Consider the following 219,178-nt stretch of genomic DNA (forward strand, 5'->3'; position numbering starts at 1 on the left):
GGGCATCCAAGAAGTGGCCACCTTCTCGGTGGCAATCTCGGGACCCAAGGGCGCTGTGGCCGTGAGCAATGCGCACGGCACCGTGACCGGCGCCGCAGGTGGTGTTCTCCTTCGCCCCTATGCGCGGCTGATCAGTTCCGCGGGTGACAGCGTCACCACCTACGGCGAGACCTGGGACATGAAGTAGCCGCCAAGCCGGCAGAAGAAGGCGCTAGGACGCCTTCTTCTGCTCGGCGAGCAGGTCGCGAATCTCGACGAGCAGTTCCGCCTCGGTTTGGGCAGCAGGCTCTTCGCCCGACTTGGCCAGACGTTCCTTGATCGTGTTGTACGGCAGGACAACTAAGAAGTAGACGACCGCCGCGATCAGGATGAAGTTGATGGTTGCGGTGACCAGGACATTGAAGTCCAAATACTGTCCGCCACCGATGCTGACCTTAAGCGCGGGGTGATCCGAATTCGGGCCCGTGCCAATCCGATTGATCAGCGGCTGAATGATGGCGTCGCTGAACTTGGTGACCAGCGCGGTGAATGCCGCACCGATGACCACCGCGACCGCAAGGTCAATAACGTTGCCACGCAGCAGAAAATCTCTGAATCCCTTGAACATGATCTGACCCTAACGGAAGGTCAGCGTTATCGCCTGTACTAACGCGATTGCGGCGACGCGATTTGCCTGCTGCGGCGGCAATGCGACCATTACCACCCTTTCGGTCCCAACGCCTTTGGTGACGGGTTTTGGCGACACCAGCACAACTACCGCATCGGTGGCCAACACCGTGGGCTCGGGAGGAGACTCACTGGCGCCAGGTCCGTGATCGGCCACGGTGAGGATGTCGACCACATCGCCGGTGCGGATCATGTCGACGGTGGCGGCATCGGCCAGTGGCACCGGCACGATGCGGGCGTCCTTGCCGGCTGCGGATTCGGCCAACCTCGGGCCCAACACTCGTAAGTCGGTCAGCATCTCCCCGCGACGAACCGGCCCGGCCAGTGTCGCGCCGATGATGGCGCCGGAATTGGTGCTTACGCCGTCGGGAAGGATTGTTGCGGAACGCTTTTCAACCCGTACATCGTCATCGGTCAGAATTGTTCCGGGTGGCAGGTCGTGCGCGGCAACCACCACGTCGGCGCGATCATTGGCCGGGTCGGGGCGAAATGCCAGTACCGCCGCGAAGAGAACCAGAATCGCTGCCGCGATTCTGCGGGCCAACGTTGTCCGGGCCCAGCCGGGACGAAATGCCGTCGATATGCGCTGTAGCGCAGTCGGATCCAACTGCGCTCGATGCTCTTCGCGCGAGCGCCTCATCGCAGATCGGGCCATGCCCTCACGCTAGGGGGAGGTGCATCCCGGCGTCAGTGGAGAAATTGTCGCTGTGGATAACTCGTCAGCCAGCGGCGGCGGAGGCGGTAGCAGTGGAGCTGGAAGAGCTCGACGTGGTCGAGGACGAGCTGCTCGATGAAGAGCTCGAAGACCCGGAAGACTCCGACGTCGAGGACTTGGAATCGCTCTTGGTGCCGGAATCGCTCTTGGCGGCGGCGTCCACACTGCCCGAGCGGCTGTCGGTGCGGTAGAAGCCGCTGCCCTTGAACACGATGCCCACCGAGTTGAACAGCTTCCGTAGCTTGCCCGAGCACTTTTGGCACACGGTCAGGGCATCGTCAGTGAACGACTGCACGATGTCGAACTTGTCGCCGCAGTCGGCACACGCATAGGAATAGGTAGGCATGGGGGTCCTCCGGAACTGGCAAGCCATGAAACGCCACTAGCACTCTACCGCTTGGAGTGCTAGGTCCGCCACGTCCCGCCGCCGAGTGTGACCAATCCGTCGGCGGTGAGCGCATGCGTCACCGGCACATCGTGTGGTCCTGCCGGAATCTCGTCAAGAATCTCCCCGACGAACAGCGGCGTGATCAGGGCCGTCGCCGGCGCGGCGAACCGCAGCGAGCGGTCGTAGAACCCGGCGCCGCGCCCCAAGCGATTACCCCGCCTATCCACCGCCAGCGCCGGCACCAAGATCAGTTCGGCGTCGGCGAGCGCGGCCGCACCGAACTCCGGTGCAGCGGGCTCGCGCAGACCAAATGGTGCGTCCACCAGCTCGCCCGGGCGGTATCGACCCCACGCCAGCGCCGTAGGGGTGCCCTCCTCGTCATTGCGGGCGACCGGGAGCAATACCTGCACACCGCGGCCGACCAGGGTGTCGAGCATTCGCACCGACCCGGGTTCGGATCCCACCGGCAGATACGCGGCGATCACCGCGAGGCCCGCGGACGCCGTCACGACATGCGCGGCGAGCGCGTCGTTCTGTTTTTCGCGCTCGGCAGGCGATAGGGCCCGTCGTGCCTGCACAATCTGTTGCCGCAGCGCGTCCTTAATGTTCTCTGGGGTGCTTTGAGGATGGCCGATACCGTGACGGTACCGCCTTGCCAGCGAAATTCCGGGGTCAGTGGTTAGGGTGAGTGGCTATGACGGCCCCTGACGTGTCCATCCCGCGCACTGCCGTGGTCCCCGCGGCTGGCTTGGGCACCCGGTTCCTGCCGGCCACCAAGACCGTGCCCAAAGAGCTACTCCCGGTGGTTGACACCCCGGGAATCGAGTTGGTGGCCGAGGAGGCTGCCGAAGCCGGCGCCGAACGCCTGGTGATCGTCACCTCCGAAGGTAAGGACGGGGTCGTCGCGCATTTTGTCGAGGACCTGGTGCTCGAGGGCACGCTGGAAGCGCGCGGCAAGCACGCCATGCTGGAGAAGGTCCGGCGGGCGCCCGCACTGATCAAGGTGCAATCGGTGGTGCAGGCCGAGCCGTTGGGGCTGGGACATGCCGTCGGTTGTGTCGAGTCGGTTCTCGACGACGACGAGGACGCCATCGCGGTGCTGCTTCCCGACGACCTGGTGTGGCCCCGCGGAGTGCTGGAGACCATGGCCAAGGTGCGGGCCAAGCGCGGTGGTTCGGTGTTGTGTGCCATCGAGGTCCGGCCCAGTGAGATCAGCGCCTACGGTGCCTTTGATGTCGAGATTGTTCCCGATGCCGCCAACCCGAATGTGTTGCGCGTCAAGGGGATGGTTGAGAAGCCCAAGACCGAGGAAGCGCCGTCGAATTACGCCGCGGCCGGGCGTTACCTGCTGGATCGAGCGATTTTCGACGCGCTCAAGCGCATCCCGCGGGGTGCCGGCGGCGAGTTGCAGCTCACCGATGCCATCGCGTTATTGATCGACGAGGGGCATCCGGTGCATGTTGTGGTGCATCGCGGATCCCGACACGACCTGGGAAATCCCGGCGGCTATCTCAAGGCTGCTGTTGACTTTGCGTTGGACCGCGACGATTACGGTCCGGGCTTGCGCGAGTGGCTGGTCGAGCGGCTTGGCCGGGAATCGACCGTGCTGCCGGAGTCGGAGTAAGAAAGGCACCAGTGCGTTCGGTCGAGGAGCAGCAGGCCAAAGTGACGGCGGCTGCGGTGGCGCCGCGCCCGGTTCGGGTGGCGATCGCCGAAGCCCAGGGTTTGTTGTGCGCCGAGGAAGTGGTGACGGTCCGGCCGCTGCCGGGATTCGACCAGGCCGCCATCGATGGATATGCCGTGCGCAGTGTCGATGTGCAGGCCGCCGGTGGTGTGGTGCGCGTGATTAGTCCGGGCGAGGGCGGCAGCCCTGATGACGCGGACGACATAGCGGAGTCCACTGGAGAGATCGGAACGGTTGAGCTGCCGGTCGTCGGCACGGTTCGGGTGGGGGAGCGCACGCCTACCCGGCTGCAGCCGCGCCAGGCGGTGCGCGTGCAGACCGGTGCTCCCATGCCGACGCTGGCCGATGCCGTGCTGCCTTTGCGCTGGTCCGAGGGCGGAGAGTCGCGGGTCAAGGTGCTACGCGCGGTGCGTTCGGGTGACTACGTCCGGCGCACCGGCGATGACGTACAACCGGGTGATGTCGCCGTGCGGGCGGGCACCATCATTGGCGCGGCCCAGGTCGGACTGCTGGCCGCGGTCGGACGTGACCGGGTGCTGGTGCATCCGAGGCCCCGGCTGTCGGTGATCAGTGTCGGCGGCGAGCTTGTCGATGTCGACCGCACACCGGGGAACGGCCAGGTCTACGACGTGAATTCCTACGCGCTGGCGGCCGCGGCCCGCGATGCCGGCGCCGATGTGAACCGCGTGGGCATCGTCAGCCCGGAGCCCGCCGCGTTCCGCGAGGTAGTTGAGGGGCAGCTGAATCGAGCCGAGGTCGTCGTCATCTCGGGTGCGGTCGGCGGCGCCGCCGCGGAAGGTATTCGTGAGGCGCTCTCGGCGCTGGGCGATATGGAAGTCGGTCGTATCGCCATGCATCCGGGCTCTGTGCAGGGCTTCGGTCAGTTGGGCCGCGATGCGGTGCCCACTTTCCTGTTGCCCGCGAATCCGGTCGGAGCCCTGGTGGTCTTCGAGGTGATGGTGCGGCCGCTGATTCGGCTGGCGCTCGGACGCCGGCACGCGCAACGCCGAATCGTGCAGGCACGCACCGTGTCTCCTATTACTTCCATTGCGGGCCGTAAGGGGTTTCTGCGTGGGCAGTTGATGCGCGATCAGGACAACGGCGAGTATCTGGTGCAGATATTGGGTAGTGCGGCCGGGTCGTCATCGCACCTGCTCGCGACGCTTGCGGAGGCGAATTGCCTCGTGATCGTGCCCGCCGAGGTGGAACAGGTCCGCATGGGGGAGATCGTCGAGGTCGCGTTCCTGGCGCAGCGAGGATGAGGTCCCCGCGCGAAGACCAGGAGCCCGCATGAGCGTCTGGCGTCAGGAGAGTGCGCATCCGGGCTGGCCAATGCTGCTCGGGAAGCTACGTGTGCCCGCCGGGGTGGTGTCGGTGCGACCCATCCGACTGCGTGACGGGATGGCGTGGAGCCGTGCGCGGCTGGCCGACCAGTCACATCTGCAGCCGTGGGAGCCGTCCTCGGAGGTCGACTGGATGGCACGCCACGGTGTGTCGTCGTGGCCGGCGCTGTGCTCGGGCCTGCGGGCCGAGGCGCGTAAGGGGCGGATGATTCCGTGCGCCATCGAGCTGAACGGAAACTTCGTCGGGCAACTGACGATCGGCAATATCGCGCACGGTGCGCTGCGTTCGGCCTGGATCGGGTATTGGGTGGTCAGCACCGTGACCCGGCAGGGGGTGGCAACCGCGGCGCTCGCGCTGGGGCTCGATCACTGTTTTGGGCCCGTGACCTTGCATCGGGTGGAGGCGACGGTGCGGCCGGAGAACGGTGCCAGCCGGGCGGTGCTGTCCAAGGTCGGCTTTCGTGAAGAGGGGCTGCTCAGGCGTTACCTCGATGTCGACGGTGCCTGGCGTGACCATTTGTTGGTGGCGATGACCGTCGAAGAGGTGCGGGGATCGGTTGCCGCGACGCTGGTGCGCTCCGGCAACGCCAGCTGGGTGTGATCCTTCCGCCGTCCCTGCGAGCAGACGCCAAGTGCGCGCGGGTCCTGGGTTTTCGCCTCACTAAGCGTCTGCCCGCCAGATATTACTGAGACTGATGTGACTATTGGGGCCTGTGATGCTTGCCCCTGTAGAATTACAGGTGTGTAATTGGTATCGGCGCGCCTCGTAACGTGCGCAGATCGCCGACCTAGCCTTGACCTGAGGCTTAGACGTAGAGGCACGAAGAGCGCGCAGAAAGGAGCTGGCCGAGATGCCGAGCATCCCCCAATCGGTGTTGTGGATCGGACTAGTCGTGCTGTGGCTGTTCGTCCTGGTGCCGATGCTGATCAACAAGCGTGACGTGGTCAAACGCACGAGTGATGTCGCACTGGCGACGCGCGTCCTGAACGGGAAAGCCGCCAAGCTGCTGCGGCGCACCGGGCCCGCCGCCGGTCACCGCAGCGACCCGGACTTCCGTCGCGAAGACGTCGATGAGCTTGAGGACGAGGAAGAAGAAGATTCGACCGGTGTGATCGCGAGTGCGCCCACCGAAGAAGACAAGGACGCCGCCCAGGCCGTGAAGGCCATGGCCGTGCGCAAGGTTCGTCCCCAGAAGGTTGTGGTCGACGAGCCCGTCGATGTTGATGTCATCGACGAAGACGCGACTGCGCTGCCGGCCGGCGAGGCCGCGTTGTCCGATGAGCTTGAGGATCTGGAAGAGGCGCCCAGTGCGCCTGTCGCCGAAACCGATTCCGGCACGTACGAGTACGTCGACGACACCTCGGGCCTGGCCATCGCCGCCGAACCTTCGCGGGAACGTCATCAGGCGCCGCCGGTGTACAGCTCGTCGCGCCGCCGCCGCTTTGATCCCGATGTCATGGCCAAGGAGAACGCGCGCAAGTTCGCTTTCCGCAAGCGGGTGCTGATGGGTCTGGTCGGTGCGATGGTTCTCGCCGGTGTGGTGTCCGCGACCGCGACCAGCACCGCGTGGTGGGCCTGCGGCGCGCTCGGTGTGATGGCCGTGCTCTATCTGGGCTACCTGCGACGTCAGACTCGTATCGAAGAGCAGCTGCGCCGTCGTCGCGCCGCGCGTTACCAGCGCGCACGTGTGGTCGGTGTGGAGAACGTCACGGACCGTGAGCTGGATGTGGTGCCGCAGCGTCTGCGCCGCCCCGGCGCGGCCGTCCTCGAAATCGATGACGAGGACCCGGTTTTCGAACATCTGGATTACTACGACGAGCCGCGGCAGTACCGTATTCCGCACGCCGTCGGCCAGTAGGCCGGAGCGGACGCTCTTCGCCTTTGCGGCCCATCCCGCGATTCGGTCAGACGCGGGGACGGCTGGTAAGGTCTTAGCGTCTTGGGGCTATAGCGCAGTTGGTAGCGCGTCTCGTTCGCATCGAGAAGGTCGGGAGTTCGATTCTCCCTAGCTCCACAAAAAGGCAGGTCAACGACCTGCTAACCCCACCAAGGGGCGGTGAAAACCGCCCTAGGTACCACTAAAGCACCACTAATTCGTCGCGGGTGCTATCCGCTTATGGCCTGGTGGACGGCCTCAGCGGCGGCCGGATGGGTCCGCCTGCGCGCGAAATACACCCGCTGAGTCATGGACGGATCCGAGTGCCCGAGTACGTCCGCAGCAACCGTTGCAGACAACCCGGCGTCGTCCAGGATTGTCGCTACGGCCTTCCGGAAACTGTGGGCGGAGATCTTGTCGTGCAAACTCAGCGCCGACCGGACGCGCCGCCAATCAGCGCCGACGTTCTGCGGATCGCGCGGCGTCCAGTTCGCGCTCGGGAAAACCAGATCCTCGAACGCCGGGTCGATCGGATCTGGGTGGATCAGCTTGCGCTCAGCGATCCGCTTCTTGCGAATCTTGAATGCCTCGACGGCGAACTGCGGCAGCGCGATTTCGTTCTCGCCCGCTTTCGGGTCGCCGTCGACGTCCGCCAGCGCTAGACCCCCGCCTGGTATCCGGTCTAGTTTCTTGGCGGGCCGCAGTACGCCGGCGTCGAGGTCCATGTCGGGCCAGCGGACAGCAAGCGACTGTGCGCGGCGGTGTGCGGTTGCGATGAGCATGATGATCCAGTCGACGAGATCGACGCGTTCGCAGAACTCGGCCACGGTTGGCGGCGCGTATCGCCGCCGGTTCTTCGCGCGCTCAGCCCTCGACAGGATGATCGGACAGGGCAGCGTGGAAGTGCGAACATCCATCAGAATCTGACGGACCTCGTCGACGGTGAGGTGTCGGGCGCCAGCAGACTTGCTGGCGCCCTTTTTCTTGGTCAGCTTGACCTCGCGCACCGGGTTCACTTTGATCGCGCCGTCGCTGACCCGGATGGCGTAGTTGTACATGCCAGACAGCACCGTGCGTGACGACTTCGCGCAACTAGGACCGCGGGTATTACCCACGGCAGTCAGGTAGTTCTCGATTACTTTCGTTCCGGTTTCGGACAGTCGCCGTTGCCCAAACGCCGAGTCGAAACCCGCGGCTTCGAGGTCATAGCGGTCAATCGTTGCCTGCGCGCGCCCTTGTTCGACTAGGTGCGGGCGATAGTGGTCAAACCACAACGTCCTGATCGTCGTACCGGGGGACAGGTTCACATCGAGTTCCGACTGCGTAATCTCGGCGACGGCCGCGAGCACCGCATCGTGGGCCCGCACGCCCTCCCTATCCGGGATCGACCGGCCTCGTGAATCGCGTTTCTCAGGGCTGACGCGTTTGATCTCTCGGCGTTCACCGGTGACATCCCGCACTCGCACGCGTGCTTTCCATACCCCGGGGCGTAGCTCGGTCAGCTTGACTCTGCCGGGCACCCCGATCGGGCGTGGTGGTCTACCTCGCGACATGATGTCATTCTTCGAATAGTTGGGGTGTTTCGGCTTCGAGATCGATGGAGATGAGGCCGTAGGCTTTTGGCCCCAGACGGCCGGTATGGGATCGCCATTGGGTGGTTGAAAGCTGCGCGGTCACCATTCTGCCTGCGAGATGACGCACCCTCGGGAGCATGTCCGGTTCGACGGATCCGGCTATTTCTTTGCCGCTGTTGGTAATTAGGTAAAACACGCGTCGGGTACCCCGGAATCCGTCGAGCAGTCCGGAAACTGTTGTCGTGTCTTCGATTGTCTCGCGGTCTTTCAGGAAATCGTCAAGCGCTTCGGCGCTGTCACGGTCCAAGACTGAACGTATGCTTCCGCCGCTGGTAATCAAATCAAGCGATATTCCCTGCTCCGAGAGTTTGGCGGCTTCTGAAATATTTTGCACAGCAACACGTTTCAGCGGTGCCGCCTGATCAATCTCCTCCACGAACGACCGCAAATCGGCCGCGTTTTCGGGCAGGATGGTTATCAGCTCGCGAAGTGCCGTGCTCGCCCGACCAGGTATCAGGCCGAGGTCCAGCCCCGGCGCCGAGGTGCTTGTCACTGGTGATGGTACGCGGAAGAACATCACATTGCCTTGCGCGCCATCCTGGACCACCTCCGTTCTGAGGCGGTCTTCCGGGCGAATAACCGAATTCACGGACCTGGGGTTCTTGAGCGAGCGGTCCATCCTGACGACGGCATTCTGTACAGCGGCAGAAACTTTGCTGGCCATGTGGTTGCTGAGTGTCTCCACGCCGCGGACCTCTACGCGAAGCAGATCAGTGGCCTGAGGCTCAGGCGCCGGAACGAGGGCATCCCAAGCAATTTCAATCGACGCCCGATGATAGTTTTCGACAAGAGGGTCGCTCGGCCGGTATTCGAGCGCCCTCTGCTTGAGGAATTCCAGTTCCCTGAGATCCTCGTTGTACGGCTCAACACTCATACCGTCACCTCCACGAAGCCCTTCCTCACGCCCGGCACAGGCCGACCGTCGGGCCCTTTGACCCGTGCCCACATGCCTGCCCAGTACATCTGGCCTTCCGGCACTGTGAGGAAAGCATCCACTAGCCCACCGACAGGTTGCATCCGAGCTAATGCCCCGAGCGCCGGTTTCCCGATCACAACACTTTTCAGGGTCAACAGAGAATGGATTCGTTCATTTCTCAGCATTGCTCCCATGTGAGCCTCGTCCCTGCAGAGATAGACAAGATCTACATCGCGTGGAGCGGCGGTTTTGTATGTGATGAAGCCGCCATCTACCCACACCTTGCCGGCGCCGCCTACCTCGGCCAACAGGTTTAAGTGTAGTTCTAACGCGTCGAACAGGCGCTGGCGTTCGCTCTTGTGTTCTGGAGCCCCGGCTACGAAACGGTCGTGGAGATCATTGAGCGTGGCCGGGTAGGGCTCGGTGCTCGGGTCCAAGAACCCTTGCTCATTTGGCTCCGGGATGGCCACCATCGAAGATCCCCCTCTCACTGAAATCCGGGACATCGTCGTCCCGGCTCGCTGCCACTTGTTCAGTGGCGAAACCTGTGAGGTCTCTGTACGGCCCAGTGTCCCTCAAACTGGAACCAGCGTCCCGTTTTTTGATCACATGGGCGTCGCGATTCGATTCCGGGAAGGCGGCACTTCGGCGGGGGGCACTTTCGTGTTTTTCGAGCACGTAGGTATCACCCTTGCGGCGAATGGTGTTGGCTGCGCGCGCCTCGCTGATAAACCATTGCGCGTCTTCGAGATCGTCAGATCTAGAGCGTGCCACTTGTCGCGTGACAAGCTCAGTCGCCTCGTCTAGAACGGCAGCTAACGCTGTCATGAGCGGTCCTGACTGTGATCGGACCAGGTCGCGTGCGTCTATGACGATTGTGGCCAGGCGAAGTAGTTCAAGTTCCTCCTGCTCGGCGCCCTCGATCGCTTGGAATGACTGGATCGGCCGACCGGATCGGCCGCGGATGATTCCTGAAACAGTGGGAGTGCCGCCGGCAAGCGTGGCGGCAGCACTCCCTGGATCCCATCCGAATGCGTCGTCAATCTTCTTGAGTGTTGTCGGCGATATTCCGACGGGCTCGTTGTCGAGAATTTTCCGCAAGGTTGTGTCGCTTGGTCCGCCGCGTTCGGTGACGCTTGCCTGGGTGAGTCCAAGACGCGACATCGTCTCACGGACAACCATTGCGAACCGGTCGCTATTTTTTGGTGCCATCTACCGATTGTGACAGAAGTTTCGGCAAACTTTGTGCCGAAACGGGCCGAATCTCACCAGGGGGGCCGGACTTGGGAAAGTAAACGTTTGGGTCTAACGGCCTGCTAGACACCTGTTTAGAGACGGTTTGCCACTTTGGGAAAAGTTTCGTGTCGGATGCTTGCCATCCGTCTCATTCGGTGTAGTTTCGGGGCCATGCCGAAGGAAACCAAAGTTCTCCGCTACACCAGGCGGAGAAATCCGAAAGTTCCACCGCATGTGTCGCTCGGAGTCCTGCGGCGCGTGTCTGGATTTACTCTCGACGAGGTCTGTGATCTTGTCGCAGAGGTCACTGGCAGCCGCCCGTCCCGAGGCGCACTTAGCGCTATTGAACGGGGCCATCGTGGCGTGAGCGCGCAACTCATCGCCGGGTTGGAGCACGCTTACAGCCTCCCCACAGGTGCGATCAGCACGACCTACGCGCCGCGCGTGACGCCACACCGGGCTGAGGACGTGCCAGCATGAGCACGCCGCAGCTCTTCACCAACGGGGAGTTTGAGCTCCCTGTGATCCCGGAAGGCGACAGCTTCCGCATCAACGGCATGGTCGTCGCCCGCCAACTCGGATTCCGAAAGGCGTCCGACATGGTCCGGTACCTCGATGCCGACGAGAAAGTGCTCGTTGTAGACCGTGACTCTCAGCCGATCTGCATCGCAGAGATTGACGAATTCGCCGATGCAAACCCCCTGGTCAGCCAGGGCGCGCCCGCGCGCCCTCGGTCTGACCAGGGGGTTTGGTTTCTCACCGAACCTGGCTTCTACCGGGCGATCGGCCAGCGTGACGTAAACCGCATAAAGGACGTCAAGGTCCGCGAAGGCGTCTATCGCTTCCAGCGCTGGGTATTTCACGAGGTCATTCCACAGATGATGCGCGATGGCCGCGCCCGAGAGTTTGGCATCTCGGGCAGTGCTTGGAGCTGGGGCGAAGTGTCCGCACTGGTGCGTCAGCGCTACGGTCTCGACTACTCTCCCCGACAGCTCGCCCGTGGACTTCGTGAGGCTGGCTGGCTCAAAGAAAGCTCGACCGAGCCAAAGCGTGCGCACCGCAACAAGTTCTGGTTCACCGGCACCGCGTGGCACCTACTTCCGTATGCGCTGCCAGAGCTGGTGACTGCCCTCGTCCCGACCATGCAGAAGCTGGGGGACTCGCAGGCTAACCAGTACCAACTCAGTATTCTCCCCGTATTACGGGCGCTGCCAGGCGGTGAGTCCTGATGGTGCAGAGGCGAATCAGTGAATTTGGCACCAAGCGGGATTCCGTATGACGCTCACGATTGCTCCTTCGCCGCCTGCTGACGTTCTTCCTGCTAGGCCGCGGAATCTCGTATCGACGAAGGTCGCAGCCGGCCTCGTCGGGAAAACCGAGGAGACGCTCCGGAGGTGGCACCGCGGCAAGACCTATGACGGGCCGCGGCCGTTCCGTATCGGCGGTGAGTTGCGTTGGGACGCCGACGAAATGCGCGCCTATGTCGAAACCTGTCGCACCTAAACAGTGCTGAAACACAACTGAATATGCCCCTGACAGCGGGTTCGCCACTCGCCAAAGTACTCGCCCGCCGTCAGGGGTCCTAACCACCAACCCTTCAACCGAGGAGTCGGCATGCAACACCGTAGTTCCGTTCGCCATACCCGTCTACTGATTGCCGCAGGTGTCGGTGCTGCCGTGGCTGCGCTGGTCAGCCCGGCGCCCGCTCACGCCGATCCGGTCATCGATTACACGGGCAAGACCGCGCAGACCGTGTGCGCGCTGCTGGACAGCACCCCGACGTTCGGCGGGATCGCGGTTGTCGGGCAGCTGATCCACAACGACGGCCTTTCCTATGAGTCCGCTGGCCGGGTCATCAAGTTGTCGATCGAGGCTTACTGCCCTCGGCATGTCGCGTTGTGGAACCGGTTCGTGGAATCGGCGAACAGCCAAACCCCCGACCACACACCCGCTGTCGTCGCACCAACTCGGGTCGCCTGATGAGCACCGCGGTAGCCGATCCCCGGACCAAAACGAAGCTATGCGGCTGCGGAGCTGAGATCACAGGAACGCTCGAAGTTATCAGCCGGTTGGTAAGACAGCACCGCGATTGTGTGGACATCAGGATCGCCGAGAGCAACACGCGGCCATGGGTGGAACTGACTGCGCACGTGGGCTTGAACAGCGTGGCGTGGTCATGGCCGTCGCCCGCTGGACGAACATGGGAAGTCAAACAGGTACGGCATGACGCCGGTGTTGACAGCATCGTCGTTGGCAGCCGAAGGCAAGCCGAGACCGCATTGAGGATGCTCGCCGGCGCGTTCCGGTTTGGGACCGGACGATGAGCGCCGTCGAGACCGCGCCGGTGGCGTGCCCGCGTGAGGCGAAGCCGGAAACGTTGGATTGCCCGCGGGGTTGCGGATATCAGGTGCTCGCGAAACCTGTGACCACCCAAGGCGTGTGGAACGCAGGCCCGTGGCGGATGCAGGTGCATAACCGGGTCGCCGAGATCTTCGGCCGCTGCCCGGTGCCGCCCATGGTGGGCAAGGGGGCCCGCTGATGGGATTCGGACCCAACCCGGCCGATGTGCGTGCCGCTGAGATCGCGGCGAAGGAAGCACGGGATCGGCTCACCTCGAAGCCGTTGACACCGTTCGAAACAGAACTGCTGGCGGTGCTCGGTGAGATTCGGGACGCGATCAAGGCAGCCGGTAGCAGCGCTGGGGCTGTGACCGGATCAGGCGACGGCGGTGGAACGTCCCGCCGTCGCCAACCCAATGAGCCGGCCGAACGTTCGAAACAGTGCCAATGCGGGCGCCAGATCTATTACGGGCTCGGATCGCGTAAGTGGGTTCATGCCGACGACGCGACCGAAGCATGCCCGAGCGCTGGGGAGGTGATCTGAATGGCCCGCCGTCCACCTCCACCACCGGATACCGCGGACAAGATGTGGCGTGCTGCAGCGCTACTCGCCGAGATCAGCCAGGCGTACGGCGAAGACGTGCATTTCTCGTGGAGTGTCTTCGAGCTTCGGTTGACCGCGCAGCTATTGGAGCATGCGCACACGACGAGACGTAAGCCCAACGCGCGGAAAAGGAAAGCGTCATGACCGCCCCGGCGCTCAACGTCGACGTCGCGGATCTGGTTGGCGCCATGCCGCAGCAGGCGTGTGAATGCATATCCAAATTCGGGTGTGTCGCCGACATGTTGAAGGTGATGCCGCTATGACCGCGAATCCCACCACCGGTATCACCGGGATTTACACCAAACGCGATCCCGAGTTTCTGCAACCAGGTTCACCGGAGTGGTCGAAGGTCATCACACCATCGAAAGTCGCTGCAGTCCTGGGGGTTTCCCGATATGAGTCGGCGTACCGGCTGTGGCACCGAATGAAGGGACTCGTCGATCCGGAACCGCCCAAAGAGATCTTCGACATCGGTCATGACCTGGAAGCGTATGCGGCGAACCGGTGGCGTCGCCGAAACACCGGATGGCGGCTATCCGAAGGCGAAGTGCAGGTGCACATCGACCCCGACAAATTCGGATTCCCGTGTGTGGCCACCGTAGACCGGCGCGGCGTCCGGGGACGGTCGCGGCGAGTCGTCGAGTTCAAGTCGGCCCGACACTTCAACGATCTGGAACTGTTCGGCGACGACCTGACCGGTGATTGCCCGGAAGACTATGCCGCCCAGGTGATGACGCAAATGTTGTTCACCGGCTGGACGGACCTTCCCGGTCACCTGCTGGTCGTGGGCCCGTACTACAACGAGCGGATCTACGAAATCGAGTTCGACCCGAGCACGGCGGCGTGGATCCTCGACGAAGCGCAGAAGTTCTGGGGCCTAATGCAGTCCGATAACGTGCCGGACCTCGATAACACGGTGCACACCTACAGCTGCATTCGCGAGATGAACCCCGAAATCAACGCGGATGCCACCACGGTCCTGGATGCTGCAGAGGCTCTGCAATTCGTCACGGCCAGGCAGGAATTCGACCGCGCTGAAGAGAACTATCAGGGCGCGAAAAACATGCTGATGAAACGGATGGAACGCGACAAGCGCGCCGAATTCGGCGGCGTCAAGATCGCGCACCGCCAGAAATCCGGCAAGAACTCGGTCGCGCTCTATGCGGCCAAAGGTGTCACCCCCGAACAAATCCGATTCCTGAACGGAGACAACCCCTCATGACTGAAACCACTACGAAAACCGCTACCACCGAGACCGCCGATATCTGGCCCGACCCAACAGCGCAACGTGCCGGCGAGATCGCCGTCGCTCAGCCGCAGCCAGGCGCTGTGCCCGAGGATTTCGCCGAATTCAATCTCGCTGTCCGCCGCATGCTGGGGCTGGAGGACGCCAGCGAAGGCGAAATGCAGTTGTTCCACCACATCTGCCAGCGGTCGGGTCTGGATCCCTTCGCGAAAGAGATCTACATGATCGGCCGGAATACACAGGTGGCCAGCTATGAACCGAACCCCAGTGGTGATGGACAGCGGAAGGTGGTTCGTTGGGTCACCAAGTACACGACTCAGGTCAGCATTCTCGGATTCCGCCGACGGGCAAGGGAAATCGCCACAGCACTCGGCGTCGAGTACGAATCCAGTGAGCCTCTATGGTGCGGCGACGACGGTGAATGGCGGGAGGTCTGGCCCGAAAAGAAGGCGCCGACCGCCGCGAAGTTTGTTGTATTCCGAGATGGCAAACCGAACACGTTCGTCGCGCATTATGACGAGTTCGTCCAAGAGTCGGGAACGGGCAACGACCGCGGACCCAATTCGATGTGGCAGAAAATGCCACGCAATCAGCTCCGGAAGTGCGCGGAGGCCAACGCAATTCAGATGGCATTCCCTGACCAGCTCGGCGGGCTCATCTTGGAGGACGCGGCACAGCCGACCGTGATCGACGGCGAAGTTGTCGAGGAACGCAAAACCCCACCGCAGCGCGCGAAGGGCGCCAGCGCATTGCGTGAGCGCGCTGCCGCAGCATCCGCGGCACCCGAACAACCCGCCTCTGCCGCGGACGACGACAAGCCTATGTCCGCGTCGGCGCGGCAGAAGTGGCTGAACCGCATGTTTCAGCTGTTCGCCGCCGGCAAGACAACCGAACCCGAAGAACAACGCATCGTCATCGCGGTACTGACCGGCGCCGACAAGATGCCCGAGCACCGCGACGAGATGACCGATGCGCAGCTCCGCGACATCGTCAAGACGCTGAACGACTGGCAGAAGGACTCCGACGACCTGCTGTCCGACAGCCTCGGCGACATCCTGTGCGCCTGGGACGCAAAGGAACCGGACTCGGCAGAAGACACCGCGCCCGCCGCCGACGTCGATGGGGAGCAAGGCGAACTCGGCCTCGAGAGTGACCAGAGCTGATGTCGCGCACCGGAAAGTTCACCGCCTGCGGAGGCCTCAAACTCCGCGACTTACAGGTGGTATCTAGCAACGCAGTTCAGCTCGGGTACAGCCCCGATGCGTCGGTCTGGATTTCGAAGCCCGATGCCGCAGGTGACGTCATCGTGACGGTCACTGACCCCACCGCAGACCCGGCCGATGTTTCGGCCGCATCCGGCTCAACCGGGCCGGAAACCACCACCACCGCAAGGAGATAACACCGCCATGGGAGCCACAACCAAACCCAAGGATTTGAAGTCCACCAACGCCCTCGACGACATCCCGAACGAGGACGGCGGCGCGGAACTACGACTAGGACCAAACGTCCTGCTCGTCATGGACGAGCCGCCCGCGCTGTGCGACAACATCGACATCGTTGTGCGGCTACGCGTCGTGTCCAAGGGCGTCGACAAGGAAACCCCCGACAGCGACGAAACCGCCTACCGGCGCTGCAAACTCGTCACAGCCTGGAAGCACGGCGGCAAGGCGCCGGCCAACCCTGACGAAAACCAGGGATCCATGATCGACGTCGTCGACGGCAACGCTGTTCCGTCCGCCGAAGCCACCGGCGACGCCGCTCCCGCCGCCGCCGAGACGGGCCCGGAGTTCAGCGATGAGGGGTAATCCGAGCCGTGCTCGGCGCCGGGCCGCACGCGCGGTCCGGCAGCCCTCACGGATGACCGAATACCAGCGGCACCGCCAAGCCGAGCAGCTGCACGGCGTCGACAAGATCCGCGACTATCTACACGACATCGAACTCGACATCAGCCCGGACGTGCTGAATGAACTGATCGAGGACGAAGACGGGGCGCCGTTGCCGCCGTGCACCGTGTGCGGGCTAGCCGTCGAGTGGAACCACACGGACCAGGCGTGGCAGCACCGATCCACCGGTAAACGTCGCTGCCACAACGCCGACAGCGACGCCACCCCCGAGGACGACGTCGCACCACCTGCCGACGACGAGCCCGCCACGCACTACCACTCGGACACAGAACCCGTGCGTGAACCGAACGCTTACGAACTGGCGATCCTGGGCGCGCTGCAGAACAAAACCGTGTACCTCGGCGACGTGCCGGTCGACGAGGTGCGGCGCCGCCGCCTGCGGAACCGGGATTCGAAACGAGCACGCCGCCTGCAGCGCCGCAGCAAGGTACGGCGCATGCGGCGTCGCCACAAGGCGGCAGCCGGGAACGCTGCAGCCTTCTTGCTGTTCATGGTGGCCTCGGCGTTCATCGGAGCCGTCACGATGCTCGACTCGCCGGGCTGGTGGATCTCATGACCAGCGTCGAGCCGCGCGAGTTCCCCATCGGTGTCGTCGTCACCCTCGCCGTCGGGAACCCCGACCGCATCTTCTGCCTGCTATCCCAGGTGTACGACGTGCTCGGCTACATGCTCGGCTATGTGCCGCTCGTGTCCGAGATGGCGCCAGCGTTCGAAGCGTGCAGGACCGTAGTGCGCGAGCAGTATCCGGCGCTTGCCGAGGCAATAGACCCCGGCAAGACACCCGCGTTCGGGACGCTCGCCGTCGACACCGAAATCCTGCAATGGCTCAGCAATTTGGCGCGTGAACACGGCGAGATGTTCGCCCTGACACCGCTACCGGCTGCGGCGCTGCCCGATGAATTACCGCCGCAGCCCGCGGCCGAACCGTTGGTCGTGGTCGAACTGGGGAGCGGCGCGTGAGGTGCGCCAAGTTCGTCGGCGACCGCACCGACGAGTTCACGATCGGCCAGCAGTTCGGCGAAACCTTCGAAGGCCGTCCGGTCCGGGTCGTATCCGTCACGTACGACCCGGACACGGACCGCACTGTGGTCGAAGGCGAACCGCTGGCACCAGATGCGCCAGACGGGTTGCGGCTGCGCTACTTCGGTGGCCGCGACCCCGATATTCAACCCCCCGCCAGTGTCCAACCCCTCACCGATGAGGTAACACCCCAATGACCGAAACACCCGACCTGACCTTGCGCCAGTGGTTCGGCAAGCTGATCCGCGGCCAGCATCACATTGCGATCGGCGGCGAAGACGACCCGTACATGCTGCGCTGGTACCTGATCCCGCGCAACAAGCGGCTGAACATCTACCTGCACCAGTTCATCCGGTCCGACGACGACCGCGCCCTACACGACCACCCGTGGTGGTTCTGGTCATTCGTGCTCGCCGGCCACTACTACGAGCACCGCGAAGACGGCAAGCGCATCAAACGGCACTGGCTGTCCATGGCGTACCGGGCAGCGAAAACCCGCCACCGCGTCGAGCTACCCAAGTCCAACGACCCGATGTCGCTGCTGGAACGCGAGGACTGCTGCTGGACCATCGTCATCACCGGACCACGCACCCGCGACTGGGGATTCTGGTGCCCCGCAGGCCGATTCATCATGAACCAGCACGGCGTGACTAGCACCCTCGATGTCGAACGGTTCATCCCGCACAGCGACTGGGGTGCCGCCGGCTGCGGTGAACCATTCACCGGCATATTGCGCGCACGCACACCATTCTGGAACCGGGGCGCCCGCCGATGATGAACACCGAAACCGTCCTGCAGCTCGTCGCCGCCGAACGCCAACGGCAACAAGACAAATGGGGCGAACAGAACCACCAGAACATCAACCCAGACATGTGGGGTTACAGCCCCACGACGGCTGCACGGTTCTATTGCGTGCCGACCGCCGCGGAAGCCAAGATGCGTACCGACTCTCGCGCAAGGTGCGGGCACGTCACGTGGGCTGACATCCTCATCGAGGAACTAGCCGAAGCCATCGAGGCGGCGACACTCCTCGAAGACGCCATAGACGTTGCGGGCTACGAACAAACCGCGCGCCGAGTGCTAATCGAGGAACTGGTGCAGGTCGCCGCGGTTGCGGTGCAGTGGGCCGAAAAGCTCGGCGGTGGCGAATGACCACGCCCCGAATCGGTTCCCTCTTCTCCGGTGCTGGCGGTCTGGACCTAGCCGTCGAGCACGTCACCGGTGGCCGCACGGTCTGGCATTGCGAAGCCGACCCTGACGCGTCGAAAGTACTTGCCGCCCACTGGCCGGACGTGCCGAACTTCGGCGACATCACGCTTGTTGACTGGCTGTACGTCGCCGAGGTCGCCCCGATAGAGGTGTTGTGCGGCGGGTTCCCGTGCCAGGACGTGTCCGCTGCTGGCCGCCGCGCCGGCCTGGCAGACGGGACTCGATCGGGACTGTGGGCAGAGATGGCCCGTGCGATCGAAGTCCTGCGCCCCGAGCTGGTCGTGATCGAGAACGTGGAGGGGCTGCTCACTGCAGACGGCGAGCCGTGGCCCCCGGAAGTCATTGCAGCGGACGATGAACGGTCGCGCTGGAACCGGATATGCGCGTTGATCGACAGCAAGATCGAGCGTGCCAAGAGCAGAGGATGGTGGCATGGCCAGTACCGGACCCGAAAGCAGTTTGAGGCCGCTCGCGCGTCTCGACTCCGCAAGCGGGCGGTGGCTCGATTCAAGTCCCTGCACCGACGACTTGTTCAGCGAGCCATCGGAACGGTTGTTGGAACGCTTTCCGCCCTCGGGTATGACGCGCAATGGGGTCTTGTATCAGCTGCCGAAGTCGGGGCCCCACACCGACGCAAGCGGATCTTCATTACTGCCCACGCCGCGGGCGATGGACGCTCACGGGTCGATGGTGGCGCCGGCGTCCCGCAAGCATGTGGAGGATGGGAACGGCAGTCTGCCGGAAGCGCTTGGAGCGCATCTGGACCTGTAGGCCTTCTCCCCACGCCGACGGCTAGCCGCTATCCGAGTAATCGGTCGCCGAGTCCGGGGGCATCCGTGCGCCCGAGCCTCGACTCGATCACGGAACTACTGCCTACCCCGTCGGTCGCTGACGGCACGGGTGGCCACCTGACCCGCTCTGGTGAGCGCAGCGACGAGCTGTTGTTGCCGGGCATCGCGAGGGCGTACGCGGGGGGTGAGTTGCTTCCCACGCCCGCCGCACGGGATCACAAGGGGCCCGCCGACCCCAACCGCGAGGGCGGCAACGACCTTTACGCGGCACTTGCTCTACTGCCGACCCCAGCGGCATGCGATGGCGCCCGCGGGCCCGACTATGCGCGCGTAGGTCGCGAGGGTTCTGGTGGCGATGACCTGATCACCACTGTGTTTCGTACGCTCTCCCTGTTGCCCACGCCGTCGGCGTGCGACGCCTCGGGTGGCGGCCAATCGCTCGACAAGCGTGTGGGTCATACGCGTCAGCTGGTTGACTACGCGCTGCTCGATGGCACGCCCCAGTGGGGCAAGTACGAGCCCGCGATCCGCCGTTGGGAAGCCATCACACGAGAGGCGCCATCGCCCACCGAGACCGGCACGAGGGGCAATCCGCGCCTGGCCGCGCAGTTCTCGGAGTGGATGCAGGGGTGGCCGCTCGGATGGGTTACCGGCGTGCCGATTTCACGCAGCGCCATGCTGCGCATCATCGGCAACGGGGTCGTGCCCCAGCAGGCCGTAGCGGCGCTGTACTGGCTGCTCAGCGTTTGCGAGGTGGCCGCGTGACCCACCTGGACAGCAGTTCGCGAATCACCTCAGATAGTGGGCGTTCTTCGGCAGCTGCCTTGTCTTGGGCGGCCTTCCATAATTCATTGTCGCATCGGAAGATACGTTGCGGATCCCTAGGCATCGGCGGGCACCTGCACACCAGCCCACGCGATGAGGCGCTGTCCGACGTCCTGCGCTTGCTCCTGGGTGAGGTTGGTTCCGATACCGCCGACGTTCACGGCGTTCGTTCCATCCTCGATGTCGACGTTGACAGGCCAGCATCCGGTCGCACCGTCGGGCAGCGGCGCGTTGCGATCGGATTCAAACGTGTGGTTCGCGGAGGTGAGCGGACTGGCCGTCCATCCAATGAGCGCGGTTCCGAGTTCCCGCGCGGTTTCGCGGGACAGGCGGGCAATGCGGGTCACGTCGTTCGGCACGTTACGACCGAGCACCTGGCAGTAGGTAACAAGCCGTGTATCGACTACCAGGTATTCGGACCGTTCGCCGTACTTACGGAAAGTGTCGGTGGTCTGGGTCATTTCGACTCCCATCGCCTCAATTGGTATATACCACGGTATATACCGTTGGCGCCGTTGTCAACCATCGGCAGGAGGTCGGCATGACCGCGCTGCCTGTTCCGTGTTATGGCCAAACCCACGCACATAGACAGGGCACTCCGCCGCGCCCGTGGTTCACGTTCCAGTGCCAGCGGTGTGGCCAGGACTTCCGTGCCCGGTTCATCGCCCGCGAATGCCGTGACTGCTGGGAAGCCACCAGCGCCATCTATCCAACGCTCTGGCCAGGAACCGGGGAGGCCAGCGGCTCATGAAAGGCACGCCAGTGAACGAAACAGATGACGGCACAGAACCATTAGGCGAAGCCCCCGAAGTCACCCGCCCCGGTCAAGACCCGCTCTACGCGGCGGCGAAGCTACTGGTATCACGCGGCTACGCCGTCGTCGAGCTGCCCAAGCCGACTCAAAACGGGCTGGGATGGTTCGCCGCGGGTGTCGGCGGATTCGTGACAGCAGCAGGGAATGACGTGGTCATCAGTGAGTTTTCTGGCAGCCCAATCACATTCCGTAGCACAGATAAGGCGCTCCAGCTCGCCGCCGCGATCCTGGCAGTCATCGCATACATCGAAGCCCAGCCATGAGTTATAGGCGGCGTCAGTTCCCTCGCTGCACCGTGTGCGGCGATCCGGTCACATGCGGCCAGGGTGACCGTCATCTGTCGTGCTCGCCGATCTGCAAGGTCGACGGCTGCTGGGAACCGATTCCGTCCACCGGACACAAATGCAACGTGAAGAAAGCGAACGAACATGCCTGAACAAGACAGCATCGAGATACGCATCGAGGGAGACGAATTCACCTCCAAATTCGGTAGACCCGACCTTCCGACATTCCACTACCTGGACGACGGGACCGTCGAGCTGCGGAACATTCCACGCGCGACCTTCATCGCGCGCGAAACCGCTTCTCAGATCGAATCTGCCGGCGGGATGGATTGGAGCGGCGTCCGGATGACGATCACCCGCGACAACGACGGCCTACAACTGAACACCGCGGCGAGCAACGGGGTGTTCCGCTGGGAGCTGCACCCGGCTCACTTCACGGATGGCTGGTGCGGAGACCAGGAATGGCTGATCGGGCGTCTGATCGAGGCGAAACCGAATGCCTAGCGTCACAACGACGGATGAGCTGTTGGCGCTGCTGCGCCGCCACTACATCAAACCCGGCCTAGACCTACCGGGCGGTGTGTTCGTGCCAGAGGTCGGCGGTAACGGATCCTGGGGCGCGAGTGCGCGCGCCGACGCCATCTATGTCGGGTTCACCACCTCGAGTGGCCGGATACTGGTGGGCCATGAGTTGAAAATCACCCGCGCGGACTGGCTGAACGAACTGAACAAGCCCGGCAAGGCTGACCAGTGGGCCGACCAATGCCACGCGTGGTACCTCGTCGTAAACGCCCCTGCGATCGTGAAACCCGGTGAACTACCGCCCGGATGGGGTCTCATGTCGCCGGGCCCAAGCCGCACCCGCATGACAGTCCACACACCCGCAACCGTCAAGCCCGACCACACCCCGTCATGGGACGCTATCCGGTCCGTCATGGCCCGCATAGACACCCTGCGCGCCAACGAGGTTGCCGCAGCGGTTGAGTCGCGCGACCAAGCCCGGCGCCGGAAATATGAGAAAGACGTAGCAGAGGCGGTCGAGCTGCGCGTGAAGACGATGCCTGAAACCGGGGAATCAGCGAAGCGGCTCAAGCTCATCGAGGACGCCATCGGCGCGCCAATCGACTGGAGCGACAACGTCTGGTCACCTGAGCGCAAGGTCGACCCCGACATCCTGGGGCGTATCGGCAAGGCCGCATTGGCGCTCGGGGGCGTCGAGTCAGCTGTCCGCCAGCTCGGCAGAGAGCACAACAGCACGAAGGAAGTGCGGCGCCTGATCGACAAATACGACGCCGAGCTCGCCGAGTTCCTGGCCCACGCCAACACCGCACAGACGGGGGAGGTGTCCGAGTAGTGCCGTGGTTCTTCGTCGATGACGGGTTCAGCGATTCCAAGCCCATCATGAACCTGCCCACAACCCCCGTGCGCGTCCCCATGCGCATCGCCGCGGCCGGCGCATGGGTGCTGGCCGGGTCGTGGTCAGCAAAGGAAGAAACCGACGGCTACATCCCCCACGCGAAGCTGAAATCCCTTCTCGTACCGCGGTCTGTCGTCGCCGCCCTGACGGCCCCCGGACCTCTCGATGCTCCGCTGTGCTGCCCAGAAAGTGACGGAATTTTGGTCAGAAATTGGGCAAAATGGCAGCAAACTAAGGCCGAAAATGACGCGCGGCGCAAACGCGAAGCGGAGAAGAAACGGAACCAAAGACGTCGCGGCCGAAACTTCGTGACCGGCATAGATGACCAAATGTCCCCAAGGGACAGCGACGGGGACAGCGCAGAGCCCGGCGAAAACATGTCCCCAGGGGAGTCCCGTGGTCCCACCCCACCCCACCCCTTAGTAGTTACTTCTAGTGGGGATAGTCCGGTAGGCAGCCGCCCGGCTGAGCACTGCCCCCAACACCCCGGCGGAACCGAACTGCCCTGCGGCGCCTGCGCTAACGCGCGGCGCAACGCAAACGCCTGGGACGCCCGACAACTCCAAGCCGCAGCCAACCAACGCGCCGCACGCCTCGACGCCATCCGCGCGTGCCCCAACTGCGACCCCAACGGCTTCATCGCCGACCCCGAAGACCCCGACACCCTGATCCGCTGCACCCACCCCCGATTGGAGAACACCGCATGAAAACCACCACACCTGCACAAGCCACCAACGTCACCGGACGCTGGGAAGTCCGCATCAAACCGAAACCCGACCCCGACCAATGGGCGGCTGATCACACGCGTTTCGTGGTGAAATCGCCGCGCGGCGCCGAAATATTCACCAGCCGAAACCAGTCCGCCGCAATGACCGTCGCGCGCGGTATGGCCAACATCGACGAGCTTCTGACGCGAGTAAACCGGCTGGAACACAACGCATTCGGTCAGCACCCGGCGCTGCGTGCACCCATGGCAGCACCCCGGCCCCGCGCCAGTGCTCTCCGGATCATCCAGGATCCCCACGCATGAGCCACATACCGCCCGCCATTGCGGCCACCGCAGACCAGCTCGTCGCCGCCGCCGACAAGGTACTCGACCAGTTCATCGCCGAATTCCAGGCGCACCTAGCCGACCACGACGGCGACCCACTATGCCCAATCGGCCTACTCGCTATCAGCGCCGAAACCCAAGCACCTGAAGACGTCGCATTCATGCTCGCCGTCGCGGTGAAACGACTAGCCATGCCACGCAAGGAAATGCAGCTATGACCGGCCCCGAAGCCGTACTTGGCCTAGATCCGTCGCTCACACGGGCAGGCGTGGCCGCGATCGTGCGCCAAAACCCCGACAGCATCGCCCGACCCGGAATGATCACGCACGTCGGATACTCCCTACGCGAAGGTGTTCCATGGTGGCGCCGCAGCCGACGCATCATCACCGAAGCACGCGAAATCAACGCCATAGTCGGCGAAATCCACGGCGCAACGCCCATCGTCCGCGCCGTCATCGAAGGCCCCGCATGGGCATCGAACCTGCCCAGCAAGTTCGACCGCGACGGCCTCTGGTGGGCGCTGTTCTCGATCCTCGACGCGAAACAAATCCCCGTCACTGTCGTAAACCCAGTCACCCGAGGCAAATTCATTACCGGCCGCGCACCCAACGGCATGAAACCCGGCGAACACAAGAAACTGGTGCTATCCGAATCCCAATCCACATGGTTCGACGACCAACACCGCATCAAAAACCACGACCAAGCCGACGCACTCGGTCTCGCGCACATGGGCGCCCTGGACCTCGGCTGGCGACTCCCCTCTGACACCCGCCGCCGCCACGTCGAAAACATCGCTCTCGTCGAGTGGGAACGCGAATGGCGGGCGTCCTAGATGGCCGGCGCGGTCTTCCCGAACAAGGGTCGGATCGAACGCCGGCTCGCAGAGATCAGCGACGAGCTGGACGAAACCTGGAAACTGCAGGCCGCGTGCCGAGGGCATCCCCGCCCGGACATCTTCTTCCCGCCGCCAGCACGGTCCGAGGCCACGATCAAACGGTCGAAATCGGAGCTGGCGCGGCGCCTGGTCATCGCCGAAGCGAAACGGGTGTGCGCCGCGTGTCCAGTGCGGGCCGAATGCAGCCACTACGCAGACCAGATCGGCGACTTCCACGGCATATGGGGAGGGCAAACAGGCCGCGAACGCGGACGTAAACGCGACGAATACTGAACCACCACAACACAACCCAGACAGGCAAGGAACACCGCAATGACGAACTATCCACCCGGCATGACCCTCCGACCGATCGATCGCTGGCCCCACAGCCTCACCCGAGACCGCCGACGTTCGAACTTCTCCGCGCAGTGGAGCGACACCCTGACCCGGCTCGACCGGGAACTCTGGTACCTCGGAAAGGGTGAGCAGTACGCCCCCGCGGTGTTGCAAATCGCGATGCGTGAGCAGGACTTTCGTATCTCTGACGGCATGCCACGCGCAACCGCGAAAGCTGAGCACCCCGGCGTCATCCTGAGCATCGAGTCCCGGTATGGACAGCTGTCCTACCCGTGTGACACGTTCACACGCTGGCAAGACAACCTACGCGCAATCGCGCTCGGTCTTGAAGCACTACGCAAGGTCGAACGCTACGGAATCACCCAAACCGGGCAGCAGTACCGCGGATGGCAGGCCATCGAAGCCAAAGCCACCCCGCTCGCGCAGACTCCGGCAGGTGCTGCCGTCGTTCTCGCGAAGGCAGCGCAGGGCAACGATGACAGCGTCTCCGATTGGGCTCACCGGATCCTGCACAACCCTGAGACTGCCCGGAGCACCTACCGGAAAGCCCGCGCCAACGCGCATCCCGACCGCCACGCCGGCGACCGAACCGCCTGGGACGCTGTCGAATCAGCCGCCAGCATCCTCCGCGCCGCAGGCGCACCAATCGAATAGGAGACACCACCATGCGAATAATCCGACACGCCCTCCGGATCGATGATTACCAGGAGGTGACGCTGCCTAGTGACGGCGATCTGCTATCAGTTGCGCAATCCCGCAGGTCCCCTAACGGTCTTATTGACCTCTGGTCGCTGGACTTCGAACACGGCGAGGGCTGGACCAAGGGCATTTACATTGTGGGTACGGGTAACCCGATGCCCGATCAGCTGCGCGACTCGGCCAATACCCAATACCGGCGCAACGAGCACCGCTACAGCCCTGGATTCACTAACGATGTCTTCATCATGGACGAAGACCCGAAGCCGTGGCGGAAGTTCATCGGAACTGTAGTCACCCCATCCGGTCTGGTCTGGCATGTATTCGAAGGGCCCCTCCGGTGACCGCCCCCGAGCAGCACTTGCGGAACGTGCTCGTACGCTACATGTCCGACGCGCTCAACGAAGTTGGGGGAGCACTGATACCCGACATATTCCGGCGCCCCGCCATCCCGCTACGCGTCCGAACCCGAGGCAGCCTTGACCGATCCGAAATCACCATGCCCGGTATCGAGTTGGCCGGCGGATCCGACATGGAACCACTCGCCCGCAACGTCGGCAAGCTCATCCTGAAAATCATGCGCACCGATGAAGTTCTGTGGGTCGCGGTCAACGCGCACGCCGATTTCGGAGGCTGGAACATCGACTGTGTTCCGCTTATCGAGCACATGAAGCTGTCCACCCCAACCGACGCACAGACGTTGAAAGCCAACGGCATCGACCCCGAAACCGGACAGCCCCGATGAGCGATATCGCGACACTGCAGGAAGCAGCGAAGATCCTGAACCGCCACGGCCTCGCCAACGCCGCAGAACTCTGCACCCGGCTCATAGGCAGGCTGGCGGTCGACGAAGCGCTCGGCGGCGCAACAGAACCCGAACCCGCACCAGGAAAACGCCTCACCCGAATCACACCATGAGCACGCTGCCCGACATCACCGCCCTGACCCCGTTACCGTCACCGACATCTGGTGGGCGTCAAACCGGGAACCAATGCGGTGTTTCGCTCGGCAAGCGCGGCCCATGACCCCCTTTATCGGTAGGGCGAGGCCACAGCTGCGCCCACCAGAACCAAACCCCCACAACACCAAAGGAGACACCGCCATCATGACCACCACTCGCGATGAACAGCTCGCGCTGGCGCAACAGCAGGTCTTCCGTAGCCGCAAGAAGTACCTGCGGGCTAAGTTCCGGCTAGAACGCGACATCCGGCGCCGCGACGAACTCTGCCCCGTGGCCCGCGGACACAAAGCCGTCAAGAATCTCTACGACGCCGTCCAAACGCTCACCGAAGAGACCGTGCCGGATCCGACACTGACTCTGGACAGCGACCCGCGCACGCCCGCCGACCAGGCGCACGAATTCTTCACCCGCCCAGGCGACTTCTACCAAGTAGCACTCTCGCTGCCGGTATCCACGAACGGTGCTGACATTGGTGCCCAGTTCATGGTGAAAGCCGACGACAACCAACTCCCGTACCTGCTCGAGGTGCTACGCCAACTACGAGGTGCCCTAGGCGCCCACACCCACGTCGAACTCACCAAAGCCCAGATCACGCCGCCAGACGGCCCACCCATGGATATCGGCAAGGACTTCACACTCGGCGACCGCTTCCCGGCAAGCCCCGGCGTTCCCATCCCGCGCATCGATGGCGTCCAGCTCGGCACAGGTGCGCTCACCCCGCCAGTCGAACGCGAACTCCAAATGGCCGACCTAGTGGATCAGGTCGACCAAATAGCGGAACAACATGGCGTGAAACCGGAACAAGTGCAGGTGATTCCGGTACGTGGCGGCGGATACGCGTACACCGTCAAGCCCGAACCGCAACCCGAGCACGGCCGGCACGCACGCGCCGATGACGGTGACGAAACGCGTTGGGCGCCTTGCGGTCGCAGTGGCCCCTGCTGGAAGGACGACGGACACGACGGGGACTGCACCCAATGAGCACCATGTCTGTCACCTGGTACGTCGCGAAATGCGATACCTGCGGCCGCACATACGGCGACGCCGACTACGAACTTGATGATGAATCCGGCGCCGAACGGGCAACACGGGGCGAAGCGCAGAAAGCTGCCATTGACGACGGCTGGCGTCTTTACGGCGCGCACTATCAGCCGTATCTGCTGTCCTGCCCCGAGTGTTCGAAATGCGATGTCTGCGAAAGATCCCCGGCCCATCATCACGGCGATCGCACTCGCTGCGCCGACCACCCACACCACGATGCACCTGGGCAACTCTCGATCGAGACTGGCTGACCATGCCGAACCGGACCCCTAGAACGACCACGCAGAAACGGCTCGGCCACGACCACCAACAACAACGCGACCGGCTACTACACCGCCACGTCGACGGACAGCCCTGCTGGTGGTGCGCAAGACCCATGTACCGCGACCGCACCCGCAACTGGGACTACAACCCGAACGCCACACGCACCGACGGAAAACCAGACACCAGCAGCGGATCCCTCGGAGCCGACCACAGCACACCACGCAGCCAATCCACCACCAGCCGAGCAGACCGACTCTTGCACGGCACCTGCAACAAACAACGCCAAGGAGGCCACCGTGACGACCAACGACCAGCCCTCACCAACCGACCCGACACCGACCCCGCACTCGGAACCCGAATCTTCAACTGGCCCTGACCAACTCGAATGGACAGAACCCAAACCGAGCGTGTTCCATGCGGACACGAAAGGCGGCCGGTACGTGGTCTACGACCGGAGTCTGTACAGCTCAACAGGATGGATGACTGTCTACCTGCAAGACCGGGGGCTGCCAACGGCCCATCTGTACAAGGGGCACAGCGAAGCAGAAGCCCGCGCCGCCGCACAGGCACACCACAACACGATGATTCGTCGACTGGCGTGGGAGCAGTACATGCGCGACAACGACCCACCGCGACCCAGGAAGCTGGGGTGCTGCAACGGGGGTCCGCAGTGGGGCCACGCGTGGACCTGCCCGACACTGCCATGAGCGATTCTGAATTCGCCGCCTGCGGCGGAACAACCCCGCTCGCCGACCCCCGCGACATGACACCCGACGAGCTGTTCGCGACTCTCGGACTATCCGACATGGATGACAGCGAACGACTCGAATTCGTGCGCTACATGAACGCATGGTCCCGCCACTACCTACCCGGACCCAACAAGTGGTGGATGCAGGCACTGCTCCAAGCCAACATCTGGAAACGCAGCATCACCAACCACATCGACTCGCTCATCACCCAAGCACTAGGCCAATGACAGAACTAGCGATACACCATGAAGCGATACGCATGCTTGCCAGCCATGAAATCGGCATCGGGAAAACTATCGTGCCAGCGACCCTCCAGCAGATGATCCACGAACTTGTCGATACGCCTCTTATCGAGGCCATCAGCAGTCAACAACGTGGTGATCCGCTCACGCACACCATCGGCATTGAGCCCAGCACGTACCTGCGAATGCTGACCAGGGGAATCCACCACGAGCGTGTACACCCTACGGTCGATCCGCTTCACACGGCGCGCCGGATAGATCGTCGAGTCAACCAGCACGTGCCCGTCCATCTTGTGAGGACGCGGAGCGACCACCTGAATAAACCCGCCCTCGAGCAGATCCACAGACAGCACGTCCGTGATCACCGTCGGTGCCTCCGGATCATCCTCGTCTGGCTCCAGTTCTACAGCGAACGCATCATCAATCCGCATATCAGCCCTTCCTTGTCGACCAACGTTGTTGCCACGAGCGTATTGGCGAAGCTCATTCAGCAGTGGCGACACGCACTCGGAGGTCCACATGTCGCAGCCAGCGAGTAGAACCAACGCATGGCACGACCGCCACGCGACCGATTCCCCAACGCGTACGTCGGCGACCTCGTGCCCAACGGCAAAGGCTGGACCCGAGTCGGACCCCTCTACTGCCCCAACTGGCACAGCGCCGACGAACCCGGCTGGACACAACGCTGCCTACCCTGCGCATGCGACACCCGACACCACATGTGGACCTGCCACTGCGGCGCCAGCATCTACGCACCCAAACTCGGACCCGGCTGCCGCATCCTCAACGGCCCACAATCCAGCCACGAAGACCGTGGACGCACTGCGCCACCAGATCGGTAACCCCGACAGCCCGCTCGAGCGCTGGCTACTCGAGACCACCGCACCACCCTGGCAACGCAGTTTGCTACACGACATCATCGCAGGTCAGAGCCTCGGCGGCGTTAACCCAAATACGGCTCTGACCTGCACGTATGCCACCCCCAAATTTCCTAGCAACCCCACCCGGCCTGACTCCGGCGGTAGTCAGGAATTTTTTTTGGGCGACTCTGAAAATTTCGGGGGCATGCCGTGGTGACCTCCAAGCGGACAACGGGACGGACAACGAAGCAGCCCGTAAACACTGCCGGTGGCGGCGAATCGGCTGCTGACCAGGGGCCCGTCAAGGCCACGAAGCGGACAGCCGCGGGGACAAAGCGGACAGCCACCGGCACCGGGCGGGCCCCGTGCAGCGCTGAACCGGGCGCGGGGGAGCGGCTGCGGGCCGAGTTGGAACGCAAAGAGGATGGGCCGGGACTGACCGCGCTGATCCGGCAGGCTGCGCGCGTGGCAGACCGGTTGGAGACGTTGGCCGGAATCAACTCGGGCGTCGAATCGTCGTGGGTGCGTTTGGATCTGCGCGGCATCATCGCGGCTGCTGACGACAATGGCAGGAAACCGGCGACCGTGATTGTCGAAGCGAAGATCGATTCCACGATCGCCGAAGAGAGACAACAGACGACGTTGTTACGGCATTTGCTCGCTGAGATTCACAAACAGCGTGCGGGATCGGCAGGGCAGAGTGGCGGTGGCGGCGCGGAAGACGACGACCTCGACGACATCTAGGTCTACGGCCAAACGCACGACTAGGCGGGGCCCGAACGCCGGTGCGCCGCCGAACAAACAGGACACACCGCCATGGGTCGGTGAGTGGCCGCGACTGACCGGCCGGCAGGAACCCAAGCACGAGCACTCATTCGCTGGTGATGAAACCGACGGTGACCGTTGCGCGCGGTTCGGGCATCGCATCACCAAACAGCGGTCACTGCCTTGGCAATGGCGCACGATGCGCCAGATACTTAGTCGCCGCCCAGACGGTCTATGGACCCATCCGGACGTGTGCCTTGTCTGCACCAGACAGCAGGGCAAGACGCTGATTCTGGTGTTGCGCATCCTGTTCGGGTTGTTCATCCTCGGCGAGAACATCGCGTATACGGCGCAGCGCGGTAATACCTCGGATGCGGTGTTCAAACGCGTCAAAGCGATTATCAATTCGCGGCCGTCGCTGAAAAACCGTGTGGTCTCGATGACCGGCGGAAAACAGGGCTTCGGTGAAATCGTCGTCCGGTCGAAACTCGGCACCGAAGTCACGGTGCAGTTCGGCGTGCGTTCCGGCGACAAGGGCCGTGGCCTTGACCAGGTCGACCTGGTCATCTTCGATGAGGCGTACAACCTGACACAGGACGAGGTTTCGGCGCTGCAGGGCGCACAGGTCGCGTCGGCCAACTCCCAAACCATCTACACCTCAACAGCGCCCGTGGAATCCGAGCACCCGAACTGCCACGTGTTCGCAGGCATGCGCCGGCGCGGGCTCAACAAAGACACCGATCTGTTGTTCATCGAGTTCGCCGCACCGGATCCGCCCAAGGATGCAGTCGAGCGCAAAGCCGCGCGTGAGGACCGCGAGAACTGGCGTCTGGCCGAGCCGTCATACGGGGTGATCTCCAAAGAGCGCGATATCGAACGGTTTTACAAGACCGCGATCGAGAGCCGCGAGGCATCGAAAGTCGCCTTGTGGGAAGCCGACTATCTCGGCTGGGGCGAATGGCCGGCGGACGCCCGGTTCATTGACCCGGTCATCCCAATCAAGGAGGTGTGGGAACCGTTGGCCAACTATGCGCCCGAACTCGTAGGGCAGAAGGTACTGGCGGTGTCCCGTACACGTGATCTGGCTCGATGGGCTATCGCGGTGGGGCAGCGCACGATCGAAGGCCGGGTGCAGATCGAAATCGGCTACTACCAGAAAGCCACGATCGGGCAGGTCGCCGCCTATGTGGTCCGGCTGGTCGACCAGTGGGATCCGGCCGCGATTGTGATCGACGATCACGATCCGGCTAAACCGCTGGCGCCGTATCTGAAAAAGCTGGGCATCGACGTCACGTTGACGACGACGGGACAGATCGCGGTGGCGTTCCAAGGGTTCGTTGACGCCGCAATGTCCGGTGACCTGGGACACACTAACCAGCCGATTCTGACCCAAGGTTTGGAGGTCGCGATGACCCGCGAACTACCTCGGGGAGACAAGGTTTGGGACGACCGCGAAGGCTCAATTGCGCAGGTCATCGCCGCAACGATGGTGCACTGGGGTGTTCTGGAATTCGCAGAGGAAGACTCGCCGGCCGCACTGCCCTCGATGGGCTCCGGAAATCCCGAAACAACAAGTAGCCACTTCGACGTGCTGGGAGCCGCATTCTAAATCCGCAGGTGCGGCGTTGTGTCGCAGCATGTTCGGATTGAGGGAGGCCGGTGACCAAGCGGGTCAAGACGGCTATGCCGGTCGGCGAATCGGGCTACGTGACCCCGTTCGTCGACGGCTGGGTCAACTGGGATCCGTACGAAAAGGTTCCAGACCTGCAGCACCCGGCGTCCGTTGGTGTCTTCCTGGAGATGGACAACAACGACTCGCGTGTGTCGTCGCTGCTGGAGGCCATCAGCTTGCCGATCGTCGAAACTGGTTGGCGTATCGACCCCAATGGCGCGGAGGCCGAGGTCGTGCAGTTCGTTTCGCGGAACCTGAATCTTCCGGTCGTCGGGTTCGATGAGGTTGACGACCCTGGCCGTTCGCGCGGCCGATTTTCGTGGGTCGATCATCTGCGCGAGGTTGCCTCCCCGACTGCGCAGTTCGGGCACTCCGTATTTGAGCAGGTGTATCGGCGTGAAGCCGACGGCCGGTTCGTGCTGCGCAAGCTGGGGCCGCGCCCGCAGTGGACGATTCAGAAGTTCAACGTCGCGATGGATGGCGGGTTGGATTCGATCACGCAGCTTGCCCCTGCCTCGTCGGGCCGCGTCATGTATGGGCCTACACCGCTTGATATTCCGATCAATCGGCTTGTGGTGTACACGCGCAACAAGCGGCCGGGCTATTGGCAGGGTCGTTCGATTCTGCGCTCGAGCTACAAGCATTGGCTGCTGAAAAACGAGCTGTTGCGCATCGAGGTCGTGGCGGCACGCCGCAACGGTATGGGTGTGCCGGTCGGTACCGCCTCGAAGCCGAACGACGACGCCGAGGTCAAGGCGATGCAGAAGGTTGCCTCGGAGTTCCAGGGCGGAATGGGATCCGGTGTCGGTCTGGCGCAGGGACAGTCGCTGGCGCTGCTGGGTGTACAGGGCAATCTGCCCGACATCCGGGCAGCAATCGTCTACCACGACAAGGCCATCGCGCTCGCCGGCCTGGCGCAATACATGAACCTCGATACCGGAGGAAGCTACGCGCTCGCCGCGGTGCAGGAACGACCGTTCGTGCAGGCAGAAAATGCAGCCGCCAAGTCGTATCGCGACATCGGGCAGGCGCACATCATCGAGGACCTGGTCGACATCAACTTCGGTGTCGACGCCCGCACCCCACGGCTGGTGTTCGACAAGATCGGATCACAGCAGGACGCGACCGCCGCGGCGCTCAAGATGTTCGTCGAGGCCGGGCTACTGGCGCCGGATCTGCGGATCGAACGCGCATTGCGCCAATCGCTGGACCTGCCGGCCAAACCTGATGCAAGCGACCCGGACGCGGCGCCCCCGAAAGAACCTGACGCACCGGTGGCCCCGGCGCCGGAAGGGACCGACCCCACCCCGAGCGCAGAGCACATGGCACAGGCGCTCGCGTTCGAGAAAGGGAGGTTGTTCTGATGGCTCGTGAAAACCGCGAGTGGTACAAGTTCACCGTCGCGAAAGCCACGTCGGCAGAGGACAAGCCGACGGCCACGCTGCACATCTACGACGAAATCGACTCATGGTTCGGTGTCAACGCCGAACAGTTGGTGCTTGACATTGCTGCCCTGGACTCTGAAACGGAACTGACCGTGCGGGTCAACTCGCCGGGGGGCAACGCGTTCGACGGCATCGCTATCGCGAACGCCATCATGCGCCACCCCGGTAAGACCGTCACCCGTGTCGATGGGCTTGCCGCGTCGGCTGCCAGTGTGATCGCGGTTGCCGCCGATGAGGTGGTCGTGTCCAAATATGGGCAGGCCATGATTCATGACGCACGCATGCTGTGGTCGGGGACAGCTGCGGACATGCGCAGCGCCGCTGACCATCTGGAGAAGTTGTCGGCCAGTTACGCCAACATCTACGCCGATCGCGCCGGGGGGACCGTCGAGGACTGGGCGCAGGCGATGGCAGATGAAACCTGGTACACCGCCGAAGAAATGGTCGCCGCTGGACTGGCGTCTCGCATCGACGATTCGGGGGCGCGCGCCGATACCGAGAAGGCAGTCGCGTCGGCGCTGGCCAGTTCGTCCTACAAGTTCAAGTACTCCGGCCGTCCGGCCGCACCCGCGCCGTTGGCGCGGGCCGACAACGCCGCGGCATCCGCTTCGGCGAATATCTCGAAGGAGGGCCCCGTGCCTGACATCAAGGAGGACGTCGCCAAGCGGCTCGGTCTTGGACCGGACGCCACCGACGAAGAAGTGCTCGCCGAGCTGGAGAAGTTGACCAGCACCGAGCAGGAGAACACCGGCGACGACACCACCGCCGAGGGCGGCAGCGTCACCGAGGGTGGTGGTGAATCCGGTGTCGACGGTAAGGAATTGGCTGCGGCAGCGGCCAAGGCCGGTTTGGTGCTGATGGATCCGGCGCGGGTGTCCAAGCTGGAATCTGATGCTGCCGCGGGCGCGGTGGCACGTGCAACGCAGATCGCCGAGGCCCACGCCAAGGTCGTCGACGCGGCGGTCGCCAAGGGCAAGATCACACCGCCGCGCCGCGATCATTTCCTGACGCTGATGAAGGCGGACCCGGAAGGCACTACGGCGCTGCTGGATTCGATTCCAGCCGAGACCGCGGTGCCGTTGACCGAATTCGGCCACGGCACCGAAGCGCAGGCATCGGCCAGCGCGGAAGACGAGATCCGCAACGACCCTCGATTCAAGAATTGGAGCATCTGACATGCCCGGAATTTCTCAGGTCACCAAGACGGGACCGCGGACATACACCCCGAAGGCTGGCGTTTCGATCAAGGGCGGTCAGCTCGTCGAAGGCGTCACCGGCAGCCGTATCCAGCCCGCCGCGGCGGGGTCGTTCAAGGTTGTCGGCGTCGCATTGACGGACGCGATTGCGCCCGAAGATCTGGTGCTGGCACCGACTACAGGCGGCGACGGTCGTCCTGTGCTGAACACGGCGGTATTGCCGACCAAGGTGGCGTGCGCATACGGCGGGGTTGAAGTACCCGTCACCTACGCGGCCGACGCGGCGTTCGGTGAGCTGCTGATCGCCGCTGCCAACGGCACCGTCACACCTGCGGGCGCAACCCCCGATGCGCGCACCATCGTTGGCCGCTGCACCGAACCGGGCGGCGTCGTCGTAGCAACCAAGGCCGTCGGCCTCTTCCGGACCGTCTGAGCCGGACTGAAATAGCAAGGGAGACAGAATAATGCCTACAACCCCTATCGTCAGCATCAGCGACGGTCCACGGCTCACAGTGTCGGAAATGGTCGGCAACCCGCTGTTCATTCCGACGAAAATCAAGGAACTGCTGACCAACGTTTTCATCACGCAAACTTTGTTCCGTAACGGTGGCGCCAACAAGAACGGCATCGTCGGCTACCGGTCGGGTGACCCGATCTTCCTGGACGGGGACCCCGAAGACGTCGCCGAGTTCGGCGAGATCCCGGTCGCGGCCGGCCGCAAGGGCACCGCACTATTCGCAGTGGCCGGCAAGAAGGGCCTCGGCGTCCGGGTGTCGCGCGAAATGCGGGATGAGGACAATGTCGGCGCAGTCAACGACCAGATCACGCAGTTGGTCAACACGTTCAAGCGCTCCGACGACCGGGTGTTCCGTGCGCTGACTCAGTCCAGTGCTGTACCCACGATGGCTGTTCCAGCAGCGTGGGATACCGCCAATGGCAATCCCCGCGGCGACATCGCGCGTGCCGTCGAGAAAGTAATCAATGCGGCCCCGTCGATCGCCGAAGGTGGCAGCGCCGAGGAATGGTTCGGATTCAGCCCCGACACGATGGTGATGAACCCTGGCCTGCTGCCGATCCTGATGGACAACGACAAGTTCAACAAGGTCTATCAGGGCAACGTCGCCAACGAGCACATTGCCTACACCGGCAAGCTGCCGGGCAAGGTGTTCGACTTGGACATCCTCGGGGCCCGCGGCTACCCGACGGATCGGATCTGGATCGGTCAGAGGGGCGTGACCGGGTTCTACTCGGATACCCGGCCGTTCGAAGTCACCGGTCTGTATCCGGAGGGCAACGGCCCCAACGGCGGACCGACGGAGTCCTTCCGCTGCGACGCCACCCGGAAGACCGCGTACGCGCTGGATCAGCCGAAGGCCGGTATCTGGCTCACCGGGTTGGTGACCCCGTGACAGCCGAATATGTTCTGACAGCGGATTTCCTACGCCGGCTGGACGACAAAGGAGTGTGGCGCGAGCTTAAGCGCGGCGCCATCCTCTCTGAACTCGATGACGACGACGTCCGCCGCCTCACCGCGGCGGGCGCCATCGTCGACCGCGAGTCGTACGAACGGGCCCAGGCCGAAGCCGAGGCCGCAGCGGAAGCGGCAGCCGAAGCGCTGGGCGCCGATGACGGCGGTGACGAGCACGTCGTCGACGATTCGACCGGCACCGGACTTGACGGGGTGGTGTTGACGCCAGGCGATGGCATCGAGCGGCCCAAGTCGGCGCACTCCACCGACGTGTGGCGGCAGTACGCCGTCGCACGCGGTATCCCCGCCGAGCAGGCCGCGAAGATGAGCAAGACCCAAATCAAGTCCGCGACAAGGTAACTTGCCGTGGCCGATGTAACACCGTTCCTGACCGTCGCCGAATTCGAGGGCATGTTCCGCCCTCTATCAGCGACGGAACGGGCGCTTGCCGAGATATTGGTTCGGGCAGCCGCCGCGTGGATCCGTGATCCGTCGCGGCTGCCCGACCTTCCGGCGACCGATGAGCGCGGCAAGCTCGTCACCTACGACGTCGTCAAAGCCATGTTCGGGCCCGAGGGCGTCACCGATTCGCGGGTGCTCGAGCTGACCCGCACCACCGATGACCGCACCACCACGGTCAAGATGGCGCAAGCCGCGCAGATGATGGACTTCACCGAGCGTCACCTACAGATGCTTGGCCTATCACTCACCGCGGCGCCACAAGCCCAATTCACCGGATACGCGCAGGCCGAGCCATGGTGAGCATGTTCGATCTCGGCCCCGACACCGTCACACTGGTCAAGCGTGACCCGGTAATCGACGCGGGCGCACCGGTGGTCGACGCGTGGGGCCGGCCGACCTACACCGAGCGCCGTATCTCGAAGGCACTGTGCAGCTGGGCTGAACACCCGGCGTTCGAAGACATCGCCGGCACGCAGGTCGCGGTCGTCAACGCGGTCGGTCACCTGGTCGTGGACGCCGACACCGAAACGCTCACTGCTCGTGACGCCGTCGAATTCCGGGACCGGCTGTTCGAAATGCAGGGGCCCGGCGTGCGCCGCGACGACCTCGATGGCCAGCCCGATCACGTTCGCGCCGAGGCCAGATTCTGCGAAGACGTCAGCCTCGGCGAGCAGGTCACCATCATCGCGGCCGGCCGACGCACCGACCGCGGCGGCGTGGAGCCCGATGGCACCCCTGTCACGGTGATCGCGCGCGCAGTCGTAGTCGGTAACCAGCGCCAACGGTTCGGCGCTACCGGCGAAGTTATCGCCGCCGCATTCACCGTCGTACTGGACCTGGACACCGAGATACGGGACAACGACTGGCTGATCGTTCGCGGCCGCGAGTGCCGCGCAATGGTCGGTGTGCAGCTGTCCCAGTGGTCCGACCGCAATCAGCTTGTGGTTCTGGCCCAGTCCGCGAAGGGCGGTATCGGCTGATGGCGCCCCAGGGCAAATTCCGGTTGAACCGCAAAACGATCGCCTATATCGCGAAGAACGATCAGGGCTTGGGCAAGGCGCTGGATGCGGTTGCCGACCCGGCAGCCGAGAAGGCCGGCGCCACAGTCGATGAGTACGTCACCGACCGGCAGGTCCGCGGTATCTACGGCAAGAAGGAAGACCAGGCCAAACGTGGGGCTGTGTCGAAGGCGTTCGGGCGCTTGGGGTTGAGGCTGCGATGAGAGAGCACGCAGACATCCGCAACCCCATCGCGGACGCCCTGGAATCGTTTCTCGCGCTGCCGCCGAACGTCGGTCTCTTCGGCAGCGCCTGCCGGGTATCGGTGGAGGACGTGCCCCAGGACTGGAGCCTGCGGACCGGCCCGCCCCTGGTCACCGTGTACGACGACGGTGGCCCCGAACAGTGGCCCATCAAACGCGACCCGACGATCCGGATCACTGTGCGAGCCCGCGGCTCCGATCTGGCAGACCGTGTCGCGCGCCGGCTGCACGGCTACCTGCACGAGAACCGCCCGCCAGGGGTCGCGCACATCTTCCGCACCGGCGGAAGCGTGTTCGTCACCGCCCGGGACACCGACACCGGCGCCGACATGGCGTCGTTCACCGTCACAGCGGCGGTGCGAACCATCGAAACCGTCTGAGAGATAAGGAGACAGCACCAATGGCTGGCAATCCCGACAATGTGAAGCTATATACAGAGGCCGACGTACTGCTGTGGATGGGTGCGGCGCCGCCGGCAACCGCCGACCTGCCCGCGTCCATCACGGACCCGTTCGTGACGACCACCGGTAAGTGGGCGTTCTTCGGCCTGCTGGTCGGTGACGCGGGTATCGACACTCAGCGCGAGTGGGACGAGAAGGACATCCCGGCATGGGGTTACGGCACGATCATCGTCGCGTCGAAGGATTTCAAGCTCACCCGCAAGGTGTCCGCGCTGGAGGACAACCCCGTGATGCAGCGGATTCTGTGGAACGGTTCGACCGAGACGGACATCGTTGTCCCGAACCCGCTCTACGAGTATGTGGCATTCGAGAAGCGCACCGCCAGCGGTGAAATCCGCCGCGAGATTTCCAAGCGGCCGGCGCGGTTCTGGACGCCGAACATCAAGGATGCAGAAGGCGACGCGACTCCTCGCGAGGTCGAATGCCGTATCTTCCCGGACTCTGCCCGCAAGTTGTTCGCCGTGCAGCAGAGCGCATAGCGGAAGGGGCGACATCGTGAAGACAATTCGTCTGCTGATCGACAAGCCGGAGTTCCGCAAAGGGTCGGTGCTCGACGTCGATGACGTCTCGGCGGCGGCACTGATCGGGAAGGAGGAGGCGGTGCTGTACGACCCGGCCGAAGACCCCGAAGACCCCGAAGACGCCGAGGACGCGCCGCCGAAAGCCAAGCGCGCGCGCCGCAGTCGCGGCACATCGCAGTCGGTGAACGTGGCCGAAGCCGACATGCCGAACACGGAAGGCACCGAACCGGATGCGCCCGGTGGCGACGTCGATGGCGAAGGTGGCGGCGAAAACGTCTGACGCCGCACGGCTAGAAGCGCTGGGTGCCACCGAAGCCGAAGCGCAGTTCCGCGGCCACACCATCCGGGTTCCCCTGAACCTGGAGGTGTGGCCGCTCAATCTTGTACGTGAACATCCGTTCAACGCTGTCGATTACCTGCTGGCCGGGCAGGAATGTGGACTACGCGACGACGCGACGGTCGACGACTACCGCGAGCTGTCCGACGCCATGGCCGACGCCGTCGGAATATCACGGCTGCCGGAAACACCCGCTGCGCCGGACCAATGGTTCGGCGGCATAACGACATTGGTCAACATCTTGGACCGATTCGAGCAAGACCTAGCCAGTGACCTACGCCGGTTCTGGGGTGTGGAGTACTCCGAACGGTTCACGGGCACTTTGTCATTGCGCCGGATTTGGACCTATATTCGCCGGCTAGATCCAACGTCTTCGATCGTGCGCGCACAGAACGGTGGCAAAGAACATTGGACCGAGCAAATGTTCATTCTCGCCTCTGTATATCAGGCACTCACAGGGGAAATATATCCGGGTCGCCCACTTCGGCAGCATGAGATAGCAAAGGCTCTCGAAGCTATGCAAGCGAAAGCCAATCATGTCGCTAACTTGAAGGAACGAGAAGCCGCTTACGCCGCGCAGTCGTCGCCCGCGGCGCCGGCGGTCTCGGCTATGGAACAGGCAATAGCGAACCGGCGACACGAACTAGGAAAACGCTAAACACCATGGCTAACAACCCCCGCGGCAAGTCCGTAGAAGACCCTGACGAGCAGATTGACCCCGACAAGGCGACCGTCGACCTGATCTGGGAAGGGCTCAAATTCACGATCCCGAAGCGCCGTGGCCGCTGGCCGGTCAATGCGCTAAGGGATTTCGCGCGTGGCCGCAACTATGAAGCCGTAGTGACGCTACTTGGGGGCGAGAAGCAGTGGCAGCGATTGGCCGAGAAGTGCCCGACGGGCGACGACTTCGACAAGTTCGTCGACTACGTGCGCGCCGTCGTCGAGAAGGAGTGCACGCTGTGAACCGCGGCGCCACTCGGTATCCGTGGCGCCGAATCAGAAGCCGCCCACGCATCAGTTTGTGGGACAACCAATTCCAGTACATCACCGAAATCGAAACACCTCTGTATATCGAGCCGTGGCCGATCTGGCTGCGGCGGATTGTGCGGCGCGCGCTGCACCTGAGGTAAGGCGGAAGCCACACCGTGGCAGCACAGGGCTTGGATTTCGGGTACTACACCCTTCCCGTCATCCCGTCGTTTGCGGGCATCGAATCGAAGTCGCAGACGGCGCTGAACCGATCCGTGGGCGGGCTCGGAACCAAGCTCGGTAAGGACTTCGGAAAGAACCTCGCCGACGGCATCGTCTCGTCGGAAGCGCAGCTGTCCCGCGCCTACGACAACGTCATCAAGATCAAAGACAAGGCCGCTGACGCGACCGGCAAGCTGACGACCGCTGAAGCGAAACTGCAGCGGCTACAGAAGATCGGCGCATCCAACGACCGGATCGTCGCAGCCACCGAAGCCCGGAACAAAGCGCGACGCGACGAGGCACGCGCGATTAAGGAAGCCGAAGCTGCCCAGTCCGATTACGACGACACACTGAAACGGCACGAGAAGGCCTCCGGAGGAATTGACAGTCTGGGATTCAGCTTCGAAGGTCTGGCGGGGAAGGCGACAGTCGCAGCAGCCGCGTTGGGCACGGCGGTCGGTGCAGGCCTGGCAGCGGCGGTCACCGGCGCTGTCCAGCTGACCCGCGAGTTGTATGACGTCGGCGCACAGTTCGACGAAACATTCGACCAGCTGCAGATCACCACCGGCGCCAGCGGAGACACACTCGACGCACTGGAACTGTCCGTAAAGAACCTCGGACGCTCTGTGCCACTTCCGTTCACCGAACTCGGCAAGGTCGTCGGCGAGGTCAACCGCGACCTGCATCTGACCGGCCCGCAGCTAGACGCCGTGTCGAAATCGGTTGCCAACCTCGGCCGGCTGACCGGTGAAGCGGTCGATGTGCGCGGGCTTGGCCGCGCGTTCCGGTCGTTCGGGGTCGAAGGCAAGGATCAGGTCGCGACCCTCGATTCGCTGTTCGGCGCGTGGCAGCGCACCGGTATCCCGATCAACGAATTGTTGTCGACAGTCACCAAGGGTGGCCCGCAGCTTCGCCAGTTCGGATTCGACTTCGGCCAGTCCGCGGCACTGATCGGCACGCTCGACGAAGCCGGGCTCGATGCCGAGAAATCGCTGATGGCCTTGAACAAGGCGATGACCGTTCTCGCGAGAAAGCAAGGCATCACAGGCCCGGATGCACTGAAACAGACTGTCACGCAAATCAAGGCGTTGAGCGACGCTGGCCGCGACGCCGACGCGATCAACTTGACCAACAAGATCTTCGGCCCTAAGGGCGGCGGACAGTTCCTCGACGCCATTCGGCGCGGGGCAATTGATCTGCAGACGCTGCAATCGGCGCTCGAATCGACCGGCTCGTCGATCAACGACACCGCCGCCGACACCGACGACTTCGAACAGAAGTGGCAGATCTTCAAAAACAACACCGCGACCGCGCTGGAACCGTTGGCGTCCGGGCTCTTTGAGTTCGTCAACGTCAGCTTGACCGAGCTGTCCCAGTGGGCGCAGGCCCACGCCCCGGAAATCATCCGGTTCTTCGGCCAGGCTGCTGACGTCGCGATCGTGTTCGGCCAATCCATCATCGGCATGACAGGCCAAGCGGCGCGCGCGCTGGCGCTATTGGTCGGCGGTGTCGGCAATTTCGTCGGCACACTACTCAAGGCGGGAGCCGCGGTCGACGATTTCTTCGGACGCCACGACAAGGCCGATGAGCAGCGGCGAGCCGCCGAGGAAGCGTTCGCGTGGGGCCAGGGACTGAACAAGGTGGCCGACGGCGCCAACGATTTGAACAACGCCCTGTTCCGGATGCGAGACAAGATCAAGGCCAGCTCCGAAGAGATGGCCACTGCAGCCGAATTCACTACCGCGCTGGGCGAGGCCACGGCAAATATCCCAGACGGCAAGACCATTCAGATCTCGGAGAACACCCCCGAGGTCCGCCGCAAGCTCGCCGATATCGGAGTGCAAGTCGAAACCCTGCCTGACGGAACGGTGACGGTCACCGCGAACACCGATCAGGGCAAGAAGATCCTTGACACCTGGCGCAAATCGATCGAGAAGGACAAGCCGGCCGAGGTCCCGATCGGCGCCGATACCTCGGAGGCAGAACACAAGTGGGCGTTGTTCCGCGACATGCTGCAGAACCCTGGACAGACCCAGGTCACGGGCCCGTTCCTGGGCGGCAACGCCAACGTTAAAGCGCCGTGGAATCCGTTCCTTCCGCCTGCGCGTGCTCGTGGCGGAATTTTCGACGTGTGGGATTCGGTGGCGTCGTTCGCTCAAGGCGGCACCCTGCCGAGTCGGGCGATCATTCAGCCCGCGGTGCCCGGTTCAGGGCTGGTGCAGTGGGCTGAACCATCCACCGGGGGAGAAGCATTCATCCCACTGGACGGTGGGCAACGCTCGCTTGATATCTGGCTAGAGACCGGGCGGCGGCTCGGCGCTATCCGGGGATTCGAAACAGGTGGGTTCCGCGGCCCCGATGTGATCGCCGCCTTAGGCATGACGGGCACCCCGTACAGCCAGGGCAGCCGCAACGACTGTTCAGGCATGGCTGCCCGCGTCATCAACCGGGCGATGGGCCTGCCCGACGACTCCCTGATGACCACGAAGAACGCCGAACAATGGTTGGCGGCGCGCGGTTTCCAGCGCGGCATGGGCGGTCCGGGCACGATCACAGTCGGCTGGTACGACCATGGTCCGAACCCGAATGACGGCCATATGGCGTTGACGCTGTCGGACGGAACACCCGCAGAGTCTGGCGGCTCGCACGGTGATTTCCGGGTGGGCGCGGGTGCCGCTGGGGCCGATAGCCCGCAGTTCGACCAACACATGTACCTGCCGAACCTCTACGGCGAAGGCCTAGGCGGCTCTGGCGGTGGCGGTGCCACATTGTTCGGCGGCGGCGGTGGGGGCGCTGGCGGTGGCCGTGGCGGCGGCGGAAGCGTGTTCGGCGCCGGATACCAGACTGGCCGCGGTACACCGGGATACGACGAGGACGGCAAGCCCGGCTACTACAACCCGGATCCGAAACAGGTCCGCGAAGCCCAGGAACGTGCCGCTGATGCGCAGCAGCGCATCAAAGACGCAGACGCACAGGTGAAGATCGCCGAGGCGCGTAAGACCGAACTCGACTTCGACGCCTCGGAATCCCAGAAGCTGTCTGCCGACAACGCCTTGGAGAAGGCGAAGGCCGATGCGGCGAAAGCGCGCCGCGAAGCCCAGGACACGCAAGCCGACCTCGCTGACGCCCAGCGTGGAAAGTTCACTGCTGCTAAGGAATCCAAGAAGGGCAAGGGCGGCGATGATCTCAGCGACATAGGCAAGATCATCGGTGGCGGGTTCGCCGAGACATTCGGTCTGGATGGTTCGGTGTTCCCGAACATCGAAGACCTGGGCATCGTCAAGTTGGCCAAGGCCATCTTGGGTATCAAGTACACGCCGCAGGGAACCAATTTCGCGGGCGGTCTGCTGGCCGGCGCCAGTGGCGGCGGCGGGCTCGGTAGCCCCAGTGGCGCGTTCGGTGGCGCGAGCTTCGACGGCGGCGGCGCCACGTCTGGTTTGCCGTTCGGGATGGTGCCCGAAGTGTCGTCGATGCTGCCGTCCCTCACCGGCGTATCGGCGCATCCGGGCTCGGGTATGCCGCCGGGTGTCGGCAACGGGCCGGTCGATCAGTCCGTCAATCTCACGATCAATAACCCGCAGGGCGACGAGCGGTCGATCGCCGACCGCACCCGCCGCGTCCTGCTGAACACACCGCGCCAGATGACCCACGAACCCATCGGCGGTGGCCCCTAATGACGAGCGCACAACTTACCGGGCCACGCCGCAACGTGCCCTGGTCGCAGCTGTCCGAAGCTGCACGAGGCGAGGCGGTCTCATGCGCATGGATCGGATCAGATGGCCACCATTGGCCGCTCACCGGGCAACTGGCGGGCAGCGAAGGCGCGTTCATCACCGGACCCATCGACGGCATGGTGCACGTCCCGTTCGAAGGAATATGGACCACACCCGCCTACGGCCCACCGCGGTTTGAACGCACCGTCGACGGCCGACGGGAAATCTCGTTCACGTTGGGCCTGATGTCCGATTCGTCGCTCGGCTGGTATGACACCGAGGCCCGCTGGTGGCGAGGATGCAAGAAGGACGCCACCGGATACTTCACGGTCACCACCCGCCGTCACGGCCAGCTGTGGATTCCGATGCAGCTGCTCGAGGCGCCCAAATGCGCGCTCCCGGATGACCCCGCGCTGCAATGTGTCGCGTTGCACGAGATCATCTTGGCCGCTGACGGTGAGCCGCGCTGGCACCGGCCCGACACCTCGCCGCCGCCGTTCGTGCGCCCGCCCGGTGGCCCCGGACTGGGATTCATCCGGATCGCGAACCGTTCCACCGAACCGGCGTGGCCGATCTTCTTTGTGCAGGCGTCCAAGACCGCGCCGTCCAAGGTGCGTCTGGGGGATGGCCCGAACGCAATCGTGTCGGGCGAAGAGAACCCGTTCGACGATTGGCCGAAGCTGTCGCGGCTTTTCGGGATCCCGTTCGTTGACGAGATCTTGGGCACGTTCACCCGCACACGCGACGCGAACATGATCGATGTTCCGGAGTTGAATCCCGGTGAGCACTGCGTCATCGACACCGATCCGACGCACCGGATCGCGATCACCGCCCAGGATCCGCCCGACAACCTGGTCAAGAAATTCATCCGCAATAGCGAGCTGCTGAACTGGATTCTGAGTAACTACGGCGATTCGGGATTGCCGCTGCTGCAGCGGTTCCGGGGCCAAGGGTTCTCGGTTCCGATCCCGCCGCGCACCGTCGCGACGATCCCGGTGTCGCATAACCAGCCTGGCGGCAAGATTTGGTGCCAGCTGCCGCAACGCTTTGAAAGCGCGCTCGCATGACCGCGCCCACCCTCACCCTGGACCCGAAGACGCTTGCGGGTGATTTCACGCCAGAGCTGCGGATGCATCTGCTAGAGCGGCGCTGGGCCTACATGAATCGCCGCACCAAGGCGCCGTTGGTTCGTATCTGGGACAAGGAATTCCGGTTTATCGCCCGCGTCGAAAACCTCGACAAGTGGGACTGGGAGGAATTGGCCACCGAGGACGGCGAAGCCAACATCACGTTTTCCGGCAAGGCCAATGACTGGCTACGCGAAATCATCACCTACCAGATCGGTGATGACGAAGACATTCACATCACGATCGACCCCGACCCTGACAAGCCGCACGACTTCCGGACCCGATGGGGCGGCAAGGTGCAGGTCATCGAGGACGACGAGGAAGCCGGAAAGGCTGCCGTCACCACCCTCAAGTGCATCTCAAATCGACGCCACCTCAAGGGAATCTATCTCGCAGCCAACCCCATATTCCCGATGGAGGTGCAGCTGCCCAAGATGTTCCTGTGGGGCGGTCCCACGGTCAGCACCTGCGCGACCGCCGTGTTCTTCAACTGCATTCGACTGTTCACGCTCAACGGATTCTTCCCGGTACCGCGGAACCTGTTCGCGCCGGAAACATGGCTGCAGAACACCTCGCCGCTCAATTGGCCTGTACAGGTCATGCCCGTGGCGGGGCTGTTCGACCAATCACGATGGTGCACCGTCGGTTCCCGCTGGAAGGACGCGCACACCGTTCTGTCGCCGGTCATGAAGGACGCCGGCGTCATCTGCCGCGCCTACACGTGGCTACCCGGCGACCCCGCCCCGTACACCATGTTCGGCCCCGAACTCGCCGAAATCCTCAAGCCCACACGCGCCTGCGTGATCCTGTCGTTCGAAGACAAGTCCGGTGTGACCGGCCCGACGGGCACCATGCTCGACGGCGCCATCAACCTGTTCGCCGCGACCCTCGATGACCTGATCACCGAGACGCTGATCCCGATCGACGCCGACCACGACGGCGAGGTCGACCCGTTCTTCCGGAAACTGCTGCTGGTTTCCCCGAAGCCGCCGCCGTTCGTGTACCGCGACGTCGGATACGGCAACATCCGCCGCCGCAAACTGCGCATCTACAAGAGCCGCGCCACCGACATCATCGTCGGCGGCAAATCGCCGCAGTGGGTCAATCAGGCCATCACATTCGCGATCCGTTACGGCATATCGCAACTCGCGCAAGTGGTGCTCGGCCAAGAGGCCTACGGCGTGGAGGGTTTGGACAACCTGTATCAAGGCCAGCTGGACGACGTGTTCCTGGCGTTCATGCGGTACGTCAACCCGCTGCGCTCGGCGAAGGCCGGAAGTTACGCGTTCCGAGAGTATTTCAAGAATCCGGGCGGAACGGCGTACGTAATAAACGCCATCCAAGAGCTAGCAGCCGGCGACTTCGAGATGAAGGCGTACCGGTCGATGAAGTTCGACGTCGGCGACGGACAGCCTTACATCCTCGGCGAGGATTTTTGGCTCGGCGACCGGGTATCGGCGGAAATCCGGGGCGTTGTCTACACCGACCAGATCATGGCCATCAAGGGCGAAGGCGACCGCACCACAGCGGGCCGGCCCACCGTGTCGTTCGGCGACGACTCCCGCGACGAAGACCCGGTCGCCCGCGGGTTCCGCACCATCGGCAACGTCGCGAACTTCGCGGCCCTACTAGCAGGAAGCGGGGACATGTTCTGATGAGCAGACGAAATCAAAAGCAAGGCAAGGTATTTCCGAAGTTTCCGTACGACCGCAAATTCACCAAAACCGAACTTGACGAGATCTTCGCGCGCCAAGACCGGCTGTGCGAGGCGTTCCGGGACGCTGTCGGCCCGAACGGGTGGGGCCTGGGCATGCCAGAAGACCATCTGCAGCTGCTGATGTTCCACGGCGCGCTGGCCGGCGCAGACGTCGACGAAGACAATGCGTTCATCCGGCCGCGCAGACTGCCCGACGAGAGCGGGCGACTGGTCGACGCCGTCGAATGGGTCGTGAAAAAGGAAGACACACCGCGCGCCCGGAACAGGGACGCCCGCCGTGAAGCGCGCGCACGTGCACGCGAGATCGACGAGCTGGATCCGGAAGTGCGCGACGCGCTGATCGAGATGGTCAAACGCAAAGGCCAACGCGCCTACGACCGCAGCCACGCCGAGGTGTCGGCCGATGACCGCGACGAATACACCGCCCGACTCGCCGACACCGACGACGAACAACCCGAAGACCGCGACGACACCAAGGAGGGCACATCGTGACGTCCGCACTCATCCCCACCGAGCCGATCTTTCTGGGCGAAAGGGTAATCCGCACCCTGTTCTACGCGGCGCCACGCAACCCCGGCGACCCGCAAACCATCGTCGGCACATTCACACTGATGCCCGGCGAGGACAACATCGTCCTGGACGCAATCAAGGGCGACAAGGGCGACCGCGGCGACATGTCGCCATTCTGGCGCCCGCAGTGGGGTTCCACGATCAACCTGCCGGTCGACCTACCCGATGACCTCGGTGACGCCGACGCCGGAATGGCCTGGTACATCGCCGGATATTGGCACGTCTGGGACGGCAACGGCTGGCGAATCATCCTGGGCGCCATCCCCGGCCCGCCCGGCCCCACCCCGAACCTGCACATGACAGCGCGCGGTGTCGCGCCGCCATCGGGCGGCATCACCTACCCGCTGAACCTGAACGTCACACCCGGCGGCAGCACACTGGAACCGACGTTCGCGATCGACATCCCCCTCATTCCGGGTCCCAAGGGGGATAACGCGCGAATCCTCGAGGCCGAAGATTTCGTCGGACCCATCGAGGACGGCCAGTCCCTGATCTACGACTCAACGTTGGCCAGCGGCGCCGGCGGGATCCGCGGCGGCAGCCCAGTCGGCACCGTCAAGAAACTCAGCATCCCGGAAAACTCATTCACCGGCGGCACCTACGGTTCCACCTGGAATATCGTTGCCACGCTCATCGTTCCGGGACAGCCGCTGGCGTACTACCCGGAGTTCGACGGGCACCTGCGGTGGAAGCGCAGCGGACTGTTCAACAGCGCGCAAATCGAAGTGCAGGTACGGGCGTTGCCGCAAGGATCGACGAGCGCGCCCGAGACCGGAACGTTGTGCGGGCGCGCTCTGTACGACCCGAGCACGTTGGACGCCGAAACCATCGCGCACGTGCGCGAACAGTGGTCCGACACGGGCTATCCGGCGCGCGCGATCGGCCCCGACTCCGGCGAAGGCCGGATCCCGGCGAACACGTCCATGGTGTACTACGTGCTGCTGTACCGGATCGGCGGCAGCGGCTCGGTCGTGTTCTCCACCCCTGGCGCGCACATGTCGATGAAGCTATTCCCGGTGAGCTGATGCCCCGCAGCGTCGATAAGTTCCCAGAGAAGCGGGGCGCCGGCGCCGCGTCCCTGAATAACCCGCTGCGCTCGCAGCTGGATTACGAAACGGCGCTCGCCGATACCGCGCAGCAGGCCGGCGACAAGATCCGCGGCGCCATTTCGGGAGCCCTCGACGACGTCGTTGACGTCATCTACGAACTAACCGGGCTGGATCTGTCCGAGCTGAAAGAAGCGCTCGAAGGAATCAATCTGAGCCCCGGCGCGATCCTGGCGACAATCGTCGAGCTGGCCGGAAAGGCGCTGGGCTTTCCAGGGGTGCTGTCAATCTCGCGTATCGCCAACATCATTCAGGACCTGATCAACGGCGCCGGGGAGTTCCTGAACGCTGACAGTGTCACCGGCAACCCGTACTGGTCCTGGGATTCGGTGATGCCCGGATTCCTTTCGGGCGGCTCAATCCGAGCAACCGCCAACGGCACACAGCAGGTCATACGCTCGGAACCCTTCCCGGTGTTTCCCGGCCAAACCCTAGAACTGCGCGCAGCCTCGCAGTGGACGGGTGCCACCGCCACCGCCGGATCCAACCCCGTCAAGGTCGGGTTCACCCCATTCGACCCGGCGGGCAACCCGTTACCCGATGTCATCCGCGGCAGCTTGCAACCCTCCGGTGATCATGGCTGGCAATGGGTTCCGGTCCAAGACAAATGGCCGGTGCCTCCCGGCGTGGCGCAGGTGTCCGAGCTGCTCATCCTGGACAGTGGCGCCACGGCCGGAACGTTCCGATTCTCCAACGCTTCGGCGTGGGCATCGAACCTGCTAGATCTAAGCCTGGTCAAGGATCTGCGCGAGATGGTCGACGCCATCGGCGGCGCGGTCAACTCTGAGGTGGCCAACATTACCGCCCGCCTACAGGCGATCACCGCCGACGGCAAGATCACCGCCTCAGAAATCCAGGGCCTGATCCAGCAAGCGCAGGTTTCGGGGCTTGTCATCATTCAGACGGTCCTCAATCAGATCAAAGATGTCATCAACGGACTTGTAGTCACGCCCATCAACGGCATCGTGCAGGACTTCAAGAACTGGTTTGGCCTCAACCAGAACAAGACTCAGGCACTTAACAGCTCGGGACAGATGGCCGGTTCGGCGATCACTGGCGCTATTAGCGAGGCTGTCACGGGCATCGGGTCGCTCAAAGACGGCATCGTCAACGCGGCAACCGGGCAAAGTGGCAGCGGCTTCGACTTGGTCGCGGTGATTAACGGACTCATCGGAGTCAAGCAGAGTGCGGACCAAGCCGGGGCTGCGGCAGCGGCCGTGGCCGCGCTACAAGCCAAGCTGCAAGGTCAGCAGAACGCAGCTGGCGGTGGCCTGAACTACACCAGCGTATTCGGCGGTGCTGACGGTGCGGCCCTGCCCGTCGAGTTCACCGGCGCTGATCTGAAAGTGCGGGGCAACAACGGGTACGCCGGTATCGCCGCGTCGAAACCAGACGGTACCTACGTCGTCACCTGCAACAAGCAGTACAGCACCGACGATCAGAGCCTTGCCGTGGTGCTCGGCGATCAGGGCGGATCGACCAATGTTCCCGAATACCATCTGTTCCACTCGGATTCGGGATACACCGCGGGCGCTTGCCTCAAGATCGACAACGGCAGTGCAACCATCGGCAGCTACACCCGCTCGGGCGCCAGCATCACGTTCACGCCATTCTCGGGCGGGTCTTGGTCGGGAACGCTCGGGCAGGGCTCTCTGGTCGAGGTGCATAACGTCGGCACGACGTGGACGCTCACCGTGGGCGGCAACACTGTGCTGTCGGTGACCTCGTCGGCGGTGACGTTCGGCGCATCCACCCGGTACGGCGGCGGATTCGTCATGCAGCGCGCCACCGTGAACAACGGATGGTTCCAAGGGACCACCACCTACGACAGCTTCCGGGTTGCGGCTATCACGTTGTCGGACTACATCGAACCCATCTATTTGGGTTCCGGTGCCGTGATGGCCCGCACCAACACCGCGGCGGTGACGGTCGCGACGGGCACGACGGTGTTGCCGAACAGCTTCTACACAGTGGTGCAGGCGGCGACACCGGATATCGCCTGCAATCTGACCACCGGCACAATGACCGTCTCGTTGAGCGGTTGGTACTTGGCCAAGGTGTCCACGAAGTCGAACATCTCCGCCACCGCCACCAACAGCTCAGGGCAGGCTCAACCCGCGATTTTCGTCAACAGCACGACTACGGTATCGAAGCTCGGTTTGCCGCAACAGTATTCGCGATCCAACTCCAGCGACGGAAGCATCGACCTCACCATCCCGGTACTGGCGCTGTCGGACTCGTTCGTCATCTACCTGAACGCCGGGGACGTGGTGCGCGCCGGACAGGTCATCGGCGCCAACGCCACCACCCGCCAGCTCACTGGGGACTCTGCGGGCACAGCGACCTACCTGTCCCTATCGCTGCTCAACCGAAGCCAGATATAGAGGCGAACAATGAATTTCACTCAAGACAAAGCCGGATACATCAAGGCCAAGAATCTCGACGGGGCCGACGTGTGGTTCAAACCGCTCAATCTGAGCATGCGCAACGTTGCCGACGGCCTGGAACTGTCATTCGCCGGACCGTACACCCTCACCGTTCAGGGCGCTGCCGCCGAATACCTCGAATTCCTCGAACCCACGCACGCTGCCGAGGAATAGATGCCCTGGTCACCCAACCCCACCATCCCGTCACCGCCGCGGGGCGGTAAGTGGTCACCTAATCCGATCGTGCCGGCGCGCGCATCTGGCGGTAAATGGCATTGGGTACCGCGTGCAGGCGCGATCGACACCGGCATCGGGGAGGACTCGGCAACTCTGCTGGCCCACCTTCTGGCCACCGAGACCGCCACGGGCGCAGACAGTGCCGCGCTGCTCGCACACCTGCTGGTCACCGAGACCGCCGCGGGCGCAGACAGTGCCGCGCTGCTCGCACACATGACCGGCCACGACGACGGAATCGGATCCGACTCTGCCACTGCCGTACTCAGGTACTACGTGAGCGGCACCGACGACGGAATGGGCTACGACAATGCGGCATTGCTGGCCCATCTGACAGGCACTGAGTTCGGCCAGGTCTACGACACCGGCACACTGTTGGCCCACTTGACCGGACTCGATTCAGGTGGGGGATACGACAGCGCCACCGCGGTATTCAGCCCGCACGCGCCCGACACCCAATCGTGGTCGGCACCAGGCACAATCACCTACAACATCCCGTCGTGGTGCCGGTACATCGACATCGTGCTCGTCGGTGGCGGCAACGGCGGCGGTGGTGGGTTCGCCGGGTTCGTCACTGGTGGCGGCGGCAACGCGGGCAACTGGTCACACGTCACGTTGGAGCGCGGCGTCGACATTCCATGGTCGGCGACCTCGATCACGATCGTCATCCCGGCAGCCACACCCGGTGGCACACAAGGCAACAAGGGCGCCGGCGGCGGCACCGTCACCGCGTCGGTGCCTGGGTCGGGCTGGTCTGGGCTGTCGGCTGCGGGCGGCACCGGAGATCAGTTCGGCTCTACCCGCAACGGAGCCTCGCCCGGCACCCATACCTACAACGGCCAGTCCTACAACGGCGGCGCTGTCCAATCCACTGCACAGGCAGCGGGTAACCCACCCGGCGGTGGCGGGAATGGCGGCACCGGAAACGCCTTCAACGGCAACACAGGCGGCGCGGGTGCACCAGGCGGCGCCTGGGCTCGCGCATATCAGTAACCCAACTCTAGGAGGAAATCATGGGAGCCACATCAGCTCATCAACAGGCGATTTGCAACGCAATCGCAGCGGCAGGCAACACCATCAAGGCGTGCAGCGGCGACCCCGGCACCGGCACGAGCGCCGCAAACGTGATCGCTTCAACGCCAGCGTCATTCAACACGACGTGGGGTCCTGCAGCAGACGGTGCGGGGGCCGACGCTGGGTACGCCGTATCTCAAGGCTCCGCCGGGGCACTGCTGATACCGGCGTCCACAGTGGTCAGTCACTACGCCATCTTCAACGGCTCCACCTACCTACGCGGCCGTGCCCTCGATACGCCAATCACCGTGGGTGGCAGTCCAGTAAGCATCGATATCACGCCGAAAACCCGGTTCAAGGGCGGTCAGTGATGTTCGGGCCACTGTGCAAGGTGGGTGCGAGCTGTGTCGCAATCGCGCTCGTCACCGCGGCGGCGACGTTCGTGGTGGTCACTCATATCGCGCCCGGTGAACGCCACCGCGATCCGCGACTCACGGCGCCACAGCGCCAGAACGGCTGGTGACGCTGCGCGGCATCAACACCCCCGCAGCGCTACCTTCCGAAACGGAAAGCGAGACACCATGAAACCCATCGTCAAATGGCTATTCAACACGGCAATCGAAGCCGCACACGAATATCTGGACGAGCACCCCGAATTGGGCGAGCAGGTCGCAGAGACCATCGCGACGAAGGTCGTCGACGCCCTACCCCGACTCGTCAACAACCTCACCAACATCACCCCATGGCAGTGGGACGACAAGGCGCTCGACGGGCTCGCTGAACGCGTCGCGAAACTACTGCCGGCGCTCGTGCGCCAATTCCTGGGATTCGGCCCGCAGTCATGAGTTTCGTGTGGTTCCGGCCCGACGGCCCACTACGTAGCCGTGAGCAGATCGCCCGTGAGGTGCACGCGGTGTCGCTGGCGCGCGGACTCGACGAACTCGCCACGGTGCTGACGCTGATGTGCATCGACGTCGAGGTCGGCGCCGATGACGACAACGGGGATCCGCAGTGGTGGTGCCCGTGGAACGCGAACGATCCGAGTTCCGAGAAGTACCCCCACGACGCCGAATCAGACGACGGGCGCTCGGTGGGCTATTTCCAGCAGCAGAACGGCGCCCCCGGCGAGGTGGTGGCGGGCAGCGACAACTGGTGGGGGAACATGCGCTCGCGCATGACGCTCGCGCTGGCTGCCGACGTGTTTCAGACGCGGCTGGCCGATGACTACGGGCGTGCGGCCGGAAACCCGGCCCTCGCTGGTCAGTTCGTGCAGCGGGTGCAGCGGTCGGCCTATCCCGACCGCTACGCGGCGCGCTGGGACGAAGCGTGGGCGGTGCTGCGGCGCGCGCTCGCGCAAGGCCCCGTCACGCCCAAACCGCCGCTGCCGCCGATCGGGACCGGCAGCCCCACTACCCGCACCCGGCTCACCTCGAACCGGTACGTCGGCCGCGGCGGCAAAACCCCGCGCTGGATCGTGGTGCACACCCAAGAGGGCGGGCGCAGCGCGTGGGATCTGGCCGGGTTCCTGATCTCTACCCAAGGCACGCCAGGCGCGGTGTCCTACAACGCCTGCGTTGACGACGTCGAGACGGTGCTCACCGTCAACTGGGACGACACCCCATGGTCCGCGGTCAACGCCAACTCCTACGCATTCCACATCTGCATGGCCGGTTCCTACTCGGGCTGGGATCGCGGCAAGTGGCTCGAAACCGACGCCTCCGACGGCAAAAACGAAGACCTCCAACTCACCCGCACGGCCCAGTTGATCGCGTGGTTGTGCCGCACCTACGACATACCCGTCGAGTACATCGGCGGCAACGGAATCCCTTGGGGCCGTGACGGTATCTGCGGTCACCGTGACTTCGGAAGCTGGGGTGGTGGCCATACCGACCCCGGCGACAACTTCCCTTGGGACGAGCTGATCCGGCGCGTCCGCCTCTACCTCGATACCAGCACAGGAGATGAAGACATGGCCCAAGTGCCGCAATCTGAATGGCAAGAAGTGATCGACTTCGTGCGCGGGCAGAACCAACCGATCCCCTCGACGTCGCCGCTGCGACACCTCGGGGAGGGCAACGTCACCACGCGAGCGGATCTTCCGCGCGCGATCGACGCCAACCAGCACGTGACGGCCGTCGTGACGCTGGCCAACGAGGGTCACACCCCCTCGATCGCGCTGCTGTGGGAGGTGTCCACGGCAGCCGACATGCCGGGCAAGTACCCGGACCGGCAGGAAGACGCCAAACTCGCCAAGGCGCTGCTGGCCAGTATCAGCAAGGCCAAGGTCACGGTCGCGCGCGAGGACATCAAGGCGTGGCTCGACGCAGAGAAGAAGGCCGCGTAATGACCTGGCAACAGCCGCAACTGGCGGACCCGCCGATGGGCCCAACCGATGAAATCCGCAAGCTGCAGCACCGACTGCTGTTCGCCTACCCCGGCCGGTCGGACGCACACAACCTCGGCGTGATCGAGTCGGGCGTATTCGACGCGGCTACCGACCGTGCACTGCGAAACATGCAGGAATACCTTGCCGCCACCGAAGACGAGAAATACAACCGGCAGCCCGGGGTGCTCACCTACGACTGCAAGACCCGGCTCGGTGTCGTGCTCGTCGCACCCAAGGCGAAAGAGAAGCGGTTCGTACAACAGGGCGTCGGATTCTCCACCGATGCGTTCCTGATGGGTGATCCCACACATTCCTATGTCGATGCCCGCGCCGAGGGTAGCGCCGAGCTGCTGCGGCTAGCGCTGCCCATGGTCGGCGTGCCCAAGATCTGGATGGGCTACAGCATGGGCGACGACGTGGTGAACACCGCCTTGCTGCAATGGCCCGAAGATCGGCGCGACGAAATCAAACTCGTCATCGGATTCGGTGGCCCGTCGCGCCGCGACGGTCCCACGCTGCTCGGTAACAATCCAGGCGGACAAGGCATTTCCGGGGTGTTCGGACCAGACTGGGCGGTTCCCATCACCTACCAGTTCACCCACGAAGGTGACATGTACGCCAACGCCGTCGGGCTACTGCCGTGGCTGTACCAGATCCTGACCCGCATGGAGATCTCACTCGAATTCGCTGCCTACCTGTTCAACCTGTTCATCTCCACCGTCGGCGGTCAGCTACTCGGCCTGTTGACCTCATCGCTACCGGGAGCCGGTGCGCTGTCCGCCGTGGCCAACCTGGTCACCACCGGGCCGACAAACCAGGTCGGCGGTCAGATCCTCGATGCGATGAAGCTCTTTACCCTTCTGCCGCAGATCATCCAAACCATCGCCGCCGCACTCAAATTCATCTCCACAAACGCGCACTTCCACTACCACGACCAACCCGAAACATTCTGGAGTGGGCTGACCGCGGTGGATTGCGCCGCGCAGATCATCACCGAAAAGGTCTCGACTGCAACAGTGTTCACAGTGCCCGGCACCGTCTCGTGGTGGAACGACGGCCCGCCGGCGTGGACGGCCTGGAAGCTCCCGTAAGCCCAACCGGCCGAATTCATCTACCCACAAGGAGGAACGATGCTCACCAAACAGTTCTGGATCGACGCGATAGAACGCGCAGTGCGCGCCACCGCGGCCAGCGTCGGCGGCGTGTTCGTAGCCGACGCCACCGTGGCCACGGTGTCATGGCAAGGCGTAGCCGTCGTCGCCGGCACTGCCGCGCTGACCTCGATCCTGCTGTCATTGCAGGGATCGCGCGTGGGTGACCCCGATTCCGCTGCATTGGTCAAGCGCCCGTGACACTAACGGCCATCGGCCCCATGTCAGTGCTACTCAACAGCCCTGACGACTACCTGTGGGCGTCGCTGGTCGGGTTGTGCGTGCTCGCGATCATGTTCGGCTGGCTGGTACCCCGATGGGTGTACAAACAAACCATCGCTGACAAGGACAAGCAGATCGGGGATCTTCGCGCAGCCGAGGCGGCCAACCGGGAGTCCATCGCCAAACTTGCCGGCGCGGCCACGGTGACTGCCAAGGTCGTTGAGCAGATCGGACCGAGTCAATGAAGCGCCCGTGCTGGTGGCGCCGGGCCATCGACACGACCGAACGCGCCAAGGATGCGGCCACACGCGCCGAGGCCGAAGACACCCTTGAAAGGGTCAGTGCGCTCACCGCCAAGATGGCCGAGCAGGAACGTCGCAACCATTTCGCCGAAGCCGTCGAACGCTCGATGCGCAGAAAGTACGGAACCACATGAGAATCCGCCGTACCTGGCCGCATTTGGCCGCGACCGTCGCAATTACCACCGCGGTATTCCTAGCAGCACCGTGGGGTATCAGTATCGCCATGACCGCCGCCGCCGTGTGTGCGTGGACGTTCGTCGGACTGTATGTCGGGCGGTCCAACTGGCGCGCAGAAGCTATCGGGAAGGTCATGGTCCTGACCAATGTGTTCCTGGCACTGGTACTGACCCAGGCGGCGCTGTCGCAGTGGACCGACCGCGACTACCCCTACCGCGAACAAGTCCGTGTCGTCATGTACACCGCGCTCGCCTACGGCATCGGCTGGAAAATCGCACTCCTCACACGCGCACAGAAAGCCGACAACGATGACTGACATAGTCGATATTCCATGGTTCAAATGCGTTGGCCTGTACGGCAACATCGTCCCCGACACCCTAGACAGCGGCTACCGGCCCGACCATTTCAAACCATGGGGCGCCGTGACGTTCACGCCCCGGATCGCGGGCCCAGACAACAAGCTGGACCCACCCGAGCCGCAGTTTCGGCTGACCGCGCACACGCCGCCGATCACGCTGCTACTGGTGCCGTTCGATGCCCGCATCGAGAACGGGGTGTTGAAGCTGCCGCGCCTGGACGCGCCGGCGGGGGAGAACCCGACACCGACCGAGATCGATCAGCAGCGCGCCAGCGTCGGTCTGGACATGCTCGCGAATTCGCCTGCGCTGCAGTTGGGGTCGGGATACAAGCTGGTCTACCAAGTGCAGTTCGGGACCATGAAGGTACTGGGCAAGGAACACACCTTCGATTCGTTTTGGTTTGTCGCGCCGACCGTCACCGACTTCACCACCGAGCCGACGTGGACCCCGCCCGCAATCGACCTGACGGTCGTCGAACGATTCACGCCGGTGACGTAGCCTGCGCGATCCCTACTTGGGAATCTTCGGCAATGTCCCGGTGGCGATTTCCATAGCTTTGGCGCACAAGTCAATGCGGCCCTTCCCCGTTCCGGCACCGACATTCACGCTCACAGTTGACCGCTGGGCGGGCAAGGTAACGACGCACATATCAGGCTCTTGATGCAGCGAAGCATCGACCCCTGCAACGGCAATCTTCTTCTCGCCCTTGTCCCAGATGCGCTGAATGGCAACGTTGCTGACGAACATGTTCAGATTCCATATGGCGGTATTGCTCGCCGATTCCCACTCGCATCTGCGTAAGCCCTTGTCGACGCTTCACCCCCCGTGAAGCTGGGTCAAGCTTAGCGCCGTGTGGCGTTAAATCGTGGGATTAGAAACACCGTGCCGACCTGGTATTACCTGGCGGCGGGTTCGGCCGGGTGTGGGTTGTCGACCCAATCAGCGGGCTCTAGATGTGTCCATTGACCGCTGGGGTCGTCGCCCTCGGCGATGGCCTGTTCGTCGGTCACCGGCGCCGGGTAGAAGTGGATCGCACCCGAGCAGGTGCCACAGGTTCCGGTCTTCTGGAAACGCTTGATCGCGGTCATAACTCAATGGTGAACGACCGCTCCCGCCTGGCGTGCACAGCTACACGAGGAAGTCGTGGACCTGGCTACGGATCCCCGAGATCTCCTCATCGATTCTCATGCGCGGCCATGACTCGGAACCCCCGAACGCCCACATAGATGACAGCTCCCGCAGCTTGCCAATTACGTACGAGAACTGCGGCAGGTTGAGCGGCGGCGAGTAGACATCGGATCGGATCTGCTCCACTAGGAGGCCGCCGAGCCGGTTCGTCATCGCCTGGTGGACTACCGGGGGGCCAGGCATCCCGCCGTTCTCAGGCAGCGACAACCACGACTCGACTTCGGTAGCGCGGGAGTCATCGGCGATGGCGAGCACCCGGTACGTCGCCGCGATGGTCGCCTCGCAGGGACTCCACAGGCCGTAGTTGCCGATAAACGGAATGTCCCTGGCCGACTCCGCTAACTCGTACATGGAGTCGGTGTCCGCAACGAGACTGAGCAGCATCGCCGGCTCGAATAGCAGCTGCATACCGACATCACCGCCCACGGTCCCCTTCGCGATGGCCCGGTCGACGACCTTGTTCCCACGCTTGCTGAGTAGCGGTGCACACCGGTCGTACACCATCGAGAGCCGCGGCTTGATTAAACTGTTCACCTCGGCCATCTGCTGCGTCGAGAACCGCGTGATGTCTACTGCCCCTTGGTTACTACTAAGTGCGGTCGCGGCGAATCCGGCCCGTTCTTAATTCCGTGTTCCCATAGTTGCTGCGCGAACGACAGATACACGTCGACGGAGTCGCAAGTGAGGTTGCCGATCTCGCGCTTGCCGCCGTAGAACCCCGGCACAGTCGCCCCTGCGCACGCGTCGAACTCCAAGTAGTTGATGCCGACAGCGCCCATCCACTCGCCGAACAAGTCCGGCAGCAGGAAGTCCTGAGCGAGTGGGACACTCAACGCGCGTTCGAAAGAGTGGGCGTCCACCCAAGGCGTGACCGAGCCGTCGAATGGGTCGAGAACCACCACCGTGCGCGAGGTCTGTGCGCGGTCCGGCATCCCCTCTGGGGTCATCCGGCTCGTGACAGCGAACTGACGTGCCAGCCAGTCGAATGCGAACACTTCGGCATCGAGCCCCCGCGTCCGGAACATAGCATCGATGGTCGCCTGAGCTGCAGGTGCCGACGCAGCGTCGTGAAACCGGAAGAGTCCTCGGTTCATAGAGCGCCCACACATCCCTCGGACAGCGAACATGTCGCCGACCAGTCTGGGCGCCCACACTTCGGTGGGCCGTGTCGGCGGGTCGAATGCGAATTCCATCTCCGGATTCCTGTTGTCGTGGCGGCTAATCCTATGTGTGCAGCGTATGTCAGGGGCCCGGATCTGGGAGACGCACGCCACCGAATTGGGTCCCCTCGGGGTACCGGTTCATCCCCGAGTTGAGCTGTGAACCGAAGCTCGAGTTCACGCTACCGTCGAGCAACCCCATGTTGTCGACCGAGTCGAGACCACCTGCTTGCAGGTCTCGAATGTGGTCTACGTGCACGCCAGGTGGCACACGGTCCAAGCCGAGGGTGTCTAGGAACAACTGGCGGATGGCGGGGTCGCGCACTCCTGGCAGAGTCTTGCTGAACCCCTCGTCACCGAGTGATGCGTTGAATCCCTGCACCTTGTCCTGCATCTGTGAGTGCTGGAAATCCGACCAGCCATCTTTCATCGACATGTCGATGAAAGGAAGACCATTGCTGCCACCGACATCAGCGATACCGCCGCCCAAATGGTCGCCGCTTAACCCGCCGCCGTGATCCCCGCCTATCGGGTGGTCAGCAATCGGGCCGGGGTGGACGCTCGGAAGTTCGACATGCGCGTGCCCTGGCATCAGGGACGTGTCATGAGGCAGGCCTGGCATGTCGAGGAGGCCCCCGCGGCCGGCGATGGTGGCGTCGCCGAGTAGTCCGCGTGCTCCGGCTGCGGCCTCACCGCCGATGGCTCCGGTGGCTAGGCCTTCGGTGCCCAGGATGATGTTTTTGCCGATGGATTCGCCGGGGTGGTGGTAGAAGTCCTGGGCTTCTTGGATGCCCATTTTGGGTGCGGCCAGCGGATCGGTCATCAGCTCGTGGACCTGCTTGGCTGCGCCCAGGCCGACGTCTTTCCAGGCATCGGCGACACCTGGTGCGCCCGGTCCGGCTTGTCCGGTAAGGATCTTGCCCTGTTCAATCTGGCCGTCAATTGTTTTGGTGGCCGAGTCGTTGGCGCGGCCCACGATGTCGTTGAACTGATCACCGACAGAGTTATGCAGCGGCACCTCACCGGGCGACCGCATCGGGCCACCGTCAGGTGCAAAATGCGGTGTCTGAGCTCGCGTTACGGCGTCGTTGACCCGCTGCTCAATCTGGTCGGCAGGCACACCCTGGCGTTGCAGGTTTTGGCGGGTGATGTCTTTGAACGCGGGCACATCACGGTCGGCCAATGTCGGAGCCAGCTTGGCAGGTGCGGCTTTGTCGATATTGCCCACACCCGGCAGCGCCCCCACCCCGCCGAGCTTGCTCGGATCAACACTCTTATCCCCCACAGAGACACCGTTTTTCGGGTACCACTCCTTGTACTTGGCTTCCGTATCGGCACCAGTAGCGGCAGCGGCTTTCGTCGCCCCCGGATCACCATCAGGGTTGGGAGCGGCCAAGTTCTGCAGCGCCCCCGCAGAACCATTCGGCTTGATGGCTGAGCCCGGTGCCAGCGGCAGCGCCCCGGTAGATCCGGAGGGCTCGGGGAGTTCCTTGGCCGCTTTGATCGCGGCGGTCAGGTCAGCGTTCGCGGTCTCCCCGGCCGCGCGGATCTGCTTGAGGGTGCTGGTCAGGTAGTCCAGCTCGTTTTTGTCGTACTTGCCGCTAGGTGGGGTGACTTCACCGGTATCTAGGTTGATGGTGAATTTACCGCTGGCAGCGTCGTTTTCGATCTTCTTGAGGAGCTGTTGCACGCCCTCGAATTCATCGGCAGCACGCCGGATCTTGCCCGCCGCGCCGTGCTGGGCCTCGGCATGACCACCCAAGTACTTGCCGTAGACGTCTGTCTGGTGATGGGCCGCGTCCCCGGAGACGCCTTGCCAGGCATCCCCAGCGATCGGCAACCGTTCCACACCCTGTTTCATGTCGCGGTTCGCGCCCGCCATGATGTCCAGGGCGTCGGCAAGGTCGCGGGAGGACTGCACCTTGGCGCGCTCGAGATCAGCCAGCGAAAACGACACCGCTAAGCCCCGGTCTGCGGCAACCGGGTGGTCAACATATTGACCGCTGTCTGTTCATCAGCATCGGCGATGGCATACCCGATACCGTCGAACGCATCCCGAAAATGCAGCGACTCATTTTCGACGTGTTTGGAGTGGCCTTGCCATTCGGGGGACTCATTCTTCAGCGCTGCGGCGGCATCACCCACCAACCCCGAAGCAGCCGCACCGATCATGGCATGCGCCTTGGCGTGCGCGGCCCGATGCGCCGACAACAACCGATCCATCTCATCAGCGGACCGATGCAGCAACTCAGGATCAACCTGCAATCGTCCAGCCATATGCTCCGCCTCCCGCCGAAGACCCCGATGCGTTGAACGCCCTGTAGCTAACAGATAGAGGTGACCCTACTACGGAGGGTGCGAGGCCGCTAAGCGGTCGCGAGAGCGTCGATAGCAGGCGTGCCCCGTTTGAGGCCGATTCAGGTACCACTAAGGCACCATTAATTCGTCGCACGTCGCTGTAGCGGGGTGTTGTCGGATGTAGCGTAGAGTCGCGCATCAAACGCTATAGGCGCTGATAGATCGGCATTTTCATGTAGCGCTTGACAGTCCCATGATGCGCGATGTAGCGAGTACTTTTGAGATCGAGAAGGTCGGGAGTTCGATTCTCCCTAGCTCCACCATGAAGAACCCCCGCCAGTCGGGGGTTCTTTTTTGTTGGGACGGGTGGGGCGAGCGCTTCAGTCCGTGGGTTCGTCTGTTGGTTCAGGCTCGTCCTTAAGCTTGGTGGTGCGCCCTGGGTTGCCGATCCGGCGGTTGAGTGCGTACACAGGAGCAGCCGCTCGCGCCACCAGGGGCGGAATCGCCTGGCGTGCCCTGCGGGTGTTGAAGAGCCCAGCATTCATGCCGATGCCTATCAAGGTCATCGCCACGATCGCCGCTATCCCGACGAACGTCGTCGTCATACGACCCACAGTATCGTCAAATGCTGAAGCATTCAGCTGATGGTTGACGGGGCGATGCCGAACGCGCGGCCGAACGCGTAGGAGAAGGCGGCGGGCGTGGCATATCCCAGCCGTCCGGCCACCTGAGTCACCGAATGATCGCGCAGCAGCGGCACCGCGGCCAGCAGCCGCGCCCGCACGCGCCATGCGGCCGGGCTCAAGGCGACTTCATCGCGGAAGCGGCGAGTCAGCGAGCGTTCGCTTGTATTCAGCCGCAGCGCCCACTGCGCATTGGACACCGATACCTCCGGCGCATCGAGGTAGGCGCGGCACAGCTCGGCGAGGTCGGCCGATCGCGGCATATCGACGTGCAGTGGCAGCGCGGTGAAGGATGCCAGCTCGTGCAGCAGGAGCGCGGTGAGCGCTCCGTTACGGCCCGACCGGTCATAGTCGGCAGCCAGATCTGCTGCAGCACTGAGCAGTTCGTGCATCAGTGGACTGACGTCGACCACCACGCACGACGACGGCCACCACGGAACAGCCGAGGGTTCGATGTAGAGGCTGCCGGTGCGCACCCCTACCATGCGCACCCGGTGGCGCGTGCGCGCCGGGATCATGACAGCGCGGCGGGTGGGTACCGTCCATGTCCCAGCGTCGGTATCCACGATCATCGTGCCGGTGGTTCCGTAGAGGAACTGTGCACGCCGATGCTGGTGCCAGTCCAGTAGCTGCCCGTTGGCGTAGTCGGTGCTGATCGGTAGGACATCGTGGGGCAGGTCGTCGACATCGGCGAGCGGTACGTTCCGCATCGTGTCAGGATATGGCCGAAAGTCGAATGAATCGAGCTGGCTTTCGATTGTTCGCGTGCGACGCCTCGGATGGACTGGTTCCATGGGTGTGCTCGTGTTGGTGGTGATCGGAGTGCTTACGGGGCTCACCACCGTGTTGTTCGGTTTCGGCGGCGGTTTCGTCACTGTGCCGGTAATCATTTGGGTTGATGGTGCGCTGGGTGCGGCGGCGCCGGGGGCAGCCGTGGCAACCTCTGCGGTGGTCATGGTGGTCAGCGCGGCCGCGGCTACCGCGGCGACGCCGCGGAGCACGTTGGCCCACTTGCGAAGTGCGGCACCTCTCGTGGTCTTACTGGGGTGTGGTGGCGTACTCGGTGCGGGGCTGGCCCGGCTGGCGCCACCGCAGCTGACGACATGGGGTTTCGTGGTCTACCTGGTGATCACGATCCTCGATGTACTGCTGCGGCCTGGCTTTCTGCGCCGCGCCACCGTGATTGACGGGCCCGAACGCGAGTTCGCGATTCCTCCTGCCCTGGGCGTCCCCATCGGAGCGGTGGCCTCTTTTCTGGGAGTGGGCGGCAGCGTCATGACGGTTCCGTTGTTGCGCCGCGGTGGCCGGCCCATGAATGTGGCCACCGCACTGGCGAATCCGTTGACGCTGGCCATCAGTGTGCCGGCGCTGGCGATCTTTCTGACCAGCATCTCGGCGGCGATGGCAGGTGAGCCGCACTTCGTCGGCGCGGTGGACTTCCGTTCCGCGATCGCGCTGCTCGCCGGGGCGCTGCCGGTGGTGTTTTGGCTACGACGGCGGCCACCTCGGCTGCCCGATACCGTGCACGCCTGGGCCTATGTCGGACTGCTCGTTGTTTCGGCGCTGGCGATGCTTACTGCGCGCGCACCGTAAGCAGTACCTTTCCGACGGTCTCGGAGGAGTCCAGCAGTCTGTGTGCCTCAGCCGCATTGGTGACCGGAATCTCGGCGGCGACGACGGGTGCCACGGCTCCCTTGTCGATCAGCGGCCACAGCCGCCGTCGGAGTTCGGCGATGATCTCGGCCTTGGAGCCAGGCCCCTGCTCGGGCCGACGCCGCAGATTGGTCGCGTGCACCGATCCCCGCTTGAACAGCAGCGCACCCAGATTCAGCTCAGCGCTGGCCCCACCCTGCAATCCGATGATCGTCAGGTGGCCGTTCTCGGCGAGCGCCTCCACATTCTTGGGCAGGTAGCTGCCGCCCATGATGTCGAGAATGACATTGGCCCCGGAGTACTCGGCGTTGACCACCGCCGGGAAATCCTGCTCGCGGTAGTTGATCAGGGTCTGCGCGCCGAGCTTGCGGCACCGGTCCAGCTTGAACTGCGTTCCGGCGGTCACCGCCACATTCGCGCCCAGTGCGCGGCCCACTTGTATTGCATGCGTGCCGATTCCGCTACCGCCGCCGTGTATCAGCAGCGTCTGCCCGCTGCGCAGACCGCCCGTCATCACCACGTTCGACCACACGGTGGCGGCGGTTTCCGGCAGGGCCGCCGCGGCGGTGACGCTGACGCCCTGCGGCACGGGCAGCACCTGGGTGGCGGCGACATTGACTCGCTCGGCATATCCGCCGCCGGCCATCAGCGCGCATACCGCATCGCCGGGTGACCAATCCTGCACTCCGGCACCCACTTCGGCGATGTATCCGGAAACCTCGAGGCCGGGGATCTCGCTGGCACCGGGCGGCGGCGGGTAGAGGCCCAGGCGTTGCATGACATCGGCCCGATTGACGCCCGCGGCCACCACGTCGATGGACACCTCACCGGGGCCCGGGGCGGGTAGGTCCGCCACGTGGGACCACTCCATCACCTCGGGATCGCCAAAACCGTTGAGTGTTATCGCATACATGCGCGCTGCCTCCTTGTGCGAGCTATGCCCCTACTGGAGAGATCTCGATGGCGAACGATGCCTGCTGCCGACGGGTTACCCACACCCCGAACTCGCTCAGCGGCCCGAGCAGCCAGTACTTGCGGTTGAGGACCTTGCGGATGCGTGGGCTGTCGGCGAACTCGAGAACGCGCGCGGTGCCCTCTACGACTGGCGAGTTGGGGGTGAGCTTCCCGCGAACATCGCAGGGTTGCAATGTCACCGCAGGGTTTCGCCGGATGCGCTTCACCTTGTACGCGCCCACCTCCGAGAAGAAATAGAGCTTGCCGCCGTCGGGTGCGATCCACACCGGGCTGGAAACAGCGGTACCGTCCTTGCGGTAGCTCGTGAATGACACGTAGTTCGCTCGGCCGACTACATCCCAATCGGTCATGGCTGCCTCCCTTGTTATCGCACCCCTTTCGATTCTGTCGCAAGGTGCAACCGGCCGCACAGACGTGGTCGGTAATCGCAGCGGAATGAACCGGTCGGCACGTGATCTGCCCCACTTCCCAGCGTGCTCCCAGGTTGGCCGTACACACTTCTAGGGTGACGCGGACACGGTGGGCCGGGTTGGGTCTTCTTGCGAGTGCTCTGGTCGCGGGCTGCTCTCACCCGGTCAGTCCCGCGGCGGAGAAGCCGCCCTCCCCGGAGCTCACTGAGTTGAAAATCGATGCTTCGGCGGCAGATTCATTGTTCGCCGGTCTCGACGAGGTCAAGTCTCTGGGCTTCCCGACGGCAGATACGACACATACCGACACCGCACCGGTCTACGGGCCTGCCATCAACTCTGCGGACCCGTGTGGGTTGTTGCACGCCACGGCGCAGGGCGACCTGGGCGATGGTTGGCAGTCTTACCGTCAGCTCAACGTCGCCAGCTCGGCCGACCCGCGCCAGACGCTGCACGAGACCGTTGCGATCTTTCAGGACAAGCCCGCCGCCCAGAGCGAATTTCAACGGCTGACAGAGGCCTTCAACAAGTGCAAGGCGCAGTCGCCGGGCGCGTATTCGTTCGGTATGAGCAATGCGATCACGATCTCGTGGTCCGATAACACCGGGGCGACTCGCGTCCACATCACCGGCAACGTGGTGTACGGGGTGAGCTCCTCGGGTGCCACCGATAACGCCGAGGTCGCTGGTCAGGTCGCCAACCAGCTGAAGACCAACATCATCGACCCTGCTTAGAACCACCGTTCACTCGGTACTGTCCCGGTGTGCTCACCGAGCTGTATCACGCTGCGATCGTCTTCCTGGTGGTCCTGGCCGCCGTCACCTTTATCAGCGGCTTCTGGTTCACCAATCCCTACGGCAGGTTCGCCAAGCCGGGCGAGAGGTTCACCGCACCCGCCAAGGTGGGTTGGCTGATCTTCGAATGCCCGCAGTGGTGGGCGTTCACCATCACATTCTGGACCGTCGCGCATCATCCCGGCGTGCCGGCGCTGGTGCTGTACGCGTTGTGGCAATGCCACTATCTGTACCGCGGACTGATCTATCCGCTTTCGCGTAGGGACAGCGGAAAACGGTTCCCCTACAGCGGGATTGCCTTCGGTTTCATTTTCAACGCGGTCAATGGTTTTGCCAATGGATACGCGGTCGCCTTCGCCGCGCATCTGCAGAGCGCTGCGTGGTTAACCGACCCCCGGTTCATCCTGGGGGTGCTTGTCGCCCTCACCGGATGGATCGTGAACTTCCAGGCCGACCGCATTCTCATCAATCTGCGGTCCGACGGTTTCGATGGCTACCGCATCCCGTACGGCGGCGCGTTCCGGTGGGTGTCGGCGGCCAACTACTTCGGCGAAATCATTCTCTGGGCGGGTTGGGCGTTGATGGCGTGGACACTGCCCGGGCTGATCTTCGTGTTGTTTTCCATCGCCAATCTGCTGCCGCGCGCTCTCGCGATTCATCGCTGGTATCGCGAGACGTTCCCCGGCGAATACCCGCGAGAGCGTAAGGCCATCGTGCCGGGGCTGCTGTAGGGGACCTAAGACCCGACTTTTACGCATTTCTTCAAAACGTAAGCGATTCGTGTAACACTGAGTTACACGATCAATGTGGAGGTAGTGCGAATGGCTGCTCCGGTAATGGGCTCATACCCGAAGACTCGGCGTATCAGGTTCTGGTTCGGCGACCCGGTGCCGATGCGAAGACACTTCGCCGACAATGATATTGCGCTCAGTCACGTGCTGGCAGGTGCCTCTGCGGTGTTCCCGCCGGGGGAAGAGTTTTTCGTCCGATCGGTGCGTCGCTACGCCGACAGCATCACCGAGCCGACACTCAAGAAACGTGTCGCAGGATTCATCGGTCAGGAGGTCACCCATGGCCTGCACCATCGCGAGCTCAACGAAAAGCTCACCGAGATGGGCTATCGCAGCAAGATGGTCGAGACAATCGGGCGGCGCTCCGGCAAGGTCGAAGACCTCGTCGACAAGTACCTACCGGACATGGACCGCCTCAAGTACGTCCGGCTGACCATGCTGGCCGCGACGGCTGCCCTTGAGCACTACACCGCCGTGCTGGCCGAGCGACTGCTGGAAAGCGGTGAGCTGCAGGACATGGTGACCGACGACGAGGTGCGGAACCTGTTGTATTGGCATGCGATCGAGGAGCTTGAGCACAAATCGGTGGCCTTCGACGTCTACCGGGCGGTCGGCGGACCCGAGTGGCTGCGGCGCGCGGTGATGGCCGTCATCTGGACGGGGACGGTGCCGTTCGCAACCGCAGGCTCGTGGTTCTCCATCGCGTGGAGCGATCCGGCGGGACGGCGCCAGCCGGCGCGGGTGTTGCGCGAAACGGTCGGGTTGATCCGCGGCCCGCTACTCAACGACGGCATGATCGGCAGGCTCGCCGTCTATATGAAGAAGGACTTCCATCCCGACGATCTCGACACCGAAGCGCTGCTGGAGCAGTGGCGCGCTGAATTATTCGGCGCCGAGGGCACTCTGGTTGATCACTTGAAGTAGAGACAGCAATGGCCCGGGCTTGCGGCCCGGGCCATTGTCACGTTCTGCCGTGTTCAGCAGCTCAGTGCGACATGCGCGACCTTGCGGTCGATTGTCGGCACCGTGGTGGGGTTGTTACGCACATCCCGGGCCGGCTGCACATTGCTCACAGGCGACTCCTGCGTAACCGACTCGACAGTGCACTTGCTCAGCTCACCGGCGCCCGTCTTGGAGACGATCACTCGGTACCCGTTTGACTTGAGGTCATTGATGACAGCGTTCGCATCGCCCGATCCAGATGGTCCGGCGAGCGCGACACTTGCTGATCCCAGCGACGCCCCGATGACGCCGACTGCGGCAATACCTGCAAATAACAACTTCTTCATGATTTCACTCCTCTCGCCTCACTCCTCGCGGCCTCGCTGTTACGGAAACGTTTCCGCCTACCACATTGAGACCCAACCCCCGACGCCCAGACTCAAGCCTGAATCATCAACGTTCGTGAATCTGTCCTGTCCAACGTGGTAATACTCAGATTGATTCCCGCTCTGCGAAATTGACGCCAAATTCATAGCTTCGCCTGCGCTCGTTCTTAGGTGGCGCTGCTCGGGCAGGCGTGGCTGGACGGCTCCCAGCGAACCCGCAAATCTAGTTAGGTGAGGCTAACTAGACGTTGCAGTTAAGGGAGATGTACACCAATCTGTGGTCGAGCACCCGGACCGGCAGCACCAGCCACTTTCCGCTGGGCATCCAGGTGCGCTGATACTCGGTGCGATACACATCCTGTCCGTTGCGGATGTTGGACACGGTGCACTTGTTGGTAGGTGCGCTGCCGCTGCGGTCGATGATGACCTGGTAGCCCTGCGCCTGATATTGGTTGATAACCGACTGTGCGTCATCGGCGAGCGCTGTACCGGGGGTGAGGGCCAACAGCGCACCGGCACCTACCGCCGCCAGGCACAACCGGCTCAACCGAACCACCGTGTTCATCTCACACCGTCCTCACAGGATTTAACTCTGGGCCACACAGACATTGTTCCCTATAGGTGCCATCGATTTTTCGTTCCGAATCGATACAGTGGCCGGGTGCTGAAGCCGGTGACCGTCAAGAGCTGGGGAATCTGGGCCACCTGTGTGCTTGCGCTCGTTACCGTGTCGGTGGCTGGGTGTGGCCGAAGCGTCCAGAATCCCGTCAACCACAACGTCCAGATCGGAAACATAGCCTCGCTGAGGAGCCAGTTCGGGCCCGAATTCGTGGTCAAGACCATGGAGCCGGCGGGAATGGACCCCAAGCTGCTTTCGCCGGCTCCACTGCCGCCGGGTATGACGATCGACCCTCCCGGATGTGCCAAGTACAGCGGTGGCAGCACGGTGCCCGCAGGGCTCAAGGGAAATATGGCGGCCTTGACCGCGACGGGTGCGGGGAATCAGTACGTGGCAGTGGCCGTGGAAACCTCGCAGGAAGTCCCCTTCGATCCGGCCGTGTCGGCGGACTGCAAGAAGGTCGGTTTCCGCGGTAACGGGATCGCGGGGCAGACCGAGGTGATCGACGCGCCTGCCATCGACGGCGCGCGCACGCTCGGCATGAAGCGCGACGTGCTCAGTGGCACCTCCGGGCGGGCGATCGGCCAGGAAGTCCTGAACTATTCGGCATATCTGGGCCGCTACATGGTGGCGGTCACAGTCAGTCCGATCGCCGTCGGCAATGTTCCGCCCGCGCTGCCGGACGGAAAGCGTGCATCGGATCTGCTGGTCAAGGCGGTTGCGGCGGTGCGCTCCTAGCGCACGTCGCGGGGCCGGTACTGCAGGCTGATACGTGGCCCCACCGGCTTGGACGTCTTCGGGATGGCGTGTTCCCAGGTTCGTTGACAGGAACCGCCCATCACCAACAGGTCTCCGTGGCCGACGTTGATGCGGATCGAGTCGCCACCGAGCCGTGGTCGCAGGGCGAAAGTACGTGTGGCGCCAATGCTTACGATTGCGACCATGGTGTCTTCACGTAGGCCGCGGCCTATGGTGTCGCCGTGCCACGCCACGCTGTCGGTGCCGTCGCGGTACTGGCACAGTCCCACCGTGGTGAAGGGTTCGCCGAGTTCGTTGGTGTACTCGCCATTGAGCCGGTCGCAGATGGTCTCCAGCACCGGATGCGGTGGTGACCCCGCCGTCAGGTCATGGAAGCTGACCAGCCGCGGGACGTCGAGAGTGCGGTCGTACATGCGTCGGCGTTCGGCACGCCAGGGCACCTGCGCCAACAGCTGGCCCATGAGATTGTCCGCACGTCCGAGCCATTCATGATGCACCTCAAGCCAAGCGCCGCCCGCCAACTCACGGCGGGGGACCGGCGGAGCGCCGAACAGTGATGCTTGAACCGTGTGTGTCACACCTTCATGGTATCGCACACATGTTCGATTGCGCGGCAAGCTAGCGTCATCTCATGACGGATGTTCCAGTGCTGGGTGCTAATTCAGAGGTGGGGCGGCTGCGAGTAGTGGTGTTGCACCGGCCCGGTGATGAGCTCAAGCGGCTGACTCCGCGTAACAACGATCAGCTGCTGTTCGACGGGCTGCCCTGGGTGGCGCGCGCCCAAGAGGAACACGACGCCTTCGCCGAGGTGCTGCGTTCGCGCGGTGTCGAGGTGCTGTTGCTCTCCGATTTGTTGCGAGAGGCGCTCGCCAGCGGTGCGGCCAGGGTGCAGGGCATCTCGGCCGCCGTCAATGCGCGCAGGCTGGGCTACGCCCTGGCACAGGATCTTTCGGGGTATCTGCGAACGCTGGATGCCGCCGATCTGGCATACGTGCTGATGTGCGGGATGACGTTCGACGAACTGCCGGTGGGTGGCAAGGTGGGGCAACCGTCGCTGGTGCGGACCATGCATCACGGATCGGACTTCGTCATCGAACCGCTGCCGAACCTGTTGTTCACCCGCGACTCGTCGTTCTGGATTGGCCGTAAATTCGCGATCACCTCCCTGGCCCTGCCGGCCCGGGTGCGCGAGACCTCGCTCACCGATCTGATTTATGCCCATCACCCGCGGTTCCTCGGGGTGCGCCGCGCCTACGAGTCGCACTCGGCGCCGGTTGAGGGTGGCGACGTGCTGTTGTTGGGGCCCGGCGTGGTAGCGGTTGGGGTGGGGGAGCGCACCACCCCTGCCGGTGCAGAAGCCCTGGCGCGCAGCCTGTTCGACGACGGTCTGGCGCACACCGTGCTCGCGGTGCCCATCGCGCAGGAGCGGGCGTCGATGCATCTGGACACCGTCTGCACCATGGTCGACACCGACGCCGTGGTGATGTACCCGGCTATTCAGGATTCGTTGTCGGCGTTCACCATCCGCAGAACCGAGGGTGGCGTCAGCATCTCGGGTTCGGAGCCCTTCGTCGAGGCCGCGGCCGATGCGATGGGTATCGGCAAGCTACGCGTCATCGATACCGGACTCGACCCGGTCACGGCCGAACGTGAGCAATGGGACGACGGGAACAACACCCTGGCACTGGCGCCCGGCGTCGTCGTCGCCTACGAACGGAACGTGGAAACTAATGCCCGCCTTGAGGATTCCGGTGTTGAGGTGCTTGCCATCTCGGCCTCGGAGCTCGGGACGGGCCGGGGCGGACCGCGCTGCATGTCCTGCCCGGTGTCGCGCGACCTGCTCTGACGCCGACACGCCGTGTTCTGTACACGCCGTTCCGCGTGTCACGGCGTGTCGGAGTGAACACGGCTAGCGCCAGCTGGGCAGCCACATCTCCATGTTCCACATGAACGGTGAGATGGCCGCGCCGGTGAGGATCGGATACAGCCAGGCGAAGTTGGTGACCACCAAGGCCACGTAGAACGTTGCGATGAACATTCGCAACGTCTTTCGTTCCGGGTTGGCGGTCGGCTTGCGTAAGAAGTCGCCGACAAGGAACGCGATCATCATGACCAGGAACGGCACCATCGGCGCGGCGTAGAAAAAGTACATCTGCCGGTCGATGTTCATGAACCAGGGCAGCCACCCCGAGCAGTAGCCGACGAGTGCCGCCGCATACCGCCAGTCGCGCCGGACCACCGTCGCCCATGTGGCCCACAACAGCACCGGAACCGCCAGCCACCAGATGGCCGGCGTACCGACCAACAACACTGCGCGCACACAGGAATTGGCGCCGCAGCCGGGGACGTTCTTGTCCTCGATGGCGTAGAGCAGCGGTCGCAGCGACATCGGCCAGGTCCATGGTTTGGATTCCCACGGATGGTGATTGCCATTGGAGTTGGTCAGCGTCGAATGGAACGTGTAGACGCTGTGCGTGTAGTACCAGAGCGAGCGCAGGGCATCGGGCATCCACCCGCCTACACCGATCTGCCGTCCCTCGGCGTGCCGGTTTATCCCCGTCTCGGATGCGAACCACGACCAGTACGAGGCCATGTACACGATGAACGGAATGACCAGCAGCGCATACAGAGCGGGCCCCAGATCGCGCACCGCGGCGCCGGCCCAGGGTCGCCGCACGCCGTAGGCACGGCGCGCCGCGATATCGAACGCGATGCACAGCACGCCGAAGAATGCGATGAAGTACAGGCCCGACCATTTTGTGCCGCAGGCCAATCCGAGCAGGATTCCGGCACCGAAGCGCCACCAGCGCACCCCCAGCCGTGGGCCCCACGGGGTGTCGCCGATGCGCCCGTCAAGGTATGCGTGGTAGAGCCGTTCCCGAACCTGGTCCCTGTCGACGATCAGCGCGCCGAACGCGGCTACCACGAAGAGCACCTGGTACACGTCGAGCAGCGCGGTGCGTGCGGTGACGAAGCTGACTCCGTCCGCGATCAGTAGCACTCCGGCGATGGCGCCCACCATGGTGGACCGGCTGATCCGCCGGGCGATCCGGGCAACCAGCAGCACGATGATGGTGCCTGAGAGCGCCGCCGCGAATCGCCAGCCGAACGGGTCGTATCCGAACAGCCATTCACCGATGGCGATCATCTGTTTGCCGATGGGCGGATGCACCACGAGCCCGTAGCCGGGGTTGTCCTCGACGCCGTCGTTGGTGACAACCTGCCAGCCCTGCGGCACGTAATGCTTCTCGTCGAAGACGGGGGTGCCGCGGTCGGTGAGGGCGCCAAGATTGATGAACCGGGTCAGTGCCGCAATGACCGTGATGACGACGGTCATCACCCAGCCCCGGAATCGGTCGGTGGGTCCGAAGTCCGCGGGCGGTATCCGGGGCCCCGGCGACTGGAGATCCGACTCGGCTGCCGAGGTCGGCGGCAGGGTTGCGGGCGCGATCACACGGTCGATCGTAGGGGAGGACCCTGGCGGGGCGTCTTGCAGCGGCGGGCTGCAGCGGTAGCGACGAGGGGATTTAGTCTTGCGGGATGGGGAACTTGCTGCTGGCGGCGACACCGCTGGGTGAGCCGGGGGATGCCTCGCCCCGATTGCGTGAGGCGCTGGCCAAGACTTCGGTGGTGGCTGCCGAGGACACCCGCCGTGTTCGGGCCCTCGCGAAGTCGCTGGATGTGCAGATCAGCGGCCAGATCATCAGCTTCTACGACCAGAACGAGGCCAGCCGCATCGAGCCCCTGCTGGCCGATCTGGAGGCCGGGTACGACGTGTTGGTGGTCACCGATGCGGGTATGCCGTCGATCAGCGACCCGGGGTACCGCTTGGTCGCCGCCTGCGTCAAACAGGGGATACCGATCAAATGCCTGCCCGGACCGTCGGCGGTGACGACGGCGCTGGCCGTCTCGGGGCTCCCGGTGGACCGTTTCTGCTTCGAGGGGTTCGCGCCCCGCAAGCAGGGGCCGCGGCGCCGGTGGCTCGCTGAGCTGGCGACGGAACCGCGCACCTGTGTGTTCTTCGAGTCGCCGCGGCGCCTGGCGGAGACGCTGGCCGATGCGGTGGAGGTGCTGGGGCCCGAGCGCCGGTTGGCGGTCTGTCGCGAGTTGACCAAGACGCACGAAGAGGTGCTGCGGGGCACCCTGCGCGAGTTGGTGGCGTGGGCCGAGAGCAACGATGTGCTCGGGGAGATCACGGTGGTGCTCGACGGCGGTCGTCCGGCCGTCCCGCAGATCGAGGCCTTGGTGGCCAGGGTTGAAGAGCTGATGGACGACGGGATGGGGTTGCGTGAGTCCTGCGCGACGGCCATCGGCGAGTCCGGCGCGACGCTGTCGCGACGCGACCTGTACGACGCGGTGGTCAAAGCGCGGGCTTGAGTCCGGGTTCACGCGCCGCGATCGCGGTGAGGTCGACGGTGGCGGCCGCCTTGTGCAGACATTCCTGCCATTCGGCGTCGACGTCGGAGTCGGCGGTGATGCCACCGCCGACTCCGAGCACGGCGCGCCCGTCCGGTGCGATTTCGACGGTGCGGATCGCGACGTTGAGTTCCAGGCCGGCCGCAGGTGAGAGCATGCCGATGGTTCCGCAGTACACCCCTCGGTGATCTGATTCCCATTGGCGAAGCAGTTGGCGTGCACGGGTTTTCGGTGTGCCCGTCACCGAAGCGGGCGGAAAGGCGACGGTCAGGAGGTCGCTGGCGGTGGCTTCCAAGGGCACCTTGGCCGCAACGGTGGACACCAGATGCCACACGCCGGGCGCCGGGTGCACGGCCAGCAGCTCGGGGACCGTGACGGTGCCGGTGTCAGCGATGCGTCCCAGATCGTTGCGCACCAGATCGGTGATCATGATGTTCTCGGCGACGTCCTTGATGGAGGTCAGCAGTCCGGCGGGATCCTCGGTGGCTGCGAGGGTGCCCTTGATGGGGCTGGAGCGGACGTCGGTGCCCTTGCGCCGCAAGAACAATTCGGGTGATAACGAGGCCACGGCACCCCATACGCCGGATAGGTAGGCGGCGCGGGCCGGTGCGGTTCGGGTGACGGCATCGGCGAAGAAGTCCAGCGGTTCGCCCGTCAGAGTGCCGCGGAATTGCGTGCACACGCAGGCCTGGTACACCTCACCGGCCGCGATGGCTTCCAGGCAGCGGCCGACGGCGCCGCGGTGATGTTCACGGTCGGGGGCCGTCCAGTCGATGAACCATGGCGACGGATCGCGGGGGTGTGTCAGTGCGTGGAGTATCCACTCCGGACATTCTTGATCCAGAAGGCTTTCGTACCACCAGCATTCATCACTGTCGAGGCGCAGTACCGTATTGGTCCAGCCGCCGGCCGCGGCGGGGAGCCGCTGATTGCCGCCGGCCACCGCCCGATCCGGATATCCCAGATAGCCAATCCAGCCGCCGCCCACCGCTTCCGGTGGGGCATCGGTCAGATCAGAGGTTTTGTCGCTGAATGCTTGTCGCGGCAGTACCGGGCGAGTAGGCAAGGACGGGGCGATGATCGCCCGTGAGCCGTACCACGATCCGATCAGTGCGGCGGGCGCCGACCGCCCCGTTTCGCGCGCGGCGGCGGCCAGTGATCGCAGCACGGTCGGCGGGGCGCCGAGATTCCCGAGCTGCTGGACGCGCATTGATCTAGTTTCGCAGACCCTTCACCAGGATTGCGCGGGTGTATAGCAGTGCGAAGCCCTGGCGTTGAGTATTCTGCTGGGATTTCGATCCGGGCTGGGTGGTGACCACGGCCAGGTCCGCACCGTCCCGGGCCGCTTCGTGAAGACGAGTGGTCAGAAGTGCCGTCTGGACACCGCGGCGTCGGTGCGGTGCGGCGGTCGCGGCACCGTTGAGTTGGGCCACCCCGTCGAGGAGGCGCATGCTCGCGCCACCGGCGACGGCCCCCTCGCGTAGTGCGATATACCGCTGTTCGCCCTCGACCGTCGACAGCGCGCTGATCGCGCGGGAAAGCACCTCGCGCGGAAATGATTCGTGCGAGGCCACACCCTGGTCATCGGGTACCGCGAACCCGTCGACGACCACGTCGACCCAACTGGTCAGCTCATCGCTGCCGCTGTGACGCACCGTGACGTCGTCGGGAATGACCGGCGCTGGGGCATCGGCTAGGGGAAGGCCGAGGACATCCTCGAAAGACACCAGCAGGTAGCCACGGGCGGTGAGCAGCTCGCAGATCGCGGGATCGGCGAGGCTCGCGATTTCAGCCTGCACCGGGGTATCCCGTTCGGCGAACTCCCGCTCGACGGCGTCGAGTTCGGATTCGCTTGGCACACCGCTGAACCCGAGTCCAGCGATCTTGTTCATCGGTGAATCCGGTCCGGCGTAGGACGCGATGCCCCCTGCCAGCGGTATCACCAGACCGCCGTCGCACCTCGCGGTTCCGGCGGCGATGGTGTCGGCTTCGGCGCTCTCGATGCGCGCGGCGGTATCGATATCACAGAACACGCCGGTGATTGTGTCCGATGAACCGCCCGAACCGCCACCGGGTTATCTGCTGATGTGACGCGCTGTTTCGGCGGTGGCCAGCTTGTCGGGGTTGCGGATCGCGAAAACATGCGCCACCTTGCCGTCCGCGATCGACACGGCCAGCACCGCGTCGAGACGTCCTTCGCTGTAGATCAGTAGGGCCGGCGTGCTGTTGTAGGTACTTAGTTCCATGCGGACATCGGGGAACGCGGCGGCGGCCCGCGACAGGCCGATGGCCACGCGTGCCACTCTGTCGGCCCCGTAGACCGGACGCCGTGCGGCACTGACCTTGCCGCCGCCGTCGGATGTCCACACCGCGTCGGGGGCCAGCATTTCTACTAACGCGTCGACGTCGCCCCCCGCCGCGGCCAGCAGGAATTTGGTGGTCAGTTCCTCTGCCTGCTGGTCGGTGGGGGTGAACCGGCGCCGGCGCGACTGCACATGCTCTCGGGCACGGTGCGCCATCTGACGTACCGCGGACTCCGATTTGCATACGGTGGAAGCGATTTCGGAGTAGTCGAAGCCGAAGACCTCCCGCATGACGAATACGGCCCGCTCGTCCGGTGCCAGGGTTTCCAACACGACCAGCATCGCCATCGACACCGATTCGGCCAGGACCACATCTGTCGAGGCGTCCGCCGCGTCGCTGTCGAAGGTCACTCGCACCGGCTCCGGTAGCCACGGTCCCACATACTCCTCGCGCCGACGGCTGTTGGCGCGCAAGGTGTTCAGTGATTGGCGGCTGACAATCTGCGCCAAGTAGGCCTTGGTATCGGTGACCGTGCTCAGATCCACCTGCGCCCACCGAAGATAGCTCTCCTGCAGTACGTCATCGGCCTCCGTGGCGGAGCCCAACATTTCGTACGCGATGGTGAACAGCAGCGGGCGCAGGTGGGTAAACAGCTCGGCGTGCGCGGTGTCGGACACCGCTATGCCTGCACCTTGAGGGCTTCAGAGCGCTTGCCGCCCTGCGGCCAGTAGTAGGCCTTCGGATGCTTGGCGGCTTGTTTCAGGAAGTAAACCGTTCCGCGGCAGACCATTTCCTTGATCGCCGCACCGGTCCGGCCGCCGATGAACAGCTTGCGTGGTGTGTCGTCGGCGCGCGAGGTCTGGATGACGGCGGCACGACGTCCGATGCTGACGTTCTGCCCGACGAAGATCTGCCCGCCCGCTACCGGTTGCAGCCCGTCTACCAGCGCCAGCACAGTCTTGACCGCACGCGCGGCCAGCGGCCCGGCGGCCTGGCAGCTCATCCGCAGCGGCACGCCTGAGGGGCTTACCGCGTCACCGGCCGCGACGATGCGGGGATGGTCGACGCTGACCAGCGTCTCGTCGGTGAGCAGTCTCCCCAGCGCGTCTGTCCGCAGTCCGCTGTCGGCGGCCAGCTGCGGTACGCCAAATCCGGCGGTCCACACCGTCAGCGCACTCGGCAGTTCGCGCCCGTCGGACAGGGTCACGGTGTCCTCATCGACTCCGACGACCGTGGCGGGCGCCAGCACCTCGACGCCCAGCTTTTCCAGATGCTTGGCGGCCGCGCGCCGGGCCGGTTCGCCGAGAGAGGGCAACAGTTGCTTACCGCAGACCAGAGTCACCCGACGCCCCGCTTCGGCGAGTTCTCCGGCCAGCTCGACACCGGTAAGGCCCGCACCGACGACCACGATGGGTGCATCCGGTGCCAACCGCTCATACCGGGCCCGTACCTGCTGGGCGTGTTCGAACTCATTGATGGACAACGCATGTTCGGCCACGCCGGGGATGTTGGGAGTTGTTGTGGTGCTACCCACGGCGTAGACCAGATAGTCGTAGGGCAGCATCGCGCCCGAGGCGAGCTCCAGCTTTTGGGCGTCGGCATCGATGTGGGTGACCTTGTCGACCACAAGGCGGATGGCCGGATTGAGCAGCTGGTCGTAGTCGACCGTCGCACCCCGGTTACCGGCGACCAGCTGGTGCAGGCGGATCCGTTCGACGAAGTGTGGTCGCGGATTGACGAGGGTCACGGTCAGGTTCTTGTTGGCCAGCAATTGGTTGGCCGCCAGGGTTCCGGCGTAGCCCCCGCCGATTACGATCACTCTGGTGTTCTCGGTCATTTCGGTGACTTCCTTTCATTCGCTGATGCCCCTAAGACACCGGGGCGGCGAAATCTGTGACGGACCGTGACCGGGCTCACACCCGTGACCTACTTGGGCACCTGATACTTCGGGAACACACCGGTCGGTGCGGGCAGGCTGACACCGGGCTTCAACCGTGTCCCGATGGCCGTGAAGTCCCGCTGATCCTCGGACTGGCCCAGTAGATCGAGCAGCTTGGCCGCGGACTCGGGCATCACCGGCTGCACCAGCAGCGCGACGATCCGAACCACCTCCAGCGTGGTGTAGAGCACGGTGCCGAATCGCTCTTGGTCGGCCGCGGCTCCGTCTGTCTGGAAGCTCTTGGCCAACACCCACGGTTCCTGGGCCGAGAAGTACCGGTTGCTCGCGCCCAGCACCTGCCAGATCGCTTCCAGTGCCAAATGCATGGCGGGCACGTCGAAATGCGCCCGAGCCTGGTCCAGGAGCGCGTCAGCGGCCGCCAACAGTTCTCTGTCCGCCGAGGCGAATTCGCCGGGCTCCGGCACGATTCCGCCGAGATTCTTGGCCACCATCGACAGGGACCGCTGAGCCAGGTTGCCCAGCTCGTTGGCCAGATCGGCGTTGATTCGCCCGATCAGGCCGTCCTCGGTGTAGCTGCCGTCCTGGCCGAACGGAACCTCGCGCAGCAGGAAGTAGCGCACCTGGTCCAGGCCGAAATGATCGATCAGATCGACTGGGTTCACCACATTGCCGATCGACTTGCTCATCTTCTCGCCCTTGTTGGTCAAGAAGCCGTGCGCGAAAACCCGTTTCGGCAGCTCGATTCCGGCGGACATGAGGAAGGCGGGCCAGTACACGGTGTGGAACCGGATGATGTCCTTGCCGATCATGTGCACATTGGCCGGCCAGTACCGCTGGAACAGCTCTGAATCGGTATCGGGGTAACCGGCACCGGTCAGGTAGTTGGTGAGCGCATCGACCCACACGTACATGACGTGGTCGGGATGTTCGGGTACCTGCACTCCCCAGTCGAAGGTGGTCCGGGAGATGGACAGGTCACGCAGACCACCGGAGACAAAGCTGACGACCTCGTTGCGCCGCACCGCCGGGCCGATGAATTCCGGATGTGCCTCGTAATGCGCCAGCAGCTTGTCCTGGTACGCCGACAGCCTGAAGAAGTAGGAATGCTCCTCGGTCCACTCGACGGGTGTGCCGCTTTCGGTGGCGGTGCGGGTTCCGTCGGCGGCGACCGTGGTCTCGGCGTCGGTGTAGAACGCCTCGTCGCGCACCGAGTACCACCCCGAATAGGTGTCTAAATAGATGTCACCGTTGTCGGCCATCCGGCGCCAGATCGCCTTGGATGCCTGGTGGTGATCGGGGTCGGTGGTGCGGATGAACCGGTCGAACGAGATGTTGAGCTTGCGCTGCAAGGCCTCGAAGACATCGGAATTGCGCCGCGCGAGCTGCGCCGTCGGGATTCCGGCCGCGGCCGCCGCCTGCGCCACCTTCAGGCCGTGCTCGTCGGTGCCGGTGAGATAGCGCACGTCGAAGCCGTCCAGCCGTTTGAACCGGGCCACGGAATCGGTCGCGACGTACTCATATGCGTGTCCGATGTGCGGTTCGCCGTTCGGGTACGCGATGGCGGTGGTGATGTAGAACGGATCCAATGATTCAGGCATGGTCTGAGCAACTTTATAGACTGGTGTTCTGATGACGCCCGGCAATAAGAGCCAAGCCCCGCCCGATCGCGTTCGTTCCCGCCCACCCGACCCGCTGCCTCTCGCACCCCTCATCGATGCCCACACTCATCTGGATGCGTGCGGTGCGGTCACTGCCGAGGACGTACGCGCCATGGTCGATCACGCAGAGTCCGTCGGTGTCGGACGGGTGGTGACGGTGGCTGACGACATGGAGTCCGCTCGCTGGGCGGTATCGGCCGCTGCCGCCGATCCGCGGGTGTATGCCGCGGTGGCGCTGCATCCCACCCGGGCCGGCGACCTTACCGAGGACGCACGTGCTGAATTGGAGACGCTGGCTGCCCACCCCCGGGTGGTGGCGATCGGCGAGACCGGTTTGGACCTGTATTGGCCGGGCCGTTTAGCGGGGTGCGCGGAGCCGTCGGTGCAGCGCGAAGCATTTGCTTGGCACATCGAGCTGGCCAAGCAGACGGGCAAGCCGCTGATGATTCACAACCGTGACGCCGACGCAGAAGTGCTCGATGTGCTGAAGGCGGAGGGCGCGCCGCCCTCGGTTATCTTCCACTGCTTCTCGTCGGATGCCGAAATGGCGAAAAAATGTGTCGCTGAGGGTTGGATCCTGAGTTTGTCGGGGACGGTCAGCTTCAAGAACGCCCGCGCGTTGCAGGAGGCCGCCGCGCTCATTCCAGACGAACAACTGCTGGTAGAGACTGATGCGCCCTACCTGACACCGCATCCTTACCGGGGCGCACCCAATGAGCCGTATTGCCTGCCGTACACCGTTCGCGCCTTGGCGGAAATAACTGGGCGAACAGCTGACCGGTTAGCGAAAGCCTCGTCTGCGACCGCAATTGCGGTGTTCAAGATCGTTGATGAGTTGCCCCCACGCGATGCTTTCGTTACCGTGTCGTGATCAATGAGGATGATTATCAGCCGGATTGCGCCCCACCAAGTCCGGTATCGAGGCTCCGAAACGAACGCAGGAAACCCCTACTCGTGAATGCACTGACGAAGCTCAACGCAACGCGATCGCCCTTGCTACGCGCCCTCGTGGCCGCCCTGCTGGTGGTGATCGGCGCGGGCGGTGGCTACGCCATCGCTGCGCACAAGACACTGACTCTCAACGTCGACGGAAACGCCATGACGGTCACGACCGTCAAGTCGCAGGTGTCCGAGGTCCTCGCCGACTACGGATACGCACTGTCGGACCGCGACGATGTCGCCCCCGCCAAGCACGATTCGGTGCGCAACGGCGACACCATTGTTCTGAAGCGTTCGCGTCCGCTGGACATCTCCGTGGACGGCCAGGGCACCCAGCAGGTGTGGACCACCGCCAGCACGGTGAACGACGCCCTGTCGCAGTTGTCGATGACCGACACCGCGCCGACTGCCGCCACCCGCGGCAGCCGCCTCCCGCTGGAGGGCATGTCGCTGGCTGTGGTGAGCGCCAAGACCGTCCAGCTCAACGATGGCGGTGCGATCAGCACACCGCGCATCGCGGCGCCCACCGTGGGTGCGCTGCTGGAGGCCACGGGCAACCCGCTGCAGCAGTTCGACACCGTCGATCCCGCGCCGAGCACTCCGGTGACCGCCGACATGCCGATCACCGTGACGCGCATCCGCGTCAGCCGGGTGACCGAGCAGGCCCCGCTGGCGCCGACCCCGCAGAAGATCGAAGACCCCGAGATGAACATGAGTCGTTCGGTGGTCCAGGATCCGGGCGCACCGGGCACCCAGGACATCGTCTACTCGGTGCTGTCGGTCAATGGCCGCGAGACCGGACGCATGCCGGTGTCCAACAACGTGCTGACCCCCGCGCGCGATTCGGTGCTTCGGGTGGGTGCCAAGCCCGGTACCGAGGTGCCCAACGTCACGCGTGGTTCGGCCTGGGATGCGCTGGCGCAGTGCGAGGCGGGCGGCAACTGGGCCATCAACACCGGCAACGGCTTCTACGGCGGCGTGCAGTTCGACTTCGGCACCTGGCTGGCGCACGGTGGTGGCAAGTACGCGCCGCGCGCCGATCTCGCGACGCGCGAGGAGCAGATCGCGATTGCCGAGAAGACATTGTCCGCGCAGGGGTGGGGCGCCTGGCCGGTGTGCAGCGCGAGAGTTGGTGCCCGCTGACCATCAGGCTGCTCGGCCGCACCGAGATCCGACAACTGGCCAAGGATCTCGATTTCCGACCGACGAAGACGCTGGGCCAGAACTTCGTTCACGACGCCAACACCATTCGCCGGATTGTGTCGGCGTCGGGTGTGGGCAAGGGTGATCATGTCATCGAGGTTGGGCCCGGCCTGGGTTCGCTGACACTGGGCTTGCTCGACAAGGGCTGCGCGGTGACCGCTGTCGAGGTGGATCCCGTACTCGCGCGGCGCCTTCCGGCCACCATCAAGGAACACTCGCACAGTGAGTTCAACCGGTTCTCGGTGATTCACCAGGATGTTCTGAACCTCACGCCCGCCGATATTCAGGGCGAGCCGACGGCGATGGTGGCGAACCTGCCCTACAACGTCGCGGTGCCGGCGCTGCTACGGATCCTGACCGAATTCGATTCGGTGAAAACCATTTTGGTGATGGTCCAGTCCGAGGTTGCCGATCGGCTGACTGCCGAGCCGGGTTCGCGGATCTACGGGGTGCCCAGCGTCAAGGTGCGCTACTTCGGCAAGGTGAAGCGTCTCGGCACGGTGTCGCCGGCGGTGTTCTGGCCGATCCCACGGGTGTACTCGGGTCTGGTGCGCATCGATCGTCACCCAGATGCGACATGGCCCTCCGACGCCGGGTTCCGCAAGGAGCTGTTCAATCTGATCGACATCTCGTTCGCACAGCGCCGCAAGACATCTCGTAACGCCTTTGCCGAATGGGCGGGCTCGGGTGACGAGTCGGCACGGCGGCTGTTGGCCGCCAGCATCGACCCCGCGCGCCGCGGCGAGACGCTGGACGTCGCGGATTTCGCGCGCCTGCTGGAGCGTTCGTCGATCAGCTAGGTCCTATTTGTCACCGAGGTTGGGCGGATCGTCCATCATCGGTGTCTCCGCGATTACCGGGTACTGGCCGGTATAGCCGATTCGCTCGCGTGCCAGCTGCATGACGCGTTCCCTGGAGAGATACCAACCGATAATCAGTAGCGGTGTGAAGATCGCCAGAGCGACCACGTTCCAATAGTTTTCGTAACACATGAGCGCCAGCACCACCACGAGAAAGGCGAGTGTCGCGTACCCCGTGTAGGGGGCGCCGGGCATCTGGAACTTGCCGCGACGCAGGATGCCGCGCTGGGACCACTGGTAAAGCCGCAGCTGACAGATGACGATGGTGGCCCACGAGGCGAGGATGCCGAGGGCGGCGACGTCCAAAGCCGTTTCGAAAGCCTTGGCTGGAATCACCATGTTCATGAAGACGCCGGCCACGGTGAAACATGCGGTGAGCGCGATGCCGGCGAAGGGAACACCATTGGATGTCATGCGGGACAGCAGCTGTGGTGCACTGCCGTTCATGGACATGGACCGCAGGATGCGGCCGGTGCTGTACAGGCCGGCGTTGAGGCTGGACAGCGCGGCGGTGAGCACCACGAAGTTCATGATGTCACCGGCGTAAGGCAGACCCACCCGGGAAAAGAACGTCACGAACGGGCTCTCACCCTCCTTGTAGAGGGTGTACGGCAACAGCAGCGCGAGCAGAATCAATGAGCCGACATAGAACACGGCGATGCGGACGACCACGGCGTTGATGGCCTTCGGCATGACCTTCTCGGGGTTCTCCGTCTCGCCCGCCGCCGTGCCCACCAATTCCACTGAGGCATACGCGAAGACCACCCCGGAGGTGACCACCACAAGGGCCAGTAACCCAGTGGGGAAGAGCCCGCCGTTGTCGGCGAGTATCGAGGGTCCGGTGGGGGCACCCTCGACGGTGAATCGCCCGGCCAAGAACACGACGCCGACGATCAAGAAGGCCACGAGTGCAATGACTTTGATGAGTGCGGCCCAGAACTCCATCTCGCCGAACAGCTTGACGCTGATCATGTTCAGCGTGAGCACGATGACCAGGGCGATCAGTGCGATGATCCACTGTGGGACGGCCTTGAAGCTACCCCAGTAGTGCATGTAGAGAGCGATGGCGGTGACGTCCACGATCGAGGTGGCAGCCCAGTTGACGAAGTACATCCATCCGGCTACGTAAGCGGCCTTCTCGCCGAGGAATTCGCGCGCGTACGACACGAAGGACCCTGAAGATGGGCGGTGCAGCACCAGCTCACCGAGGGCGCGCAACATGAAGAACACGAACACGCCGCAGACGGCGTAGACGAGCCACAGGCTTGGCCCGGCCTCGTGTAAGCGCTTTCCGGCGCCCATGAACAGACCGGTGCCGATGGCACCGCCAATCCCGATCATCTGGACTTGGCGGTTCTTCAGGCCTTTGTGATATCCCTCGTCCTCGCGTGCGAGGCCCGACGTATCGTAATTAGCTGGAGATGCCATGGGGCGACGCTACCGGGGATTAGGTCATCGCGTGTGTCAAAAGTGTTATGAACTCCGTACATGTCGGGTAGCGGCTTAACGGATCCTTGGACATTGCCTTGGCGACGATGGAATCGAAAGCGCGGGGGATGTGCTTATGCCGGTACGAAATCGGCCAGGGTGTGGCGTTAAGCTGCATATCGACGAGTTTGAGCACCGTTCGTGCGGTAAACGGGGGTTTGCCATCGAACAGTTCGACAGCCGTACAGGCCAGCGCATACTGATCGGTGGCTGCGGTGACGGGTTGCCCACGCAGTACCTCGGGCGCGGCGTAAGGCAGTGAGGTGTGCACGACGGGCCGGCGTGGCCCGTCGGCGTGAGTGAGTTCCTGCGCGACACCGAAATCGGTGAGTACGGCATTGCCTGAGCTTTTGCGCATGATGTTGGACGGCTTCACGTCGCAGTGCACCACCTGGGCCTCGTGAATGTAGTCCAGTGCTCCGGCGATCTGTTGTAGGGCAGTCAGTTTGATCGGGATAATCCAGCTCTGATCCGTGCCCACCAGGTCTTGGGCCGAGCCGCCGGTGAGCGCCTCCATGGCCAGCCAGTCCTCGCCACGTTCGTACACCGTGATGATGCGGGGGTGTGAGAACCGTTGGGCCAAGTCGAATTCGCGGTGCAGCCGGTCGATGTTCTCCGGGTTTCGATGCCGCGACTCCAGCACCTTCAGGGCAACCGCAAACCCGTCGTCGGCGCGGTGTGCCAGGTAGACCTGCGCCGTCGCGCCACGGCCCGCAAGGGCGTCGACGATGTAGCCGTTGAACTCACCACCCGGAACAGGCATGCACCGAGGGTGTCACGAGTCGCCCAGCGGGTGGCGAATTTGGGCCTAGTACGCCGGTCCTGCGCCGACGGGCGCTGGGGTAGGCGGAACGGATGCCGGCGGCTGCGGTGTCCTCGGCGGGGGTAGCGGACGGGTACGCACGTTCAGCGGCCACCAGAACCAGCGGCCCAGCAGGGTCGCGATGGCCGGTGTCATGAACGACCGCACCACCAGGGTGTCGAACAGCAGGCCAAGGCCGATCGTCGTACCCACCTGGCCGATGATGGTCAGGTCACTGATGGCCATGGCCATCATGGTGAACGCGAAGACCAGGCCTGCGGAGGTCACCACACTGCCGGTACCGCCCATGGCCCGGATCATGCCGGTTTTCAGGCCGCCCGGAAGCTCTTCCTTGAGCCGGGAGACCAACAGCAGGTTGTAGTCGGAGCCCACCGCCAGCAGCACGATGATCGCCATTTGCATGACCATCCAGTGCAATTCCTGGCCCAGGATGTACTGCCAGATGATGACCGACAAACCGAATGATGCGCCCAGGGACAGCAAGACGGTGCCGACGATCACCAGCGAGGCCACGAAGCTGCGGGTGATGAGCAGCATGATCAGGAAGATCAGGCACAGCGCGGAGATACCGGCGATCATCAGGTCGTAGCGCGCGCCGTCGGCCATGTCATGGAATGTCGCTGCGGTGCCGCCGAGTTCGATCTTGGCGTCTTCCAGGGGCGTGCCCTTGACCGCTTCGATGGCCGCCAGCTTGATCGGCTCGATATGCGAAAGTCCTTCGGGCGACGTGGGATCACCGCGATGCGAGATGATCATGCGCAGTGTCTTGCCGTCGGGAGACAGGAACATCTTCAGGCCGCGTTTGAAGTCCGGGTTGTCGAAGATCTCCGGCGGTAGATAGAACGAGTCGTCATTCTTGGCCTTGTCGAACGCCCTGCCCATGGCGGTCGAGTCCTTGCTGGTCTCGTCCTGCAGGTCGTACATGCCGGCCATGGTGCTGTGCATCGTCAGCATCATGTTCTGCATGGACTCCATGAGCGGAATCATGTCCCGCATGTCCGCGACCATCTGGGGCATGATGACGTCCATCTGCTCCATGGACACGACCATGCCGTCCATGTTCTCGGTGAGCTCGTCGATCTTGTCCAGTACCTCGAAGATCGACCGGAACGCCTGGCAGACCGGGATATCGAAGCAGTGCTTCTCCCAATAGAAGTAGTTCTTGATGGGGCGGAACCAGTCGTCGAAATTCTCCAGGCTGTCCCGCATGTCATGGATGGTGCCCTGCAGCGTGTGCATGTCGCCGATCATCTGGTGCATCACGCCGGTGAGCTCGGTCATGTTGGCCAGCATCTTCTTCATGGTGCCGACCATGATGCCCATCTTGTCGGCCTGGACCTTCATGTCCGCCATGCGGTCTTTCATCAGCTTCAGGTTCTGCACCTGGCCGACGCCTTGGGCACTGATGAGGAACGGGATGGAGCTGTGCTCGATCGGTGTGCCCTGCGGACGGGTAATCGCTTGCACGCGTGCGATTCCCGGCACCCGGTAGACGGCCTTGGCGAGCTTGTCGATCACCAAGAAGTCCGCGGAGTTCCGCAAATCGTGGTCGGACTCCAGCACCAGCATCTCCGGGTTCATCCGGGCCGGATCGAAGTGCCGGTCGGCGGCCTGGAAACCCTGATTGGCCGGGATGTCCTTGGGGATGTACTTCTTGTCGTCGTAGCTGGTCTTGTATCCGGGAAGCGCGGCCAATCCGATGATGGCGATGGCCATCGAGGCCGCCAGGATGGGGCCGGGCCAGCGCGTGATGGCGGCCCCGATACGACGCCAGGTGCGAATTCGCATGGCGCGCTTGGGTTCGAACAACCCGAACTTGCTGCCGATGGTGATCAGGGAAGGCCCCAGGGTAAGTGCGACGGCCACCGCGGTGAGGACGGCCACCGCGCACGGCACACCCATGGTCTGGAAGTACGGCATCCGGGTGAAGCTCAGGCAGTACATGGCACCCGCGATGGTCGACCCGGTGCCCAAGATGACATGTGCTGTGCCATGGAACATCTCGTAGTAAGAGGCCTCGCTCTCGAGCCCCTTCGCTCTTGCTTCCTGATATCGCCCGATCAGGAAGATGGCGTAGTCGGTCCCGGCCGCGATGACGAGCACCACAAGGAGGTTCACCGCGAAGGTGGAGAGCCCGATGATGTGGTTGTCGCCAAGCACCGAGATCATGCCGCGTGCGGCACCCAGCTGGATGCCCACCATGAGCAGCACCAGCAGCACGGTGAAGATCGATCGGTAGAAGAACAGCAGCATCACGATGATGACGATGAACGTCAGCCCGGTGATCTTGATCATGCTGCTGTCGCCGGCGTGGCCCATATCGGCCTGGAGAGCGGCCGGGCCGGTGACGTAGACCTTGAGACCGTCCGGCATCGGTTTGGGATTGCCGTGTTCGTCGGTCGTGAGTTTCTTGACGACATCGCGGACGGATTCGATCGATTCGTTCGCGAGCGTCTCGCCCATGTCGCCGGCGAGGTTCAGCTGAACGTAGGTGGCCTTGCCGTCGGTGCTCTGTGCGCCGGATTCGGTCAGCGGGTCGCCCCAGAAGTCCTGAACGTGCTGAACGTGTTTGGTGTCGGCGCGCAGCTGCGACACCATCTCGTCGTAGAACTTGTGCGAGCCGGGCCCGAGCGGTTGGTTGCCCTCGAGCACGATCATGGCGGCGCTGTTGGAGTCGGACTCCTGGAACAGGCGCCCCATGTTCTTCATGGCCTTCATGGACGGCGCGTCGGAGGGGCTCAGCGAAACCGTGTTCTCGCGACCCACCTGCTCGAGCTGAGGCGCCGAGAGCGCGAGAATGACGACGACCGCAACCCATGCGATGACGATGGGGATGGACAGACGCCGGATCCATTTGGCCAGGAAAGTCGGCTCTCCGTTGGCGTGCGCCCCGCTCATGCGGACTTCACAAAGCAGTAGACGTAGGCGCTCACCTCGTTGGTATACCTCTCGTCTTTTTTCTCGTCATTGGCCGTGATGCGGCAACCCAGCCCATCGGCATTGCGGGTTTGCGCCAGGATGTTTCCCGTCATCGACGGTGCGGTCGTGACGATCTCAATCGACCACGGTAGCGTCGCCCCGTTGATTTGGTGGGGCTCCCCTTCCTTGTCGATGTAGTTGATGTCCGCGATGGTGCCGGGAGGACCGAAGATCTCGTAGAGCACATGCTTGGGCTTGGAGTTGTTCTTGTCGTCGGTCATGCTGCCGGCGTAGGTGGGCAACTGCGACGAACCGAAGATGCCGCGAATCCGCCATACCGCGAAGCCCGCGATGGCCAACACGAGCACCATCACCACGGGGATCCACGCCCGCTTCAATGCGCTGAGAATCGCAGGACCCCTTCACCCGTTTGCTTTGAACCGGAGAACTATTCGAAGCTTCGCCTGTAACGCATAGCCTGTGCGTTACAGGCAACCTACCAGTGGGTAGATGGGCCCGCAAGTCACACGCCGTGCGTTATCTTGAGTGAGATGACATCCCTGAGTTTTCGGCGCGCCCGCTCCGAGGAGAACAAGCGTCAACGTGCGGCAACGCTCGTGGAAGCCGCGCGTTCCTTGGCGTTGGAGTCGGGTGTCGCGTCCGTCACTCTCACCGGTTTGGCTAATCGTGCGGGGGTCCATCACTCCGCGGTGCGCCGCTACTTCAGCTCCCACAAAGAAGTGCTGCTGCGCCTTTCGACCGAGGGCATGGCGGAGTTGGCCGAGTCCGTCTGTACGGCGTTGGAGGGTTCACAGGAGCGGTCGCCTGTCGAGGTCGGCGCGATACTGTCGGGCGCGCTCGTCGATGCGCCGCTGTTCTGCGACCTGTTGGGTAGTCATTACGTCCACTTCGAGCACGAGGTGGTCATCGACCAAGTCCGTGAGGCGCAGCGGGTCAACCAGGCGGCCGCGATGACCATCGTCGAGGCGATAGAGCGGTCGGCGCCGGAGTTCGACCGTGAGGCCGCGCTGGACGTCGTCATGTCGTCCTTCGCTCTCGCGGCGATGTTGTGGCAGTTCGCGCATCCCCCCAAGGGACTCGAACACGACTTCGGCGACGAGCCCGGCATTCCGGATGATTGGGATACCGATTTCGCCAGCACGCTCACGCGGCTACTGACCGCGACGTGCATCGGGGCAGCGAAAAGGGCCTAGGCGCGCGGGCTTGAGGCGTCGAGGCGCTTCTCGAACCAGTGGTGCGCGTACTTCTCCTCGTTGAACGCGGCGACCTCGTCATAACCCGCCGAGCGGTACATCGCGATCGCCTCGGTCAGCGCCCGGTTGGTGTCCAAGCGAATCGCCTGTGCGCCGTGCGCGGCCGCCTGCCGTTCCAGTTCGGCGAGGATGCGTTTCCCCAGCCCCATGCCGCGGACGTTGGGGGAGATCCACACCCGTTTGATCTCGGCTGCTTCGATGATGCTGTCGGCATTCCTGAGCAGCTTCAGCCCGCCGCAGCCGACGGGCTCCTCGTGCAGGGTCGCGACGAGAAACAGCCCAGCGGGTGCGGAGAGTTCGGCATCGCCGGCGGGCAATGCCAGCGCGGGGTCGAACCCGTTTTCGAGCCGGGTGGCAATTTCCTCGAAGTAGGAGCGAATGCAGTACCGGGCCTCTGGGGAGCGGGTGTTCATGATGGCGATCTGAACCTGCGAGGCCACGAAGAGTTTTTCGACCTCGGCCATGGCGTCGGCGAGCCGGCGGCGCTGATTCTCGCTCAGCGGTTCGAGGATCGATTGCGCCAGGTCGTCGGAGCGGCGGTCGAGCTCGGCCAGTTCGGCGCTGCCGGCACTGGTCAGCCGTGCGGTGCGCACTCGGGTATCGCCGTCGGCTGCGTTCACGTCGATCAGCCCGGCACCTTCCAGTGCGCGTAGCAGCCTGCTGAGATAGCCCGAGTCCAGGCCCAGGCGGGCTCGCAATTCGCGGATGTCGCAGCCGTTCTCACCGATTTCCCACAGCACCCGCGACTGCCCGAGTGGGCGGTCGCGGGCGAGGTATTCGCTCTCCAGGACTCCTATCCGTTGCGTGACGGTCCTGTTGAAGCTGCGCAGGCCGTCAACCAGGGTATCGGTCATTTATCTGACTTTAGTCAGATAAAGCCGCGATGTCTCCGTTGTTTGATGCGTGGCGGCCATTCGCGTCGCCAGAACGTACCCTCAGGGGCGTGTCCGAGACCGTCTCCGATTGGGTGCCTACCGGCGCGGTGACCGTTCGGGCGCCCGGCAAGGTCAACCTGTACCTGGCCGTAGGTGACCTCCGTGAGGACGGCTATCACGAGCTGACCACCGTTTTTCATGCGGTGTCGTTGGCCGATGACGTGACCGTCCGGGACGCCGACGTGCTGTCCGTGGACGTCGTCGGGCAGGGCGAAGGCACGCTGCCCACCGATGAACGCAATCTCGCCTGGCAGGCGGCCGAGCTGTTCGCCGATCACGTGGGCCGCGCCCCCGACGTCTCGATCTTTATTAATAAGGACATCCCCGTCGCGGGCGGTATGGCCGGCGGCTCCGCCGACGCCGCCGCGGTCCTGGTCGCGATGAATGAGCTGTGGCGCGCCGGTGTTCCGCGCCGCGATCTGCACCACCTGGCCGCTCAGCTGGGCAGCGATGTGCCATTTGCGTTGCACGGTGGCACCGCGCTGGGCACCGGCCGGGGCGAGCAGCTGGCCACGGTATTGGCGCGCAACGTCTTTCACTGGGTGTTCGCCTTCGCCGACGGTGGTCTGGCCACACCCCAGGTCTTCAAGGAGATCGACCGGCTGCGCGAGAACGGCGATCCGCCCCGGCTCGCCGAGGCAGATGAACTCTTGGGTGCGCTCGCCGCCGGCGATGCGCGCCGATTGGCACCGCTCTTGGGTAATGAGTTGCAGGCGGCGGCGGTGAGCTTGAACCCCGAACTGCGCCGGACGCTGCGGGCGGGGGAGTCTGCGGGTGCGCTGGCTGGAATCGTTTCCGGATCGGGCCCTACCTGCGCGTTCTTGTGTACCTCGGCCGACGACGCCGTCCATGTCAGCGCGGAGCTGGCCGGCGCGGGCGTATGCCGCACGGTCCGGGTGGCCAGCGGTCCCGTCCATGGGGCGCAGGTCGTTCAAGGCCGCAGCGACGGCTAGACACGCCGAGTGGGGCGACACGCCAAACGTCAAGATCACACTGGGTTTGGTCGGCGATTAAGAAAAGCCTAAGATGCTAGCGGATCATAAGAAGGCATCCGGACTGTCACCTGAACGATATGAATCCGCTGCTAACGGCCCTGCGCGCGCCTACCGCACGTCGTGGCACGGGTGGCGGAGCATCCGGTAAGGAAGCGTGACTCGCCCAGCAGGCCTAGGCCAGGAGGACACTGTGAGCAGGTTTACCGACGAGCTGTACGCCAACGCGCTGTCCAGCGCCAAGGGCATGGTCACCGGCGAACCCGACACTCCAGTCCGGCACACCTGGAAACAGGTGCACGAACGCGCCAAGCAGCTGGCCGGTGGTTTGGCCGCCGCGGGCCTCGGCCCCGACGACGCGATCGGCATGTTGGTCGGTATGCCCGTCGAGATCGCCCCGGCGATCCAGGCCGTGTGGATGCGTGGTGCCTCGCTAACGATGCTGCACCAGCCGACCCCACGCACCGACCTCGCCGTGTGGGCCGAGGACACCCTCAAGGTCGTCGACATGATCGGCGCCAAGGCTGTGATCGTGTCCGCCCCGTTCGACGCTGCCGCTCCGGTGCTGCAGGAGAAGGGCGTCATCGTCGTTCACATCAAGGACCTGTGGGACGCCGACCCGATCGAGCCCGTCGAAGCCGACGAGGACTCCGTCGCGCTCATGCAGCTGACGTCCGGGTCGACTGGTTCCCCGAAGGCCGTCAAGATCACCCACCGCAACCTGTACGCCAACGCGCACGGCATGTACGTCGCCTCCAAGTACAAGCCCGACGTCGACGTGATGGTCAGTTGGCTGCCGTTGTTCCACGACATGGGCATGGTCGGCTTCCTGACGGTGCCGATGTTCTTCGGCGCCGAACTGGTGAAGATCACCCCGATGGACTTCATGCGCGATGTCCTGTTGTGGGGCAGGCTGATCGACAAGTACAAGGGCACCATGACGGCCGCCCCGAACTTCGCCTATTCGCTGTTCGCCAAGCGTCTGCGCAACCAGGCCAAGCCGGGTGACTTCGATCTGTCGACGCTGCGGTTCGTGCTCTCCGGCGCCGAGCCGGTGGACCCGGCCGTGGTTCACGACCTGTGTGATGCCGGAAAGCCGTTCGGCTTCCGGCCTTCTGCGATGGTGCCCGCCTACGGTATGGCCGAAACCGCACTGGCCGTGTCCTTCTCGGAGGTCGAGGCATCCGGGCTGGTTGTCGACGAGGTCGATGCCGACCTGTTGGCCGCCCTGCGTCGCGCGGTTCCCGCCACCCGCGGAAACCTGCGCCACCTGGCGACCCTGGGCCCGCTGCTGCCCGGCATCGAGGCGCGGGTCATCGACGAGGACCTGAATGTGCTGCCCCCGCGCGGCGTTGGCGTCATCGAGCTGCGGGGTGAGTCGGTGACCCCCGGCTATGTGACCATGGGTGGTTTCCTGGCCGCCCAGGACGAAAACGGTTGGTACAACACCGGTGACCTCGGATACCTGACCGAGAAGGGTCACGTCGTGGTCTGCGGTCGCGTCAAGGACGTCATCATCATGGCGGGCCGCAACATCTACCCGACCGATATCGAGCGTGCCGCCGGACGTGTCGAAGGTGTGCGGCCGGGTTGCGCGGTTGCGGTGCGCCTGGAGGCCGGTGTCGACCCCAAGAACCAGCGTGAGACCTTCGCGGTTGTGGTGGAGTCCAACGCATTCGAGAACCCGGACGAGGTTCGCCGCATCGAGCAGCACGTCGCCCACGAGGTTGTCGCCGAGGTCGATGTGCGGCCACGCAATGTGGTGGTGCTCGGACCGGGCAGCATCCCGAAGACCCCGTCGGGCAAGCTGCGTCGCTCGACCTCGGTGGCCCTCGTCATCTAGCGGCCGAAGCAAATTCGGGTTGGGCTGCTGCTTCGCGGAATCCATGTCGTGGCTGCCCACCTCTGTGCGACAGCTGGGCAGTCGCGCAGGGGGCTTGGTCACTTGTCGCATAGACGCGGGCAACAGCTGTGTTCGACTCTACGTAGGTATAACGGGTATAACGCAGGTCTGAGCAAGACATCTGGTTCGGCGAAGCCTGCCGCGTGCCGTTAGGCGTGCATCACTCGAACGGCACAGGTGGCATCCTGACCACCTGTGCGGCATAGCTGAGTCCGGCACCGTAGCCGATGAGCAGTGCCAGGTCACCGGGCTTGGCCGCGCCGGTGGACAGTAGCGTCTCCATGGCCAGCGGCACCGATGCCGCCGAGGTGTTGCCGGTGTGCTCAATGTCATTGGCAATGACGGCATCCGGACGCAGATGCAGATTCTTGGCCAGTAGTTCGTTGATACGCGTGTTGGCCTGATGCGGCACGAAGACATCGATCTGTTCGGGCCCCACCTTGGCGGCCTCCATCGCTCGCTGCCCAACCTTGCCCATTTCGAAAGCGGCCCAACGGAATACCGAAGTACCTTCGATGCGCAGGTAGGGTCGCGGGCCATCCGGGTCGGGTGCCGCCGCGAAGTCCATCCAGTCGATGTCCTGGCGAATGGCGTTGGACTGACTGCCGTCGCTGCCCCACACCGTGGGGCCGATGCCCTGTTCGGCGGTCTCGCCGACGACAACCGCGCCCGCCCCGTCGCCGAAGATGAAGCAGTTGCCGCGGTCGGTCATATCCAATGCGGGGGAGAGCTTCTCCGAACCGATGACCAGCACCTTGCTGGCGCTGCCGCCGCGGATCATGTCGCCGGCCACGCCCACCGCGTACCCGAACCCGGCACAGCCGGCCGACAGATCGAAGGCCGGGACACCCTGGGCGCCCAGTGCGGTGGCGACGGCCGGGGCGGATGCCGGCGTCTGCAAGTAGTGAGTGCTGGTGCCGACGATCACCGCGTCGATCTCGGCACCGGTGAGCAGGGCGTTGGCGATGGCCTTACGCCCCGCCTCGATGGCCAGGGTCTGCGCGGACTCATCGTCGGCGGCAAACCGACGGCTCTTGATGCCGGTGCGGGTGTAGATCCACTCGTCCGAGGACTCGATGTGCTCGCAGATCTCCTCATTGGTGACGACGCGTTCGGGACGGTACGCGCCCAGGCTGAGCAGGCCGATCTTGTTGGCGCCGGTGATCTCCGCGATATCGGTCATGAGGAGACCATAGCGGGCACATCCAGGCGTCTAACCCCAGGCATGTACCTGATTCTGTGCTGCCTCCAGACCGAGGCGGACCAGTAGCTCCGTGGCATCGACGCCCTGTTCACACAGCAGGGGAACCTGCTCGGTCTCCGTCTTGGCGAAGTTCTCCAGCACGAAGGCCGCCGGGTCCTTGCGTCCGGGTGGACGTCCCACGCCCAGCCGAACCCGTAGATAGTCCTTGGTGCCCAGCGACTGCGATATCGAGCGCAGCCCATTGTGGCCGCCCTCGCCGCCACCGAGCTTGAGTCGCACGGTGCCGAAATCCAGATCCAGCTCGTCGTGCATGACGATGACGTTCCCGGCGGGAACCGAAAAGAACTTGGCCAGCGCGGCCACCTGAGGACCCGAGGTGTTCATGAACGTGCGGGGCTTGGCCAGATTCACGGCCCGGCCGCCGAGGCGAATCGTCGTCGCCTCGGCGCCGGACTTCTTGTGCGGCTTGAAGGTTGCGCCATCCTTGGCCGCCAACAGGTCGGCGACCATGAATCCGAGGTTGTGTCGTGTCCTGGCGTAGGTCGGCCCGGGGTTGCCCAGGCCGACCACCAGCACGGCATCGTCGGATGAGTCGGGCACGGATTACTCCGCCTACTCTTCGGTGGAGCCTTCGGCGGCCTCGGCGACCGGCGCCTCGGCACCTTCGCTGCCGCCACCCTCGGCGTCCATCTCGCTGGCGGTCGGCGCCGCGACGACGTTGACCACAAGGGTCTCGGGATCGGAGATCAGGGTGGAGCCCTTGGGCAGCTCGATCGCGCCGGCGGCGATCTGGGTGCCGGCGGGCAGGCCCTCGACCGAGACGGTGAGGAACTCGGGGATCGACATTGCTTCGGCCTCGATCTCCAAGGTGTTGGCGTCCTGAGCCACCAGGGTGCCGCTCTCGGCGTCGCCCTCGACGTGGACGTTCACCTCGACAACGACCTTCTCGCCCTTGCGCACGACCAGCAGATCGGCGTGCACCAGGTTGCGGCGGATGGGGTGAATCTCGATGGTCTTGGTGAGGGCCAGCTGCTCGCGGCCTTCGATGTCCAGCGTCAGGATGGCGTTGGTGCCGGTGTGGCGCAGCACGGCCGCGAAATCGCGGGCCGGCAGGTTCAGGTGCTCGGGGGCGGTGCCGTGGCCGTACAGCACGGCGGGAACCTGGCCGTCGCGGCGGGCGCGGCGTGAGGCGCCCTTACCGGTGTCCTTGCGGACGGTGACGGTGAGGTTATTGCTGGTGGGGGTGTTCTTCTTGGACATTTGGTCAACTCCTTGCGTTTCGTGAGACACGGCGCAGGGAGGACAACACGATGAAGTCCATGATCCCGTCGATAACGGTGGGAAGACCCACCCTCGCCGTGACAACCTGCTCAGAGTAGCCGAGCGTGAACCTCAAAGGCCAATCGGTGCTGGTCAAAGCGCGAAGGAAACCCCGGTGAGGTGCTCAGACAGCTCCCAGAGGCCCTCGGCGGTCTCGGTATTCTGCGCCCTGCTGCTGCGTCCCACACGCTTGGGGTACCCCTTGGCCTCGAACGGCCCGTCCGGTCCGATGTACGTGTCACCCGGCAGGTCCTGGGATGCGGCGTACAGCGTGGGAAGGGCGCCGTGTTGGGCGTCCTGCGCGAAGAGGTTCCCGGTCTTCAACGCGATCTCGAAGATCGGGTTCCCGCTGTGCGACTGCAGCTCGGTGGCCGCCACACCCGGATGAACGGTCAGTGCGCGCACCGCCGACCCGGCGGCGCTCAGGCGGCGCTGCAATTCCTTGGTGAACAACAGATTGGCCAGCTTCGAGGCGCCGTAGGCCCCCGCACGGGTGTAACCGCGGCGCTTGTAGTTGAGGTCGCCCAGGTTGATCTTCCCGGCCCGGTGCGCAACGGACGACACCGCGATCACCCGGTCGGTGAGCTTGGGCAGCAGCAGGTTGGTGAGCGCGAATGCGCCGAGATGGTTTGTGCCGATTTGGCTTTCGAAGCCGTCGACGGTCTTGGCTTGCGGCACCATCATGATGCCGGCGTTGTTCACCAGGATGTCGGCGCTCTCGACGGAGTCCGCGAAGGCGCGCACGGAAGCCAGGTTGGCCACATCGACCTGACGTACCTCGGTGCTTCCTTTGATCGAAGCCTTGGCGGCGTTTCCCTTTTCGGTGTTGCGCACCGCCATGATGACGTGCGCGCCCACACGGGCCAGTTCGCGCGCGGTCTCCAGGCCCAGTCCACTATTGGCTCCGGTGATGACGACGGTGCGGCCCTCGAACGACGGCAGCTCGGCGGCGGTCCATGCGGTAGTCGACTTAGTCACGGGAGCTGACCCTAACGGTCCTGGCCGATAGCGTCGAGGGGTATGAGCAGCCTTACCGCTTCGTGACTTTCAGGCCACCGGTGAGGGCGGCGACGTCCGGGGCCAGCGCGGCGGACTGGGATTCGGTGGTCGTCACCGTGAGCTGAACCAGGTAATGCAGCGATCCGTCGGGCACGATGACATCCCGGTTCCACGCGTGCACCCGCACGTTCTGGTTGTCGTAGGTGCCCTCGATGGCGGCCGACGGGTATCCCTGGAAATCGTCGAGGGACGAGGCGATCTTCTGAAAGTTCTGAGTGTTCTGCGCGTCGGCGAATCCGTGCTCGGTGATCGCCTTGCGGGCGTCCAGGGGGCCGTCCAGCTTGATGAGATACACCACCGCGCTCGGTGTTCGGCCCTGATCGGCGCCACTGGGCTTATCGGTGATCAGGTAGGCGGGATCGAGTGAGCCCAGGTTCTCCCAACCCTCGGGCAGCGGCAGCTCGACCCGGACGTTGGCCGGGCTCTCCGGTGACACCGGGGTGACCTTGACGCCGATGCTTTGCAGATACTGGTTCATCGATGTCGGCGTGGCGGTGGCCGGTGCGGTGGTCGATTCCGCGGAGGAGCTGCTCGGTGCGGTGGTCGATTCCGGGCTGCTCGAGGAAATGGCGGGCTGCCCGGGCTTTTGGGTGCCGCATCCGATCGTCGCGAGTGCCACCACGCATGCGATCGCTAGCGCGGCCTTACGCATTCTTGCCGAAAAGTACTGTCATCGAATCGTTCTCGAAGACCTCATGGATGGTGGTGGCGCTTAGTAGCACGGTGCGACCCTCTGTTGGGTGGATTGGTGGTGGCCCCTTGGGTGCTGTGCTCACGGGACCGACCCTATGGGTTGTTACGCCCGTTCGCCAGATTGGGTGAACGGCCCGGCGGCTCTGGCGGGCAATTGGCGCAATGGTTTTCGCTGTTGAAAAGCACACAGATTTTCATGTCCACATCCATGGAAAGCGCTGTACCTTTACTGAATGCTACTTGTGAAATCGTCAAGAACACGATCGGTTGCGCATCGTTTCTTGCCAGTGCTTGGTCTCGTCGTTTTCGGTGTTGTTGGACTGGGTTCCGCGGAAGTCACCGCCCTGGCGGATCCGCTCGCCCCCGTCGCCGTGATGTCTGCTGCGCCCCTCAATCCGGGCGATCCCGGTGGCGGTAACGGTCCCGACGCCGATGTGTCGGGACCTGACGACACCGACAGCAACAACATCGCTCCGCCGGCACCTGCCAGCGGTACCGGCGCCGGATGCGAGAACGCGGGTGCGGTGTGCGGCGGAGACGAGAGTGGAACCGTTCTGACGTCGGACAACGACGAGGTCTAGTTCCGATCGGTTCGGTGCGGGGCTAGGCGTTCCCGTCGAAAAGTCCTGTCACCGAACCGTTCTCGAAGACCTCGCGGATGGTGCTGGCCAGCAGCGGTGCGATCGACAGCACGGTCAGTTGCGGGAACCGCTTCTCCTCGCCGATGGGCAAGGTGTTGGTGACCAACACCTCCCGGGCGCCGCAGTTGGCCAGACGCTCGGCGGCGGGGTCGGACAGCACGCCGTGGGTGGCGGCGATCACGACGTCCTTGGCGCCTGCCTCGTGCAGGAGCCCGACCGCGCCGGCGATCGTGCCACCGGTATCGATCATGTCGTCGGTGATGACGCAGGTCTTGCCGGTCACGTCACCGACGACGCGATTGGCCTTGACCTGGTTGGGTACTCGCGGATCGCGGGTCTTGTGGATGAAGGCCAGTGGCACCCCACCCAGGGAGTCGGCCCATTTCTCGGCGACGCGCACGCGACCGGAATCCGGTGACACGACGACCACATCTTCGCCATTGCTCACGTAGTGCTCGGCGATGTAGCCGCAGAGCAGCGACTGGGCGCGCATGTGGTCCACCGGCCCGTCGAAGAAGCCCTGGATCTGGTCGGTGTGCAGGTCGACGGTGACGATGCGATCGGCGCCGGCGGTCTTGTACAGGTCGGCCACCAGGCGGGCCGAGATGGGTTCGCGGCCGCGGTGCTTCTTGTCTTGGCGGGCATAGGGGTAGAACGGCAGGATCGCGGTGATGCGCTTGGCGCTGCCCCGCTTGAGGGCGTCGATCATGATCAGCTGTTCCATCAGCCAGGTGTTCAGCGGCGCGGGATGCGATTGCAGAACGAATGCGTCGCAGCCGCGTACCGACTCCTCGAACCGCACGAAGATCTCGCCGTTGGCGAAATCGCGAGCGGTCTGCGCGGTCACCTGGACGTCGAGCTCCTTGGCGACCTGTTCGGCCAGCTCGGGGTGCGCACGACCCGAGAACAGCATCAGATTCTTGCGGTTGTCCGTCCAGTCGGTGCTCACGGCGCAGCTAGTCCTCTTGGGTTTAGTTCGGGTCTTGGGCTACTGACGGGTACCGCCCCGTCGGGGTAATGGTACGGACCTTTCCCGGATGACTGGGAGGGGGTTGCCGGAATTTGAACGCGAGATGTCCAACCCGGGTTCTCGGTGGTCAGGAATCCGGTCAGGAACCTTTGGATGCTTCCTCGGCAGCCCTGGCCGCGTCCGAGCCCGGACGCTTCTGTGCCACCCAGCCTTCGATGTTGCGCTGCGGGCCGGCCGACACCGCGAGCGCGCCCGGCGGCACGTCCTCGCGGATGACGGTCCCGGCGCCGGTGTACGCACCGTCGCCCACGGTCACCGGGGCAACGAACATGGTGTCCGAGCCGGTCTTCACATGCGAGCCAATCACGGTGCGCCGCTTGGTCTCTCCGTCGTAGTTGACGAATACGCTGGACGCGCCGATGTTGCTGTGCTCGCCGATATCGGCGTCGCCCACGTAAGTCAGATGCGGCACCTTGGTGCCCCGGCCCACGGTGGAGTTCTTGACCTCCACGAACGCGCCCAGTTTGGCGCTCTCGCCCGTGACCGTGCCCGGTCGCAGGTAGGTGAACGGCCCGATGACCGATCGCGCGCCGATGGTGGAGCCCTGACCGTGTGTGCGGATGACCGTGGCCGAGTCGCCGACGGTGACGTCGATGAGGGTGGTGTACGGTCCGATATGGCAATGGCCGCCGATGACGGTCGACGAGTGCAGCTGGGTGCCGGGAGCGATGGTGGCGTCCTGCCCGATCCGGACTTCGACATCGATCCAGGTGCTCGACGGGTCGACGATGGTGACCCCACTGCGCTGATGATGGCGGATGATCCGGCGGTTCAGTTCGGCGCCGAGCTCGGAGAGCTGCACCCGATCATTTACCCCGGCCACCAGTGCGCTGTCGTCAACATGGTTGGCGTGCACCACTTTTCCGCTCTCGCGAATGATCGAGACGGCATCGGTGAGGTACAGCTCGTGCTGCGCGTTATCGGAGCGCAGCCGCGAGAGCGCCGCGTGCAGTGCCTCGACGTCGAAGGCGTACACCCCGGCGTTGACCTCGCCGATGGCGCGCTGACTCTCAGTGGCGTCGGTCTGCTCGACGATCGCGATGACCTCGCGGTCCTGGGTGCGCAGGATGCGTCCATAACCGGTGGGATCTGCCAGCGTGGTGGTCAACAGGGTGGCGGCGGCGGGCTCGCTCGTGTGCCGGCCGATCAGCCCCGCCAGGGTGTCGCCGTCCAGCAAGGGGATGTCGCCCGAGGTGACGACGACCGTGCCCGAGAAGTCCGGCGGCAGCGCCTGTAGACCGCACGCCACCGCGTGTCCGGTCCCGAGCTGCTGCTCCTGGACGGCGATCGCGATCTTCCTGCCGAGCGACTCGGCGAGGATGTCGACGGCGGTGGCGATGCGTTCGCGGTCATGCCCCAGCACGATCACCAGATGTTCGGGATTTACGCTGGCTGCCGCATACACGGAGTGCGCCAGCATGGAGCGGCCACCGAGGGTATGCAGCACCTTGGGGATGTCCGAACACATGCGGGTACCGGCGCCCGCGGCCAGCACGATTACTGCAGTCCCAGCGGAATTGCCTGGCATTTCCTACTCCCTACTGCTCCGTCGCCAGGACTCGAACCTGAACTATCTGAACCAAAATCAGAGGTGCTGCCGATTACACCACGACGGACTGTTACAGAATGAAGACTGTAGTCGACCACCTAGCTCGGCCACGCGGCCTGCCGAGGGGTCGAGAAAGAGTGATGGCACATGGCGGTACCTAGTAGGCCGGACGGCCCCGGACGCACCCCTCGCGTCCGGATGGCCGGCACTGAGCGCCGCCGCCAGCTGATCGATGTGGCGCGGTCGTTGTTCGCCGAGCGCGGATACGAGGCCACCTCCATCGAAGAGATCGCGCAACGCGCTGGGGTGTCCAAGCCTGTCGTGTACGAGCATTTCGGCGGCAAGGAGGGGCTGTACGCCGTCGTGGTGGATCGCGAGATGTCCGTGCTGCTGGACGGCATCACCTCGTCGTTGACGAGTTATCGCTCGCGGGTCCGGCTCGAGCAGGTGGCGCTTGCCCTGCTGAGTTACATCGAGGACCGCACCGACGGCTTCCGGATCCTGATCCGGGATTCACCTCCCGGCGTCAGCTCGGGGACGTACTCCAGTCTGCTCAACGACGCGGTGAGCCAGGTGTCGAGCATCTTGGCGGGCGACTTCCAGCGCCGCGGTCTGGACGCCGAGATGGCGCCGCTGTACGCGCAGGCGTTGGTGGGCCAGGTGTCGATGACGGCGCAATGGTGGCTCGATGCCCGGGAGCCCAAGAAGGAAGTGGTGGCGGCTCATATCGTCAACCTGTGCTGGCACGGTTTGAAGCACCTGGAAGCCGATCCGCAGCTGCACGAGGAGTGACCCGTCGCGCAGGAACATCTGCGCACTCCGGACCGTTCGACATAACGGATGGTTCGTAAAGGTGGTGGTCGGTCATGACGGGGTCTCGTTGGGTTCTGTGTGTGGCGACCGCGTTGGCGTTGGGTGTGATGGGCGCGCCCAGTGCGGCGGCCGATAATTGCAGCGGTCCGCTCACCGCGCGGGTGTGCGTGAAGCCCGGCAACGCGGAACTGCATTCCACGCCGAATCGGCAGGTCATCCCCGAGGTTCCGCAGGCATCGCCGTGGTTGGTCGTGGGCGGTACCGGGTCGGGTGTGTGGATCCCTTGACGGGGCGGCAGTCGAGGTGAACCCACGCGTGACATGCCTCGATCACCTAGAATTTAAGTCGTCGGGGTTGATCGTTAGGTGAGGTGTTTGTCATGACGACGTCAGTAGTTGTGCGATGGGCTGTGGTCGGCGCCGCAGCGGCCGCGCTGGGCGCATTGCCCGTGTCGCTGGCCCCGGTTGCCGCGGCGGACCCGCAATGTGCCGACCCGGCCATGTGTCAGTCGGCGCCGGCCAACCCCGAGGATTGCAACGGCGGTCCCGACGACATGGTGTGCACCCGTGCGGGGGATGCGGAACTGCATTCTTCGCCGAACCCGGCCGACATTCCGGAGGTTCCGCAGGCCGAGCAGCCACCCTGGATGGTTTTCGGTAATCCCGGTATGGGTCACTAGCCGGTAGACGACGGAGCAGTGTTACCTCGGTAGTTGCTTTCAGTTCCTAATGAGTCTAATTTTGATTCGTTAGGGAATCTAAGCAGTTAAGGGGTGTTGTTCCATGCCTGGCGTTCGGCATGTCCTGGCGGTGGCGGCGACGGGTTTGTTTGTCGTGGTTCCTGTTGACATCGACACGACGTATGCCGCGGGCCCGGCCCGGGGAGGGCACGGGAACTGCATGCAACCGCGTACCGGTTCGGAGATTTGTGTGACCTCGGGCGACGCCGAGCTGCGGTCCTGGCCGGACCCGGCTGACTTGCCGAAACCGCCGGATGTGCCGGTGCGTCCCGATAATCTGTGAGCCGGTTGGGCAGACGGACGCACCGCGATCTGGCTGGCTGAAAAGCTGCGAATCAACCATGTGACGTGCGAAAAGCGCCTAAAATCAGACCCTTGGGGTTGATGGATAGGCGAGGTGTCTGTCATGAGGTCAACAGCGTTCCGATGCGTGGTTACCGCCGTGTCGGCGGTCGCTCTGGTCATCGTGGCGGTGGCACCGGTCGCGGGTGCGGAGCAGCCGTGCGCGGATCCGGCCATGTGTCAGGCACCGCTGCCGCCGACTCCGGTACATGAGGACGTCGAGCTGCACTCGAGTCCGGATCCGTATGTCATGCCGCAGGTTCCGCAAAGCAGCATGCCGCCGTGGCAGGCGATCAACGCTCCCGGCGAGGCGCGTAATCGCCCCTGACCGGTGACATCGCTGGCCTGGCAAGGGTTTTCCTCGGCGGGAATCAAACTGGTAGCAGACTCACAGCTGCCGTTCACTTTTCTGGGTCTGAACACGCCTATGTTCGGCGTGGAGACCGCCCAGCTGTCAGGAGCTCAGTATGCGACTGTTGTGGATTCGTGCCGGACTGGCAGTCCTCTCGTTGTCTCTCTTCGTGGGGATTCCGCTGACCGCGGGGACAGTGCGCGCGGACCCGTGCCCGGCCGGGGCGTCGCGTTGTGCGTTGCCGCCCAATCAGCCACGGCCCGTGGGCGACGATGAGAAATGCACCGGCGCCTCTGCCGATCTCAGGGTTCCCGAGACCTTCGAGCAATGCTCCGAGACGGGGGACGCGGAGCTGCGGTCGGCCCCCAACGTAAGGGACTTGCCGACGCCGCCCCAGTCGACCCAGGCCGTGATGGTGCCGGGCAATGGTTCCTCTCCGCAAGCACACGGCTGAACGCTGCTGTGAATTCGCTGCGAAGTAGTGCCTGGCTAATCAAATAGGCCTATCGTCTGCTCATGATGTTTGTGCTGGTGAGACGTGCGGCGCTGCTGGTTGCTGCTGCGGTCACCGTCGGTGTGCCGCTTGCTCTCGACATATCTCACGCCGACCCGCCCTGCGCCCCAGGAGCTTCACACTGTGCGTTGCCTACCGCGGTCGTTCCGCCGGCGGGTGCGCACGAGAAGTGCGGCGCACCCAAGCCGGGTGAGCAGGTGTGCACCGAGCCGGGCGATGCCGAGCTGCATTCCTCGCCCACGGCCAAGATCCCCTCGCCGCCGTTGACGGTTGCGCCGACCAAGAGCGGCGCCGCGCTTTAGCGCGCGCCGCGGTCCCGCGACAACAGATCGGCGATCGTTTCGCGGCGCACCAGTTCGCGTACGTGTCCGTCGCGGACCGCGAGCACGGGCGGACGTCCCACCATGTTGTAGGACGAGGCCATGCTGTGGTTGTACGCACCGGTGCACGCGACGGCCAATACATCGCCGGGACGAACATCGGACGGCAGGCTGACATCACGGGCGATCTCGTCGCCGGATTCGCAGTGCCTCCCGGCTACCGTCACCAGCTGCGGGGGCGCGGAGGGGTGCCGGTTTGCCAGCGCGACACTGTATTTCGCGTCGTACAGGGACACCCGGGGGTTATCGCTCATACCGCCGTCGACGGCCACGAAGGTGCGCCCGCCGGGCTGGGTCTTGACCGAAACCACCCGATACAGCGTCACGCCCGCGCGTGCGGAGATGGCGCGGCCGGGCTCGACGACGACGCGCGGGCGCGGGAAGCGCTCGGCCGCGCAGGCGGCATCGAGGGCGTCGTCAATGAAGTCGCGCAGCTCGGCGAGGTCGAGTTCGGGGTCGCCCGAACGGTAGGGAACGCCGTGGCCGCCACCGATGTTGAGTTCACCCAGGATCACGCCGTGTTCGGCACGGATATCGGCCATCGCCGCGATCATGCGGCGGATGGTCTCGCCGTACAGCGCGCAGTCGGTGACCTGTGAGCCGATGTGGCAGTGCAGGCCCACGAGGTCCAGCAGGGGTTGGTCCAGAACGCGACGGGCGGCCTCGATGGCGTGCCCATCGTGGAGCGGGAACCCAAACTTCTGGTCGGTGATGCCCGTGGTGACGGCGGCATGCCCGTGGATATCGATATCGGGGGTAACCCGTACCAGCACACGCTGGCGCTTCTTGAGCCGAGTCGCCAGAAACATGATCTCGGTGTAGGAGTCCACCACGATCCGGCCCACGCCGACGGCGGCGGCATCACTGAGCTCGTCGGGGGTCTTGGCGTTGCCGTGCATGATGATTCGTTCCGGGTCGAAACCTCCCGCGAGCGCGGTCGCCAACTCGCCGGAGGAGCAGACGTCCAGCGACAGCCCCTCCTGAGCCACCCAGCGCGCGACATCGGCCGTCAGAAGTGCCTTGCTCGCATAGGCGACCTCGATCTCGCGCAGGGTGCTGCGATAGCGGCGGGCGCGGTAGCGGAAGTCCTCCTCGTCAAGCACGTACGCGGGGGTGCGGAACTGGTCGGCGATTTCCGAGAGCGCCGTCTCTCCGACGCACATCCGACCCTGCTCATCCAGGTGTGTGGTGACCGGCCACACCGTCGGGTCGACGCGTGGCCGAGCCACATTGTGTAAGGACGGCAGGAGGTCCAGAAGTGTCATGTATTCACCGTGCGCCCGTGGCGAGCGCATGTGGAGTTTCTTGACGTGGCCTTGACGGCGATGGGCCCGATTTTGGCGAGATCTGGGCGCCGTAGAATGGGTCCACCATGACTGCGACTACCCCGCCTCTCGCCGGGGTGATCCGGACAGCCTTGCGGGACCCGGCATTCGATGTTCTCGCTCCGGCCATTGCCGCCAAGACCGGCCTCGATCTGACCGCTCCGACGTGTGCACGCGCATTTGTCGTGACGGGTATGGCCGATGCGAGCGATCCACCCGTCCTGGTTGTGACGGCCACCACCCGAGAGGCGCAAGACCTCGCCGCCGAGCTGCGCGACGTGTACGGCGACGCGGTGACGCTGTTGCCGTCCTGGGAGACGCTCCCGCACGAGCGGTTGTCACCCGGTGTCGACACCGTGGGTGCCCGGTTGCAGGTGCTGCACCGGCTGGCCCATCCGGAGGATTCCCGGATGGGGGTGCCGCTGCGAGTGGTGGTGACCACGGTGCGCTCGCTGCTGCAGCCGATGTCCCCCGAGCTGTTCGATCTGGAGCCGGTGGAGCTCACCGTCGGTGCCGAGTCGGAATTCGATGGGTTGATCGCCCGTCTGGTCGAGCTCGCATACACCCGAGTGGACATGGTGGCCGGCCGCGGGGAGTTCGCGGTGCGCGGCGGCATCCTGGATGTTTTCAGTCCCACCGCCGACCATCCGGTGCGTGTCGAGTTCTGGGGTGACGAGGTCAGCGAGATGCGCTACTTCTCCGTCGCCGACCAGCGATCGATCCCCGAGTTGGAGGTCACATCCGTACTCGCAATGCCCTGTCGCGAGCTGCTTCTCACCGAGCAGGTGCGCACCCGCGCCGCCGAACTCGCCGCTGTGGCGGGAGTTTCCGGTAGCACGCCAGAAGAGCACCGCCTCGGCGCCGGGGTAGGGGAGATGCTCGCCAAGCTGGCGGACGGCATCTGCGTCGACGGTATGGAATCGCTACTGCCGGTGCTGCATTCGGGCGAGCTGACCATGTTGGTCGACCATCTGCCCGACAACGCGCCCGTCCTGGTCTGTGATCCGGAGAAGGTGCGGAGGCGGTCGGCCGACCTGGAGCGCACCGGCCGGGAATTCCTGGAGGCATCCTGGTCTGTCGCCGCCATCGGTGCCGATGCACCGATCGATATTGCCGCACTGGCAGATTCGGGATTCCGTGAACTCGATGACGTCAAGCATGCGGCGGGCGAGGCCGGGTATCCGTGGTGGTCGCTGAGCCCGCTGGGCATGGACAACGATCAAGCTGTCGCGCTGGCGGTGCGACCGTCGCCGTCCTCGCGCGGTCACAAAGAGGGCGCGGCGGAGATCTTCGCGATGCTGCGTGCCCACGTGATGACCGGTGGGCGGGCGGCCGTTGTGGCCGCCGGGGCCGGCACCACACATCGGATTATCGAGCAGCTGGCCGAAACGGAAACCCCTGCAACGCTGTTAGAGCCGGGCGCAGAGCCTGCCGAGGGCGTCGTCGGGGTGCTGCGTGGTCATCTCACCGATGGCGTGATACTCCCGGGTGCCAATATCGTCATCGTCACCGAGACGGATCTCACCGGTAGCCGGGTTGCGGCCACCGACGGCAAGCGGCTACCGGCCAAGCGCCGCAATCAGGTTGACCCGCTGGCACTCTCCGCCGGTGACCTCGTTGTGCACGATCAGCACGGCATCGGGCGGTTCGTGGAGATGGTGGAACGCACCGTCGGTGGAGCCCGTCGGGAATACCTGGTGCTGGAGTACGCGTCGAGTAAGCGTGGCGCCGCGGCCGGCGGTCAGAGCGATCGCCTGTATGTGCCGATGGACTCCCTGGATCAACTGTCCCGGTACGTGGGTGGCGAGTCGCCTGGTCTCAGTCGCCTCGGCGGCAGTGACTGGACCAACACGAAGACCAAGGCACGTAAGGCTGTTCGCGAGATCGCCGGCGAACTTGTCGCGCTGTACGCGGCGCGCCAGGCGGCGCCCGGACACGCCTTCGCGCCGGACACCCCGTGGCAGCGCGAGATGGAAGACGCCTTCGGCTTCGTGGAGACCGTCGACCAGCTGACCGCCATCACCGAAGTGAAATCGGATATGGAGAAGCCGGTTCCGATGGACCGGGTGGTGTGCGGCGACGTCGGCTACGGCAAAACCGAAATCGCGGTGCGCGCGGCATTCAAGGCCGTCCAGGACGGTAAGCAGGTCGCGGTGCTGGTACCCACCACGCTGCTGGCGGATCAGCATCTGCAGACATTCACCAATCGCACCGCCGGTTTCCCGGTGAAGGTGGCGGGTCTGTCGCGTTTCACCGATCCGGTCACCTCGAAACTGGTTATCGAGGGAATGGCCGATGGCTCAGTCGATATCGTCATCGGCACGCACCGGCTGCTGCAGACCGCGGTGCGATGGAAAGACCTTGGGCTGGTGATCGTCGACGAAGAACAGCGGTTCGGTGTGGAGCACAAGGAGCACATCAAGGCGCTGCGTACCCATGTAGACGTTCTCACCATGAGCGCCACCCCGATTCCGCGCACCCTGGAGATGAGCCTGGCCGGCATCCGGGAGATGTCGACCATCCTGACCCCGCCCGAGGAGCGTTATCCGGTGCTCACCTATGTGGGCCCGCATGACGACAAGCAGGTGGCGGCGGCGCTGCGCCGCGAGCTGTTGCGCGACGGCCAGGCGTTCTACGTGCACAACCGGGTGAGCACCATCGACAAGGCCGCCGCGCGAATACGCGATCTCGTCCCCGAGGCCAGAGTTGTTGTTGCGCACGGCCAAATGCCTGAGGAATTGCTTGAGCGCACCGTCGAGGGGTTCTGGAACCGCGAATACGACATCCTGGTGTGCACCACCATCATCGAGACCGGTTTGGACATCTCCAACGCCAACACCCTGATCGTGGAGCGCGCCGACATCTTCGGTCTGTCGCAGCTGCACCAGCTGCGCGGTCGTGTCGGCCGCAGCCGCGAACGCGGATACGCCTACTTCCTGTACTCACCCGAGGTGCCGCTCACCGAGACCGCCTACGACAGGCTCTCGACGATCGCGCAGAACAACGATCTGGGCGCAGGCATGGCCGTGGCCATGAAGGACTTGGAAATCCGTGGCGCGGGCAACGTGCTTGGGGTGGAGCAATCCGGGCATGTCGCCGGGGTGGGTTTTGATCTTTACGTGCGGCTTGTCGGCGAGGCTGTCGAGGCGTATCGCGCTGCGGCGGATGGGAAGACTGTGCTGACCGCCGAGGAGCCGAAGGAGGTGCGCATCGACCTCCCGGTCGACGCGCATCTGCCCACCGACTACATCGGTAGCGATCGGCTGCGGCTCGAGGCGTACCGCCGGCTCGCGGCTGCCGGGGATGCCGCAGAGATCAATGCGGCCGTGGAAGAGCTCACCGACCGCTACGGGCCGCTGCCGCTTCCGGTGCAGCGACTGGTGGCCGTCGCTTCGTTGCGATTGCTGTGTCGCGAGATGGAGATCACCGACCTTTCGGTGGTCGGTACCAACATTCGGATACAGCCGTTGCCACTCCTGGACTCGGCGCAGTTGAGGCTGAAACGTTTACATCCGGCCGCGCAGTATCGTGCGACGACTTCGGTTGTGCAGGTTCCCATTCCGCGTTCCGGCGACGGCGGTGTGGGTTCGGACCGGATCCGCGACCTGGAACTTGTCCACATGATCGCCGATCTACTGATTGCGTTGTCGGGACGCCCCGCGGGCAGTGTTGATATAAACCCAATGGAGGTGAGCAAATGACTGGCGATGAGCCTCTTGGGCGAAGAGAACTCACCGTAGTATTCGTCGACCCGCGCCATCCGTCCATGGTTCCGGTGGAGGCAGTTGGTTTGCTCGCCGGCGATCTGCAATACACCGAGGAACTTCCGGTCCGGCTGGCGTGGACGCTGTCGACCGCGCGTCCGGTGTACATCGGCGAGGATGCACCCGCGCTGTTGTCCTCGGACCGCAATCACCCGGAGGTGCGGGCGCGCATCCAGGCGGGCGCCAGGATCATCGCTCCGCCCGAGCGGCAGGGCGAGAAGCTCATCGACGCGGTGGCCGTGATGGACCGGCTGCGGACAAACGGTCCGTGGGAGAGCACGCAGACCCACGACTCGTTGCGGCGCTATCTGCTCGAGGAGACCTACGAGCTGTTCGACGCCGTACGCACCGGCGATGCCGACGAGCTTCGCGGCGAGCTGGGCGATGTGTTGCTACAGGTGCTCTTCCATGCCCGCATCGCCGAGGACGCGCCCGAGCATCCGTTCAATATCGACGATGTCGCCGAGACGCTGCTGAACAAGCTGGGCAACCGCATTCCGGCAATACTCGGCGCCGGTGGTGATTCCGCTTCGATCTCGCTGGAAGAGCAACTGGCGCAATGGGAAGAGCGTAAGGCGCAGGAGAAAGACCGCGACTCCTGCCTGGACGGCGTGTCCAGCAGCCAGCCCGCGCTCGCGCTCACGCAAAAGGTGCTCGGTCGGGTGACGGCCGCGGGTCTGCCCACGGAGTTGATCCCGGTACAGCTGCTGTCGGTGCGCATCGATCTCGACGGCGACGCCGAAAACCAGCTGCGTGCTGACGCTTTGGAATTCATGGACACCGTGCGGCGCGCCGAGAAGGACATTTTGGTGGGCCGCCGTGGCGATGATGTGGCCGCCGAGCTGGACGTCAGCGACTTGCGTGAGGTGACCGCCGAGGAATGGCGTGCGCACTGGCGGCAGGCGCCGGTTGAACCCGTTGAGGCCAAGGATGTGGAGCTCACTGCCGAAGAGCAGCGGCCCGATGTGCACGACGAGCCGGAGGATTCCGGTCAGTCGAAGAGCGCCTAGCTCCGGTGTTGCTTAGCTAGATTCACGCCGGGTGGGACTTTGTGCCCGACGCGATGGGACCATCGGCCGTATGGGTATTTGCGCTGCGTGTTAGGAGTGCCATACCTTATCTGCGTGGTCTTATCAGACGCGATTCCCAATCTGCTCATCGGCCTGCGTGAGGGGCTTGAAGCGGGCCTCGTGGTGAGCATATTGCTCGCCGCCGTCCATCGGTCCTCGCTGGCGGCGGAGGGTCGTCGCGCCACCGCCCCGATATGGCTGGGCGTGCTCGGCGCGCTCACCGTGTCGGCGAGCTTCGCGGCGGTCCTCAACTCCACCACAAGTTCGTTGGGCGCCATCGGCCAGGACGTGGTGGGCGGGTTGCTCAGCATCCTGGCGGTCGGGCTGGTCACCGCAATGATCTTCTGGATGTCGCGCACCGCGGCCAACCTATCGGGCGAACTGTCCGGGAAGGTTGAGCACGCCCTGGTGCTTGGGGCGGGAGCGCTCACGCTGACCGCTTTCCTCGCGGTTGCTCGTGAGGGCCTTGAGACCACCCTGTTCTTCTGGACCGCGGCCAAGGCCGCCGGAGAGACCACCGGCCCGGTGATCGGCGGCGCCATCGGTCTGGCGATCGCCGTGGCGCTGTGCTGGCTGCTATACCGGCGCGCCGTTCGACTGAATCTCAAGGTGTTCTTCACCCGCACTGCCATCGTCCTGATCGTGATCGCCGCCGGCATCCTGGCCTACGGTGTGGGCGATCTGCAGACCGCGGGATGGCTGCCCGGCCACTCCTGGTATGCGTTTGACCTGAGCCAGCGGATATCCGCGGACTCGTGGTGGGTAACCATCGTCACCGGCATCACGCAGCTCACGCCCAGAATGACGGTGCTGCAGGTGCTTGCCTGGGTGGGCTATCTGGTGTTCGTCATTCCGGCGTTCATGCGGGTCTCACGGCTGGCGCCCTCGCCCGCCGAGCCCGACGCCGACGAGGAGCCGTCCACCTTCGCGCGATTGATCGGCCAACGTCCCGTCGCTGTCGCTGCGGCCATCGTGGTGGTGCCGGCGCTGCTGGCCGCGGTCGTCATCGCGATCCTGCCGGCCGCCAACCATGATGCCGGTGCCCGGGTCACGGTGAGCGCGAGTGGGTGCGCGGATGACTGGAAGTCGGCACACACGGGTCTGCAAACGTTCACCGTCATGAACAAATCCGGCAAGACGGGGGAGATCAACCTCGTCGATGCCAACAACGGGGTGGTCGCCGAGATCGAGACGTTAGGTCCGTCCACGAGTGCCACTATGACGGCCGCGCTATCGAACGGAACCTACAAGTTCGTATGTCTCATGGCTGGTGAGCCCGCCAAATACTCTGCGGCCCAACAAGTCAGCGGAGAGTCGGTTCCCGGTGCCCCGCAACCGGTCGTGCGCGTGACAGAAGAAGATCTCAAGCCGCCCATGGAGGCGTACCAGCGTTACGCCGACGATCTGCTGGGTGTCTTGGGCGGGCAGGTTCGGACCGTGCGAAACGATCTCGGATCGGGCAACATCGATGCTGCCAAGAAGGACTGGGTACCAGCGATCCTGACCTGGAATCGGATCGGCGCCGCCTACGGTAGCTTCAAGGATTACGGAGACGCCATCGCCGGACTGCCCCACGGACTGCCGGATGGTGTCAATGACCCTGACTTCAAGGGCTTGCGTCGCCTGGAATACGGGCTGTGGCACGGCCAGTCGGCGGCTGCGCTGACACCGGTCGCAGACGATTTGGTGGCCACCATCGACAAGCTGCGGGCCAACCTGTCGGACGTGATGACCGATCCGGCGGACCAGACCAAGCGGCCCCACGAAATCCTTGAGGACACCCTGCGATTCCAGCTCATGGGCTTCACTAACCAGGGAGCGGGAACCGAGTACGAGGAGGCCGCTGCGGCAGTCGATGCCACCCGGGCGGTGCTCGGTCAGTTCGCGCCGTTGGTTACCGCTCGTGCGCCGAAACTGCTGGAAGAGAGCAAGTCTCGACTTGATGCACTGGGTAGCGCCCTCAAGGGCACACAGCAGGATGGTCGTTGGCGACCGCTTGCGCAGGTACCGCTGAGCGAGCGTCAGTCGGTCAATGCGGCGCTCGGCAATGTGCTCGAGAAGCTTGCTTCGGTACCGCTGCTCATCGAACTTCCGCCGAGCCGTTGACCAAGGAGTCGCGCAATATGGATGTCAATCGCAGGAACTTCCTTCGTGGTGCCGCTGTGGGTGCCGCGGGTACCGCGATCACGGGAGCAGCGCTCATCAAGGGCGCCGAGATCGATGCGAACGCGGGAACCGTTGCCGCCCCGCCGAGCCGGTACCCGTTCCACGGGGCGCATCAATCGGGAATTCTCGTCCCGCCCCCGGCCGAGAAGCAGAACTTCGCCTGCCACGTGGCCTTCGATGTGACCTCAAAGAACAGGGATGCGGTGATCGCGGCGTTCAAGACGCTCACCGAGCGCGCGCGGTTCCTGTGCAACGGCGGCACCCCGCCCGAGCTCGGCATCGGTGAACCTCCCGCTGACAGCGCGGTGCTGGGTCCCGTCGTGGAGTCAGATGGATTGACGGTGACGGTTGCCCTGGGCTCGAGTCTGTTCGACGGACGGTTCGGTCTCGCGGATCGTAAGCCCGTCAAACTGAAGCCGATGACAGTGTTTCCCAACGACTTTCCCGAGGCGGCATGGTCGCACGGAGATCTGTTGGTTCAGCTGTGTGCGCACAACCCCGACACCGTGCATCATGCGCTGCGAGATATCACGCGCGCGGTTCGCGGTGATCTGCAGATGCGTTGGCGCATGGAGGGATACAACTCGCCGCCGCGCCCGTCGGGAACCGGTCGAAATCTCTTGGGGTTCAAGGACGGTACCGCCAACCCCGTTTCCAGCGACGCCGAGAGTCTGGTGTGGGCCGGCGAAGGTGAACCGGCCTGGACCGCGGGTGGCACCTACATGGTGGTGCGTTTGATCCGCATGATGGTCGAGTTCTGGGACCGCGTCTCCATCAACGAGCAGGAGCGCATGTTTGGTCGCCGTCGCGACAGCGGTGCGCCACTGGACGGCAACAACGAGTTCGATACACCCAACTATGCGACCGATGCGGACGGCAAGACGATTCCGCTCGACGCACACATCAGGCTGGCCAATCCGCGCACCAACGAGACGGATAGGCAGCGGCTGGTGCGCAGGTCCTACAACTACGACCTGGGTGTGGACGCGAACGGCAACATGCAGTCGGGCCACGTCTTCGTCTGTTACCAGCAGGATCTGGAGCGTCAATTTGAGACGGTGCAGAACCGTCTCAACGACGAGCCGCTCGTTGACTACGTGCAGCCCTTCGGTGGTGGATACTTCTTTGCGTTGCCGGGTGTAGCCGACCAGGGCGATTGGTACGGAAAAGCCCTGCTGAGCTAGTCCGATCAGCCGCTTCAATCGCCCGCGGCAGCCTTGGCTGCATCACCGTGTGGCCAGCTCATGCGACGATGGAGGGCAATCCATCGCACCGTCTAGGAGTTCTGTCGTGTCGTCCCTCGCTGTGCGCTCCTTCTCGGCGCGCTTAGGACGGATCATGCTCGTCGTCTCCATATCGGTGTTTCTGCTGGCAGGAGGATGTTCCTGGCAGTTGGGTGGCCGTAATCCGCTCCCTCAGGGCGTGCCGCCGCCTGCCGGCGATCCGGTGCCCGATATCGCGACGCCGCCCGCGCACATCCAGGGCCGGCCCGCCGATCAGCTGCGCGAGTGGTCGACGCCCCGCGCCGAGAAGACGGGAATTCCCGTCATCGCGCTGGAGGCCTACGCCTACGCGGCCAAGGTTGCCGAGCGGGAGAACCCGCGCTGCAAGATCGCGTGGACCACGCTGGCCGGAATCGGCACCGTCGAGAGCCACAACGGCACCTATCACGGCGCCGTGCTTCAGCCCAATGGTGATGCCCTGCCGCCCATTCGTGGGGTGCGTCTGGACGGGTCCAACGGAAACCTGCGGCTCCCGGACACCGACAAGGGTGCGCTGGACGGTGACGCAAACCAGGACCGTGCGATGGGGCCCATGCAGTTCATTCCGGAAACCTGGCGCATCTACGGGGTACGCGCGGCGGGCGAGGGCGAGCCCAGCCCTGACAACATCGACGATGCGGCGCTCTCGGCGGCCGGGTACCTGTGTTCGCGTGGCGGTGACCTGAGCACCACCGACGGCTGGATCAAGGCACTATGGGCCTACAACATGTCGGACGTGTACGCCGAGCAGGTACGGGACTGGGCCACGGCCTACGCCAAGGGTGCGACCCTTTAGCACTAGTCTGTTAGTCGACCACCGGAGCACCCCCCAAAGGAGAGACAGTGCCGATTCTTGAGCAGGTAGGCGCCCGCGAGATCCTCGATTCGCGCGGCAACCCGACCGTCGAGGTCGAGGTCGCCTTGACCGATGGCACGTTCGCACGGGCGGCCGTCCCCTCCGGTGCCTCCACCGGTGAGCACGAGGCCGTCGAGCTGCGTGACGGCGGTGCCCGCTATGGCGGCAAGGGTGTCACCAAGGCCGTGAACGCCGTGCTGGACGAGATCGCCCCCGCCATCATCGGCGAGAGCGCCGATGATCAGCGCCTCATCGATCAGGCCCTGCTGGATCTGGATGGCACCCCGGACAAGTCGCGACTGGGCGCCAACGCCATCCTGGGCGTCTCGCTGGCCGTGGCCAAGGCCGCCGCCGACTCGGCCGGGCTGGCGCTGTTCCGCTACCTGGGTGGCCCGAACGCGCACATTCTGCCGGTGCCGATGATGAACATCCTCAACGGTGGCGCGCACGCCGACACCGGAGTGGATGTGCAGGAGTTCATGGTGGCGCCCATCGGCGCACCGAGCTTCAAGGAGTCGCTGCGCTGGGGGACCGAGGTCTACCACTCGCTCAAGTCCGTGCTCAAGAAGCAGGGCTTGTCGACCGGTCTGGGTGATGAGGGTGGCTTCGCTCCCGATGTCGCAGGAACCCGGGCCGCGCTGGATCTGATCAGCACCGCCATCGAGGCGACGGGCCTCAAGCTGGGCTCGGACGTGGCGCTGGCCCTGGACGTTGCCGCCACCGAGTTCTACAGCGCCGCAGATGGTTACAGCTTTGAGAAGGAGAAGCGCACCGCCGAGCAGATGGGTGCGTTCTACGCAGAGCTGCTTGACGCCTACCCGCTGGTGTCCATCGAGGACCCGCTGTCGGAGGACGACTGGGACGGATGGGTCGCGCTCACCACGGCAATCGGCGACCGCGTACAGCTGGTCGGCGACGATCTCTTTGTCACCAACCCCGAGCGCCTCGAGGAAGGCATCGAGCGTGGTGCTGCGAATGCCTTGCTGGTCAAGGTGAATCAGATCGGCACGCTCACCGAGACATTGGACGCGGTGACGCTTGCGCACAGCAGCGGCTACAAGACGATGATGAGCCACCGCAGTGGCGAGACCGAGGACACCACCATCGCCGACCTGGCGGTCGCGGTGGGCAGCGGCCAGATCAAGACCGGCGCCCCGGCGCGAAGCGAGCGGGTGGCCAAGTACAACCAGCTGCTGCGTATCGAGGAAACACTTGGTGACGCCGCACGCTTCGCGGGAGATCTTGCCTTCCCGCGTTTCTCGATCGAGCCGTCCAACTAGCCGACAGCTGAGCTGTGGCTGAATCCAAGCGCCGCCCCGCGTCCGGTAGGTCGCGGGGGCCGGCCCCTGCTGCGCGTAAACGGACGCCGGTCAAGCGTCCGGCGCAGAAGGTTGTCCGGGGCCCCGCGGCACCGGCCAAGGCCACGAAGACGACGGGGGCGGTGGCCGCGTCGATCGAACGCAGCGCCGAGCATCAGTCCGAGCAGCGTCTCGGGTCCACCGCGCGGCGGGCCGCCATTCTGGCGGCGGTGGTGTGTGCGTTGACCTTGACGGTGGCAGGCCCGGTGCGCACCTACTTCTCTCAGCAGGCCGAGAGGAATCAGCTTGCGGCCGCGGAAGCCCAACTGCGAGAACAGATTGCCTCGCTCGAGGACAAGAAGCGCCGGCTGGCGGATCCGGCCTATATCGCGGCCCAGGCACGTGAGCGGCTGGGGTTCGTGATGCCCGGTGAGGTGCCGTTCCAGGTGCAGCTGCCGAATACACCCGTTGACGCCAAGCCGCAGGGGCAGGGGCCGGTGGACAACGGCAATCCCTGGTACACCAATCTGTGGCACAACATCGCAGATTCCCCGGCGGCAATACCGACCGCACCGCCCACCGTTCCGCCTGCACCCACGGCGCCGCGCCCGTGATCTCTGACGACGATATCGCCGCGGTCGGAGCGCAATTGGGCCGCGCACCGCGAGGGATGCTGGAGGTCTCCTACCGTTGCCCCAACGGTGAGCCCGCGGTGGTGAAGACCGCCCCGCGCCTACCCGACGGCACACCTTTTCCGACGCTCTACTACCTGACGCATCCGGCTCTGACGGCTGCGGCCAGCCGGCTGGAATCGGGTGGTCTGATGCGCGATATGACGGAACGCCTTGCCGCCGATGAGGAATTGGCGGCCGCGTACCGGCGCGCGCACGAGAGCTACCTCGCCGAGCGTGATGCGATCGAACCGCTCGGAACCACCGTTACCGCGGGTGGGATGCCCGACAGGGTCAAGTGCCTGCATGTGTTGATCGGGCACTCGCTCGCCGTGGGCCCGGGGGTAAATCCCTTGGGGGATGAGGCAATTCGGGAGCTGGCTGGCACCATGCCCGGCGTACTTCCCGAGGTATGGGAGTGACGCGTGTTGCCGCCGTGGATTGCGGCACCAATTCGATTCGTCTGCTGATCTCGGATATCGATGGCGCCGGAAGGCTGAGCGATGTGCACCGCGAGATGCGGATCGTGCGCCTGGGGCAGGGCGTCGACGCGACGGGGGAGTTCGCGCCGGAGGCCATCGAACGGACCCGGGTGGCGCTGGGTGCGTACGCCGAGCTGATGGAATCGTTGGGGGTGCAGCGTGTCCGCATGGTCGCAACATCCGCTGCGCGTGACGTTTCCAACCGTGAGGCATTCTTCGCGATGACGGCCGAGCTGCTCGGAGCGGTCGTGCCGGGAGCCGTTGCGGAGGTCATCACGGGCACCGAGGAGGCGGGCCTGTCGTTCGCCGGTGCGGTCGGCGAGCTGGATTCGGCGGCAGAGCCTTTCGTGGTGGTCGACCTTGGCGGCGGGTCCACCGAGACAGTGATCGGCGATAGCGACGGCGTCACGGCCAGCTTCTCCGCCGATATCGGCTGCGTGCGTCTCACCGAGCGATGCCTGCACTCGGACCCTCCGACCGCTGACGAGATCGCGGCGGCACGCGATGCGGTGCGGGCACAGTTGGCGCGTACGTTCGACGTCGTGCCGGTGCGCGACGCACGCACCTGGGTAGGGGTCGCGGGCACCTTCACCACGCTGGCGGCACTGGCGCACCGGCTGGATGTGTATGACCCGGCCGCGATCCACCTTTCGCGAGTGCCCCTGGGGCGCCTGGCCGAGGTAACGTCCTCGTTGATCGCAATGCCGCGATCGGAGCGGGCTGCCCTTGGGCCGATGCATGAGGGACGTGTCGACGTCATCGGTGGCGGATCCATCGTTGTCGAGGAGTTGGCGCGCGAGTTGTCTGAGCGCGCCGGAATTACCGAGCTGGTGGTCAGTGAGCACGACATCCTCGACGGCATCGCGATGTCCTTACGCAGGTAACGGAGCTTTAACACAAGCCTGTGTGACCTGCATAACAGTTGACAATGTACCGCCTCCTCCAGTTGACAAGTCGATCGAATCAACTGACAGTTGATATATCAACACGGATCGATAACGGACAGTTGATGTCCGATAAACGGCCAGTTGAGCATGCGCAGCGTCGCGCACGAGCCCGGATCAGCAGATGTTTGATTAGGTGCGGAAGGTTTGGATTCCTCATGTCCGGATTGATGTCGAACGCCGAAGTGCGCGAAATTGGGGTCTCAGAAGCAGGTTTCGTACGACGGTCCGATCCGGATGGTGCCGCGATCGCGTATCGCACCTACGGGAAGCGCAGGCCTGGGGCTGAGCACGTGTTGCTCGCTCACGGAAGTCTGCAGAACTCGGCCGTGTGGTCCAAACACGGCTACATCGCCCAGCTGTCCCAGCAGTACCCAGTGACCACCATCGATGTGCGCGGGCACGGCGCGAGTGAGAAGCCGAATCATCCTGACGGGTATTCCATAGCCTCGTCGGTGCGCGACGTGTGCGCCATTCTGGATCACCTGGGCATCCGTCGGACGCACTACATCGGATACTCACTAGGCGGACGGATCGGTCTCACCCTCGCGGCCACCGCTCCGGAACGGCTCACATCTCTGGTGGTGGCCGGGTCCTCGCACCGACCGCAGCGCGGCGCGGTGGACGTGCTGATTTTCCCCAATGCCGTTCGGGTGGTTGAGGAACTCGGTCTCGCGGCGTTCGTGGACGGTTGGGAAGCCCATCGCGGCCAGCAGATGGGGTCGGGATTTCGGACGACCATCGAGGCGCTCGGTCAGTGCGGGCTGGCGGCGCTACTGCGCCAGTGGGATGCCGAACCGGGGGTGGCGGAAGATGCCTTGCTTCAAATCGAGACCCCCACATTGTTTTTCGCCGGGTCAGAGGATCCGATGCGGCTGGCCGAGTCACGGGAGGCCGCCGTCCGGATGCCGCGTGCCTACTTCGCCATGTTGGAAGGGTGCAACCACGGCCAGACGGTGACGATGCGTGAGCGCATTCTGGACCGCGCTGAGGCGTTCTTCCGGTTGTCCGAGTTCTCCGATATCGAGAAGCTCCGGGTGGCCGGATGACCGAACCTCCGGGGCTGCCGACGCTGGCACGCATCGGCGTGCTCGGTGGCGTGTCGGGCGGGCTGCTGGGTGGCGGCACCGGCGTCATCACCGTTCCTTCGCTGGCGCGGGCAACCACCTTGAGCCGGGCCGTCATTCACGGAACATCGACGCTGCCCAACGTCTCAGCGGCGATTGCGGGCAGCACTGTTTACGCGCTGCACGGTGCCAAGGTCGATGTGGTGGCCGGCGCCGGGCTCATGGCCGGTGGCGTGATCGGCGCGGTGGTGGGGGCCAAGCTGGTGGCGCGAATCCCGGAGTGGATTCTGAAGGCGCTGTTCGTGTTTGTGCTGCTTGCCACCGCGGCCAAGCTGCTGTTGAGTGCCGCGGGGATAGACCCGTCGGCGGGTGATGCGCTGCTGCCCGATGGCGTGCTCTCACATGTTCCATCGGTGGTCGCCATCGGGGCCGTCGTCGGATTCGTGGTCGGCGCATGGTCGGCCGCGCTGGGCCTGGGCGGCGGGCTGCTGACAGTGCCCGCGATGCTGGTGCTGTTCGGCTCCGAGCTGCACGTAGCGGAGGGCACCTCGCTGATGGTGATGCTGCCCAATGCGCTTGTCGCGGCCACCACGCACCTGCGGCAGGGCACGGCCGATGCTTCGATCGGTTTTCGATTGGCGGCATTCGCCTTGCCGGGCACCGTAATCGGTGCGCTGTTGGCGCTGGCGCTCAACGCGCGCTGGCTCGCGCTGGTGTTCGGCTCCTACCTGGTGTTCATCGCCGTCCGCGAGATCGTCCGGGCCGTCAGGAACGTCCCAAAGCGTAGGACGAAGAAGCCAGACCCGGGCCCGGTGCCTCAGGTGTGTGTTGGCGGTTGATCTGCGCAAGCTCGCGTGAGACGTCCAGGAGCCACCGCAGTTCCTCCTTGCGGTTGGCACCCGGAACCTCGCCGATGATCTTGGTGCCCGAGTATTTATCGTTGCGTGGCGTGGCGCGCTGTTGCTCGATGGCCGCACGGATCTGGTGGGCGGCAGAGGTGACGGAGATGCCCGCATCAGGCTTCGTGAGGTACGGGCGGATGGCGCTGAGGCCGTCGCGAATCTCGACGATTCTGCGGTAGAGGCGGTAGTTGTGGTCGCCGATCGCGGCGCTGGGCGGTGCCAGCGCGATCTGGGTGTTGCCCTCATAGAGTGCGGTCCACAACGGTTCGAGCTGGTGATGCCACCGGTAGGTCTGGAAGCGTTGGCGTGCCGAGGAGACCAATTGTGAGAGCGACGGTCCTGCAAGGCCTATCACGATGAGCATCTGCCCGATCGTGGCGGCCAGTGGCGCCAGACGCTGCCAGGAGAAGCTGTCGTTGGTGATCATGCCGTAGATCGCTGAGTGCGCCCGCATGATGCAGAACGCCAGGCACATGGCGGCCCCGGCCGCAGTGAGGAGCATGCTGCGCCGCAGCCATGCCACGTCGTGAAAACGGGCGTACTGCAGGCATTTGATGATGATCAGGAGGGCACCCAGGCCATAGGTGATCAGATAGATCAGCATGTATGCGACCCAGGCGGGCTTGTTGCCGTGCGATGAGTAGAAATCCTGGGGGAGTTCAGAAGTGGGCGCGACAAACCAGCAGAGAATCAGTGCGCCGCCGATGACGACGGCCATCCCGATCCACAGCCGGACGCGCTGGACGGCCCGCGGACCGGATTCACCCCAGAAGGTGATGACGGTGAGGACACATGCGGTCCACGCCATGCCGCCGGACAGGTTCAAGACGAGCCGGCCCATGTTGTGCACGCCAACCAGGTTGTCGAACTTCTCGTACACAGGTGGGGTCGCCAAGGTCACGGCAATCCCCTTGAAGAGGAAGGACAACAACAGCGCCACCGAAGCGGGCGGTCGCACGCCCGAGCGCAGCATGGCGGCGGCGACCACCACCACGGCGCCAAAACTGAAGACGGCCGCGACCGAATACGCCACGGCGGAGTCTTCGAAAACTGACGTCACGGCGCCGCCGGCGAGCCTTCCAAGGTCAGCGATGCCAGGATGCGTCGCAGATTGGCGTTCGTGACGGCGATGGGACGGTGGCTGTCAGGGCTGACCCGCTGCCCCATCATGGAGGCCAGCATCTCGGCTTCGACCTCCTGGTCGTCCAGATACGTTTCACGACAAAGGACTTCAGCCAGCTCGCGCTTGCTGGAACCGGTGTGCCCACACATCACGTGGCTGAGCTCGTGCAGGATGATGTGCTCGCGATGCATGGTGGTGGTGTCGCTGTCGTACACCACGTAGTCGGTGGCGTCGGTGCGAACCAGCAGGCCGTGCACCCCGCTGCCGGAGAGGGCGTAGGGGACCAGTTGGATATCGCGCTCGCTGAGCTCGCTGGCGCGGGCGCGGATGTCTTCGACGGTGGTCAGTGATTCAAGCCCAAGGTCGGCGAGCTTGCGGGCGCACTGCTTGTGGATGGCCTGAAGTTCGCGAGTGGACCGTAGATCGGTTGTGACACAACGCATCTTCGGCATGATTACTGCCCGTTGCTGACCGAGTTGTCCACCGTAGGCAGGCCCTGGAGTGCGCGCACGTGATCAAGCACCGCGGCGACGGTCTCCAGGCTCTGCTTGTTCAGGCCGATCGCGCGCAACGCGATCAGCTCCACCTCGTCGCGCGTGGTCTCATCCAGGGCGCCGAGGCGCTCGTCGAGCGAGTAGGTGCGCTCAGGATCGGTGAGGACCGACAGCGGAACCCGGAAGAAGTCGGCCAGCGCGCCGAGTAGGTCGATGGCCGGGCGGGCGCGCTTTCCGGTGCGCAGCGCCGAGAGATACGCGCCACCGACCTTGATGCTGGGGTCGGCTTTTTTGATGCCGTTGGCCACCTCGTCATTGGTCCACATACGGCCGTCGGGGCGCCGATGCGACTGGAACAACGCATTGATGCGGTCAGCGAGGTTCGCATCGGCAGATTTGGCGTCCTGGACGGACGCCGACGGCGGGCTCGTGGTGGCCATTGAGTAAGTCAAACACCGATGTCGTCAGCCCTCAACGCGAGGGGGCGGACTCTCAGTGTGATTCAACGCACAGTTGAGCCGTCTGTCAGCTGTACACGCCGGCGAGATACTCCGTCTGGCAGGCGCGGCGTGCGAGCTTCCCGCTGGTGGTGCGGGGTATCGCGCCTGCGGCAACAAGCCGGACGTCGGCCACGGGCAGCGCGTGCGTGCGCGAGATGGCGGCCCGGATGGCTTCGACCACCGGAGCCGGATCCACCCGTCCCGAGCCGGGCGCCCGTTCGGCCACGATCACCAGCCGTTCGCTGGTGTCGGCAATGGCCGCTTCGGCGAGCTGATTGGCCGCGACGGAGAACGCCGCCACATATCCGGACCTGACGGCGGGCGAGGACGCCGAGGCGGTCGCCTCGATGTCCTGGGGGTAATGGTTGCGCCCGTCGATGATGATGAGGTCTTTGATGCGGCCGGTGACGTACAGGTTGTCGTTCAGATACACCCCCAGATCCCCCGTGCGCAGCCAATGACTGTGCTCGGTGGTTCCGGTTGCGTGGCTGCCCTGTTCGAGCCGTGAGTGCAGTCTGTTGTGGAAGGTGGTTTCCGTCTCTCGGGTGCGGCCCCAGTAGCCGCGGCCGATGTTGTCTCCGTGGAGCCAGATCTCGCCGATTTCTCCTTCGGGCAGTTCGGCTCCGGTCCGTGGGTCGACGATCACCAGCCATTGGCTGGAGATCACCTGACCGCAGGAGACATGCGGTACCGCGCTCGGGGCGTCAGCGGACACAGGGACGGCCCGGTCGTCGGCGAGCTGAGTGCGGTCCAGGTGGATCAGGCTGGGGCGTTCGTCGGGCGCGATGGTGGCGACGGACAGCGTTGCCTCGGCCATGCCGTAGGACGGCTTGATGGCGGAGGGCGGGAATCCGTAGGGGCCAAAGGCCTCGTTGAACTTCTCGATCGCCGAGATGGTGACCGGCTCGGATCCGTTGAGCAGGCCCGCGACATTGCTCAGGTCCCAGTTTTCACCGGCGGGTGGGCGGCCGCGCTGCGCGGCGAGTTCGAATGCGAAGTTCGGGGCAGCGGCAAACACCCGGCCGTAGGTGGATTCGGTGGCGAGCTGTTTGATCCAGCGGCGGGGGCGCCGCACAAAGGCCAACGGCGACATCAGCGTGATGTGACCGCCGCACAGTGGGGGAAACAGGATCATGATCAGACCCATGTCGTGATACAGCGGCAGCCAGCTCACGCTGCGAATGTTCTGATCGAGGCCGCCGGCCAGGATCATCTGAAGCACGTTGGTACACGCTGCGCGGTGAGTGATCTCCACACCGGCCGGGGTACGTGTGGAGCCCGAGGTGTACTGCAGGTACGCGAGGTCGTCGGTGTCGAGCTCGGCGGGGACGAACGTCGCGCCCACCGAGTCGGGTACTGCGTCAATGGCGATGACCCGCGGCCGACGCCCGCGGGGGAGCTTGCGCAGGAACGCGTTCACCGATTCGGCGGCGGTATCGGTGGTGAGGATGACCGACGGCGTGGCGTCCGAGAGCACCGCGTCGAGACGTTCGGCATGACCGGGCAGTTCGGGGGCGAAGAGTGGTACCGCGATGTTTCCGGCCTGGATGGCGGCGAAGAACCCGATGACGTACTCGAGGCCCTGCGGCGCCAGGATTGCGACACGATCACCCGGCTGCGTGACCTGCTGCAGCCGTGCGCCGATAGCCCGCATCCGCGTACTGAGCGTGTTCCAGCTCAGTTCGATGGCCACACCGTCGTCGTCACGGGTGAAGTCGAGGTAGCGGTAGGCGGCGGTGGTGCCGAACTCGGCGATGTTGTGTTCGAAGTTTGAGAGCAGGGTGGTGCCGGGAGGAAGGTCGATCGCGCCACCGGTGTCGAGGTAATCCTCAATTCCGTTCTGGCGAATGGCCACTCCGTCTGACATATCCAACTCCCGACTCACGATGGAAAACACTACCTGCGCTAACTAACTTATCTCTTTGTTCGCAGGTGACCCGTCGTGCGAGGAGCGGGCGGCAACTGTCAATGTCGGCGATCGCGCGATCTGGTGACGAATCACACCAGAGCTCAATCGAATTCTGGTGGTGTACAAGGGATATCACTATCTGCCGGAAACGTTCAATGTGACGCCGGGGTGTGTCGGGCCGGGGTGTGACTTTTGTCGTATGTGAAAGCTGGTGGGGCGGAAGTTGGCGCCAGGGGAAGCGCCAGGTAGAACTAGGGCTGGTCTGCCAGGCCCCCATAGCCCAATTGGCAGAGGCAGCGGACTTAAAATCCGCCAAGTGTCGGTTCGAGTCCGACTGGGGGCACCGAGTATGAAGCGTTAAGGCACGGGATTGACGCTCGTTTCGTCCAGCCGCCGCTCTAGGCGCAAACCCTGTACAGCGGGCCCACCACAGTCATACATTGAGCCGTGGAGCCAAAACGGCTCACGAGCCGACCCATGAGGCTGATGCCAGCAGCGAAGGCGCCGTCGTTGCGGGTCATGGTCGTCGGCGCCGGTGTCGGCGGAATCTCCATCGCGCGGGGGTTATTGCGCGACGGCCATGACGTGACCGTTTACGAGCAGCGTCCGGATGTGCACGCTGGTGGCGGTGCGGTGACCATCTGGTCGAATGGCGCCACGGTGCTGCGGCAGCTGGGCGTGGATATGGACCGGGCCGGCCAGCAGCTGTCCACCGTGCGGGTCATGACGTCGACGGGGCACCCGCTGGCGACGTTGGACGTGGCCACGATCGCCGACCGGCTGGGCGAGCCGGTTCGGATGGTTCCGCGTCATGTCCTGCTCGATCGGCTGCTGAAAGACTTTCCTGCGGAACGTATTCGGCGCAATGCCCGCGCCATCGGAGCGGTGGCCAACGGCGAGGGGGCGCGGGTCGAGTTCGCGGATGGCAGTGTGGCCGAGGGAGACCTGGTGATCGGAGCCGACGGTAGGCATTCGATGGTCCGCGATGTCGTCGGCGCGGGGCACGGAGAACCGACCGGCTGGTGCAGCTGGCAGGGACTGGCCGCCTTCCCGAACGGCGCCGACGAGCGCGTCGCCTTCGTCGTCATCGGTGAGCGCGCAAGCCTCGGCCTGTGGCCGGCCGGAGGCTCCGAGGTGCAGTGGTGGTTCGACCTGCCCTGGTCGCCCGGCTTTGTCAGGCCGGCACGCCCGATCGACATGATCAGGTCCACGTTCACCGGATGGTCCGAGCCTGTCGACCGAGTGCTTGCGACACTCACCGACGACGATCTGGCCCATTCGCCCTATCCCCATTTCCGGCATCCCATTCCCCGGCCAGGCCACGGCGTGCTGACCCTGCTCGGCGATGCGGCCCACACCATGCCGCCCACCCTCGCGCAAGGGGCCAACCAGGCACTGCTCGACACGATGGTGCTGTGCAAGGCGGTTTCGGAATTCCAGCGCGGCGCCAACACCGACCTGCCTGATGCGCTGCGCTGGTATGAGAAAACCCGTCGACGCCGTGCTGCGGCCGTGTCCCGGGTTGCCTCGCTTCAGGTTTCGCACGGTGAGGCCGTGCTGAGGACGGCAGCGATGGTCTCGGACCGTTTCATGACATGGGCACTGGCGACGTTCTTGCAGTCGGTGAGTCACCGCCGGATGGCCGCTGACATCAACCGGGCCCTCTCCGCCGATACAGCCTGCCGGCGGTGAGCGCGATGCCGGCCGACGCCGTCCGTGTGCGAGGCGCGATCGACGCGCCCTCGCGCTGGCTCTTTATCGTCAAATGGTGCGTGCTGGCGGTCCCCCACTACCCCATATTGATCGTCCTTTATGCGATGTATCCGGTGCTGACCGTCGTCGCCGGTATCGCAATCTTGTTCACCGGCCGATATCCGCGGACCATCTTCGACGTCAACGTCGGGGTACTGCGTTGGTCCTGGCGGGTGATGAACTACCGGTTTCCGATGAACAGCACAGATAGGTACCCACCTTTCACGCTTGCCGCGCGGCCCGACTATCCCGGCGAACTCGACGTCGACTATCCGGAACAACTCACCCAATGGGCAGTGCTGGTGAAGCTGCTGCTGGCACTGCCGCAGGTCATCATCTGCTGGGCCATGGAGCCCCTGCTGCAGGTTCTGGCCGTGATTTCCGCGGTGCGGTTGTTGGCCAGAGGCACGGTGTCGCAAGACATGTTCGACCTCCTCATGGGAATCGTGCGGTGGCGTTACCGGGTGGCCGTGTACGTCTCGTTGATGTCCGACGAATATCCGCCATTCCGCATGGAATTGGGTGGTGGCGGAACGTGAAGCACCGTAATCCGTTGTTCCCCTATGTATATCGGCTCGGCATGCCGATATTCGACCGGCTGTTCTACCACCGATACCGGCGCGAGGCGATGAGCCTTGCGACCGGCAGGCTGCTGATTGTGGGAGTTGGCCCGGGAACCGACCTCATGTTTGTGCCGCCCGCAGTGACATCGGTCGCGGCGGTCGAGCCGGAGGCGGCGATGCGTCGGATGGCCGGCGCCCTCGCCCGTCGCCGCGGCGTTGACGTCGACATCCTGGATGGGGTCGGGGAGTCGATACCGTTCCCGGACAACAGTTTCGACTCGGTGCATGTCGGGCTGGTGTTGTGCTCGGTGGACGATGTGGCCGCGACCCTCGGCGAGATCCGGCGGGTGCTCGTCCCGGGAGGCAGGTTGGTGGTCCTCGAGCATGTCCGCGGGGACGGCGTGATGGGGTGGTTCCAGGATCTGATCGCCACGCCATGGTCGTGGCTTGCCTCCGGGTGCGAGCCGAACCGCCGGACCGTCGAAGCGATTGCCGCCGCCGGATTCGATACCAGGGGACTGCGCAACGTCCGGCGGACCCTGGTGCCGCCGCCCTGCACACCTCACCTGCAAGGCGTCGCTACCGTAGTCGAGTAGTGCTATCCGACATGGCTATTCGATCTGGTTATTCGATGCTGACGGCCTCGATGATGTTCAGCCGTGCCGCGCGCCGTGCGGGTGGAACCGAGCCCAACAGGCTGATCGCCAGCGCCCCTGCGGTGAAGACCACCGCCATCGGGCTCGGACGGAAGGTGACGGTGAAGTTCATGACGGTGCCGCTGACGAGGCTGAACAGCCACTGATCGACCAGACCGACCAGCAGCCCCGAGACACCGCCCACGACGCCGATGGCCGCGGCCTCGGCAAGAACCATGCCCAAGGTGTACCGGCGGCTGGAACCCATCGCCCGCAGCACACCGATTTCTCGGCGTCGTTCGAGTACCGAAAGCGTCAACGTGTTCAGCAGCGCGACCGCGGCGACGAACACCACGATGATCCACACGGCGTTGGCGATCAGCATGCTCTGGTGCAGTGGGGCTTCCAAACCGGCCAACGCCGTAGGGCCGTCGTACACGTAGTTCGGTGCGGGCACCACAGCGCGAACGTCGGCCAGCAGCCGTCCCGGATCAGCGCCATCCACGGCGGTGACTTGCAGTGTCGTCGTGCCCGGGCGGTCAAACCATGCCCGCAGGTGATCCAGGCTCATCCCCACGGTGCCGATGACCGTCGAGAAATAGGGCACCAGAGCCAGCACGGGCGTGCGCTGCGGACCATGGGGTGTTTGCAACTGCAGCTCGTCGCCCACCTGGACGCCGAGAGTCTTGCCCAGGTTCTGCGAGAGCACCACGCCCCGGCCGGCGAGCACGTCATGACGTACCCGTGCGTCGAGCGCACGGAAAAGCGGATCGTGGGTGCCGGGGGAGAATCCATCGAGCATCACGCGGGTGCCGCCGACCACGGCGAATCCAGAGGCGCCTTCGGCGACGTTCGCGACGCCAGGGACCGCAGCCACCTTCTCGGTAAGACCTTGCGGCAGAGCATCGGTGGGGTAGCGGTCGGGGGAGCTTGCGCTCACCCAGACATCGACATCGGCGACGGGCGCGAAGATGTCGCGCGCGGATCGGATCATGTCGTTGTTCGTCCCGGTGATCACCACGGTGGTGACCACGGCGATGAGCACGGTCATCACGGTGGCCCACACCCGCCGCGGCGCGCGCTGTACGGTCGGTGCCGCCAGCGCCCCGGGTGAACCGAACATTCGTGCCACCGTGGCTGTCGCGCTGACGATGGGTCCGGCGAGCGCGAAGCCCAACGCGATCTCGGCGACGAACAGGGCGGCGATCGCGACGAAGGCGAGCACCCCTGGTTGGTAGAGCACCGTCAGGACCGACGCTGCCAACACGGCCACGGCCATAACTCCGCTGACGATACGTAACCAACGCGGCACGTTGTCGGCCACGGAAACCCCAACGGGTGCCAGCGCCTCGATCGGTGACACTTTGTACACCTGCCGGGCAGCCATCGCCGACGCGGCAACGCTGGTGAGTACCGTCGCGGCGACGGCCGCCGGGATCGCATAGTCGGGTAGCCAGTACTCGATGCGGGCTTCGAGGCCCTGGGTGACCGTCGGCGGCAAACGGCCAATTGCCTTTTGGCCCAGCAGTATTCCGAGGGACGAACCGATGGTGCCACCGATCAGCCCGAGGATCGCAGCCTCGGCGAGCATGTCGCGAACGATCGTCACGCGGCCGCCGCCGATTGCGCGCAGCATCGAGATGACCGGGCGGCGTTGGGCAATCGCCATGGTCATCGTCGTATAGATCAGGAACGCCCCAACCACCAACGCAACCGCCGCGCCCATCAGAGCCATGTAGTTCATGAGCTTGACACCGTCGCCTGCCCGCACCGCCCGCAGGCTCGGATCAGCGACGATCGCCCGTCCGTTCACGGCGGCTGTGACCCCATCCCGGACTGCGGCGAGATCGGCACCCGGTGCCGTGGTGACCAGAATCGAATCGAGCTGACCTTGCCGTCCGGTGATTTCCTGCGCCAACGGCAGTGGGGCAAGCACATAGTGCCCACCGTTGAGATCTGCGAGTTGCCTGCCCTGGAGCACCTCGGCGACGGTGACCGAACCTGAGCCGAGCCGGAATGTATCGCCCTTCGCATGCCCGACGGACGGTCCGATCTGGACACCGGCGGCCGTCCGCGATGGCGCGTCAACCTTGACTCCGACAGCATCTTTCAAGGCGCCTTCCAGCGCGGCGCTGCGGTCGTCGGCGCCGAACAGCAGAACCGGCTCCGTATCTGTGGGTGCGGACGTCCGGATCATCGGCGCGGCGGTCGCGACTCCGGGAATCTTGGTGACATCGGCCAATACCGCTTCGGGGAACCCCGCATCGGTGATACCCGATACCTCGAGTGCGGCGACTCCGGCGACTCCGTCCGCCAACCGGTTGACCGACCCGGTGATCGACCCGAAGATTCCGAATATCGCGACGAGATACATTGCAGAAACTGCCATTACGGCGGTCGAGGCGATGGTGCGTCGACGATGTACGGTCAATTCGCGCAGACTGAACACACGTAGCCTGCTCGCTGCGGCGGCGATGGTGGCTCCGGGGCCGTGCTGCTCCTCGCGTCCGCGGCCACTCACCCTGGCGCCACCGACATCTCGTCGGAACCGAGCCGGCCGTCCTGCAGTGTGATGACCCGATCGGTTGCCGCGGCGGCGTCGGCGTTGTGGGTCACCATCACCACCAGGCGGCCGGAGCCTTCTTCATGGGCGACCTCGGCGAGCAGAGCCAGAATGGCAGTACCCGTATGGGAATCCAGGTTCCCGGTGGGCTCGTCGGCAAGGATCAGCGGTGGGTCCATCATCATGGCTCGTGCCACCGCGACGCGTTGCATCTCGCCGCCGGACAGTTCGGCCGGGCGGTGTTCGGTCCGCTTACCGAGGCCGACCCGGTCCAGCAGCCGAACCGCGTCCGCCTTCACCTTGCCGAGGCGGACGCCGTCGAGCAGCTTCGGCACCGCCACGTTCTCCCACGCCGAGAGCGTGGGCAGCAGGTTGAAGAACTGAAAGACGAACCCGACCCGATGATGGCGGAACTCCGACTGTTGCTCGTCGCGGAGCCTGCCGATCTCTTCACCGTCGAAGGTGATCGATCCCGAGTCGGGGGAGTCCAACGCCCCGAGCAGATGCAGCAGTGTGCTTTTCCCCGCCCCTGATGGCCCGACAATCGAGACGAACTGGCCGCCGGACAGGCGCAGGCTGATCTCGTCGAGGGCGCGCACCGTCTGCCCGCCAACCCTGTACTCGCGCACTACATTGCGCAGTTCGATGGCCAGTTCGCGCTGGGGTGTATCGGCGTTGTCCAGTTGTCTCAAGGTGGCCTCCCGCGAGACCGAGTTACCCGGCGCGCGGAGGCGCGGTCGGGATATGCGGAGCCTACTCCGGGCTGCCTCGTCAAATGTGGGCTTGCGTGAGGTTTTCCGGTGAGCCCTACAACTCCGCCGCTAGGTCCCTGGGCAGTTCTCCGCGCGTATCTCAAGGGGTTTCTTATCGGTCCTGTCCTTGAGATTGGGGATCTTTCCGCTGATCACAACGGTTCTGTCGGTCTTCGTCACCGTCATGGGTTCTCCGCCAGTGGATGTGGTTTCCCAGAAATAGTCAGCGCCAACCCCTTTCACCTGCAGGGAGTTCACCGCCAATGAAGGGTGGATTCGGATATCCGCCATGACCTCACCCTCGCCCGTCCCCTCAACCTTGGACATGGCCAGGATGTTCTGCCCGTCCCCGATGCAGGTCGGACCGGCCTGAAGTGCCAGGGGCTTGCCATCGAAGATGACTCTGAGCGCTGGGGTATCGGATTGCCCCCGGCCGGATGCAGTGGACGGCGACCCTGTCTGCGTGACGGGGCTCCCGTGGGCACACGCTACGAGGCACAGCATGGCTGCACTGCCGATGGCAGCCGTCAGGTGCGGCCGGCGCATGTCTAACCGCACTGAGGCTCAGCCCTGTTCCACGGTGTTGTTGCCGCCCGACTGGGAGACCTCGGGCTCTCCGGAGTGATAGCTGACCTTGTTGTTGAAGCCCGAGACGCCGATCTTCTCCGCGGTCTCGACGCTCACCGCGTTTTCGACGCCAGAGACGGTGAGGGAATCGCAATTCCCTGCTATGTCAACGGTATTGGACACTCCGCTGACGTTGACCGAGCAGCCGTCACAGTTCACGGCGATGTTCTTGCGAGTGCCGGAGACGCTGAAGGTCGAACCCGCGGGCACGTAAGTCGGCCCCGGCGCTGCGGTAGACGACGGCGTCACTGCGGTCCGGGCCGGAGATTTCACGACGGTTGACCTGGCGGGCCCCGTGCTGGTCGGGGCCGAATCTGTGGGAACGCGATGGGGGAGCGTTGGTTTGGCGGCGTAGAAGATGAGCCCGGCCACTCCCGCGATGATTGCCGCGGAGAGGAAAGCGAACCGCCACAGGAGCTTGCGGGCGGAAGGCTCCGGGGTCTGCGCCGGGCCGTACACCGGCGGTGGATACGGGCTTTGGGACGGGACACCCAGTTCGGAATATCGTGCCCGCTCGCTCAGCGGACGTTCCAGCTCCCGGATTCTTGCCTCGGGATCATCATCGGACTCCACCTGCAGATGGTCCCACAGTGAGCCCCTCCGAGCGGTAGCGTTTCTCTTATGGGGTCCACCGAGATTGTCGCCGCTGAACCGCAATTGTTTGTCACCGATCTCGAACGCGCCCTCGCCTTCTACGTAGACAAGCTCGGCTTCCAGGTGACCTTCACCTACGGCGAACCGGCCTTCTACGGGCAGGTGCGGCGCGGCGGGGCGAGCTTGAATCTGCGCAAGGTGGCCGGCCCGGTGTTCGACGGTAATTTTCTTGCCACGGAACGCGATCCGCTTGCCGCCACGCTCACGACGTATAAGCTGGGCCCGCTGCACGACGAGTATCGGGCCGCGGGTGTGGACTTCCACCAGCCGCTGCAAGACGAGGAGTGGGGCAGCGTCACCTTCATCGTGAGGGATCCTGACGGCAATCTCATTCTGTTCTCCGGCGCCGAAGCCTAAAAGAATCTCTCGCTATCGAGGCGCCCCGGGGACACAATGGGCGACATGGAATTGCCAATCTCGTTCGACGGACTCGCAACCGACGGCGGTAGGTCGATCGTCTACGGCGAGCCCTATACGACCGCCGACGGCACTATGGTCATCACGGTCGCCAAGGTGCGAAGCCGCGGTCGCAGCCCAGAGGGTGAAGCTCTGGAGACACTTGCCAGACCGCTGGGTGTATTCGTCGTCAAAGACGGTGACGCTCAATGGCGCCCGGCCTTTAATGCTGACCGGGCCTCGACGTTGGGCATCCTCACCGGCATGCTCGCGGCGGTATTGGGGCTCGCGGCCGTCATCCGCCGACCGCCGTGGCCAGATCTCACCGCGCCGGGCTGGTCGCCCGCGGAGAATCCGCAGTGGTGGCGCGGCAGGCGCTGACTGCTCAGCGCCCGCCGCAGCCGAGTGATCCCTACTTTTGGGTGACGGTTTCCTTGAAGGTTCCGTCGCCCTGATTCAGCCAGGTGATGGTGCCCTTCTGGAATTCACCGATCCAGCCGCCCTTGGCGACATCGGGTCCGCCGGCCGTTTCCACCTCGTCGGCGGTGGGGAAGCCGAGTGTTCCTCCGGCGCCGCCGTGGGTCGTGTACACCTTCAGGATTTCGCCCTGAACCAGGTGCGCACCGGTGGCGGGTGAGCTGAAGATGGTGCCGTTGGTGAAGGCCTGCACCGTGCCGTCACCCACCTTTTCCGGTTGCCCGGTCGGCAGGCCAAGCTTCGCCTCGCCCCCGGCCTTGGTGTAGGCCTCGGCGATGGGCGGCTCCAGCGTCACGTCGCCGACGCCGGGCACGTTGACCGTTGACGGTGCCCCCGCCATGACGGAGGACACTGCGCTACTTGCCGACGAGGCCGCGCTCGACGCGGCGCTACCACCCGCGCTGATGGCCGATGATGCCGCGCTCGTCGCGCTCGACATCGACTCCTTTGCGGCGTCCTTGTCCTGCTGTGAACAGGCGACAGCTACCGCTGCGGAGATCGCAACGATGGAAACCGCGCCTGCTGCTCGTTTCATCAGATTGGTATCCATTAACCGAACGTAACAATGTAAACGCGGCAATTAGGTGAGTTTTTCGATGTTCACCTTTTGTCGGGAGAACGTCCATTGATTCGCCCGGCAATGAAAAGAACCGTTAGGAAGCCGGAGTCAGCTCGCAGACGTAGTCGCCGACATCGATATGCACGTTGGCAGCTTCCGGAACCGTCGGCGTGGGCACGACGTTGAGCGTGAACTGCTCACGACCGAATTCATCGCTGGTTCCGGGCCACTGTTCCTGCAGGATGTCGCTGATCAGGCCGGCGACTGCGGGCTCGGTAATGCGGTAAGTCTCGGCCTGGCAGAACTTCGAGTACACCTCGGTGACGCGGATGCGGGCCTTCTCGATGGGCAGTGTGCCCAGGTCCTCGCCGGTTTCCGGGTCGCGTACGGCGGTCCCGGTGGCGCCGATGACCGAGAAGATCATCCCGACCTCGACGCCGGCCTCATCACCCTTGTTCACCAGCACCGAGTAGCGGTCGACGATATCGGCCACCTTCCCGATGATCGGGTCTACCGGCTCAAGCTCCTGCTCACCAGCCGATTGCTCCGCTGGCTTCGTCTCTTCAGGCATTGCCCACGCCGACGGTGTAGTTGTTGGGGCGCGACGCGGTCTCGATCTTTTGCCGTTCGGGCTGCCCGGCAGTCTCGGCCGTCGAAAAATCGGTCTTGGCCTTGGCCACCGCGGTGCTCGAGACGTTCTCCGATTCGCGCAGGGCCTGGAAGGCGTGGCGCAAAGTCAGGCGGCTGATCGTCAGCGCCAGGTTCAGGGCGCTGGAGGCGGACTGCTTGTTGCCTTCGTTGAGATCGTTGGAGGCGGTCGCAAGGTGCTTGTCCACGTCCATCATGCCCTGCAATGTCACCATCGTCGCGTACGCCGACTGCCCGACATTGCGGTCAAGCTTGTTGCTCTGCTGAATGCGGTGATACAGGTCGGCAATCAAGATTCCGGAGACCAGCGCCAGGAGCGGCGTGACGATGCCCTGGACGAATCGGGTGAGTTCGGGGTCGGTCGCCGTGAAGCCGACAACCGCCGCGACGATGGTTGCGACAACTGCCGCGCCGACGATCGTCCAATGAACCAGTGTGGGCTTCGGAGGAAGCTGATCTGAATTTGCCAACGTCGTTACCGTCCGTTCGGTAGTGGACACATTCACTGCGTCCGTGACCCCATGAGCACTGACCGCAGCATGTTAACACCGCGCCGGGGTTCGTCCAAGGTCAGGTTACGCGCGGCACTCTATGTTTGCTGGATGTGGAGAATATGCCGGTTTGCCCGAATTGAATTGAATGGCAATGGATTTCTCGAGATTGCCGGTTATCGCGCCCGGTCTAGGGTGTTCGCGACTGCGCGCTGAGCAGCGGCTTATCCGCATTGCTGCTCGGCGGCGGCATTTGTCGCCACGATCACCGCGGCCTGCCGGTCGGCCGTCAGGTCATGCCAGGACTTGTGGAAGGTACCCGGGCCGACGTTTCCGGTGCTCTGAATGGATTGCAGGTAGCCCTCCACGAGCTGGACGGGGCCGTCCTGCTTGCCGATCATCCAGTCGGCCGCCGCACGGCACGCCTGGTAGTACTCCTCCTCCAAGGAGCTGGGTGCGGCGTTCACGGACGTCGTGACGCCCGCCGGGGACACCCCCGAGCCGGCAGCCGGCGGCTGGGCGGCAGGAGCCCCGACCGAGGTGCTGGTGGTGGAGGTGATGGAGGGGCTCGGAGCCGCCTTGTCGTCGGATTTCGACGTGCACGCCGCCCCGATCAAGGGGACGCAGAAGGCCATCAGGGTCGCGGCGATGCGAGTTGGAGCAGTCACCACTCCAAACTAGCAAGTGCCTACCAGCGACAACATTTACTCACTCAGAGCTTTTGCTCCGAGGGCAAAACCGCAGGAAAACGCCGGTACGATATGAGCTGTGATGGGACGCAGGGGTTTTCAGGGGTGTTGTTGCGGCTAGCCGTGACCACCCCTGCCCCTGCTATCGATTGAGCCTTCATGACCACTGCATCTGTTCTGGATCTGCGCCGCCCTTCTTCCGCCGGATCCCTGCCCACCCGACTGCGATTGCCGGATCTGCTCCGCATCACCGATGAGGGTGCCGACGACGCCCTGCACGGCCGCTTCGACCATCTGCTGCCTGCCGGCGGCCTTCCCCTCGACGAGCGTTGGGCCACCCGCATTCACGCCGACGACGAGCTCGATGTCTGGTTGATCAGCTGGGTGCCCGACAAATCCACCGAACTGCACGACCATTCCGGATCACTCGGCGCACTCACCGTGCTCAGCGGATCGTTGCACGAATATCGCTGGGATGGAAGAAAATTGGTGCGCCGTCGGCTGGATGCGGGCGATCAGGCGGGATTTCCGCTCGGCTGGGTGCACGACGTGATGCGCGCCCCCTTGAAATCCAGCGGAGCACCGCTTCCTGCCGAAATCGGGCCCACGCTGAGCGTGCACGCCTACTCGCCGCCGCTGACCGCGATGTCGTACTACGAAGTGACCCAGGCCAACACGTTGCGACGCAGCCGCACCATCCTGACCGATGAGCCCGAAGGCCCGGCGGCATGACGATTCACGATCTGCTCGCCACGGCCCGCGGTCGCCTGCGCCGCCTACCGGCCGATGAGGTGCCGACCGCATTGGGGCGCGGTGCATTCCTGGTTGACATCCGTCCCGCCGCGCAACGTGCCGAGGAGGGCGAGGTCGTGAACGCCCTCGTCATCGAGCGCAACGTGCTGGAATGGCGTCTGGACCCGGAAAGTGACGCCCGGATTCCGCAGGCGGGTAATCACGATGTGGAATGGGTGATCCTGTGCCAGGAGGGCTACACCTCCAGCCTGGCCGCCGCCTCGCTGCAGGAGATCGGCCTCTACCGCGCTACCGATGTCATCGGCGGATACAAGGCCCTCAAGGACAAGGGCATCCTGATCTAGTCGCGTGCGATGTCATTGGGGTCCGCGGCGCGGTGGACGTGTGGGCCCTGCCCACCTCTATGCGACAAAGATCTGTCTGATCTGGTTCATTCGGCGGTTGTCGCGTAGAGGCGGGCACCAAGCGTGTGGTCCGGGACGGTCAGCTCTGGCCGAAGTCACCGGCGTCGCGCCGCAGATGCGTCAGCACCGAGACCAGGGTCCGGGTCCGCGACGGCGACAGCCCGATCTGTGCGAATACCTTGGCGTTCAGATCGGCGGTCGCCACCGAACCGAGATCGCGGCCCGCAGCAGTGATCTCGACCAGCGTGCCGCGACCGTCGGCGGGATTGGGCACGCGGCGCACCAACCCCGCCTCCTCGAGTCGATCCACCGTGTTGGTCACAGAGGTGGGGTGAACCTGAAGGCGTGCACTGGCTTTGGCCATGGGCATGGAGCCGGCCCGGCTGAAGGACAGCAGCATCAGCAGCTCATACCGCGAGAAGGTCAGACCATGCGGGCGCAGTACGTCCTCGACCCGCGCCAGCATGATCTGGTGTGCCCGCATCACCGACGTCACGGCGGCCATCCCGTCGGCGACCTCACCCCAGCCGTTTTCCACCCAATGGCGATGGGCGTCGTCGACGGGATCGAACGGCAGGGTCATGCGCTTAGCGGTGAATGAAGTTGGCGGGACGCTTCTCGACGAACGCGGCCATGCCCTCGGACTGATCGGCGGTGCCGAATGCCGAGTGGAAAATCCTGCGCTCGAACAGCAATCCCTCGGCCAGGCTGGACTCGAAGGCCCGGTTCACGGCTTCCTTGGCCATCATCGAGGCCGACAACGACATCTCCGAGATGGTCGTGGCGACGGCCTTGGCCTCGTCGAGCAGGCTCTCGGTGGGCACCACCCGTGAGACCAGGCCACTGCGCTCGGCCTCGGCGGCGTCGATGTTCCGGCCGGTGAGGATCAGGTCCATGGCCTTCGCCTTGCCGATGGCACGGGTGAGACGCTGCGAGCCACCCATCCCGGGCAGCACGCCCAGCTTGATCTCGGGCTGTCCGAACTTGGCGTTCTCGGCGGCGATGATCAGATCGCACATCATGGCCAGCTCGCAGCCCCCACCGAGGGCGTAGCCGCTCACCGCGGCGATCGTCGGCGTGCGCACCGCGCCCAACTTGGCCCAGGCGGCGAAGAAGTCGGAGCCGAACATATCGCTGAACGACTGCTCGCTCATCTCCTTGATATCCGCACCCGCCGCGAACGCCTTCTCACTGCCGGTGATGATGATCGCGCCGATGCCGTGATCCGCGTCGAATTCGGCTGCGGCGGCGGTCACCTCGTTCATCACCTGCGAGTTCAGCGCGTTGAGCGCCTTGGGCCGGTTCAATGTGATGACCGCGACGCGATCGATGCGTTCGGTGAGGATGGTTTCGAAAGTCATGACGCTCCTTGGATTCGCGAGAAGATCGCCGAGAAGTCTAGGCCGGAGCCTCCGGTGGAATTGAAGTCGTCGTAGATGTGCGCGGCGGCCAATCCCAACTGCGCATCAACTCCGTTGGCGCGTACCGCATTGGCGGCCAGACCCAGGTCTTTGGCCATCAAGGCGACGGCGAAGCCCGGGGTGTAGTCGCGATTGGCGGGGCTGGTGGGTACAGGCCCTGGCACCGGACAGTTCGACGTGAGCGCCCAACATTGGCCTGAGGCGTTGGCCGCGACATCGAACAGCGCCTGATGAGAGAGCCCGAGCTTCTCGCCGAGCACGAATGCCTCGCTGATCGCGATCATCGATACGCCGAGGATCATGTTGTTGCAGATCTTCGCGGCCTGGCCGACACCGGGGCCGCCGCAGTGCACCACGCGCTTGCCCATGACCTCCAGAATCGGTTCGGCGGCCGCGAATACGGCGTCCTCGGCACCAACCATGAAGGTCAGGGTCGCCGCGGTGGCGCCAGGTACGCCACCGGATACCGGCGCGTCGGCGAAGCGGTGGCCCGCCGCGGTGGCCGCCTCATGTGCGGCGCGGGCATCGGCCACGTCCACGGTGGAGGAGTCGATGAACAGGGTGCCGGGACGCGCCGCGGGCAGCAGATTCTCATACGCCGTGAGCACATGCGCGCCCTTGGGCAGCATGGTGATCACCACGTCAGCGGTGGCTGCGGCTGCCGCCCCCGACTCGGCCAACGGCACACCGGCCTCGGTGGCGGCATCGCGCGCCTGCTCGGACAGGTCGAAGGCAGCCACGGTGTGCCCGGCCTTGGCGAGGTTGACCGCCATCGGTAATCCCATGTGGCCCAAGCCGATAAATGCGATTGTGCTCACGCCGACCACTCCAGATCATCGCTGACCGGCTGGAAGAAGGCCTCGACATCGGCCTGGGTCACCGCGGCGAGCGTCTTCGGATCCCACTGCGGGTTGCGGTCCTTGTCGACCAGCTGAGCCCTGATGCCCTCAACAAGATCATGCGACCGCACCGATTGGCTGGACACCCGATATTCCTGGGTGAGAACTGCTTCCAACGACGGCAACTCGCGTGCCCGTCGCACCGCTGCCAGCGTCACCGACAGGGCGATGGGGGAGCGGGTCAGGATTTGGTCGGCTGCCGCACGTGCTCGCTCATCCCCGTGGGACTGCAGCGCCGCCACGATATCGGCGACGGATTCGCCCGCATAGCATTCATCGATCCAACTACGCTGAGCCAGAAGGTCGCTCGACGGTGCACTGGCGCCGTGCACCGCAAGCGCGGTGGCGATATCGCTGTCGATGATGGCCTTGGTGAACTTGTCGAGCCGGTCATGCGGCACGTAGTGGTCGGCGAATCCCAGCGCGATGGCGTCGGCACCGGAGAACGGAGCGCCGGTGAGTCCGGCGTGCACGCCGAGCTGGCCGGGCGCGCGTGAGAGCAGGTAGGTACCGCCGACGTCGGGGATGAATCCGATACCCACCTCGGGCATGCCGACCTTGGAGGTCTCGGTGACGATCCGGATGTTCGCGTGCCCGGCGACTCCGACACCGCCGCCCATCACGATGCCATCCATCAGTGCCACATATGGTTTCGTGAACCGGCCCACCTGGGCGTTGAGCTGATACTCCTCGCGGAAGAACCGGCGGGCGACCACGCCGTCGATCTTGGCGCTGTTATGGATCTCGACCACGTCGCCGCCGGCGCACAGACCACGCTCGCCCGCACCCGACAACACCACGGCCCGGATGTCATCATCGGCCTCCCACTCGGACAGCACCGAGGACATGGCGGTCACCATGTCGTTGGTGAGCGAGTTGATGGCCTTGGGGCGGTTCAGCGTCAGCAGGCCGACGCCCTTCTCGACCCGTGTCTCGATCTGATCCGTCACGCCGGGAGCCCCTGTTCTATCAGCTTGCGGGACACGATGACTCGCATGATCTCGTTGGTTCCTTCCAGGATTTGGTGCACCCGTAGGTCTCGTACGATCTTCTCGATGCCGTACTCGGCCAGGTAGCCGTAGCCGCCATGCAGCTGCAACGCCTCGTTGGCCACGGTGAAACCTACGTCAGTGGCGATGCGTTTGGCCATGGCACACAACTCGGCGGCGCGCGGATCACCCTCGGTGACCGCGGAGGCCGCACGCCAGACCATGGTGCGGGCGGCCTCCAGCTCGGTGGCCATATCCGCGAGCCGGAATTGCAGCGCCTGGAACTTGATCAGCTCCTCACCGAAGGCCTTGCGGGTGCGCAGGTACTCGATGACCTTTTCCAACGCAGAGCGCGCCCCGCCCAGCGAGCATGACGCGATGTTGAGCCGGCCACCGTTGAGGCCGCGCATCGCGATGGTGAACCCGATGCCTTCCTCACCGATGCGGTTGGCCACCGGAACCCGGACGTCGTCGAAGATGACCTGCGCGGTGGGCTGGGCATGCCAGCCCATCTTGCGTTCGGGCGGGCCGAAGGATAGGCCGGGGGTGTCCTTGGGAACCACGATGGTAGAGATGCCCCGTGGCCCGGGGCCCCCCGTGCGTGCCATCACGACGTACAGGTCCGCGGCTCCGGCGCCGGAGATGAACTGTTTGACACCGTTGAGCACGTATTCGTCACCATCACGAGCCGCGTTGGTGCGCAACGCCGCGGCGTCACTGCCGCATTCAGGCTCGGTGAGGCAGTAGGCGCCGATGGTCTCCATGGTGCACATCGAGGGCAGCCAGCGTTGACGCTGTTCCTCGTCGCCGAATTCGTCGATCATCCAGGCCGCCATGTTGTGGATGGAGATGAACGCCGAGACGGCGGAGCATCCGGTGGCCATGGCCTCGAAGATCAACGAGGCGTCCAGACGGGTGAGTCCGGAACCGCCGACATCGGGGTTGATGTAGATGCCGCCCATGCCCAGGGCCGCGGCCTTGGGAAACACTTCGACCGGGAAGTACTTGTCGCGGTCCCAGTCCAGGGCATGGGGCGCGATGTGGATATCGGCGAACTCTCTTGCCGTATTCCAGATTTCGCGCTGTTCGTCGGTGAGATTGAACATGGATTGTGCGCTCAGTCCATGGTCGGAATGACGAAGGAGGCGCCTTCCTTGGTGCCCGAGGGCCAGCGTTGGGTCACCGTCTTGGTCTTGGTGTAGAACCGGATGGAGTCGGGTCCGTGCTGGTTGAGGTCGCCGAATCCGGATCGCTTCCAGCCGCCAAAGGTGTGGTACGCCACCGGAACTGGGATCGGTACGTTCACGCCGACCATTCCGGTATTGACCTTGGCGCAGAAGTCGCGCGCGGTGTCGCCGTCACGAGTGAAGATGGCGACACCGTTTCCGAACTCGTGCTCGGACGGTAGCCGCACCGCCTCGTCGTAGTCCTTGGCCCGCACCACCGACACCACCGGCCCGAAGATCTCTTCCTGGTAGATGCGCATCTCGGGCGTCACGTGGTCGAAAAGCGATGCGCCGATGAAGAATCCATCCTCGTGGCCGTCGACCGTGAGATCGCGCCCGTCCAGAACCAGTTCGGCGCCCTCGGCGATACCGATGTCGATGTAGTCACGCACCCGCTTGAGGGCGTCGGCCCCCACCAGCGGGCCGAAATCGGAACCGGCGTCCAGCGATGGCCCGACCACCAGCTCGCGGGCGCGTTTGGCCAGTCCGTCGACGAGCCGTTCCGCGGTGGCATCGCCGACGGGCACCGCAACGGAGATGGCCATACAGCGCTCACCGGCCGAGCCGTATCCCGCACCGATCAGCGCATCGATGGCCTGGTCGATGTCGGCGTCCGGCATGATGATCATGTGGTTCTTGGCGCCGCCAAAGCACTGGGCGCGTTTACCGTTGGCGGTGGCGGTCTCGTAGATGTATTGCGCGATCGGGGTGGAGCCGACGAATCCGACCGCGGCGATGCGCGGATCGTTCAGCAGCGCGTCTACGGCGGTCTTGTCCCCGTTGACAACGTTGAAGACGCCGGGCGGCAGACCTGCTTCGAGGAACAGCTCGGCGAGGCGTAGCGGCACCGACGGGTCGCGCTCGGATGGCTTGAGGACGAAGGCATTTCCACATGCCAGTGCGGGGCCCGCTTTCCAGAGCGGGATCATGGCCGGGAAGTTGAACGGGGTGATGCCCGCGACCACGCCGAGGGGCTGACGGATGGAGTACACGTCGATGCCCGTGCCGGCACCACTGGTGTACTCGCCCTTGATGAGATGGGGGATGCCGGTGGCGAATTCGCAGACCTCGAGTCCGCGTTCGATATCGCCCTTGGCATCGGCGATGGTCTTGCCGTGTTCCTGGGACAGCATCGCGGCCAGGTCGTCGATCTCGGCGCGAACCAGGTCGACGAACCTGGCGAGCACACGGGCGCGTTGCTGAGGGTTGCGGGCGGCCCAGCCGGGCTGAGCCTGCGCGGCGTTCGCGATGACCGCCTCGACTTCGGAAACGTCTGCCAACGGTACCTGCCGCACCGGCTTACCCAGTGTTGGGTCGAACACGTCGGCGAAGCGGCCGGAGGTGCCGGGAACGCGCTTACCGGCGACGAAATGCGTCAGTTTGGGCAGCGAATCAGGTAACGAACTCATGGTGTAGCCCCTTGGGAAACGGTGGGAGATCAGGGAGGTCGGTACTCCCGAATCTAGTTGGACATCCATGTAATGTCTAGTAGGACTTCCAGCTAAAAATCTTACTGTTCACAGGGATCTCACAGGGATTTGCCACAGCAGCGGGCAGCGGGCGGTACTGTGAGGCCACGACGTGGCCGGACAGTTCGGGAACCCTTGGCGTAAGCGTGGAACTCTTGCACTTGCCTGCTCGTTAAACGTCCAGTTGACTTTGATTGACGTCATCTGCGGAGGCCGCACATCGCGGTACCGCACTTCCAGGAGAGGATCACGACGGTGCGAACCACCAGCAATCCCATTCTTCGGTCGTTGCCCGGAAAAGAGGGTGGCGGCTATGCGCAGTTCGGGGCGGGTGCAGCAGGCGCCGGTGCCATGGCGGCCCAGCAGATGCGCCAGGACCCGTACACCGCGTACCCGGAGGCACAGTCCGGGGTGTCCCGGCCGTTGACCATCGATGATGTGGTGACCAAGACCGGCATCACCCTCGGTGTCATCGTCGCCGTCGCCATCGCATCCTTCTTCATGGTCAGCACCAACCCGGCGCTGGCAATGCCGTTCCTGCTCGTGGGTGGGCTCGGCGGCTTGGTCATGGTGATGATCGCGAGCTTCGGGCGTAAGCAGGACAGCCCGGCGATCGTGCTGAGCTACGCGGCGCTTGAGGGCCTGTTCGTCGGTGCGATCTCGTTTGCGCTGACCTTCCAGGTGGCCGGGGCCAACGCCGGCGCCCTGATCGGGCAGGCGGTGCTGGGCACCGTGGGTGTGTTCATCGGCATGCTCTTCGTGTACCGCTCAGGTGCCATCCGCGTCACGCCCAAGTTCCAGCGGATGCTGCTCGCCGGCCTGGTCGGCGTCATGGTGCTGGCGCTCGGAAACATTGTCCTCGGATTCTTCGGTATCGACATGGGTCTGCGCAGCGGTGGTCCGATCGCGATCATCTTCTCGCTCGTCTGCATCGGTCTGGCCGCGTTCAGCTTCCTGATCGACTTCGACGCCGCGGACCAGATGGTGCGCGCCGGTGCCCCCGAGAAGGCCGCCTGGGGCATCGCCCTCGGCCTGGCCGTCACCCTGGTCTGGCTCTACGTCGAGATTCTGCGACTGCTGAGCTACTTCCAGAACGACTAGCGCTTCGCAGTAAAAAAAGGGGCGCCCCGCCAAGGGGCGCCCCTTTTTTCGTCGAAAGGCTCAGCCGGAAACGCGGACCCGGCCGGCGGCCTCGGCGGCATTGCGGCGTGCGGTGTCCACACTCTCGTCGCGTGCCAGCGCCACACCCATCCGGCGGGTGACGAAACTTTCCGGCTTGCCGAACAACCGCACGTCGGTACGCGGGACCCGGAGAGCGTCCTCGACGCCGTCGAACACCACGCCCTGCGCGTCGACCCCGCCGTAGATCACGGCGCTGGCCCCGGGGGACTTCATGGTCGTGTCGACGGGAAGCCCCAGGATGGCGCGGGCATGTAGCTCGAACTCGTTCTGCCACTGCGTGATCATGGTGACCATGCCCGTGTCGTGTGGGCGTGGGCTGACTTCGCTGAAGTACACCTGATCGCCCTTGACGAACAGTTCGACACCGAAAATTCCCTGACCGCCCAGGTTTTCGGTGACGGATCGCGCGATGTGCTGAGCACTCCGGAGGGCCTCGTCCGACATCGGATGTGGCTGCCAGCTCTCGACGTAGTCACCGTTGGCCTGCCGGTGCCCGATGGGCGCGCAAAAGCTCGTCTCGATCTCACCGTCCGCCCCCAGCGCCCGCACCGTCAAAAGCGTGATCTCGTAGTCGAAGTCGACGAATCCCTCCACGATGACCCGGTTGTTGGTTACCCGGCTGCCCGCCATCGCGTACTCCCAGGCGTTCTCGACATCGGCGGGTCCGTCGAGCTTGCTCTGTCCCTTGCCGGAGCTGCTCATCAGCGGCTTCACCACGCAGGGATATCCGATGCCCCCGGATTCCGAGTCGATCGCGGCCCGCAACTCGTCCAGCGAGCTGCAGAATTGGTAAGGGCTGGTAGGCAATTCGAGTGTCTCGGCCGCCAGTCGGCGGATACCTTCGCGATCCATCGTGAGCCGCGCCGCGCGAGCGGTGGGGATCACGCGCACCACACCCTCGGCCTCCAGGGCCTCCAAGGTGGCCGTGGCGATCGCCTCGATCTCGGGAACCACCAGATCGGGCTTCTCGGCCTCGATGAGGGCGCGCAGCTGCTCGGGGTCGGTCATCGAGATGACGTGTGCGTGGTGGGCGACTTGGTGTCCAGGGGCGTCCTGGTAGCGGTCGACGGCGATGGTTTCGACACCCAGGCGTTGCAGGGCGATCAGTACCTCGCGGCCGAGTTCGCCCGCGCCGAGCAGCATGACGCGGGTGGCACGCGGTGACAGGGGAGTTCCGATAGTGGTCATCGCCACGGAATTCTAGTGAGCGGGCGCCTGCCGCATGGCTGGCAGGCGCCACAAACGCCGACACGCCGTGTCGTGGCGGGAACGTACGAGACGAACCCGCCGCAACACGGCGTGTCGACGAAAGGGAGAACTAAGCGAGCCGCTCGATGACCATCGCCATACCCTGGCCGCCACCGACACACATGGTCTCGACGCCGAAGGTCTTGTCATAGGTGGTCAGGTTGTTCAGCAGCGTGGCGGTGATGCGGGCACCGGTCATGCCGAACGGGTGACCCAGGGCGATCGCGCCGCCGGAGACGTTCAGCTTGTCCTCGTCGATGCCCAGCTCGCGGGCCGAGCCCAGCACCTGCACCGCGAACGCCTCGTTGATCTCGAACAGATCGATATCGCCAATCGACTTGCCCGCGTTCGCCAGTGCGCGCTTGACAGCCTCGATCGGGCCCAGACCCATGATCTCGGGGGACAGGCCGGAGACACCGGTCGAGACGATGCGCGCCAGCGGGGTCAGACCCAGCTCCTTGGCCCGCACATCGCTCATGATGACCAGCGCGGCCGCACCGTCGTTGAGCGGGCACGCGTTACCGGCGGTGATGGTGCCGTTCGGGCGGAACACCGGCTTGAGCTGGCTGATGGCCTCGTAGGTGGTGCCGGCGCGCGGGCCGTCATCCTTGGACACGACGGTGCCGTCGGCCAGGGTCACCGGGGTGATTTCACGCTCGAAAAAGCCATCAGCGATGGCCTTTTCGGCCCGGTTCTGGCTACGCACACCCCAGTGGTCCTGGTCCTCGCGGCTGATGCCGGTGTGCAGTGCCACGTTCTCGGCGGTCTGGCCCATGGCGATGTACACGTCGGGGGTCAGGCCGTCGTTGCGCGGGTCATGCCATTCGGTGGCACCCTGCGCGGCGGTGACGGTGCGGGCCTCGGCCTCGCCGTACACCGGGTTGTGGGTGTCGGGCCAGCCGTCGGAGGTGCCCTTCGGGAAGCGCGAAACCGTCTCCACGCCAGCGGAAATGAAGGCGTGGCCCTCGCCGGCCTTGATGGCGTGGAACGCCATCCGGGTGGTCTGCAGCGAGGACGAGCAGTAGCGGTTGACGGTGGTGCCGGGCAGGAAGTCGTAACCGAGCTGCACCGCTACGGCGCGCCCGATGTTGAAACCGGCCTCGCCGCCGGGCTGACCGCAGCCCAGCATCAGGTCGTCGATGTCCTTGGGGTCGAGTGCGGGCACCTTGTCGAGAGCGGCGCGCACCATCTGCGCGGCCAGGTCATCCGGCCGCATGCTCACCAGCGAGCCCTTGCCGGCCCGCCCGATCGGGGAGCGGGCAAGGGAAACGATCACGGCTTCGGGCATGAAAACTCCTGAATATAGGGGATTTAGTACTGGTTCTACTCCCCAGGAATCTAATGCAGCGACACCGCGGGCAGATCGTCGGGTTCCGTGATGCCGGTAGCGATCTCCGCGGCGTTACGCCGCCAGATTCGGCCCAGGACGCGCATCCGCGCGCTCATGGTCTGTGATTCGGCTGCTGCGGACACCCACGGCAAATCCGGGATGGGCCCACCCGTCCATTCACCGAGTGAATTCGCGAGGGCTGGCAGCAGCAGCCGCGCTGCCAGCGCATATCCCGCGGCGGAGGGGTGGTAGTGATCGTCGGCGAACATCTCCTCGGGTGCCTGCAGGAATTCCGGAGCCAGCAGATCGGCAAGCGGAACCGGCAGGCCACCGGCGGCGCGTACCGCCGCGGTCTGGAAATGGGCCAGCCGCAGCCCGCGGGAGCGCACCACCGCGCGCAGCGGCTGCGGGATGGCGGTGATCACCCCGAAATCGGGGCAGGTGCCCACCACGACGACGGACCCGGCCGCGCGCAGGCGCCGCACCGCGTCGCCCAGGCGTTGCGCGGAGGCCCGCACCGCGTTGAGCGAGGTCACATCGTTCGCGCCGATCATCATCACCGCGGCGTCCGGTGGCGGGCCGATGATCGACATGGCGTCGATCTGGGCCGCCAATCCCTTTGATGTCGCCCCCGATATCGCCTTGGTCGACAGGCGGATTCGCTTCCCGGACTCTTCGGCCAAACCGCGCGCCAAGAGCACCCCGGGCACTTCATCGGGGACGTGGCAGCCGTAGCCGGTGGCGGTGGAGTCACCGAATACCGCGAGGTGCAGGTCGAACTGAACGCCGCGGCTGTACTTCGTCACCGGACCGCCGCCCGGTGTGTACACGCCGTCGGCGACCGGGGGAGCGTCATGTGTCTTCGGGACCACGCGGCGAACCTGCCTGGCCTGCGCATTCAGGAAGCTGTACGCGCCCCACCCGGCAGTGCCCATCGCGGCGCCCGCGGCCCCGGTGCTCAGGGCTGCCCAGATGGTGCGTCGGCGCGTGGCGAGGATGCTCACGCTGGCTATTTTCACTGACCGCGACACCCCGCGCCAGTCCTCTGACCAGCATTGCGAGAAATGAGGCAGGGACGATGCGGTATCGAAAGCGGTTTGTTGCTTGTTGATGGGTATAGTCCATCGGGCGCTAGCTGCCAGCTAGCAGCCTGAGTAAACGCAGGACACTGGCTAGGCAAAGGAGCCTGAACAGATGACCGCACCGAAGCGCGCTCCCGGATACGGGCATGCGACAGGGTCTGCAGGATCCTCGCTGAGTGGCCTGAATACGCTGGTCCGCGGCCTGCCGCTGAGTGACGGCGCCGCCGTCGAAGTGATCGAGGACGCGGCGAGTCTGGCCGCGCAGCTGCTCGGATTCGGCGTACGGATGACGGTGCGCACGGTGCTGCAGATCGGCAGCCATGCCCCCACACTCCCGTACCCCTTTGGGCTGATCGAAGAGCTGGGCCGCGTCCTGGTTCCCCCGCGTGGCACGGTCAAGGCGACCGTCACGCTGGCGAACACCAACGCGCGGCTGATTCGCGCCAAGGGTGTCGGGCCGGTAGACGGCACCGGGCGTGTGGTGCTGTATCTGCACGGCGGCGCGTTCATCGTCGGTGGCCCAAACACCCACAGCGCCATGGTGTCCACCATCTCCCAGCATGCCGACGCACCGTGTCTGGTGGTTGATTACCGGATGCCGCCGAAGGCTTCCCTGGACCAGGCCGTCGACGACTGCCTCGATGGATACCGCTGGCTGCGCGCGCAAGGATATGCGGCGGATCAGATTGTGCTGGCGGGTGATTCGGCGGGCGGATTTCTATCGGTAGCCGTGGCTCAACGCCTGCTGGCTGAGGATGGTGAGGCCCCGGCGGCGCTGGCCCTCATCTCGCCGCTCATCGAGCTGGATCCTGCGCCCAAGGTGGCGCATGAGAACGCCAAGACCGACGTCATGTTGCCGCCCAACTGCTTTGAGGCGCTCGAGAAGATCCTCACCAAGGCCGGTGGCGGCATACCCCCCCAAGAGATCATCGACAAGGTCGACGGCCGGATGCCGCAGACGCTGGTGCATTGCTCCGGGTCGGAGGTGCTGCTCTACGACGCTCGCCTGCTGGGGCAGCGCCTTGCCGAGCAGGGGGTGCCGGTGGAGATCAAGATCTGGCCCGGCCAGATGCACGTCTTCCAGGTGGCCACCAAGATCGTGCCCGAGGCCAAGAGGTCGCTGGCGCAGATCGGCCAGTACATCCGCGACGCGGTGCCCGAGACGTCCTCGGCCGAGTTCGTCGCACCGGCCGCGGTCTGATCCCTGCCTGAGGTCCTCGGCGCGCGAACCAGCCGTCTGTGATGGAGCCTCTTCGCGCGAGCTGCTCGTCGGTCTAATAGCGTTACCGGCATGCGCATCGCCCAGCATGTCTCGGATCTGATCGGTAACACCCCCCTCGTCCGGCTGAACTCGGTGGTGCCCGAGGGATACGCGACGGTGGCCGCCAAGATCGAATACCTCAACCCCGGCGGCAGCTCCAAGGACCGCATCGCCGTCAAGATGATCGAGGCCGCCGAGGAGGCGGGCCTACTCAAGCCCGGTGGCACCATCGTCGAACCTACCTCGGGTAACACCGGCGTCGGACTGGCCCTGGTCGCCCAGCGCAAGGGGTATCGCTGCGTATTCGTGTGCCCCGACAAGGTCAGCGAAGACAAGCGGAATGTGTTGCGGGCCTATGGGGCCGAAGTCGTCGTGTGCCCCACCGCGGTACCGCCGGAGCACCCCGACAGCTACTACAACGTCTCGGACCGCCTGGTGCGTGAGATCGAGGGCGCCTGGAAGCCCGACCAGTACTCCAACCCGAACGGCCCCGCCAGCCACTACGAGACCACCGGCCCGGAAATCTGGGCCGACACCGATGGCAAGATCACCCACTTCGTCGCCGGAGTGGGCACCGGAGGGACGATCACGGGCGCGGGCCGGTACCTCAAGGAGGTATCGGGGGGTGCCGTCAAGGTCGTCGGTGCCGATCCGGAGGGGTCGGTCTACTCCGGCGGCACCGGCCGCCCCTACCTCGTCGAAGGTGTGGGAGAGGACTTTTGGCCCACCGCCTACGACCCCAGTGTGGTTGACGAGGTCATCGCGGTATCCGATGCGGACTCGTTCGAGATGACTCGCCGCCTTGCCCGGGAAGAGGGATTGCTGGTCGGCGGATCCTGCGGGATGGCAGTGGTGGCGGCAATTCGGTTGGCAGAGAGGGTCGGTCCCGATGGGCTGGTCGTCGTGCTGTTGCCCGACGGTGGCCGCGGATACCTGTCCAAGGTGTTCAACGACGGCTGGATGTCCTCCTACGGGTTCCTGCGCAGCCGTCTGGACGGCAGCGTCTCCGAGCCGACCGTGGGTGACGTGCTGCGCGGAAAGTCCGGGGCACTACCGGATTTGGTGCACACTCATCCGTCGGAGACGGTGCGTGACGCCATCGAGATCCTGCGCGAGTACGGGGTGTCACAGATGCCGGTCGTGGGTGCCGAACCGCCCGTCATGGCGGGTGAGGTCGCCGGGTCTGTTTCTGAAAGAGAGCTGCTGTCAGCGGTATTCGAAGGCCGGGCCCAACTCGCTGATGCGGTGGCTGAGCACATGAGCCCACCGTTGCCGCTGGTCGGCTCGGGGGAGCCGCTGAGCACTGCCGGGTCCATGCTGCGTGACACCGACGCGGTGATGGTCGTCGACGAGGGCAAGCCCGTTGGCGTTATTACCCGCCATGACCTGCTGGGATTCGTCTCCTCGGGTCGAGGCGTACGGCACTGAATTTCACCCAAATCGTTTCGCGGAAGCCAACCTGTGGAAACGCTGGACGCGTAATGTGCTCTGTTGGTCGACGCTGATGCGTGTCATACGAACTGGAGGACAATCGTGACCGAAGTTCCACCGCCCCCGCCGCAGGATCCGGGCGCTTACCCGCCGCCTCCTCCTGCCGCCGGTGCGCCGGCCCTGCCGGGTAGCAATTTTGAGATCTGGATCAAGCGTGTTGGCGCTGCTCTGATCGACAACGGGATTGTCGCGGTCCTGTACTGGATCGGATACGGCATCGCCATGGCCACCGCCGAAAAGCAGAGCTTCTCGTCAAGCGTCTACAACAACGATTCCATGAATGGCATGTCCTATGGCGAGGACGCCGAGGTCTACAGCTTCACCGGCCTCGGCATGGCTGCGGTCACCATCTTCGGTATCGCGGCGCTTGCCTTCTGGCTCTGGAATCTGAAGAAGCAGGGTGACACCGGCTCGACCATCGGTAAGGGAGTGCTCGGCATCAAGGTGCTGAGCGAGACCACCGGTCAGCCCATCGGATTCGGCATGTCCGTGGTGCGTCAGATCGCGCACTTCCTCGATGCTGTCATCTGTTACATCGGCTTCCTGCTGCCGCTCTTCACCGCGAAGCGTCAGACGATCGCCGACATGCTAGTGAAGACCGTCGTCGTTCCCAAGTAAGAACTAATCGTCAGGCGGCGCTGGGCTGTCTCACACCCACCGGTCCGGTATAGGCTCGGACCCGATGAGTGAGCAGCGCAGCGCCGCCGACGCGTCTCGGTGGCAAGGGTTTTCCACAAGGGCCATCCACGGTGGTTTCCATGCCGATCCGCAGACCGGCGCGGTCAACGTGCCGATTTACGCCAGCTCGACCTTCGCCCAGGATGGCGTCGGTCAGCTGCGCGGAGGCTTCGAGTACGCACGCACGGGTAATCCCACGCGCGCGGTTCTCGAGTCCTCGCTGGCGGCATTGGAGGACGCCCACTTCGGCAGGGCATTCTCATCGGGGATGGCGGCCACCGACTGCGTCCTGCGTGCGCTGCTGCGTCCCGGCGATCACCTGATCATCCCCAACGACGCCTACGGCGGCACCTTCCGGCTCATCGACAAGGTGTTCTCGCAGTGGGGGATTGGTCATACCCCCGTGCCGGTGGCCGATGTCGACGCCATTCGTGCGGCGATCACCCCCAACACCAAGCTGATCTGGTTGGAGACGCCCACCAACCCGCTGCTGAGCATCGCCGATATCGCGGCGGTCGCGCAGGTGGCGGCAGAGCATTCGGTGAAGCTGTTGGTGGACAACACCTTCGCCTCGCCCGCGCTGCAGCAGCCGCTGAATCTCGGCGCTGACATCGTGTTGCACTCCACCACCAAATACATTGGCGGACACTCCGATGTCGTGGGTGGTGCGTTGCTCACCAACGACGAGGAGTTGGACACCGCGTTCGCTTTCCTGCAGAACGGGGCGGGCGCCGTGCCGGGCCCGTTCGATGCCTACCTGACCTATCGGGGCATCAAGACCTTGGCATTGCGGATGCAGCGGCACAGTGAGAACGCGCAAGCGGTGGCCGAGTTCTTGGCCGGCCACTCCGCGGTGGCGCACACCATCTACCCGGGGCTGGACAGCCATCCCGGGCATGCGGTGGCCGCCAAGCAGATGCGTGCATTCGGCGGAATGATCAGCGTGCGGCTCGCCGGAGGACGCCAGGCCGCACTCGACTTGTGCTCGCGAACAGAGCTTTTCATTCTGGCTGAATCCTTGGGCGGCGTTGAGTCGCTGATCGAGCATCCCGGTGCCATGACGCACGCGTCGACTGCCGGATCACTGCTGGAGGTGCCGGAAGATCTGGTGCGTCTCTCGGTGGGCATCGAAGAGGTCGGCGACCTGATCGGGGATCTCGAACACGCCTTGCGCTAAACGCAATGGTTCATTGAATGCAGGGCCGCCGAGATCACCGCGGCGGTCACTGCGAGATTGACCGCAGGACCGCGATTGTCACGGGTCTGGGCAGCCCATCCGCCGTCGGCAATCGTTTGCGACCACCGAGACACCTGCTGCCTGCCGATTGGGTCCAGGCTCAAGATCGCGTCGAATCCGTTGACCCCGTGTAGCACTGCGATGATGGCGGCGGTACTCGGCGCGGGTGGTGCGTAGTGGAACAACACATCCGTGACGCCCTGACGTACGGCGTTGGCGCGCTCGTTGTTGGTCACAGGCCAGTACTTCTCGGGGAACAGTCGGCTACCCATCCGGACGGTGTGAATATCGCCGGTGATCTCCAGCCGGTGCAGCATCTGCGAGTTCACTCCGCGGCCCACTTTGGTGATCGCCTCGGCCGGGCTCATCGGCCGTCGTCGCAGCCGGTGTATCGCCCGATCGAGCACCGGATCCCCGATATCGGGAGCCTGCAGTACGAGCAGATTGCCGGCCTTCGAGGGCTCACCGTGTGTTGCCGGTCGAACGCGTTGCGCCAGAGCAAGATCCAACACGATCGCGGCAGCTAGAGCCTGCGCGCGCCGATTCTTGTCCAGCAGCGGCCGTCCCGAGGCATTGTTCAGCAACAGAAGCAGGAGGTCCTCCGCAATCTGTGGCATGAGGGGACAATAGCGGCAGAACAGGTGACATGATGCCTGGCATGGCGACAGAGTCAGCGGGAGCAACGGGTTTGGTAACGGTCCAGGAGATCCAGGAGGTGGCCGAGCGGCTCGCCCCTGTGATCCGACGCACACCGATGGTGGCCTTCCGTGCGCTCAGTGACCGCTGCGGGCATGAGGTACGCCTCAAGTGCGAAAACCTGCAACGCACAGGATCTTTCAAACCGCGCGGCGCCTATAACCGGATCAGTCTGCTGCCCGACGACCAACGGGTGAACGGGGTGGTGGCGGCCAGCGCGGGTAACCACGCTCAGGGCGTGGCCTGGGCGGCGACCACGCTGGCTATCCCGTCGACGGTGTTCATGCCGGTGGGGGCGGCGTTACCCAAGATCGTCGCGACCCGCTCCTACGGCGCAACCGTGCACCTCACGGGCAGCACCATCGATGAGGCGCTGGTGGCCGCGACGGAGTTCGCAGCGGAAACCGGCGCGGTACTCATTCATCCCTTCGACCATCGCGATGTCGTCGCCGGGCAGGCCACCGTCGGACTCGAGATCCTGCAGCAGCTCCCTGAGGTAGGCACCATCGTGGTGCCCGCGGGCGGCGGCGGCCTCGTCGCGGGCGTCGCCGCAGTGGTCAAGGCGGCGCGGCCGGAGGTGCGGATCGTCGCGGTGCAGGCCGCCGGTGCCGCCGCCTTCCCGGTGTCGCTGAAAGCCGGGCACCCGGTGGCATTGGAGTCGATGGACACCATGGCCGACGGCATCGCGGTGGGTAAGCCCGGAGCGGTGCCCTTCGAGCATGTGGCCGCATTGGTTGACGATGTGGTCACCGTCAGCGAGGAGGCGTTATCGCGCGGGCTGCTGCTCTGCCTGGAGCGGGCCAAGCTGGTGGTGGAACCCGCCGGGGCTGCCGCGGTAGCCGCGTTGCTCACCCTGTCCGCGGAAGAGCTGGGACTCACCGGCCCGGTGTGTGCGGTGCTCTCGGGCGGAAACATCGACCCGCTGCTGCTCACCCACGTCATCACCCATGGTCTACGGGCGGCTGGGCGCTACCTGACGGTGCGGGTGACCGTCGCCGACGCACCCGGCGGGCTTTCGGGTCTGTTGGATGTTTTCCGGTCCTCGGGCGCCAGCGTCGTCGACGTCACGCACTGGCGTAACAGCGAGCGTCTGCGTCTGGGCGAGGTGGATGTACTGGCGACCGTCGAGACACGGGGGCCAGAACACCGTCAGGCCGTCCTCGACGCAATCGTCGCGGCCGGCCTGACGGTTCAAGAAGAGCGTTAGCTCCGCACCCCTCTTGCCGATCGAGTGCGAGCCTGACGCGGCTTTCGGCCCCGTTTTCCGCGTCAGGCTCGCACTCGGCGTCGGGTGCGGTGGATGTCGGTCGCCGGTGTGATGCTGCGAGCCATGGGGGAGATTCTGTGGCCGTTCCGCTCAACCGAGATGCTTTCCACCGGCGCGATGACCGAGCACCACCTACGCACCCGATATCGCCAGCTGTATCCGAGCATCTATGTCCCGCGTGATGCCGAGGTAAGCGCGACGCAGCGCGCACACGCGGCATGGTTATGGACGGAACGTGGCGGTGTCATCGCCGGGGTCGCGGCTTCGGCCGTCTACGGCGCCAAATGGGTCGCCGCAGGCGCGACGGTAGACGTGATCCATCGTCACCATAAGACCGCCGCGGGTTTACGAGTCCATCGGGATGTACTGATGGACAACGAGATTGCGCAGGTCAAGGGTCTTGCCGTTACTAGTGCTGCCCGGACGGCCTTCGACCTGGGTCGATGGTTGCCGGAGTCTGCTGCCGTCGAGCGGATAGACGCTCTGATGGCGGCCACCGGCGTGGCGACCACCGAGATCGCGGCAGTGATGGACGTGCACAAAGGAGTGCGCGGCCTGGCACGTTTGGCAGACACCTTGAATCTGGTGGACGGTGGTTCCGAATCGCCGCAGGAGACCAGAACGCGGCTGCTCTTGGTGAGATCGGGCTTACCGCGGCCGCGGACGCAGATCCAGGTGTTCAACCGCTACGGCGACTTCGTCGCGCGCATCGACATGGGGTGGGAGGAGCTGAAGGTCGGCGTGGAATTCGACGGAGCCCAGCACTGGTTGGATGCGCGCCAACGATCTCGTGACATCGATCGGGCGTCGGAATTGGCGGCCGAGGGTTGGGTGATCGTGCATGTGAGTGCCGACATGCTGCGCCATCGGGCGGGCACTGTGGTCGCGCGTGTTGATGAGGCGCTCAGGAATGCCGCCAAACCCACAACGAGCGCGAGCCTCACGCGGATTTCGGCTCAGATTTCCGCGTGAGGCTCGCACTCGATCGAAGAACTAATCGAAAAATTACTCGTGGTACGGCTCGGCGCTGACCAGCGTGACCTGCACCTCGGTGCCATTGGGCACCGTGTAGCTGCGGGTCTCGCCGACCTTGGCGTCGATCAGTGCGCCACCGAGTGGGGAGCTGGGGGAGTACACCTCGAGCTTGCCGTCCTTGACACCCTCCTGGCGGGTGGCGATGAGGAAGGTCTCGGTGTCGCCCTTGTCGCCGTCGTAGTAGACCTTGACGACGGAACCGGGCAGCGCGACACCGGACTGGGTCGGCGCTTCACCGACCTTGGCGTTGTTGAGCAGTTCCTGCAGCTGACGGATGCGCGCCTCTTGCTGGCCCTGTTCTTCGCGGGCGGCGTGGTAGCCACCGTTCTCGCGCAGGTCTCCCTCTTCGCGGCGCTCGTTGATCTCGGCGGCGATGACGGGGCGGTTGGCGATCAGTTGGTCGAGTTCCGCCTTGAGCCGATCATGTGATTCCTGGGTCAGCCAGGTCACCTGGGTGTCGGTCATGGTGCAGGTACTCCTTGCCTCAGGCCAGCAACGTCCACTGGCGCTCATCTATCGGGTGCCGGGTCGGGTGCATTGCTCGGTCATCCTGGGGGCTTGACTCTCCAAAATGCAGCAATACACGGTCCCAGCAGGGATCCGTGTATCCGCCCAGCATACCACTGTCGCTGTGATGTTCAGCCTATTTTTGGTGGAGGTTTGCCCGATGTGAACGTTGCCGACGTCTGTCTGATGGCACCGGGTGTGGTTCCGTGGGGCCGATGGCGGCAGGTTTTAGGTCAGGATGCGACCAGATACACCGGAACCGCCAGGCTGCAGCCGTAAACGTCTCCGGTCACCGGGGGTCGCGTCGACTTCACCAGGGCTGTGACCGGTACGGATCGTTCCGACGACGGTGGCACCAGCACCTCGCGCCGGCCGGTCTCGCTGCCGTCGATGGATCGTGCGCGCAGGATGCAGACGGCGGGTTTGGACGGGTCTTTGCGTTCCACGGAGGCGGTGACGGAGACCGTCGAGGAGTCGACGAGCTTGTAGGCGGAAAGTTCGCCCTTGACGTCCCCGGGTCCCAAGCGGCTATATCCGATCGCGGCGATCGCGACCCCCGCCACGATGACCAATGCGGTCAGTCCGATGGCGATCCAGCGGCCGCGGTGGGGCTTGGCGGGCTTGGTGCCGTAACGGTCCTCTGGTCGCTGCACGGGTCAACGGTATGACGGGTATACCCGAGATGAAACGATGGGGGCGCGAGAGCAGTGATGGCTGACAGAAAGAGGCGGGCGCACGGGTGACCGGATTGCGATTGATGGCGGTGCACGCCCACCCCGATGACGAGGCCAGTAAGGGAGCTGCCACCAGTGCGCGGTACGCCGCCGAGGGCAATGACGTCATGGTGGTGACCCTCACCGGTGGTGAGCGCGGCGACATTCTCAACCCGGCCATGGACCGTCCCGAGGTTGCCGCGAACATCGGGACCATCCGCCGCGAGGAGATGGCCAAGGCCGCTGCCGAGCTCGGCGTGCAACACCGCTGGCTCGGCTACGTGGACTCCGGACTGCCGCAGGGCGACCCGCTGCCGCCCTTGCCATCGGATTCGTTTGCACTGGTGCCCATCGAGGAGCCGATCGCCAAGCTGGTCGCGGTGATCCGAGAATTTCGCCCCCACGTCATGACGACCTACGACGAGAACGGCGGCTATCCGCACCCGGATCACATTCGGTGCCACGAGGTGTCGATGGCGGCCTTCGACGCCGCGGCCGACCCGGAACAGTTCCCCGAGGCAGGCGAGCCGTGGACCGTCAGCAAGATCTACTACAACCATGGGTTCATGCGGGCGCGTATGCAGTTGCTCAACGATGAGTGCAAGAAACACGGATACAAGGGCCCGTTCGATGAATGGCTCGAGCGCTGGCCGGCCGATGACGACACCTTCGACCGCCGGGTGACCACCAGGGTGCCCTGCGCGGACTTCTTCGACGCCCGGGACGCGGCGTTGCGTGCGCACGCGTCGCAGATCCCGCCGGACAGTAGCTTTTTCGCAGTGCCTCGCGAGTTCGAGCGGCGACTGTGGCCCACCGAGGACTTCGAGCTCGCGAGGTCACGGGTGCCGACGAGCACCCCCGAGGACGATTTGTTCGCAGGAGTTGAAACCAAATGATGTTGATGCACACCGTGCTGGTGCTCGCCGACGAGAAGAGCCCGACCAACGTCGGGCCGGACTTCGGTAAGGCCGGCCCCTTCGGTTTGACAGTGGTGGTGCTGCTGCTGGTGGGCACCTTCTTTCTGATCCGGTCGATGAACGCGCATCTGCGCAAGCTGCCGGAGACGTTCGATCCGGAACATCCCGAGCCCGATCAGGCCGTCGACGATGGCACGGTGGGAACGTCGGCCGACAAACCCGAGACTCCCTCGGATTCCACCGATCAGCGGGGCGATGACCGTTAACCGGCTCGGCGAGGCGACCAGCCCATACCTGCGCCAGCATGTCGACAACCCGGTGCACTGGCAGCAGTGGACGCCGGAAGCGTTGCAGGAAGCACAATCTCGTGACGTGCCGATCCTGCTGTCGGTCGGGTACGCGGCCTGCCATTGGTGTCATGTGATGGCCCACGAGTCCTTCGAGGACGACGAGGTGGCCGCCGTCATGAATGCCGGGTTCGTCAACATCAAGGTCGATCGGGAAGAGCGTCCCGATCTGGATGCCGTCTACATGAACGCGACCGTCGCGATGAACGGCCAGGGCGGATGGCCCATGACATGCTTCCTGACCCCGGACGGCCGGCCGTTCTACACCGGCACCTACTATCCGAAACAGGGTTTTCTGCAGCTGCTTTCGGCTGTGCGCGAGGCCTGGGACCAACGCCGCGATGAGGTGGAAGAGGCCGCGTCGAGCATCACCGGACAGCTGCAAGAGATGTCGGGCCGCCTACCCGCGGGGCCGGGTGTGGACATCGCGTTGTGCGATGCCGCCATCGCCGCGATCCTGCCCGCCGAGGACATGCGCTTCGGAGGTTTCGGTGGGGCGCCGAAGTTTCCGCCGTCGTCTCTGTTGGAGGCGCTGCTGCGCGGATACGAACGAACCGGGGACGCCGCGGTGCTCGGTGTGGTGGCCCGGACCGCGACGGCGATGGCGCGCGGTGGCATCTACGACCAGCTGGCCGGAGGGTTCGCGCGGTACAGCGTGGACGCCGCCTGGGTGGTGCCGCACTTCGAGAAGATGCTGTACGACAACGCACTCCTGCTGCGCGTCTATGCGCATTGGGCGCGCCGCACCGGCGACGCGCTGGCACGTCGGATCGCCTCGGAGACGGCCGATTTCCTGCTGAACGAGCTGCGGGTGGGGGATTTGTTCGTCTCGTCGCTGGATGCCGACGCCGACGGCTCCGAAGGCTCCACCTATGTGTGGACACCCGAGCATCTTGCCGAGGTTCTGGGCACCGAGGATGGCGCTTGGGCCGCAACACTTTTCGAAGTGACGCCGACGGGAACCTTTGAGCACGGCAGCTCGGTGCTGCAGCTGCTGCGTGACCCCGAAGGCGATGCAGACGTGGATCGGTGGCGACGTGTACGCGGGGCGCTGCTGGCGGAGCGATCGCGACGAGTGCAACCCGGCCGCGACGACAAGGCCGTCACCGCCTGGAATGGGCTGACGATCACCGCGCTCGTGGAAGCCTCGATCGCCCTGGACCGCGATGATCTGCTGGACGCGGCGGGTGGGTGTGCCGCCGCACTGTTGGAGCTGCATGTGCGTGACGGGCGGCTGCGGCGTGCGAGCCTGGGAGGTCAGGTATCGGACGGTGACGGTGTGCTGGAGGATTACGGCACACTCGCGACGGGCCTGCTCTCGCTGTATCAGGTTACCGGCCAATGGCGTTGGCGCGAGGCTGCCGCACAGCTGCTGGACACCGCCCTGGACCATTTCGCCGATCCGGAATCGCCCGGCGCCTGGTTCGATGTCGCCGACGATGCCGAGCAGCTGGTGCTGCGTCCGAGCGATCCGCTTGATGGTGCGACCCCGTCCGGGGCGTCCTCGGTGACAGAAGCCTTGCTTACCGCCGGCTATCTGCTGGAGGAGGCACGGTACCGAGGCGCCGCACAGGCCTCGCTGTCGGCGGCATCCATGGCACTGGCGCGCGCACCACGGTCGGCCGGCCATTGGCTGGCTGTGGCCGAAGCCGCGGTCCGCGGACCGATCCAGGTGGCGGTGGCCTGCGACGCGGAGGCCTCCGCGTTGCTGCGACGGGCCCGGCTGTCCGCCCCCGGTGGTGCGATTGTGGTTGGTGGGGTTAAGGATTCGAGCGAGCTACTGCGCGACAGGGGGCAGATCAACGACGCCGACGCGGCCTATGTGTGCCGGGGCACCGTCTGCGACCTCCCGGTCACCGGGACCGCACAATTAGACGCCGCGTTGGGTAGGTAGCGTCCGGGGCATGACCGTAACCCGCGAACAAGTTCTCGCCGTCGTCCAGAGCTACTGCGATCTGCTCACCTCGGGCACCGCAGCGCAGATCGCCGACCTGTACGCCGATGACGCGACCGTGGAGGATCCGCTGGGCGCCGACGTCCTCAAGGGCCGTGAGGCGATCCAGGGTTTCTACGCCACCATCGAGCCGCTGGACCGTCACGGCGAGCTGAAGCTGGTGCGGGCCACGAACAACGAGGCCGCGTTCAACTTCGAGCTGACCATCAAGCACGCGAACGGCGGCATGGTCATCGCGCCCATCGACGTGATGACCTTCGACGACAACGGCAAGATCACCTCGATGCGGGCCTTCTGGACCCAGGACGACATCAAGCAGCTCTAGACCGCTTGCGGCGCTGTATGTTCGCCGCATGATTGCCTCTGCACGCGACCAGCTCGAAGGGCTGGGCTTCCTGTACAGCTATCTGCAGCGAGTCTTCGTCTTCACCAGGACGATGCAGATGCTGGACCCGCAACGCCCGGTCGACGTGAACGCCGACGAGCTCAAGGGGGCCCTTGACCTCGTCGGCGATACGGTCCGGCAGTTCGATTTCGAGAGCGGGCTGAGCGTGGCGCAGCGTGCGGCGCTCAGCCCGATCATCGCGGCGGTGCGTGGCTGGATCGACGGGAACCGGCCACAGCCGAACGACTCGCGTGCGCGGGGGATCGCGCACGCCGCGAGTGCGGCCTACTTTGACGAGCACCTGAACTCGGCCCGGATCCACCTGGGGGACCACTACGACGCCGGCTATGCCGATTACTGCAGGCAGCGCATCCTTCTGCTCCAGGCTTGGGTCCGACAGGTGAGTTCGATCGTCGGGAAAACCGCGGACGGGGTGCCCCTGACGAGTGACGAGGAATCGGCCCTCGGCCGCGTCGTCCACACGATGGCTGCCGACGACGCCGAATCCGTTGTCCGGAACTTCGCCACGGTTCAGGCGGCGCTCGCGTGAGGAGCCGTCACGAGAAGACGGCGAACCAGACCGCGATGTAGTGACATGTCGCGGCGATGACCGTCGCGGCATGGAAGAACTCGTGGTGCCCGAAGTGCAGCGGCCACGGGTTTGGCCACTTCGCGGCGTACAGGATGGCGCCGATGCTGTAGAGGGCGCCGCCGACGATCAGCAGCACCACCGCGGGCACTCCGGCGCCCTGGAGCAGCGTCGGGAAGAAGCCGACAGCGACCCAGCCGAGCAGCAGGTACAGCGGCACTCCCACCCAACGCGGAGCCGTCGGCCAACACATCTTCAGGATCACCCCGGCGAGTGCGCCACCCCACACGATGGCCAGCACCAGATTGCCCTCAGACCGCGGCATCGCGAGCATCGCGAAGGGCGTGTAGCTGCCCGCGATGAACACGAAGATCATCGAGTGATCGAGGCGTTTCATCCAGGTGCGGGTGGTCGGCGATTTCCAGTTCACCCGGTGATACGCGGCGCTGACTCCGAACACGCCCAGCACGGTCAGGCTGTAGATGGCGGTCGCGAGGCCGGCCTTTGGTGAGCGCACCGACCACGCGACGGATACCAGCACAATCCCCGTGACGATCGCGATGACGCAGGCGTAGAAATGGATCCAGCCGCGCGCCTTGGGTTTGATCGGCAGGGTCTCGATGCCGCCGACCAGTGCGGCCATCGGGATGGAGAGTTCAGCGGTGGGTGCTTCGGGTGCAGGAGACTCATCGGTCTGCATGCGTCACAGTATCCCTTCTTGTCTGGACGGTGATTGTGAACGTTCTGTGCAGATCGATATCTGCTGCTCCGGTGCGCGACTGGCTCGCTAGGCTGGGTCTGTGGAGATCATCCCGCCGACGCTGAAGGAACCGCTGTACAAGCTTTACGAAATGCGGCTCCGTCAGGAGCTGGCCAAGGCGTCGAAACCTCGGCATATCGCTGTCCTGTGTGACGGAAACCGTCGTTGGGCACGGTCGGCGGGGTACACCGATGTCAGCCACGGATACCGGATGGGCGCCCGCAAGATCGGTGAGATGCTCGGCTGGTGTGAGGATGCCGGCGTCGAGATGGCCACTGTGTACCTGCTGTCGGCGGAAAATCTGACGCGTGACCCGGAGCAACTCGGGGAGCTGCTGGAGATCATCACCGATGTGGTCGAGGAGCTGTGCGCTCCGCAGAACCGGTGGAGTGTGCGTAGCGTCGGTGACCTCGATCTGCTGCCCGACGAAGTGGCCGAACGTATGCGCCAGGCCGTGAAGTCCGCCCCTTCGGATGCTCGCTTCCATGTCAACGTCGCGGTCGGCTACGGCGGCCGGCAGGAGATCACCGACGCGGTGCGCACCCTGCTGAACAAGGAGCTCGCCAACGGCGCCACTGCCGAGCAGCTGGTGCAGGCGGTGACTGTTGAGGGCATCTCCGAGAACCTGTACACCTCAGGGCAGCCGGATCCAGACCTGGTGATCCGCACATCGGGGGAGCAGCGGTTGTCCGGCTTCCTGCTCTGGCAGAGTGCCTATTCCGAGATGTGGTTCACCGACGCGTACTGGCCAGAGTTCCGGCGGGTGGATTTCCTGCGCGCACTGCGCGATTACGCCGCGAGGAACCGGCGCTTCGGGCAATAGCGACCCTGCGGTGACGCTCGCCGAGGAGGTTTGTTGATTCATCGCGTGGGGGCTGTACTAGCAAGGCTTGGTACCGCCCGGATGGTCTGCACCGTGCTCGTGGGGTTGATGGCGTTGTACATGCTTGTGGTGGCGTTCGGAAACATCACTGACTTCCACACCAATGAGGCGTTCGTTCGTCATGTTCTCGCCATGGATACCACCAACTTTGGCCAACCGGCCGGTCAGGGACTCGATGTCGACATCATGTGGCGCGCGGTTCGTTCGCCGGCGGCGCAGACCGTGACCTACTGCCTCATCATCGTGTGGGAGGCGCTTGCGGGCCTCGTACTTCTGGTGAGCGTGTGGCAATGGTTGTGGGGCCGTACATCCCAGGCGCGGGCAGTGTCCACGGCAGGGTTGTTGATGGTGATCGTGCAGTTCTTTGGAGGGTTCATCGTGATCGGCGGTGAGTGGTTCCAGATGTGGCGCTCAACGCAGTGGACCGGGACCGAGGTGGCCTTTCGATGTTCCGTGCTTGCCCTGTTCACCCTGATGTTTGTGCGGTTCGGGCGTTTCTCGCCGGACGATCAGACCGAGGACAGTACGCCGTGTCGAACTTCTTGATGCCGTTGATCCACCCCGAATGGAATCGGGGCGCATCCCCGATGCGCGAGATGTCCGGCATTCGGTCAGCGATCTTGTTGAAGATGATCTCCAGCTCAACCTTCGCCAAGTTGGCGCCCAGACAGTAGTGCGCACCCGTGCCACCGAAACCCAGATGGGGGTTGGGGTCGCGCGTGATGTCGAAGGTATGCGGGTTCTCGAAGACTTCCTCGTCGAAGTTGGCGGACGGATAGAGCATCACCACCCGTTCGCCCGCCGCGATGGGTACGCCGCCGATCATGGTGTCCTGCAGCGCAGTTCGCTGTTGTGAGATCAGCGGCGAGGTGTACCGGACAATCTCGTCAACCGCGGTAGCGGGACGGCCGGTCTTGAACAGCTCCCACTGGTCGGGGTGTTCCAGGAACGCCATCATGCCCATGGTGGTTGCGTTCCGGGTGGTTTCGTTGCCCGCCACCGACAGCATCACGACGAAAAAGCCGAACTGTTCGGGAGTGAGCTGCTCACCGTCCACCGTGCCGGCCAGCAGGCGGGACACCACGTCGTTCCCGGGACAGTCGCGACGCTGTTCGGCGAGCTGATAGCAGTATCCGAGGATCTGCGCGGCGCCGATACGCGGGTCGACCTCGACATCGGCCTCGTCATACCCCGTCATCTGGTTGCTCCACTCGAAGAGCTTGACGCGGTCTTCCTCTGGGACGCCGATCAATTCGGCGATGGCCTGCATTGGCAGCTCGCTGGCCACCTCGCGGACGAACTCGCCATGCCCGCCGTCCAGTGCCGCCTGCACGATTCGCTCGGCACGCTCCTCCAGGGTGATACGCAGCGCTGCGATGGAGCGCGGCGTGAACATGCGCGACACCAATCCGCGAAGTTGGGTGTGCTCGGGGGCGTCCTTGTTGATGAGGACCGACAGCGTGGCCTGGAACTCTTCGGGGCTGATGTGATCCTCAAGGCGGGGAATGGCACCCTTGCGGCCCGATGAGAAGATATCGGTGTGTAGTGAAACCTCCCGTACATCATGGTGTTTGGTGATCACCCAATACCCGTCGTCGGTGAACCCGCCGACGGTGCGCGGTTGCGGGTTCCACCAGACGGGAGCTTCGCGACGCAGGGTGGCGAACTCTTCATGGGGCATCCGGTTCCCGTACAACTCGGGATCGGTGAAATCGAAATCCGCGGGAAGGCCCAGTTCGGCAGCGGTCTTCATGGCGGTCACCAGAGGGGGACCGGGGTCTTGCCCAGGGGGTAGTAGCCGGGCACCTTCTCGCCCGACAGGCCGCGCTGGATGCGCTTCTGCATGCCTTCACTGAGCTTGCCTGCCTTGATGAGATCCATGTACAGGGCGGACACGTGGCCGAAGTCGAAGAAGTCGCGCTGCCAATTCCATTGGCCGTTACCCGCATACCGGAACCAGCTGCCCCCGATGCCGTAGATCTCCGACTGTCCTCCAGCGGAATCGGTAGCCACCTGCTTCCAGAATCCGATGACCTCGCCTTGCCTGTCGTCGACGATCACCTTCTGATACGGGTACGTCCAGCCTTCTAACCCTTCCATTTCTTGCCCCAACGCAATGTCGCGTATTTCATCGATACCGACGCACATCACGTCTTCCTTGGGGCCGATGTTCCAGCCGTAGGTGGCGTCATCAGTGTAGAAGCGTGCCAACGGTTTCCAGTCGCCTGTCTTCTCGGCATCCAGGTTGGCTTGGAGCCAGTCCGCGACGACATCGTCGAGTTCTTGGCGGGGGAATTGCGGCATCGTCGACGCTCCTATTTCTCGGTGATGAACAGTGCTCGTACGGGACACTCCTCGACGGCCCGCTCGATCTCGTCGCGGGCGTCCTCGGGTGGTTCATGGTTCAGAATTTCGACGGTGCCGCGTTTCGGCACGCGGAAGTAGTCGGGGGCCTCCAGCTCGCACATGGCATGTCCCTGGCACAGATCGGCGTCTACGTCGACCCGGTACGTCATCAGGCACTCCGGTGTTGGGTGTCGCCGGCCCCGCTACTCCTGCGGCGATAGCGGACCTTGGCGGGCTTCGCCAGCTGCACCACCATCTTGGAGTGGTCATTGTGGTACGAGTCGGCGGGCTGGGCCATCTCGAACTCATACTCGCGCAACAACACCGAGAAAATCGCCTTGATCTGCATGGTGGCGAAGGCGGCGCCCACGCAGCGGTGCCGGCCGGCGCCGAACGGTATCCACGTCCAGCGGTTGACGATGTCTTCCTGGCGCGGCTTCTCGTAGCGGTCAGGTACGAAGCCGTCCGGGTCGGGGAAGTCCTCGGCAATCCGGTTCGAGACGGCGGGGGAGGCCGCCACCATGTCCCCGTCGTGGATGGGGAACCCACCCACCTCGAATTCGCCCTTGGCGACCCGCATCAGGATGATCAGGGGCGGATGTAGCCGCAGGGTTTCCTTGAGCACGTTCTCGAGCTTCGGGATCTGCCGCAGCGCATGGAAACTCACCTCGCTGCCGTCGGCGTACAGCTCGTTCAGTTCATCGATGACCTGAGTCTGGATATCGGGATGGCGCAGCAGCTCGATGAGCACCCATGAGGCGGTCCCCGAGCTGGTGTGGTGCCCGGCGAACATCATCGAGATGAACATGCCGGTGATCTCGTCGGCGGTGAAGCGGGGATTGCCATCCTCGTCCTTGATCATGATCAGCACGTCGAGCATGTCGCGCTGACTCTTATCCGTCGGGGAACTAGCGGACCGTTGCACCCGGCCGTTGATTATCTCTTGAACCAGCGCGACCAAGCCCAGGCGCGCCTCATCGCGCTGGCGGAAACTCTCGATCTCCAGGTATGGGTCCACGTAGCACAGCGGATCGGTGCCCTGCTCCAGCTGGTGGTAGAGGTGGGCGAATCTGCCGTCCAGTTCATCGCGGAACTTCTTGCCGATCAGGCAGGCTGACGAGGTGTAGATGGTCAGTTCGGCGAAGAAGTCAAGCAGGTCGATTTCACCGCTCTCACCCCAGCGCGAGATCATTTGGCGTACTTCACTTTCGATGGTGGTTGCATGTCCCTTCATCTGTTCACCGCGCAGTGCCGCGTTGTGCAACATCTCCTTGCGGCGTTCGGGATCGGCGTCGAAGACCACCCCCTTGCCGAAGATCGGTGTCATGAATGGGTAGGCCTCGGCCTGGTCCAGATCTTCATCGCTGGAACGGAAGAAGAACTCGTTGGCCTCGGCGCCGGAAAGGAAGACGACCTGCTTGTCGGCGAGCTGGAAAGTGCCGACGTTTCCGCATTCCTCACGGATGCGCTTCATCAGCGCAATGGGATCGGTACGGAACTCCTCGAGATGCCCGTACTGATCCGCACCGCCCGAGACTCGGGGGACGGTGGGTGTGGTCATGACGGCATCCCTTCTTCACCGAGCTCAAGCTTCTGTTTGTCCGGCGGTGCATCCTTGAGTGGCGCCTCGGGCTGCACCTCCATCTCGGGGATGTGTACACCCCTGGGTGTTTCGGCGACGAAGGACACCGCACGCGCGATATCGGAAGGGCGCAGGAAATAGGAGTGGCGCGCCTGACCCCAGCTCTTCCAATCCTCCAGCATGGGAGCAACCTGCTCGGCGGAGAGCTGCCAGCCCATCGAGGTCAGGGTGGGGCCGGGATGCACGATCGATGCCCGAACGCCGGTGCCCTCCAACTCCATGCGCATGGTGTTGACCATCGCGAGCAGTGCCGCCTTGGCAGCACCGTAGGCGCCCATGTGTGGACGCTGATGCAGTGCGACGTCGGAGCCGATGAAGATGACATCACCACGCCGACGCGCCACCATATCGGGAACGATCGATGTGGCGAGCCGATTGGCGCCCAGCAGGTGTACTTGAATCTGCGCGGCGAAGGTGTCCGCGCTCATTTCGTGGACGCGGCCCGGGTACATGTCACCGGCGCCGGATATCAGAAGGTCGATTTCACCCAGTGCGTCAATGCTCTCCGCGACAAACGATTTCACCGAGTCGGCATCGGTGACGTCCAGCGGGAACGCCACGGCTTCGCCGCCGTCGGCGCGGATCTTGTCGACGAGCTCGGTCAACTTGTCGACGCGGCGGGCGCCGAGCGCGACCGGAAATCCGCGGCCCGCCAGTTCGATTGCCGTTGCCGCGCCGATGCCCGAGGAGGCTCCGGCGATGATGGACGGGCGACGCTTTGGGTGCGGATCAAAACGCGGCATCAGTTGACCTCCACGGTGATGGGTAGGTGGGCGAATCCACGGACATTGCTGGAATGCACACGTACGGAGTTGCTTTCGTCGATCTCGTAGCGCTTGATCCTGGTGAACAGTTCGGTCAAAGCCACCTTGGCCTCCATGCGGGCCAGGTGCGCGCCGAGGCAGAAATGCGCGCCGCTACCGAAACTGACCAGCTTGGCGCCGATCTCGCGGCCGATGCGGTATTCGTCGGCGCCGTCGAATACCCGGTCGTCGCGGTTGGCCGACCCGGGGAGCAGCAACAGAACGTCACCGGCCGTAATCGTGGTGTCGTAGAACGACATGTCCTGGGCGACGGTGCGAGCCAGAATTTGGCTGGATGTGTCGTAGCGCAGTGTCTCTTCCACCCACAGCGGTATGCGCTCGTGATCGGCGTGCACGGCCGCGAGTTGGTCGGGATTGCGGTGGCCCCAGTAGACCGCGTTGGCCAGCAGCTTGGTGGTGGTCTCGTTCCCGGCGATCACCATGAGGAACAGGAATGCCAGCACCTCTTCGTCGGTGAGTCGGTCCCCGTCGATTTCCGCTTGCAGCAGCGCCGATGTCAGGTCCTCTGTGGGGCGGCGTCGACGCTGCTTGACCATGTCGATGTAGTACGTCATGAGATCGATCGACGCCTGAATGGCCTTGGGCGGCACGTCGGCCAGTCCGTCCTCGCGATGCATGACGCCATCGGCCAGTTCCCGGATGCGGGTGCGGTCGGGTTCGGGTACACCCATCAGCTCGGAGATGACGTCCATGGGCAGCTTGCCGGCGTAGTCGGCGATGAAGTCGAACGAGCCGTCGGACGCGCCGGCCAGTGCTCGTTCCAGATGGGTGCGTGCCAGCGCGACGACCTGTCCCTCGAGCTCACGAATGCGCCGGGGAGTAAATCCCTTTGATACCAGCGTGCGCAGCCGAAGGTGCTCGGGGTCGTCCATGGCCAGGAACGACATGACGAGTTTGGCGTGCGGCCCGAAGGAGGCCTTGTCCATCGATACGCCGTTGGCGTTGGACAGTGCCTCGCTGTTCCTGAAGCCTTGCAGCACATCGTGGTGTCGCGACAGCGCCCAGAAGTTCAGCTCGTCGTTGCGATAGAGCGGTGCTTCGTCACGTAATCGCCGGTAGTACGGGTACGGGTCTTCGTGGAAGTCATAGTTGTACGGGTCGAGCACTAGAGGTGATGCCGTCATTTCCCTCGTCTCTTCGCGCAAGCGGCTCATCGGTCGCGCTCTCCCAACATGAGATCCACGACGAAGGTCAGCTTGTCGGCGATCTGGTGATACGTGAAGGTGCCGCTACCCGCGTGCATGAGCGCGCCGAAAAACGTCATTTCGAGGGCCGATACCACGCGAGGATCGGCGTCCGGCCCCATCGCGGAACGGATCCTGCGATGGATCTCCAGTCCGATCTTGTCGCGGACACTGCGCACGGCCTCGTCGGTATTGCTCAGCAGCGCCGTGGTGCAGCCGGTCGCGATTTCGGGCTCGTCGGCAACGACAAGAGCCAGGCTTCGCAGCGTCTTGGTGACCCGGGTGGCCTGGGTGTCATTGACGTCCGTGAAGTAGGGCGCCTCGTGGATGAGGTCCAGATAGATCTCGGCGACAAGGTGGCTCTTTGACGAGAAGTACGTGTACGCGGTGGCGGGGGCGACCTTCGCGCGGGCTGCGACACCGCGGATCGTCATGTCTGCGTATGTGGTCTCGCCGAGCAGCTCCCGGCCCGCCGTGACGATCTTGTGGATCGTCTCTTCTTGCCGCTTGTTCCGCGGCGTTTCATCTGTGAGGGCTGCCATAACTTCACTGGACACGTGTCCAGATTAGCGTCAAGTGCGCTACGCGGCAAGATCGAGTGTGAAAAATGCTGTCCACCATCAATTATTGGGGGCGACCTGGCTATGGCCTTGCCATGGTGGGATTTGCGCGGTTATGGTTTGTGAGTACGGAATGGACAAGTGTCCAGAATTGGAGACAAGGTGAGATGACGCTTCTGGCCGATGGTGACAGTGAACTGTTCATCGACGGAAAGCTGGTCCCCGGAGGCGCGGGGCGCTTCCCCACGGTGAACCCGGCCACCGAGGAGGTGCTCGGAACCGCTGCCGATGCCGACGCCGACGACATGGGCAATGCCATCGAGGCGGCGCGCCGCGCATTCGACGACACCGACTGGTCGCGGGATGTGGGGCTGCGCGTGCAATGCCTTCGTCAGCTCCGCGAGGGGATGAAGGCGCACATCGAGGAATTGCGAGAGCTGACCATCGCCGAGGTGGGTGCACCGCGAATGCTGACCGCCGGCGCGCAGCTGGAAGGGCCGGTAGACGATCTGCGGTTCGCCGCCGATACCGCCGAAACCTTCGATTGGAACGCTGATCTCGGGGTCGCCTCACCCATGGGTATCAAGACTCGGCGCACTCTCGCGCGCGAAGCGGTCGGCGTGGTCGGGGCGGTGACGCCGTGGAACTTTCCGCATCAGATCAACCTCGCCAAGGTGGGCCCGGCGCTCGCCGCAGGCAACACCCTCATACTCAAGCCCGCCCCGGACACCCCGTGGTGCGCGGCGGTACTGGGGCGAATCATCGCCGAGCACACCGACTTTCCGCCGGGCGTCGTCAACATCGTCACCTCCAGCGACCATCGGATCGGTGCGCAGCTGTCGACGGATCCCCGGGTGGACATGGTGTCATTCACCGGCTCCACCACCACCGGACGCACGGTGATGACCGATGCCGCCGCCACCGTCAAAAAGGTCTTCCTTGAGCTCGGCGGCAAGTCGGCGTTCATCGTGCTCGACGACGCCGACTTGGGTGCGGCCTGTTCCGTCGCCGCCTTCACGGCGGCGATGCACGCCGGGCAAGGGTGCGCCATCACCACCCGGCTGGTGGTGCCGCGTGCACGATACGACGACGCGGTGCAGGCAGCTGCTGCCACGATGGGCTCACTGAGGCCGGGGGACCCCACCAAACCAGGAACAATCTGTGGGCCCGTCATCTCGGCGCGCCAGCGTGACCGGGTGCAGTCCTACCTGGATTTGGCTGTCACCGAGGGTGGTTCGTTCGCCTGCGGTGGTGGTCGGCCCGAAGGCAGGGATCGCGGGTTTTTCATCGAGCCCACCGTGGTGGCGGGTCTTACCAACGAGGCGCGGGTGGCACGTGAGGAGATCTTCGGTCCCGTGCTTGTGGTGATCGCGCACGACGGCGACAACGACGCGGTGCGGATCGCCAACGATTCGCCGTACGGACTGTCCGGGACGGTATTCAGCGGGGATGACGAACGCGCCGTCCGCGTTGCGTCCCGTCTACGGGTCGGAACCGTGAATGTCAATGGCGGCGTGTGGTATTCGGCTGACGTGCCATTCGGAGGCTACAAGCAATCGGGCAACGGCAGGGAAATGGGTGTGGCCGGTTTCGAGGAATACCTGGAGACCAAAGTCATTGCGACGGCCGTGAAATAGGAAGGATCGTAACGTGAGTTCGACTGGGCAGTTTGAGGGCAAGGTCGCCATTGTCACCGGCGCAGCACAGGGCATCGGTGAGGCATACGCGCATGCGCTGGCCCGTGAGGGTGCTGCGGTAGTGGTCGCCGATATCAACGCCGAATTGGGTGAGGGCGTAGCCAAACAGATAGTCGCCGACGGCGGCAAGGCCATTTTCGCCAGTGTGGATGTCTCCGATCCTGACTCGGCAATTGCCATGGCAGATAAGACGGTCGCCGAGCTCGGCGGCATCGATTACTTGGTGAACAACGCCGCGATCTATGGCGGTATGAAGCTGGACCTGCTGCTCTCGGTGCCCTGGGATTACTACAAGAAGTTCATGAGCGTGAACCAGGACGGGGCTCTGGCGTGCACGCGGGCGGTCTACAAGCACATCGCCAAACGCGGCGGCGGCGCCATCGTCAACCAGTCGTCGACGGCGGCGTGGCTGTACTCGGGTTTCTACGGGTTGGCCAAGGTCGGCATCAACGGTCTGACGCAGCAGCTGTCACGGGAGTTGGGTGGTCAGAAGATCCGCATCAACGCCATCGCGCCGGGGCCCACCGATACCGAGGCCACCCGCGGCACCGTGCCCGAGCAGTTCCGCAGTGAGCTGGTCAAGAACATCCCGCTCAGCCGCATGGGCACTGTCGACGACATGGTGGGCATGTGCCTATTCCTGCTGTCGGACAAGGCATCGTGGATCACCGGCCAGGTGTTCAACGTCGACGGCGGACAGATCATCCGGTCATGAACCTGGGATTTATCGGTCTGGGAAACATGGGTGCGCCCATGGCCCGGCGGCTCGTGGACTGGCCCGACGGTCTCACGGTCTTCGACCTGCGGGCCGAGGCCATGTTGCCACTGGTCGAGGCAGGCGCCCGGGCGGCGGATAGCCTCGCCGATGTCGCGGACGCCGACCTCATCAGCGTGACGGTGCTCGATGACGCGCAGGTGCGTGAGGTGGTGGGCGAGCTCGCGCCGAAGGTCAAGCCCGGAACCATCATCGCGATCCACTCCACGATCAGCGATTCGACCGCGGTCCAGCTCGCGCATGAGCTGGCCTCCCAGCAGATTCACGTTATCGATGCGCCGGTGAGCGGTGGCGCACCCGGCGCACACAAGGGCGAGCTTGCCACCATGGTGGGCGCCGATGAGCAGACCTTCGCTCGGATCAAGGAGCCCTTCTCCGCGTGGGCATCGTTGGTGATCCACGCCGGAGCCCCGGGCGCGGGCACCCGAATGAAGCTGGCGCGCAACCTGTTGCATTTTGTGGCGTTCACCGCGGCGGGCGAGGCACAGCGCTTGGCCGAAAGCTGCGGGCTGGACATCACCGACCTGGGCAAGGTGGTACGTCACACGGATGCCATCACCGGAGGGCCGGGCGCCATCATGCTGCGGGACACCACCGAACCGGTGACATCCGAAAGCTTCTGGTTGCCGATTCTCACCCATGTGCGGGGCCTCGGCGAGAAGGATCTCAGCCTGGCGTTGGCGCTGGGCGAGGAGAAATCGGTGGAACTGCCGCTGGCGGCGCTGGCGCGAGAACGGTTGGCGGCAAGTCTCGGTGTGCCACACAGTGAAGGAGCAAGCAATGGATGACGTGCGGCGCCAGGGCCTGGACAAGATGAAAGAGGTCTACGGCTGGGATATGCCCGATATCCCAGGCGACTACTTCAAATACACGATCGAGCATCTCTTCGGCACCATCTGGACACGCCCCGAGTTGTCGATGCGGGATCGCCGGCTGTTGCTTCTCGGTGCGGTGAGTGCTCTGGGGCTTGACGAAATCCTGGAGATCCAGACGGGCGCAGCACTGAGGAACGGTGAGCTCACCGAGGCCGAGCTGCGTGAGGTCGCCATCTTCATCACGCACTATGTCGGCTGGCCGCTGGGCCAGCGGGTCAACAAGCATGTCGAGGTGGCCGTGGCACAACAGAATAAAGCCAAGCGCGCGAAGGAATCCTCGGGTGACTAGCCGATTTTCCGGGCTGTCGCGGGACCAGTTGGCGACTCTGGTTCCGGAGCTGCTGCTGATCGGTCAGCTGATCGACCGCTCCGGAATGGCATACTGCATACAGCATTTCGGCCGTGAAGAGATGCTGCAGGTTGCCATCGAGGAATGGGCGTCATCCAGCCCGATCTACACCCGGCGCATGCAGAAGGCGCTGCGGTTCGAGGGCGACGATGTGATCACCATCTTCAAGGGCATGCAGCTCGATATCGGGGCGCCGCCGCAGTTCATGGACTTCCGCTATACCGTGCATGACAAGTGGCACGGGGAGTTTCATCTCGACCACTGTGGTGCGCTGCTCGATGTGGAACCGCTGGGGCCCGACTATGTGACGGGGATGTGCCACGACATCGAGGACCCGACCTTCGATGCGACGGCGTTCGCCACCAACCCGCACGCCCAGGTACGGCCGATTCACCGGCCCCCGCGCGCCCCGGCCGATCGGCACCCGCACTGTGCGTGGACGGTGACCATCGACGAGTCGTATCCGGCCGTATCGGGCATCCCTGCTTTGGAAGTCGTCGGCCGATCTGTGGCCGCCGGTTGGGAATTGGACGGTATCGACACATCTGAGGTGGGCGCCTCGGACTACTCCGGGCCGCTGCTATCGGATCTGAACTTCGGTTCCTTCTCGCATTCTGCGCTGGTGCGGATCGCGGACGAGATTTGTCTGCAGATGCATCTGCTGTTCCTCGGGTTCTCGGTCGCCGTGCGTAAGAGGGCGTCCGATGCGGAGCTGGCCCGCACCGTCTGCACCCAGCAGCTCATCGGACTCGCCGGTGTCGCAGCGGCGCGGATCAAGCACGCGCTGCAGATGCCGGATGGCATCGAAGGGGTCTTGCGAGTGCTGGAACTGCATCCGCTGTTGAGTCCCGTCGGATATGTGAACGCCGAGATCTCCGGCGGACAGCTGCATGTGTGGGAGTCGCCCGCACACGAGGATGCGGCCTGGATCTCGCTGTGCGGCCCCTCCGAAGTCAGGCCGTTGCAGGCCATCGCGACGGCGGTCGACCCGCATATCGGCGTGCAGGTGGCGGGAGATGCAGCGGATTGGGTGGCCTCCTTCGTCGAGCATGAGGGCGAAGACACGCTGCTGCCTGAGGTGATGATCGCCAATGTCAGCGGGGGATCGCGGTTCGTCTTCGAGCCGCGCAAGTCGCTACCGCTGACCGTGGTCTGAGGCGCCGATGACAAAGGGCTCGAAAGACATTGCGCGGGTTCCGGTGCGGGTGCAGACCGCGAACGGCGTGGTGGAGGGTTTCCGCGATACCGGCGTGCGTGGTTTTCGCGCCATACCGTACGCCGAGCCCCCGGTGGGTGCGTTGCGTCTGCGCAGCCCGGCGCCCGCGAAGCCCTGGGCTGGGGTGCTGCCCTGCGATTCCTGGAAATCGGCGTCCCCGCAGAAACGTATCTACGTACCGCTCTCGATCAACAGGTTCCAGGCGGTCAGCGAGGACTGTCTGACGGTGAACGTCACCGTCCCGGATGAGACCTCCGGGGAGGCTCTGCCGGTGATGTTCTACATCCACGGCGGCGCCTATGTTTTGGGCAGTTCCGCGCTGGCCTTATACGACGGCGCCGATCTTGCACGGCGCGGCTGTGTCTTCGTCTCGGTGAACTATCGGGTGGGGGCCTACGGGGCCATCGACCTGTCTTCGCTGTCGGATGACCGGCACACCATCGACAGCAATCTGTACCTGCGCGATCTGGTGCTGGCACTGCAGTGGGTGCGCGACAACATAGCGGCCTTCGGCGGAGACCCCAACACCGTCACGATCTTCGGCGAAAGTGCCGGGGCACATTGTGTCCAGATGCTGGTGACGGTTCCGACGGCTGCCGGGCTGTTCCAGCGCGCGATCTGCCAGAGCACTGCCAGCGGAATGATCCACACCCGGGATGAGGCGGCGGCCACAGCGCGCCGGCTCGTCGGGTATCTCGGTGTCGACCACCGCGGCTCCGCTGGGGCGGTCATCAATGCCAGGCCGCGTGATCTCGTGCGGGCCACACACCGGCTACTCACCGCGAAAACCCGGGAGTCGGCCTTCTCGCTGGGTGTGGGCCCCAGCATCGACGGCGAGGTTGTACCCGATGACCCGATCGCGATGATGGAACGCGGTGAGGCGCACCGGGTCCCACTCATCATCGGGTACAACGCGGAAGAGGTCCGGTTGTTCAACCGACTGCTGACCCGGGTGATGTCGGTGTCCCGGTTCGACGCACGTGCTGTCGCGGGAACTCTCGGTGCCCTCGGCCCGGAGGCCGCGAAGCGGGTGATCAGTTCCTACGAGGGCTATCCGTCCAAGGCTGCTTTAGTGCGTCTCATGGGGGACGCGATGTTCGGCTCGGAGGCCTGGCGCGTGGCGCAGGCGCACAGCCGGCATGCGTCGGTCTACTTCTACCGGTACGACTACGCGCCGCGCCCGCTGCGGCGTTTCGGGCCGGGGGCTGCGCACGCGACGGAACTGTTCGCGGTGTTCGGCCTCTTCAAGCGCTGGCCCGCGTTGGCCGGGAAAAGAGATATGCAGGACGCGTTGGCGCTCACCGAGGACATTCAGAGCCGTTGGCTCGAGTTCTCACGCACGGGCATCCCGGGCACCGAATGGCCGGTCTACAGGGAGCCGGAGCACGCCGTCATGGTGTTCGACCAGCATCGGCGTATCGACCTGGACCCGCATCGTGTGCAGCGGGAGTTGTGGCGCGATCTCAGCCGCGCAGCCTGAGCGGTCCTCGCGGGAACTTGGCGGGAGACCGCTACGTTGACGGTCAATGCCAGCTGCTCAGGATGAATTCGACCGCCAGCTCGCCCATCTGACCGAACGTGGATACCCAGTCGACGACTGCGCCCCGGAGCTTCGTACTCGGGTCGCTGATCTCCCCTCGTCCGCCGTCGATCCCGACGATCACGTTCCGTTCGTTCTCGTCGTCCCGGGAATCAGTTATGAGCAGACCGCACCGCTGATGAGTATCAACGGTCGCAATGGGTTTCACGTCATGGAGGACGGCGACGTCGATGTGTACCAACCGGCCGTGGAGATCCCGACACGGGCCTACCTACTCTCCGATATCGACACCGGTAGCGAGTTCTGCAACGTGACGCCGGAGCAAGCGGTTCAGGCCATCACCGCCCGGGGACGCACACCGCTCACCATCGACGAAGGCATCGCGCTGGTGATATCGCGGCCGGACATGTTGCGTAAGAACAAGTGTTTCTCGCTTGCCGCGTCGCGGGGCAAGGGGCAGCGTGTCCCCGCGATCTGGATATCGGATGGGCGGCCCAAGCTCGGCTGGTGCTGGGATCGCAATCCGCATACCTGGTTGGGGACGGCTTCGTGCGGGGGCCGGGTTGTCGCGTAGATCGCCCCGTGTCGAGCTCGATAGCCAGGGGTGACACGCCGACTTGGCACCTGTCACACTATGAGTAATGGTGGCGATGTCGGCACTGGTTTTCGGGCTCAGCTGGTGGCTGGGTCTGTATCTGCTCGCGCGCAACCCCCGCAAGCCCGTCCTGGTCCTGGCGGCCATCGGACTGATCGGCTACTCCGTCGTCGTCGCGCTCGACGCTATCCGTGTCACGCCCGGTTCCGATGCCGAACTCCTGGGCCGCATCGAGGTATTCACTGCAATTGTCCCGAGCGTGGCCTGGCTGTTGGTGCTGCTCGAACTCACCAATAGCGGTGATCGGTGGCGTGATCGCGCCGCCATGGCCGTGCCCGGCGTCGTCCTGGCGGTGGCCCTGCTGGTGGGCGCGTCGCTGGCGGGAACCATCGCGGGCCCGGCGCAGCTCGGCCATTGGATCATGTTCTGTGCCAATGGGACCGCCGCCATCGGTGCCGCCATCCTGTTGTTCCGCCGGCGCGCCTCGATACCCGGCTCGGCACGTGGTGTCGTTCTCGTCGCCACCATGTTCTTCACTCTCGGGGACGCCCAGCTGATCATCCCGCTCGGCATTGTGCCCAGCTGGCTGGCATTGGCCTCAACCGGCTTCGACCTGGTGCTCCTCGGATTGGGCGTCGCGCTCTGGGACGCCTTCGACGAGGGCCAGGCATTGCGAGGCGACATGCTGCGCTCCTTTGTCGCCTCGATTCTTGTGGGGGCATTGTTCGGTGCTCAGGCCATGATCGGCATGGCCGTCGTCGGCCAGTCTGTCGCGTTGGTGGTGCTGTTGTTCACCAGCGTCGGTTTGTCGGTCTGCATCCAGGTCCAATCGGGTCCCTTCGCCGACTTCCTTGACCGCCTGGCATTCTCGCGGTCTCCGCAGCTGCGCCAGGAACGCTCCGAGCTACGCAACACCGAGGCCGCGTTGCCGCTCAAATCGGCATCGCCTATCGCGGGAATCGATGATGAGAGCTTCACCCGGCTCACTCGGCGTGCCCTCAGCCATTACGGCGATCTCGCCAAACTCGTGGCCAGCCCGCTGGCCGCCCTGCCGGTCATCGACGAGCGGCTTACCGATCGCGGCGCCTCGGCGCAGCCCGTCGAACGCGCCAATGAGCTCAGGGCGGTGCTCGCTGAATCCATCTCGCGGCTCAAACCCCGGGACGACGGGGACTTCGGCACCACCGATCAGTGGCGCTATTACAACGCCCTGTACTTCCCGTACGTCATGGGTGTGCGGGCGTATGCGCAAGGCGCGACGGCCGCGGGACTGGACCCGGTGTCGCGTCAAGCGTGGCAGTGGCTGGTCACCGAGGTACCGCAGCGTTCTCTGCACAACTGGCAGAACGCCGCGGCCAAGCTCATTGCCGCGGACCTGCGCGCGCAGAGCGTCCCGGTGCCCAATGGTGTTCGTACCAACGGCTCGTCACCAGTTGCGCGGTAGCCGGCCCCGCTCTCGTCGCCATCCGGCATGGCTGCCCGGATGCCATCGCCACGAGGTCGGGATGAAGGGCCACACCAGCGGCACGGCGCCCAACAACGCCCGGTAGGCCGTCTCGTCCGCCAGGTTCCACCGGATCCCAAAACGCTTGCGTACCTGGGGTGGAAGGCCGCCGTAGATGGTGAGCCGTAGCGGAGGCGCCAACGCCATCCGCATCGGGGTGGTGGGTAGCGCGAGTTTGGCGGCGGGCTTCAGGTATGAGGCCACGGGTAGGTAGGGCGACTTGCTCATATCGGGAACGGCACGCCCCTCGATGACCTTCATCAGGTAGTCGGCGGCGGGATTGGGGGTGAGCACCTCATCGCAGTAGCGGTCCCACTCCTGTTGGAACGCGGCCCTATTCGTCGGCAGCGGCTGCTCGCTCATCGCGTAGCGGCGATACCATTCGACGCCTTCCTGGTAGAGCTGCTCGCGTTCGGCATCGGAGAGTTGATAGCGGGAGTATCTGTCTATGGTCTGCTCGACCATCACCTGGAACGTCGCGTGGGCCCACCAGAAGGTCGTCGGGTTCAGCGCGTGATATCGGACGCCGTCGGGCTGGATTCCCTTGATGTCTCGGTGAAAATCACGCACCTTCACCCCGGTACCGGCAGCGGGCTCGTCATAGACGGTGCCGAGGATTGGGGGCAACGATCGGAACACTCTGTCGACGGGGTCGGCGAAGAAGTTTGAGTGCTCGATCAGTGCGTAGCCGATGGCCGGATCCATCGTTTGCAGGAGCCCGGCGGTACCGCCGGTGAGGGCGATCCGCATATCGCCGGCCCAGCGCCATAACAATGAATGACGCCCCAGCTGTGCGCCGGGCGCAATAGAGATGACATCCGCTGTTGTCATCCTTTGATGATGGCACACTGTGCGGGCAATTGGCAGAAATTGGCAGTGCCGAATGTCGAGATGGCAGTACATCGGCGGCAACGTAGGGAGCGTTCAGAGTGTCCCGAACGTCCAGACGGAACTTTCCCAAGGAGTCCCCATGTCCATAGCTTCAGACAACGCCTCGGTACTGCGTACACGATTTGCCCGGCCCGACTCACTGCTGCGGTTCGGTATCGGCGTGGACGGCATCGCCACCGGGACGGTTGCCGTCGTACTTTTGATCGCGGCAAAGTGGCTCGTCGAGCCGCTCGGCCCATCGCTCGGATTTCAGATCGTGCATGCCGCCGCCCTCATGGGATACGGCGTGCTGGCCTTCGTATTGAGCCGGGCCGACAGGTCGAAGCTGCCCGCGATCGGCATCGCGTATATCGCGGGCAATCTGCTGGCCACCGCGATCTATGTGGCGGCAGGCGTCATGAAATGGGTGCCGCTGACCACTGCCGGTGTGACGCTGTGCATCGTATTCGGCATCTACACCGCCGTCATGGCGGACATCCAATTCATGGGACTTCGGCGTCTGCGCTCCGCGTAGCCGCCCATATGCTCACCCGATTCCGCGGTGAGCCGGTGCCGGGCCATCTCTCATGGTGGCCCGGCACCTTCATGTCTAGACCGGCGTCAGCGGCAAGCGCAGCGCGCCGGGTGCGGACTCCGGAACGGTCGGACGGTTGGGCTGCACCGGGAAGACGCGCTTGTAGGGCGAGCCCAGCGCCGGCCGTGGATCGAGCTCACCCTTGTTGGGCCAGAACGCCATTGCGCGTTCGGCCTGGGCGGTAATGGTGAATGACGGATTCACCCCCAGGTTGGCCGAGATCGCCGAACCATCGGAGACATACAGCCCGGGATATCCGTAGACCCGTTGGTACGGATCGATCACGCCGGTCTCGGGAGAATCGCCGATAGGGCAGCCGCCGATGAAATGCGCCGTCAGCGGGATGTTCATCGAATCCAGGTGGGTGCTGCCCGCGTAGCCGTCGACCTTGTCGGCCATCCGCCGTGCGACGTCGTGCGCGACCGGGATCCAATCCGGGTTCGGTTCTCCCGAGCCCTGTTTGGTGGTCATCTTCTTGCCGAACAGCCCGCGCTTGAGATAAGTGGTCAGCGAGTTGTCCAACGACTGCATCACCAGCACGATGATGGAGTGCTGCGCGGCGCGGTAGGGGAACATCGATCGGAACACCATGGCAGGGTGTCGCACGTTGGCCAGCCAGGTGCGCGCGAAACGCCACGGGCCGCCGTCAACCATGTTGGTGCCCAACATGCTCAGGAAGGTCGAGCCTTCCCCGTATCGGACCACCTCGACATGGGTGTTGGGTTCAGGGTGGATCGACGAGGTAATGGCGACGCCTTGCGAGAAGTCGTCGCGGGTGGGGGAATAGACGATGGGCACGGATTCGGAGTTGGTGCGTGTCTGTTCGCCCAGGCGATCCGACAGGTTGGGCAGTGACCCGGAATCCTTGAATTTGTGCAGCAGCCGCTGTGTTCCCAGCGATGCCGCCGAGAACACCACATGCTGTGCGGTGAACGTGCGTTTCTTCTTGCGTACCAGCCGCCCGGTCTGTTTGGTGCTGACCACATAGCCCTCACGATCCTGAAGGGGCCGCACATCGAGCACCTCGGTCAGCGGATGTATTTCTGCGCCAGCGTGTTCCGCGAGGTACAGGTAGTTGGTCTCGGTGGTGTTCTTGGCGTTGTGCTTGCAGCCGGTCATACAGGCAGCACAGCCGATGCAGCCGGAGCGTTCGGGGCCGGCGCCGCCGAAGAACGGATCCGGCACGGTCTTGCCGGGCTCATCGCCGAAGAAGACGCCGACATTGGTGGGGTGGTAGGTGTCCTCGACGCCCAGGTCCTTGGCGACAGCGAGTAGCACCTCATCGGGTGGCGTGGTGTGCGGAGTCTGCGCGACTCCGAGCATCCGGCTGGCCTGGTCGTAATAGGGCGCCAGTTCGGACTTCCAGTCGGTGATGTGTGCCCATTGCTTGTCGGTGTAGAACTGCTCCAGCGGCTCGTACAGGGTGTTGCCGTAGATCAGCGATCCACCGCCCACTCCCACCGCGCTGGCAATGAAGGTCTTGCCCAACACGGTAAGTCGCTGCGGTCCGAAGCACCCGAGCGCGGGTGCCCACATCGCCTTGCGAACGTGCCAGTTGTTCGGGGGAAAATCCTCGCGTTTCCAGCGTTTTCCCATATCAAGTATGCCGACTCGGTAGCCCTTTTCGGTGAGGCGGAGGGCCGCAACGCTCCCACCGAAACCGGACCCGATGACGACTACGTCGTAGTCATAGTCCATGGCGGTCAACCTACTGGTTGGTCGTGAGCTGTGGGGTGAAATCAGCCTTGCGCTTGGGCTAACGCGGCGCGCATCTTCTCGTGTAGCAGATTGATGGCCTGCAGCGGACGGACCATGACCTTGAACTCCACGATCTTTCCGGCATCGTCGCAGGTGATGATGTCGACTCCGTTGATGTACTTGCCGTCCACGGTCGCCTCGAACTCGAGTACCGCGGTGTTCCCGTCCAGGACTTCCTTGGTGTAGTGGAAGTTGTTATCGGGTCCGGCAAGCGTGGCGAAGGCTGCCAGCAAGTACATGGCGGTGATCTGCTTGCCCTGCTGTGGGGTGAACACCACGGGAGAGTAGAAGGCCGCATCCTCGGCCAGCAGGTCATTGAGCGCTTCCGGGTTGGCGCCGGAAATGATGCCGTGCCAGGTTTCAACCACGTTGTTGATCATGCGCCGAATATACCATTCGGTCTACTTAGCGCAAGGCGACCTATAGCTTGCGCAGGCGCAGCCGGTTGATCGAGTGATCGGCATCCTTGCGCAGCACCAGCGTTGCGCGTGGCCGGGTCGGCAGGATGTTCTGCCGCAGGTTCGGCAGGTTGATCGAATGCCAAATCTCCTGTGCGGCAAGGGTTGCTTGCTTGTCGGACAGCTTGGCGTAATGGTGGAAGTGTGAGGACGGATTCGCGAATGAGGTGGAGCGCATCGCCAGGAAGCGGGAGATGTACCACTGTTCGATGTCCTCGATGCGGGCATCCACGTAGATCGAGAAATCGAACAGATCCGAGACCATGAGCGTGGGCCCGGTCTGCAGCACGTTAAGGCCCTCGAGAATCAAGATATCGGGTTGCTCCACAACGTGTTTCTCGTTCTTGATGATGTCGTAGAGAAGGTGCGAGTACACCGGCGCGGTGACCTCCCGTGCACCGGATTTGACCTCGGTGACGAACCGTAGCAGCGCACGTCTGTTGTAGCTCTCAGGAAAACCCTTGCGGTGCATGATGTTCCGCCGGGAGAGCTCGGCGTTGGGGTAGAGGAATCCGTCTGTGGTCACCAGGTCCACCCGGGGATGGTGGTCCCACCGGGCCAAGAGCGCTTGCAGCACACGGGCTGTCGTCGACTTGCCGACGGCAACGCTGCCCGCCACCCCGATGACAAAGGGAACCAGACGGTCCGGGTGCTGGTCTCCCAGGAACGTCGCCGTCGCGGCGAACAGCCGCTGCCGGGCGGCCACCTGGAGATGGATGAGACGGGCCAGCGGCAGATAGACCTCGGCGACCTCGGTCAGGTCGATCTGCTCGCCCAGGCCACGCAGGCCGATGAGCTCTTCTTCGGTAAGAACCAGCGGCGTGGATTTGCGCAGCGCGCGCCACTGTTTCCGGTCGAACTCCACGTAGGGGCTCGGCTCGCTCAGCCGCGGCATGGATGAGCCGCTCGCGCGAAGACCGACGACATGAAGGCAAGTCTTGCAGGAAGCATTCGTGAACGCGGCACTAGGGTTGTGTGACATGGGCGATAACGGCGAGTCGAAGAACAGTGTCGTCACCGAATATCTGCTGCTCGGGCTGCGATTTGACCGCATCGAAAGCGGATATGTCGACTCATTCACCGGTGATCCCGCGCTGCGGCGGCGTGTCGAGAACGAGCCCACCCCCAACCCCGCCGAACTCGCTCGCCAGGCCGGCGCGCTGCGGGCGGAGCTGGCGGCAAGCGACCTCGACGGGGCGCGCAAGGCCTTCATCGACACTCACCTGAAGGCACTGGCCTGTGCCGGGCGCAAGTTCGCCGGCGAAGACATCGGATTTGTCGACGAGGTGCATGACTACTTCGACGTGCGCATCGCCAAGGGGGATGAGGAAAATTACCGCCAAGCGCACCGTGCCTTGGAAGCCGTTCTGCCCGAAGGCGGTTCGCTGCTGGAACGCAAGACCGCCTACGACCGTCTCCAGGAGATCGATCCGAACCGGCTGCAGGAATGTGTGGACGCCTTCTCCAGTGCGCTGCGCGACCGGGTGCGTGCCGACTTTCCGCTGCCGGACACCGAGACGGTCACGTACGAGGTTGTCAGCGACAAGCCGTGGTCGGGCTTCAACTACTACGAGGGCAACTATCGCTCGACGGTCGCCGTCAACTCCGACCTCAAGCAGTACCTGAACAACGTGCCCGCCCTGATCGCCCACGAGTCCTACCCGGGACACCACACCGAGCACTGCCGCAAGGAGGCCGGCCTGGTGCGAATCGGAGAACAAGCGGAGCAAACGATATTCCTGGTCAACACGCCGCAGTGCCTGATGGCAGAGGGGCTCGCCGACCTGGCGCTCTATGCGGCCGTCGGCGAGGACTGGGGCCTGTGGGCCCAAGAGATCTACGCCGACCTGGGGCTGCGCTTCGATGGCGAGCAGGCGCAGGCCATAGGGCGAGCGCGCGCCGGGCTGATCAACGTCAGACAGGACGCTGCGCTCATGCTTCACGACGAGCATCGCGATGCCGAGGAGGTCATCGCCTTCCTCAAACGCTGGCTGCTGGTGCCCGACGAGCGAGCCCGGCACATGCTCACATTCCTGTCCTCGCCGCTGTGGCGGGCGTACATCTCCACCTACGTCGAGGGCTATCAATTGTTGAAGGGATGGCTGGACCGTCGCCCGCCGGAGCAGTCACTGACGACCCGCTTCGGCAGGCTGCTCGATGAGCCCCTGGTGGCGTCCACCCTGGTGTAGCCGCCGACTAGGCTGATGGTCATGACGACTTCAGCCTCCAGCGATATCGCGCAGGGTGCGCAGTATGCCGAGACCGCCAGTGCCGCCTACCAGTCGGCCCTGCAGGTCATCGAGACCATCGAGCCGCGCATTGCGGACGCGACCCGCAAAGAGCTTGCCGACCAACGCGATTCGCTCAAGCTGATCGCCAGTGAGAACTACGCCTCGCCTGCCGTGCTGCTCACCATGGGCACCTGGCTGTCGGACAAGTACGCCGAGGGCACCATCGGTCACCGCTTCTACGCCGGTTGCCAGAACATCGACACCGTCGAGTCGTTGGCCGCCGAGCACGCCCGCGAGTTGTTCGGGGCGCCGTACGCGTACGCGCAACCGCACTCGGGTATCGACGCCAATCTCGTTGCCTACTGGGCAATCCTGGCTACCCGGGTGGAGGCGCCGGCGCTGGCGGAGAAGGGCGTGCGCAACGTCAACGACCTGTCCGAGACCGACTGGGAAGAGCTGCGCCACCAGTACGGCAATCAACGGCTCATGGGTATGTCGCTCGACACCGGCGGCCACCTGACCCACGGCTTCCGCCCGAACATCTCGGGCAAGATGTTCCACCAGCGCAGCTACGGAACCGACCCGGAGACGGGCTTGCTGGACTACGACGCGCTGGCCGCGGCGGCCCGCGAGTTCAAGCCGCTGGTGTTGGTGGGTGGGTACTCGGCCTACCCGCGCCGGGTGAACTTCGCCAAGATGCGCGAGATCGCCGACGAGGTGGGCGCCACCCTGTTCGTGGACATGGCGCACTTCGCCGGCCTGGTGGCCGGAAAGGTGTTCACCGGCGACGAGGACCCGGTGCCGCACGCCCACATCACCACGACCACCACCCACAAGTCGCTGCGCGGCCCGCGCGGCGGCCTGGTGCTCGCCACCGCCGAGTACTCCGATGCCGTCGACAAGGGCTGCCCGATGGTGCTGGGCGGGCCGCTGTCGCACGTGATGGCCGCCAAGGCCGTCGCCCTGGCCGAGGCACGCCAGCCCTCGTTCCAGGCGTACGCGCAGCGTGTCGCCGATAACGCCAAGTCGCTCGCCGAGGGTTTCCTCAAGCGCGGCGCACGCCTGGTCACCGGCGGCACCGACAACCACCTGGTGCTGCTGGACGTGCAGTCCTTCGGGCTCACCGGGCGACAGGCCGAATCGGCACTGCTGGACGCGGGCGTCGTCACCAACCGCAACGCCATCCCGGCCGACCCCAACGGCGCCTGGTACACCAGCGGCATCCGCTTCGGCACCCCGGCACTCACCAGCCGCGGATTCAACGCCGATGAGTTCGACAAGGTGGCCGAGCTCGTCGTCGACGTGCTGTCCAACACCGAGGCCGACGGCACCTCGAAGGCCAAGTACACGCTTGCCGACGGAGTCGCGGACCGGGTCAAGGCCGCCTCGGCTGAGCTGCTGGCGGCGAACCCGCTGTACCCGGGTTTGACTCTCTAGGGTCCAAAGTCACCCCGCGAGCGAGCATTTAGCCCTACGATTTTCGGCGATTTCTGAGGGCTAAACGCCAGCTCGCGGGGGTTGGCGCGGCGATTTCACATTTTTCTCTCACCGAGTTACTGTTACCGCATGGCACAGAAACCTGTACCCAATGCGCTGACTCTCGAGCTGACGGATGTCGTCGCCGAGAACATCGATCGCCACCGCGACACCGCGGAGCTTTGGTACTCCCATGAGCACGTCCCCTACGACGAGGGCGAGAACTTCGCCTTCCTGGGTGGACGCGACTGGGAACCCTCTGACGTCAAGCTGCCCAAGGCCGTGGTCGACGCCATTCAGATTCTGTTGATCACCAAGGACAACCTGGCGGGTTACCACCGCGAGATGGTCGAGCATTTCTCGCTGGAGATCATCCCGTGGGCGGACTTCATCGGGCGCTGGACCGCCGAGGAGAACCTGCATGCCATCGCGCTGCGCGAGTTCCTCGTGGTGACCCGCAACGCCGACCCCAATGCCGACGAAGACACCCGGCTGGCGCATGTCATGAAGGGCTACCGGGCCGACTCGTACAGCCAGATCGAGACGCTGGTGTTCAACGCGTTCTTCGAGCAGATGCATGCGGTGTTCGTCCAGAACCTGGCCGCGCAGACCGACGACTCCGTGCTCAAGGGCCTGCTCGCCAACATCGAGAAGGACGAGCGCCGCCACGAGCAGATCTTCAGCAACATCGTGCTCGAATGCCTGCGTCTGCACCCTGAGGACACCATCGCGGCCATCAAGGCCCGCGCCGCGGAGCTGAAGGTCATCGGCGCTGATATCGACGGTTACGAGGACAAGATCGCCACCGTGGCCGAGGCCGGAATCATCGACGAGGGCACCGTGCAGGCCGTGGTGCGCGAACTCACCGACAAGTGGGGCGTCACCGAGCGGCTCTAAAGCTTCGCCGAGTGTCGCCCTCTGCGGGGGCGCTTGTGTACTCGTGTGACAACTCGACACTCGCGCGAAATGCGCGTTAACCCGGTGTTAGTCAACACGCTTGATTCGGTGCGCGGCATCTGTGGGTAGGTGCGAGTAGCGTCAAAAGCGATGGCTAGCGACATGCTTTGCTATCCGGGAGGTACTGATCGTGGCGAGAGCGACAGGACCGGCCCCGGTCCTGATGTGGACGGTCTCATGAGGCGTCCACACACGGTACCGACCGCGTCCACGACAGATCGCGTGTGGTGCCGCACGGATGTCAGGAGCGCTCGGTGACTGCTTCAATGAACCCTGGGACAATCCGTACCTATGTGCTCGACACCTCGGTGTTGTTGTCCGACCCTTGGGCCACAAACCGATTCGCCGAACATGAGGTAGTGATCCCGTTGGTGGTGATCAGCGAGCTGGAAGGCAAGCGTCACCATCACGAGCTGGGTTGGTTCGCCCGCACTGCGTTGCGGATGCTCGACGATCTGCGGCTAGAGTACGGCCGTCTAGATCAGTCCATTCCTGTTGGGACACAAGGTGGTTCGCTGCATGTCGAGTTGAACCACACCGATCCCTCGGTGCTGCCGGTGGGCTTCCGCACCGACTCCAACGACTCCCGGATCTTGGCGTGCGCGCTCAACCTCGCCGCCGAGGGCAAGCTGGTTACGTTGGTGAGCAAGGACATTCCATTGCGCGTCAAGGCGGGCGCGGTGGGATTGGCTGCGGACGAGTACCGGGCGCAGGACGTGGTGAACTCGGGCTGGACCGGTATGGCTGAGCTGGACACCACCGCCGAAGTCATCGACTCACTCTTCGAGTCCGGTGAGGCCGATCTGGAGTCGGCGCGCGATCTACCGTGCCACACCGGAATCCGTCTCCTGGGTGGAACCTCGAGCGCTCTGGGTCGCGTCAACGCGGACAAGCAGGTGCAGTTGGTGCGCGGTGACCGTGAGGTATTCGGATTGCGCGGCCGGTCCGCGGAACAGCGTGTGGCACTGGATATCTTGCTCGACGAGTCGGTCGGCATCGTCTCCCTCGGCGGCAAGGCCGGTACCGGTAAGTCGGCGCTGGCGCTGTGCGCCGGACTCGAAGCGGTGCTGGAGCGGCGCAGTCACCGCAAGGTCGTGGTGTTCCGTCCGCTGTACGCCGTGGGCGGCCAGGAACTGGGCTACCTGCCGGGCAGTGAGAGCGAGAAGATGGGCCCGTGGGCGCAGGCCGTCTTCGACACTCTCGAAGGGCTGGCGTCACCCGCAGTCATCGAAGAGGTACTCGCGCGGGGCATGCTCGAGGTGCTCCCGCTGACGCACATTCGCGGTCGGTCCCTGCACGACTCCTTTGTGATCGTGGACGAGGCGCAGTCCCTGGAGCGCAACGTGCTCCTGACGGTGCTGTCGCGACTGGGTACCGGCTCCCGAGTGGTGCTGACACACGATGTGGCGCAGCGCGACAACCTGCGTGTCGGTCGTCACGACGGCGTGGCCGCGGTGATCGAGAAGCTCAAGGGGCATCCGCTGTTCGCGCACGTCACGCTGGTGCGCAGCGAGCGCTCACCCATCGCAGCGCTGGTCACCGAGATGCTGGAGGAGTTCGGCCCCGGGCTCTCCGCGTAATGCCGGTATGAACCGGCTACTACGCTGTTGAGCGTGCTATCAAAGCGTGACGTCTTTCGTTGGACGATGGTCGCGGCCGCGGTGGGAAGTCTGATCGCGGCCGCGATCGTCGTCACCGATAAGCAGCGCGCCTTCGCCGAGCCGGTGGACTGCCAGCGAGAGAAGTGTGTTGCGCTGACATTCGACGACGGCCCCAGCCCGTTCACCGACCGGCTACTGGCCATCCTGCGAGCCAACGGCGCGCACTCCACCTTTTTCGAAATCGGCAACAAGGTTCAGCGTGATCCGGCAGGCGCCAAGCGGGTGGTGGACGCCGGGATGGAGCTCGGCAGTCATACTTGGGAACACCCCAACATGACGACGGTCCCACCGGAGGCAATCGCGGGTCAGCTGAGCAAGGCCAGCGACGCCATCGAAGCGGCCACCGGACAGCGTCCCAAGCTGTTCCGCACCGCCGGCGGCCTGATCAACGACCAGGTGCTCGCCGAGGCCAAGAAGCAAGGCCTGGCCGACATCAACTGGGATGTCATCCCATTCGACTGGGCCAACGATTCGAACACCGACGCCTCCCGGGCGATCCTGATGTCACAGATCAAGCCGGGATCGGTGGTGCTTTTCCACGACACCTATTCGAGCACAGTCGATCTGGTTGAGCAGTTCTTACCGGTGCTGACGGCCAACGGCTACCACGCGGTGACCGTCACGCAGATGCTCGGCCCACGCGAACCCGGCACCAGCTACGGCAGCAGGGAAAACGGTCCGCCGGTCAACCTCCTGAAAGATATTCCGGCATCGGAGATTCCGCCGTTGCCGAACACTCCGTCGCCGCTGCCCGCCACCAATATCCCCATCACCGACCTGCCCAATCAGGGTGCGGGCGGGCCGACTGTCGGGCAGTAGGGGTGCGTCTCGTCGCTTTGGTGTTGATCACGGCACTTCTGGTCGGACCCGCCAGCGTCGTACTTCCCGCCCCTCAACGCTATTCGGCGACGATCAGCCGGGACGAACGCGGTGTTCCGCATGTCAGCGCCGATGATTGGGGCTCGCTGGGCTATGGCACCGGGTACGCGTTCAGCGAGGATCGTGCCTGCACGCTGATCGACCAGATCGTCAAGGTGCGCGGTGAGCGCAGCAAGTGGTTGGGGCCGGGAGTCAACAATCGCAATGTCGATATGGACTTCGGTTACCGTCACCTCAAGCTGTGGGAGAACGCACCCAAGCGCTGGGCCGATCAGCCGGTCAGAGTGCGTGAACTGGTCGACGGATACGTGGCCGGATTCAACGAGTCGCTGGCGGTGAACGGTGCGAACGGCGGCTGGTGCGACGGCGCCGGTTGGGTTCGCCCGATCACCGCGCAGGATCTGTACGCGCACTTCTCCGATGTCATGATGACGGTGTCCAGCACCTCCATGATCACCGAAATCGGCAGGGCGCAACCACCGTCGGGCACGTCGGCACCCCATCCGGGTGCGCTGCCGGCTCCACCGCCCATCGGAAGCAACGGGTGGGCACTGGGCTCGGAACGCTCCACCACGGGCGGCGGTCTGCTATTGGCCAATCCGCACTATCCGTGGACGGGGGAGAACCGTCTCTGGGAGGCGCACCAGAGCATTCCCGGGCAGCTCAACGTCTACGGCGTCGCGCTCTCGGGAATGCCGTTGATGCAGCTTGGATTCACCGATGCGGTGGCGTGGACGGCGACCGTGGCGGCCGGGCGCCGCTTCGCGCTGTATCGCTACGACCTCGATCCGTCGGACCCCACCGCGTACTACGTCGACGGCCACCGTCAGGCGATGACCCCCGATCCCATCACCATCGAAGTCGCCGGCGATCATGGCATTTCACCGGTGAGCCGCACGCTCTACACCACCAAACACGGTCCGGTGGCCGACGTGGACACCGTGGGCTGGACCCGCACGCAGGCCGTTGCGTTGGCCGATGCAAACGCCGAGACCAACACCATGTTGTCGCAGTACCTGGGCATGGCCACCGCGCACTCCATGGATGAGTTCCAAGACGTCTTCCGTGCGAATCGCGGTGTGCCATGGATGAATACCGTCTCGACCAGCGCTGACGGCCGTGCCTGGATCGTCGACAGCTCGGCCACGCCCAATTTGTCCAAGGATGCCCTTGCCGCCTGGGCAGTCGACCGCGAGAAGCCGGGCCTGATGAGGGATGCCTATCGCTCCGCGGGCATGGTGGTGCTCAACGGATCCCGGTCACTCTTTGATTGGGCTGAGGATGAGAACGCCGCGGCGCCCGGGCTCATCGGATATGACCACATGCCGCAGCTGGAACGGCGCGACTACGTCTTCAACGCCAATGACAGTATGTGGCTTGCGAATCCAGATCAGCTGCTCACCGGCTATCAGCCACAGCAGGGCGGTGAGGGGTGGATACTGTCACCCCGGACCAAGACCAACGCACGCCTGCTCGCCGAAAACAGTGGCAAGTGGTCGGTCGACGATGTAGGTGCCGCATTGTTCTCCGATCGCGCGGTTCTCGCCGATCAGCTGCGCGTGCCCCTGGTGCGGGCCTGTACCGCGACCAAGGTTGTCGACGGTGTCGATCTCGCGCCGGCATGTTCCGCGCTGGCAGGCTGGGACGGCAGATTCACCAAGACCGCGCGTGGGGCCGTCGTATTCCGCGAATGGCTCTCCCGCTTCACCGCCGCAGAGCGTAAGGACCGGGGCAGACTCTTCGCGGATGGCTTCGATCCAGCCAATCCCATTGGCTCACCCTCGGTTCCGGCCGCCGATGTCAAGCCCTGGCTCACCGAACTGGCGGCCGCCGTGCGGCTACTGCAGCGGGCCCGCATCCCTGTCGACGCCCCGTTGGGAAATCTGCAGCGCGAATTCCACACCGGTCGTCTGTTGCCGGTTGGCGGTGGAACAGATATCGAGGGTGCTGCCAACGTCGTGGATTGCTGTTCCTGGGGCACTACATCTGAGCCGCAGCCCAATCCCGGCGAACGACTGGAACCGGGTACCGAACTGCGCGCCATCCCGGAAGCCTCGGGGGTGCTCAATGGTTACCCTATCCAGGAGGGCGACAGCTTCATCATGGCGCTGCAATACGGCCCCGACGGGCCGGATGCGAAAGGCCTTCTGGTCTACGGAAACCCGGATGATGCGAGGAATCCGGCCTATTACGCGGGGGCTCAGGCCTTCAGTGCGGAACAGCTGCGCCCGTTGGTCTTCACCGCCGATGACGTCGCCAAGGAGGCGGTCTCCACGGTGACCATATCGCGGCCGCGTTGACAGCGTCAGGACCGGCGCGGGCGTGTGCTCACCGTGCCGGCCCCGACACCAGGGCGTGAATTACTTGCCGGTCAATTTGTCTTTGACCGCTTCGACGCCTTCTTTCACTTTGTCTGCAGCATCAGAGATCGCCTGCTTCGCGGAGGCGATTCCCTGGTCCGCCTGACCCTCTGCCTTGAGGTCGTCGTTGTCGGTGGCCGCTCCAAAGGCCTCTTTCGCGCGACCTTTCAATTCTTCGGCCTTGTTCTTTGCGTCGTCGGTTATTCCCATGGTGTGGAACCCTTTCCGTTGGGCGGTGCTGGGTCGTTACTTAATCCCGGGGGCAATCGCTCGATTCACGTTTGCTCCCAAGTTCTTTCATCCATCTCATCCCGCATTGATGCGCAAATGCGCGGGATACCGTGTTCATACGACCTGTGGGCGGACCTTGTCCGGGGATACGTCCTTGACCAGGAGCTGGAAGTCCAGGTCGCCGTTGGCCGCACGCCGAATATCGGCACCGCATTGTCGGGCGAGGCGGCGGATCTCGGTGGTTGACGTCTGGGGCGAGACGCCGACGGTGACCCGTACCACCGGCCGGCCCTTCTCGCGCAATGTCACTGCGCGGGCACTCTGTACGGCGGGGTGGCGCCCCAGGTCATCCGCGGCCGCGTCGGCCAATCGGGACAGGTCGACCTCTCCATCGGCGTCGCCGAGACTGCGGACCGACGTGGGGCGCAGATGGACAAGCACTAACCATAGGCCGACGAGGAAGGCAGCGACCCCTGTTCCCGCGAGAACTCCCGATAGCCACGGCCAATCGAGCGCGCGAGCCGGGGCCTGTGGGTCGACCGCTGCCGCCGCCTGTCGGGCCAGGCGGGTGTGAGTGCCGTAGCCGATCAGCCAGGCCGCGCCTGTCAACAGCACGATGCCCAGTATCGCCGTAAGCAGCCTATCGATGAATTGCGTTGTGCGTGTCACTGATTGGTTCCGCCCTTCTTCTCACGAAGCGAGCCGCGATGTTCGTCGCGCCATCGGTGAGCTGACGCGTGAGGCACCAGGATTCCGTCGCCCACGGCGACATGCGTGCGGCGTCGCGGTTTCACCGTGAGACCGAGCAGGGTCAACCCCGCGATCCCCGCCGCCACGGCTGCCGGCCAGGTCCACCACATCCAGTGCGCGTGCTGCGCCCACCGGGTCGCTACGGCGGTCCACGCCGAACCGCCAACCCATCCGACACCTATCGCCGCGTCACGCAACACGATTACGCCTAGGGCAATCAGTGCAACGGCGATGAGGATGCTGGTGATGGTTGCCCCCGCCACACGGTGCGGTCCGCGGTATCTACTGCTTACGTCTGGCGCGGTGTCGCTCTCCTGTAGGTCCCCGGCTCCGGCGGCGTAGGCGTCGGCTACTTCGGCCGGCGTGCGATCGCTCTCGATCCGCGCGATACGCACGTTCACGCCGGCCGGCTCTTCCCCGAGCGATTCGTGCAATTCGTGGATCACTGCTGCCCGGACTGCATCGACAACGCGCGCACCGTCATGGGGCCAGGTAGCCGCGATCTTGACGTTCACCGTCGGGCGGGTGTCGTCGGCGATGGTGATCGACGGCAATGCCCGACCGGGCGCAATGCTCCCGTGGCGCACCACCCCCGGCACCGACAGGACGGCATGCTCGATCAATCGATGGCGCACCCGCTCGTGCACGCGGGTGGCACCGCGCACCGGCACCACCCCGGTAGTGGTCACCATCGTCAGCTCCGGTCGCGGCGACCGAGCGCGGTGAGATCGATGGTGCCATCGAGATGGGCGCCGATGGCGCCACCGGCCCCGGCCAACACCACGGCAAGGAGAAATCCGATAAGGCCACCTGTGACGACCGCAATCGCCAGCAGCAGGCCCGCGAACAGGCCGATCACTGCATAATTTCCATTCATTCTCGTCATCTCCTATCGAGATATCTGATGCGCTGTCTCCGGATGCGGCGCCGCCGAGCTGCGCTCGCCAGGGTCGTCAACCGGCCACGCCAGGTCCGCTGCACCCGAACCGCGGCACGCCGCGGGGCCCGTTCGTCGGCCAGCGCCTGGAGCGCTGCAATGAGCGCCTCCGCCGAACCACCCGCGTCGGGGTGATGCCTTCGCACAGCCTCGCGGCGTGCCTGCCGTTCAACATCGAGCACGGTGGTCACGCCTGTGCTTCGGCCACTGCCACGTCGTCGACCACCACGACAACCGGGACACCCGCCGCCTCGCTGGCGGCCCGGCGCACCCGAGCCGCCACGTCGAGGAGGCCCGTCCGCAGGTCGAGCACCACGTGAACCTCGCCACCGTCGGCCCCCAGCCGCACACCTCGCACCGTCCGACCGGGCAGGTGTGTGGCGGGGACTCCGCGCCCTCCGGAATACAGGCCGATGACGCCGTCGACGGCAGTTACCGCCGCGACCACACGATCGACCCGCTCCCCGGTCGCGTCCGTCACTGGACTCGTGGCTCTCCGGCGTCGGAGGCATCGTCATCGCCGTCGGCGAAGTGCACGTCGTGCACGGTGACGTTGACCTCGGTGACCTCGAGTCCGGTCATGTTCTCGACAGAGGAGATGACGTTGCTGCGAATTCCCTCGGCCAGGTCGTGGATGGCGATCCCGTAATCGGCGACGATCCCGATGTCGATGGCCGCCTGACGTTCGCCAACCTCGACGCTCACGCCCTGAGTGAGGCTGGGTGAACCCGGCAGCGTTTCACGCAACTTGCCCACGACGCGGGCAGCTTGGCCTCCCAGGTCGTAGACGCCATCGACCTCGCGCGTGGCGATACCAGCGATCTTGGAGACCACCACGTCGGCGATGGTGGTGACGCCATGGTTCGCGACCTTCTCGACAGCAGTACCGGACTTGTCTACCTGCTTCGGCGAACGCACTTCGGGGGTCTGGGTTGCCGTGGTCATCAGCTTCTCCTTCGACTTGTCTCAACTTCCGGACATTTCCGTCCGGCACAATGAGTTCGTCGGGCAACGGTTGGTATTGCGCACGCCGATGAGATCTAACGCACATTTTCGTGCTCAGGACGACAGGGGACACAGTGGTGCTGCCGCTCTTGCCGCGGGGCGAACTGCTGGCGTCGTTGTCGGACGAGATGCTTGCCCGTCGCGCTCAGCAAGGGGATTCGGAGGCGTTCGATGTTCTGGTCGTCCGTCATGGTCCCGCACTGCTGAGATTCGTTGCCCGCACGTATCCGGAGCGGGCCGAGTATGACGACATCGTCCAGGAGACGTTCATCGCCGCCTGGAAGGGGTTGCCTTCGTTCGCCTTTCGGTCACAGTTCCGTACCTGGTTGTACTCGCTCGCGTCCCGGAAGACCGTTGACGCGATGCGGCGGCGCCGTCGCGATTTCGATATCGACGACGTGCCCGACGTCGCGGATGTCGGTGCCGGGCCCAGTGAACGGGCGCTGGACGGTGATTTCCTTGCCGCGTTGAGCCGTGAGCTATCGCAGCTGCCTTATGCGGCGCGTGCGGCCTGGTGGCTTCGTGAGGTCTACGACCTACCTCTGGCGGAGATAGCGACCGTTCTGCGGACCACCGAGGGATCGGTTCGCGGCAACTTGCAGCGCACCCGCAAGCGGCTGGCGGAAACGCTGAAGGACTTCCGTCCATGAGTGAACACGGAGACCAGATTCAGTCCGCCAGCTGTACAGCTCAGGGCATATGGCGTAACACTGGAGAACTGATGGATGCGAGAACCGGGGACAACCATGATGCCGTCGCTGACGCCACGGCATGGATCGCCGATGCCACCCGCCGATTGGCCGAGCTGGACGGCGGAGCAGATGGCCGTGTACCGGCAGCTCCCTGGAATGAGGGTGGATCAGCCCTGGAGCAGCTGCGCGCCGCCGTCGCACACCGGATCGCCGCACTGCCACGCAGAGGCAAGCCGATCAGCACGGCAATCCCTGGGATCACCGTCAGTCATCTGGCGTTGGCGAAAGCGCTGACATCAAGCCTGGCCGAGCTCGCCGCCGAGGCCTCAGCGGCGATTGCTGCCGTGGACGTGAACGTGGACGGGCAGGCGGTGACGGCGTTACGCATCAACCTGGTGGCCATCGGTACTGCCGATCGTGACCGTACCTACCTCGATGACGGTGACGCACTGAGGAAGCGAGCTGCCTCAGTGGTCAACGACATCATCGGTATCGAGCCCACGAACATAACCGTCACTTGGGAGGACATCGTCCTGCCGTCGTACTAGGCACCCACGGTGACGGGTCTTAGTCTTTGACCTTCGCCATGGCGAGCACGTCCAGGCGCTTGTCCAGCTCCTCGACGCTCAGTTTGTCGCCGATCAGGCCACGGTCGATGACCGTCTGCCGAATCGTCTTGCGCTGCTTGAGTGCTTCCTTCGCGACGGCCGCCGCTTCCTCGTAGCCGATGGCCGAGTTCAGCGGGGTGACGATCGACGGGGAGGACTCCGCCAGCGTCCGCAGGTGCTCCTCGTTGGCGATCAGGCCGTCGACGCACTTGTCGACGAAGAGTCGAGACACGTTGGCCAGCAACGTGAACGACTCCAGCAGGTTGCGCGCCATGACCGGGATGTACACGTTGAGCTCGAACGCGCCGGACAGTCCGCCGACGGTGATGGCGGCGTCGTTACCGATCACCTGCGCCGCGACCTGGGTGACGGCCTCGGGCAGCACCGGGTTCACCTTGCCGGGCATGATCGAGCTGCCGGGCTGCAGGTCGGGGAGCTGGATCTCGCCGAGGCCGGTCAGCGGGCCGGAACCCATCCAGCGGATGTCGTTGGCAATCTTGGTCAGCGACGCCGCGATGGTCTTCAGCGCACCGGACGCCTCGACCAGCCCGTCGCGGGCGGCCTGCGCCTCGAATGAGTCGGTGGCCGTCTTCAGCTCCGACAGGCCCGTCGACTGCTTCAGTACCTCAACAACTTTCGCGCCGAAGCCGTCGGGGGCGTTCAGGCCGGTACCCACCGCGGTGCCACCGATCGGCAGCTCACCCAAGCGGGGCAGCGTCGCCTTCACGCGCTCGACGCCGGCCTCGATCTGACGGGCGTAGCCGCCGAACTCCTGGCCCAGGGTCACCGGCACCGCGTCCATCAGGTGTGTGCGGCCGGACTTCACCACGGTCTTCCAGGCCTTGGCCTTGGTGGCCAGCGCCTGCTGCAGGTACTCCAGCGCCGGGATCAGATCGCGCGCAGCGGCTTCCGTCGCGGCCAGGTGCGTGGCCGTCGGGAAGGTGTCATTGGAGGACTGCGACATGTTGACGTCGTCGTTCGGGTGCACGGTCACACCGTTGTTGGCGGCGATCGAGGCGATGACCTCGTTGGCGTTCATGTTCGAGCTGGTACCCGAACCAGTCTGGAACACGTCAATGGGGAACTGGTCGTCGTGCTTGCCGTCGGCAATCTCTTGCGCGGCAGCGATAATCGCGTCTGCCTTCTCCGGCGCCAGCAGACCCAGATCCTTGTTGACCTGGGCGCAGGCGCCCTTCAGCAGGCCGAGCGCACGGATCTGCGTGCGCTCCAGGCCGCGCCCCGAGATGGGGAAGTTCTCGACCGCGCGCTGAGTCTGCGCGCGCCACAGTGCTTCCACGGGGACCCGGACCTCGCCCATGGTGTCGTGCTCGATGCGGTACTGCTGTTCAGACAATGGTCTTCCTTCTCGTCGTCGATGATGGAATTAGGGGAGAGGATGGGTGGCGTCGTCGTCACCGGTGAAGTCGACCGCGGAGTACTCGCGGAGCTTGGTGAGGCGGTGATACGCCTCGATCATCCGGACGGTGCCGGACTTGGAGCGCATCACGATCGACTGCGTGGTGCAGCCGCCGCCGAAGTACCGGACGCCCTGCAGCAGATCGCCATCGGTGACGCCGGTGGCGCAGAAGAAGACATTCTCGCCGGAGACCAGGTCTTCGGTGGTCAGGATCTGGTCGAGGTCGTAGCCGGCGTCGATGGCCTTCTGGCGTTCCTCGTCGTCACGAGGCGCGAGCTTGCCGTGGATGGCGCCACCCATGCAGCGCATGGCGGCCGCGGCGATGATGCCCTCGGGGGTGCCGCCGATACCCAGCAGCATGTCGGTGCCCGAGTTGGGGCGGGCGGTGGAGATGGCACCGGCCACGTCGCCGTCGGAGATGAGGCGGATGCGGGCGCCGGTTTCGCGGACGTTCTGGATCAGCTCGCCGTGACGGGGCCGATCCAAGATGCAGACAGTGATATCGGATACAGAACAGCTGCGCACCTTGGCGACGCGCTTGATGTTCTCCGAGACGGGAGCGCTGATGTCGATGACGTCGGCGGCGTCGGGGCCGACGGCGATCTTCTCCATGTAGAAGACGGCCGACGGGTCGAACATGGTGCCGCGCTCGGAAACCGCGAGCACGGAAATGGCGTTGGGCATGCCCTTGCTCATCAGCGTGGTGCCATCCACCGGGTCCACCGCGAAATCGCAGTCCGGGCCGTCGCCGTTGCCGACTTCCTCGCCGTTGTAGAGCATCGGGGCGTTGTCCTTCTCGCCTTCGCCGATGACGACCACACCGCGCATGGAAACGGAGTTGACCAGCTCACGCATGGCGTCGACGGCGGCACCGTCGCCCTTTTCCTTTTCGCCGCGGCCGACCCATCGGCCTGCGGCCATGGCACCGGCCTCGGTCACTCTGACCAGCTCTAATGCCAGGTTGCGGTCCGGGGCTTCTCTGCGCGACGGGCTCATGAGTTGTGATTCTTTCATGGCGCGATGAGCCGCTTGCGCGAAGAGCATGGCGAAGTGCATGAAGTACCGATGAGCCGCTTGCGCGAAGAGCATCAGGCGGCGCCTGCGAGGATGGGAAGCATGGCAGACGCATCCCCGCCAGAGGGGCCCAACGACCGTGTGGCCGTCCCGGCGCCGCGGCCAGCCAAGCCGCGTTTGTTCCAGGACGGCCGCGACATGTTCTGGTCGATGGCCCCGCTGGTGCTGGTGTGCATCGTGCTGGCCGGAGTGCTCGGCATGTGCTCGTTCACCCCAAGCGGGCCGACCGTCGGTCAGCCGCCCTCTTACGACGCGCACGCCGCGCTGCAGGCCGACGCCCGGCAGTTCCCTTTTCCGGTCCGTGAGCCGTCGCTGCCCGAGGGGTGGCGGTCCAACTCCGGTGGGCGGGACAGCGTCGACGGAACGCCCCTGTCGAAGGTGGGGTATCTGAGCCCGTCGGGTGCCTACATGGCGGTGATGCAAAGCGGTGCGCCCGAAGAAAAGCTTGTCCCGAAGGTGAACACGTCGCTGGTCCCACGCGGGCCGGAGGATGTCGACGGTGTGCGTTGGGTGGCCTACGAGGGCGACGAAGGAGTCGAGCCGCTGTGGGTTACCCGGCTGGACAACAAGGTGACCGTGGCCGTCACCGGCGCCGGGGATGCTGAGGCCTTCCGGACCGTCGCACGCGCCGCGCAGACAGCTACGCCACTTCCCCGTTAGGTCCGGCTGCGTCGAGATCGACGAAATGCAGGGATCTTCTCGGTGTCTTGCTGCACAACGTGGATCTCGATACCCGCTAGGTATTGGCGCCCCGTGCCGCCACCGCCCAGTGCTGCGGGCCATCCGCGGAATCGATCACCAGTGAGTCGACCAGGTTTACGGCGTTACACAGATGATTCGGTGCGATGCGCAGCCGCGTTCCGGGAGATGGTGCGGCGCCGGGGAACTCGATGGTCGCGTGATGCTCGGACAGCGCGACGATGCGGGCATCCGGTTCATTGATCAGGCGCCCGAAACCAGTGGCCCAACCCGGTCGGTCGGCGCCCAGGATCTTGCTGCCCGCATCCACGATGGCGGTCCGGTCCCGGGTGTGCACCACGGTGGTGACGGCACTGAGCGCGATGTCGTCGAGCGTGCAGACATCCAACTCGAACTGCTGGGCGTCGTTGAAGGGGTAGACGCCAGGTCGCACCTCGGTCAGCACGATGTTGTCGGCAGCGCCGACGGTGGGGGTGGAGCCACCGCTGCGTATGGAGGGTTCGATCCCTTGTGCGCGCAGGCTTTTGGCGGCCGCGTCGAGCGCACGCGATTCCTGCGCGGCGACCTGTCGACGTTGTCCGGGCGTGTAGCCGTGGCCCGGGAAGGTGAAGACACCCACAACGTTCAGCCCGGCCGCTCGTGCTGCTGCCGCAACCGCGCCGGCCTCCTCTGGGGTGACCCCGGTGCGGTGATGTCCGGAATCGATCTCAACGACAACGGTGAGGGGCAGATCGCCAAGGTGCTCGGCCAACTGCCGGGCGCCCGCAGCCGAATCCACCGCCACACGCAGCTCCGCCGTGGAGGCCACTGCGCGTAGCCGCTCTGCCTTGTGCGGGGTCAGCCACAGTGGGTAGGCGATGAACAGGTCGGTGAATCCGGCTTCGGCGAAGACCTCGGCCTCGCCGATCGTGGCGACGGTCAGGCCGATCGCGCCACTGTCGATCTGTCGCTGCGCTATCTCGATGCACTTGTGGCTCTTGGCATGTGGCCGCAGCTGGACCCCGGTACCGCGCAGGCGTCCGGCCAGCCGTTCGATGTTGCGGTCCATCACCGCCAGATCGACGGCCAGGAACGGGGTGTCGAGGCTATCCAGTCTCGGGTTTTCCGCTGTCTCGCACATGCTGCGACATTACGGGAGGGCGCCGGTCACACCGCTGGCCGATTGATCGGAGATTCGGGTCAAAAAGACAACAGCCAATGTTGCCATTGACAAATGGCAACATTGGCTGTTGTCTTGCTGATGGCGCCAACGGCGGCGTGCCGGTGAGGAGAATTGTCAATGACGACAGTGCATGAGCCAGTACCGCAATCCGGTGTGTGCCCGGCGGGGCGCACACCCACTGCCGAGGCTCCCGGGCCCCCGGTTGCGCCGGCCGCCCGCTTCCCCGCGGCGCCCATGATCAAGGACGCACTTCTGGTCGGGCTGAGTTACCGGTCGGGCTGGGTAGATCGGGTACGAGGGCATGACATCGCTCGATTCCGCACGGGGACTAGACGATTCATCACGCTCTGCCATCCCGAGTATGTCGATCATGTGCTGCATGCCGGACGGCTCAATTACTACAAGTCATTCGAATATGAACTTTTGCGTGCCCTGCTGGGTGTCAGCCTGTTCACCGATGAGGAGGAGTCGTGGCAGCGGTACCGCACCATGTTGTCCCCGATGTTCGCCAAACGGCACCTCAATGGGCTTGTCGATTTGATGATCGAACCGATTGACGAACTGCTCAATGAACTGCAGCGGCGCGAGGGCCGCATCGAGGTCGACATGGTTTCGGAGATGGTCGAACTCACGCTCAACGTGGTGGGCAACTCGCTGTTCAGCCAGCAGTTCGGGCCCGTCGCCACCGGGATGTCTCCGATGGTCACGGGCGGGCTGCGCTTCGGCGAACGTCTGCTGCGCGTATTCATGGTGGCGGCACCTCCGCCGACCGTATGGCGGGGCCTGGCTCGGGTGGCGTTTACGCCCTTGCCGTTGCCACCTCCGTTTCGCGACATCCAGAAGATCGTCACCTTGATCGACAATGCGGTGTGGCAGGTCATCAATGACCGCCGGGAGAATCCGGTTGATACGCCGGACCTGCTGAACCATCTGTTGAATGCCTCCGACGAGAAGGGGGGCATGCCGATCAAGAGGGTGCGTGACGAGGCGATCACGCTGATGCTCGCCGGGCATGAAACCACCGCCAATGCACTGTCGTGGATGTGGTACCTACTGGCACTGAATCCGCGTGCTCGCGACCGCATGTTCGAGGAAATTGACACGGTGCTCGCGGGACGTGCCCCAACGGCCGAGGATCTGCCCAATCTTCCTTGGACGACAGCGGTTTTCATGGAATCAATGCGGTTCTTCTCACCCGCCTGGGCCATCCCGCGTGTCGCGGTGCGCGACGACGTGATCGGCGGTCACCGTGTGCGCAAGGGCACCACCATCATCGTGCCCGCCCACCTGATCCATCACGATCCGCGATGGTGGCCCAATCCGGAAGAGTTCGACCCCGGCCGATTCATGCCGGGTGCGGGCAAGGACCGGCCGCGGTCGGCGTACCTGCCCTTCGGCGGCGGGAAGCGAAGCTGCATAGGGCAGGGGTTCGCCGTCATGGAGTCGGTGCTGATCACCGCAATGCTCAGCCAGCGTTACGTTTTCGACTTGGTGCCCGGGCATCCCATCGAGCCCGAGGCCACCTTGACCTTGCGGCCCAAGCACGGCCTACCCATGATTGCCCGGCGACGCGAGGTCGCGCTATGAGCGGCATCGAGGCTCGCGGTGCGGTCGTCGTCGTCACCGGCGCGGGCAGCGGGATCGGTGCGGCGATCGCCGAGCGTTACGCCCGACTTGGTGCGGTGGTCGTCGCGAGCGATATCGACGAGGCCAGCGCCAAGGACACGGCCGAGCGATGCCGCGAACACGGTGCACAGGCCCACTCCTATCAGTGCGATGTCGCTGACGCCGAAGCCGTTGCCGCGCTCGCTAAATCGGCGAATTTGGAGGTGGGCGATGTCGACATTCTCATCAACAACGCCGGTGTCGGAGTCGGTGGACCGTTCCTGGACACCACCGAAGATGACTGGACATGGTTGCGGTCCATCAATATCGACGGAGTGGTGCACGGCTGTCGATCGTTTGGTGCCACGATGGCTGCCCGTCGGCGCGGACAGATTGTGAACATCGCCTCGGGCGCGGCCTATCTGCCGAACCGGAGAATGGCAACCTATTGCGCCTCAAAAGCTGCCGTGGTCGCATTTTCGCGAAGTCTGCGCGCTGACCTTTCGTCCCGGCGGGTTGGGGTATCGGTGATCTGTCCTGGTGTGATCAACACCCCGATCCTGTACAACACCCGCTTGCGCGGCACCGCAATCTCCGAAAAAGACCGATTGTCAAAGATGTTCAGTATCAGTCACTCGCCCAACGCGGTTGCCAAGGCCGTCACGGCGGCGGCAGCACGAGACCGTGCCATGGTGTCTGTCGGCTTTGAGACGCAACTGGGCTACCACGCATTGCGGCTCGTGCCCGCGCTCAGCGGATTGGTGGCGAGGCTATGAACACCACGGCCGAACCAGCAGCGCGTAAACGCGCGCAGCGCAATACAAAGGTCGCCATGATCGGCGACGTGCGGACCCGGGTCCTGGACGTCGATGGCAGCGGGCCCACGGTCCTGCTGATCCACGGATTCACTGAATCGGCAGACGGCTGGCGGTCGGTGCTCGACCTGCTCGGTGAGCAAGGGCACCGCTGTGCGGCGGTCGATCTACCGCATTTCGGGCGGGCAGCACGGCCGCTGGCAGCCGGGTATCTGTCTGCGGTGGACGATTTCCTAGCAGCCGCAGTGCGCCAGTTCGATCGCGGGGAGGGCGTTGTCCTCGTCGGCAATTCGGTGGGCGGTCTGGCGGTTTTGCACGCTGCTCAGGACGCGGATCTCCCGTTGGTCGCCGCGGTCGCCATTGGTCCTGCCGGGTTGTGCACAACATGGTGGATGCGACTGGCACGGCGCGTTCGGCCGGCCACCGACTGGTTGCTCGGCTTGCCCATTCCGCCGATGTTCCGCGGCACCGTCACGGCGCCGGCATTGATCAGCGCGGGGTTCGCGCGCGCGGTAGCCTCGGGCCGTCTCACCCCGGAGGCTAAAGCCCAGTACGCGTCGCACTGGGGCCCTGGCGATCTACGACGCCTGCTGCTGCTGGGTGGTGACACCATCGCCGAGTTAAGCCGGCCCGATGCCCTGGGGAACTGGCGGTTTGTGGTCCCGGTGACCGCGGCATGGGGAAGCAAAGACTGGGTATGCCCACCGCGAGGTGCAAAAGCCTTGCGTAACAAGCATCCCGATGCGATGCTGCGATTCATCGACGGTTCAGGGCATTGCCCTCAGTACGACCAGCCGGCGCGCGTTGCCGAGATCATCCGTGCCGCGATCGCTGACGCACTCAGTTGCCGCGCCTTATCAACCACCGTGCAGGAGAAACTCTCGTGACCACCATCGACCGTCCCGCTCGTGCCCCACTGCCCACCGGGGGCGGAATGCACAACGATGTGATCGTCATCGGTGCCGGTTTCGCCGGCATCGGGTTCGCGATCAAATTCAAAGAGGCCGGGTTCAAAGATTTCGTCATCCTCGATGAGGCCGACGGACCCGGCGGAACCTGGCACTGGAACACCTACCCGGGGATTGCCGTCGACATCCCGTCCTTCAGCTACCAGTTCTCGTTTGAGAAGCGCCGCGACTGGTCACGCTCCTACGCGCCAGGACAGGAACTGAAACGCTACGCCGAACAATGCGTCGCCAAATATGGCTTGGCCCAACATATCCAATTCGGCACCAGCGTCCTGTCCGCCAGCTGGGATCCTGCTGCACACCTCTGGCGCATCACCACCGCGGACGGTGCCGAGCGCACCTGTCGCTATGTGGTCAGTGCGTCCGGTGTGTTGACCCGACCCAACAATCCCGACATTCGCGGTGTCGAGGAGTTCGCCGGTATCAAGATGCACACCGCGCGGTGGGACCATGATCAGGACCTGCGCGGTAAGCGTGTCGGGATCATCGGGACCGGAGCCTCTGCGGTGCAGATCATTCCGTCTATCGCCGCGGACGTGCAGCGCCTCACGGTGTTTCAGCGCACCCCCATCTGGTGCATGCCCAAACCCGACTTCGCCTTGTCCACGCCATTTCGCTGGGCGCTGCGCCACGTTCCGGGGGCACAGCAGGTAACGCGGCTCGTGAGCCAGGCGTTTGTCGAAGCGACTTTCCCCATCCCCGCGCACTACGACCGGATTCTGCGGATCCGGCCACTCGCGGAAAAACTGGGCCGCGCCTACCTACGGTCACAGGTGCGGGACCCGAAGATTCGTGCCGAGCTCACACCGCAATACGGCCTGGGATGCAAGCGGCCCAGTTTCCACAACGGCTACCTGGCCACCTTCAATCGGGCGAACGTGCTGCTGGAGACCGCGCCCATCCGGGAGATCAGCGCCGATGCCGTGCACACCGCCGACGGCGCCGAGCACCAGCTCGACGTGTTGATTTTGGCGACGGGTTTCAAGGTGATGGATCCCGAGAACATGCCCACCTACGAGCTGCGCGGTGTCGGCGGCCTGAGTCTGCGCGACAAGTGGTCGAACGAGCGGCTGCAGGCCTACGAGGGCGTTTCGGTGCCGCAATTCCCCAACCACTTCAATATTTTTGGTCCGTACGGGTACAACGGATCGTCCTACTTCGCGCTCATCGAAGCGCAGACGACACACATCATTCGTGTCCTCTCCCATGCCCGCAAGGTGGGCGCCGACCGTGTCGAGGTGACCCAGGAAGCCAATGATCGGTTCTTCCAAGAGATGCTGAGCCGGCGGCATAACCAGATCTTCTGGCAAGACAGCTGCGCCAGCGCCAACAGTTACTACTTCGACAAGAACGGCGATGTGCCGTTGCGGCCGACAACCACGCTGGAATCGGCGATCCGCAGTCGGCGATTCAACCTGGATGACTACTCGTTCAGCGGGCGAGGCAGGACATCGGCCGACCTGTCAGCGCGGCGCGCGCACGACACTGCTGCGGCGAATGCGAACATAGCCACCTAAGAACCGCCTGACACCGACAAGGTCCGCCATGCCGCCACGCCGCCCCTCCCCGCCGATGGAACGGCAGCAGGTATCCATCACGTCGATACTTGCCGGGCCGCGCCAGATCCGGCGGCAGTCGCGGGATGCCGTGAAAGCTGTTGTTGAACAGCTTTTTACGACTGTTGCGCAATCTCCCGTTGACTCGGCCGCGGTCAGTGGGATCTCGCCGCAGGAGTACCGCATCGATGACCTGGCACGCGCTGCCGGAACGACTACCCGCAATATTCGCGTATATCGCGATAGGGGGTTGCTGCCTGCCCCAGCACGAGTGGGGCGGTTGGCCATCTACAACGAATCTCATGTGGCGCGGCTGCGACTCATCACGTCCATGCTCGACCGTGGCTACAACCTGGCGCACCTGCAGGAGATGCTGACCGCGTGGGAAGAAGGCAAGGACCTCGGCGACATCCTCGGCATCGAGACCGCTCTCGTCGGTACGTGGGCCGACGAGAGACCCCGCACGGTGTCACGGGCCGAGGCCGAGCAACTGGTCGATGACCCGGCCGCACGCGATCGCCTGGTGGCGCTGGGCCTCATCCGCGTCACCGGCGATTCGGCCGTCATCACCCGGCCCAAACTCATCGAGGCCTTCGACGACATTCGCCAGTACGGGATGGGCCTGGATCAGCAGATCGATGTGTACGAAAAGATATTGCCGCATATCGAAGAGATCAGCCGCATCCTGGTGGAGTCCGGCGCACACATGGTGACGGCCCGCCTCGAATCGGGCGGAAAGCAACTCGATGATGCGCAGATCCGCGAATTGCTCACTCTGCTGGTCAAATTGCGCACGTACTCCGTCAGTTCGGTGCGTGACACGCTGGCCGTCTCGATCGAATCAACCATCGAATCGATGTTCTCCGACCTCCTAGCGGCTTTGGTTGCTCCCGCATCCACGTCGGACACCGCGTAGGACTCGCAGGAGCCTATTCGGCCAGGGCGTCTTCGATGCGCTTGCGCGCACCCGCCAGGTGCTCTTCACAGCGTTTGGCCAGTGCCTCACCGCGTTCCCAGAGCGCCAGCGAGGTATCCAGATCCAGCCCGCCCTGATCGAGCTGTTGCACGACCTCGATCAGTTCCGCGCGTGCTTCCTCGTAGCCCAGTTCGCCCGTGGGTCTTACGGATTCCGTCATGAACCCTCTCCTGTCACGGTTGCCGTCACGGCACCGTCCGAAACTCTCACTCGCAGAGACGCGCCGGTGGGTGCGTCGCTCACCGTTCGCAGTACCTCAACCGTGCCATCGTCACGCACGCGCTGCACCACCGAGTACCCGCGGGCCAGTGTCGCGGCCGGACCCAGCGTGGTCAGCCGGGCCGTCAGGTGCTCGATCCGCTGCGATTCGGAGTCCACCAACCGTCGTACGTCGCGGCGCAGTGCCGTTCGGGCGACGGCGATTTCATCGTGCCGTGTCGTCAGCATCCGCAGCGGGTCGGCCAGCACCGGCCGGCTGCGTACCTGATCCAACCCGCGCTCCTCGCGCTGTACCCAGTTGCGTAGCGCCTGCGCCGAGCGTCGCCGCAAATCCAGAATCAGCGCCTGCTCGGCCGCGGCATCGGGCACCAATTTCTTCGCGGCGTCGGTGGGAGTTGCGGCGCGCAGATCTGCGACCAGATCTGACAGCGGGTTATCGGGCTCATGGCCGACGGCGCTCACCACCGGCGTGCGGCACGCCGAAATCGCGCGACACAACGTCTCATCGGAGAACGGCAGCAGATCCTCCACGCTGCCGCCACCGCGGGCCAGCACGATCACGTCCACCGCGGGGTCGGCATCCAGCGCCTGCAATGCGGCGACGATCTCGGCCACCGCGTGTGGGCCCTGCACCGGGGTGTTGCGCACCGCGAATTGCACTGCGGGCCAGCGTGCCAAGGCCACCGAGGTCACATCATGCTCGGCGGCGCTGGCGCGGCCGGTGATCAGCCCGATGCGGGAGGGCAGGAACGGAACGGGACGCTTCAACCGCGGGTCGAACAGCCCCTCGGCGGCCAGCAGCTGTCGCAGCCGTTCGATCCGGGCCAACAGTTCGCCGATGCCCACCGCCCGAATTTCGCTGAGCCGCAACGAGAACGATCCGCGCACGGTGTAGAAGGTGGGCTTGCCGCACACCACCACCTGGGTGCCTTCGGTCAGCTTCACCGGAGCGTTGCGCACCATGTCCGGTGGGCATGTGACGGTCAGTGACATGTCGGCGGCCGGGTCGCGCAGCACCATGAAGACCGTCTTGCTGCCGGGCCGGACGTCGATCTGCGTCAGCTGACCTTCCACCCACACCTGCCCTAGACGGTCGATCCACTTGGCGACCCGGGTCGCGACGGCGCGGACCGGCCAGGGATTTTCGGGGCTTGTTCCCGGATCAGCCACGAGCAGCGGCGCGGGTGATCCTGTTCGCGAGCAAGGTCTGATAGGGCGCGCGGGCCTTGTGAGCATCTTCGTAGGCCAGCAGCTCCTCGAGCTCGGCCACGGACAGCGACTGCAGTCGCGCCCGCAGCTGGGCCAGCGTCAGGTCGTGGTAGCCGAGTTCGGCGACGACGTCGGGAGCATCCCCATCGGCGGGTTCGGAGGCCGGCGTGGGTGCTGGCTTTTTCGCGGCGGCCTTTTTCGCCGGTGCCTTGCGCGGCGCCGCGTGCTTGGCGGCCGGCTCGGACTCGGGTGCCGGCACTGCGGTCTCAGCCTCCGAGGAGTACAGCGCAAACCGTCCCTGCGTCATCCGCTCGGCGGCGTCCTCGTAGACGGCGGTGGCCTGCGTCTCGTCGGGCTCGGGTGCGTCGAGCTCGTCGAGGTCCTCGTCGAACGTCGCCCACTCCGGCTGCTCATCGGTGGGCGGGAAGATGTTTTCCCAGGCCTCGTCGCCCTTGATGGCCAGTTCGGTGACCGTCTGCTGGAACCGCATGAAGTTCTGAACGGTCTGGCTGGCCGCCGTCATGGGATAGGTCAGCACTGCCTGAGGCAGCTTGCGAGTCTCTTCGAGAACGGTAGCGGCGACCCCAAGAAGCAACCGGACGCCGAACGGAGGACGAATCATAGGTTCAAGCTTGCCTTACGTCGGTCGTGCAGCGAAAGACTGGGCCGTAAGCTGGTGACTATGTCTGCAGTCGATATGGGCACTCCGGGGATGGTGAGCACCGTCGTCGGCCCGGCGACGAGCAAGCGTGTGCTGCTGGCTGAGCCGCGCGGCTACTGCGCGGGCGTCGATCGTGCTGTCGAGACGGTCGAGCGGGCGCTGGAGAAACACGGCGCCCCCGTCTACGTGCGGCACGAAATCGTGCACAACCGCTACGTGGTGGACACGCTGGCCAAGGCGGGGGCCATTTTCGTCGACGAAACCGATCAGGTGCCCGAGGGCGCGATCGTGGTGTTCTCTGCCCATGGAGTGGCGCCGACCGTGCATGTGGATGCCGCGGCGCGCAACCTGAAGACCATCGACGCCACCTGCCCACTGGTCACCAAGGTGCACCAGGAGGCGAAGCGCTTCGCCCGAGACGATTACGACATCCTGCTCATCGGCCACGAGGGTCACGAGGAGGTCGTCGGCACTGCCGGTGAGGCTCCGGACCATGTGCAGCTGGTCGACGGCCCGGGCTCGGTGGACAAGGTCACCGTCCGCGACGAGAAGAAGGTCATCTGGCTGTCTCAGACGACGCTGAGCGTCGACGAGACCATGGAGACCGTCCAGCGCCTGCGGGAGCGTTTCCCGACGCTGCAGGACCCACCCAGCGATGACATCTGCTACGCCACGCAGAACCGTCAGGTCGCGGTGAAGGCGATGGCCCCCGAATGTGAGCTGGTGATCGTTGTCGGTTCACGCAACTCGTCGAACTCGGTGCGGTTGGTGGAAGTGGCGCTGGGTGCGGGCTCGAACGCCTCGTACCTGGTCGACTACGCCGAGGACATCGACCCGGCCTGGCTTGAGGGCGTGACCACGGTCGGCGTCACCTCGGGTGCTTCCGTGCCGGAGGTGCTGGTGCGCGGTGTGCTGGAGCGGCTCGCGGAGTACGGATACGGGCAGGTGCAGCCGGTTACCACGGCCAATGAAACTCTGGTGTTCTCGCTGCCGCGCGAACTGCGGGCGGCACGCCACTAGTTCACGCTAGCGGTCGTAGTCCCAGGCGTCGTATCGGTCTTGACGACGTCGTGGCGGCACCGGGGGACGTTCATCCCGGTATCGCACCGCAGGCCGGTGTGGTTCGCGTGGGGCTTCCGCGCGTGGCTCCCGGTAACGGGGCCGTTCCTCGTATCCGGCGTCGTACCCGTAGTCGTCGTATTCGTCACGGACCCGGCGCGCAGGACGACGTTCGGTGCGCATCGGGCGCTCGTCCTCCCACGGGGTGCCCAATGACGACGTCCGCCGCGATACAGGCTCGGAATCATGGGTGGGACGTCGACGTGCCGCAGACTCGTGTCGTCCGTGCCGTGTTGTGCGCGTGGTGGGCTTGTCGGCGCTACCGACACGGCGCGACATGGTCGTTTTGGCCTGTGTGCCCTCGGTATCGACCAGTGCCTGTACCCGGGTCCGGGTGGACGTCCTCGGTTTGGCTGCCTTGGTGGCCTTCTGTTTGGCCGGCTTCGCGGCTTTTTCCTTGACGGGCTTGCCGGTGAAGATTCCCCAGTACCAGCGCACCACCCCGATGATCAGGACGCCCAGCGCGGTGCTGATCATCAGCGGAAAACGTTCGATCAGCGGGTACCCGATGGTGATCGCTGTCGACTTTCCGCCGGAAAGTGGTGCCTGCGACATGATCATGTAGGCCGTCGGGATGCTCGCGAACAGGATCAGTGGCGGTTGTACGACGGCGGTGAAGATCGATGCGTACCGGACCGCGAGAACCGCGACGACGCAGCCGGCCGCGTAGCAGCCAGCGAACGCGCCGGTCAGCTTCTCACCATTGGTCATCAAGTCAAGAGCGAAACCGAGCAGGGTTCCGGCAAGCGCTATCAGGATGGCACCCCACCACGGCACGCCCGGGATATCGGGGTGTGCCGACCGGTGATCGGCTTCCACCGATGAGCGGGCGCGTTGACCTGTCACATGTTGAAAGGTACCGGTGCCGAGCCGGATGTTCGGTAACGGTGCCCGTCAGCGCGCTTGTGTCAGCAGCATCGCGCCGACGGATTCGCGTCTGCGTCGGCGTATCGCGCACGCCAAAACTCGCCTTCGGTGGGCACCGGAACACCGGGGTGGCGGCGCCGCAGATGCTCCACGTAGCGCTGGTAGTCGTGGTCGCCCATGACCGAGGTGAACCACCACAGCAGTCCCTTGATCACCTTCATGTCCGCGTCCCGACGGGTTCAGGTGTTGACCATTGTTTTTCGATTTCTTTCTCCACGTCGGTGGCCAGGAAGCCGCTGGGCGCGAAGATCCTCGAGGGCTCGTCCGGATCCTCACTTGTCGGCAGGCCCCCGGACCGGACCGCGCGCAGGCACGTCCAGGCTCCGGCGGCGACGACGATCAACACCAACGAGGCGAAGACGGCTGACAGCGTTCCCTGCACAAACGTGTTGCGAATCACGGCGTCCATGGCTTCGGGGGTCTTGGCGGTCTTGAAACTCGTCAAGCCCGCGTCCCGGGCTGCCGCATAAAGCTGGTGCTGCTTCCAGTACCCGACGGCGGGGTCCGCGGAGAAGAGTTTCTGCCAGGACGCGGTCATCGTGACGATCAGATCCCAGCCCAGGGGGAGGGCCGGGATCCATGCCCATGTGTAGAGCCGCTGTTTGACGACGATCGTCGTCACCACCGTCAGGGCGATCGCGGCAAGCAGCTGGTTGGCGATGCCGAACAACGGGAAAAGGGTGTTGATACCACCGAGAGGGTCGGTGACTCCCATGAGCAGGATCGCGCCCCAGCCGCCGACGACGATCGCTGAGCAGATCCATGCGCCCAGTCGCCAGGACGCGTCTTTGAAGCGGCGCAGCGGACCGCCCAGGTTCCCCAGCGAGTCCGACAGCATGAACCGGGCGACGCGGGTGCCGGCGTCAACGGTGGTGAGGATGAACAGGGCCTCGAACATGATCGCGAAGTGGTACCAGAAGGCTTTGGTTCCGGCACCGAAACCGCTGCCCCCGAATACGTCCGACATGACGTGGGAGATCCCGATGGCCAGTGTCGGGGCTCCGCCGGTGCGCGAGACAATGGAGTTCTCACCGATATCGCGTGCGGTTTGCGTCAGCTGCTCACCGGTGATCTTCGGGCCGCTGAGCGGCAGGCCGTTGACGTAGGCGGCGGCGGTTTCGGCGGTGCCACCGGTCGCCGCGCTGGGGGCGTTGATCGCGAAGTACAAGTGCTGGTTGAGGATCGCCGCCGTGACCAGGGCCATGACCGCGACGAACGACTCGGTGAGCATGCCGCCGTAGCCGATGAAGCGGGCCTGGCTTTCCTTCTCCAGCAGTTTGGGGGTGGTCCCCGAGGAGATCAGTGAGTGGAAACCCGAGAGCGCCCCGCAGGCGATGGTGATGAACAGGAAGGGGAACAGCGATCCTGCGAATGCCGGTCCCGCGCTGTTGAAGGCGAACTGGCTCACCGCCGGAAGCTGCGCCACCGGCCGGGCGATCAGGATGCCGATGGCCAGCATCGCGATGGTCCCGACCTTCATGAACGTCGACAGGTAGTCGCGGGGAGCCAGTAGCAGCCACACCGGCAGCACCGACGCCGCGAATCCGTAGAACATCATCAGCCAGGCGATGGTGGTCTTGTCGAGGCTGAACAATGTTTCGCCCCAGCCCGATTCGGCAACCCAGCGCCCGGAGATGATCGCGGTGAGCAGTAGGGCCACTCCGATGACGGTCACCTCGCTGACCTTCCCCGGCCGCAGGTAGCGCAGGTACACGCCCATGAACAGCGCGATGGGGATGGTCATCGCGATGGAGAACACACCCCACGGGCTTTCACCGAGGGCGTTGACGACGACCAGGCCCAGTACCGCGATGAGGATGATCATGATGACGAAGATCGCGACCATCGCCGCGACTCCGCCGACGGTGCCCATCTCATCGCGGGCCATCTGGCCGAGGCTGCGGCCGCCACGCCGGGTGGAGATCACCAACACCAGGTAGTCCTGCACCGCACCCGCCAGCACGACGCCGACGACGATCCAGATGATGCCCGGCAGGTATCCCATTTGCGCGGCCAGGACCGGGCCCACCAGGGGGCCTGCACCGGCGATGGCGGCGAAGTGGTGACCGAAGAGCACCCGTCGGTCGGTGGGGATGAAGTCCTTGCCGTTGTCCAGCGTCTCGGCGGGTGTGGCGCGGTCATCGCGAGGTCTGACGAGTTTGCGTTCAATAAGCTTGGCGTAGAACCGGTATGCGATGAGGTAGGTGCAGATCGCCGCGACGACAAACCAGACCGCGTTGACGTGTTCCCCGCGAAGTAGCGCGATCATCGTCCAGGCGAAGGCACCCAGTAGTGCCACCAAAATCAGCGCCACGCGGGCGGTGGGTGAGGGTGCCCGATTGTCGATCACGCCGACGGGTGGCAGATCGGGATCGGTGCGCAACAGCTCGACGCCGGGCGGGGGAGTCTGGACTTGCGGCTCATCTGTAGCCATGCGCGCTACCTTATGTGCCCGCCGTCGGGCCCCCCTAGTGCGTCGACCCGCTGTTCAAGATCAGGGAAAGATCGGGGCCATCCCTGATGTGCCTCGTGATCTTGATTCATAGCGTCGAGCCGTGAGTAAATCAGCGTGTTTTGCAACAGCTTTGGATGCCATGGTGGTGGTTCTCCCGGTTGCGGCAGTGGCGCTGGCGGCCGTTGCGCATGCGGGGCCACAGGGTTACGGCGACCCTGAAGTGCTGATCACTTCCCTTGAGGAGCAGGGCAATTACGTCATTCTCAGTCGGGTGGGTGATCTCCCGATCGAGGACTGCACGGTAACCGAGGTTCGCCAGGGCGCCTCGGTGTACCGGTATGAGCGGGCTGTCGGATCCGATTCCAACACCACCCCCACGAAGGTCTTGGACCACGGAACGTACTACGTGCACCTGAAATGCTGAGTCGAAAGTCAGGAAACATCAGGGACTTCCCCGATGCGCCAGGGTGTTTCGGCGGTCTACGGTGAACTCATGACTACTGCACTGCGACGTCCCCGCGCCGGAACGATGATCGGCGGGGTGTGTGCGGCCTTCGCGCAACGTTTCGGATGGGACGTCACGATTGTCCGAGTCCTGACGGTCGCGTCGATCCTGCTCCCGGGACCGCAGGTGCTGGCCTACCTCGTGTTGTGGGCGCTCATTCCTCGGGAGCAGTGAGGCGCGGGCGGAAAGTTAATTTTTCGTAACCACCGGGTGTATGACACTCGGCACGGGGGCAAATCGTGGGTTAGTCTGCGCACATGCGGCCATACGAGTACCCCCTACGGGTTGCCGTGCTGGTCGTTGTCCTCGGTGTCCTGTGCTTCGTGGGCGTGAATCCGGGAAGCGTTGTGGGCCAGTCGTCGATGTCGGCGATGCAGGTCCTCGATCCGCAGGCCAGTGCGGCGCCCGGGGAAGCGCCCGAGGTCGATGCTTTCGCCCAGGTCGTGCAGATAGCCAAGATGTGCCGCGGGGTCCTCGCGGGGTCGATGCTGCTGGTGCTGGCGTTTGTGCTGCGCTACGTGCTACTCACAGCGGCGCGGGGATCGCCTGTGCTGCAACGGATTATTGGTCACCATGGCCGGGCCGTGCTACTCAAAGGCTGTGTCCATAGGTGCTGATGTGGTCGGTGCGACCCGACCCATGTCAGTCATGCCGCGATATCGCGGTTCTAAGCAGGAGCATCCATGTTTTCTCGTTGTGCGATTTTTACGTTGACGGTCGCGGGGGCACTACTGGTGGCGCCGTCGGCGCTGGCCGGCCCGGAGGACGGTGAGAGTGCTGCAGACGTCATCGCCGATCTGGAGTCTCGCGGCAACATCGTGGTGGTCAATCGCGTCGGGAGTGGGCCCATGGCCGATTGCAAGGCGACGGCTGTGCGGCCCGGTCGGCTCTTGGCGCCGGGCGCCTCGATCAACGCCCCAGGGGCCAGCTGGGGTGGCTCCATTCTGTCGACTCATCGGGTCATGCACGTCGACATCACCTGCTGAGATCGGCCACTGACTAACCACTGAGGAAGTCCAGCAGCACGATCGCGTGATTGTGCTCGGGGTCTTTCGCCGCATACAGCAGCGTGAGGGTGCCATGTGTGCGCTCGAGTTCCCGCGCGACGTCTATTGCGGGGTTGGTGGCCAGCTCGGCGCGGTACTCGTCGGCATACAGACCCCAATTTTCGGCGGGCGCGTGGTGCCAGCGGACCCGCAGATCGGGGCTCGGGGCGATCTCCTTGAACCAGAGATCGACCTGAGCGGCGGCCTTACTGACCCCGCGTGGCCAGAGCCGGTCGACCAACATGCGATAACCGTCCGAGGGGTAGGGAGTCTCGTAGATTCGCTTGGTGGAAAGGGTCACCTCAGCATTCTTATCCGCCGCGGTCCGTAGACTCTCCATCTCGTGAGCTTGAACTTGGGAATCGTTGGTCTGCCGAACGTCGGAAAGTCGACGCTGTTCAACGCGCTGACCCGCAATAACGTGCTGGCAGCCAACTACCCGTTTGCGACCATCGAGCCGAATGAAGGCGTGGTGCCGCTGCCGGATCCGCGCCTGGACAAGCTGGCGGAGGTATTCGGTTCGGCACGGACGCTGCCCGCGACGGTGACGTTTGTGGACATCGCGGGAATCGTCAAGGGCGCCTCCGAAGGTGCGGGCCTGGGGAACAAGTTCCTGGCCAACATCCGCGAATGCGATGCCATCTGTCAGGTGGTGCGGGTGTTCGCCGATGACGACGTCGTGCACGTCGATGGACGCGTCGACCCGGCTGCCGATATCGAGGTGATCGAGACCGAGCTGATTCTGGCCGACATGCAGACGTTGGAGAAGGCCGTGCCGCGGCTGGAGAAGGAAGCCAAGACCAAGAAGGAACGTCAGCCGCTCGCCGATGCCGCCAAGGCCGCGCAGGAGGTGCTCGACAGTGGCAAGACACTGTTCTCGACGGGGAAGGACTGGTCGGCGGTGCGGGAGCTGAACCTGATGACCACCAAGCCGTTCCTCTACGTGTTCAACGCCGACGAGTCGGTGCTCGGCGATGAGGAGCGAGTGGCGCAGCTGCGCGAGTTGGTGGCGCCTGCCGATGCGGTGTTCCTGGACGCGAAGATCGAGTCGGAGTTGCAGGAGTTGGACGAGGAGTCCGCCGCTGAGCTGCTGGAGTCGATCGGGCAGACTGAACGCGGGCTGGACGCCTTGGCGCATGCGGGTTTCAATACGTTGAAGTTGCAGACTTACCTGACCGCCGGGCCAAAAGAGGCGCGCGCGTGGACGATTCATCAGGGCGATACCGCGCCGAAGGCTGCCGGTGTCATCCATACCGACTTCGAGAAGGGCTTCATCAAGGCCGAGGTGGTGTCGTTCGAGGACCTCGTCGAGGCCGGTTCGATGACCGCGGCGAAGGCCGCAGGCAAGGTCCGGATGGAAGGCAAGGACTACGTCATGGTCGACGGTGACGTGGTGGAGTTCCGCTTCAACGTCTGACCTGCGTGTTAACGTGAGTGTCGTGGCGGCGACGTCTGCCACATTCTGCGCTTCCAGGTGAACGATCACCTGAATCATTGCGGAGGGCCTGAGCTGATCAGGACATGTCCGGATGGGGTGCTGCGCCCTCTGGCGCGCCAATTCCATTGCGCCGATGTACCGCTATCGGCCGACGAAAGGACATGACAGTGGCTACGAAGGACGACAAGAACCTCCGGCAGGTCCTCGACAAGATCGCGGGGATGAATGAGCCTGCGCGAGGTGTCATGCGGCGCATGCACGACGTGATTGTCGCTGCTGCACCCGAACTCAAGCCGCGTATTTGGTACGGCATGCCGGGTTATGCCAAGTCCGCGAGCAGTCCTGTCCTCGTCTTCTTCCGGAACGACGACATGATGAGCCTTGGGGTGAGCGAAAAGGCCACACTTAAGCCCGCCGGGGGCGAGGACGGACTATTGATTCCTGCGGCGTGGTACTTCGAGGGCCTGGATAACGTCACCGAGCGGCGCGTTGCCGAGATCGTCCGCGCCGCGATCACTTAGCCGATCGCGGTCGAATTCTGCTTCAACATCTGATCACCCGATGGGTTCAACCCACTGAGCGCGGGATGGTCCGGCTTCGAAGGGTTCGCCGAAGTACTGCGTTTCGCGGATGACCTCGCCGTCGTCGAACTCCATGATGCTCACCACATGAAAGGGCTGCGCGTCGTAGGTCGTGACGAGCTCGCTGACCCATAGATCGCCACCACCGGCGATTCGTCGCACGGTGAAGCGCTTCGCGTTCGGTTGGGCTTCGCGTGAGGCTTGAATGTTGGCGCGGCCGCGGATTCGCTCTCCGGACTGTGGGTACTCAAGAACCGCATCACGTCGGTAGAGGCGGTGTTCGGCATCGAAGTCGTTCGCGTCTGAGGCGGCCCAGTGGGCTTCGAGCGCGCCTCGCAGATCGCTGTCATTCATAGCCGGCCTTTCTTTCGATCAGATGCTTCCAGCTTCCCTGACTTGTCGGGGTGCGTGCCTAGCATCTGCCTCACCACACAATCCGCCGATCACGGTGGCAGCTCAGGAGGTCTATCGATGAGATTCGTTTCGACCCGGATCATCACAGCCGACGTCGATCGGTTGGTCACGTTCTACGAGATGGTGACCGAGGCAGCAGCTGTCTGGGCGAACGAACTCTTCGCCGAGATTCCGACATCGGTCGGCACACTGGCCATCGGCAGCGACAAGACCGTCCCGATGTTCGGGCAGGGATCTGCCGAGCCGGCGGCCAACCGCTCAGCCATTCTGGAGTTCATCGTGGACGATGTGGACGCCGAGTATGCGCGGCTTCGCGCGCAGCTCTCCGAGGTAGTAACGGAGCCGACGACGATGCCGTGGGGTAACCGTGCGTTGCTGTTCCGGGACCCTGACGGGAATCTCGTCAACTTGTTCACGCCGGTCACGGATGGAGCGCGCGCTAAGTTCGGCGTGTGACTTGTCGCCTCGCACCACCTGGGCCAGCCGTCAAACGGCGTGAGGCGATCTGATGGCGCTGGTTTCGGCGGCGGTATGCCCGCACCCAATGATGTTGATACCCGACATTGCGGGCGATGCGGATAGAAAGTGGCGGCGGCTGCGTGATGCGTGCCTGGAAGCGGTGCGCCAAGTAAATACTCCGATATTTGGTGGGGGGCAGGCGATTGCGTGGAATGCGCCCCATCTGGTCGTGATCGTCGGCGGTGACGATCTGACGAGGAGTTTCGATCCGGCCTGCGTGTACGGAAGCCTCTGGTCGAACGGTATCTGCTGGAACTACGGGTGGGGCATCGACAGTGAGGATCCTCAGCCGTTACCGCTGTCGCTGACTCTGGGCGACTGGCTCATGACTAAATCCCGGATAGGCGAAAAGGGGATGATCGTCGCCGATGTGGCCTTCCAAGCTGTCGATTTCGGCGCGTCGCGGCAGGTGTGTGCTGAGCTGGGGCGGGATTTGGCCGGCCGCGCCGAGCGTGTCTCGATGATCGTTATGGGCGAAGGATCCACGGGTATGACCGCAGCCGCCCGCGCACGGGACGCCGAGGACGCAAAGCGGAGCGATGACGAGGTGATGCGGGCACTCGGCGAAGCCGATGCGAAGGCCCTTGCCAATCTCGAGTTCCAGGGGACCGCCACCGGGCGGGCGGCGTGGCAGGTTTTGGCGGGTGCGGCTGGCGATCAACGGTTCCGCGGCCACCTTCACGCGAATGGATCGCGCAGATACCGAGGGTACTTCGCCGCCAGCTGGAGGTCTCAGTCGTAGAACTGCACGAGGCAGAACTCATGCCCCTCTGGATCGAGCATGACGAGCACCACGCCCTCGTCGTAGTCGTGGCGCTCGCCCGACCAAGATCCCGCCGAGGCTCTCTACTTGGCTTCGCGCAGAATCGATGTCATCGACTTCGACGTCCAGATGCAAGCGCACTTTTGAGGTCTTGACTTCGGGTACTCGTTGAAAGGTGAGCCGCGGTTGATCGCCATTCCGTGTGCCCAGGCTAGTCCATCCTCGATCCTCACCGTGTTCCGTGGACGGCGCAATATCCAGCACTGCACCCCAGAACGATGCGAGGCGCTCGGGGTCGGTGCAGTCGATGGTGAGCCCGACCCAGCGATTGGTCACTGGGTGATTGTCGCTCATAGCCGGGCACTTGCGTGTGCTGTGAGAAATCAGCGGTGCGTCAATCCTGCATGTACGACACGACCGCCATCATCCCGGCCTCGCCGTGATAGATGTTGTGGCAGTGGGTAAGCCATTGTCCGGGGTTGTCGGCGTCGAAGTCCACCTCGACGGTCTTCATGGGCGCGACGAGGACCGTGTCCTTTCGGGCGCGGTACGCTCCCTTGGTATCGCGGACCGCGAAAGTATGCCCGTGCAAATGCATGGGGTGGAACATCATTGAGTCGTTGATGAAACGTAGACGGACGCGTTGCCCTTCGCGTACGGGTAGACCTTCGCGCGGGTCATAGGTCTTGCCGTTGATGGTCCACGTGTACTTGCCGACGGGACCGGCCAATCGCACATCGTGCGTCACATCGGGATCGCGGCGCCCGAGTTGCACCTCGGGGGTGGCGGTCAACGTCGCGGTATCCAGCGGCACCTGGGACTTCATCAGCATCGCGGCGTCTTCGGCGCGCCCGCGCACCGGTGTATCGCCCGAACGCAGAATCAATTGTGCGAAGCCTTTTTTCCCTTCGGGGACAGCGACCAGCGGCATCGACGCAGCCGGAATGGTGACGACGGCGTCGACGCGTTCGCCCATGGTGACCAGGATGGTGTCGGCCTTGTAATGCTGTACCGGGAAGCCGTCGGTGTGGGTGACGATCATCGGTACGCCCGGAATGCTGACCCGGAACGCCGTGTCGCCTCCGGCGTTGACGATGCGCAGCCGCACTCGCTGCCCGGCGCGATAGGTAGCGGACTGTGGGTCGGCCGGTACCCGTCCGTTGATCAGATAGTGGGGATACACCACGTCACCGGCATCCATACCCAGGGGTGCTGTCGGGTCCATCCCCATGCCGCCCATGGAGTGGTCCATCGGTGGCATGCCCTTGGCGCGTAGCCCTTCGAGTACGTGATCGGGATCCGTGCCGGTGCCGTCGATCCAGTCGTCGAGCACCACCACCAACTCCTCGTCGTAGTCGGTGCGCTCGTCGGGATCCTCGATGATCAGCGGAGCGTAGAGGCCTCGATCGATTTGCGTTCCGACGTGGGGGTGGAACCAGTACGTCCCGGCGTGCGGTACCGCGAACTCGTAGTCGAATACTCCGGTCGGCGAGATCTCTGACTGGGTAACGTCCGGCACACCGTCCATGTCGTTGCGCAACGCCAGACCGTGCCAATGGACGGTGGTGGGCGCCGGGAGATTGTTGACCAACTGTGCACGAAGAATTTCGCCCTTGCGCAGACGGATCTCCTGACCGGGTACCCGGCCCCCGTATGCCCACGTCGACACGCGCGTTCCGGCAAGGTCGAGCTGAGTGGGACCGGCGTTCAGGGTGAATTGCCGGACGCTAGCCCCCGGACCTCTCCTGGCCGCTTCCACGGCGGCGATCCTGGGCGAATTGGGGTTGATGCGTTGCCCGGTGGCGGCTCCCGACGAGTTCTTGCTGCAGGAAGCCAGGAATCCTGCAGCCGCAACCGTCATTCCCCAACGCAGAAGCTGACGTCGGCCAAGCAGTGGTGACATGCCAGTGGTCATACTGTTCATGTATACCCCATGGGGGTATTGGACGCAATCGCGCGCAGCTCGATGCTCGTGTTGAGTGCCGACCACGGAGAGGTCGCGATCCGATTACATACCCCGTAAGGGTATGCAAAATGATGCTAGCCTGGCTCCCATGTCGACCCGAGTGCGCCGCAGAAGTGGCCGGGCTCGGCTATGGCTTGTCGCACTCCTGATCGGGACGATGGCGAGTCTGCCGATCCTGCACTGCGTTGCCAGCGACGGCGGTCCCGACGTGCCACATCATCAGGCGACACACGCCGCGCTTCCCGGACACGGTCCGTCGGCCACGCACGCACACCTGGACAACGCGATGCATCAGATGGCGTGTCACACCGTGGACGGATTGTTCGGGTTGGCCCGGGGGCATAGCCCGCTGCGGATTCTTGTCGTGCTGGCGGCGCTGGCGCTGACCGCGCTGGTGTTCCAGCCGTTGGCCACCTGTCTGTCGCGCGGGCCGCCCTTGCCGGTCGGCTGTTACGGGGCCCGGACGGGCCGCGACATTCTCACCAACCTCTGCGTCATTCGGCGCTGATCGGCTCTCGGGCAGGGCGGGGTTCCGCCATGCCCACACGTGCCGTCATCAGCTTCCCGGCCGCCTCGATGTGGCCCTCACGCAGGGATTCCCATGAACAACAGCATTGCTCTGTCATCTCGTCGTAGCTGCACTCATCAAGGACCGAGGTTCCACGACCCCAACACATTGGTGGGCAACACCCCCGTGTTGTGGGTCTCGGAGCCATTCGCAACTCCGGGTACCGGCTTCTGGGCCAAACTCGAAGGCCATAACCCCAACGGCATGAAGGACCGGCCGGCGCTGCACATGATCGAACAGGCCCGGGAACGAGGAGATCTCAAGCCGGGCGCCATGATCGTCGAATCAACCAGCGGAACGCTGGGGTTGGGGCTGGCACTGGCGGGGATCATCTACCGTCACCCGGTCACTCTGGTCACCGATCCGGGCCTGGAACCGATCGTC

General features: G+C 64.4%; 257 protein-coding genes, 3 tRNA genes and 2 pseudogenes (1 of these 262 cut by a window edge). 162 read left to right on the plus strand and 100 right to left on the minus strand.

Features of this window, described 5'->3' with window-relative positions; translation table 11 throughout:
* A partial coding sequence (locus B4393_RS00005) for an MspA family porin (RefSeq protein ID WP_208863575.1) occupies positions 1-187 on the plus strand: 187 nt, incomplete at its 5' end.
* A 24-nt stretch (positions 188-211) separates the two neighbouring features.
* Here the strand turns inward: B4393_RS00005 and mscL are convergent.
* The 4 genes from mscL to B4393_RS00025 all read right to left on the minus strand — a co-directional run bounded on the left by mscL (position 212) and on the right by B4393_RS00025 (position 2,374).
* Positions 212-607, minus strand: coding sequence for a large-conductance mechanosensitive channel protein MscL (gene mscL, locus B4393_RS00010; protein WP_070936396.1), 396 nt, complete (start codon positions 605-607; stop codon positions 212-214).
* 9 nt (positions 608-616) lie between these two features.
* Positions 617-1,321: an SAF domain-containing protein gene (locus B4393_RS00015; protein WP_236743072.1), complete on the minus strand. Its 705-nt coding sequence runs from the start codon at positions 1,319-1,321 to the stop codon at positions 617-619.
* Between the two features lie 64 nt (positions 1,322-1,385).
* Complete coding sequence (locus B4393_RS00020) at positions 1,386-1,727, minus strand: FmdB family zinc ribbon protein (RefSeq protein WP_078332437.1); 342 nt, start codon at positions 1,725-1,727, stop codon at positions 1,386-1,388.
* Between the two features lie 59 nt (positions 1,728-1,786).
* Positions 1,787-2,374 (minus strand): 5-formyltetrahydrofolate cyclo-ligase, encoded by a 588-nt coding sequence (locus tag B4393_RS00025; protein ID WP_078332438.1) that lies wholly within the window; start codon positions 2,372-2,374, stop codon positions 1,787-1,789.
* Positions 2,375-2,463: 89 nt separating this feature from the next.
* On the opposite strand from B4393_RS00025, the gene B4393_RS00030 reads away from it, so the two are divergent.
* The 5 genes from B4393_RS00030 to B4393_RS00050 all read left to right on the plus strand — a co-directional run bounded on the left by B4393_RS00030 (position 2,464) and on the right by B4393_RS00050 (position 6,811).
* Positions 2,464-3,393: a UTP--glucose-1-phosphate uridylyltransferase gene (locus tag B4393_RS00030; RefSeq protein WP_070936389.1), complete on the plus strand. Its 930-nt coding sequence runs from the start codon at positions 2,464-2,466 to the stop codon at positions 3,391-3,393.
* An 11-nt stretch (positions 3,394-3,404) separates the two neighbouring features.
* Entirely contained in the window at positions 3,405-4,715 is a 1,311-nt protein-coding gene (glp, locus tag B4393_RS00035; RefSeq protein WP_078332439.1) for a molybdotransferase-like divisome protein Glp, read from the plus strand.
* A gap of 28 nt (positions 4,716-4,743) precedes the next feature.
* Positions 4,744-5,397 (plus strand): GNAT family N-acetyltransferase, encoded by a 654-nt coding sequence (locus tag B4393_RS00040; RefSeq protein ID WP_078332440.1) that lies wholly within the window; start codon positions 4,744-4,746, stop codon positions 5,395-5,397.
* Between the two features lie 250 nt (positions 5,398-5,647).
* Entirely contained in the window at positions 5,648-6,655 is a 1,008-nt protein-coding gene (sepX, locus tag B4393_RS00045; protein ID WP_078332441.1) for a divisome protein SepX/GlpR, read from the plus strand.
* Positions 6,656-6,738: 83 nt separating this feature from the next.
* A tRNA-Ala gene (locus tag B4393_RS00050) sits at positions 6,739-6,811 on the plus strand.
* A 92-nt stretch (positions 6,812-6,903) separates the two neighbouring features.
* Here B4393_RS00050 and B4393_RS00055 read toward each other — a convergent pair.
* From B4393_RS00055 to B4393_RS00070, 4 genes are read right to left on the minus strand one after another with little or no spacing between them, the layout of a single operon-like run.
* Positions 6,904-8,193, minus strand: a complete 1,290-nt coding sequence (locus B4393_RS00055) for a site-specific integrase (RefSeq protein WP_078332442.1) — start codon at positions 8,191-8,193, stop codon at positions 6,904-6,906.
* A 37-nt stretch (positions 8,194-8,230) separates the two neighbouring features.
* Entirely contained in the window at positions 8,231-9,181 is a 951-nt protein-coding gene (locus B4393_RS00060; protein ID WP_078332443.1) for a hypothetical protein, read from the minus strand.
* Complete coding sequence (locus B4393_RS00065; RefSeq protein ID WP_133052536.1) at positions 9,178-9,696, minus strand: DUF6932 family protein; 519 nt, start codon at positions 9,694-9,696, stop codon at positions 9,178-9,180. Before B4393_RS00065 ends, B4393_RS00060 begins: the two co-directional genes overlap by 4 nt.
* On the minus strand, positions 9,671-10,435 hold the full coding sequence (locus B4393_RS00070; protein WP_133052537.1) for a helix-turn-helix domain-containing protein: 765 nt from the start codon (positions 10,433-10,435) through the stop codon (positions 9,671-9,673). Before B4393_RS00070 ends, B4393_RS00065 begins: the two co-directional genes overlap by 26 nt.
* A gap of 500 nt (positions 10,436-10,935) precedes the next feature.
* Here B4393_RS00070 and B4393_RS00080 point away from each other — a divergent pair, with 500 nt between their 5' ends.
* From B4393_RS00080 to B4393_RS00165, 17 genes are all read left to right on the plus strand, one after another.
* Positions 10,936-11,688, plus strand: a complete 753-nt coding sequence (locus tag B4393_RS00080; protein ID WP_078332447.1) for a BRO-N domain-containing protein — start codon at positions 10,936-10,938, stop codon at positions 11,686-11,688.
* Positions 11,689-11,734: 46 nt separating this feature from the next.
* Positions 11,735-11,962 (plus strand): hypothetical protein, encoded by a 228-nt coding sequence (locus tag B4393_RS00085; RefSeq protein ID WP_078332448.1) that lies wholly within the window; start codon positions 11,735-11,737, stop codon positions 11,960-11,962.
* A gap of 111 nt (positions 11,963-12,073) precedes the next feature.
* Positions 12,074-12,439, plus strand: a complete 366-nt coding sequence (locus B4393_RS00090; RefSeq protein ID WP_236743074.1) for a DUF732 domain-containing protein — start codon at positions 12,074-12,076, stop codon at positions 12,437-12,439.
* 340 nt (positions 12,440-12,779) lie between these two features.
* Positions 12,780-12,998, plus strand: coding sequence for a hypothetical protein (locus tag B4393_RS00100; RefSeq protein ID WP_078332451.1), 219 nt, complete (start codon positions 12,780-12,782; stop codon positions 12,996-12,998).
* A complete protein-coding gene (locus B4393_RS00105; protein WP_078332452.1) occupies positions 12,998-13,342 on the plus strand; it encodes a hypothetical protein in 345 nt (114 codons plus the stop codon). The genes B4393_RS00100 and B4393_RS00105 overlap by 1 nt, the downstream gene beginning before the upstream one ends.
* Positions 13,343-13,546, plus strand: a complete 204-nt coding sequence (locus tag B4393_RS00110) for a hypothetical protein (protein ID WP_078332453.1) — start codon at positions 13,343-13,345, stop codon at positions 13,544-13,546. It begins immediately after the preceding gene.
* The gene (locus B4393_RS28265) at positions 13,543-13,665 is read left to right on the plus strand and encodes a hypothetical protein (RefSeq protein WP_269087560.1); all 123 of its coding nucleotides are present in this window, start codon (positions 13,543-13,545) and stop codon (positions 13,663-13,665) included. Before B4393_RS00110 ends, B4393_RS28265 begins: the two co-directional genes overlap by 4 nt.
* Complete coding sequence (locus tag B4393_RS00115; RefSeq protein ID WP_078332454.1) at positions 13,662-14,624, plus strand: YqaJ viral recombinase family protein; 963 nt, start codon at positions 13,662-13,664, stop codon at positions 14,622-14,624. The genes B4393_RS28265 and B4393_RS00115 overlap by 4 nt, the downstream gene beginning before the upstream one ends.
* A complete protein-coding gene (locus tag B4393_RS00120) occupies positions 14,621-15,811 on the plus strand; it encodes a recombinase RecT (protein ID WP_078332455.1) in 1,191 nt (396 codons plus the stop codon). Before B4393_RS00115 ends, B4393_RS00120 begins: the two co-directional genes overlap by 4 nt.
* Entirely contained in the window at positions 15,811-16,047 is a 237-nt protein-coding gene (locus B4393_RS00125; RefSeq protein ID WP_078332456.1) for a hypothetical protein, read from the plus strand. The genes B4393_RS00120 and B4393_RS00125 overlap by 1 nt, the downstream gene beginning before the upstream one ends.
* Before the next feature lie 7 nt (positions 16,048-16,054).
* Complete coding sequence (locus B4393_RS00130) at positions 16,055-16,453, plus strand: hypothetical protein (RefSeq protein WP_078332457.1); 399 nt, start codon at positions 16,055-16,057, stop codon at positions 16,451-16,453.
* Positions 16,443-17,108: a hypothetical protein gene (locus B4393_RS00135; RefSeq protein WP_236743075.1), complete on the plus strand. Its 666-nt coding sequence runs from the start codon at positions 16,443-16,445 to the stop codon at positions 17,106-17,108. Before B4393_RS00130 ends, B4393_RS00135 begins: the two co-directional genes overlap by 11 nt.
* Positions 17,105-17,512, plus strand: coding sequence for a DUF7736 domain-containing protein (locus B4393_RS00140; RefSeq protein ID WP_236743076.1), 408 nt, complete (start codon positions 17,105-17,107; stop codon positions 17,510-17,512). Before B4393_RS00135 ends, B4393_RS00140 begins: the two co-directional genes overlap by 4 nt.
* Complete coding sequence (locus B4393_RS00145; RefSeq protein ID WP_078332460.1) at positions 17,509-17,769, plus strand: hypothetical protein; 261 nt, start codon at positions 17,509-17,511, stop codon at positions 17,767-17,769. The genes B4393_RS00140 and B4393_RS00145 overlap by 4 nt, the downstream gene beginning before the upstream one ends.
* The gene (locus B4393_RS00150) at positions 17,766-18,347 is read left to right on the plus strand and encodes a hypothetical protein (RefSeq protein ID WP_078332461.1); all 582 of its coding nucleotides are present in this window, start codon (positions 17,766-17,768) and stop codon (positions 18,345-18,347) included. The genes B4393_RS00145 and B4393_RS00150 overlap by 4 nt, the downstream gene beginning before the upstream one ends.
* Positions 18,344-18,724: a hypothetical protein gene (locus B4393_RS00155; protein ID WP_078332462.1), complete on the plus strand. Its 381-nt coding sequence runs from the start codon at positions 18,344-18,346 to the stop codon at positions 18,722-18,724. Before B4393_RS00150 ends, B4393_RS00155 begins: the two co-directional genes overlap by 4 nt.
* Positions 18,721-20,337 (plus strand): DNA cytosine methyltransferase, encoded by a 1,617-nt coding sequence (locus tag B4393_RS00165; protein ID WP_236743077.1) that lies wholly within the window; start codon positions 18,721-18,723, stop codon positions 20,335-20,337. Before B4393_RS00155 ends, B4393_RS00165 begins: the two co-directional genes overlap by 4 nt.
* Positions 20,338-20,453: 116 nt before the next feature.
* Here B4393_RS00165 and B4393_RS00170 read toward each other — a convergent pair whose 3' ends face one another.
* Positions 20,454-20,858: a hypothetical protein gene (locus tag B4393_RS00170; protein WP_133052538.1), complete on the minus strand. Its 405-nt coding sequence runs from the start codon at positions 20,856-20,858 to the stop codon at positions 20,454-20,456.
* 301 nt (positions 20,859-21,159) lie between these two features.
* On the opposite strand from B4393_RS00170, the gene B4393_RS27400 reads away from it, so the two are divergent.
* From B4393_RS27400 to B4393_RS00245, 16 genes are all read left to right on the plus strand, one after another.
* A complete protein-coding gene (locus B4393_RS27400) occupies positions 21,160-21,474 on the plus strand; it encodes a hypothetical protein (RefSeq protein WP_157901261.1) in 315 nt (104 codons plus the stop codon).
* Between the two features lie 165 nt (positions 21,475-21,639).
* Positions 21,640-21,999 carry a hypothetical protein gene (locus tag B4393_RS00180; RefSeq protein WP_078332464.1) on the plus strand — a complete coding sequence of 120 codons (360 nt, stop codon included), beginning with the start codon at positions 21,640-21,642 and terminating at the stop codon, positions 21,997-21,999.
* Positions 21,992-22,849, plus strand: coding sequence for a hypothetical protein (locus B4393_RS00185; protein ID WP_078332465.1), 858 nt, complete (start codon positions 21,992-21,994; stop codon positions 22,847-22,849). Before B4393_RS00180 ends, B4393_RS00185 begins: the two co-directional genes overlap by 8 nt.
* Positions 22,849-23,619 (plus strand): hypothetical protein, encoded by a 771-nt coding sequence (locus B4393_RS00190; RefSeq protein ID WP_078332466.1) that lies wholly within the window; start codon positions 22,849-22,851, stop codon positions 23,617-23,619. The genes B4393_RS00185 and B4393_RS00190 overlap by 1 nt, the downstream gene beginning before the upstream one ends.
* Entirely contained in the window at positions 23,616-23,942 is a 327-nt protein-coding gene (locus B4393_RS00195) for a hypothetical protein (protein ID WP_074347579.1), read from the plus strand. The genes B4393_RS00190 and B4393_RS00195 overlap by 4 nt, the downstream gene beginning before the upstream one ends.
* Positions 23,939-24,181: a hypothetical protein gene (locus tag B4393_RS00200; protein WP_078332467.1), complete on the plus strand. Its 243-nt coding sequence runs from the start codon at positions 23,939-23,941 to the stop codon at positions 24,179-24,181. Before B4393_RS00195 ends, B4393_RS00200 begins: the two co-directional genes overlap by 4 nt.
* Positions 24,178-24,795, plus strand: coding sequence for a hypothetical protein (locus B4393_RS00205; protein WP_078332468.1), 618 nt, complete (start codon positions 24,178-24,180; stop codon positions 24,793-24,795). Before B4393_RS00200 ends, B4393_RS00205 begins: the two co-directional genes overlap by 4 nt.
* Positions 24,796-25,131: a WhiB family transcriptional regulator gene (locus B4393_RS00210; RefSeq protein WP_078332469.1), complete on the plus strand. Its 336-nt coding sequence runs from the start codon at positions 24,796-24,798 to the stop codon at positions 25,129-25,131. It begins immediately after the preceding gene.
* A 60-nt stretch (positions 25,132-25,191) separates the two neighbouring features.
* A complete protein-coding gene (locus tag B4393_RS00215; protein WP_236743078.1) occupies positions 25,192-25,848 on the plus strand; it encodes a molecular chaperone DnaJ in 657 nt (218 codons plus the stop codon).
* Between the two features lie 11 nt (positions 25,849-25,859).
* The gene (locus B4393_RS00220; RefSeq protein WP_078332471.1) at positions 25,860-26,234 is read left to right on the plus strand and encodes a DUF7352 domain-containing protein; all 375 of its coding nucleotides are present in this window, start codon (positions 25,860-25,862) and stop codon (positions 26,232-26,234) included.
* Positions 26,231-26,635: a hypothetical protein gene (locus tag B4393_RS00225; RefSeq protein WP_078332472.1), complete on the plus strand. Its 405-nt coding sequence runs from the start codon at positions 26,231-26,233 to the stop codon at positions 26,633-26,635. Before B4393_RS00220 ends, B4393_RS00225 begins: the two co-directional genes overlap by 4 nt.
* Positions 26,632-26,808 (plus strand): hypothetical protein, encoded by a 177-nt coding sequence (locus tag B4393_RS27730; protein WP_165758469.1) that lies wholly within the window; start codon positions 26,632-26,634, stop codon positions 26,806-26,808. Before B4393_RS00225 ends, B4393_RS27730 begins: the two co-directional genes overlap by 4 nt.
* A gap of 103 nt (positions 26,809-26,911) precedes the next feature.
* The gene (locus B4393_RS00230) at positions 26,912-27,832 is read left to right on the plus strand and encodes a hypothetical protein (protein ID WP_413816121.1); all 921 of its coding nucleotides are present in this window, start codon (positions 26,912-26,914) and stop codon (positions 27,830-27,832) included.
* Positions 27,829-28,143 (plus strand): hypothetical protein, encoded by a 315-nt coding sequence (locus tag B4393_RS00235; protein ID WP_078332473.1) that lies wholly within the window; start codon positions 27,829-27,831, stop codon positions 28,141-28,143. Before B4393_RS00230 ends, B4393_RS00235 begins: the two co-directional genes overlap by 4 nt.
* A gap of 309 nt (positions 28,144-28,452) precedes the next feature.
* Positions 28,453-28,863 carry a hypothetical protein gene (locus tag B4393_RS27070; RefSeq protein ID WP_157901262.1) on the plus strand — a complete coding sequence of 137 codons (411 nt, stop codon included), beginning with the start codon at positions 28,453-28,455 and terminating at the stop codon, positions 28,861-28,863.
* On the plus strand, positions 28,860-29,132 hold the full coding sequence (locus B4393_RS00245) for a hypothetical protein (protein WP_078332939.1): 273 nt from the start codon (positions 28,860-28,862) through the stop codon (positions 29,130-29,132). Before B4393_RS27070 ends, B4393_RS00245 begins: the two co-directional genes overlap by 4 nt.
* A 5-nt stretch (positions 29,133-29,137) precedes the next feature.
* On the opposite strand, the gene B4393_RS00250 is transcribed toward B4393_RS00245, so the two are convergent.
* Positions 29,138-29,578 (minus strand): hypothetical protein, encoded by a 441-nt coding sequence (locus tag B4393_RS00250; protein WP_078332475.1) that lies wholly within the window; start codon positions 29,576-29,578, stop codon positions 29,138-29,140.
* Between the two features lie 117 nt (positions 29,579-29,695).
* On the opposite strand from B4393_RS00250, the gene B4393_RS27405 reads away from it, so the two are divergent.
* The 34 genes from B4393_RS27405 (at position 29,696) to B4393_RS00420 (ending at position 57,788) form a co-directional block, all read left to right on the plus strand.
* A complete protein-coding gene (locus B4393_RS27405; protein WP_078332476.1) occupies positions 29,696-29,989 on the plus strand; it encodes a hypothetical protein in 294 nt (97 codons plus the stop codon).
* 228 nt (positions 29,990-30,217) lie between these two features.
* On the plus strand, positions 30,218-30,751 hold the full coding sequence (locus B4393_RS00260) for a hypothetical protein (RefSeq protein WP_078332477.1): 534 nt from the start codon (positions 30,218-30,220) through the stop codon (positions 30,749-30,751).
* 220 nt (positions 30,752-30,971) lie between these two features.
* A complete protein-coding gene (locus B4393_RS00265; protein ID WP_236743080.1) occupies positions 30,972-32,381 on the plus strand; it encodes a hypothetical protein in 1,410 nt (469 codons plus the stop codon).
* Positions 32,382-32,431: 50 nt separating this feature from the next.
* Positions 32,432-33,808 carry a phage portal protein family protein gene (locus tag B4393_RS00270; RefSeq protein WP_078332479.1) on the plus strand — a complete coding sequence of 459 codons (1,377 nt, stop codon included), beginning with the start codon at positions 32,432-32,434 and terminating at the stop codon, positions 33,806-33,808.
* Positions 33,808-35,064 (plus strand): head maturation protease, ClpP-related, encoded by a 1,257-nt coding sequence (locus B4393_RS00275; RefSeq protein ID WP_078332480.1) that lies wholly within the window; start codon positions 33,808-33,810, stop codon positions 35,062-35,064. Before B4393_RS00270 ends, B4393_RS00275 begins: the two co-directional genes overlap by 1 nt.
* Before the next feature lies 1 nt (position 35,065).
* Positions 35,066-35,518: a hypothetical protein gene (locus tag B4393_RS00280; RefSeq protein ID WP_078332481.1), complete on the plus strand. Its 453-nt coding sequence runs from the start codon at positions 35,066-35,068 to the stop codon at positions 35,516-35,518.
* Between the two features lie 31 nt (positions 35,519-35,549).
* On the plus strand, positions 35,550-36,494 hold the full coding sequence (locus B4393_RS00285; RefSeq protein WP_078332482.1) for a phage major capsid protein: 945 nt from the start codon (positions 35,550-35,552) through the stop codon (positions 36,492-36,494).
* Positions 36,491-36,913 carry a hypothetical protein gene (locus B4393_RS00290; protein ID WP_078332483.1) on the plus strand — a complete coding sequence of 141 codons (423 nt, stop codon included), beginning with the start codon at positions 36,491-36,493 and terminating at the stop codon, positions 36,911-36,913. The genes B4393_RS00285 and B4393_RS00290 overlap by 4 nt, the downstream gene beginning before the upstream one ends.
* 6 nt (positions 36,914-36,919) lie before the next feature.
* The gene (locus B4393_RS00295; RefSeq protein WP_078332484.1) at positions 36,920-37,315 is read left to right on the plus strand and encodes a hypothetical protein; all 396 of its coding nucleotides are present in this window, start codon (positions 36,920-36,922) and stop codon (positions 37,313-37,315) included.
* On the plus strand, positions 37,309-37,995 hold the full coding sequence (locus B4393_RS00300) for a hypothetical protein (protein WP_078332485.1): 687 nt from the start codon (positions 37,309-37,311) through the stop codon (positions 37,993-37,995). The genes B4393_RS00295 and B4393_RS00300 overlap by 7 nt, the downstream gene beginning before the upstream one ends.
* On the plus strand, positions 37,995-38,237 hold the full coding sequence (locus tag B4393_RS00305) for a hypothetical protein (protein ID WP_078332486.1): 243 nt from the start codon (positions 37,995-37,997) through the stop codon (positions 38,235-38,237). The genes B4393_RS00300 and B4393_RS00305 overlap by 1 nt, the downstream gene beginning before the upstream one ends.
* A complete protein-coding gene (locus B4393_RS00310) occupies positions 38,234-38,656 on the plus strand; it encodes a hypothetical protein (RefSeq protein ID WP_078332487.1) in 423 nt (140 codons plus the stop codon). The genes B4393_RS00305 and B4393_RS00310 overlap by 4 nt, the downstream gene beginning before the upstream one ends.
* A gap of 20 nt (positions 38,657-38,676) precedes the next feature.
* Positions 38,677-39,216, plus strand: coding sequence for a hypothetical protein (locus B4393_RS00315; RefSeq protein ID WP_078332488.1), 540 nt, complete (start codon positions 38,677-38,679; stop codon positions 39,214-39,216).
* 16 nt (positions 39,217-39,232) lie between these two features.
* On the plus strand, positions 39,233-39,538 hold the full coding sequence (locus B4393_RS00320) for a hypothetical protein (RefSeq protein WP_078332489.1): 306 nt from the start codon (positions 39,233-39,235) through the stop codon (positions 39,536-39,538).
* The gene (locus B4393_RS00325; RefSeq protein ID WP_078332490.1) at positions 39,510-40,253 is read left to right on the plus strand and encodes a hypothetical protein; all 744 of its coding nucleotides are present in this window, start codon (positions 39,510-39,512) and stop codon (positions 40,251-40,253) included. Before B4393_RS00320 ends, B4393_RS00325 begins: the two co-directional genes overlap by 29 nt.
* A 5-nt stretch (positions 40,254-40,258) precedes the next feature.
* Positions 40,259-40,558, plus strand: coding sequence for a hypothetical protein (locus B4393_RS00330; RefSeq protein WP_078332491.1), 300 nt, complete (start codon positions 40,259-40,261; stop codon positions 40,556-40,558).
* A gap of 197 nt (positions 40,559-40,755) precedes the next feature.
* The gene (locus B4393_RS00340; RefSeq protein WP_078332940.1) at positions 40,756-44,460 is read left to right on the plus strand and encodes a phage tail tape measure protein; all 3,705 of its coding nucleotides are present in this window, start codon (positions 40,756-40,758) and stop codon (positions 44,458-44,460) included.
* Positions 44,460-45,566: a hypothetical protein gene (locus B4393_RS00345; RefSeq protein WP_078332493.1), complete on the plus strand. Its 1,107-nt coding sequence runs from the start codon at positions 44,460-44,462 to the stop codon at positions 45,564-45,566. The genes B4393_RS00340 and B4393_RS00345 overlap by 1 nt, the downstream gene beginning before the upstream one ends.
* The gene (locus B4393_RS00350) at positions 45,563-47,281 is read left to right on the plus strand and encodes a Gp37-like protein (protein WP_078332494.1); all 1,719 of its coding nucleotides are present in this window, start codon (positions 45,563-45,565) and stop codon (positions 47,279-47,281) included. The genes B4393_RS00345 and B4393_RS00350 overlap by 4 nt, the downstream gene beginning before the upstream one ends.
* A complete protein-coding gene (locus tag B4393_RS00355; protein ID WP_078332495.1) occupies positions 47,281-47,835 on the plus strand; it encodes a phage gene 29 protein family protein in 555 nt (184 codons plus the stop codon). The genes B4393_RS00350 and B4393_RS00355 overlap by 1 nt, the downstream gene beginning before the upstream one ends.
* A complete protein-coding gene (locus B4393_RS00360; RefSeq protein ID WP_078332496.1) occupies positions 47,832-48,938 on the plus strand; it encodes a hypothetical protein in 1,107 nt (368 codons plus the stop codon). Before B4393_RS00355 ends, B4393_RS00360 begins: the two co-directional genes overlap by 4 nt.
* A complete protein-coding gene (locus tag B4393_RS00365) occupies positions 48,938-51,403 on the plus strand; it encodes a hypothetical protein (RefSeq protein ID WP_078332497.1) in 2,466 nt (821 codons plus the stop codon). Before B4393_RS00360 ends, B4393_RS00365 begins: the two co-directional genes overlap by 1 nt.
* Before the next feature lie 9 nt (positions 51,404-51,412).
* Positions 51,413-51,619 (plus strand): hypothetical protein, encoded by a 207-nt coding sequence (locus tag B4393_RS00370; RefSeq protein ID WP_078332498.1) that lies wholly within the window; start codon positions 51,413-51,415, stop codon positions 51,617-51,619.
* Positions 51,620-52,672, plus strand: a complete 1,053-nt coding sequence (locus B4393_RS00375) for a glycine-rich domain-containing protein (RefSeq protein WP_236743082.1) — start codon at positions 51,620-51,622, stop codon at positions 52,670-52,672. It begins immediately after the preceding gene.
* 20 nt (positions 52,673-52,692) lie between these two features.
* Positions 52,693-53,064, plus strand: a complete 372-nt coding sequence (locus B4393_RS00380; protein WP_078332499.1) for a hypothetical protein — start codon at positions 52,693-52,695, stop codon at positions 53,062-53,064.
* Positions 53,064-53,216, plus strand: coding sequence for a hypothetical protein (locus B4393_RS27735; RefSeq protein ID WP_165758530.1), 153 nt, complete (start codon positions 53,064-53,066; stop codon positions 53,214-53,216). Before B4393_RS00380 ends, B4393_RS27735 begins: the two co-directional genes overlap by 1 nt.
* 58 nt (positions 53,217-53,274) lie before the next feature.
* A complete protein-coding gene (locus tag B4393_RS00385; RefSeq protein ID WP_078332500.1) occupies positions 53,275-53,538 on the plus strand; it encodes a hypothetical protein in 264 nt (87 codons plus the stop codon).
* Positions 53,535-55,037 (plus strand): peptidoglycan recognition protein family protein, encoded by a 1,503-nt coding sequence (locus B4393_RS00390; protein ID WP_078332501.1) that lies wholly within the window; start codon positions 53,535-53,537, stop codon positions 55,035-55,037. The genes B4393_RS00385 and B4393_RS00390 overlap by 4 nt, the downstream gene beginning before the upstream one ends.
* Positions 55,037-56,170 carry a peptidoglycan-binding protein gene (locus B4393_RS00395; RefSeq protein WP_078332502.1) on the plus strand — a complete coding sequence of 378 codons (1,134 nt, stop codon included), beginning with the start codon at positions 55,037-55,039 and terminating at the stop codon, positions 56,168-56,170. Before B4393_RS00390 ends, B4393_RS00395 begins: the two co-directional genes overlap by 1 nt.
* Positions 56,171-56,209: 39 nt before the next feature.
* Positions 56,210-56,431 (plus strand): holin, encoded by a 222-nt coding sequence (locus tag B4393_RS00400; RefSeq protein WP_078332503.1) that lies wholly within the window; start codon positions 56,210-56,212, stop codon positions 56,429-56,431.
* A gap of 20 nt (positions 56,432-56,451) precedes the next feature.
* Positions 56,452-56,697, plus strand: a complete 246-nt coding sequence (locus B4393_RS00405) for a hypothetical protein (RefSeq protein WP_078332504.1) — start codon at positions 56,452-56,454, stop codon at positions 56,695-56,697.
* On the plus strand, positions 56,694-56,888 hold the full coding sequence (locus tag B4393_RS00410) for a DUF7620 family protein (protein WP_078332505.1): 195 nt from the start codon (positions 56,694-56,696) through the stop codon (positions 56,886-56,888). Before B4393_RS00405 ends, B4393_RS00410 begins: the two co-directional genes overlap by 4 nt.
* Complete coding sequence (locus B4393_RS00415) at positions 56,885-57,247, plus strand: putative phage holin (protein ID WP_078332506.1); 363 nt, start codon at positions 56,885-56,887, stop codon at positions 57,245-57,247. Before B4393_RS00410 ends, B4393_RS00415 begins: the two co-directional genes overlap by 4 nt.
* Entirely contained in the window at positions 57,240-57,788 is a 549-nt protein-coding gene (locus tag B4393_RS00420; RefSeq protein WP_078332507.1) for a hypothetical protein, read from the plus strand. The genes B4393_RS00415 and B4393_RS00420 overlap by 8 nt, the downstream gene beginning before the upstream one ends.
* 12 nt (positions 57,789-57,800) lie before the next feature.
* Here the strand turns inward: B4393_RS00420 and B4393_RS00425 are convergent, their stop codons facing one another.
* The 8 genes from B4393_RS00425 to B4393_RS00460 all read right to left on the minus strand — a co-directional run bounded on the left by B4393_RS00425 (position 57,801) and on the right by B4393_RS00460 (position 63,329).
* Positions 57,801-58,037, minus strand: a complete 237-nt coding sequence (locus B4393_RS00425; protein WP_078332508.1) for a hypothetical protein — start codon at positions 58,035-58,037, stop codon at positions 57,801-57,803.
* Positions 58,038-58,186: 149 nt separating this feature from the next.
* On the minus strand, positions 58,187-58,378 hold the full coding sequence (locus tag B4393_RS00430; RefSeq protein WP_078332509.1) for a hypothetical protein: 192 nt from the start codon (positions 58,376-58,378) through the stop codon (positions 58,187-58,189).
* A 40-nt stretch (positions 58,379-58,418) separates the two neighbouring features.
* Positions 58,419-59,021 (minus strand): hypothetical protein, encoded by a 603-nt coding sequence (locus tag B4393_RS00435; protein WP_078332510.1) that lies wholly within the window; start codon positions 59,019-59,021, stop codon positions 58,419-58,421.
* Positions 59,022-59,047: 26 nt separating this feature from the next.
* Positions 59,048-59,503, minus strand: a complete 456-nt coding sequence (locus B4393_RS00440) for a hypothetical protein (RefSeq protein ID WP_236743083.1) — start codon at positions 59,501-59,503, stop codon at positions 59,048-59,050.
* Positions 59,504-59,720: 217 nt separating this feature from the next.
* The gene (locus B4393_RS28000; protein WP_236743084.1) at positions 59,721-61,595 is read right to left on the minus strand and encodes a hypothetical protein; all 1,875 of its coding nucleotides are present in this window, start codon (positions 61,593-61,595) and stop codon (positions 59,721-59,723) included.
* 2 nt (positions 61,596-61,597) lie between these two features.
* Positions 61,598-61,915, minus strand: a complete 318-nt coding sequence (locus tag B4393_RS00450) for a PE domain-containing protein (protein WP_078332511.1) — start codon at positions 61,913-61,915, stop codon at positions 61,598-61,600.
* A 401-nt stretch (positions 61,916-62,316) separates the two neighbouring features.
* Entirely contained in the window at positions 62,317-62,541 is a 225-nt protein-coding gene (locus B4393_RS00455; protein ID WP_070936383.1) for a hypothetical protein, read from the minus strand.
* A 32-nt stretch (positions 62,542-62,573) separates the two neighbouring features.
* Positions 62,574-63,329 (minus strand): AraC family transcriptional regulator, encoded by a 756-nt coding sequence (locus tag B4393_RS00460; protein ID WP_078332512.1) that lies wholly within the window; start codon positions 63,327-63,329, stop codon positions 62,574-62,576.
* A gap of 88 nt (positions 63,330-63,417) precedes the next feature.
* Here B4393_RS00460 and B4393_RS00465 point away from each other — a divergent pair, with 88 nt between their 5' ends.
* Entirely contained in the window at positions 63,418-64,212 is a 795-nt protein-coding gene (locus B4393_RS00465; RefSeq protein ID WP_078332943.1) for a sulfite exporter TauE/SafE family protein, read from the plus strand.
* On the opposite strand, the gene B4393_RS00470 is transcribed toward B4393_RS00465, so the two are convergent.
* Together B4393_RS00470 and B4393_RS00475 are read right to left on the minus strand one after the other, a co-directional pair.
* Entirely contained in the window at positions 64,193-65,185 is a 993-nt protein-coding gene (locus B4393_RS00470) for an NAD(P)H-quinone oxidoreductase (RefSeq protein ID WP_078332513.1), read from the minus strand. The two genes, B4393_RS00465 and B4393_RS00470, sit on opposite strands and share 20 nt — an antisense overlap.
* Positions 65,186-65,207: 22 nt before the next feature.
* Entirely contained in the window at positions 65,208-65,597 is a 390-nt protein-coding gene (locus tag B4393_RS00475; RefSeq protein WP_078332514.1) for a PPOX class F420-dependent oxidoreductase, read from the minus strand.
* Positions 65,598-65,797: 200 nt separating this feature from the next.
* On the opposite strand from B4393_RS00475, the gene B4393_RS00480 reads away from it, so the two are divergent.
* The 3 genes from B4393_RS00480 to B4393_RS00490 all read left to right on the plus strand — a co-directional run bounded on the left by B4393_RS00480 (position 65,798) and on the right by B4393_RS00490 (position 68,163).
* Positions 65,798-66,388: a sensor domain-containing protein gene (locus tag B4393_RS00480; RefSeq protein WP_078332944.1), complete on the plus strand. Its 591-nt coding sequence runs from the start codon at positions 65,798-65,800 to the stop codon at positions 66,386-66,388.
* Positions 66,389-66,417: 29 nt separating this feature from the next.
* Positions 66,418-67,179 (plus strand): DUF1295 domain-containing protein, encoded by a 762-nt coding sequence (locus B4393_RS00485; protein WP_078332515.1) that lies wholly within the window; start codon positions 66,418-66,420, stop codon positions 67,177-67,179.
* Positions 67,180-67,269: 90 nt separating this feature from the next.
* On the plus strand, positions 67,270-68,163 hold the full coding sequence (locus B4393_RS00490) for a metal-dependent hydrolase (RefSeq protein ID WP_078332516.1): 894 nt from the start codon (positions 67,270-67,272) through the stop codon (positions 68,161-68,163).
* A gap of 53 nt (positions 68,164-68,216) precedes the next feature.
* Here the strand turns inward: B4393_RS00490 and B4393_RS00495 are convergent, their stop codons facing one another.
* Together B4393_RS00495 and B4393_RS00500 are read right to left on the minus strand one after the other, a co-directional pair.
* The gene (locus B4393_RS00495; RefSeq protein ID WP_078332517.1) at positions 68,217-68,528 is read right to left on the minus strand and encodes a hypothetical protein; all 312 of its coding nucleotides are present in this window, start codon (positions 68,526-68,528) and stop codon (positions 68,217-68,219) included.
* A gap of 280 nt (positions 68,529-68,808) precedes the next feature.
* On the minus strand, positions 68,809-69,132 hold the full coding sequence (locus B4393_RS00500; protein ID WP_070936367.1) for a hypothetical protein: 324 nt from the start codon (positions 69,130-69,132) through the stop codon (positions 68,809-68,811).
* A gap of 96 nt (positions 69,133-69,228) precedes the next feature.
* On the opposite strand from B4393_RS00500, the gene B4393_RS00505 reads away from it, so the two are divergent.
* Positions 69,229-69,924 carry a DUF5642 family protein gene (locus tag B4393_RS00505; RefSeq protein ID WP_078332518.1) on the plus strand — a complete coding sequence of 232 codons (696 nt, stop codon included), beginning with the start codon at positions 69,229-69,231 and terminating at the stop codon, positions 69,922-69,924.
* On the opposite strand, the gene B4393_RS00510 is transcribed toward B4393_RS00505, so the two are convergent.
* Positions 69,921-70,523 (minus strand): alpha-ketoglutarate-dependent dioxygenase AlkB family protein, encoded by a 603-nt coding sequence (locus B4393_RS00510; protein ID WP_070936365.1) that lies wholly within the window; start codon positions 70,521-70,523, stop codon positions 69,921-69,923. The genes B4393_RS00505 and B4393_RS00510 overlap by 4 nt on opposite strands.
* Positions 70,524-70,576: 53 nt before the next feature.
* Here B4393_RS00510 and arcA point away from each other — a divergent pair, with 53 nt between their 5' ends.
* Entirely contained in the window at positions 70,577-71,791 is a 1,215-nt protein-coding gene (arcA, locus tag B4393_RS00515) for an arginine deiminase (RefSeq protein WP_070936363.1), read from the plus strand.
* A 63-nt stretch (positions 71,792-71,854) separates the two neighbouring features.
* Here the strand turns inward: arcA and B4393_RS00520 are convergent, their stop codons facing one another.
* Positions 71,855-73,399, minus strand: a complete 1,545-nt coding sequence (locus tag B4393_RS00520) for a dolichyl-phosphate-mannose--protein mannosyltransferase (RefSeq protein WP_078332519.1) — start codon at positions 73,397-73,399, stop codon at positions 71,855-71,857.
* 86 nt (positions 73,400-73,485) lie between these two features.
* Here B4393_RS00520 and rsmI point away from each other — a divergent pair, with 86 nt between their 5' ends.
* On the plus strand, positions 73,486-74,322 hold the full coding sequence (rsmI, locus tag B4393_RS00525; RefSeq protein ID WP_078332520.1) for a 16S rRNA (cytidine(1402)-2'-O)-methyltransferase: 837 nt from the start codon (positions 73,486-73,488) through the stop codon (positions 74,320-74,322).
* Here the strand turns inward: rsmI and B4393_RS00530 are convergent.
* The 5 genes from B4393_RS00530 to metG all read right to left on the minus strand — a co-directional run bounded on the left by B4393_RS00530 (position 74,306) and on the right by metG (position 80,277).
* Positions 74,306-75,571: an aminodeoxychorismate synthase component I gene (locus B4393_RS00530; RefSeq protein WP_078332521.1), complete on the minus strand. Its 1,266-nt coding sequence runs from the start codon at positions 75,569-75,571 to the stop codon at positions 74,306-74,308. The two genes, rsmI and B4393_RS00530, sit on opposite strands and share 17 nt — an antisense overlap.
* Positions 75,572-75,575: 4 nt before the next feature.
* The gene (locus B4393_RS00535) at positions 75,576-76,394 is read right to left on the minus strand and encodes a GNAT family N-acetyltransferase (protein ID WP_078332522.1); all 819 of its coding nucleotides are present in this window, start codon (positions 76,392-76,394) and stop codon (positions 75,576-75,578) included.
* A 42-nt stretch (positions 76,395-76,436) separates the two neighbouring features.
* Positions 76,437-77,342 carry an RNA polymerase sigma-70 factor gene (locus B4393_RS00540; RefSeq protein ID WP_078332523.1) on the minus strand — a complete coding sequence of 302 codons (906 nt, stop codon included), beginning with the start codon at positions 77,340-77,342 and terminating at the stop codon, positions 76,437-76,439.
* 2 nt (positions 77,343-77,344) lie between these two features.
* A complete protein-coding gene (locus B4393_RS00545) occupies positions 77,345-78,502 on the minus strand; it encodes an NAD(P)/FAD-dependent oxidoreductase (RefSeq protein ID WP_078332524.1) in 1,158 nt (385 codons plus the stop codon).
* 89 nt (positions 78,503-78,591) lie between these two features.
* A complete protein-coding gene (gene metG / locus B4393_RS00550) occupies positions 78,592-80,277 on the minus strand; it encodes a methionine--tRNA ligase (RefSeq protein WP_269087561.1) in 1,686 nt (561 codons plus the stop codon).
* Here metG and B4393_RS00555 point away from each other — a divergent pair.
* From B4393_RS00555 to rsmA, 3 genes are all read left to right on the plus strand, one after another.
* Positions 80,195-81,094 carry a TatD family hydrolase gene (locus tag B4393_RS00555; RefSeq protein ID WP_078332526.1) on the plus strand — a complete coding sequence of 300 codons (900 nt, stop codon included), beginning with the start codon at positions 80,195-80,197 and terminating at the stop codon, positions 81,092-81,094. The genes metG and B4393_RS00555 overlap by 83 nt on opposite strands.
* A gap of 83 nt (positions 81,095-81,177) precedes the next feature.
* Positions 81,178-82,305, plus strand: a complete 1,128-nt coding sequence (locus tag B4393_RS00560) for a resuscitation-promoting factor (RefSeq protein WP_109551362.1) — start codon at positions 81,178-81,180, stop codon at positions 82,303-82,305.
* On the plus strand, positions 82,269-83,165 hold the full coding sequence (gene rsmA, locus B4393_RS00565) for a 16S rRNA (adenine(1518)-N(6)/adenine(1519)-N(6))-dimethyltransferase RsmA (RefSeq protein WP_070936869.1): 897 nt from the start codon (positions 82,269-82,271) through the stop codon (positions 83,163-83,165). The genes B4393_RS00560 and rsmA overlap by 37 nt, the downstream gene beginning before the upstream one ends.
* Before the next feature lie 3 nt (positions 83,166-83,168).
* Here rsmA and B4393_RS00570 read toward each other — a convergent pair whose 3' ends face one another.
* The 4 genes from B4393_RS00570 to B4393_RS00585 are packed head-to-tail and all read right to left on the minus strand — an operon-like array spanning position 83,169 to position 88,826.
* Positions 83,169-84,653, minus strand: coding sequence for an amino acid permease (locus B4393_RS00570; protein WP_078332527.1), 1,485 nt, complete (start codon positions 84,651-84,653; stop codon positions 83,169-83,171).
* 19 nt (positions 84,654-84,672) lie between these two features.
* Positions 84,673-85,476, minus strand: a complete 804-nt coding sequence (locus B4393_RS00575; RefSeq protein WP_078332528.1) for a serine/threonine-protein kinase — start codon at positions 85,474-85,476, stop codon at positions 84,673-84,675.
* A gap of 45 nt (positions 85,477-85,521) precedes the next feature.
* Positions 85,522-88,434 carry an MMPL/RND family transporter gene (locus tag B4393_RS00580; protein WP_078332529.1) on the minus strand — a complete coding sequence of 971 codons (2,913 nt, stop codon included), beginning with the start codon at positions 88,432-88,434 and terminating at the stop codon, positions 85,522-85,524.
* On the minus strand, positions 88,431-88,826 hold the full coding sequence (locus tag B4393_RS00585) for an MmpS family transport accessory protein (RefSeq protein ID WP_232783654.1): 396 nt from the start codon (positions 88,824-88,826) through the stop codon (positions 88,431-88,433). Before B4393_RS00585 ends, B4393_RS00580 begins: the two co-directional genes overlap by 4 nt.
* A gap of 180 nt (positions 88,827-89,006) precedes the next feature.
* Here B4393_RS00585 and B4393_RS00590 point away from each other — a divergent pair, with 180 nt between their 5' ends.
* Positions 89,007-89,669, plus strand: coding sequence for a TetR family transcriptional regulator (locus B4393_RS00590; RefSeq protein WP_078332530.1), 663 nt, complete (start codon positions 89,007-89,009; stop codon positions 89,667-89,669).
* On the opposite strand, the gene B4393_RS00595 is transcribed toward B4393_RS00590, so the two are convergent.
* Positions 89,666-90,583 carry a bifunctional helix-turn-helix transcriptional regulator/GNAT family N-acetyltransferase gene (locus B4393_RS00595; RefSeq protein WP_078332531.1) on the minus strand — a complete coding sequence of 306 codons (918 nt, stop codon included), beginning with the start codon at positions 90,581-90,583 and terminating at the stop codon, positions 89,666-89,668. The two genes, B4393_RS00590 and B4393_RS00595, sit on opposite strands and share 4 nt — an antisense overlap.
* An 89-nt stretch (positions 90,584-90,672) precedes the next feature.
* Between B4393_RS00595 and B4393_RS00600 the strand changes: the two genes are divergently transcribed.
* Both B4393_RS00600 and B4393_RS00605 read left to right on the plus strand, forming a co-directional pair.
* Positions 90,673-91,617, plus strand: coding sequence for a 4-(cytidine 5'-diphospho)-2-C-methyl-D-erythritol kinase (locus B4393_RS00600; RefSeq protein WP_078332946.1), 945 nt, complete (start codon positions 90,673-90,675; stop codon positions 91,615-91,617).
* Positions 91,618-91,849: 232 nt separating this feature from the next.
* On the plus strand, positions 91,850-93,499 hold the full coding sequence (locus B4393_RS00605) for a fatty acyl-AMP ligase (protein WP_078332532.1): 1,650 nt from the start codon (positions 91,850-91,852) through the stop codon (positions 93,497-93,499).
* 220 nt (positions 93,500-93,719) lie between these two features.
* Here B4393_RS00605 and B4393_RS00610 read toward each other — a convergent pair whose 3' ends face one another.
* From B4393_RS00610 to B4393_RS00630, 5 genes are all read right to left on the minus strand, one after another.
* Entirely contained in the window at positions 93,720-94,742 is a 1,023-nt protein-coding gene (locus tag B4393_RS00610) for a beta-ketoacyl-ACP synthase III (RefSeq protein ID WP_078332533.1), read from the minus strand.
* 30 nt (positions 94,743-94,772) lie between these two features.
* On the minus strand, positions 94,773-95,339 hold the full coding sequence (gene pth, locus B4393_RS00615) for an aminoacyl-tRNA hydrolase (protein ID WP_078332947.1): 567 nt from the start codon (positions 95,337-95,339) through the stop codon (positions 94,773-94,775).
* Between the two features lie 36 nt (positions 95,340-95,375).
* On the minus strand, positions 95,376-96,023 hold the full coding sequence (locus B4393_RS00620) for a 50S ribosomal protein L25/general stress protein Ctc (protein ID WP_078332534.1): 648 nt from the start codon (positions 96,021-96,023) through the stop codon (positions 95,376-95,378).
* A 153-nt stretch (positions 96,024-96,176) separates the two neighbouring features.
* Positions 96,177-97,061: an oxidoreductase gene (locus B4393_RS00625; RefSeq protein WP_078332535.1), complete on the minus strand. Its 885-nt coding sequence runs from the start codon at positions 97,059-97,061 to the stop codon at positions 96,177-96,179.
* 52 nt (positions 97,062-97,113) lie between these two features.
* The gene (locus B4393_RS00630; RefSeq protein ID WP_236743099.1) at positions 97,114-97,710 is read right to left on the minus strand and encodes an LpqN/LpqT family lipoprotein; all 597 of its coding nucleotides are present in this window, start codon (positions 97,708-97,710) and stop codon (positions 97,114-97,116) included.
* On the opposite strand from B4393_RS00630, the gene B4393_RS28005 reads away from it, so the two are divergent.
* Both B4393_RS28005 and B4393_RS00635 read left to right on the plus strand, forming a co-directional pair.
* The gene (locus B4393_RS28005) at positions 97,598-97,858 is read left to right on the plus strand and encodes a hypothetical protein (protein WP_236743107.1); all 261 of its coding nucleotides are present in this window, start codon (positions 97,598-97,600) and stop codon (positions 97,856-97,858) included. The two genes, B4393_RS00630 and B4393_RS28005, sit on opposite strands and share 113 nt — an antisense overlap.
* Positions 97,859-98,068: 210 nt before the next feature.
* Complete coding sequence (locus B4393_RS00635; protein ID WP_078332537.1) at positions 98,069-98,416, plus strand: hypothetical protein; 348 nt, start codon at positions 98,069-98,071, stop codon at positions 98,414-98,416.
* Positions 98,417-98,438: 22 nt separating this feature from the next.
* On the opposite strand, the gene B4393_RS00640 is transcribed toward B4393_RS00635, so the two are convergent.
* The 3 genes from B4393_RS00640 to B4393_RS00650 all read right to left on the minus strand — a co-directional run bounded on the left by B4393_RS00640 (position 98,439) and on the right by B4393_RS00650 (position 101,122).
* On the minus strand, positions 98,439-99,425 hold the full coding sequence (locus tag B4393_RS00640) for a ribose-phosphate diphosphokinase (RefSeq protein WP_005059141.1): 987 nt from the start codon (positions 99,423-99,425) through the stop codon (positions 98,439-98,441).
* A gap of 160 nt (positions 99,426-99,585) precedes the next feature.
* Complete coding sequence (glmU, locus tag B4393_RS00645; protein WP_078332538.1) at positions 99,586-101,034, minus strand: bifunctional UDP-N-acetylglucosamine diphosphorylase/glucosamine-1-phosphate N-acetyltransferase GlmU; 1,449 nt, start codon at positions 101,032-101,034, stop codon at positions 99,586-99,588.
* Between the two features lie 16 nt (positions 101,035-101,050).
* Positions 101,051-101,122: transfer RNA gene (locus B4393_RS00650), tRNA-Gln, on the minus strand.
* A 131-nt stretch (positions 101,123-101,253) separates the two neighbouring features.
* Between B4393_RS00650 and B4393_RS00655 the strand changes: the two genes are divergently transcribed.
* The 7 genes from B4393_RS00655 (at position 101,254) to B4393_RS00685 (ending at position 104,117) form a co-directional block, all read left to right on the plus strand.
* Positions 101,254-101,847, plus strand: coding sequence for a TetR/AcrR family transcriptional regulator (locus B4393_RS00655; protein ID WP_070936308.1), 594 nt, complete (start codon positions 101,254-101,256; stop codon positions 101,845-101,847).
* Positions 101,848-101,921: 74 nt separating this feature from the next.
* Positions 101,922-102,155 (plus strand): hypothetical protein, encoded by a 234-nt coding sequence (locus B4393_RS00660; RefSeq protein WP_078332539.1) that lies wholly within the window; start codon positions 101,922-101,924, stop codon positions 102,153-102,155.
* 92 nt (positions 102,156-102,247) lie between these two features.
* Entirely contained in the window at positions 102,248-102,547 is a 300-nt protein-coding gene (locus B4393_RS00665) for a hypothetical protein (RefSeq protein WP_070936304.1), read from the plus strand.
* 103 nt (positions 102,548-102,650) lie between these two features.
* A complete protein-coding gene (locus tag B4393_RS00670; RefSeq protein ID WP_078332540.1) occupies positions 102,651-102,890 on the plus strand; it encodes a hypothetical protein in 240 nt (79 codons plus the stop codon).
* Between the two features lie 123 nt (positions 102,891-103,013).
* Entirely contained in the window at positions 103,014-103,277 is a 264-nt protein-coding gene (locus tag B4393_RS00675; RefSeq protein WP_078332541.1) for a hypothetical protein, read from the plus strand.
* A gap of 139 nt (positions 103,278-103,416) precedes the next feature.
* Positions 103,417-103,755, plus strand: coding sequence for a hypothetical protein (locus tag B4393_RS00680; RefSeq protein ID WP_078332542.1), 339 nt, complete (start codon positions 103,417-103,419; stop codon positions 103,753-103,755).
* A gap of 62 nt (positions 103,756-103,817) precedes the next feature.
* Positions 103,818-104,117, plus strand: a complete 300-nt coding sequence (locus B4393_RS00685; protein ID WP_070936297.1) for a hypothetical protein — start codon at positions 103,818-103,820, stop codon at positions 104,115-104,117.
* Here the strand turns inward: B4393_RS00685 and lysA are convergent.
* Positions 104,114-105,460, minus strand: a complete 1,347-nt coding sequence (lysA, locus tag B4393_RS00690) for a diaminopimelate decarboxylase (RefSeq protein ID WP_078332949.1) — start codon at positions 105,458-105,460, stop codon at positions 104,114-104,116. The two genes, B4393_RS00685 and lysA, sit on opposite strands and share 4 nt — an antisense overlap.
* 107 nt (positions 105,461-105,567) lie before the next feature.
* Here lysA and mfd point away from each other — a divergent pair, with 107 nt between their 5' ends.
* The 11 genes from mfd (at position 105,568) to B4393_RS00745 (ending at position 119,939) form a co-directional block, all read left to right on the plus strand.
* Positions 105,568-109,221 (plus strand): transcription-repair coupling factor, encoded by a 3,654-nt coding sequence (mfd, locus tag B4393_RS00695; protein WP_078332543.1) that lies wholly within the window; start codon positions 105,568-105,570, stop codon positions 109,219-109,221.
* A complete protein-coding gene (locus tag B4393_RS00700; RefSeq protein ID WP_078332544.1) occupies positions 109,218-110,294 on the plus strand; it encodes a nucleoside triphosphate pyrophosphohydrolase in 1,077 nt (358 codons plus the stop codon). The genes mfd and B4393_RS00700 overlap by 4 nt, the downstream gene beginning before the upstream one ends.
* Before the next feature lie 114 nt (positions 110,295-110,408).
* On the plus strand, positions 110,409-112,460 hold the full coding sequence (gene efeU / locus B4393_RS00705; RefSeq protein WP_078332951.1) for an iron uptake transporter permease EfeU: 2,052 nt from the start codon (positions 110,409-110,411) through the stop codon (positions 112,458-112,460).
* A 17-nt stretch (positions 112,461-112,477) separates the two neighbouring features.
* Entirely contained in the window at positions 112,478-113,704 is a 1,227-nt protein-coding gene (gene efeB, locus B4393_RS00710) for an iron uptake transporter deferrochelatase/peroxidase subunit (protein ID WP_078332954.1), read from the plus strand.
* 154 nt (positions 113,705-113,858) lie between these two features.
* Complete coding sequence (locus B4393_RS00715) at positions 113,859-114,578, plus strand: lytic transglycosylase domain-containing protein (RefSeq protein WP_078279099.1); 720 nt, start codon at positions 113,859-113,861, stop codon at positions 114,576-114,578.
* Positions 114,579-114,625: 47 nt separating this feature from the next.
* Complete coding sequence (eno, locus tag B4393_RS00720) at positions 114,626-115,918, plus strand: phosphopyruvate hydratase (protein WP_078279097.1); 1,293 nt, start codon at positions 114,626-114,628, stop codon at positions 115,916-115,918.
* A 14-nt stretch (positions 115,919-115,932) separates the two neighbouring features.
* Complete coding sequence (locus B4393_RS00725; RefSeq protein WP_109558360.1) at positions 115,933-116,550, plus strand: FtsB family cell division protein; 618 nt, start codon at positions 115,933-115,935, stop codon at positions 116,548-116,550.
* A complete protein-coding gene (locus B4393_RS00730; RefSeq protein ID WP_078279095.1) occupies positions 116,547-117,029 on the plus strand; it encodes a DUF501 domain-containing protein in 483 nt (160 codons plus the stop codon). The genes B4393_RS00725 and B4393_RS00730 overlap by 4 nt, the downstream gene beginning before the upstream one ends.
* Positions 117,026-117,973 carry a Ppx/GppA phosphatase family protein gene (locus B4393_RS00735; protein ID WP_078332956.1) on the plus strand — a complete coding sequence of 316 codons (948 nt, stop codon included), beginning with the start codon at positions 117,026-117,028 and terminating at the stop codon, positions 117,971-117,973. Before B4393_RS00730 ends, B4393_RS00735 begins: the two co-directional genes overlap by 4 nt.
* 218 nt (positions 117,974-118,191) lie before the next feature.
* On the plus strand, positions 118,192-119,082 hold the full coding sequence (locus B4393_RS00740) for an alpha/beta fold hydrolase (RefSeq protein ID WP_078332546.1): 891 nt from the start codon (positions 118,192-118,194) through the stop codon (positions 119,080-119,082).
* Positions 119,079-119,939: a sulfite exporter TauE/SafE family protein gene (locus tag B4393_RS00745; protein ID WP_078332547.1), complete on the plus strand. Its 861-nt coding sequence runs from the start codon at positions 119,079-119,081 to the stop codon at positions 119,937-119,939. Before B4393_RS00740 ends, B4393_RS00745 begins: the two co-directional genes overlap by 4 nt.
* On the opposite strand, the gene B4393_RS00750 is transcribed toward B4393_RS00745, so the two are convergent.
* The 4 genes from B4393_RS00750 to B4393_RS00765 form a co-directional block, all read right to left on the minus strand.
* A complete protein-coding gene (locus B4393_RS00750) occupies positions 119,866-121,062 on the minus strand; it encodes an MAB_1171c family putative transporter (RefSeq protein ID WP_078332548.1) in 1,197 nt (398 codons plus the stop codon). The genes B4393_RS00745 and B4393_RS00750 overlap by 74 nt on opposite strands.
* Positions 121,059-121,577 (minus strand): ImmA/IrrE family metallo-endopeptidase, encoded by a 519-nt coding sequence (locus B4393_RS00755; protein ID WP_078279087.1) that lies wholly within the window; start codon positions 121,575-121,577, stop codon positions 121,059-121,061. Before B4393_RS00755 ends, B4393_RS00750 begins: the two co-directional genes overlap by 4 nt.
* A gap of 2 nt (positions 121,578-121,579) precedes the next feature.
* A complete protein-coding gene (locus B4393_RS00760; RefSeq protein ID WP_078279085.1) occupies positions 121,580-122,059 on the minus strand; it encodes a transcriptional regulator in 480 nt (159 codons plus the stop codon).
* Positions 122,060-122,144: 85 nt separating this feature from the next.
* Positions 122,145-123,986, minus strand: coding sequence for a fatty acyl-AMP ligase (locus B4393_RS00765; protein ID WP_078332549.1), 1,842 nt, complete (start codon positions 123,984-123,986; stop codon positions 122,145-122,147).
* 311 nt (positions 123,987-124,297) lie between these two features.
* Between B4393_RS00765 and B4393_RS00770 the strand changes: the two genes are divergently transcribed.
* The 4 genes from B4393_RS00770 (at position 124,298) to B4393_RS00785 (ending at position 126,939) form a co-directional block, all read left to right on the plus strand.
* Positions 124,298-124,371: transfer RNA gene (locus B4393_RS00770), tRNA-Leu, on the plus strand.
* A gap of 134 nt (positions 124,372-124,505) precedes the next feature.
* Positions 124,506-125,720 carry an FAD-dependent oxidoreductase gene (locus B4393_RS00775; protein WP_236743085.1) on the plus strand — a complete coding sequence of 405 codons (1,215 nt, stop codon included), beginning with the start codon at positions 124,506-124,508 and terminating at the stop codon, positions 125,718-125,720.
* A gap of 26 nt (positions 125,721-125,746) precedes the next feature.
* Positions 125,747-126,319 (plus strand): DUF4389 domain-containing protein, encoded by a 573-nt coding sequence (locus B4393_RS00780; RefSeq protein ID WP_078332958.1) that lies wholly within the window; start codon positions 125,747-125,749, stop codon positions 126,317-126,319.
* On the plus strand, positions 126,316-126,939 hold the full coding sequence (locus tag B4393_RS00785; RefSeq protein ID WP_109558359.1) for a class I SAM-dependent methyltransferase: 624 nt from the start codon (positions 126,316-126,318) through the stop codon (positions 126,937-126,939). The genes B4393_RS00780 and B4393_RS00785 overlap by 4 nt, the downstream gene beginning before the upstream one ends.
* Positions 126,940-126,967: 28 nt before the next feature.
* Here the strand turns inward: B4393_RS00785 and B4393_RS00790 are convergent, their stop codons facing one another.
* The 4 genes from B4393_RS00790 to B4393_RS00805 all read right to left on the minus strand — a co-directional run bounded on the left by B4393_RS00790 (position 126,968) and on the right by B4393_RS00805 (position 131,493).
* Positions 126,968-129,367 carry an FtsX-like permease family protein gene (locus B4393_RS00790; RefSeq protein WP_236743100.1) on the minus strand — a complete coding sequence of 800 codons (2,400 nt, stop codon included), beginning with the start codon at positions 129,365-129,367 and terminating at the stop codon, positions 126,968-126,970.
* A gap of 128 nt (positions 129,368-129,495) precedes the next feature.
* On the minus strand, positions 129,496-130,194 hold the full coding sequence (locus B4393_RS00795) for an ABC transporter ATP-binding protein (RefSeq protein ID WP_078332962.1): 699 nt from the start codon (positions 130,192-130,194) through the stop codon (positions 129,496-129,498).
* Between the two features lie 168 nt (positions 130,195-130,362).
* Positions 130,363-130,620 (minus strand): hypothetical protein, encoded by a 258-nt coding sequence (locus B4393_RS28340; RefSeq protein WP_133052541.1) that lies wholly within the window; start codon positions 130,618-130,620, stop codon positions 130,363-130,365.
* A gap of 237 nt (positions 130,621-130,857) precedes the next feature.
* Positions 130,858-131,493, minus strand: coding sequence for a DUF3060 domain-containing protein (locus tag B4393_RS00805; protein ID WP_078332551.1), 636 nt, complete (start codon positions 131,491-131,493; stop codon positions 130,858-130,860).
* 48 nt (positions 131,494-131,541) lie between these two features.
* Here B4393_RS00805 and B4393_RS00810 point away from each other — a divergent pair, with 48 nt between their 5' ends.
* The gene (locus tag B4393_RS00810; protein ID WP_078332552.1) at positions 131,542-131,931 is read left to right on the plus strand and encodes a VOC family protein; all 390 of its coding nucleotides are present in this window, start codon (positions 131,542-131,544) and stop codon (positions 131,929-131,931) included.
* Positions 131,932-131,967: 36 nt separating this feature from the next.
* Positions 131,968-132,351, plus strand: coding sequence for a hypothetical protein (locus B4393_RS00815; protein WP_078332553.1), 384 nt, complete (start codon positions 131,968-131,970; stop codon positions 132,349-132,351).
* Between the two features lie 31 nt (positions 132,352-132,382).
* On the opposite strand, the gene B4393_RS00820 is transcribed toward B4393_RS00815, so the two are convergent.
* The 4 genes and pseudogenes from B4393_RS00820 to B4393_RS27410 all read right to left on the minus strand — a co-directional run bounded on the left by B4393_RS00820 (position 132,383) and on the right by B4393_RS27410 (position 134,813).
* Entirely contained in the window at positions 132,383-132,997 is a 615-nt protein-coding gene (locus B4393_RS00820) for an LGFP repeat-containing protein (protein ID WP_109558358.1), read from the minus strand.
* A gap of 103 nt (positions 132,998-133,100) precedes the next feature.
* A complete protein-coding gene (locus tag B4393_RS00830; protein WP_078332554.1) occupies positions 133,101-133,577 on the minus strand; it encodes a hypothetical protein in 477 nt (158 codons plus the stop codon).
* A pseudogene (locus B4393_RS00835) lies at positions 133,570-134,156 on the minus strand (hypothetical protein). The gene B4393_RS00830 and the pseudogene B4393_RS00835 overlap by 8 nt, the downstream one beginning before the upstream one ends.
* 213 nt (positions 134,157-134,369) lie before the next feature.
* Positions 134,370-134,813: a lipoprotein LpqV gene (locus B4393_RS27410; RefSeq protein ID WP_232783644.1), complete on the minus strand. Its 444-nt coding sequence runs from the start codon at positions 134,811-134,813 to the stop codon at positions 134,370-134,372.
* 180 nt (positions 134,814-134,993) lie between these two features.
* Here B4393_RS27410 and B4393_RS00850 point away from each other — a divergent pair, with 180 nt between their 5' ends.
* Positions 134,994-135,566 carry a cysteine dioxygenase gene (locus tag B4393_RS00850; RefSeq protein ID WP_078279041.1) on the plus strand — a complete coding sequence of 191 codons (573 nt, stop codon included), beginning with the start codon at positions 134,994-134,996 and terminating at the stop codon, positions 135,564-135,566.
* On the plus strand, positions 135,563-135,931 hold the full coding sequence (locus B4393_RS00855; protein WP_070936249.1) for a rhodanese-like domain-containing protein: 369 nt from the start codon (positions 135,563-135,565) through the stop codon (positions 135,929-135,931). Before B4393_RS00850 ends, B4393_RS00855 begins: the two co-directional genes overlap by 4 nt.
* Positions 135,932-136,070: 139 nt before the next feature.
* Here B4393_RS00855 and B4393_RS00860 read toward each other — a convergent pair whose 3' ends face one another.
* Genes B4393_RS00860 through B4393_RS00885 form a run of 6 tightly spaced genes read right to left on the minus strand, consistent with a single transcriptional unit; the run spans position 136,071 to position 141,935 of the window.
* A complete protein-coding gene (locus B4393_RS00860; RefSeq protein ID WP_078332555.1) occupies positions 136,071-136,574 on the minus strand; it encodes a MarR family winged helix-turn-helix transcriptional regulator in 504 nt (167 codons plus the stop codon).
* 4 nt (positions 136,575-136,578) lie between these two features.
* Positions 136,579-137,352, minus strand: a complete 774-nt coding sequence (locus B4393_RS00865) for an enoyl-CoA hydratase (RefSeq protein WP_070936246.1) — start codon at positions 137,350-137,352, stop codon at positions 136,579-136,581.
* On the minus strand, positions 137,349-138,230 hold the full coding sequence (mmsB, locus tag B4393_RS00870) for a 3-hydroxyisobutyrate dehydrogenase (RefSeq protein WP_078332967.1): 882 nt from the start codon (positions 138,228-138,230) through the stop codon (positions 137,349-137,351). Before mmsB ends, B4393_RS00865 begins: the two co-directional genes overlap by 4 nt.
* Entirely contained in the window at positions 138,227-139,261 is a 1,035-nt protein-coding gene (locus B4393_RS00875; RefSeq protein WP_078332556.1) for an enoyl-CoA hydratase/isomerase family protein, read from the minus strand. Before B4393_RS00875 ends, mmsB begins: the two co-directional genes overlap by 4 nt.
* A complete protein-coding gene (locus tag B4393_RS00880; protein ID WP_078332557.1) occupies positions 139,258-140,406 on the minus strand; it encodes an isobutyryl-CoA dehydrogenase in 1,149 nt (382 codons plus the stop codon). The genes B4393_RS00875 and B4393_RS00880 overlap by 4 nt, the downstream gene beginning before the upstream one ends.
* 11 nt (positions 140,407-140,417) lie before the next feature.
* Positions 140,418-141,935 (minus strand): CoA-acylating methylmalonate-semialdehyde dehydrogenase, encoded by a 1,518-nt coding sequence (locus tag B4393_RS00885; protein WP_078332558.1) that lies wholly within the window; start codon positions 141,933-141,935, stop codon positions 140,418-140,420.
* Between the two features lie 315 nt (positions 141,936-142,250).
* Between B4393_RS00885 and B4393_RS00890 the strand changes: the two genes are divergently transcribed.
* Positions 142,251-143,096 (plus strand): Bax inhibitor-1/YccA family protein, encoded by an 846-nt coding sequence (locus B4393_RS00890; RefSeq protein ID WP_070936236.1) that lies wholly within the window; start codon positions 142,251-142,253, stop codon positions 143,094-143,096.
* Positions 143,097-143,156: 60 nt separating this feature from the next.
* On the opposite strand, the gene purT is transcribed toward B4393_RS00890, so the two are convergent.
* The 3 genes from purT to B4393_RS00905 form a co-directional block, all read right to left on the minus strand.
* Complete coding sequence (gene purT, locus B4393_RS00895) at positions 143,157-144,365, minus strand: formate-dependent phosphoribosylglycinamide formyltransferase (RefSeq protein WP_070936234.1); 1,209 nt, start codon at positions 144,363-144,365, stop codon at positions 143,157-143,159.
* A gap of 130 nt (positions 144,366-144,495) precedes the next feature.
* A complete protein-coding gene (locus B4393_RS00900) occupies positions 144,496-145,713 on the minus strand; it encodes an acetyl-CoA C-acetyltransferase (protein ID WP_078332559.1) in 1,218 nt (405 codons plus the stop codon).
* A gap of 50 nt (positions 145,714-145,763) precedes the next feature.
* Positions 145,764-146,759 carry an SGNH/GDSL hydrolase family protein gene (locus B4393_RS00905; protein WP_078332560.1) on the minus strand — a complete coding sequence of 332 codons (996 nt, stop codon included), beginning with the start codon at positions 146,757-146,759 and terminating at the stop codon, positions 145,764-145,766.
* Positions 146,760-146,949: 190 nt separating this feature from the next.
* Between B4393_RS00905 and B4393_RS00910 the strand changes: the two genes are divergently transcribed.
* The 4 genes from B4393_RS00910 (at position 146,950) to B4393_RS00925 (ending at position 151,444) form a co-directional block, all read left to right on the plus strand.
* Complete coding sequence (locus B4393_RS00910) at positions 146,950-148,038, plus strand: alpha/beta hydrolase (RefSeq protein ID WP_078332561.1); 1,089 nt, start codon at positions 146,950-146,952, stop codon at positions 148,036-148,038.
* Between the two features lie 90 nt (positions 148,039-148,128).
* Positions 148,129-149,526, plus strand: a complete 1,398-nt coding sequence (locus B4393_RS00915; protein WP_070936225.1) for a cystathionine beta-synthase — start codon at positions 148,129-148,131, stop codon at positions 149,524-149,526.
* A 105-nt stretch (positions 149,527-149,631) separates the two neighbouring features.
* Positions 149,632-150,207 carry an RDD family protein gene (locus tag B4393_RS00920; RefSeq protein WP_078332562.1) on the plus strand — a complete coding sequence of 192 codons (576 nt, stop codon included), beginning with the start codon at positions 149,632-149,634 and terminating at the stop codon, positions 150,205-150,207.
* Between the two features lie 64 nt (positions 150,208-150,271).
* The gene (locus tag B4393_RS00925) at positions 150,272-151,444 is read left to right on the plus strand and encodes a cystathionine gamma-synthase (protein WP_078332563.1); all 1,173 of its coding nucleotides are present in this window, start codon (positions 150,272-150,274) and stop codon (positions 151,442-151,444) included.
* On the opposite strand, the gene B4393_RS00930 is transcribed toward B4393_RS00925, so the two are convergent.
* Complete coding sequence (locus B4393_RS00930; protein ID WP_078279025.1) at positions 151,441-152,121, minus strand: GOLPH3/VPS74 family protein; 681 nt, start codon at positions 152,119-152,121, stop codon at positions 151,441-151,443. The two genes, B4393_RS00925 and B4393_RS00930, sit on opposite strands and share 4 nt — an antisense overlap.
* Positions 152,082-152,297: pseudogene (locus B4393_RS28010) on the minus strand (hypothetical protein). The gene B4393_RS00930 and the pseudogene B4393_RS28010 overlap by 40 nt, the downstream one beginning before the upstream one ends.
* Here B4393_RS28010 and ilvA point away from each other — a divergent pair.
* Both ilvA and B4393_RS00940 read left to right on the plus strand, forming a co-directional pair.
* Entirely contained in the window at positions 152,259-153,407 is a 1,149-nt protein-coding gene (gene ilvA / locus B4393_RS00935) for a threonine ammonia-lyase (RefSeq protein ID WP_236743086.1), read from the plus strand. The pseudogene B4393_RS28010 and the gene ilvA overlap by 39 nt on opposite strands.
* A 93-nt stretch (positions 153,408-153,500) precedes the next feature.
* Entirely contained in the window at positions 153,501-154,439 is a 939-nt protein-coding gene (locus tag B4393_RS00940) for an endonuclease domain-containing protein (protein ID WP_078332565.1), read from the plus strand.
* Positions 154,440-154,472: 33 nt separating this feature from the next.
* Here the strand turns inward: B4393_RS00940 and greA are convergent, their stop codons facing one another.
* Together greA and B4393_RS00950 are read right to left on the minus strand one after the other, a co-directional pair.
* Positions 154,473-154,967 carry a transcription elongation factor GreA gene (greA, locus tag B4393_RS00945; protein WP_005059312.1) on the minus strand — a complete coding sequence of 165 codons (495 nt, stop codon included), beginning with the start codon at positions 154,965-154,967 and terminating at the stop codon, positions 154,473-154,475.
* A gap of 275 nt (positions 154,968-155,242) precedes the next feature.
* A complete protein-coding gene (locus B4393_RS00950; protein WP_078279021.1) occupies positions 155,243-155,662 on the minus strand; it encodes a DUF4307 domain-containing protein in 420 nt (139 codons plus the stop codon).
* A gap of 86 nt (positions 155,663-155,748) precedes the next feature.
* On the opposite strand from B4393_RS00950, the gene mca reads away from it, so the two are divergent.
* Genes mca through B4393_RS00975 form a run of 5 tightly spaced genes read left to right on the plus strand, consistent with a single transcriptional unit; the run spans position 155,749 to position 159,875 of the window.
* A complete protein-coding gene (mca, locus tag B4393_RS00955) occupies positions 155,749-156,618 on the plus strand; it encodes a mycothiol conjugate amidase Mca (protein WP_078332566.1) in 870 nt (289 codons plus the stop codon).
* Positions 156,615-156,905: a hypothetical protein gene (locus B4393_RS00960; protein ID WP_078332567.1), complete on the plus strand. Its 291-nt coding sequence runs from the start codon at positions 156,615-156,617 to the stop codon at positions 156,903-156,905. Before mca ends, B4393_RS00960 begins: the two co-directional genes overlap by 4 nt.
* Complete coding sequence (locus B4393_RS00965) at positions 156,895-158,880, plus strand: thioredoxin domain-containing protein (protein ID WP_078332568.1); 1,986 nt, start codon at positions 156,895-156,897, stop codon at positions 158,878-158,880. Before B4393_RS00960 ends, B4393_RS00965 begins: the two co-directional genes overlap by 11 nt.
* Before the next feature lie 10 nt (positions 158,881-158,890).
* On the plus strand, positions 158,891-159,265 hold the full coding sequence (locus B4393_RS00970) for a nuclear transport factor 2 family protein (protein WP_070936206.1): 375 nt from the start codon (positions 158,891-158,893) through the stop codon (positions 159,263-159,265).
* 28 nt (positions 159,266-159,293) lie between these two features.
* Positions 159,294-159,875 (plus strand): hypothetical protein, encoded by a 582-nt coding sequence (locus tag B4393_RS00975; RefSeq protein ID WP_070936204.1) that lies wholly within the window; start codon positions 159,294-159,296, stop codon positions 159,873-159,875.
* Positions 159,876-159,882: 7 nt separating this feature from the next.
* On the opposite strand, the gene trhA is transcribed toward B4393_RS00975, so the two are convergent.
* A complete protein-coding gene (gene trhA, locus B4393_RS00980; protein ID WP_078332569.1) occupies positions 159,883-160,614 on the minus strand; it encodes a PAQR family membrane homeostasis protein TrhA in 732 nt (243 codons plus the stop codon).
* Between the two features lie 100 nt (positions 160,615-160,714).
* Between trhA and B4393_RS00985 the strand changes: the two genes are divergently transcribed.
* A complete protein-coding gene (locus tag B4393_RS00985; RefSeq protein WP_070936199.1) occupies positions 160,715-161,497 on the plus strand; it encodes a (2Z,6E)-farnesyl diphosphate synthase in 783 nt (260 codons plus the stop codon).
* Positions 161,498-161,578: 81 nt separating this feature from the next.
* Positions 161,579-162,103: a DUF2165 domain-containing protein gene (locus B4393_RS00990; RefSeq protein WP_078332570.1), complete on the plus strand. Its 525-nt coding sequence runs from the start codon at positions 161,579-161,581 to the stop codon at positions 162,101-162,103.
* Here B4393_RS00990 and B4393_RS00995 read toward each other — a convergent pair.
* Genes B4393_RS00995 through B4393_RS01025 form a run of 7 tightly spaced genes read right to left on the minus strand, consistent with a single transcriptional unit; the run spans position 162,024 to position 168,110 of the window.
* Complete coding sequence (locus B4393_RS00995) at positions 162,024-163,310, minus strand: cytochrome P450 (RefSeq protein ID WP_078332571.1); 1,287 nt, start codon at positions 163,308-163,310, stop codon at positions 162,024-162,026. The two genes, B4393_RS00990 and B4393_RS00995, sit on opposite strands and share 80 nt — an antisense overlap.
* Before the next feature lie 5 nt (positions 163,311-163,315).
* Positions 163,316-163,861 carry a Cif family virulence factor gene (locus B4393_RS01000; RefSeq protein WP_043079429.1) on the minus strand — a complete coding sequence of 182 codons (546 nt, stop codon included), beginning with the start codon at positions 163,859-163,861 and terminating at the stop codon, positions 163,316-163,318.
* A gap of 11 nt (positions 163,862-163,872) precedes the next feature.
* Positions 163,873-164,073, minus strand: coding sequence for a ferredoxin (locus tag B4393_RS01005; RefSeq protein ID WP_070936191.1), 201 nt, complete (start codon positions 164,071-164,073; stop codon positions 163,873-163,875).
* A complete protein-coding gene (locus B4393_RS01010) occupies positions 164,073-165,464 on the minus strand; it encodes a cytochrome P450 (RefSeq protein ID WP_078332572.1) in 1,392 nt (463 codons plus the stop codon). The genes B4393_RS01005 and B4393_RS01010 overlap by 1 nt, the downstream gene beginning before the upstream one ends.
* Complete coding sequence (locus tag B4393_RS01015; RefSeq protein WP_078332573.1) at positions 165,461-166,288, minus strand: SDR family oxidoreductase; 828 nt, start codon at positions 166,286-166,288, stop codon at positions 165,461-165,463. Before B4393_RS01015 ends, B4393_RS01010 begins: the two co-directional genes overlap by 4 nt.
* Positions 166,288-167,523, minus strand: a complete 1,236-nt coding sequence (locus tag B4393_RS01020) for a cytochrome P450 (protein WP_413816122.1) — start codon at positions 167,521-167,523, stop codon at positions 166,288-166,290. The genes B4393_RS01015 and B4393_RS01020 overlap by 1 nt, the downstream gene beginning before the upstream one ends.
* Positions 167,520-168,110, minus strand: a complete 591-nt coding sequence (locus B4393_RS01025; protein WP_070936183.1) for a TetR/AcrR family transcriptional regulator — start codon at positions 168,108-168,110, stop codon at positions 167,520-167,522. Before B4393_RS01025 ends, B4393_RS01020 begins: the two co-directional genes overlap by 4 nt.
* Positions 168,111-168,280: 170 nt before the next feature.
* On the opposite strand from B4393_RS01025, the gene B4393_RS01030 reads away from it, so the two are divergent.
* The 8 genes from B4393_RS01030 to B4393_RS01065 all read left to right on the plus strand — a co-directional run bounded on the left by B4393_RS01030 (position 168,281) and on the right by B4393_RS01065 (position 176,604).
* Positions 168,281-169,750 carry an aldehyde dehydrogenase gene (locus B4393_RS01030; protein ID WP_078332575.1) on the plus strand — a complete coding sequence of 490 codons (1,470 nt, stop codon included), beginning with the start codon at positions 168,281-168,283 and terminating at the stop codon, positions 169,748-169,750.
* A 13-nt stretch (positions 169,751-169,763) separates the two neighbouring features.
* Positions 169,764-170,525: an SDR family oxidoreductase gene (locus tag B4393_RS01035; RefSeq protein WP_078332576.1), complete on the plus strand. Its 762-nt coding sequence runs from the start codon at positions 169,764-169,766 to the stop codon at positions 170,523-170,525.
* Positions 170,522-171,373, plus strand: coding sequence for an NAD(P)-dependent oxidoreductase (locus B4393_RS01040; protein ID WP_078332577.1), 852 nt, complete (start codon positions 170,522-170,524; stop codon positions 171,371-171,373). The genes B4393_RS01035 and B4393_RS01040 overlap by 4 nt, the downstream gene beginning before the upstream one ends.
* Positions 171,366-171,749, plus strand: a complete 384-nt coding sequence (locus B4393_RS01045) for a carboxymuconolactone decarboxylase family protein (protein WP_078332578.1) — start codon at positions 171,366-171,368, stop codon at positions 171,747-171,749. The genes B4393_RS01040 and B4393_RS01045 overlap by 8 nt, the downstream gene beginning before the upstream one ends.
* Positions 171,742-172,965, plus strand: a complete 1,224-nt coding sequence (locus B4393_RS01050) for a hypothetical protein (RefSeq protein ID WP_078332579.1) — start codon at positions 171,742-171,744, stop codon at positions 172,963-172,965. Before B4393_RS01045 ends, B4393_RS01050 begins: the two co-directional genes overlap by 8 nt.
* 43 nt (positions 172,966-173,008) lie before the next feature.
* A complete protein-coding gene (locus B4393_RS01055; RefSeq protein ID WP_078332968.1) occupies positions 173,009-174,505 on the plus strand; it encodes a carboxylesterase/lipase family protein in 1,497 nt (498 codons plus the stop codon).
* Positions 174,506-174,551: 46 nt separating this feature from the next.
* The gene (locus B4393_RS01060; protein ID WP_078332580.1) at positions 174,552-175,139 is read left to right on the plus strand and encodes a DUF5701 family protein; all 588 of its coding nucleotides are present in this window, start codon (positions 174,552-174,554) and stop codon (positions 175,137-175,139) included.
* A gap of 67 nt (positions 175,140-175,206) precedes the next feature.
* Positions 175,207-176,604, plus strand: a complete 1,398-nt coding sequence (locus B4393_RS01065) for a hypothetical protein (protein ID WP_078332581.1) — start codon at positions 175,207-175,209, stop codon at positions 176,602-176,604.
* On the opposite strand, the gene B4393_RS01070 is transcribed toward B4393_RS01065, so the two are convergent.
* The gene (locus B4393_RS01070; RefSeq protein WP_078332582.1) at positions 176,587-177,495 is read right to left on the minus strand and encodes an oxygenase MpaB family protein; all 909 of its coding nucleotides are present in this window, start codon (positions 177,493-177,495) and stop codon (positions 176,587-176,589) included. The genes B4393_RS01065 and B4393_RS01070 overlap by 18 nt on opposite strands.
* Before the next feature lie 139 nt (positions 177,496-177,634).
* On the opposite strand from B4393_RS01070, the gene B4393_RS01075 reads away from it, so the two are divergent.
* The gene (locus B4393_RS01075) at positions 177,635-178,069 is read left to right on the plus strand and encodes a hypothetical protein (RefSeq protein WP_078332583.1); all 435 of its coding nucleotides are present in this window, start codon (positions 177,635-177,637) and stop codon (positions 178,067-178,069) included.
* 75 nt (positions 178,070-178,144) lie between these two features.
* Here B4393_RS01075 and B4393_RS01080 read toward each other — a convergent pair whose 3' ends face one another.
* Genes B4393_RS01080 through coaA form a run of 3 tightly spaced genes read right to left on the minus strand, consistent with a single transcriptional unit; the run spans position 178,145 to position 181,240 of the window.
* The gene (locus tag B4393_RS01080) at positions 178,145-179,827 is read right to left on the minus strand and encodes a GMC oxidoreductase (RefSeq protein ID WP_078332584.1); all 1,683 of its coding nucleotides are present in this window, start codon (positions 179,825-179,827) and stop codon (positions 178,145-178,147) included.
* 41 nt (positions 179,828-179,868) lie between these two features.
* Positions 179,869-180,267 carry a nuclear transport factor 2 family protein gene (locus B4393_RS01085; RefSeq protein ID WP_078278977.1) on the minus strand — a complete coding sequence of 133 codons (399 nt, stop codon included), beginning with the start codon at positions 180,265-180,267 and terminating at the stop codon, positions 179,869-179,871.
* Positions 180,268-180,307: 40 nt separating this feature from the next.
* Positions 180,308-181,240 (minus strand): type I pantothenate kinase, encoded by a 933-nt coding sequence (gene coaA / locus B4393_RS01090; protein ID WP_070936163.1) that lies wholly within the window; start codon positions 181,238-181,240, stop codon positions 180,308-180,310.
* A gap of 85 nt (positions 181,241-181,325) precedes the next feature.
* Here coaA and B4393_RS01095 point away from each other — a divergent pair, with 85 nt between their 5' ends.
* From B4393_RS01095 to B4393_RS01120, 6 genes are all read left to right on the plus strand, one after another.
* On the plus strand, positions 181,326-182,534 hold the full coding sequence (locus tag B4393_RS01095) for a DUF885 domain-containing protein (RefSeq protein ID WP_078332585.1): 1,209 nt from the start codon (positions 181,326-181,328) through the stop codon (positions 182,532-182,534).
* Positions 182,535-182,555: 21 nt separating this feature from the next.
* Positions 182,556-184,013 carry a glycine hydroxymethyltransferase gene (locus tag B4393_RS01100; RefSeq protein ID WP_109420617.1) on the plus strand — a complete coding sequence of 486 codons (1,458 nt, stop codon included), beginning with the start codon at positions 182,556-182,558 and terminating at the stop codon, positions 184,011-184,013.
* Positions 184,014-184,142: 129 nt separating this feature from the next.
* Positions 184,143-184,949 carry an acyl-ACP desaturase gene (locus B4393_RS01105; protein WP_078278971.1) on the plus strand — a complete coding sequence of 269 codons (807 nt, stop codon included), beginning with the start codon at positions 184,143-184,145 and terminating at the stop codon, positions 184,947-184,949.
* Positions 184,950-185,275: 326 nt separating this feature from the next.
* Positions 185,276-186,589: a PhoH family protein gene (locus B4393_RS01110; RefSeq protein ID WP_078332586.1), complete on the plus strand. Its 1,314-nt coding sequence runs from the start codon at positions 185,276-185,278 to the stop codon at positions 186,587-186,589.
* Positions 186,590-186,622: 33 nt separating this feature from the next.
* Positions 186,623-187,489 (plus strand): polysaccharide deacetylase family protein, encoded by an 867-nt coding sequence (locus tag B4393_RS01115; RefSeq protein WP_109420555.1) that lies wholly within the window; start codon positions 186,623-186,625, stop codon positions 187,487-187,489.
* A gap of 2 nt (positions 187,490-187,491) precedes the next feature.
* Entirely contained in the window at positions 187,492-189,849 is a 2,358-nt protein-coding gene (locus B4393_RS01120; RefSeq protein ID WP_078332587.1) for a penicillin acylase family protein, read from the plus strand.
* A gap of 60 nt (positions 189,850-189,909) precedes the next feature.
* On the opposite strand, the gene B4393_RS01125 is transcribed toward B4393_RS01120, so the two are convergent.
* From B4393_RS01125 to B4393_RS01155, 7 genes are all read right to left on the minus strand, one after another.
* Positions 189,910-190,119, minus strand: coding sequence for a CsbD family protein (locus B4393_RS01125; RefSeq protein WP_078332588.1), 210 nt, complete (start codon positions 190,117-190,119; stop codon positions 189,910-189,912).
* Between the two features lie 135 nt (positions 190,120-190,254).
* Positions 190,255-190,809 carry an Asp23/Gls24 family envelope stress response protein gene (locus tag B4393_RS01130; RefSeq protein ID WP_078332589.1) on the minus strand — a complete coding sequence of 185 codons (555 nt, stop codon included), beginning with the start codon at positions 190,807-190,809 and terminating at the stop codon, positions 190,255-190,257.
* On the minus strand, positions 190,806-191,582 hold the full coding sequence (locus tag B4393_RS01135) for a hypothetical protein (protein ID WP_078332590.1): 777 nt from the start codon (positions 191,580-191,582) through the stop codon (positions 190,806-190,808). The genes B4393_RS01130 and B4393_RS01135 overlap by 4 nt, the downstream gene beginning before the upstream one ends.
* Positions 191,583-191,584: 2 nt before the next feature.
* Complete coding sequence (locus B4393_RS01140; RefSeq protein WP_070936144.1) at positions 191,585-191,767, minus strand: DUF2273 domain-containing protein; 183 nt, start codon at positions 191,765-191,767, stop codon at positions 191,585-191,587.
* 5 nt (positions 191,768-191,772) lie between these two features.
* The gene (locus B4393_RS01145; protein WP_236743087.1) at positions 191,773-192,018 is read right to left on the minus strand and encodes a hypothetical protein; all 246 of its coding nucleotides are present in this window, start codon (positions 192,016-192,018) and stop codon (positions 191,773-191,775) included.
* Positions 192,015-192,308, minus strand: a complete 294-nt coding sequence (locus B4393_RS01150; protein WP_078332591.1) for a hypothetical protein — start codon at positions 192,306-192,308, stop codon at positions 192,015-192,017. The genes B4393_RS01145 and B4393_RS01150 overlap by 4 nt, the downstream gene beginning before the upstream one ends.
* Positions 192,305-192,772: an Asp23/Gls24 family envelope stress response protein gene (locus B4393_RS01155; RefSeq protein ID WP_078332592.1), complete on the minus strand. Its 468-nt coding sequence runs from the start codon at positions 192,770-192,772 to the stop codon at positions 192,305-192,307. Before B4393_RS01155 ends, B4393_RS01150 begins: the two co-directional genes overlap by 4 nt.
* Before the next feature lie 149 nt (positions 192,773-192,921).
* Here B4393_RS01155 and B4393_RS01160 point away from each other — a divergent pair, with 149 nt between their 5' ends.
* A complete protein-coding gene (locus B4393_RS01160; protein WP_078332969.1) occupies positions 192,922-193,482 on the plus strand; it encodes an RNA polymerase sigma factor in 561 nt (186 codons plus the stop codon).
* A gap of 71 nt (positions 193,483-193,553) precedes the next feature.
* Complete coding sequence (locus tag B4393_RS01165) at positions 193,554-194,072, plus strand: hypothetical protein (RefSeq protein ID WP_078332593.1); 519 nt, start codon at positions 193,554-193,556, stop codon at positions 194,070-194,072.
* Between the two features lie 19 nt (positions 194,073-194,091).
* Here B4393_RS01165 and B4393_RS01170 read toward each other — a convergent pair whose 3' ends face one another.
* Both B4393_RS01170 and glpX read right to left on the minus strand, forming a co-directional pair.
* Positions 194,092-195,486 carry a class II fumarate hydratase gene (locus B4393_RS01170; RefSeq protein WP_078278953.1) on the minus strand — a complete coding sequence of 465 codons (1,395 nt, stop codon included), beginning with the start codon at positions 195,484-195,486 and terminating at the stop codon, positions 194,092-194,094.
* 30 nt (positions 195,487-195,516) lie between these two features.
* Positions 195,517-196,593: a class II fructose-bisphosphatase gene (gene glpX / locus B4393_RS01175; protein WP_236743101.1), complete on the minus strand. Its 1,077-nt coding sequence runs from the start codon at positions 196,591-196,593 to the stop codon at positions 195,517-195,519.
* Between the two features lie 63 nt (positions 196,594-196,656).
* Between glpX and B4393_RS01180 the strand changes: the two genes are divergently transcribed.
* Positions 196,657-197,283: a DUF4245 domain-containing protein gene (locus B4393_RS01180; RefSeq protein ID WP_078332972.1), complete on the plus strand. Its 627-nt coding sequence runs from the start codon at positions 196,657-196,659 to the stop codon at positions 197,281-197,283.
* A 76-nt stretch (positions 197,284-197,359) separates the two neighbouring features.
* Here B4393_RS01180 and B4393_RS01185 read toward each other — a convergent pair whose 3' ends face one another.
* Entirely contained in the window at positions 197,360-198,442 is a 1,083-nt protein-coding gene (locus B4393_RS01185; protein WP_078332594.1) for a D-TA family PLP-dependent enzyme, read from the minus strand.
* 159 nt (positions 198,443-198,601) lie between these two features.
* On the opposite strand from B4393_RS01185, the gene B4393_RS27085 reads away from it, so the two are divergent.
* From B4393_RS27085 to B4393_RS01205, 5 genes are read left to right on the plus strand one after another with little or no spacing between them, the layout of a single operon-like run.
* Positions 198,602-200,071 carry a cytochrome P450 gene (locus tag B4393_RS27085; protein WP_236743088.1) on the plus strand — a complete coding sequence of 490 codons (1,470 nt, stop codon included), beginning with the start codon at positions 198,602-198,604 and terminating at the stop codon, positions 200,069-200,071.
* A complete protein-coding gene (locus tag B4393_RS01190) occupies positions 200,068-200,865 on the plus strand; it encodes an SDR family NAD(P)-dependent oxidoreductase (protein ID WP_109558353.1) in 798 nt (265 codons plus the stop codon). Before B4393_RS27085 ends, B4393_RS01190 begins: the two co-directional genes overlap by 4 nt.
* Positions 200,862-201,791: an alpha/beta fold hydrolase gene (locus tag B4393_RS01195; RefSeq protein ID WP_078332596.1), complete on the plus strand. Its 930-nt coding sequence runs from the start codon at positions 200,862-200,864 to the stop codon at positions 201,789-201,791. The genes B4393_RS01190 and B4393_RS01195 overlap by 4 nt, the downstream gene beginning before the upstream one ends.
* 47 nt (positions 201,792-201,838) lie before the next feature.
* Positions 201,839-203,389 carry a flavin-containing monooxygenase gene (locus B4393_RS01200; protein ID WP_078332973.1) on the plus strand — a complete coding sequence of 517 codons (1,551 nt, stop codon included), beginning with the start codon at positions 201,839-201,841 and terminating at the stop codon, positions 203,387-203,389.
* A 28-nt stretch (positions 203,390-203,417) separates the two neighbouring features.
* Positions 203,418-204,344, plus strand: coding sequence for a MerR family transcriptional regulator (locus tag B4393_RS01205; protein WP_078332597.1), 927 nt, complete (start codon positions 203,418-203,420; stop codon positions 204,342-204,344).
* Positions 204,345-204,357: 13 nt separating this feature from the next.
* On the opposite strand, the gene B4393_RS01210 is transcribed toward B4393_RS01205, so the two are convergent.
* From B4393_RS01210 to B4393_RS01220, 3 genes are read right to left on the minus strand one after another with little or no spacing between them, the layout of a single operon-like run.
* The gene (locus B4393_RS01210; RefSeq protein ID WP_078332598.1) at positions 204,358-204,564 is read right to left on the minus strand and encodes an exodeoxyribonuclease VII small subunit; all 207 of its coding nucleotides are present in this window, start codon (positions 204,562-204,564) and stop codon (positions 204,358-204,360) included.
* Positions 204,561-205,793: an exodeoxyribonuclease VII large subunit gene (gene xseA / locus B4393_RS01215; RefSeq protein WP_078332599.1), complete on the minus strand. Its 1,233-nt coding sequence runs from the start codon at positions 205,791-205,793 to the stop codon at positions 204,561-204,563. The genes B4393_RS01210 and xseA overlap by 4 nt, the downstream gene beginning before the upstream one ends.
* A complete protein-coding gene (locus tag B4393_RS01220) occupies positions 205,786-206,454 on the minus strand; it encodes a lipid droplet-associated protein (protein ID WP_070936122.1) in 669 nt (222 codons plus the stop codon). The genes xseA and B4393_RS01220 overlap by 8 nt, the downstream gene beginning before the upstream one ends.
* Before the next feature lie 60 nt (positions 206,455-206,514).
* Here B4393_RS01220 and B4393_RS01225 point away from each other — a divergent pair, with 60 nt between their 5' ends.
* Positions 206,515-207,513, plus strand: a complete 999-nt coding sequence (locus B4393_RS01225) for a 4-hydroxy-3-methylbut-2-enyl diphosphate reductase (RefSeq protein ID WP_070936120.1) — start codon at positions 206,515-206,517, stop codon at positions 207,511-207,513.
* A gap of 6 nt (positions 207,514-207,519) precedes the next feature.
* Here B4393_RS01225 and B4393_RS01230 read toward each other — a convergent pair whose 3' ends face one another.
* The 3 genes from B4393_RS01230 to B4393_RS01240 all read right to left on the minus strand — a co-directional run bounded on the left by B4393_RS01230 (position 207,520) and on the right by B4393_RS01240 (position 210,973).
* The gene (locus B4393_RS01230; protein ID WP_191988876.1) at positions 207,520-208,458 is read right to left on the minus strand and encodes a DMT family transporter; all 939 of its coding nucleotides are present in this window, start codon (positions 208,456-208,458) and stop codon (positions 207,520-207,522) included.
* Positions 208,459-208,520: 62 nt separating this feature from the next.
* Complete coding sequence (locus tag B4393_RS01235) at positions 208,521-208,700, minus strand: YbdD/YjiX family protein (RefSeq protein WP_070936117.1); 180 nt, start codon at positions 208,698-208,700, stop codon at positions 208,521-208,523.
* Positions 208,697-210,973: a carbon starvation CstA family protein gene (locus B4393_RS01240; RefSeq protein ID WP_109558352.1), complete on the minus strand. Its 2,277-nt coding sequence runs from the start codon at positions 210,971-210,973 to the stop codon at positions 208,697-208,699. Before B4393_RS01240 ends, B4393_RS01235 begins: the two co-directional genes overlap by 4 nt.
* A 121-nt stretch (positions 210,974-211,094) precedes the next feature.
* Here B4393_RS01240 and B4393_RS01245 point away from each other — a divergent pair, with 121 nt between their 5' ends.
* The 4 genes from B4393_RS01245 to B4393_RS01260 all read left to right on the plus strand — a co-directional run bounded on the left by B4393_RS01245 (position 211,095) and on the right by B4393_RS01260 (position 212,485).
* On the plus strand, positions 211,095-211,418 hold the full coding sequence (locus B4393_RS01245) for a hypothetical protein (RefSeq protein WP_078278935.1): 324 nt from the start codon (positions 211,095-211,097) through the stop codon (positions 211,416-211,418).
* A 33-nt stretch (positions 211,419-211,451) separates the two neighbouring features.
* The gene (locus B4393_RS01250) at positions 211,452-211,673 is read left to right on the plus strand and encodes a PspC domain-containing protein (RefSeq protein ID WP_078278933.1); all 222 of its coding nucleotides are present in this window, start codon (positions 211,452-211,454) and stop codon (positions 211,671-211,673) included.
* A 116-nt stretch (positions 211,674-211,789) separates the two neighbouring features.
* Positions 211,790-212,116 carry a hypothetical protein gene (locus tag B4393_RS01255; protein WP_078332975.1) on the plus strand — a complete coding sequence of 109 codons (327 nt, stop codon included), beginning with the start codon at positions 211,790-211,792 and terminating at the stop codon, positions 212,114-212,116.
* A gap of 66 nt (positions 212,117-212,182) precedes the next feature.
* Positions 212,183-212,485 carry a hypothetical protein gene (locus tag B4393_RS01260; RefSeq protein ID WP_078332601.1) on the plus strand — a complete coding sequence of 101 codons (303 nt, stop codon included), beginning with the start codon at positions 212,183-212,185 and terminating at the stop codon, positions 212,483-212,485.
* Positions 212,486-212,498: 13 nt separating this feature from the next.
* On the opposite strand, the gene B4393_RS01265 is transcribed toward B4393_RS01260, so the two are convergent.
* A complete protein-coding gene (locus tag B4393_RS01265; protein ID WP_078332602.1) occupies positions 212,499-212,885 on the minus strand; it encodes a DUF488 domain-containing protein in 387 nt (128 codons plus the stop codon).
* Positions 212,886-212,888: 3 nt separating this feature from the next.
* Between B4393_RS01265 and ychF the strand changes: the two genes are divergently transcribed.
* Positions 212,889-213,962: a redox-regulated ATPase YchF gene (gene ychF / locus B4393_RS01270; RefSeq protein ID WP_078332603.1), complete on the plus strand. Its 1,074-nt coding sequence runs from the start codon at positions 212,889-212,891 to the stop codon at positions 213,960-213,962.
* 182 nt (positions 213,963-214,144) lie between these two features.
* Positions 214,145-214,504 (plus strand): DUF1801 domain-containing protein, encoded by a 360-nt coding sequence (locus tag B4393_RS01275; RefSeq protein WP_078332604.1) that lies wholly within the window; start codon positions 214,145-214,147, stop codon positions 214,502-214,504.
* 33 nt (positions 214,505-214,537) lie between these two features.
* Here B4393_RS01275 and B4393_RS01280 read toward each other — a convergent pair whose 3' ends face one another.
* Positions 214,538-214,918, minus strand: a complete 381-nt coding sequence (locus B4393_RS01280) for a nuclear transport factor 2 family protein (protein WP_078332605.1) — start codon at positions 214,916-214,918, stop codon at positions 214,538-214,540.
* Positions 214,919-215,035: 117 nt separating this feature from the next.
* Between B4393_RS01280 and B4393_RS01285 the strand changes: the two genes are divergently transcribed.
* Both B4393_RS01285 and B4393_RS01290 read left to right on the plus strand, forming a co-directional pair.
* Positions 215,036-215,434, plus strand: a complete 399-nt coding sequence (locus B4393_RS01285; protein ID WP_078332606.1) for a VOC family protein — start codon at positions 215,036-215,038, stop codon at positions 215,432-215,434.
* Positions 215,435-215,486: 52 nt separating this feature from the next.
* Positions 215,487-216,239: a class III extradiol ring-cleavage dioxygenase family protein gene (locus B4393_RS01290; protein WP_236743089.1), complete on the plus strand. Its 753-nt coding sequence runs from the start codon at positions 215,487-215,489 to the stop codon at positions 216,237-216,239.
* A gap of 18 nt (positions 216,240-216,257) precedes the next feature.
* On the opposite strand, the gene B4393_RS01295 is transcribed toward B4393_RS01290, so the two are convergent.
* Positions 216,258-216,614 (minus strand): VOC family protein, encoded by a 357-nt coding sequence (locus B4393_RS01295; protein ID WP_236743090.1) that lies wholly within the window; start codon positions 216,612-216,614, stop codon positions 216,258-216,260.
* 40 nt (positions 216,615-216,654) lie between these two features.
* Positions 216,655-218,175: a multicopper oxidase family protein gene (locus B4393_RS01300; protein WP_078332976.1), complete on the minus strand. Its 1,521-nt coding sequence runs from the start codon at positions 218,173-218,175 to the stop codon at positions 216,655-216,657.
* Between the two features lie 139 nt (positions 218,176-218,314).
* On the opposite strand from B4393_RS01300, the gene lpqS reads away from it, so the two are divergent.
* Both lpqS and B4393_RS01310 read left to right on the plus strand, forming a co-directional pair.
* Positions 218,315-218,734, plus strand: coding sequence for a putative copper homeostasis (lipo)protein LpqS (lpqS, locus tag B4393_RS01305; protein WP_109558350.1), 420 nt, complete (start codon positions 218,315-218,317; stop codon positions 218,732-218,734).
* A 168-nt stretch (positions 218,735-218,902) separates the two neighbouring features.
* On the plus strand, positions 218,903-219,178 hold the start of the coding sequence (locus tag B4393_RS01310) for a PLP-dependent cysteine synthase family protein (RefSeq protein ID WP_078332609.1). The gene runs 750 nt beyond the window's last position; only the first 276 of its 1,026 coding nucleotides appear in the window; it begins with the start codon at positions 218,903-218,905; its stop codon lies beyond the right edge, outside the window.

Origin of the sequence: Mycobacteroides franklinii, from assembly GCF_002013895.1 — a bacterium.
Lineage (GTDB): Bacteria > Actinomycetota > Actinomycetes > Mycobacteriales > Mycobacteriaceae > Mycobacterium > Mycobacterium franklinii.

Excerpts from the sequence above, each read along its gene's own strand:
- B4393_RS00165 (WP_236743077.1), top strand. The coding sequence starts at position 18,721 with ATGACCACGCCCCGAATCGGTTCCCTCTTCTCCGGTGCTGGCGGTCTG.
- B4393_RS00685 (WP_070936297.1), top strand. The coding sequence starts at position 103,818 with ATGATGTTTGTGCTGGTGAGACGTGCGGCGCTGCTGGTTGCTGCTGCG.
- B4393_RS01075 (WP_078332583.1), top strand. The coding sequence starts at position 177,635 with ATGTCCATAGCTTCAGACAACGCCTCGGTACTGCGTACACGATTTGCC.
- B4393_RS01005 (WP_070936191.1), bottom strand. The coding sequence starts at position 164,073 with ATGACGTACCGGGTCGACGTAGACGCCGATCTGTGCCAGGGACATGCC.
- B4393_RS00390 (WP_078332501.1), top strand. The coding sequence starts at position 53,535 with ATGAGTTTCGTGTGGTTCCGGCCCGACGGCCCACTACGTAGCCGTGAG.
- B4393_RS01010 (WP_078332572.1), bottom strand. The coding sequence starts at position 165,464 with ATGACCACACCCACCGTCCCCCGAGTCTCGGGCGGTGCGGATCAGTAC.
- B4393_RS00855 (WP_070936249.1), top strand. The coding sequence starts at position 135,563 with ATGACGATTCACGATCTGCTCGCCACGGCCCGCGGTCGCCTGCGCCGC.
- B4393_RS00375 (WP_236743082.1), top strand. The coding sequence starts at position 51,620 with ATGCCCTGGTCACCCAACCCCACCATCCCGTCACCGCCGCGGGGCGGT.
- B4393_RS01080 (WP_078332584.1), bottom strand. The coding sequence starts at position 179,827 with ATGGACTATGACTACGACGTAGTCGTCATCGGGTCCGGTTTCGGTGGG.
- B4393_RS00345 (WP_078332493.1), top strand. The coding sequence starts at position 44,460 with ATGACGAGCGCACAACTTACCGGGCCACGCCGCAACGTGCCCTGGTCG.
- B4393_RS00430 (WP_078332509.1), bottom strand. The coding sequence starts at position 58,378 with ATGACCGCGATCAAGCGTTTCCAGAAGACCGGAACCTGTGGCACCTGC.
- B4393_RS00850 (WP_078279041.1), top strand. The coding sequence starts at position 134,994 with ATGACCACTGCATCTGTTCTGGATCTGCGCCGCCCTTCTTCCGCCGGA.
- B4393_RS00820 (WP_109558358.1), bottom strand. The coding sequence starts at position 132,997 with ATGGATACCAATCTGATGAAACGAGCAGCAGGCGCGGTTTCCATCGTT.
- B4393_RS01030 (WP_078332575.1), top strand. The coding sequence starts at position 168,281 with ATGACGCTTCTGGCCGATGGTGACAGTGAACTGTTCATCGACGGAAAG.
- B4393_RS00420 (WP_078332507.1), top strand. The coding sequence starts at position 57,240 with ATGACTGACATAGTCGATATTCCATGGTTCAAATGCGTTGGCCTGTAC.
- B4393_RS00975 (WP_070936204.1), top strand. The coding sequence starts at position 159,294 with ATGATTGCCTCTGCACGCGACCAGCTCGAAGGGCTGGGCTTCCTGTAC.
- B4393_RS00990 (WP_078332570.1), top strand. The coding sequence starts at position 161,579 with ATGGTCTGCACCGTGCTCGTGGGGTTGATGGCGTTGTACATGCTTGTG.
- B4393_RS00400 (WP_078332503.1), top strand. The coding sequence starts at position 56,210 with ATGCTCACCAAACAGTTCTGGATCGACGCGATAGAACGCGCAGTGCGC.
- B4393_RS00405 (WP_078332504.1), top strand. The coding sequence starts at position 56,452 with ATGTCAGTGCTACTCAACAGCCCTGACGACTACCTGTGGGCGTCGCTG.
- B4393_RS00585 (WP_232783654.1), bottom strand. The coding sequence starts at position 88,826 with ATGGTGCTCGTGTTGGCCATCGCGGGCTTCGCGGTATGGCGGATTCGC.
- lpqS (WP_109558350.1), top strand. The coding sequence starts at position 218,315 with ATGTCGACCCGAGTGCGCCGCAGAAGTGGCCGGGCTCGGCTATGGCTT.
- B4393_RS00740 (WP_078332546.1), top strand. The coding sequence starts at position 118,192 with ATGTCCGGATTGATGTCGAACGCCGAAGTGCGCGAAATTGGGGTCTCA.
- greA (WP_005059312.1), bottom strand. The coding sequence starts at position 154,967 with ATGACCGACACCCAGGTGACCTGGCTGACCCAGGAATCACATGATCGG.
- B4393_RS00125 (WP_078332456.1), top strand. The coding sequence starts at position 15,811 with ATGTCGCGCACCGGAAAGTTCACCGCCTGCGGAGGCCTCAAACTCCGC.
- B4393_RS01195 (WP_078332596.1), top strand. The coding sequence starts at position 200,862 with ATGAACACCACGGCCGAACCAGCAGCGCGTAAACGCGCGCAGCGCAAT.
- B4393_RS28005 (WP_236743107.1), top strand. The coding sequence starts at position 97,598 with ATGCTTTGCAGATACTGGTTCATCGATGTCGGCGTGGCGGTGGCCGGT.
- B4393_RS01045 (WP_078332578.1), top strand. The coding sequence starts at position 171,366 with ATGGATGACGTGCGGCGCCAGGGCCTGGACAAGATGAAAGAGGTCTAC.
- B4393_RS01125 (WP_078332588.1), bottom strand. The coding sequence starts at position 190,119 with ATGGGAATAACCGACGACGCAAAGAACAAGGCCGAAGAATTGAAAGGT.
- B4393_RS28265 (WP_269087560.1), top strand. The coding sequence starts at position 13,543 with ATGACCGCCCCGGCGCTCAACGTCGACGTCGCGGATCTGGTTGGCGCC.
- B4393_RS00355 (WP_078332495.1), top strand. The coding sequence starts at position 47,281 with ATGAGCAGACGAAATCAAAAGCAAGGCAAGGTATTTCCGAAGTTTCCG.
- B4393_RS01105 (WP_078278971.1), top strand. The coding sequence starts at position 184,143 with ATGGCACAGAAACCTGTACCCAATGCGCTGACTCTCGAGCTGACGGAT.
- B4393_RS01110 (WP_078332586.1), top strand. The coding sequence starts at position 185,276 with ATGAACCCTGGGACAATCCGTACCTATGTGCTCGACACCTCGGTGTTG.
- efeB (WP_078332954.1), top strand. The coding sequence starts at position 112,478 with ATGGATGTCAATCGCAGGAACTTCCTTCGTGGTGCCGCTGTGGGTGCC.
- B4393_RS00275 (WP_078332480.1), top strand. The coding sequence starts at position 33,808 with ATGGCTCGTGAAAACCGCGAGTGGTACAAGTTCACCGTCGCGAAAGCC.
- B4393_RS00810 (WP_078332552.1), top strand. The coding sequence starts at position 131,542 with ATGGGGTCCACCGAGATTGTCGCCGCTGAACCGCAATTGTTTGTCACC.
- glpX (WP_236743101.1), bottom strand. The coding sequence starts at position 196,593 with ATGCTCTTCGCGCAAGCGGCTCATCGCGCCATGAAAGAATCACAACTC.
- B4393_RS01275 (WP_078332604.1), top strand. The coding sequence starts at position 214,145 with ATGACAGTGGCTACGAAGGACGACAAGAACCTCCGGCAGGTCCTCGAC.
- B4393_RS00150 (WP_078332461.1), top strand. The coding sequence starts at position 17,766 with ATGACCGAAACACCCGACCTGACCTTGCGCCAGTGGTTCGGCAAGCTG.
- B4393_RS01155 (WP_078332592.1), bottom strand. The coding sequence starts at position 192,772 with ATGACCACGGCAACCCAGACCCCCGAAGTGCGTTCGCCGAAGCAGGTA.
- B4393_RS00265 (WP_236743080.1), top strand. The coding sequence starts at position 30,972 with ATGCGCCAGATACTTAGTCGCCGCCCAGACGGTCTATGGACCCATCCG.
- B4393_RS00325 (WP_078332490.1), top strand. The coding sequence starts at position 39,510 with ATGGCGAAGGTGGCGGCGAAAACGTCTGACGCCGCACGGCTAGAAGCG.
- B4393_RS00205 (WP_078332468.1), top strand. The coding sequence starts at position 24,178 with ATGACCGGCCCCGAAGCCGTACTTGGCCTAGATCCGTCGCTCACACGG.
- B4393_RS00155 (WP_078332462.1), top strand. The coding sequence starts at position 18,344 with ATGATGAACACCGAAACCGTCCTGCAGCTCGTCGCCGCCGAACGCCAA.
- B4393_RS00610 (WP_078332533.1), bottom strand. The coding sequence starts at position 94,742 with ATGACCGATATCGCGGAGATCACCGGCGCCAACAAGATCGGCCTGCTC.
- mscL (WP_070936396.1), bottom strand. The coding sequence starts at position 607 with ATGTTCAAGGGATTCAGAGATTTTCTGCTGCGTGGCAACGTTATTGAC.
- B4393_RS00245 (WP_078332939.1), top strand. The coding sequence starts at position 28,860 with ATGAGCGATTCTGAATTCGCCGCCTGCGGCGGAACAACCCCGCTCGCC.
- B4393_RS00680 (WP_078332542.1), top strand. The coding sequence starts at position 103,417 with ATGCGACTGTTGTGGATTCGTGCCGGACTGGCAGTCCTCTCGTTGTCT.
- B4393_RS00715 (WP_078279099.1), top strand. The coding sequence starts at position 113,859 with ATGCTCGTCGTCTCCATATCGGTGTTTCTGCTGGCAGGAGGATGTTCC.
- B4393_RS00365 (WP_078332497.1), top strand. The coding sequence starts at position 48,938 with ATGCCCCGCAGCGTCGATAAGTTCCCAGAGAAGCGGGGCGCCGGCGCC.
- B4393_RS00670 (WP_078332540.1), top strand. The coding sequence starts at position 102,651 with ATGCCTGGCGTTCGGCATGTCCTGGCGGTGGCGGCGACGGGTTTGTTT.
- B4393_RS00220 (WP_078332471.1), top strand. The coding sequence starts at position 25,860 with ATGCGAATAATCCGACACGCCCTCCGGATCGATGATTACCAGGAGGTG.
- B4393_RS00655 (WP_070936308.1), top strand. The coding sequence starts at position 101,254 with ATGGCCGGCACTGAGCGCCGCCGCCAGCTGATCGATGTGGCGCGGTCG.
- B4393_RS00395 (WP_078332502.1), top strand. The coding sequence starts at position 55,037 with ATGACCTGGCAACAGCCGCAACTGGCGGACCCGCCGATGGGCCCAACC.
- B4393_RS00090 (WP_236743074.1), top strand. The coding sequence starts at position 12,074 with ATGCAACACCGTAGTTCCGTTCGCCATACCCGTCTACTGATTGCCGCA.
- B4393_RS00300 (WP_078332485.1), top strand. The coding sequence starts at position 37,309 with ATGGTGAGCATGTTCGATCTCGGCCCCGACACCGTCACACTGGTCAAG.
- B4393_RS00620 (WP_078332534.1), bottom strand. The coding sequence starts at position 96,023 with ATGTCCAAGAAGAACACCCCCACCAGCAATAACCTCACCGTCACCGTC.
- B4393_RS01205 (WP_078332597.1), top strand. The coding sequence starts at position 203,418 with ATGCCGCCACGCCGCCCCTCCCCGCCGATGGAACGGCAGCAGGTATCC.
- B4393_RS01000 (WP_043079429.1), bottom strand. The coding sequence starts at position 163,861 with ATGCCGCAATTCCCCCGCCAAGAACTCGACGATGTCGTCGCGGACTGG.
- B4393_RS27730 (WP_165758469.1), top strand. The coding sequence starts at position 26,632 with ATGAGCGATATCGCGACACTGCAGGAAGCAGCGAAGATCCTGAACCGC.
- mfd (WP_078332543.1), top strand. The coding sequence starts at position 105,568 with ATGACTGCGACTACCCCGCCTCTCGCCGGGGTGATCCGGACAGCCTTG.
- B4393_RS00500 (WP_070936367.1), bottom strand. The coding sequence starts at position 69,132 with ATGAACACGGTGGTTCGGTTGAGCCGGTTGTGCCTGGCGGCGGTAGGT.
- B4393_RS01285 (WP_078332606.1), top strand. The coding sequence starts at position 215,036 with ATGAGATTCGTTTCGACCCGGATCATCACAGCCGACGTCGATCGGTTG.
- B4393_RS28340 (WP_133052541.1), bottom strand. The coding sequence starts at position 130,620 with ATGTCCAAGGTTGAGGGGACGGGCGAGGGTGAGGTCATGGCGGATATC.
- B4393_RS00995 (WP_078332571.1), bottom strand. The coding sequence starts at position 163,310 with ATGAAGACCGCTGCCGAACTGGGCCTTCCCGCGGATTTCGATTTCACC.
- B4393_RS00230 (WP_413816121.1), top strand. The coding sequence starts at position 26,912 with ATGACCCCCTTTATCGGTAGGGCGAGGCCACAGCTGCGCCCACCAGAA.
- B4393_RS00865 (WP_070936246.1), bottom strand. The coding sequence starts at position 137,352 with ATGACTTTCGAAACCATCCTCACCGAACGCATCGATCGCGTCGCGGTC.
- B4393_RS01240 (WP_109558352.1), bottom strand. The coding sequence starts at position 210,973 with ATGGCTACAGATGAGCCGCAAGTCCAGACTCCCCCGCCCGGCGTCGAG.
- B4393_RS00200 (WP_078332467.1), top strand. The coding sequence starts at position 23,939 with ATGAGCCACATACCGCCCGCCATTGCGGCCACCGCAGACCAGCTCGTC.
- B4393_RS01135 (WP_078332590.1), bottom strand. The coding sequence starts at position 191,582 with ATGGTGACCACTACCGGGGTGGTGCCGGTGCGCGGTGCCACCCGCGTG.
- B4393_RS00675 (WP_078332541.1), top strand. The coding sequence starts at position 103,014 with ATGAGGTCAACAGCGTTCCGATGCGTGGTTACCGCCGTGTCGGCGGTC.
- B4393_RS00665 (WP_070936304.1), top strand. The coding sequence starts at position 102,248 with ATGACGACGTCAGTAGTTGTGCGATGGGCTGTGGTCGGCGCCGCAGCG.
- B4393_RS00815 (WP_078332553.1), top strand. The coding sequence starts at position 131,968 with ATGGGCGACATGGAATTGCCAATCTCGTTCGACGGACTCGCAACCGAC.
- B4393_RS00635 (WP_078332537.1), top strand. The coding sequence starts at position 98,069 with ATGCTACTTGTGAAATCGTCAAGAACACGATCGGTTGCGCATCGTTTC.
- B4393_RS00370 (WP_078332498.1), top strand. The coding sequence starts at position 51,413 with ATGAATTTCACTCAAGACAAAGCCGGATACATCAAGGCCAAGAATCTC.
- B4393_RS01060 (WP_078332580.1), top strand. The coding sequence starts at position 174,552 with ATGCCAGCTGCTCAGGATGAATTCGACCGCCAGCTCGCCCATCTGACC.
- B4393_RS00900 (WP_078332559.1), bottom strand. The coding sequence starts at position 145,713 with ATGCCCGAAGCCGTGATCGTTTCCCTTGCCCGCTCCCCGATCGGGCGG.
- B4393_RS01020 (WP_413816122.1), bottom strand. The coding sequence starts at position 167,523 with ATGAGCCGCTTGCGCGAAGAGACGAGGGAAATGACGGCATCACCTCTA.
- B4393_RS00930 (WP_078279025.1), bottom strand. The coding sequence starts at position 152,121 with ATGCCACAGATTGCGGAGGACCTCCTGCTTCTGTTGCTGAACAATGCC.
- B4393_RS00960 (WP_078332567.1), top strand. The coding sequence starts at position 156,615 with ATGATGTTGATGCACACCGTGCTGGTGCTCGCCGACGAGAAGAGCCCG.
- B4393_RS00915 (WP_070936225.1), top strand. The coding sequence starts at position 148,129 with ATGCGCATCGCCCAGCATGTCTCGGATCTGATCGGTAACACCCCCCTC.
- sepX (WP_078332441.1), top strand. The coding sequence starts at position 5,648 with ATGCCGAGCATCCCCCAATCGGTGTTGTGGATCGGACTAGTCGTGCTG.
- B4393_RS00015 (WP_236743072.1), bottom strand. The coding sequence starts at position 1,321 with ATGGCCCGATCTGCGATGAGGCGCTCGCGCGAAGAGCATCGAGCGCAG.
- B4393_RS00195 (WP_074347579.1), top strand. The coding sequence starts at position 23,616 with ATGAAAACCACCACACCTGCACAAGCCACCAACGTCACCGGACGCTGG.
- B4393_RS01185 (WP_078332594.1), bottom strand. The coding sequence starts at position 198,442 with ATGTGCGAGACAGCGGAAAACCCGAGACTGGATAGCCTCGACACCCCG.
- B4393_RS00105 (WP_078332452.1), top strand. The coding sequence starts at position 12,998 with ATGGGATTCGGACCCAACCCGGCCGATGTGCGTGCCGCTGAGATCGCG.
- B4393_RS00250 (WP_078332475.1), bottom strand. The coding sequence starts at position 29,578 with ATGCGGATTGATGATGCGTTCGCTGTAGAACTGGAGCCAGACGAGGAT.
- B4393_RS01040 (WP_078332577.1), top strand. The coding sequence starts at position 170,522 with ATGAACCTGGGATTTATCGGTCTGGGAAACATGGGTGCGCCCATGGCC.
- B4393_RS00555 (WP_078332526.1), top strand. The coding sequence starts at position 80,195 with ATGACGCCCGGCAATAAGAGCCAAGCCCCGCCCGATCGCGTTCGTTCC.
- B4393_RS00495 (WP_078332517.1), bottom strand. The coding sequence starts at position 68,528 with ATGAAGAAGTTGTTATTTGCAGGTATTGCCGCAGTCGGCGTCATCGGG.
- B4393_RS01180 (WP_078332972.1), top strand. The coding sequence starts at position 196,657 with ATGGGAAGCATGGCAGACGCATCCCCGCCAGAGGGGCCCAACGACCGT.
- B4393_RS00440 (WP_236743083.1), bottom strand. The coding sequence starts at position 59,503 with ATGTTCCGGACGCGGGGGCTCGATGCCGAAGTGTTCGCATTCGACTGG.
- B4393_RS00060 (WP_078332443.1), bottom strand. The coding sequence starts at position 9,181 with ATGAGTGTTGAGCCGTACAACGAGGATCTCAGGGAACTGGAATTCCTC.
- B4393_RS01290 (WP_236743089.1), top strand. The coding sequence starts at position 215,487 with ATGGCGCTGGTTTCGGCGGCGGTATGCCCGCACCCAATGATGTTGATA.
- B4393_RS01300 (WP_078332976.1), bottom strand. The coding sequence starts at position 218,175 with ATGACCACTGGCATGTCACCACTGCTTGGCCGACGTCAGCTTCTGCGT.
- B4393_RS00760 (WP_078279085.1), bottom strand. The coding sequence starts at position 122,059 with ATGGCCACCACGAGCCCGCCGTCGGCGTCCGTCCAGGACGCCAAATCT.
- B4393_RS00755 (WP_078279087.1), bottom strand. The coding sequence starts at position 121,577 with ATGCCGAAGATGCGTTGTGTCACAACCGATCTACGGTCCACTCGCGAA.
- rsmI (WP_078332520.1), top strand. The coding sequence starts at position 73,486 with ATGGGGAACTTGCTGCTGGCGGCGACACCGCTGGGTGAGCCGGGGGAT.
- B4393_RS01200 (WP_078332973.1), top strand. The coding sequence starts at position 201,839 with ATGCACAACGATGTGATCGTCATCGGTGCCGGTTTCGCCGGCATCGGG.
- ilvA (WP_236743086.1), top strand. The coding sequence starts at position 152,259 with ATGGTGGCCTTCCGTGCGCTCAGTGACCGCTGCGGGCATGAGGTACGC.
- B4393_RS01190 (WP_109558353.1), top strand. The coding sequence starts at position 200,068 with ATGAGCGGCATCGAGGCTCGCGGTGCGGTCGTCGTCGTCACCGGCGCG.
- B4393_RS00790 (WP_236743100.1), bottom strand. The coding sequence starts at position 129,367 with ATGGCAGTTTCTGCAATGTATCTCGTCGCGATATTCGGAATCTTCGGG.
- B4393_RS00860 (WP_078332555.1), bottom strand. The coding sequence starts at position 136,574 with ATGACCCTGCCGTTCGATCCCGTCGACGACGCCCATCGCCATTGGGTG.
- B4393_RS00215 (WP_236743078.1), top strand. The coding sequence starts at position 25,192 with ATGACCCTCCGACCGATCGATCGCTGGCCCCACAGCCTCACCCGAGAC.
- B4393_RS00580 (WP_078332529.1), bottom strand. The coding sequence starts at position 88,434 with ATGAGCGGGGCGCACGCCAACGGAGAGCCGACTTTCCTGGCCAAATGG.
- B4393_RS00965 (WP_078332568.1), top strand. The coding sequence starts at position 156,895 with ATGACCGTTAACCGGCTCGGCGAGGCGACCAGCCCATACCTGCGCCAG.
- B4393_RS01100 (WP_109420617.1), top strand. The coding sequence starts at position 182,556 with ATGACGACTTCAGCCTCCAGCGATATCGCGCAGGGTGCGCAGTATGCC.
- B4393_RS00530 (WP_078332521.1), bottom strand. The coding sequence starts at position 75,571 with ATGCGCGTCCAGCAGCTCGGGAATCTCGGCGCCCCGCCGACCGTGCTG.
- B4393_RS00570 (WP_078332527.1), bottom strand. The coding sequence starts at position 84,653 with ATGGCATCTCCAGCTAATTACGATACGTCGGGCCTCGCACGCGAGGAC.
- B4393_RS00910 (WP_078332561.1), top strand. The coding sequence starts at position 146,950 with ATGACCGCACCGAAGCGCGCTCCCGGATACGGGCATGCGACAGGGTCT.
- B4393_RS00380 (WP_078332499.1), top strand. The coding sequence starts at position 52,693 with ATGGGAGCCACATCAGCTCATCAACAGGCGATTTGCAACGCAATCGCA.
- B4393_RS00235 (WP_078332473.1), top strand. The coding sequence starts at position 27,829 with ATGAGCACCATGTCTGTCACCTGGTACGTCGCGAAATGCGATACCTGC.
- B4393_RS01085 (WP_078278977.1), bottom strand. The coding sequence starts at position 180,267 with ATGATCAACAACGTGGTTGAAACCTGGCACGGCATCATTTCCGGCGCC.
- B4393_RS01070 (WP_078332582.1), bottom strand. The coding sequence starts at position 177,495 with ATGACAACAGCGGATGTCATCTCTATTGCGCCCGGCGCACAGCTGGGG.
- B4393_RS00330 (WP_078332491.1), top strand. The coding sequence starts at position 40,259 with ATGGCTAACAACCCCCGCGGCAAGTCCGTAGAAGACCCTGACGAGCAG.
- B4393_RS00065 (WP_133052536.1), bottom strand. The coding sequence starts at position 9,696 with ATGGTGGCCATCCCGGAGCCAAATGAGCAAGGGTTCTTGGACCCGAGC.
- B4393_RS00385 (WP_078332500.1), top strand. The coding sequence starts at position 53,275 with ATGAAACCCATCGTCAAATGGCTATTCAACACGGCAATCGAAGCCGCA.
- B4393_RS00775 (WP_236743085.1), top strand. The coding sequence starts at position 124,506 with ATGAGGCTGATGCCAGCAGCGAAGGCGCCGTCGTTGCGGGTCATGGTC.
- B4393_RS00185 (WP_078332465.1), top strand. The coding sequence starts at position 21,992 with ATGCCTAGCGTCACAACGACGGATGAGCTGTTGGCGCTGCTGCGCCGC.
- B4393_RS00660 (WP_078332539.1), top strand. The coding sequence starts at position 101,922 with ATGACGGGGTCTCGTTGGGTTCTGTGTGTGGCGACCGCGTTGGCGTTG.
- B4393_RS27085 (WP_236743088.1), top strand. The coding sequence starts at position 198,602 with ATGACGACAGTGCATGAGCCAGTACCGCAATCCGGTGTGTGCCCGGCG.
- B4393_RS27735 (WP_165758530.1), top strand. The coding sequence starts at position 53,064 with ATGTTCGGGCCACTGTGCAAGGTGGGTGCGAGCTGTGTCGCAATCGCG.
- B4393_RS00315 (WP_078332488.1), top strand. The coding sequence starts at position 38,677 with ATGGCTGGCAATCCCGACAATGTGAAGCTATATACAGAGGCCGACGTA.
- B4393_RS00925 (WP_078332563.1), top strand. The coding sequence starts at position 150,272 with ATGAGTGAGCAGCGCAGCGCCGCCGACGCGTCTCGGTGGCAAGGGTTT.
- B4393_RS00590 (WP_078332530.1), top strand. The coding sequence starts at position 89,007 with ATGACATCCCTGAGTTTTCGGCGCGCCCGCTCCGAGGAGAACAAGCGT.
- B4393_RS01295 (WP_236743090.1), bottom strand. The coding sequence starts at position 216,614 with ATGAGCGACAATCACCCAGTGACCAATCGCTGGGTCGGGCTCACCATC.
- arcA (WP_070936363.1), top strand. The coding sequence starts at position 70,577 with ATGACGGATGTTCCAGTGCTGGGTGCTAATTCAGAGGTGGGGCGGCTG.
- trhA (WP_078332569.1), bottom strand. The coding sequence starts at position 160,614 with ATGCAGACCGATGAGTCTCCTGCACCCGAAGCACCCACCGCTGAACTC.
- B4393_RS00130 (WP_078332457.1), top strand. The coding sequence starts at position 16,055 with ATGGGAGCCACAACCAAACCCAAGGATTTGAAGTCCACCAACGCCCTC.
- B4393_RS00460 (WP_078332512.1), bottom strand. The coding sequence starts at position 63,329 with ATGCGGAACGTACCGCTCGCCGATGTCGACGACCTGCCCCACGATGTC.
- B4393_RS00135 (WP_236743075.1), top strand. The coding sequence starts at position 16,443 with ATGAGGGGTAATCCGAGCCGTGCTCGGCGCCGGGCCGCACGCGCGGTC.
- B4393_RS00940 (WP_078332565.1), top strand. The coding sequence starts at position 153,501 with ATGTCGGTCGCCGGTGTGATGCTGCGAGCCATGGGGGAGATTCTGTGG.
- B4393_RS00700 (WP_078332544.1), top strand. The coding sequence starts at position 109,218 with ATGACTGGCGATGAGCCTCTTGGGCGAAGAGAACTCACCGTAGTATTC.
- B4393_RS00210 (WP_078332469.1), top strand. The coding sequence starts at position 24,796 with ATGGCCGGCGCGGTCTTCCCGAACAAGGGTCGGATCGAACGCCGGCTC.
- B4393_RS01210 (WP_078332598.1), bottom strand. The coding sequence starts at position 204,564 with ATGACGGAATCCGTAAGACCCACGGGCGAACTGGGCTACGAGGAAGCA.
- B4393_RS00170 (WP_133052538.1), bottom strand. The coding sequence starts at position 20,858 with ATGACCCAGACCACCGACACTTTCCGTAAGTACGGCGAACGGTCCGAA.
- B4393_RS00120 (WP_078332455.1), top strand. The coding sequence starts at position 14,621 with ATGACTGAAACCACTACGAAAACCGCTACCACCGAGACCGCCGATATC.
- B4393_RS00475 (WP_078332514.1), bottom strand. The coding sequence starts at position 65,597 with ATGACCGATTGGGATGTAGTCGGCCGAGCGAACTACGTGTCATTCACG.
- glmU (WP_078332538.1), bottom strand. The coding sequence starts at position 101,034 with ATGCCAGGCAATTCCGCTGGGACTGCAGTAATCGTGCTGGCCGCGGGC.
- B4393_RS00765 (WP_078332549.1), bottom strand. The coding sequence starts at position 123,986 with ATGTCAGACGGAGTGGCCATTCGCCAGAACGGAATTGAGGATTACCTC.
- B4393_RS00595 (WP_078332531.1), bottom strand. The coding sequence starts at position 90,583 with ATGACCGATACCCTGGTTGACGGCCTGCGCAGCTTCAACAGGACCGTC.
- B4393_RS00350 (WP_078332494.1), top strand. The coding sequence starts at position 45,563 with ATGACCGCGCCCACCCTCACCCTGGACCCGAAGACGCTTGCGGGTGAT.
- coaA (WP_070936163.1), bottom strand. The coding sequence starts at position 181,240 with ATGCCGCGGCTGAGCGAGCCGAGCCCCTACGTGGAGTTCGACCGGAAA.
- B4393_RS00455 (WP_070936383.1), bottom strand. The coding sequence starts at position 62,541 with ATGACGACGACGTTCGTCGGGATAGCGGCGATCGTGGCGATGACCTTG.
- B4393_RS00100 (WP_078332451.1), top strand. The coding sequence starts at position 12,780 with ATGAGCGCCGTCGAGACCGCGCCGGTGGCGTGCCCGCGTGAGGCGAAG.
- B4393_RS01165 (WP_078332593.1), top strand. The coding sequence starts at position 193,554 with ATGGATGCGAGAACCGGGGACAACCATGATGCCGTCGCTGACGCCACG.
- B4393_RS00305 (WP_078332486.1), top strand. The coding sequence starts at position 37,995 with ATGGCGCCCCAGGGCAAATTCCGGTTGAACCGCAAAACGATCGCCTAT.
- B4393_RS00880 (WP_078332557.1), bottom strand. The coding sequence starts at position 140,406 with ATGTTCAATCTCACCGACGAACAGCGCGAAATCTGGAATACGGCAAGA.
- B4393_RS00280 (WP_078332481.1), top strand. The coding sequence starts at position 35,066 with ATGCCCGGAATTTCTCAGGTCACCAAGACGGGACCGCGGACATACACC.
- B4393_RS00745 (WP_078332547.1), top strand. The coding sequence starts at position 119,079 with ATGACCGAACCTCCGGGGCTGCCGACGCTGGCACGCATCGGCGTGCTC.
- B4393_RS01095 (WP_078332585.1), top strand. The coding sequence starts at position 181,326 with ATGGGCGATAACGGCGAGTCGAAGAACAGTGTCGTCACCGAATATCTG.
- B4393_RS00040 (WP_078332440.1), top strand. The coding sequence starts at position 4,744 with ATGAGCGTCTGGCGTCAGGAGAGTGCGCATCCGGGCTGGCCAATGCTG.
- B4393_RS00310 (WP_078332487.1), top strand. The coding sequence starts at position 38,234 with ATGAGAGAGCACGCAGACATCCGCAACCCCATCGCGGACGCCCTGGAA.
- B4393_RS00575 (WP_078332528.1), bottom strand. The coding sequence starts at position 85,476 with ATGCCTGTTCCGGGTGGTGAGTTCAACGGCTACATCGTCGACGCCCTT.
- B4393_RS00830 (WP_078332554.1), bottom strand. The coding sequence starts at position 133,577 with ATGCCTGAAGAGACGAAGCCAGCGGAGCAATCGGCTGGTGAGCAGGAG.
- B4393_RS01250 (WP_078278933.1), top strand. The coding sequence starts at position 211,452 with ATGCGCCAGGGTGTTTCGGCGGTCTACGGTGAACTCATGACTACTGCA.
- B4393_RS00020 (WP_078332437.1), bottom strand. The coding sequence starts at position 1,727 with ATGCCTACCTATTCCTATGCGTGTGCCGACTGCGGCGACAAGTTCGAC.
- B4393_RS00285 (WP_078332482.1), top strand. The coding sequence starts at position 35,550 with ATGCCTACAACCCCTATCGTCAGCATCAGCGACGGTCCACGGCTCACA.
- B4393_RS01140 (WP_070936144.1), bottom strand. The coding sequence starts at position 191,767 with ATGAATGGAAATTATGCAGTGATCGGCCTGTTCGCGGGCCTGCTGCTG.
- B4393_RS01280 (WP_078332605.1), bottom strand. The coding sequence starts at position 214,918 with ATGAATGACAGCGATCTGCGAGGCGCGCTCGAAGCCCACTGGGCCGCC.
- B4393_RS00490 (WP_078332516.1), top strand. The coding sequence starts at position 67,270 with ATGGCTGCTCCGGTAATGGGCTCATACCCGAAGACTCGGCGTATCAGG.
- B4393_RS00470 (WP_078332513.1), bottom strand. The coding sequence starts at position 65,185 with ATGTATGCGATAACACTCAACGGTTTTGGCGATCCCGAGGTGATGGAG.
- B4393_RS00140 (WP_236743076.1), top strand. The coding sequence starts at position 17,105 with ATGACCAGCGTCGAGCCGCGCGAGTTCCCCATCGGTGTCGTCGTCACC.
- B4393_RS01260 (WP_078332601.1), top strand. The coding sequence starts at position 212,183 with ATGTTTTCTCGTTGTGCGATTTTTACGTTGACGGTCGCGGGGGCACTA.
- B4393_RS00415 (WP_078332506.1), top strand. The coding sequence starts at position 56,885 with ATGAGAATCCGCCGTACCTGGCCGCATTTGGCCGCGACCGTCGCAATT.
- B4393_RS00115 (WP_078332454.1), top strand. The coding sequence starts at position 13,662 with ATGACCGCGAATCCCACCACCGGTATCACCGGGATTTACACCAAACGC.
- B4393_RS00180 (WP_078332464.1), top strand. The coding sequence starts at position 21,640 with ATGCCTGAACAAGACAGCATCGAGATACGCATCGAGGGAGACGAATTC.
- B4393_RS01065 (WP_078332581.1), top strand. The coding sequence starts at position 175,207 with ATGGTGGCGATGTCGGCACTGGTTTTCGGGCTCAGCTGGTGGCTGGGT.
- B4393_RS00435 (WP_078332510.1), bottom strand. The coding sequence starts at position 59,021 with ATGGCCGAGGTGAACAGTTTAATCAAGCCGCGGCTCTCGATGGTGTAC.
- B4393_RS01235 (WP_070936117.1), bottom strand. The coding sequence starts at position 208,700 with ATGAAGGTGATCAAGGGACTGCTGTGGTGGTTCACCTCGGTCATGGGC.
- B4393_RS01220 (WP_070936122.1), bottom strand. The coding sequence starts at position 206,454 with ATGATTCGTCCTCCGTTCGGCGTCCGGTTGCTTCTTGGGGTCGCCGCT.
- metG (WP_269087561.1), bottom strand. The coding sequence starts at position 80,277 with ATGAGGGGTGCGAGAGGCAGCGGGTCGGGTGGGCGGGAACGAACGCGA.
- B4393_RS00030 (WP_070936389.1), top strand. The coding sequence starts at position 2,464 with ATGACGGCCCCTGACGTGTCCATCCCGCGCACTGCCGTGGTCCCCGCG.
- B4393_RS01265 (WP_078332602.1), bottom strand. The coding sequence starts at position 212,885 with ATGGAGAGTCTACGGACCGCGGCGGATAAGAATGCTGAGGTGACCCTT.
- B4393_RS00885 (WP_078332558.1), bottom strand. The coding sequence starts at position 141,935 with ATGAGTTCGTTACCTGATTCGCTGCCCAAACTGACGCATTTCGTCGCC.
- B4393_RS00425 (WP_078332508.1), bottom strand. The coding sequence starts at position 58,037 with ATGTTCGTCAGCAACGTTGCCATTCAGCGCATCTGGGACAAGGGCGAG.
- B4393_RS00410 (WP_078332505.1), top strand. The coding sequence starts at position 56,694 with ATGAAGCGCCCGTGCTGGTGGCGCCGGGCCATCGACACGACCGAACGC.
- B4393_RS01015 (WP_078332573.1), bottom strand. The coding sequence starts at position 166,288 with ATGCCGCGTTTTGATCCGCACCCAAAGCGTCGCCCGTCCATCATCGCC.
- B4393_RS00545 (WP_078332524.1), bottom strand. The coding sequence starts at position 78,502 with ATGACCGAGAACACCAGAGTGATCGTAATCGGCGGGGGCTACGCCGGA.
- B4393_RS00080 (WP_078332447.1), top strand. The coding sequence starts at position 10,936 with ATGAGCACGCCGCAGCTCTTCACCAACGGGGAGTTTGAGCTCCCTGTG.
- B4393_RS27405 (WP_078332476.1), top strand. The coding sequence starts at position 29,696 with ATGGCACGACCGCCACGCGACCGATTCCCCAACGCGTACGTCGGCGAC.
- B4393_RS01225 (WP_070936120.1), top strand. The coding sequence starts at position 206,515 with ATGTCTGCAGTCGATATGGGCACTCCGGGGATGGTGAGCACCGTCGTC.
- B4393_RS00450 (WP_078332511.1), bottom strand. The coding sequence starts at position 61,915 with ATGGCTGGACGATTGCAGGTTGATCCTGAGTTGCTGCATCGGTCCGCT.
- lysA (WP_078332949.1), bottom strand. The coding sequence starts at position 105,460 with ATGACACTTCTGGACCTCCTGCCGTCCTTACACAATGTGGCTCGGCCA.
- purT (WP_070936234.1), bottom strand. The coding sequence starts at position 144,365 with ATGACCACTATCGGAACTCCCCTGTCACCGCGTGCCACCCGCGTCATG.
- B4393_RS00970 (WP_070936206.1), top strand. The coding sequence starts at position 158,891 with ATGACCGTAACCCGCGAACAAGTTCTCGCCGTCGTCCAGAGCTACTGC.
- B4393_RS00110 (WP_078332453.1), top strand. The coding sequence starts at position 13,343 with ATGGCCCGCCGTCCACCTCCACCACCGGATACCGCGGACAAGATGTGG.
- B4393_RS00070 (WP_133052537.1), bottom strand. The coding sequence starts at position 10,435 with ATGGCACCAAAAAATAGCGACCGGTTCGCAATGGTTGTCCGTGAGACG.
- B4393_RS00085 (WP_078332448.1), top strand. The coding sequence starts at position 11,735 with ATGACGCTCACGATTGCTCCTTCGCCGCCTGCTGACGTTCTTCCTGCT.